218 protein-coding genes, 3 tRNA genes, 1 other RNA gene and 1 pseudogene (2 of these 223 only partly in view) are annotated in these 226803 nt (G+C 64.2%); 134 read left to right on the top strand and 89 right to left on the bottom strand.

Annotation, left to right across the window (positions count from 1 at the left end; translation table 11 throughout):
- A protein-coding gene (gene lnt / locus ACK8CP_RS14785) for an apolipoprotein N-acyltransferase (RefSeq protein WP_414832329.1) crosses the window boundary here: on the bottom strand, positions 1-804 show its 5' end (the start). The gene continues 819 nt to the left of window position 1, outside the view; the window shows 804 of its 1623 coding nt (coding positions 1-804); the start codon lies at positions 802-804; the stop codon falls past the left edge of the window.
- Between the two features lie 199 nt (positions 805-1003).
- On the opposite strand from lnt, the gene dctP reads away from it, so the two are divergent.
- From dctP to ACK8CP_RS14770, 3 genes are all read left to right on the top strand, one after another.
- On the top strand, positions 1004-2083 hold the full coding sequence (gene dctP, locus ACK8CP_RS14780) for a TRAP transporter substrate-binding protein DctP (RefSeq protein ID WP_414832328.1): 1080 nt from the start codon (positions 1004-1006) through the stop codon (positions 2081-2083).
- A 66-nt stretch (positions 2084-2149) separates the two neighbouring features.
- Complete coding sequence (locus ACK8CP_RS14775) at positions 2150-3727, top strand: malonate--CoA ligase (protein ID WP_414834275.1); 1578 nt, start codon at positions 2150-2152, stop codon at positions 3725-3727.
- A 144-nt stretch (positions 3728-3871) separates the two neighbouring features.
- Complete coding sequence (locus ACK8CP_RS14770) at positions 3872-6343, top strand: glycogen/starch/alpha-glucan phosphorylase (RefSeq protein ID WP_414832327.1); 2472 nt, start codon at positions 3872-3874, stop codon at positions 6341-6343.
- A 47-nt stretch (positions 6344-6390) separates the two neighbouring features.
- Here ACK8CP_RS14770 and coaBC read toward each other — a convergent pair whose 3' ends face one another.
- Genes coaBC through ubiE form a run of 3 tightly spaced genes read right to left on the bottom strand, consistent with a single transcriptional unit; the run spans position 6391 to position 10015 of the window.
- Positions 6391-7626: a bifunctional phosphopantothenoylcysteine decarboxylase/phosphopantothenate--cysteine ligase CoaBC gene (coaBC, locus tag ACK8CP_RS14765; RefSeq protein ID WP_414832326.1), complete on the bottom strand. Its 1236-nt coding sequence runs from the start codon at positions 7624-7626 to the stop codon at positions 6391-6393.
- 40 nt (positions 7627-7666) lie between these two features.
- Positions 7667-9238 (bottom strand): 2-polyprenylphenol 6-hydroxylase, encoded by a 1572-nt coding sequence (gene ubiB, locus ACK8CP_RS14760; RefSeq protein WP_234629933.1) that lies wholly within the window; start codon positions 9236-9238, stop codon positions 7667-7669.
- A 27-nt stretch (positions 9239-9265) separates the two neighbouring features.
- Entirely contained in the window at positions 9266-10015 is a 750-nt protein-coding gene (gene ubiE / locus ACK8CP_RS14755) for a bifunctional demethylmenaquinone methyltransferase/2-methoxy-6-polyprenyl-1,4-benzoquinol methylase UbiE (protein WP_234629932.1), read from the bottom strand.
- 120 nt (positions 10016-10135) lie between these two features.
- Between ubiE and mutM the strand changes: the two genes are divergently transcribed.
- The 11 genes from mutM to ACK8CP_RS14700 all read left to right on the top strand — a co-directional run bounded on the left by mutM (position 10136) and on the right by ACK8CP_RS14700 (position 32087).
- Positions 10136-11026 carry a bifunctional DNA-formamidopyrimidine glycosylase/DNA-(apurinic or apyrimidinic site) lyase gene (gene mutM, locus ACK8CP_RS14750; RefSeq protein WP_414832325.1) on the top strand — a complete coding sequence of 297 codons (891 nt, stop codon included), beginning with the start codon at positions 10136-10138 and terminating at the stop codon, positions 11024-11026.
- 74 nt (positions 11027-11100) lie between these two features.
- Positions 11101-11874: an enoyl-CoA hydratase gene (locus ACK8CP_RS14745; RefSeq protein WP_414832324.1), complete on the top strand. Its 774-nt coding sequence runs from the start codon at positions 11101-11103 to the stop codon at positions 11872-11874.
- Positions 11875-12088: 214 nt separating this feature from the next.
- Complete coding sequence (putA, locus tag ACK8CP_RS14740; protein WP_414832323.1) at positions 12089-15826, top strand: bifunctional proline dehydrogenase/L-glutamate gamma-semialdehyde dehydrogenase PutA; 3738 nt, start codon at positions 12089-12091, stop codon at positions 15824-15826.
- A gap of 157 nt (positions 15827-15983) precedes the next feature.
- Positions 15984-17990, top strand: coding sequence for an alpha-1,4-glucan--maltose-1-phosphate maltosyltransferase (locus tag ACK8CP_RS14735; protein ID WP_414832322.1), 2007 nt, complete (start codon positions 15984-15986; stop codon positions 17988-17990).
- A gap of 68 nt (positions 17991-18058) precedes the next feature.
- A complete protein-coding gene (gene treS, locus ACK8CP_RS14730; protein WP_414834274.1) occupies positions 18059-21334 on the top strand; it encodes a maltose alpha-D-glucosyltransferase in 3276 nt (1091 codons plus the stop codon).
- On the top strand, positions 21331-23550 hold the full coding sequence (gene glgB, locus ACK8CP_RS14725; RefSeq protein ID WP_234629927.1) for a 1,4-alpha-glucan branching protein GlgB: 2220 nt from the start codon (positions 21331-21333) through the stop codon (positions 23548-23550). Before treS ends, glgB begins: the two co-directional genes overlap by 4 nt.
- Positions 23551-23586: 36 nt before the next feature.
- The gene (gene glgX / locus ACK8CP_RS14720) at positions 23587-25662 is read left to right on the top strand and encodes a glycogen debranching protein GlgX (protein WP_234629926.1); all 2076 of its coding nucleotides are present in this window, start codon (positions 23587-23589) and stop codon (positions 25660-25662) included.
- Between the two features lie 57 nt (positions 25663-25719).
- On the top strand, positions 25720-27552 hold the full coding sequence (gene malQ, locus ACK8CP_RS14715; RefSeq protein WP_414832321.1) for a 4-alpha-glucanotransferase: 1833 nt from the start codon (positions 25720-25722) through the stop codon (positions 27550-27552).
- Between the two features lie 142 nt (positions 27553-27694).
- The gene (gene glgC, locus ACK8CP_RS14710; RefSeq protein ID WP_414832320.1) at positions 27695-28975 is read left to right on the top strand and encodes a glucose-1-phosphate adenylyltransferase; all 1281 of its coding nucleotides are present in this window, start codon (positions 27695-27697) and stop codon (positions 28973-28975) included.
- Positions 28976-28983: 8 nt separating this feature from the next.
- The gene (glgA, locus tag ACK8CP_RS14705; RefSeq protein WP_414832319.1) at positions 28984-30459 is read left to right on the top strand and encodes a glycogen synthase GlgA; all 1476 of its coding nucleotides are present in this window, start codon (positions 28984-28986) and stop codon (positions 30457-30459) included.
- On the top strand, positions 30456-32087 hold the full coding sequence (locus ACK8CP_RS14700; protein ID WP_414832318.1) for an alpha-D-glucose phosphate-specific phosphoglucomutase: 1632 nt from the start codon (positions 30456-30458) through the stop codon (positions 32085-32087). The genes glgA and ACK8CP_RS14700 overlap by 4 nt, the downstream gene beginning before the upstream one ends.
- A gap of 43 nt (positions 32088-32130) precedes the next feature.
- On the opposite strand, the gene ACK8CP_RS14695 is transcribed toward ACK8CP_RS14700, so the two are convergent.
- On the bottom strand, positions 32131-33021 hold the full coding sequence (locus ACK8CP_RS14695; RefSeq protein ID WP_414832317.1) for an MBL fold metallo-hydrolase: 891 nt from the start codon (positions 33019-33021) through the stop codon (positions 32131-32133).
- Between the two features lie 222 nt (positions 33022-33243).
- Here ACK8CP_RS14695 and dut point away from each other — a divergent pair, with 222 nt between their 5' ends.
- The 7 genes from dut (at position 33244) to cysK (ending at position 40760) form a co-directional block, all read left to right on the top strand.
- Positions 33244-33717: a dUTP diphosphatase gene (dut, locus tag ACK8CP_RS14690; RefSeq protein WP_414832316.1), complete on the top strand. Its 474-nt coding sequence runs from the start codon at positions 33244-33246 to the stop codon at positions 33715-33717.
- 234 nt (positions 33718-33951) lie between these two features.
- Positions 33952-35157, top strand: a complete 1206-nt coding sequence (gene proV, locus ACK8CP_RS14685; RefSeq protein ID WP_234629919.1) for a glycine betaine/L-proline ABC transporter ATP-binding protein ProV — start codon at positions 33952-33954, stop codon at positions 35155-35157.
- Positions 35150-36352, top strand: a complete 1203-nt coding sequence (gene proW, locus ACK8CP_RS14680; RefSeq protein WP_234629918.1) for a glycine betaine/L-proline ABC transporter permease ProW — start codon at positions 35150-35152, stop codon at positions 36350-36352. The genes proV and proW overlap by 8 nt, the downstream gene beginning before the upstream one ends.
- Positions 36353-36429: 77 nt before the next feature.
- Complete coding sequence (proX, locus tag ACK8CP_RS14675; RefSeq protein WP_414832315.1) at positions 36430-37452, top strand: glycine betaine/L-proline ABC transporter substrate-binding protein ProX; 1023 nt, start codon at positions 36430-36432, stop codon at positions 37450-37452.
- Positions 37453-37650: 198 nt separating this feature from the next.
- Entirely contained in the window at positions 37651-38976 is a 1326-nt protein-coding gene (locus ACK8CP_RS14670; RefSeq protein WP_414832314.1) for an alpha-amylase family glycosyl hydrolase, read from the top strand.
- 127 nt (positions 38977-39103) lie between these two features.
- Entirely contained in the window at positions 39104-39562 is a 459-nt protein-coding gene (locus tag ACK8CP_RS14665) for a hypothetical protein (protein WP_414832313.1), read from the top strand.
- Positions 39563-39767: 205 nt separating this feature from the next.
- Entirely contained in the window at positions 39768-40760 is a 993-nt protein-coding gene (gene cysK / locus ACK8CP_RS14660) for a cysteine synthase A (protein WP_414832312.1), read from the top strand.
- Between the two features lie 160 nt (positions 40761-40920).
- Here the strand turns inward: cysK and nth are convergent, their stop codons facing one another.
- The gene (gene nth, locus ACK8CP_RS14655; protein WP_234629914.1) at positions 40921-41634 is read right to left on the bottom strand and encodes an endonuclease III; all 714 of its coding nucleotides are present in this window, start codon (positions 41632-41634) and stop codon (positions 40921-40923) included.
- A 22-nt stretch (positions 41635-41656) separates the two neighbouring features.
- Here nth and ACK8CP_RS14650 point away from each other — a divergent pair, with 22 nt between their 5' ends.
- The 12 genes from ACK8CP_RS14650 to ACK8CP_RS14595 all read left to right on the top strand — a co-directional run bounded on the left by ACK8CP_RS14650 (position 41657) and on the right by ACK8CP_RS14595 (position 51087).
- Positions 41657-42190, top strand: coding sequence for a DUF2244 domain-containing protein (locus ACK8CP_RS14650; protein WP_414832311.1), 534 nt, complete (start codon positions 41657-41659; stop codon positions 42188-42190).
- A gap of 80 nt (positions 42191-42270) precedes the next feature.
- Positions 42271-43158, top strand: a complete 888-nt coding sequence (locus ACK8CP_RS14645) for a methylated-DNA--[protein]-cysteine S-methyltransferase (protein WP_414834273.1) — start codon at positions 42271-42273, stop codon at positions 43156-43158.
- Between the two features lie 78 nt (positions 43159-43236).
- Positions 43237-43902 carry an O-methyltransferase gene (locus ACK8CP_RS14640; RefSeq protein ID WP_414832310.1) on the top strand — a complete coding sequence of 222 codons (666 nt, stop codon included), beginning with the start codon at positions 43237-43239 and terminating at the stop codon, positions 43900-43902.
- 141 nt (positions 43903-44043) lie between these two features.
- A complete protein-coding gene (locus tag ACK8CP_RS14635; protein WP_128290332.1) occupies positions 44044-44598 on the top strand; it encodes a NifU family protein in 555 nt (184 codons plus the stop codon).
- Between the two features lie 45 nt (positions 44599-44643).
- Entirely contained in the window at positions 44644-45381 is a 738-nt protein-coding gene (gene tsaB, locus ACK8CP_RS14630; protein WP_414832309.1) for a tRNA (adenosine(37)-N6)-threonylcarbamoyltransferase complex dimerization subunit type 1 TsaB, read from the top strand.
- Positions 45378-45857 (top strand): GNAT family N-acetyltransferase, encoded by a 480-nt coding sequence (locus tag ACK8CP_RS14625; protein WP_414832308.1) that lies wholly within the window; start codon positions 45378-45380, stop codon positions 45855-45857. The genes tsaB and ACK8CP_RS14625 overlap by 4 nt, the downstream gene beginning before the upstream one ends.
- A gap of 131 nt (positions 45858-45988) precedes the next feature.
- On the top strand, positions 45989-46834 hold the full coding sequence (locus tag ACK8CP_RS14620; RefSeq protein ID WP_414832307.1) for a lysophospholipid acyltransferase family protein: 846 nt from the start codon (positions 45989-45991) through the stop codon (positions 46832-46834).
- Positions 46835-46901: 67 nt separating this feature from the next.
- Positions 46902-48278 carry a tRNA (N6-isopentenyl adenosine(37)-C2)-methylthiotransferase MiaB gene (gene miaB / locus ACK8CP_RS14615; protein ID WP_414832306.1) on the top strand — a complete coding sequence of 459 codons (1377 nt, stop codon included), beginning with the start codon at positions 46902-46904 and terminating at the stop codon, positions 48276-48278.
- Complete coding sequence (locus tag ACK8CP_RS14610; protein ID WP_128290327.1) at positions 48278-49309, top strand: PhoH family protein; 1032 nt, start codon at positions 48278-48280, stop codon at positions 49307-49309. Before miaB ends, ACK8CP_RS14610 begins: the two co-directional genes overlap by 1 nt.
- A 6-nt stretch (positions 49310-49315) precedes the next feature.
- Positions 49316-49816, top strand: a complete 501-nt coding sequence (gene ybeY, locus ACK8CP_RS14605) for an rRNA maturation RNase YbeY (protein WP_414832305.1) — start codon at positions 49316-49318, stop codon at positions 49814-49816.
- The gene (locus ACK8CP_RS14600) at positions 49813-50961 is read left to right on the top strand and encodes a hemolysin family protein (protein ID WP_414832304.1); all 1149 of its coding nucleotides are present in this window, start codon (positions 49813-49815) and stop codon (positions 50959-50961) included. Before ybeY ends, ACK8CP_RS14600 begins: the two co-directional genes overlap by 4 nt.
- A 41-nt stretch (positions 50962-51002) precedes the next feature.
- A tRNA-Leu gene (locus ACK8CP_RS14595) sits at positions 51003-51087 on the top strand.
- Between the two features lie 179 nt (positions 51088-51266).
- On the opposite strand, the gene ACK8CP_RS14590 is transcribed toward ACK8CP_RS14595, so the two are convergent.
- From ACK8CP_RS14590 to ACK8CP_RS14575, 4 genes are all read right to left on the bottom strand, one after another.
- The gene (locus ACK8CP_RS14590) at positions 51267-52532 is read right to left on the bottom strand and encodes an NAD(P)/FAD-dependent oxidoreductase (protein WP_414832303.1); all 1266 of its coding nucleotides are present in this window, start codon (positions 52530-52532) and stop codon (positions 51267-51269) included.
- Positions 52533-52555: 23 nt separating this feature from the next.
- A complete protein-coding gene (locus ACK8CP_RS14585) occupies positions 52556-53287 on the bottom strand; it encodes an amino acid ABC transporter ATP-binding protein (RefSeq protein ID WP_414832302.1) in 732 nt (243 codons plus the stop codon).
- The gene (locus ACK8CP_RS14580; RefSeq protein WP_234629904.1) at positions 53284-53940 is read right to left on the bottom strand and encodes an amino acid ABC transporter permease; all 657 of its coding nucleotides are present in this window, start codon (positions 53938-53940) and stop codon (positions 53284-53286) included. Before ACK8CP_RS14580 ends, ACK8CP_RS14585 begins: the two co-directional genes overlap by 4 nt.
- A gap of 82 nt (positions 53941-54022) precedes the next feature.
- A complete protein-coding gene (locus ACK8CP_RS14575; protein ID WP_414832301.1) occupies positions 54023-54766 on the bottom strand; it encodes a substrate-binding periplasmic protein in 744 nt (247 codons plus the stop codon).
- A 270-nt stretch (positions 54767-55036) separates the two neighbouring features.
- Between ACK8CP_RS14575 and ACK8CP_RS14570 the strand changes: the two genes are divergently transcribed.
- The 4 genes from ACK8CP_RS14570 to ACK8CP_RS14555 all read left to right on the top strand — a co-directional run bounded on the left by ACK8CP_RS14570 (position 55037) and on the right by ACK8CP_RS14555 (position 60027).
- The gene (locus ACK8CP_RS14570; protein WP_414832300.1) at positions 55037-55660 is read left to right on the top strand and encodes a cupin domain-containing protein; all 624 of its coding nucleotides are present in this window, start codon (positions 55037-55039) and stop codon (positions 55658-55660) included.
- A gap of 280 nt (positions 55661-55940) precedes the next feature.
- A complete protein-coding gene (locus ACK8CP_RS14565; protein ID WP_414832299.1) occupies positions 55941-58433 on the top strand; it encodes a plasma-membrane proton-efflux P-type ATPase in 2493 nt (830 codons plus the stop codon).
- A 234-nt stretch (positions 58434-58667) separates the two neighbouring features.
- The gene (locus tag ACK8CP_RS14560; protein WP_234630367.1) at positions 58668-59417 is read left to right on the top strand and encodes a L,D-transpeptidase; all 750 of its coding nucleotides are present in this window, start codon (positions 58668-58670) and stop codon (positions 59415-59417) included.
- Position 59418: 1 nt separating this feature from the next.
- Positions 59419-60027, top strand: a complete 609-nt coding sequence (locus tag ACK8CP_RS14555; protein ID WP_414832298.1) for a DsbA family protein — start codon at positions 59419-59421, stop codon at positions 60025-60027.
- A gap of 43 nt (positions 60028-60070) precedes the next feature.
- On the opposite strand, the gene ACK8CP_RS14550 is transcribed toward ACK8CP_RS14555, so the two are convergent.
- Positions 60071-60415 carry a GFA family protein gene (locus tag ACK8CP_RS14550; RefSeq protein ID WP_414832297.1) on the bottom strand — a complete coding sequence of 115 codons (345 nt, stop codon included), beginning with the start codon at positions 60413-60415 and terminating at the stop codon, positions 60071-60073.
- Positions 60416-60895: 480 nt separating this feature from the next.
- Here ACK8CP_RS14550 and ACK8CP_RS14545 point away from each other — a divergent pair, with 480 nt between their 5' ends.
- The 5 genes from ACK8CP_RS14545 (at position 60896) to rpoN (ending at position 65450) form a co-directional block, all read left to right on the top strand.
- Positions 60896-61510, top strand: coding sequence for a ribonuclease D (locus ACK8CP_RS14545; protein WP_414832296.1), 615 nt, complete (start codon positions 60896-60898; stop codon positions 61508-61510).
- 75 nt (positions 61511-61585) lie between these two features.
- Positions 61586-62275 carry an LPS export ABC transporter periplasmic protein LptC gene (lptC, locus tag ACK8CP_RS14540; protein WP_414832295.1) on the top strand — a complete coding sequence of 230 codons (690 nt, stop codon included), beginning with the start codon at positions 61586-61588 and terminating at the stop codon, positions 62273-62275.
- An 11-nt stretch (positions 62276-62286) separates the two neighbouring features.
- A complete protein-coding gene (locus tag ACK8CP_RS14535; protein WP_414832294.1) occupies positions 62287-62898 on the top strand; it encodes an LptA/OstA family protein in 612 nt (203 codons plus the stop codon).
- Positions 62899-62911: 13 nt separating this feature from the next.
- Positions 62912-63826 (top strand): LPS export ABC transporter ATP-binding protein, encoded by a 915-nt coding sequence (gene lptB / locus ACK8CP_RS14530; protein WP_414832293.1) that lies wholly within the window; start codon positions 62912-62914, stop codon positions 63824-63826.
- A gap of 127 nt (positions 63827-63953) precedes the next feature.
- The gene (gene rpoN / locus ACK8CP_RS14525; RefSeq protein ID WP_414832292.1) at positions 63954-65450 is read left to right on the top strand and encodes an RNA polymerase factor sigma-54; all 1497 of its coding nucleotides are present in this window, start codon (positions 63954-63956) and stop codon (positions 65448-65450) included.
- Between the two features lie 50 nt (positions 65451-65500).
- Here the strand turns inward: rpoN and ACK8CP_RS14520 are convergent, their stop codons facing one another.
- Positions 65501-66343, bottom strand: a complete 843-nt coding sequence (locus ACK8CP_RS14520) for a lipo-like protein (protein ID WP_414832291.1) — start codon at positions 66341-66343, stop codon at positions 65501-65503.
- A gap of 116 nt (positions 66344-66459) precedes the next feature.
- On the opposite strand from ACK8CP_RS14520, the gene mbfA reads away from it, so the two are divergent.
- Positions 66460-67437, top strand: a complete 978-nt coding sequence (mbfA, locus tag ACK8CP_RS14515; protein ID WP_414832290.1) for an iron exporter MbfA — start codon at positions 66460-66462, stop codon at positions 67435-67437.
- Between the two features lie 106 nt (positions 67438-67543).
- A complete protein-coding gene (locus ACK8CP_RS14510) occupies positions 67544-68413 on the top strand; it encodes an aldo/keto reductase family oxidoreductase (RefSeq protein ID WP_414832289.1) in 870 nt (289 codons plus the stop codon).
- A 479-nt stretch (positions 68414-68892) separates the two neighbouring features.
- Here the strand turns inward: ACK8CP_RS14510 and ACK8CP_RS14505 are convergent, their stop codons facing one another.
- Genes ACK8CP_RS14505 through dapB form a run of 3 tightly spaced genes read right to left on the bottom strand, consistent with a single transcriptional unit; the run spans position 68893 to position 70950 of the window.
- Complete coding sequence (locus tag ACK8CP_RS14505; RefSeq protein WP_414832288.1) at positions 68893-69492, bottom strand: hemerythrin domain-containing protein; 600 nt, start codon at positions 69490-69492, stop codon at positions 68893-68895.
- On the bottom strand, positions 69489-70121 hold the full coding sequence (locus ACK8CP_RS14500; RefSeq protein ID WP_234629891.1) for a 2,3-bisphosphoglycerate-dependent phosphoglycerate mutase: 633 nt from the start codon (positions 70119-70121) through the stop codon (positions 69489-69491). Before ACK8CP_RS14500 ends, ACK8CP_RS14505 begins: the two co-directional genes overlap by 4 nt.
- Positions 70122-70149: 28 nt before the next feature.
- A complete protein-coding gene (dapB, locus tag ACK8CP_RS14495; RefSeq protein ID WP_414834272.1) occupies positions 70150-70950 on the bottom strand; it encodes a 4-hydroxy-tetrahydrodipicolinate reductase in 801 nt (266 codons plus the stop codon).
- A gap of 370 nt (positions 70951-71320) precedes the next feature.
- On the opposite strand from dapB, the gene ACK8CP_RS14490 reads away from it, so the two are divergent.
- Positions 71321-72640 carry an ActS/PrrB/RegB family redox-sensitive histidine kinase gene (locus ACK8CP_RS14490; protein WP_234630364.1) on the top strand — a complete coding sequence of 440 codons (1320 nt, stop codon included), beginning with the start codon at positions 71321-71323 and terminating at the stop codon, positions 72638-72640.
- Positions 72641-72727: 87 nt separating this feature from the next.
- Entirely contained in the window at positions 72728-73285 is a 558-nt protein-coding gene (locus ACK8CP_RS14485; protein WP_234629890.1) for an ActR/PrrA/RegA family redox response regulator transcription factor, read from the top strand.
- A 65-nt stretch (positions 73286-73350) separates the two neighbouring features.
- On the opposite strand, the gene ACK8CP_RS14480 is transcribed toward ACK8CP_RS14485, so the two are convergent.
- Together ACK8CP_RS14480 and ACK8CP_RS14475 are read right to left on the bottom strand one after the other, a co-directional pair.
- Entirely contained in the window at positions 73351-73851 is a 501-nt protein-coding gene (locus ACK8CP_RS14480) for an MmcB family DNA repair protein (RefSeq protein ID WP_414832287.1), read from the bottom strand.
- Between the two features lie 94 nt (positions 73852-73945).
- Positions 73946-75349, bottom strand: a complete 1404-nt coding sequence (locus ACK8CP_RS14475; protein WP_414832286.1) for a deoxyribodipyrimidine photo-lyase — start codon at positions 75347-75349, stop codon at positions 73946-73948.
- Between the two features lie 80 nt (positions 75350-75429).
- Here ACK8CP_RS14475 and ACK8CP_RS14470 point away from each other — a divergent pair, with 80 nt between their 5' ends.
- Positions 75430-75648: a YqaE/Pmp3 family membrane protein gene (locus ACK8CP_RS14470; protein WP_128291899.1), complete on the top strand. Its 219-nt coding sequence runs from the start codon at positions 75430-75432 to the stop codon at positions 75646-75648.
- 157 nt (positions 75649-75805) lie between these two features.
- Complete coding sequence (locus ACK8CP_RS14465) at positions 75806-76492, top strand: OmpW/AlkL family protein (protein ID WP_414832285.1); 687 nt, start codon at positions 75806-75808, stop codon at positions 76490-76492.
- 130 nt (positions 76493-76622) lie between these two features.
- Here ACK8CP_RS14465 and ACK8CP_RS14460 read toward each other — a convergent pair whose 3' ends face one another.
- The 3 genes from ACK8CP_RS14460 to ACK8CP_RS14450 are packed head-to-tail and all read right to left on the bottom strand — an operon-like array spanning position 76623 to position 80414.
- A complete protein-coding gene (locus ACK8CP_RS14460; RefSeq protein ID WP_414832284.1) occupies positions 76623-77858 on the bottom strand; it encodes a glycosyltransferase family 87 protein in 1236 nt (411 codons plus the stop codon).
- Positions 77859-77865: 7 nt separating this feature from the next.
- Positions 77866-79158 carry a glycosyltransferase family 87 protein gene (locus ACK8CP_RS14455; protein ID WP_414832283.1) on the bottom strand — a complete coding sequence of 431 codons (1293 nt, stop codon included), beginning with the start codon at positions 79156-79158 and terminating at the stop codon, positions 77866-77868.
- Positions 79155-80414 carry a glycosyltransferase family 87 protein gene (locus ACK8CP_RS14450; protein WP_414832282.1) on the bottom strand — a complete coding sequence of 420 codons (1260 nt, stop codon included), beginning with the start codon at positions 80412-80414 and terminating at the stop codon, positions 79155-79157. The genes ACK8CP_RS14455 and ACK8CP_RS14450 overlap by 4 nt, the downstream gene beginning before the upstream one ends.
- Positions 80415-80563: 149 nt before the next feature.
- On the opposite strand from ACK8CP_RS14450, the gene lepA reads away from it, so the two are divergent.
- Positions 80564-82384 (top strand): translation elongation factor 4, encoded by a 1821-nt coding sequence (gene lepA / locus ACK8CP_RS14445; protein WP_261215928.1) that lies wholly within the window; start codon positions 80564-80566, stop codon positions 82382-82384.
- 14 nt (positions 82385-82398) lie between these two features.
- On the opposite strand, the gene ACK8CP_RS14440 is transcribed toward lepA, so the two are convergent.
- On the bottom strand, positions 82399-83022 hold the full coding sequence (locus tag ACK8CP_RS14440; RefSeq protein WP_414832281.1) for a LysE family translocator: 624 nt from the start codon (positions 83020-83022) through the stop codon (positions 82399-82401).
- 152 nt (positions 83023-83174) lie between these two features.
- Here ACK8CP_RS14440 and ACK8CP_RS14435 point away from each other — a divergent pair, with 152 nt between their 5' ends.
- Positions 83175-84035 carry an SDR family oxidoreductase gene (locus ACK8CP_RS14435; protein WP_414832280.1) on the top strand — a complete coding sequence of 287 codons (861 nt, stop codon included), beginning with the start codon at positions 83175-83177 and terminating at the stop codon, positions 84033-84035.
- Between the two features lie 133 nt (positions 84036-84168).
- Here ACK8CP_RS14435 and ACK8CP_RS14430 read toward each other — a convergent pair whose 3' ends face one another.
- The gene (locus ACK8CP_RS14430) at positions 84169-84345 is read right to left on the bottom strand and encodes a DUF1328 domain-containing protein (protein WP_128291908.1); all 177 of its coding nucleotides are present in this window, start codon (positions 84343-84345) and stop codon (positions 84169-84171) included.
- 634 nt (positions 84346-84979) lie between these two features.
- Here ACK8CP_RS14430 and ACK8CP_RS14425 point away from each other — a divergent pair.
- Together ACK8CP_RS14425 and ACK8CP_RS14420 are read left to right on the top strand one after the other, a co-directional pair.
- Positions 84980-85903 carry a L,D-transpeptidase family protein gene (locus ACK8CP_RS14425; RefSeq protein ID WP_370642415.1) on the top strand — a complete coding sequence of 308 codons (924 nt, stop codon included), beginning with the start codon at positions 84980-84982 and terminating at the stop codon, positions 85901-85903.
- Complete coding sequence (locus tag ACK8CP_RS14420) at positions 85896-87128, top strand: extensin family protein (protein WP_414832279.1); 1233 nt, start codon at positions 85896-85898, stop codon at positions 87126-87128. The genes ACK8CP_RS14425 and ACK8CP_RS14420 overlap by 8 nt, the downstream gene beginning before the upstream one ends.
- Before the next feature lie 30 nt (positions 87129-87158).
- Here the strand turns inward: ACK8CP_RS14420 and ACK8CP_RS14415 are convergent, their stop codons facing one another.
- Positions 87159-88097 carry a glycosyltransferase family 2 protein gene (locus ACK8CP_RS14415; RefSeq protein ID WP_414832278.1) on the bottom strand — a complete coding sequence of 313 codons (939 nt, stop codon included), beginning with the start codon at positions 88095-88097 and terminating at the stop codon, positions 87159-87161.
- Between the two features lie 114 nt (positions 88098-88211).
- Between ACK8CP_RS14415 and mepA the strand changes: the two genes are divergently transcribed.
- Complete coding sequence (gene mepA / locus ACK8CP_RS14410) at positions 88212-89249, top strand: penicillin-insensitive murein endopeptidase (RefSeq protein ID WP_414832277.1); 1038 nt, start codon at positions 88212-88214, stop codon at positions 89247-89249.
- A 71-nt stretch (positions 89250-89320) separates the two neighbouring features.
- Here mepA and msrA read toward each other — a convergent pair whose 3' ends face one another.
- On the bottom strand, positions 89321-89986 hold the full coding sequence (gene msrA / locus ACK8CP_RS14405) for a peptide-methionine (S)-S-oxide reductase MsrA (RefSeq protein ID WP_414832276.1): 666 nt from the start codon (positions 89984-89986) through the stop codon (positions 89321-89323).
- Positions 89987-90047: 61 nt separating this feature from the next.
- Entirely contained in the window at positions 90048-90371 is a 324-nt protein-coding gene (locus ACK8CP_RS14400; protein WP_128291915.1) for a hypothetical protein, read from the bottom strand.
- A gap of 296 nt (positions 90372-90667) precedes the next feature.
- Between ACK8CP_RS14400 and ACK8CP_RS14395 the strand changes: the two genes are divergently transcribed.
- Together ACK8CP_RS14395 and catB are read left to right on the top strand one after the other, a co-directional pair.
- Positions 90668-90757, top strand: a tRNA-Ser gene (locus ACK8CP_RS14395).
- 190 nt (positions 90758-90947) lie between these two features.
- Positions 90948-91586 carry a type B chloramphenicol O-acetyltransferase gene (catB, locus tag ACK8CP_RS14390; RefSeq protein WP_414832275.1) on the top strand — a complete coding sequence of 213 codons (639 nt, stop codon included), beginning with the start codon at positions 90948-90950 and terminating at the stop codon, positions 91584-91586.
- Positions 91587-91714: 128 nt separating this feature from the next.
- On the opposite strand, the gene ACK8CP_RS14385 is transcribed toward catB, so the two are convergent.
- The 8 genes from ACK8CP_RS14385 to ACK8CP_RS14350 form a co-directional block, all read right to left on the bottom strand.
- A complete protein-coding gene (locus tag ACK8CP_RS14385; protein ID WP_414834271.1) occupies positions 91715-93472 on the bottom strand; it encodes an ABC transporter permease in 1758 nt (585 codons plus the stop codon).
- Between the two features lie 32 nt (positions 93473-93504).
- Entirely contained in the window at positions 93505-94527 is a 1023-nt protein-coding gene (locus ACK8CP_RS14380) for an extracellular solute-binding protein (protein ID WP_414832274.1), read from the bottom strand.
- A gap of 237 nt (positions 94528-94764) precedes the next feature.
- Positions 94765-95865 (bottom strand): ABC transporter ATP-binding protein, encoded by a 1101-nt coding sequence (locus ACK8CP_RS14375; RefSeq protein WP_414832273.1) that lies wholly within the window; start codon positions 95863-95865, stop codon positions 94765-94767.
- Positions 95866-96119: 254 nt separating this feature from the next.
- Positions 96120-96839, bottom strand: coding sequence for an ABC transporter ATP-binding protein (locus tag ACK8CP_RS14370; protein ID WP_234630361.1), 720 nt, complete (start codon positions 96837-96839; stop codon positions 96120-96122).
- Entirely contained in the window at positions 96839-97621 is a 783-nt protein-coding gene (locus ACK8CP_RS14365; RefSeq protein WP_234629871.1) for an ABC transporter permease, read from the bottom strand. The genes ACK8CP_RS14370 and ACK8CP_RS14365 overlap by 1 nt, the downstream gene beginning before the upstream one ends.
- Before the next feature lie 99 nt (positions 97622-97720).
- A complete protein-coding gene (locus tag ACK8CP_RS14360; RefSeq protein WP_414832272.1) occupies positions 97721-98662 on the bottom strand; it encodes a glycosyltransferase in 942 nt (313 codons plus the stop codon).
- Between the two features lie 342 nt (positions 98663-99004).
- A complete protein-coding gene (locus ACK8CP_RS14355; protein ID WP_414832271.1) occupies positions 99005-100102 on the bottom strand; it encodes an acyltransferase family protein in 1098 nt (365 codons plus the stop codon).
- Position 100103: 1 nt separating this feature from the next.
- Positions 100104-101255, bottom strand: coding sequence for a class I SAM-dependent methyltransferase (locus ACK8CP_RS14350; RefSeq protein ID WP_414832270.1), 1152 nt, complete (start codon positions 101253-101255; stop codon positions 100104-100106).
- Positions 101256-101585: 330 nt separating this feature from the next.
- Here ACK8CP_RS14350 and ACK8CP_RS14345 point away from each other — a divergent pair, with 330 nt between their 5' ends.
- The 4 genes from ACK8CP_RS14345 to ACK8CP_RS14330 all read left to right on the top strand — a co-directional run bounded on the left by ACK8CP_RS14345 (position 101586) and on the right by ACK8CP_RS14330 (position 107234).
- Entirely contained in the window at positions 101586-103358 is a 1773-nt protein-coding gene (locus ACK8CP_RS14345; RefSeq protein WP_414832269.1) for a type I secretion system permease/ATPase, read from the top strand.
- Positions 103355-104740, top strand: a complete 1386-nt coding sequence (locus ACK8CP_RS14340) for an HlyD family type I secretion periplasmic adaptor subunit (protein ID WP_414832268.1) — start codon at positions 103355-103357, stop codon at positions 104738-104740. The genes ACK8CP_RS14345 and ACK8CP_RS14340 overlap by 4 nt, the downstream gene beginning before the upstream one ends.
- Positions 104741-104807: 67 nt before the next feature.
- Entirely contained in the window at positions 104808-106460 is a 1653-nt protein-coding gene (locus tag ACK8CP_RS14335) for a glycosyltransferase family protein (RefSeq protein ID WP_234629865.1), read from the top strand.
- A 15-nt stretch (positions 106461-106475) separates the two neighbouring features.
- Positions 106476-107234: a class I SAM-dependent methyltransferase gene (locus ACK8CP_RS14330; RefSeq protein WP_234629864.1), complete on the top strand. Its 759-nt coding sequence runs from the start codon at positions 106476-106478 to the stop codon at positions 107232-107234.
- A gap of 32 nt (positions 107235-107266) precedes the next feature.
- Here ACK8CP_RS14330 and ACK8CP_RS14325 read toward each other — a convergent pair whose 3' ends face one another.
- The 19 genes from ACK8CP_RS14325 to ACK8CP_RS14235 all read right to left on the bottom strand — a co-directional run bounded on the left by ACK8CP_RS14325 (position 107267) and on the right by ACK8CP_RS14235 (position 131816).
- The gene (locus tag ACK8CP_RS14325; protein ID WP_414832267.1) at positions 107267-108019 is read right to left on the bottom strand and encodes a CmcI family methyltransferase; all 753 of its coding nucleotides are present in this window, start codon (positions 108017-108019) and stop codon (positions 107267-107269) included.
- A 75-nt stretch (positions 108020-108094) separates the two neighbouring features.
- The gene (locus tag ACK8CP_RS14320) at positions 108095-109381 is read right to left on the bottom strand and encodes a calcium-binding protein (RefSeq protein ID WP_414832266.1); all 1287 of its coding nucleotides are present in this window, start codon (positions 109379-109381) and stop codon (positions 108095-108097) included.
- Between the two features lie 762 nt (positions 109382-110143).
- Entirely contained in the window at positions 110144-111382 is a 1239-nt protein-coding gene (locus tag ACK8CP_RS14315) for a glycosyltransferase family 61 protein (protein WP_414832265.1), read from the bottom strand.
- Complete coding sequence (locus ACK8CP_RS14310) at positions 111375-112418, bottom strand: hypothetical protein (RefSeq protein ID WP_414832264.1); 1044 nt, start codon at positions 112416-112418, stop codon at positions 111375-111377. The genes ACK8CP_RS14315 and ACK8CP_RS14310 overlap by 8 nt, the downstream gene beginning before the upstream one ends.
- Positions 112419-112443: 25 nt before the next feature.
- Positions 112444-113115: a sulfotransferase gene (locus ACK8CP_RS14305; RefSeq protein WP_414832263.1), complete on the bottom strand. Its 672-nt coding sequence runs from the start codon at positions 113113-113115 to the stop codon at positions 112444-112446.
- 41 nt (positions 113116-113156) lie between these two features.
- The gene (locus ACK8CP_RS14300) at positions 113157-115217 is read right to left on the bottom strand and encodes a glycosyltransferase family A protein (protein ID WP_414832262.1); all 2061 of its coding nucleotides are present in this window, start codon (positions 115215-115217) and stop codon (positions 113157-113159) included.
- Complete coding sequence (locus ACK8CP_RS14295) at positions 115217-117376, bottom strand: DUF6212 domain-containing protein (RefSeq protein WP_414832261.1); 2160 nt, start codon at positions 117374-117376, stop codon at positions 115217-115219. Before ACK8CP_RS14295 ends, ACK8CP_RS14300 begins: the two co-directional genes overlap by 1 nt.
- A 1-nt stretch (position 117377) precedes the next feature.
- Positions 117378-120344, bottom strand: coding sequence for a glycosyltransferase (locus ACK8CP_RS14290; protein WP_414832260.1), 2967 nt, complete (start codon positions 120342-120344; stop codon positions 117378-117380).
- A gap of 101 nt (positions 120345-120445) precedes the next feature.
- Positions 120446-121672 (bottom strand): glycosyltransferase, encoded by a 1227-nt coding sequence (locus ACK8CP_RS14285; protein ID WP_234629855.1) that lies wholly within the window; start codon positions 121670-121672, stop codon positions 120446-120448.
- A gap of 147 nt (positions 121673-121819) precedes the next feature.
- A complete protein-coding gene (locus tag ACK8CP_RS14280; protein WP_414832259.1) occupies positions 121820-122506 on the bottom strand; it encodes an FkbM family methyltransferase in 687 nt (228 codons plus the stop codon).
- Positions 122507-122804: 298 nt separating this feature from the next.
- A complete protein-coding gene (locus tag ACK8CP_RS14275; protein WP_414832258.1) occupies positions 122805-123884 on the bottom strand; it encodes a M23 family metallopeptidase in 1080 nt (359 codons plus the stop codon).
- A gap of 122 nt (positions 123885-124006) precedes the next feature.
- On the bottom strand, positions 124007-124720 hold the full coding sequence (locus ACK8CP_RS14270) for a sulfotransferase (protein WP_414832257.1): 714 nt from the start codon (positions 124718-124720) through the stop codon (positions 124007-124009).
- Positions 124721-124879: 159 nt separating this feature from the next.
- Complete coding sequence (locus tag ACK8CP_RS14265) at positions 124880-125719, bottom strand: hypothetical protein (protein WP_414832256.1); 840 nt, start codon at positions 125717-125719, stop codon at positions 124880-124882.
- An 8-nt stretch (positions 125720-125727) separates the two neighbouring features.
- Positions 125728-127947 carry a glycosyltransferase family 2 protein gene (locus tag ACK8CP_RS14260; RefSeq protein ID WP_414832255.1) on the bottom strand — a complete coding sequence of 740 codons (2220 nt, stop codon included), beginning with the start codon at positions 127945-127947 and terminating at the stop codon, positions 125728-125730.
- A gap of 67 nt (positions 127948-128014) precedes the next feature.
- Complete coding sequence (rfbD, locus tag ACK8CP_RS14255; RefSeq protein ID WP_414832254.1) at positions 128015-128917, bottom strand: dTDP-4-dehydrorhamnose reductase; 903 nt, start codon at positions 128915-128917, stop codon at positions 128015-128017.
- Complete coding sequence (gene rfbB, locus ACK8CP_RS14250) at positions 128914-129990, bottom strand: dTDP-glucose 4,6-dehydratase (RefSeq protein ID WP_128291938.1); 1077 nt, start codon at positions 129988-129990, stop codon at positions 128914-128916. The genes rfbD and rfbB overlap by 4 nt, the downstream gene beginning before the upstream one ends.
- A 19-nt stretch (positions 129991-130009) precedes the next feature.
- Positions 130010-130564, bottom strand: coding sequence for a dTDP-4-dehydrorhamnose 3,5-epimerase (gene rfbC, locus ACK8CP_RS14245; RefSeq protein ID WP_414832253.1), 555 nt, complete (start codon positions 130562-130564; stop codon positions 130010-130012).
- Positions 130561-131439 carry a glucose-1-phosphate thymidylyltransferase RfbA gene (rfbA, locus tag ACK8CP_RS14240; RefSeq protein ID WP_414832252.1) on the bottom strand — a complete coding sequence of 293 codons (879 nt, stop codon included), beginning with the start codon at positions 131437-131439 and terminating at the stop codon, positions 130561-130563. Before rfbA ends, rfbC begins: the two co-directional genes overlap by 4 nt.
- Before the next feature lie 233 nt (positions 131440-131672).
- Positions 131673-131816 (bottom strand): DUF3096 domain-containing protein, encoded by a 144-nt coding sequence (locus ACK8CP_RS14235; RefSeq protein WP_234629845.1) that lies wholly within the window; start codon positions 131814-131816, stop codon positions 131673-131675.
- Positions 131817-132100: 284 nt separating this feature from the next.
- Here ACK8CP_RS14235 and ACK8CP_RS14230 point away from each other — a divergent pair.
- A pseudogene (locus tag ACK8CP_RS14230) lies at positions 132101-133439 on the top strand (aspartate aminotransferase family protein).
- A 205-nt stretch (positions 133440-133644) separates the two neighbouring features.
- Positions 133645-134916, top strand: a complete 1272-nt coding sequence (gene hemA / locus ACK8CP_RS14225) for a 5-aminolevulinate synthase (RefSeq protein ID WP_414832251.1) — start codon at positions 133645-133647, stop codon at positions 134914-134916.
- Positions 134917-135073: 157 nt separating this feature from the next.
- Here hemA and ACK8CP_RS14220 read toward each other — a convergent pair whose 3' ends face one another.
- The 4 genes from ACK8CP_RS14220 to ACK8CP_RS14205 form a co-directional block, all read right to left on the bottom strand.
- Complete coding sequence (locus ACK8CP_RS14220; protein WP_414832250.1) at positions 135074-136204, bottom strand: AbrB family transcriptional regulator; 1131 nt, start codon at positions 136202-136204, stop codon at positions 135074-135076.
- On the bottom strand, positions 136201-137403 hold the full coding sequence (locus ACK8CP_RS14215; protein ID WP_414832249.1) for a pyridoxal phosphate-dependent aminotransferase: 1203 nt from the start codon (positions 137401-137403) through the stop codon (positions 136201-136203). The genes ACK8CP_RS14220 and ACK8CP_RS14215 overlap by 4 nt, the downstream gene beginning before the upstream one ends.
- A 50-nt stretch (positions 137404-137453) precedes the next feature.
- Positions 137454-137906 (bottom strand): large conductance mechanosensitive channel protein MscL, encoded by a 453-nt coding sequence (gene mscL / locus ACK8CP_RS14210; RefSeq protein ID WP_234629840.1) that lies wholly within the window; start codon positions 137904-137906, stop codon positions 137454-137456.
- A gap of 172 nt (positions 137907-138078) precedes the next feature.
- Positions 138079-138630: a pilus assembly protein N-terminal domain-containing protein gene (locus ACK8CP_RS14205; protein ID WP_414832248.1), complete on the bottom strand. Its 552-nt coding sequence runs from the start codon at positions 138628-138630 to the stop codon at positions 138079-138081.
- Positions 138631-138934: 304 nt separating this feature from the next.
- Between ACK8CP_RS14205 and ACK8CP_RS14200 the strand changes: the two genes are divergently transcribed.
- From ACK8CP_RS14200 to ACK8CP_RS14160, 9 genes are all read left to right on the top strand, one after another.
- The gene (locus tag ACK8CP_RS14200) at positions 138935-139105 is read left to right on the top strand and encodes a Flp family type IVb pilin (RefSeq protein ID WP_414832247.1); all 171 of its coding nucleotides are present in this window, start codon (positions 138935-138937) and stop codon (positions 139103-139105) included.
- 126 nt (positions 139106-139231) lie between these two features.
- Positions 139232-139747, top strand: coding sequence for a prepilin peptidase (locus ACK8CP_RS14195; RefSeq protein WP_414832246.1), 516 nt, complete (start codon positions 139232-139234; stop codon positions 139745-139747).
- A gap of 174 nt (positions 139748-139921) precedes the next feature.
- Complete coding sequence (cpaB, locus tag ACK8CP_RS14190) at positions 139922-140701, top strand: Flp pilus assembly protein CpaB (RefSeq protein ID WP_234629836.1); 780 nt, start codon at positions 139922-139924, stop codon at positions 140699-140701.
- 32 nt (positions 140702-140733) lie between these two features.
- Entirely contained in the window at positions 140734-142245 is a 1512-nt protein-coding gene (locus ACK8CP_RS14185) for a type II and III secretion system protein family protein (protein ID WP_234629835.1), read from the top strand.
- 21 nt (positions 142246-142266) lie between these two features.
- The gene (locus ACK8CP_RS14180; RefSeq protein ID WP_414832245.1) at positions 142267-142971 is read left to right on the top strand and encodes a CpaD family pilus assembly protein; all 705 of its coding nucleotides are present in this window, start codon (positions 142267-142269) and stop codon (positions 142969-142971) included.
- 7 nt (positions 142972-142978) lie between these two features.
- Complete coding sequence (locus tag ACK8CP_RS14175; protein WP_414832244.1) at positions 142979-144280, top strand: AAA family ATPase; 1302 nt, start codon at positions 142979-142981, stop codon at positions 144278-144280.
- Positions 144281-144295: 15 nt separating this feature from the next.
- On the top strand, positions 144296-145771 hold the full coding sequence (locus tag ACK8CP_RS14170) for a CpaF family protein (RefSeq protein WP_234629832.1): 1476 nt from the start codon (positions 144296-144298) through the stop codon (positions 145769-145771).
- A 61-nt stretch (positions 145772-145832) separates the two neighbouring features.
- On the top strand, positions 145833-146810 hold the full coding sequence (locus tag ACK8CP_RS14165) for a type II secretion system F family protein (protein WP_414834270.1): 978 nt from the start codon (positions 145833-145835) through the stop codon (positions 146808-146810).
- Between the two features lie 9 nt (positions 146811-146819).
- Positions 146820-147785, top strand: coding sequence for a type II secretion system F family protein (locus ACK8CP_RS14160; protein ID WP_414832243.1), 966 nt, complete (start codon positions 146820-146822; stop codon positions 147783-147785).
- A gap of 85 nt (positions 147786-147870) precedes the next feature.
- On the opposite strand, the gene ACK8CP_RS14155 is transcribed toward ACK8CP_RS14160, so the two are convergent.
- Complete coding sequence (locus ACK8CP_RS14155) at positions 147871-148680, bottom strand: tetratricopeptide repeat protein (RefSeq protein ID WP_414832242.1); 810 nt, start codon at positions 148678-148680, stop codon at positions 147871-147873.
- Positions 148681-148885: 205 nt separating this feature from the next.
- Here ACK8CP_RS14155 and ACK8CP_RS14150 point away from each other — a divergent pair, with 205 nt between their 5' ends.
- The 4 genes from ACK8CP_RS14150 to ACK8CP_RS14135 are packed head-to-tail and all read left to right on the top strand — an operon-like array spanning position 148886 to position 152403.
- On the top strand, positions 148886-150241 hold the full coding sequence (locus ACK8CP_RS14150; protein ID WP_414834269.1) for a leucyl aminopeptidase family protein: 1356 nt from the start codon (positions 148886-148888) through the stop codon (positions 150239-150241).
- A gap of 21 nt (positions 150242-150262) precedes the next feature.
- Positions 150263-150610 carry a MarR family transcriptional regulator gene (locus ACK8CP_RS14145; RefSeq protein WP_128291956.1) on the top strand — a complete coding sequence of 116 codons (348 nt, stop codon included), beginning with the start codon at positions 150263-150265 and terminating at the stop codon, positions 150608-150610.
- Positions 150607-151476 (top strand): NlpC/P60 family protein, encoded by an 870-nt coding sequence (locus ACK8CP_RS14140; RefSeq protein WP_414832241.1) that lies wholly within the window; start codon positions 150607-150609, stop codon positions 151474-151476. The genes ACK8CP_RS14145 and ACK8CP_RS14140 overlap by 4 nt, the downstream gene beginning before the upstream one ends.
- Before the next feature lie 60 nt (positions 151477-151536).
- On the top strand, positions 151537-152403 hold the full coding sequence (locus ACK8CP_RS14135) for an FkbM family methyltransferase (RefSeq protein WP_255701495.1): 867 nt from the start codon (positions 151537-151539) through the stop codon (positions 152401-152403).
- Here the strand turns inward: ACK8CP_RS14135 and ACK8CP_RS14130 are convergent.
- The 9 genes from ACK8CP_RS14130 to ACK8CP_RS14090 form a co-directional block, all read right to left on the bottom strand.
- Entirely contained in the window at positions 152370-153335 is a 966-nt protein-coding gene (locus ACK8CP_RS14130) for a 2-hydroxyacid dehydrogenase (protein WP_414832240.1), read from the bottom strand. The two genes, ACK8CP_RS14135 and ACK8CP_RS14130, sit on opposite strands and share 34 nt — an antisense overlap.
- Entirely contained in the window at positions 153332-154960 is a 1629-nt protein-coding gene (locus ACK8CP_RS14125; protein WP_414832239.1) for an ABC transporter ATP-binding protein, read from the bottom strand. The genes ACK8CP_RS14130 and ACK8CP_RS14125 overlap by 4 nt, the downstream gene beginning before the upstream one ends.
- On the bottom strand, positions 154957-155151 hold the full coding sequence (locus tag ACK8CP_RS14120) for a hypothetical protein (protein WP_414832238.1): 195 nt from the start codon (positions 155149-155151) through the stop codon (positions 154957-154959). The genes ACK8CP_RS14125 and ACK8CP_RS14120 overlap by 4 nt, the downstream gene beginning before the upstream one ends.
- Positions 155151-155393, bottom strand: a complete 243-nt coding sequence (locus ACK8CP_RS14115; protein ID WP_414832237.1) for a hypothetical protein — start codon at positions 155391-155393, stop codon at positions 155151-155153. The genes ACK8CP_RS14120 and ACK8CP_RS14115 overlap by 1 nt, the downstream gene beginning before the upstream one ends.
- Before the next feature lie 10 nt (positions 155394-155403).
- Positions 155404-156519 carry an ABC transporter permease gene (locus tag ACK8CP_RS14110; RefSeq protein ID WP_128293208.1) on the bottom strand — a complete coding sequence of 372 codons (1116 nt, stop codon included), beginning with the start codon at positions 156517-156519 and terminating at the stop codon, positions 155404-155406.
- 144 nt (positions 156520-156663) lie between these two features.
- Positions 156664-157797 carry a microcin C ABC transporter permease YejB gene (locus tag ACK8CP_RS14105; protein WP_234629822.1) on the bottom strand — a complete coding sequence of 378 codons (1134 nt, stop codon included), beginning with the start codon at positions 157795-157797 and terminating at the stop codon, positions 156664-156666.
- Between the two features lie 29 nt (positions 157798-157826).
- Complete coding sequence (locus ACK8CP_RS14100) at positions 157827-159713, bottom strand: extracellular solute-binding protein (RefSeq protein WP_414832236.1); 1887 nt, start codon at positions 159711-159713, stop codon at positions 157827-157829.
- Positions 159710-161605, bottom strand: a complete 1896-nt coding sequence (locus ACK8CP_RS14095; protein ID WP_414832235.1) for an extracellular solute-binding protein — start codon at positions 161603-161605, stop codon at positions 159710-159712. The genes ACK8CP_RS14100 and ACK8CP_RS14095 overlap by 4 nt, the downstream gene beginning before the upstream one ends.
- A gap of 170 nt (positions 161606-161775) precedes the next feature.
- Positions 161776-163176: a c-type cytochrome gene (locus ACK8CP_RS14090; protein ID WP_414832234.1), complete on the bottom strand. Its 1401-nt coding sequence runs from the start codon at positions 163174-163176 to the stop codon at positions 161776-161778.
- A 159-nt stretch (positions 163177-163335) separates the two neighbouring features.
- Between ACK8CP_RS14090 and ACK8CP_RS14085 the strand changes: the two genes are divergently transcribed.
- Positions 163336-164073 carry a 3-deoxy-manno-octulosonate cytidylyltransferase gene (locus tag ACK8CP_RS14085; protein ID WP_414832233.1) on the top strand — a complete coding sequence of 246 codons (738 nt, stop codon included), beginning with the start codon at positions 163336-163338 and terminating at the stop codon, positions 164071-164073.
- 2 nt (positions 164074-164075) lie between these two features.
- Positions 164076-164966 carry a prephenate dehydratase gene (locus ACK8CP_RS14080; RefSeq protein ID WP_414834268.1) on the top strand — a complete coding sequence of 297 codons (891 nt, stop codon included), beginning with the start codon at positions 164076-164078 and terminating at the stop codon, positions 164964-164966.
- Between the two features lie 40 nt (positions 164967-165006).
- On the opposite strand, the gene nudC is transcribed toward ACK8CP_RS14080, so the two are convergent.
- Positions 165007-165963 (bottom strand): NAD(+) diphosphatase, encoded by a 957-nt coding sequence (gene nudC / locus ACK8CP_RS14075; protein WP_414832232.1) that lies wholly within the window; start codon positions 165961-165963, stop codon positions 165007-165009.
- 7 nt (positions 165964-165970) lie between these two features.
- A complete protein-coding gene (locus ACK8CP_RS14070; RefSeq protein WP_414832231.1) occupies positions 165971-166390 on the bottom strand; it encodes an HIT domain-containing protein in 420 nt (139 codons plus the stop codon).
- 162 nt (positions 166391-166552) lie between these two features.
- Between ACK8CP_RS14070 and dapD the strand changes: the two genes are divergently transcribed.
- The 5 genes from dapD to ACK8CP_RS14045 are packed head-to-tail and all read left to right on the top strand — an operon-like array spanning position 166553 to position 169898.
- Complete coding sequence (gene dapD, locus ACK8CP_RS14065) at positions 166553-167401, top strand: 2,3,4,5-tetrahydropyridine-2,6-dicarboxylate N-succinyltransferase (protein WP_234629815.1); 849 nt, start codon at positions 166553-166555, stop codon at positions 167399-167401.
- Positions 167402-167428: 27 nt separating this feature from the next.
- Positions 167429-167794, top strand: a complete 366-nt coding sequence (locus ACK8CP_RS14060; protein WP_234629814.1) for a DUF805 domain-containing protein — start codon at positions 167429-167431, stop codon at positions 167792-167794.
- 12 nt (positions 167795-167806) lie between these two features.
- On the top strand, positions 167807-168145 hold the full coding sequence (locus ACK8CP_RS14055; RefSeq protein WP_234629813.1) for a DUF805 domain-containing protein: 339 nt from the start codon (positions 167807-167809) through the stop codon (positions 168143-168145).
- Entirely contained in the window at positions 168142-169308 is a 1167-nt protein-coding gene (gene dapE, locus ACK8CP_RS14050; protein ID WP_414832230.1) for a succinyl-diaminopimelate desuccinylase, read from the top strand. Before ACK8CP_RS14055 ends, dapE begins: the two co-directional genes overlap by 4 nt.
- Positions 169309-169352: 44 nt before the next feature.
- The gene (locus tag ACK8CP_RS14045) at positions 169353-169898 is read left to right on the top strand and encodes a hypothetical protein (RefSeq protein WP_414832229.1); all 546 of its coding nucleotides are present in this window, start codon (positions 169353-169355) and stop codon (positions 169896-169898) included.
- A gap of 44 nt (positions 169899-169942) precedes the next feature.
- On the opposite strand, the gene ACK8CP_RS14040 is transcribed toward ACK8CP_RS14045, so the two are convergent.
- From ACK8CP_RS14040 to def, 5 genes are all read right to left on the bottom strand, one after another.
- The gene (locus ACK8CP_RS14040) at positions 169943-170809 is read right to left on the bottom strand and encodes an SDR family NAD(P)-dependent oxidoreductase (protein ID WP_414832228.1); all 867 of its coding nucleotides are present in this window, start codon (positions 170807-170809) and stop codon (positions 169943-169945) included.
- An 89-nt stretch (positions 170810-170898) separates the two neighbouring features.
- Positions 170899-171777 carry a LysR family transcriptional regulator gene (locus ACK8CP_RS14035; protein WP_414832227.1) on the bottom strand — a complete coding sequence of 293 codons (879 nt, stop codon included), beginning with the start codon at positions 171775-171777 and terminating at the stop codon, positions 170899-170901.
- Between the two features lie 114 nt (positions 171778-171891).
- Complete coding sequence (gene truA / locus ACK8CP_RS14030) at positions 171892-172644, bottom strand: tRNA pseudouridine(38-40) synthase TruA (RefSeq protein ID WP_414832226.1); 753 nt, start codon at positions 172642-172644, stop codon at positions 171892-171894.
- A gap of 37 nt (positions 172645-172681) precedes the next feature.
- On the bottom strand, positions 172682-173611 hold the full coding sequence (gene fmt, locus ACK8CP_RS14025) for a methionyl-tRNA formyltransferase (protein WP_414832225.1): 930 nt from the start codon (positions 173609-173611) through the stop codon (positions 172682-172684).
- Between the two features lie 30 nt (positions 173612-173641).
- Positions 173642-174175, bottom strand: coding sequence for a peptide deformylase (def, locus tag ACK8CP_RS14020; RefSeq protein ID WP_414832224.1), 534 nt, complete (start codon positions 174173-174175; stop codon positions 173642-173644).
- Positions 174176-174261: 86 nt separating this feature from the next.
- Here def and ACK8CP_RS14015 point away from each other — a divergent pair, with 86 nt between their 5' ends.
- Positions 174262-175434, top strand: coding sequence for a DNA recombination protein RmuC (locus tag ACK8CP_RS14015; RefSeq protein WP_414832223.1), 1173 nt, complete (start codon positions 174262-174264; stop codon positions 175432-175434).
- A gap of 259 nt (positions 175435-175693) precedes the next feature.
- The gene (locus ACK8CP_RS14010) at positions 175694-176401 is read left to right on the top strand and encodes a hypothetical protein (protein WP_414832222.1); all 708 of its coding nucleotides are present in this window, start codon (positions 175694-175696) and stop codon (positions 176399-176401) included.
- Positions 176402-176513: 112 nt separating this feature from the next.
- Here ACK8CP_RS14010 and ACK8CP_RS14005 read toward each other — a convergent pair whose 3' ends face one another.
- The 6 genes from ACK8CP_RS14005 to ACK8CP_RS13980 form a co-directional block, all read right to left on the bottom strand.
- Positions 176514-177584 carry a D-alanine--D-alanine ligase family protein gene (locus tag ACK8CP_RS14005; RefSeq protein ID WP_414832221.1) on the bottom strand — a complete coding sequence of 357 codons (1071 nt, stop codon included), beginning with the start codon at positions 177582-177584 and terminating at the stop codon, positions 176514-176516.
- 33 nt (positions 177585-177617) lie between these two features.
- Positions 177618-178223, bottom strand: a complete 606-nt coding sequence (gene recR / locus ACK8CP_RS14000; RefSeq protein ID WP_414832220.1) for a recombination mediator RecR — start codon at positions 178221-178223, stop codon at positions 177618-177620.
- A gap of 18 nt (positions 178224-178241) precedes the next feature.
- Positions 178242-178565 carry a YbaB/EbfC family nucleoid-associated protein gene (locus ACK8CP_RS13995; protein WP_234630357.1) on the bottom strand — a complete coding sequence of 108 codons (324 nt, stop codon included), beginning with the start codon at positions 178563-178565 and terminating at the stop codon, positions 178242-178244.
- Between the two features lie 4 nt (positions 178566-178569).
- The gene (locus ACK8CP_RS13990; protein ID WP_414832219.1) at positions 178570-180321 is read right to left on the bottom strand and encodes a DNA polymerase III subunit gamma/tau; all 1752 of its coding nucleotides are present in this window, start codon (positions 180319-180321) and stop codon (positions 178570-178572) included.
- Between the two features lie 120 nt (positions 180322-180441).
- Positions 180442-180537: signal recognition particle sRNA small type (ffs, locus tag ACK8CP_RS13985), an RNA gene on the bottom strand.
- A 99-nt stretch (positions 180538-180636) separates the two neighbouring features.
- Positions 180637-181380, bottom strand: a complete 744-nt coding sequence (locus tag ACK8CP_RS13980) for a pyrimidine 5'-nucleotidase (protein WP_234629802.1) — start codon at positions 181378-181380, stop codon at positions 180637-180639.
- A gap of 274 nt (positions 181381-181654) precedes the next feature.
- Between ACK8CP_RS13980 and ACK8CP_RS13975 the strand changes: the two genes are divergently transcribed.
- Entirely contained in the window at positions 181655-182143 is a 489-nt protein-coding gene (locus tag ACK8CP_RS13975; RefSeq protein ID WP_414832218.1) for a MarR family winged helix-turn-helix transcriptional regulator, read from the top strand.
- A complete protein-coding gene (locus ACK8CP_RS13970) occupies positions 182140-182829 on the top strand; it encodes a GNAT family N-acetyltransferase (protein WP_414832217.1) in 690 nt (229 codons plus the stop codon). The genes ACK8CP_RS13975 and ACK8CP_RS13970 overlap by 4 nt, the downstream gene beginning before the upstream one ends.
- A gap of 27 nt (positions 182830-182856) precedes the next feature.
- Here the strand turns inward: ACK8CP_RS13970 and argB are convergent, their stop codons facing one another.
- The 5 genes from argB to rpmH form a co-directional block, all read right to left on the bottom strand.
- On the bottom strand, positions 182857-183777 hold the full coding sequence (gene argB / locus ACK8CP_RS13965) for an acetylglutamate kinase (RefSeq protein ID WP_128291983.1): 921 nt from the start codon (positions 183775-183777) through the stop codon (positions 182857-182859).
- 85 nt (positions 183778-183862) lie between these two features.
- Positions 183863-184573 carry a ribosome biogenesis GTP-binding protein YihA/YsxC gene (gene yihA / locus ACK8CP_RS13960; RefSeq protein ID WP_234629799.1) on the bottom strand — a complete coding sequence of 237 codons (711 nt, stop codon included), beginning with the start codon at positions 184571-184573 and terminating at the stop codon, positions 183863-183865.
- A gap of 53 nt (positions 184574-184626) precedes the next feature.
- Entirely contained in the window at positions 184627-186450 is a 1824-nt protein-coding gene (gene yidC / locus ACK8CP_RS13955; RefSeq protein ID WP_414832216.1) for a membrane protein insertase YidC, read from the bottom strand.
- Positions 186434-186862, bottom strand: a complete 429-nt coding sequence (rnpA, locus tag ACK8CP_RS13950) for a ribonuclease P protein component (protein WP_234629797.1) — start codon at positions 186860-186862, stop codon at positions 186434-186436. The genes yidC and rnpA overlap by 17 nt, the downstream gene beginning before the upstream one ends.
- Positions 186863-186873: 11 nt before the next feature.
- On the bottom strand, positions 186874-187008 hold the full coding sequence (rpmH, locus tag ACK8CP_RS13945; RefSeq protein WP_092811498.1) for a 50S ribosomal protein L34: 135 nt from the start codon (positions 187006-187008) through the stop codon (positions 186874-186876).
- Between the two features lie 349 nt (positions 187009-187357).
- Here rpmH and ACK8CP_RS13940 point away from each other — a divergent pair, with 349 nt between their 5' ends.
- The 27 genes from ACK8CP_RS13940 (at position 187358) to ACK8CP_RS13810 (ending at position 207714) form a co-directional block, all read left to right on the top strand.
- Positions 187358-188167 (top strand): TVP38/TMEM64 family protein, encoded by an 810-nt coding sequence (locus ACK8CP_RS13940; protein WP_414832215.1) that lies wholly within the window; start codon positions 187358-187360, stop codon positions 188165-188167.
- A gap of 9 nt (positions 188168-188176) precedes the next feature.
- The gene (locus ACK8CP_RS13935) at positions 188177-189601 is read left to right on the top strand and encodes a dihydrolipoyl dehydrogenase family protein (protein WP_414832214.1); all 1425 of its coding nucleotides are present in this window, start codon (positions 188177-188179) and stop codon (positions 189599-189601) included.
- A 71-nt stretch (positions 189602-189672) separates the two neighbouring features.
- On the top strand, positions 189673-191160 hold the full coding sequence (locus tag ACK8CP_RS13930; RefSeq protein WP_414832213.1) for a sensor histidine kinase: 1488 nt from the start codon (positions 189673-189675) through the stop codon (positions 191158-191160).
- A 101-nt stretch (positions 191161-191261) separates the two neighbouring features.
- Positions 191262-191338, top strand: a tRNA-Arg gene (locus tag ACK8CP_RS13925).
- 136 nt (positions 191339-191474) lie between these two features.
- Positions 191475-192830, top strand: coding sequence for a DUF6538 domain-containing protein (locus tag ACK8CP_RS13920; protein ID WP_414832212.1), 1356 nt, complete (start codon positions 191475-191477; stop codon positions 192828-192830).
- Entirely contained in the window at positions 192827-193087 is a 261-nt protein-coding gene (locus tag ACK8CP_RS13915) for a hypothetical protein (RefSeq protein ID WP_414832211.1), read from the top strand. Before ACK8CP_RS13920 ends, ACK8CP_RS13915 begins: the two co-directional genes overlap by 4 nt.
- Positions 193088-193167: 80 nt before the next feature.
- The gene (locus tag ACK8CP_RS13910; RefSeq protein WP_281275246.1) at positions 193168-193296 is read left to right on the top strand and encodes a hypothetical protein; all 129 of its coding nucleotides are present in this window, start codon (positions 193168-193170) and stop codon (positions 193294-193296) included.
- A gap of 165 nt (positions 193297-193461) precedes the next feature.
- Positions 193462-194286, top strand: a complete 825-nt coding sequence (locus ACK8CP_RS13905; RefSeq protein WP_414832210.1) for a hypothetical protein — start codon at positions 193462-193464, stop codon at positions 194284-194286.
- A gap of 39 nt (positions 194287-194325) precedes the next feature.
- Complete coding sequence (locus ACK8CP_RS13900; RefSeq protein WP_414832209.1) at positions 194326-194703, top strand: hypothetical protein; 378 nt, start codon at positions 194326-194328, stop codon at positions 194701-194703.
- A gap of 16 nt (positions 194704-194719) precedes the next feature.
- Positions 194720-194965 carry a hypothetical protein gene (locus ACK8CP_RS13895; protein WP_414832208.1) on the top strand — a complete coding sequence of 82 codons (246 nt, stop codon included), beginning with the start codon at positions 194720-194722 and terminating at the stop codon, positions 194963-194965.
- Positions 194962-195198, top strand: coding sequence for a hypothetical protein (locus tag ACK8CP_RS13890; RefSeq protein ID WP_234628002.1), 237 nt, complete (start codon positions 194962-194964; stop codon positions 195196-195198). The genes ACK8CP_RS13895 and ACK8CP_RS13890 overlap by 4 nt, the downstream gene beginning before the upstream one ends.
- 1 nt (position 195199) lies before the next feature.
- Positions 195200-195649 (top strand): hypothetical protein, encoded by a 450-nt coding sequence (locus tag ACK8CP_RS13885; protein WP_414832207.1) that lies wholly within the window; start codon positions 195200-195202, stop codon positions 195647-195649.
- A gap of 304 nt (positions 195650-195953) precedes the next feature.
- Positions 195954-196256, top strand: coding sequence for a hypothetical protein (locus tag ACK8CP_RS13880; protein WP_128291993.1), 303 nt, complete (start codon positions 195954-195956; stop codon positions 196254-196256).
- A gap of 1 nt (position 196257) precedes the next feature.
- On the top strand, positions 196258-196827 hold the full coding sequence (locus ACK8CP_RS13875; protein WP_128291994.1) for a hypothetical protein: 570 nt from the start codon (positions 196258-196260) through the stop codon (positions 196825-196827).
- A 219-nt stretch (positions 196828-197046) separates the two neighbouring features.
- The gene (locus ACK8CP_RS13870; protein ID WP_414832206.1) at positions 197047-197568 is read left to right on the top strand and encodes a hypothetical protein; all 522 of its coding nucleotides are present in this window, start codon (positions 197047-197049) and stop codon (positions 197566-197568) included.
- An 85-nt stretch (positions 197569-197653) separates the two neighbouring features.
- Complete coding sequence (locus tag ACK8CP_RS13865) at positions 197654-199468, top strand: terminase gpA endonuclease subunit (RefSeq protein WP_414832205.1); 1815 nt, start codon at positions 197654-197656, stop codon at positions 199466-199468.
- Positions 199465-199662, top strand: a complete 198-nt coding sequence (locus tag ACK8CP_RS13860; protein WP_414832204.1) for a phage head-tail joining protein — start codon at positions 199465-199467, stop codon at positions 199660-199662. The genes ACK8CP_RS13865 and ACK8CP_RS13860 overlap by 4 nt, the downstream gene beginning before the upstream one ends.
- A 1-nt stretch (position 199663) precedes the next feature.
- Positions 199664-201331, top strand: coding sequence for a phage portal protein (locus ACK8CP_RS13855; RefSeq protein ID WP_414832203.1), 1668 nt, complete (start codon positions 199664-199666; stop codon positions 201329-201331).
- Positions 201321-201944, top strand: a complete 624-nt coding sequence (locus ACK8CP_RS13850; protein ID WP_128291998.1) for an HK97 family phage prohead protease — start codon at positions 201321-201323, stop codon at positions 201942-201944. The genes ACK8CP_RS13855 and ACK8CP_RS13850 overlap by 11 nt, the downstream gene beginning before the upstream one ends.
- A gap of 75 nt (positions 201945-202019) precedes the next feature.
- On the top strand, positions 202020-203612 hold the full coding sequence (locus ACK8CP_RS13845; RefSeq protein ID WP_414832202.1) for a prohead protease/major capsid protein fusion protein: 1593 nt from the start codon (positions 202020-202022) through the stop codon (positions 203610-203612).
- A gap of 72 nt (positions 203613-203684) precedes the next feature.
- Complete coding sequence (locus ACK8CP_RS13840) at positions 203685-204023, top strand: DUF2190 family protein (RefSeq protein ID WP_414832201.1); 339 nt, start codon at positions 203685-203687, stop codon at positions 204021-204023.
- Positions 204023-204397, top strand: coding sequence for a hypothetical protein (locus ACK8CP_RS13835; RefSeq protein ID WP_414832200.1), 375 nt, complete (start codon positions 204023-204025; stop codon positions 204395-204397). The genes ACK8CP_RS13840 and ACK8CP_RS13835 overlap by 1 nt, the downstream gene beginning before the upstream one ends.
- Positions 204397-205149, top strand: coding sequence for a hypothetical protein (locus ACK8CP_RS13830; RefSeq protein ID WP_414832199.1), 753 nt, complete (start codon positions 204397-204399; stop codon positions 205147-205149). Before ACK8CP_RS13835 ends, ACK8CP_RS13830 begins: the two co-directional genes overlap by 1 nt.
- The gene (locus ACK8CP_RS13825; protein ID WP_414832198.1) at positions 205149-205433 is read left to right on the top strand and encodes a hypothetical protein; all 285 of its coding nucleotides are present in this window, start codon (positions 205149-205151) and stop codon (positions 205431-205433) included. The genes ACK8CP_RS13830 and ACK8CP_RS13825 overlap by 1 nt, the downstream gene beginning before the upstream one ends.
- A 3-nt stretch (positions 205434-205436) precedes the next feature.
- Positions 205437-206960: a phage tail sheath subtilisin-like domain-containing protein gene (locus tag ACK8CP_RS13820; protein ID WP_414832197.1), complete on the top strand. Its 1524-nt coding sequence runs from the start codon at positions 205437-205439 to the stop codon at positions 206958-206960.
- 29 nt (positions 206961-206989) lie between these two features.
- Complete coding sequence (locus ACK8CP_RS13815; protein WP_414832196.1) at positions 206990-207355, top strand: phage tail tube protein; 366 nt, start codon at positions 206990-206992, stop codon at positions 207353-207355.
- Complete coding sequence (locus ACK8CP_RS13810; protein ID WP_414832195.1) at positions 207355-207714, top strand: hypothetical protein; 360 nt, start codon at positions 207355-207357, stop codon at positions 207712-207714. The genes ACK8CP_RS13815 and ACK8CP_RS13810 overlap by 1 nt, the downstream gene beginning before the upstream one ends.
- A gap of 64 nt (positions 207715-207778) precedes the next feature.
- Here the strand turns inward: ACK8CP_RS13810 and ACK8CP_RS13805 are convergent, their stop codons facing one another.
- Entirely contained in the window at positions 207779-207988 is a 210-nt protein-coding gene (locus tag ACK8CP_RS13805) for a hypothetical protein (RefSeq protein WP_128292007.1), read from the bottom strand.
- Positions 207989-208024: 36 nt separating this feature from the next.
- On the opposite strand from ACK8CP_RS13805, the gene ACK8CP_RS13800 reads away from it, so the two are divergent.
- The 21 genes from ACK8CP_RS13800 to ACK8CP_RS13700 all read left to right on the top strand — a co-directional run bounded on the left by ACK8CP_RS13800 (position 208025) and on the right by ACK8CP_RS13700 (position 223042).
- Positions 208025-210271, top strand: coding sequence for a phage tail tape measure protein (locus ACK8CP_RS13800; protein WP_414832194.1), 2247 nt, complete (start codon positions 208025-208027; stop codon positions 210269-210271).
- Positions 210272-210281: 10 nt separating this feature from the next.
- Positions 210282-210752: a DNA circularization N-terminal domain-containing protein gene (locus ACK8CP_RS13795; RefSeq protein WP_414832193.1), complete on the top strand. Its 471-nt coding sequence runs from the start codon at positions 210282-210284 to the stop codon at positions 210750-210752.
- Between the two features lies 1 nt (position 210753).
- Positions 210754-211416 carry a hypothetical protein gene (locus ACK8CP_RS13790; protein WP_414832192.1) on the top strand — a complete coding sequence of 221 codons (663 nt, stop codon included), beginning with the start codon at positions 210754-210756 and terminating at the stop codon, positions 211414-211416.
- A gap of 7 nt (positions 211417-211423) precedes the next feature.
- Positions 211424-212521 carry a phage baseplate assembly protein gene (locus tag ACK8CP_RS13785; RefSeq protein ID WP_414832191.1) on the top strand — a complete coding sequence of 366 codons (1098 nt, stop codon included), beginning with the start codon at positions 211424-211426 and terminating at the stop codon, positions 212519-212521.
- Positions 212518-213000 carry a phage baseplate assembly protein gene (locus tag ACK8CP_RS13780; protein ID WP_414832190.1) on the top strand — a complete coding sequence of 161 codons (483 nt, stop codon included), beginning with the start codon at positions 212518-212520 and terminating at the stop codon, positions 212998-213000. Before ACK8CP_RS13785 ends, ACK8CP_RS13780 begins: the two co-directional genes overlap by 4 nt.
- Before the next feature lie 18 nt (positions 213001-213018).
- Positions 213019-213570 (top strand): phage GP46 family protein, encoded by a 552-nt coding sequence (locus ACK8CP_RS13775; RefSeq protein WP_414832189.1) that lies wholly within the window; start codon positions 213019-213021, stop codon positions 213568-213570.
- A complete protein-coding gene (locus ACK8CP_RS13770; protein ID WP_414832188.1) occupies positions 213542-214618 on the top strand; it encodes a baseplate J/gp47 family protein in 1077 nt (358 codons plus the stop codon). Before ACK8CP_RS13775 ends, ACK8CP_RS13770 begins: the two co-directional genes overlap by 29 nt.
- Positions 214615-215370, top strand: a complete 756-nt coding sequence (locus ACK8CP_RS13765) for a hypothetical protein (protein ID WP_414832187.1) — start codon at positions 214615-214617, stop codon at positions 215368-215370. The genes ACK8CP_RS13770 and ACK8CP_RS13765 overlap by 4 nt, the downstream gene beginning before the upstream one ends.
- Before the next feature lie 33 nt (positions 215371-215403).
- On the top strand, positions 215404-216276 hold the full coding sequence (locus tag ACK8CP_RS13760) for a glycine-rich domain-containing protein (RefSeq protein WP_414832186.1): 873 nt from the start codon (positions 215404-215406) through the stop codon (positions 216274-216276).
- A 5-nt stretch (positions 216277-216281) separates the two neighbouring features.
- A complete protein-coding gene (locus tag ACK8CP_RS13755) occupies positions 216282-216902 on the top strand; it encodes a hypothetical protein (RefSeq protein WP_414832185.1) in 621 nt (206 codons plus the stop codon).
- Between the two features lie 4 nt (positions 216903-216906).
- Complete coding sequence (locus ACK8CP_RS13750; RefSeq protein ID WP_414832184.1) at positions 216907-217296, top strand: hypothetical protein; 390 nt, start codon at positions 216907-216909, stop codon at positions 217294-217296.
- A complete protein-coding gene (locus ACK8CP_RS13745) occupies positions 217286-218728 on the top strand; it encodes a hypothetical protein (RefSeq protein WP_414832183.1) in 1443 nt (480 codons plus the stop codon). Before ACK8CP_RS13750 ends, ACK8CP_RS13745 begins: the two co-directional genes overlap by 11 nt.
- A complete protein-coding gene (locus ACK8CP_RS13740; RefSeq protein ID WP_414832182.1) occupies positions 218725-219312 on the top strand; it encodes a hypothetical protein in 588 nt (195 codons plus the stop codon). The genes ACK8CP_RS13745 and ACK8CP_RS13740 overlap by 4 nt, the downstream gene beginning before the upstream one ends.
- Position 219313: 1 nt before the next feature.
- The gene (locus tag ACK8CP_RS13735; RefSeq protein ID WP_414832181.1) at positions 219314-219856 is read left to right on the top strand and encodes a hypothetical protein; all 543 of its coding nucleotides are present in this window, start codon (positions 219314-219316) and stop codon (positions 219854-219856) included.
- Positions 219856-220659: a hypothetical protein gene (locus ACK8CP_RS13730; RefSeq protein ID WP_414832180.1), complete on the top strand. Its 804-nt coding sequence runs from the start codon at positions 219856-219858 to the stop codon at positions 220657-220659. The genes ACK8CP_RS13735 and ACK8CP_RS13730 overlap by 1 nt, the downstream gene beginning before the upstream one ends.
- Positions 220660-220741: 82 nt before the next feature.
- Positions 220742-220963 (top strand): hypothetical protein, encoded by a 222-nt coding sequence (locus tag ACK8CP_RS13725; protein ID WP_414832179.1) that lies wholly within the window; start codon positions 220742-220744, stop codon positions 220961-220963.
- Positions 220953-221435, top strand: coding sequence for a lysozyme (locus tag ACK8CP_RS13720; protein WP_414832178.1), 483 nt, complete (start codon positions 220953-220955; stop codon positions 221433-221435). Before ACK8CP_RS13725 ends, ACK8CP_RS13720 begins: the two co-directional genes overlap by 11 nt.
- Positions 221432-221806 carry a hypothetical protein gene (locus ACK8CP_RS13715; protein ID WP_414832177.1) on the top strand — a complete coding sequence of 125 codons (375 nt, stop codon included), beginning with the start codon at positions 221432-221434 and terminating at the stop codon, positions 221804-221806. Before ACK8CP_RS13720 ends, ACK8CP_RS13715 begins: the two co-directional genes overlap by 4 nt.
- Positions 221760-222026: a hypothetical protein gene (locus tag ACK8CP_RS13710; RefSeq protein WP_414832176.1), complete on the top strand. Its 267-nt coding sequence runs from the start codon at positions 221760-221762 to the stop codon at positions 222024-222026. Before ACK8CP_RS13715 ends, ACK8CP_RS13710 begins: the two co-directional genes overlap by 47 nt.
- A gap of 1 nt (position 222027) precedes the next feature.
- Positions 222028-222435, top strand: coding sequence for a hypothetical protein (locus ACK8CP_RS13705; RefSeq protein WP_414832175.1), 408 nt, complete (start codon positions 222028-222030; stop codon positions 222433-222435).
- An 88-nt stretch (positions 222436-222523) separates the two neighbouring features.
- Positions 222524-223042 (top strand): host-nuclease inhibitor Gam family protein, encoded by a 519-nt coding sequence (locus ACK8CP_RS13700; RefSeq protein ID WP_414832174.1) that lies wholly within the window; start codon positions 222524-222526, stop codon positions 223040-223042.
- Between the two features lie 10 nt (positions 223043-223052).
- Here ACK8CP_RS13700 and ACK8CP_RS13695 read toward each other — a convergent pair whose 3' ends face one another.
- Positions 223053-223976, bottom strand: a complete 924-nt coding sequence (locus tag ACK8CP_RS13695) for a matrixin family metalloprotease (RefSeq protein WP_414832173.1) — start codon at positions 223974-223976, stop codon at positions 223053-223055.
- 79 nt (positions 223977-224055) lie between these two features.
- Between ACK8CP_RS13695 and ACK8CP_RS13690 the strand changes: the two genes are divergently transcribed.
- Positions 224056-224376, top strand: a complete 321-nt coding sequence (locus ACK8CP_RS13690; protein WP_414832172.1) for a hypothetical protein — start codon at positions 224056-224058, stop codon at positions 224374-224376.
- 175 nt (positions 224377-224551) lie between these two features.
- Here the strand turns inward: ACK8CP_RS13690 and ACK8CP_RS13685 are convergent, their stop codons facing one another.
- The 3 genes in view from ACK8CP_RS13685 to ACK8CP_RS13675 are tightly spaced (each overlapping or abutting the next) and all read right to left on the bottom strand, a layout consistent with a single transcriptional unit that may run on beyond the window.
- Positions 224552-225238, bottom strand: coding sequence for a hypothetical protein (locus tag ACK8CP_RS13685; protein ID WP_414832171.1), 687 nt, complete (start codon positions 225236-225238; stop codon positions 224552-224554).
- Positions 225225-226481, bottom strand: a complete 1257-nt coding sequence (locus tag ACK8CP_RS13680) for a hypothetical protein (RefSeq protein WP_414832170.1) — start codon at positions 226479-226481, stop codon at positions 225225-225227. Before ACK8CP_RS13680 ends, ACK8CP_RS13685 begins: the two co-directional genes overlap by 14 nt.
- Positions 226478-226803, bottom strand: the 3' end of a protein-coding gene (locus tag ACK8CP_RS13675) for a hypothetical protein (RefSeq protein WP_414832169.1). 430 nt of this gene lie beyond the right edge of the window; the window shows 326 of its 756 coding nt (coding positions 431-756); the start codon falls outside the window, past its right edge; the stop codon is at positions 226478-226480. The genes ACK8CP_RS13680 and ACK8CP_RS13675 overlap by 4 nt, the downstream gene beginning before the upstream one ends.

The following is a 226803-nucleotide window of genomic DNA, read 5'->3' as shown; positions in this document are numbered from 1 at the left end:
CAGCGTCAGATAATCCTGAAAGACGCGGTTCCGGTTCTCCGGCAGCCATTTCTGGGCCTGGTCGACCGCCGGCTGGACGATGCGCAGATTGATGCCTGGGACGCTCGCATCGGAGGCAGAGCCGAGGCGCACGAGCCCGTAGCCCGCCAGTGCCAGAACCACAGCCACCGAGAGGAGGGGTGCCACGTATTTGCGTCGTTCGCCGGTCAGGAGCGTGACGGGCGCGGCGAAGACGACGACGGCGAGAAAGCTCAAGGCATAGATGTTGGCAAGCGAAGCCGACTGCATCATCACTTCGCCGGCCGTCAGGGCATAACCCAGGGCGTTCCACGGGAAACCGGTGAAGAGATGGCCGCGCAGCCATTCGGCGCTGCCGAGCCCGAAAGCGAGCGCGAAGATCCGCCAGCTGCTGCTCGACCAGATGAGCCGCGCCGCCACGACCCCGAGGCCCCAGAGGATCGCAAGGCCCGCAGGCAAAAGCACGACGGCGAAGGGCATCAGCCAGCCGAACTGGTCAGCCTCGACGAGGAACGCCGATCCGACCCACCAGAGGCCGGCGAGAAAATAGCCGAAGCCAAACCACCATCCGGCCCCGAAAGCGGCCATCGACCGGCCGGTGCGGCCGGAAAACCGCGACGACACGGCGCCGTCGACAAGAAGGACTAGAACCGGCAGCGTCAGCCACAGGAGTGGGAACAGAAAGAAGGGCGCTTGTGCGAGGGCCGAAACCGCTCCGGCCGAAAAAGCGATGCCCCGTCGGCGCCACCCCCATGAAAGAATGATCGCCTGAGCGAGCCTATTCATGTGCAACTCGAATCGCTTGCCGGTGCGTTCGCGAGATGACGGCCTAAGCGGCGCGAAATCAAGCCGGGCTTTCCCCCTCCCGCCCTTCAATCGTCCAATTCGCCGCGGACGGTGCGTTTTCGTAACCATCGTCGGCCGATTTCAGCGCCAGAGCCCCAAAAGGTGCAAGGCCGTCGACGGAAGCCTGCCTGGAGCCTCGATGTTTTTTCAAAGAGCCCGTGCTTTCATTTCCTCCGTCCGTGCCGCATCTGTCCGCACCCGGCCTGTTCACCACGCTCTCGTCGCGGTTTTGAGCCTCGCCGGCCTCCTCGCCTCCGAATTCCCGGCCGCGGCGGCCATGCTCCGCACCGGCCAGGTGACGGCGGGCGGGGCGGAGAGCTTTTCCGGTGCGATGATCGACGAGCTCGAACGTGCGCTTCAGGACGAGAAGGCCGATCTCGTTTTGAGGCGCCTGGCGACGGGCGAGGCAGGGGACGGAAAGCCGGAGGCCTTCGAGCCCGAGGCTCTCTGGGACCGGCTCGCGACCGGCCGTGTCGATGTCGCGGCTCTGCCGCTCGCTGCGGCCACCTCCTCCGATCCGATTTTCGGGGCGGCGTCGATGCCCGGTCTGGCGCGCCGGCATGCCGATGCGGACGCCCTTGCCAGGTCGGCGTTTATGACCGACCTCAAGACCCATCTCGACAATGCCGGCATGATCGTTCTCGCCGATGCCTGGCTTGCCGGCGGTTTCGTCTCCTCCGGGGCCTGTCTTGAAGGGCCGCCATCGACGAGCGGCAAGACCCTGCATGCCGAGGGCGAGCCTCTGCGCACCGTCCTGACGAAATCCGGAGCGTCGGTGGCGCGGGCGCCGCGTGCGCGCCTCGCTGCAGCCCTTGCGGGCGGGGTCATCGATGGCGCGCTTGCCTCGTCCTCCGTCCTTGCCGACCCCGAACTGGCGCGTGCCGCCAAATGCCTGACTGCGCCCGGCAGCGACGCTCTCTGGTTCAGCTATGAGCCGATCGTCATCGCGCGTCCGAGCTGGGAAGCCTTGAGTGAGGACGAACGTGCCGCCCTCAAAGCGGCGGGCGAAAAAGTCACGGCCTGGGCTGCGCGGGAATCCCGCGCCCAGGACGATCGGCTGGTGCAGATGTATCGGAAGGCGGGCGCCACGGTGGAAGAGATGCCACGTTCCGCGCTCGACCAATGGCTGGCCGTCGCAGTGGAATCGAGCTGGCGCGATTTCGCGCGCGACGTGAAGGACGGCAAGCGTCTTCTCGCTGAAGCGATCACGGGCGATTGAAAGCCTTTGAGGCTGCGGCCGCGCCACCTCTTGTTCAAAAACGCGTGAGCTGCCTGAATGGCGGTCATGGATCGCAATCTCTACACCCGTCTTGCCGCCCTTTTTCCCGCCGCGACCAAAGCCGCGCCCTTTGCGCGCCTGACGGACGGGCGAAGGCTGACCTATGCCCACGTGGAAAAAGGCTCCGCCCGCTTTGCCAACGTGCTCGTCGAGCTTGGGGTCAAGCCCGGCGACCGGGTCGCCGTCCAGGTCGAAAAGAGCATCGAGGCGGTGCTTCTCTATCTCGGGACCGTTCGCGCCGGGGCTGTCTTCCTGCCTCTCAACACCGCCTATACGCCGGCCGAGGTCGCATATTTTCTGAAAGATGCCGAGCCGGCGCTCTTCGTTTGCGATCCGGGTAAGGCGGAGATCCTCTCACCGGTCGCGGAAGAAGCCGGGGCCCGGCTTGAGACGCTCGGTGTGCGCAAGAAGCGCGAAAAAGCCTCGGGCAGTCTCGATCGCCTCGGTGTTTCGGCCGGTGATCAATTCAAGACGGTGGCGCGAGCCGACGACGACCTCGCTGCGATCCTCTACACCTCCGGCACGACCGGCCGTTCCAAGGGCGCGATGCTGAGCCACGACAACCTCGTCTCCAACGCCCTCACCTTGACGGATCTTTGGCAGTTTTCCGGAGACGACGTCCTCCTCCACGCGCTGCCGGTCTTCCACACCCACGGTCTTTTCACGGCGTGCAATGTCGTTCTTGCCGCCGGGGCGTCGATGATTTTCCTGCCCCGCTTCGATCTCGACCTGGTGATCGAGGCGCTGCCGCAAGCCACGGTGATGATGGGGGTGCCGACTTTTTATACCCGTCTTCTTGACGATCCGCGCCTTGTGCACAAACTGGTGCAGGAAGTACGACTTTTCATTTCCGGTTCCGCACCTCTCCTGCCTGCAACCCATGCTGCCTTTCTCGAACGGACCGGCCATGCCGTCTTGGAACGCTACGGTATGACGGAAACGAGCATGAACACGTCGAACCCATATGAGGGCGACCGCCGGCCTGGAACGGTCGGCCTGCCCTTGCCAGGCGTCGATCTTCGCATCGCCGATCCGGAGACGGGCTCGCCGAAGAAGATGAGCGGGATCGGTGTCATCGAAGTGAAAGGACCGAACGTCTTCAAGGGCTATTGGCGCATGCCGGAGAAGACCGCGGAGGAATTTCGTGATGGGTGGTTTCGCACGGGAGATCTCGGCCTGATCGACGAAGCCGGCTATGTCCACATCGTCGGGCGGGCCAAGGACCTGATCATTTCCGGCGGTCTGAACATCTATCCGAAGGAGATCGAAATTGTCCTCGATGCCTGCGCCGGCGTTATGGAATCAGCGGTCATCGGGGTTCCGCATCCCGATTTCGGGGAGGCGGTGATCGCGCTTGTCGTTCCCGCGCCGGGGGAAGCGCCCGAAGCAGAGAAGCTGAGCGCCGCCCTTGTCCAGAAACTCGCAAGCTTTAAGCAACCGAAAGCCCTTATTTTCGTGGAAGACCTGCCCCGCAACGCCATGGGGAAGGTCGAAAAGAGCAAGTTGCGCGCGCAATTCAGTCACGTGCTGCAGGAAATTGAGGCAGGCAAGGACCGGCCGATTCCTGTAGGCAAGCAATCATAGGGTGGTTTGCCCCGGGGATTGCGACGCCACGAACACAAACGTCATTGAACCCGCCCGGCCGGTCAGCTGTCACGGCCGTTTGTGTGGGTGACAACTTGCCTCGAAGCGCAGACGCGTCGGGCGACAATCGCGAGGAGCGCGATCATGAATGCAGCGACAGCCGTCACTCTTTCGCGCCGCATCGAGGATGCGGAAGATGTGAAAAGGCTCATCATCGAGAAGCTGAAATATGCGGTCGGCAAGGATCCGGAGCATTCGGTCCGGCAGGACTGGAGCGCGGCGCTCATTCTGGCGGTACGCGATCAGCTTGTTGATCACTGGATGGCCTCCACCCGCCGTGCCTACGAGCAGGATCAGAAACGGGTCTATTACCTGTCGATGGAATTTCTGATCGGTCGGCTGCTCAAAGACACGATCATCAATCTCGGGCTCGAAGCGCCGGTGCGCGAAGCGCTGACGGAGCTCGGTGCCGATTACGACGAGATCCTGCGCTCAGAACCTGACGCAGCCTTGGGCAATGGCGGTCTCGGGCGCCTCGCGGCCTGTTTCCTCGATTCCATGTCGACCCTGGGCATTCCGGCCCATGGCTATGGCATCCGCTATGAGAACGGTCTCTTCCGCCAGTCGATTCGCGACGGCTGGCAGGCGGAAGAGCCGGAGGACTGGCTGGTCACCGGCCACAATTGGGAGTTCGAGCGCCCCGAAGTCGTCTACAACATCCCCTTCGGCGGCGAGGTCATCACCACGCCGGAAGGCAAGGCGGTCTGGCACCCGGCAGAGGTCATGCTGGCCGCAGCCTACGACACGCCGATCGCCGGCTGGCGCGGGCGCCACGTCAACACGCTCAGGCTCTGGGCTGGCAAGCCCGCCAAGCGCGTCGATCTCGATCGCTTCAACCGCGGCGAATATCTTTCCGCGATGGAGGCGGCGGTGCGCGCGGAGACGGTCTCGCGCATCCTCTACCCGGACGACACCACCGAGGAAGGCAAGAACCTCCGCCTGCGTCAGGAATTCTTCTTCACGTCCGCATCGCTGCAGGACCTTCTGCGTCGCTATCTGTCCTCGCATGACGACATCATGAAGCTTCCGGAGAAGGTGGCGATCCAGCTCAACGACACGCATCCCGCGATAGCGGTTGCTGAGCTCATGCGCCTTCTCGTCGACACGCACGGCCTGTCGATGGAGGTGGCGTTCCAGATCACCCGCAACACGCTCTCCTACACCAACCACACCTTGATGCCGGAAGCGCTGGAGCGCTGGTCCCTGCAGCTCTTCGGCTCCGTCCTGCCGCGCCACCTCGACATCATTCGTTGGATCGACGAGCAGCATCTGCGAACGGCGGCCGCCGCCAAGCGTACGCTCGATCTGGAACGCGTGCGCATCGTCGACCACACCAACGGCCAGGGCGTGCGGATGGGACATCTCGCTTTCGTCGGCAGCCACCGCGTCAACGGCGTCTCGGCCCTGCATGCGGATCTGATGAAGCAGACCGTCTTCCACGATCTCGATTCGCTCTATCCGAGCCGCATCCTCGGCGTCACCAACGGCGTTACGCCGCGCCGCTGGCTGCATTCCTGCAACAAGCCGTTGAGCGATCTCCTGATCGAGACCATCGGCGAGGATTGGATCGGCGATTTGGAGGCCATCGAAGCGGTGGCGCCCTATGCGGAGGATGCCGCTTTCCGCGAGCGCTTCCGAGCCGCCAAGCACGAGAACAAATGCCGTCTGGTGGCGGAGATCCAGAGCCGCGTCGGCATCCATGTCTCGCCGGACGCGATGTTCGACGTGCAGATCAAGCGCATGCACGAATACAAGCGCCAGCTCCTCAACATCATGGAGGCGGTGGCGCAGTATTTTGCCATCCGCAACGATCCGGCGGCCGACTGGACGCCGCGCGTCAAGATCTTCGGCGGCAAGGCCGCGCCCGGCTATGAGATGGCGAAGCTGATCATCAAGCTGATCAACGACGTCGCACGGGCCGTCAACAGCGACCCCGTCGTCGGCGACCGGTTGAAGGTCGTCTTCCTGCCGAACTACAACGTCTCGACCGCCGAGCGCATCATCCCCGCCGCCGACCTCTCCGAGCAGATCTCGACGGCAGGTATGGAGGCCTCCGGCACCGGCAACATGAAGCTGGCTCTCAATGGTGCCTTGACCATCGGCACGCTCGACGGCGCGAATGTCGAGATCTGCGATCGGGTCGGGCGCGAAAACATCCATATCTTCGGCCTGACTGCGGAGGACGTCGCCAATTATCGCATCTCCGGCTACGATTCGCGCGCCGTCATCGACGGCAACGAGACCCTCAAGACGGTTCTCGATGCGATCGGCTCAGGTGTGTTCTCGCCGGAGGATCCGAACCGCTTCCGGGCCATCGTCGACCGGCTCTCCTATGACGATTATTTCTTCGTCACGGCCGATTTCGCCGCCTATCTCGACGAGCAGCGCAAGGTCGATCGGGCGTTCATGGACAACGAAGACTGGACGCGGCGGACGATCTTGAACACGGCGCGGGTCGGCTGGTTCTCCGCAGACCGTGCCATTCGCGACTACGCCCGCGAGATCTGGAACGTCGAGACGCCTTCGGCGGAAGAGATCAATCAGGGCAGCGAGTAGCCGACGAGATGTGAAAGCCCGGCCGCGATCGGCGCGGCCGAGGCGCCTCACATCCTGGTGGAAAGCTCCGCGCCGAGCCGTGCGACGAGCCGCTCCGCCACGGCCTCCTTGCTCATCCGCGGCCATTCTTCGTGGCTGGCAGGTCCGATGAGCTGCACGGCGTTTTCCGTGCCGCCCATGATGCCAGTTGCGGGCGAGACATCGTTGGCGAGAATGAAGTCGCAGCCCTTGCGCTGAAGTTTGGCGCGGGCATGGGCAACGACGTCGTTGGTCTCCGCAGCGAAGCCGACGACGAGGCGCGGACGCCTCTCGTGCCGTGAAAGCGTGGCCAGGATATCCGGGTTCTCCACCAAGGCGAGGGCCGGAGCGCCCGATTGCGTCTTCTTCAGCTTGCGTTCCGCTTCTTCCGCCGTACGCCAGTCGGCGACGGCCGCGGCGAGGACGGCGATGTCGACGGGAAGCGCGGCTTCGACCGCCGCAAGCATCTCCCGGGCCGTTTCCACCGCCACGAGGTTCACACCCTCAGGTGCCGGGATCGTGACGGGGCCGGAAACGAGCGTCACATGCGCACCCGCTTTGGCGAAGGCGGAGGCGATAGCGTGCCCCTGCCGCCCAGAAGACCTGTTGGCGAGATAGCGCACCGGATCGATCGGCTCATGCGTTGGGCCCGAGGTCACGAGCACGCGCCGGCCTGAGAGCGGCCGGGCATCTGCCGGAGACGTTCCGGCCTCGCCGCCGAGGCGCCGTTCGATCTCTGAAAAGATCGCCTGCGGCTCGCTCATCCGGCCTTCGCCGCTCTCGTCTCTTTCCGCCATTTCCCCGGCTTCCGGGCCGATGAAGCCGTATCCATCGCTGTGAAGCTGCGCGACGTTGCGCCGTGTCGCCGGATGCGCCCACATCCTCGGATTCATGGCAGGGGCGAGAAGCACAGGCTTGTCGCTTGCAAGCAGCACCGCGCCTGCGAGATCGTCGGCAAGGCCAGAGGCAAGCCGTGCCAGCCGGTCGGCTGTGGCCGGCGCCACGACGATGAGATCCGCCTGCCGCGACAGGCGGATATGCCCGATATCTTCCTCCGCCTGGCGGTCGAAGAGTTCGCTGAAGACCGGTTCATGGCTCAAGGCGCCGACGGCGAGCGGCGTGACGAATTCCTGTGCCGCCTTGGTCATCACGGTGCTGACCGAGGCCCCCGCCTTCTTCAAGAGGCGGATGAGCTCCAGGCATTTGTAGGCGGCAATCCCGCCGCCGATGACGAGCAGGATGCGCTTGTCTTTGAGCTTCGTCATGCCTGCCGCTCCGTCGAAAAGGCCGCTTGCCCAGGCCGTCTTAGCGCCACACAGAGGCGACGGCCATGACGACGAGCGCAAGCCCACCGAGCCGAACCGCCCAACGCGTCCAGAAAAGCTCGTGCGTGCCGGCGTCGGCGAGCCGGTCCACCGTCTGATCATCGAGCTTGATGCCGCCGGCGGAGAACGCCGCGAGCCGGTCGACGGCCGATTCCACGCGTGTCAGCGTGTCCGGCAGGTGTTCGACGAACTTGCCGATCTCGCGCAAGGAATCGGCTGCTTCCTCAAGCCGCCCGACGGGACCGAGATGGCGTGAAATCCATTCCGTGACGACGGGATCGGCCGCCGCCCACATGTCGAAGTCTGGGTCGAGGCGCCGGGCAACGCCCTCGACCACGACCATGGTCTTCTGCAAGAGGATGAGCTCTGGCCGCGTCTGCATGTTGAAGAGGGCCGTCACCTCGAAGAGGAGACCGAGAAGCCGCGCCATGGAAATTTCGCTCGCGCGCTGGCCGTGGATCGGTTCGCCGATCGCTCTGAGCGCCTGCGCAAAATCTTCCGCCGAATGGATCGGCGGCACATAGCCGATCTCGATATGCAGCTTGGCGATCTTGAGATAATCGCGCTTGATGAAGCCGTAGAGGACCTCGGCGAGGAAGCGCCGCTCCTTTGGCCCGATGCGCCCCATAATGCCGAGATCGACGGCGACGAGACGTCCTTCCCGGTCGACGAAGAGATTGCCCTCGTGCATGTCGGCGTGGAAGAACCCGTCGCGCAAGGCATGGCGCAGGAACGACTGCACGACGATGCGGGCGAGGTTCTGGCGATCGATTCCGGCCTCGATGATGCCCGCCGTATTCCGGAGCTTGATGCCGTCGATCCATTCCATCGTCAGGACGTCGCGGCCGGTATGGGCCCAATCGACGGCCGGCACGCGGAATTCCGTTTCCCCGATGATGTTTTCCGACAGCTCCGAATAGGCTGCAGCCTCGAGCCTGAGATCCATTTCCAGGAGCACGGTGCGCTCGAGCGATTGCACGACGGCGACAGGCTTCAGCCGTTTGCCCTCCGCCGACAGTCGCTCCAGGAAGCGTGCCCCCGCATAAAACGTCTCCAGATCGCGCTGGAAGCCGCCCCGCACATGTGGGCGCAGGACCTTGACGGCGACCTCCCGCTCCTCGCCGTCGACGACGCGTGTGGCGTGGTGGACCTGGGCGATGGAGGCGGCCGCCACGGGCTCTGAGAAAGAGGTGAAAATCTCCTCCACCGTGCGGCCGAGATTGATCTCGATGATCGCCTTCGCCTCTTCCGTCGGGAAGGGGGGCATCTCATCCTTGAGGCCCGACAGGGCTTCGGCGGCATCGTTGCCGACGATATCCGGCCGCGTCGCCAGAAATTGTCCCAGCTTCACATAGGACGGACCGAGCCGGTGAAGACGGGCCGAAAGGCGCCGGCCGCGCTCGGCATCCGAAAGCCCGCGCGGCTCGAAAAGCCGCGCGAAACGCACGAAACGGGCCGCGACCGGCGGCACTTCGTCGACATCGACGAAGCCGAGCGCGCCGGCGCGGACGATATGAAAGCCCGCCTTTGTGAGGCGGATGAGATTGAGCACGCTATGCGACCTTAGAACTTTATCGCGTTAGAGCTTCCAGCCCGAATGCAGGGCGACGACGCCGGTTGTATAGTCACGATAGCTGACGCGCTCAAAGCCGGCGTCGGAGATCATGCCGGCGAAGCGCTCCTTGTTCGGGAAGACGCGGATCGATTCCACCAGATATTGATAGGATTCGCGGTCGCCGGTGACGACCTGCCCGATCATCGGAATGACGCGGAAGGAATAGGTCTCGTAGAGCTGCGCGATCACCGGCGTGGAAACCGGCGTGAACTCCAGGCAGAGAAAGCGTCCGCCGGGCTTCAGGACGCGGTAGGCCTCCGACAGCGCCTTGTCGAGGCGCGGCACGTTGCGGATGCCGAAGGCGATCGTATAGGCGTCGAAGCTCTTGTCCTCGAAGGGCAGTTCCTCGGCGTTGGCTTCCGCGTAAGAAAGGTTGGTGTAGCCGTGCTTCTCGGCCCGCTCGCGGCAGACTTCCAGCATCGAGCCGTTGATGTCGGCAACCGTGATCTCGGCGTGACCGCGGGAGCGGTCGGAGATACGAAAGGCGATGTCGCCGGTACCGCCCGCCATGTCGAGAACCCGGTAGGGCCGTCCTGAATGGGGCGGGGCGAGCCAGGAGACCATGGCGTTCTTCCAAAGCCGGTGCAGACCGCCCGACATCAGATCGTTCATGATGTCGTAGCGCCGGGCGACCGAATGGAAGACGTTGTCGACACGCCCCTGCTTTTCCTCCATCGGCACCTCTTGGTAGCCGAACTGGGTCTTTTCACTCATAGCTGATCCTCTGGACAAATCCGGAGGCGCCGGTGTTGCGGCGCGGTTGCCGCGGACCATAACGAAAGCCTTGGCGACACGCCATGCGGCGTGACGCGGAAAGATGAAGGATAAGTGGCGATGCCGGAATTGCCGGAGGTGGAGACGATCAGGCGCGGACTGGCGCCGGTTCTGGAAGGGCGGTCGATCGAGAAGGTCGAGTTGCGTCGTCCGGATCTGCGGTTTCCTCTTCCGCCGGGCTTTGCTGCTGCGCTCGAAGGCCGCCGCATCGACCATGTCGGCCGCCGCGCGAAATATCTTTTGGTGGAAACCGACATCGAGGCCGGTGGCCCGATTCTCATCATGCATCTCGGCATGACCGGTTCCTTCCGCTTCGAGGGATCCCTCAATCTGACGCCGGCCGAAGGGCGCTATTTCGACAACAAAAAGAAGACCGTCCACGATCATGTCGTGTTCCACTTGGATGGTGGTCTCGATCTCGTCTTCAACGACGCGCGCCGCTTCGGCTTCATGGCCCTCGGCGAAGCGGGCCATTTGGAGGAGCATCCGCTCTTCGCCCATCTCGGACTGGAGCCGACCGGCAATGCTCTCTCCGCCGCGCTGCTCGCGACGAAATTCGCCGGCCGCAAGGCGCCCTTGAAGGCGGTGTTGATGGATCAGAGCGTCATCGCCGGGCTCGGCAACATCTATGTTTGCGAGGCGCTGTGGCGCGCGCGGCTGTCTCCACGGCGTGCGGCCGGAACCTTGGTGCGCCAAGATGGGGAGCCGAGCGCGCGTCTGACACGGCTGGTGGAGGCGGTCCGCGCCGTCATTGCCGATGCGGTCGCCGCGGGCGGCTCCTCTTTGCGCGATTACGTCCAGGCCGACGGCTCCGTCGGCCGCTTCCAGGAGAGCTTTGCCGTCTATGACAGGGAAGATTTCCCGTGCCCGCGGCCGACCTGTTCGGGTGTGGTTTCCCGTATCGTGCAATCGGGCCGGTCGACGTTCTATTGCCCTGCCTGCCAGAGGTGAGGCCAAGGTTGCCTTGCCGCTTTTGCGCAACCGCTTTACGGCTATCGCCAGGGAAACGTCAGTCAGGAGGGGGCATGGCCTACGATTATATTCTGGTGGAGCGGCGCGGACGCGCCGGGCTCGTCACCTTGAACCGCCCGAATGCGCTCAATGCCTTGTCGGCCGGTCTCGTCGCTGAACTCAATGCAGCACTCGACGAATTCGAGGCGGACGACAAGATCGGTGCGATCGTCATCACCGGCTCCGAAAAGGCTTTTGCCGCGGGTGCCGACATCACCGAAATGAAGGAGCTGGATTTCGTCACCGCCTATCGCGACGATTTCATCTCCGAATGGGACAAGGTCGGCCAGCGCCGAAAGCCGTTGATCGCGGCTGTCGCCGGCTATGCGCTCGGCGGGGGCTGCGAGCTCGCGATGATGTGCGATTTCATCATCGCGGCAGAGACGGCGAAGTTCGGCCAGCCGGAAATCAGCCTCGGCGTCATTCCGGGTTCCGGCGGAACCCAGCGTCTCACCCGCTTCGTCGGCAAGGCGAAAGCAATGGATATGTGCCTGACCGGGCGTCTCATGGAGGCTGACGAGGCGGAGCGCGCCGGCCTCGTCTCCCGTGTCGTGCCCGTCGGGGATGTCCTGGAAGAAGCGGTGAAGGCCGCCCAGAAGATCGCGTCCTTCTCTCTTCCCGCCGTCATGATGGCGAAGGAAAGCGTCAATCGCGCCTATGAAACGACGATGGCGGAGGGCATTCGCTTCGAACGTCGGATCTTTCAGGCCCTGTTTGCGACCGAAGACCAGAAAGAAGGCATGCTTGCCTTCACGGAAAAGCGCTCGCCGCAATTCAACAACCGCTGAGCATCCCGCCGAGCCGTCCTGGCGCCGTTATGCGCGCCGGGACAGGGCAGGAATCTCTCAGGCGGCCTCTTCTCGTCAGTGAAGTCTCGGCCGCCGCGATTTCGCGGGTGATCAGGCCCGACTTGGTATTTCGGTGAGTTGAAAAGAAGTCCTATTTGCGGGCAGCATTGCGGAAGGTCACCGACCCTTACCCATTCTGCCTTCCGGAGCCTCCATGGCCACTGATTCTCGTATTGCCATCCGTCGCGCGCCCTATGAAGACGAGGAGGCGGTGGTCAGAAGCCGTCTCGCCGCGATAAATCTCGACGAAGCGGCACGCAAGCGCGCCGGCGCCAAGGCAGCGGGGATGGTGTCGGCCCTGCGGGCCGATCCGGCGCCGCATCTGATGGAGCGCTTTCTCTCCGAATATGGTCTCTCCACCGACGAAGGCGTGGCGCTGATGTGCCTCGCCGAGGCTTATCTCCGCGTGCCGGATGCGCATACGCTCGATGCCCTCATCCGCGACAAGATCGGCGGTGCCGATTGGGGCAGCCATCGCGGGCAAAGTGAATCGCTTTTGCTGAATGCCTCGTCCTGGGGCCTGATGCTGACCGGCCGCCTTTACGGATCGGAAGGGCAGGACGAGCAGACCGAGGCGCATCTCATCCATACGATGCGCCGCATGGTGCAGCGCGTCGGCGAGCCGGTCGTGCGTGCCGCCGTCGCGCAGGCGATGAAGGTGTTGGGCGCGCAATTCGTGCTCGGGCGCAACATCGAGGAGGCTCTGCGCCGCGCCGAGCCGATGCGCGCCAAAGGCTATCGCTATTCCTACGATATGCTGGGCGAGGCGGCGCGAACGCGCGAAGACGCCGAAGCCTATTTTCGCTCCTATTCGAACGCGATCAGCGCCATCGGCAAGGCCGCCAAGGCCGAGCGTGTCACGGACAATCCGTCGATCTCGGTGAAACTCTCGGCGCTCCATCCGCGCTATGAGACGGTGCAGAAGGAGCGGGTTCTGGCCGAGCTCGTACCGACGCTTGTCCAGCTGATGCGCCAGGCGAAGGCCGCCGGCATTGGTCTCACCGTCGATGCGGAAGAGGCCGACCGTCTCGATCTCTCGCTACAGGTGATGGAACAGGCTCTGTCGGAGTCCGAATTCGCCGATTGGGACGGCTTTGGTTTCGTCGTCCAGGCGTTCTCGAAAGCCTCCCTGCCGGTCCTTCACTGGATCGTGGATCTGGCGGAGCGTCTCGACCGCCGCTTTGCCGTGCGCCTCGTCAAAGGCGCCTATTGGGATTACGAGATCAAACAGGCGCAGATCCTCGGTCTTGCCGCCTATCCGGTCTTCACCCGCAAGCCATCGACCGATGTCTCCTATCTCGCCGGCGCGAGCTTTCTGCTCGCGCACTGTGACCGTATCTTCCCCCAGTTCGCCACGCACAATGCCCATACGGCCTGCTCCATTCTGGAGATCGCGCCGCCCGACGCGCGCTTTGAATTCCAGCGTCTGCACGGCATGGGCGAGGCGCTGCACGAACGCCTGAGGAAAGAGACGGGCCGTCCCTGCCGCATCTATGCGCCGGTTGGCATCCACAAGGATCTGCTTGCCTATCTCGTCCGCCGGTTGCTCGAGAACGGCGCTAATTCCTCCTTCGTCCATCAGCTTCTCGACGAGGACGTGCCGGCGGAAAAGCTGGTCGAAGACCCGATTTCGCTGGTCGAGCAGGCAAAGCCGGTCGCCCATCCGCTGATCCCGCTGCCGCCCGACATCTATGAGCCGGAGCGCAAGAACTCCAAAGGCTGGAATCTCAACAATCCGCTCGATCTGGAGGCGCTGTCCGAAGCCATGAGGCCGTTCGAGGCGGCGGAATGGCGTGCAGCTCCCGTGATCGGTGGCGACGAAAGCCCCGGCAGCGCGCGAGATGTCTTCAACCCGGCGCACCCGGCCGAAAAGGTCGGCGTTGTCGTGGATGCGGATGCGGAAACCGCCAGACACGCCCTTGGCGTCGCCGCCGATGCGGTGGCGGCCTGGCAGGGGATCGGGGCGGATGCGCGCGCCCAGATTTTGGAGCGCGCCGCGACGCTTTATGAGGAGAACGCGGCCGAACTCATCGCGCTTGCCACCCGCGAAGCCGGCAAGACGCGTCTCGACGGTGTGTTGGAAGTGCGCGAAGCCGCAGATTTCCTGCGCTTTTACGCGAACGAGGCGCGCCGGCTCTTCTCCGAAGGCGGTGCAAAGCGGCACGGCCGCGGGGTTTTCGTCTGCATCTCGCCGTGGAACTTCCCTCTGGCGATTTTCACCGGTCAGCTTTCGGCCGCGCTTGTGGCCGGCAATGCCGTCGTCGCGAAACCCGCCGAGCAATCGCCTCTGACGGCTGCAAAGGCCGTGGCGCTTCTGCACGAGGCGGGCGTGCCGAAAGGCGTGCTCAATCTCGTGCCGGGAGAGGGCTCTGTGGTGGGTGCCGCGCTCACCTCCGATCCGAGGGTCGGGGGCGTCTGTTTCACCGGCTCGACGGACACGGCGATCTTGATCGACCGGGCTTTGGCGAAAGCGGGTCCCGTGCGCGCGCCGCTCGTCGCGGAGACCGGCGGCCTCAATGCGATGATCGTCGATTCGACCGCGCTCCCGGAGCATGCGGTCCGCGATATCGTGCAATCGGCCTTCCAATCGGCCGGACAGCGCTGTTCGGCGCTTCGCGCTCTCTTCGTGCAGGAGGACGTCGCACCGACGCTCTTGAAGATGTTGAAGGGGGCGACCGAAGAGCTCGTCATTGGCGATCCGTGGGATCCCGCGACCGACGTCGGGCCGGTGATCGATGACGAAGCCCGGCAGACGATCGAAACCCATGTGGCAAAGCTCACAAGCGAAGGTCGGCTCCTCTTCACCCACGAGAAAATGCCGGGTGAGGGCAATTTCGTTGCGCCCGTGGCGCTTCGCCTCGATCGTTTCGACGAGCTCGAGCGCGAGATCTTCGGGCCGGTCCTTCACGTCATCACCTTCAAGGCGAAGGAGATCGATGCGGTCGTGGCGGCCATCAACGCGTCGGGTTATGGCCTGACGCTCGGCATCCATTCGCGCATCGACCAGCGGGTGGAGCGCATTTGCGACCATGCCCATGTCGGCAACATCTATGTGAACCGCAACCAGATCGGTGCGGTCGTCGGCGTGCAGCCCTTCGGTGGCGAAGGGCTATCCGGTACCGGTCCGAAGGCCGGTGGCCCGCATTATCTTGCCCGCTTCACACGGCCGGTCGAGGTGACCGCCGCTCCGCTTCAGGGCGACGAAGAGCGGCCGCAGGTCGCCGCCCTGGCTCCCGCCGATCTCGCGACCCTGCCGGATATGAGCGAGTGGGAGGCGAACTCCGCCCGGATCATGGTCCTGGCGAGCGCCGCCGGTGAATTGCCGGAACCTGCCCGACAAGTTGCGCACGAGGTGATTGAGGCGGCGCGGCCCGAGATTGCCGGCGTCGTGGCGTTGCCGGGCCCGACGGGCGAGGCCAATCGCCTGTCTCTGCATGGCCGCGGGCTGGCGCTTTGTCTGGGCGCCCCACTGGCTGATGAAAGCCCGGCCGATGAGGATGGAGCACGGTCGGGGGCGCTTCTGGCGCAGGTCGTGACCGCACTCGCGGCGGGCAATCGCGCGGTCGTGCCGGCCGGTCTCGTCGATGCCGCCGTGGTGGCCTTCAAGACGGCTCTGGAACGTGTCGGCGCCCCGGCCGGTCTCGTCGTCGTGGTGGAGGGCGAGCCCGTGGCGCTTGCCGCTGGCCTTCAAGGGCTCGGCCTCGTCGCGTATGAGGGCGGCGGCACGCTGGCGAGAACGTTGCGCATCGCCCTGGCCGAACGCCAGGGCGCGCGGCTGCCGCTTCTGTCTCTCGCGGACGGCGTGGCGGCTTTCGCCACCGAGCGCGTCGTGTCGATCGACACCACCGCTTCGGGCGGAAATGCGACGCTTCTGACACTTGCCGGCAGTTGAGGGAGCTTGCAGGCAGAACGCTTGCAACTCTCGACCGACTCCCTCGTTAGCCTAGGCAACAGGCTGGACCTCGCTCCGGCCTGACCTAGCTCGAATTGTATCGCCGGCGGCCTTCCGCCGGTGGCGCCCTATTGGAAACGTCCAAGCCGACAGGATCATGGAACAGGCTCTCAAACCCGCCGATCGCCTGCTGCACGCCCTCGCCGACAACCGCATCGCCATCGAGGCGGTGACGCCCGAGATCGACGGCGGCCGCTTTCCCGCCAAAGCCGCCATCGGGGAAGTCGTGGTCGTGGAGGCAGATATCTTTTCCGATGGCCACGACCTCATCGACGCAGCGCTTCTGACGCGCCGAAAGGGTGACAAGGCGTGGTCTGAAACGCCGATGCGCCTCTATGAGAACGATCGCTGGCGCGCCTCCTTCGTACCCGTCGAGAACACGACCTACGAATATACCGTGATTGCCTGGCGCGATCTCTTTCGCAGCTGGCGTTCCGACGTTTCAAAAAAGAAGAATGCCGGCCAGGATGTGACCTCCGAACTCAAGGAGGGGCTGCATATTCTGAAGAAGGCTCTGTCTGAAAGCGACCGGCTCGATCCCGAAAGGCGGGCAAGGCTGCAGCGCGTCACCGAAGATATCGCCCGCCTTGCCGATCCGGCCCAGCAGTTTTCCGTCCTCATGGGCGAGGATCTTCTCGGCCTGATGACGGCCGGCGGACCGCGGAGCAACCTTTCGTATTACCTGCGGCTCCTCGATCTCTTCGTCGACCGCAAGCGCGCCGCCTTCTCAAGCTGGTACGAGCTGATGCCGCGCTCCCAGTCCGGGGATCCTGCCCGCCATGGCACCTTCGACGATGTCATCGCGCAGCTCCCGTACGTGCGCGATCTCGGCTTCGACGTGCTTTATTTCCCGCCCATCCATCCGATCGGCAAGACGAACCGCAAAGGGCGCAACAATTCGCTGACGGCGCGTGCCGACGATCCCGGCAGCCCCTATGCCATCGGCTCCGAGGAGGGTGGTCACAAGGCCATCCATCCCGAACTCGGCACGTTTGAGGATTTTCACCGTCTGGTGAAGGCGGCGGCGGAGCACGGGCTGGAGATCGCGCTCGATTTCGCCATCCAGTGTTCGCCCGACCATCCCTGGATCAAGGAGCATCCGGAATGGTTTGATTGGCGTCCCGACGGCACCATCAGGTTCGCCGAGAACCCGCCGAAAAAATACGAGGACATCGTCAACGTCCATTTCTACCGCGATGCCATCCCTGGGCTCTGGCACGAATTACGCGATACGGTGCTGTTCTGGGTCGAGCACGGGGTCAAAATCTTCCGCGTCGACAATCCGCACACCAAGCCTCTGCCGTTCTGGGAGTGGATGATCGCCGAAGTGCGCCGCCGCCACCCCGACACGATCTTCCTGGCGGAAGCCTTCACGCGACCGAAGATGATGAAGCGTCTCGCCAAGGTCGGGTTCAGCCAGTCCTATTCCTACTTCACCTGGCGCAACAACAAGGCCGAGCTCACGGACTATCTGACGGAGCTCACCACCGAGGAATGCCGCCATTACATGCGGGTGAACTTCTTCACCAACACGCCGGACATCAACCCGTTCTATCTGCAGAACAGCGGACGTGCCGGCTTCCAGGTGCGGCTCTTCCTGGCGGCGACGCTTGCCACGAATTACGGCATCTACTCAGGCTATGAGCTCTGCGAGGCCGCGGCGATGCCTGGCAAGGAAGAGTATCTCGATTCGGAGAAATACGAGATCCGTGCCTGGGATTGGGACAGGCCTGGCCACATCAAGGACGACGTGCGCCGCCTCAATGCCTGGCGCAGGGCTCATCCGGCTCTGCAGCAATTCACCAATCTGTCGTTCTACAACGCCTACAACGACAACATTCTCTACTACGGCAAATACACCGACGATCTGTCGAGCTTCTTACTGTTTGCCGTCAACCTCGACCCCTTGAACGCGCAGGGCGCGCATTTCGAGGTGCCGCTTTGGGAATTCGGGCTGTCTGACGATGCGCCGATCATGGCCGAGGACCTCGTTCTCGATCGTCGCTTCACCTGGCAGGGCAAGATGCAACATGTCTGGCTCAACCCGTCCGAGCGCACCTATGCGGCCTGGCGCCTGATTTCGCCTCAAGAGCGGCTCACGTGAACGCAGGTCCGACAGAAAACATGCAAAAATCCAATCGTTCCGAGCGCCCCCATCATCGCATCGACGGAGTGATCGATCGCTCCGACACCGAATGGTACAAGGACGCGATCGTCTATCAGCTGCACGTCAAAGCGTTTCTCGATTCGAACGGGGATGGTGTCGGTGATTTCGGCGGTCTTCTCGAACGCCTCGATTACATCGAGAGCTTGGGCGTCACCGCGATCTGGCTCCTGCCGTTCTATCCCTCGCCCTTGCGCGACGACGGCTACGACATCGCGGACTACCGCGCGATCAATCCGTCTTACGGCACGATGCGCGATTTCCGCCGCTTCGTGTCGGAGGCCCATCAGCGCGGCATTCGGGTGATCACCGAGCTCGTCATCAACCACACCTCCGACCAGCATCCCTGGTTCCAGCGGGCGCGCAACGCAAAGCCCGGATCGGCGGCGCGCAATTACTACGTCTGGAGCGACACCGATCAGAAATACCAGGGCACGCGGATCATCTTCCTCGACACGGAGACCTCCAACTGGACCTGGGATCCCGTCGCGGAAGGGTTCTTCTGGCATCGCTTCTATTCCCACCAGCCGGATCTCAACTTCGACAATCCGCGGGTGATGAAGGAAGTGCTGTCGGTGATGCGCTTCTGGCTCGATATGGGGGTCGACGGGCTCCGGCTCGATGCCATTCCCTATCTCGTGGAGCGCGACGGTACCAACAACGAGAACCTGCCGGAGACGCATGTCGTCCTGAAACAGATCCGCAGCGATCTCGACGAGAATTACTCCGACCGGATGCTGCTCGCCGAAGCCAATCAATGGCCGGAGGATACGCGTCCCTATTTCGGCGAGGGCGACGAATGCCACATGGCGTTCCACTTCCCTTTGATGCCGCGCATGTACATGGCGCTGGCGCAGGAGGACCGCCATCCGATCACCGATATCATCCGTCAGACGCCGGAAATTCCGGATCCCTGCCAATGGGCGATTTTCCTGCGCAACCACGACGAGCTGACGCTCGAAATGGTCACGGATACGGAGCGCGACTATCTGTGGCGCACCTATGCGTCTGATCAGAAGGCGCGCATCAATCTCGGCATCCGCCGCCGTCTGGCGCCGCTCATGCAGAACGATCGCCGCAAGATCGAATTGATGAATGCACTCTTGTTGTCGATGCCGGGCACGCCCGTTCTCTATTACGGCGACGAGATCGGCATGGGCGACAATTACTTCCTGGGCGACCGCGACGGCGTGCGCACGCCCATGCAATGGTCGGGCGACCGCAATGGCGGTTTTTCGCGCGCCAATCCGCAGCAGCTTTATCTGCCGCCGGTGCAGGATCCGATCCACGGCTATGAAGCGATCAATGTCGAGGCGCAGCAATCCGACCCGTCATCGCTTCTGAACTGGATGCGGCGCATGGTGACCGTGCGCAAGCAGCACAAGGTCTTCGGCCGTGGCGAGATGACCTTCCTCTATCCGGGGAACCGGAAGATCCTCGCCTATATCCGCAGTTATGAAGACGAAGACATTCTCTGCGTCGCCAATCTTTCCCGCTCCGCCCAGGCCGTCGAGCTCGACCTGTCGCGTTTCCGTCACCGGGTTCCGGTAGAGCTTTCCGGCCATTCCGCTTTTCCGGCGATCGGTGAATTGCCCTACATGCTGACGCTGCCCGGTTACGGCTTCTTCTGGTTTCTTCTCACCGAGGAGACGGACGTGCCGCAATGGCACACGCCCGCACCTGAGGTCATGCCTGAATTCATCACCGTCACCACGCGCGCCGATTTGAGTGCCGCGCTCTCCGGCCGCGACGGCCGCCAGCTCGAAGCCCAGGCGCTGCCTGAGTTCCTGCAGCGCCAGCGCTGGTTCGCCGGCAAGGGCGGCACCATTGACGGGGTTTCGCTGTCGCCTCTGACGAGCGTGGCGGAGGGGCGCACCGCCATTGCGACCGTCGACGTGACGCTTCGCAACGAGGAGACGCAGCGTTACTTCCTGCCGCTCTCCGCGCTGTGGGGCGAAGAGAACCTGCATTTCGGCGCACCGAAACTCTCCTACACGCTGGCCAAGATCAGACGGGGTCCGCGCGTCGGCGCGCTTGTCGATGCGGCTTTCGACGAGGATTTCGCAAGAGCGCTGTTGAAGGCTATGGCGGCCGGTGAGCCGGTCGCCGCCAAGGACGGCGAACTCGTCTTCGCCGGTCAGGCCGATCTTGCAGAAGCTGCCGAGGAGACGGATGTCCGTCCGCTTGGCGTCGAGCAGTCGAACGTCTCCGTCATCATCGGCGACCGCGCGCTCCTGAAGGTCTATCGCCGGCTGCGCGAGGGCGATCAGCCCGAGGTCGAAGTCGCGCGTTTCCTCACCGATGTCGCCGGCTTCGACAACACGCCGCAGCTCCTTGGAACGGTCGAATACCGTCCGAACGACGGTGAGCCGACGGCGCTTGCCGCGGTCTTCTCCTTTGTGCGCAATCAGGGCGACGGCTGGGCCGTTCTCGTCGATGCGCTCGACCGCGATCTGGAGGCGACGGCGCTCAATGCGGTGGCCGCAGCGGAGACCGGCCCGGCGGCAGCCCCGATTCCTTTCGGGCATCCGCTCGACCTGCCGATGACTATGGGCCTGCGCACGGCCGAAATGCACGTGGCGCTCGCCGCCGAAACCGATCTGCCGGCTTTCAAGGTGGAGCCCTTGGAGCAGGAGGATGTGGGCGCGATGGCCGTCGATGTCGCAAGCCTTGCCGACCAGGCGATCGAGCGGCTCGAGGCGATGGCGGCGACGCTGCCCTCCGAAACGCGCGAGATGGCGGCCGACCTCGCCGAACGGCGCGGGGCGCTTCAGGCCGAGCTGGAAGCGCTGGCGTCCAGCCCTCCGTCGGGCGGCAAGTCGCGCATCCACGGCGATTATCATCTTGGCCAGGTCCTCGTTTCCCAGGCCGATATCGTCATCATCGACTTTGAGGGTGAGCCGCAACGCTCGCTCGCGGAACGGCGCGCGAAGTCCTCGCCCCTGCGGGACGTCGCCGGCATGCTGCGCTCCTTCGACTATGCCGCAGCCGCGGCCGAACGTCAGTTCCTGGCACGGCATATGGAGGTGCCCGAGGCGATCCGTGAACGCGCCCAGCAATGGCGCGACAAGGCCATCGCCGATTTCCGTGCGAGCTACTTTGCCCGGATGGAAGGCGTGTCGACACTTCCGAACGACGAGGCGGCGGCAGAGCGCCTCTTGCGGCTCTTCCTCCTGCAGAAGGGCTTTTACGAGATCCTCTATGAGGCGGCAAATCGCCCCGATTGGATCGACATTCCGCTGCGCGGCGTTCTTAACCTGATCACCACTGAGGCAAAGCTATGAACACCTGGCGCAAAGAGATCCTGATCTCCTTTCCGGAGATCGACCGCTCTGCGATCGCTGCGCTGATCGAAGGGCGCCATGGCGACCCGTTTTCGCTTCTCGGTCCGCACCGGGCCTCTGCCGGCCTGAGCATCCGTACGTTTCATCCCGGTGCTGAGAGAGCGGAAATCCTCAGCATGGCGGGCGATGAGGTCCTGGCTCAGATGGAGCGGCTCGAGGCGGGCTTCTTTGCGGCCCTGCTCGAGGGGCAGGATCCGAGCCTTCCTTACCGCATCCGCTTCTATGCCGGCGATCAATCCTGGACCGTCGACGATCCCTACCGCTTTCCGCCGATTCTCGGCGAGCTCGATCTGCACCTCCTCTCGGAGGGCAGCCACCGCCGCCTCTACGAGAAGCTCGGCGCGCATCCGACCACGATCGACGGCGTTCAAGGCACGACCTTTGCCGTCTGGGCGCCGAACGCGCAGCGTGTGTCTGTCGTCGGAAGCTTCAACGAATGGGATGGGCGCCGCCACGTCATGCGCAAGCGTGTCGAAAACGGTGTCTGGGAAATCTTCCTGCCGGGTATCGGGCCGGGCCAATACTACAAATACGAGATCCTCTCGCCCGAAGGGCGGCTTCTGCCGCTGAAATCCGACCCCTTCGCCTTCTCTCAGGAAGTGCCCCCTTCGACCGCCTCGCGTGTGACGGGTCTCCCCGACCGCCAATGGCACGACGAGCACTGGATGCAGACCCGGCGCGCGCGCAACGATCGTGCCCAACCGATCTCGATTTACGAAGTGCATCTCGGTTCCTGGCGGCGCGGCGAGGGCAACACCTATCTCGATTACGATGAGCTGGCCGATCAGCTCATCCCCTATGTGAAGGATATGGGATTCACGCATATCGAGCTTTTGCCGATTTCCGAGCATCCCTTCTCCGGCTCCTGGGGCTATCAGCCGATCGGGCTCTATGCCCCGACCTCGCGCTTCGGTTCGCCAGAGGCGTTCGGCCGCTTCGTGGAGCGCTGCCACGCTGAAGGCATCGGCCTCATCATCGACTGGGTGCCGGCGCATTTCCCGACGGACGAGCACGGTCTCGCCCGTTTCGACGGCACGGCCCTTTATGAACATGCCGATCCACGCCAGGGCTTCCACCGCGACTGGAACACGCTCATCTACAATTTCGGCCGGCGGGAGGTGCGCAACTTCCTGGAGGCGAACGCTCTTTACTGGATGGATGAGTTCCACATCGACGGACTGCGCGTCGATGCCGTGGCCTCCATGCTCTACCTCGATTACAGCCGCGAGCCGGGCGACTGGGTCCCGAATGTCCATGGCGGCCGCGAGAATCTCGAAGCCATCTCGTTCCTGCGCGACACCAACACCAATGTCTTCGGGGGCTTCGAGGGTGCAACGACGTTTGCCGAGGAATCGACCGCCTGGCCGGGCGTGTCGCGGCCTGTCGAAACGGGCGGCCTCGGTTTCGGCTACAAGTGGAACATGGGCTGGATGCACGACACGCTCGCCTACATCCACAACGACCCGGTGCATCGCCGTTACCATCACCATCAGATGACGTTCGGCCTGCTCTATGCGTTTTCGGAGAACTTCGTTCTGCCGATCAGCCACGATGAAGTGGTGCACGGCAAGGGCTCGCTCCTCGGTAAAATGCCGGGCGATGAATGGCAGCGCTTCGCCAATCTCAGAGCCTATTTCGGCTTCATGTGGACGCATCCCGGCAAGAAGCTGATTTTCATGGGCTGCGAGTTCGCTCAGGAGCGAGAGTGGAACCACGATCAGTCGCTCGACTGGCATCTCCTCGGCGGCGAGGGACATGCAGGCATGCAGCGGCTCGTGCGCGACCTCAACCATCTTTACCGCGATCTGCCGGCACTCCATCAGCGTGATTGCGAGCCGGCCGGGTTCCAGTGGATCGACGCGTCCGATGCCGATCAGAGCGTCTTTTCCTATCTGCGTCGCGGTGAACGCGGCGAGGATGTCGTCGCCGTCATCTGCAATTTCACGCCGGTCGTGCGGCACGGCTATCGGGTCGGACTGCCCTTCCAGGGCCGCTGGCAGGAATGCCTCAACACCGATGCGGGCGTCTATGGCGGCTCCAATGTCGGCAATGACGGCGAAGTTCGTGCAGAAGAGGTCGGATGGCATGGTCAGCCGGCATCAGCGGCTCTCACCCTGCCGCCGCTCGCCGTGATCGTCTTGAGATACCAGCCCTGAACTCTATTTCGACTTTCTTTTTAGAAGGATCAATGCATGTCGCGGCTTCGCGTGAGGCCCGGTACGCCCCATCCATTGGGGGCGACCTGGGACGGCTCTGGCGTCAATTTTGCCCTCTTTTCGGCCCACGCCGAAAAGGTTGAGCTGTGCCTGTTTGACCGGCAGGGACGACGCGAGCTCGAACGCATCCCGCTGCCCGAACATACCCATGAGGTCTGGCACGGCTATTTTCCGGACCTGCGTCCGGGCCAGCTTTACGGCTACCGCGTCTACGGGCCGTATGAGCCGAAGGCCGGCCATCGCTTCAATCCGCACAAGCTTCTGATCGACCCCTACGCGAAGGCGCTCTACGGCGAGTTGCGCTGGCACGAAGCCTGTTTCGGCTATCGCGTATCCTCGTCGCGGGGGGATCTTTCCTTCGACCGACGCGATTCGGCGCGGTCGATGCCGAAATGCGTGGTTATCGACCCGGCCGTGACCTGGGGCGCGGATGTGGCGCCGAAGACGCCCTGGTCGGATACGATCATCTATGAGGCCCATGTCGGCGGCATGACGGCGCTGCATCCGGAAATTCCGGGACCGGTGCGCGGCACGTTTGCGGGTCTCACCGATCCGGACGTCATCGATCACCTGGTCAAGCTCGGCGTCACCGCGATCGAGCTGATGCCGGTGCATGCCTTCTTCGACGACGAGTTTCTGGTGCGCAAAGGCCTGTCCAACTATTGGGGCTATAACACTGCGGCCTTCTTCGCCCCGGCGCCTCGCTTCATCTCTCCCGGCGCCAGCATCCATGAATTCAAGACCATGGTGCGCAAGCTGCACGAGGCGAACATCGAGGTGATCCTCGATGTGGTCTACAACCACACCGCCGAAGGCAATCGGCTCGGCCCCACCTTGTCGTTCCGCGGCATCGACAATGCGAGCTATTATATTCTCGGCGACGATCCCCGCTATTATTTCGACACGACCGGCACCGGCAACACGCTCAATCTGCGCCATCCGCGCGTTCTGCAGATGGTCACGGATTCGCTGCGCTATTGGGTCGAGGAATGCCATGTCGACGGCTTCCGCTTCGATCTCGCGACGGCGCTCGGGCGCGACCGCGACACCTTCCACAACGATGCGGCCTTCTTCGACGCCATCCGCCAGGATCCGGTCCTGTCGCGCACTAAGCTGATCGCCGAGCCCTGGGATATCGGGCCGGGCGGCTACCAGCTCGGCAATTTTCCTCCCGGCTGGACGGAATGGAACGGCGCCTACCGCGATGTGGTGCGGTCCTTCTGGAAGGGCGACGACGGCATGCTTCCGGATCTCGCCCGCAGCCTTCTCGGCTTTGCCGATCTCTTCGAACATCGTGGCCGCAAGCCGTGGGCGAGCATCAACCTGATCACCGCGCATGACGGTTTCACGTTGAACGACCTCGTCTCCTACAACGACAAGCACAACGAGGAGAATGGCGAGGACAGCCGCGACGGGCACGACGACAATCGCAGCTGGAATTGCGGCGTCGAAGGTCCGACGGACGATCCGGCCATCCTGCAACTGCGCGATCAGCAGCGGCGCAACTTCCTTCTGACGCTTCTCCTGTCCCAGGGTACGCCGATGATCGTCATGGGAGACGAGCAGGGGCGTACGCAGAACGGCAACAACAATGCCTATTGCCAGGACAATGAAACGAGCTGGATGAAGTGGGCCGACCTGCCCGAACGCGATCTTGCCTTGCGGGATTTCACCGCGGCCGCGATCGCCTTCCGCAAGGCCCATCCGCTCCTGCGCCAGACCCGCTTTCTGCACGGCGAGGAGGTTCCCGGCCGCGACATCCCCAACGTGCAGTGGCTGAAGCCCGAGGGCGGCTTCATGGCTGCGGAGGACTGGCAGGATGGTTTGCGCAAATGCATCGGCCTGATGCTGTGTGACGAAGGCACGAGCTGCGTGTTGATCCTCATAAACGCAGCGCCGAACGATTTGAGCTTCCGACTGCCGGCGGCCAAGGGCGTGGAGATGTGGCAGAGGCGGCTTGAAACAGTTCACGGCGACGTTGGCGGCGCGGAATTTGCACCTGACTCGGAGGTGACGATGACGGCGCGCTCGATGATCCTTCTCGAGGGATGATCCTCCGTGAAAACTGACCAAAGAGACCGGGGCTGACCTCGGCGAAAGGGCGAAGGAATGAGTGACACTCTCGACAGGCTGGCCGACGCCCTCGGGATCGAGACGCGCTATTGGGCACTGTCCGGTGAAGAAGTCTTCGCGGGCGACGAGACCAAAGAGGCGATCCTGACCGCCCTTGGCGTCGACGTCTCGGAGGGTGCCGAACGGCCAAGCCTGCGGCCGGCTCTCGGCGGGCTGGAGGCGCCGGAAAAGGCCTGCTTCGTGCCCGGCTTTCTCGAAGACGGTCGCTGCTGGGGCGTCGCCTGTCAGCTTTATGGGCTGCGCACGGCTCGCAACTGGGGCATGGGCGACTTTGAGGATCTCGCAAGGCTTGCCGAAATGCTCGCCGCCGATGGCGCCGACTTTTTGGGCGTCAATCCGCTGCACGCCCTCTTTCTGGCTCTGCCGGAGCGGGTGAGCCCGTTTTATCCTTCGAGCCGGCGGTTTCTGAACCCGCTCTATATCGCAGTCGACGACGTGGCCGGTTTTACGCAGGAGGATAGGCCGCCGCAAAGCTGGCTTAATGAGGCGCGTGCCGCGACGCTCGTCGATTATCCGGGCGTAACGCGCCACAAGCTCTCAGCGTTGTGGCGGATCTTCAACCGCGAGCGCGAGCAGATCCTGGTCGATCAGGATTTCGCGCGTTTTCGCGAGCGCGGGGGCCAGGCGCTCTACGACCATGCCTTGTTCGAGGCCCTGTCGCTCGGGGGGCTCGCCTCACCGACGCCTGGCGGCTGGCATGTCTGGAGTGATGAGTTTCACAGCCCGGACAGCGCCGCCTCTCGCGGCTACGCGGAAGAAAACAGCGATGCCGTGCTCTTTCAGATGTGGCTGCAATTCACCGCCGACGCCCAGCTGGCCGAGGCGCAGCGGCGGGCGCGGCGCGCGGGGATGCGGATCGGGCTCTACCTCGATCTTGCCGTTGGCGTCGCCCCCGACGGCTCGGCCACCTGGACCGACACCCGCACCACTGTGAACGGCATCACCGTCGGGGCGCCGCCGGACTATTTCAACGCCAATGGCCAGGATTGGGGGCTGGCGCCGCTCTCGCCCGCCGGGCTCTTGGACGACGATCTCGAACCCTTTCGGGCGCTGCTCGACAGCATGATGTGCCATGCCGGCGCGATCCGCATCGACCATGCGATGGGCCTTTATCGTCAGTTCTGGATCCCGCAGGGACTAGGCCCGGCGAAGGGCGCCTATATGCGCTATCCGCTGAAGGCGATGCTCGCCGTTCTCGCCGAAGTTTCGCAGGCTTATGAAAGTCTCGTCATCGGCGAGGATCTGGGCGTGGTGCCGGACGGTTTCCGCGAAGTGATGCGCGACACGGCGCTCCATGCCTACAAGGTATTCCTGTTCGAGCGCGAGGAGAGCCGTTTCCGGGGACCGCAGGAATATCCGCCGGCCGCGCTTGCCTGCGTCACCACCCACGACACGCCGAGCCTTCTCGGCTGGTGGACCGGGCACGACATCGACGTGCGTCTTGGGCTCGATCTCCTGCGCCCGGATCAGGCGGACAGCGAAAGGCAGCAGCGGGCGGGGGACCGCCGGGCGGTGGCGCGGCTTCTTGCCGAGCACGGGCTTGGCGAGATCGACGCCGACGATGCGGAAGGTTCCGCAGGCGAGGCCGCCGTGCAAATCTCCAGGCTTCTGGCGCGAAGCCCCTCACGCCTTCTTGCCGTCTCCCTCGACGATCTCGCCGGAGCGCGCGACCAGCCGAACGTGCCGGGGACCATGGACGAACACCCGAATTGGCGTCGGCGTCTTCGCGTCGATCTCGACGAATTGCGCGCCAGTGAACTCTATCGGCGCACCATCGAAGCGCTCCGCGAAGAAAGGCCGCAGCCGTGAAGTGGTGATGCCCTGGCGGGAACCCGATGTGCAGCCTTAAGACCTTCACGCAGAACGCGACCTCGCCCTTGAGCCGGGCTTGCGTTCGGCCCATGGTATGTCCGCGCGCCGGCGGGGGATGGTTCGGCGGGGGAGATTTTCAATGAGCAGAATCGATCCGGATGCGCTGGGTGGCCGCTTGGCCCGGCGCACGATGGCTTTCGTCCTGGCTGGGGGCCGGGGCAGCCGTCTCATGGAGCTGACGGACAATCGAGCGAAGCCCGCCGTCTATTTCGGCGGCAAGAGCCGAATCATCGACTTCGCGCTGTCGAATGCGCTCAATTCCGGCATCAAGCGCATCGCGGTTGCCACGCAATACAAGGCCCACAGCCTTATCCGGCATCTCAACCGAGGGTGGAATTTCTTTCGGCCCGAGCGCAACGAGACGTTCGATCTCTTGCCGGCGTCCCAGCGTGTGGCCGAAGATAAATGGTATGTCGGCACCGCCGATGCCGTGGCGCAGAATATCGACATTATCGAAGATTATGGGCCGGAACTGATCATCATCCTCGCGGGCGATCACGTCTACAAGATGGATTATGAGATCATGCTGGCCCAGCATGTCGACAGCGGTGCTGAGGTTACCGTCGGTTGCATCGCCGTGCCGCGCATGGAAGCGAGGGGCTTCGGCGTCATGCATGTCGACGCCGGCAACCGCATCGTCGATTTCGTCGAAAAGCCGGCCGATCCTCCCGCCATGCCCGACAATCCGGACCTCGCGCTCGCCTCCATGGGCATCTACGTTTTCCATACGAAGGTGCTGTTCGAGCATTTGCGCCGCGACGCCGACGATCCGGACTCAAGCCACGATTTCGGCCGCGACATCATTCCCCGGATCGTCAAGGAAGGCGGCGCGGTGGCGCATCGATTCGCCGAATCCTGCGTCATGTCGGGCGCGGAGCCCGAACCCTATTGGCGCGACGTCGGCACCATCGATGCCTTCTGGGAAGCCAATATCGATCTCACGGATTTCGTCCCCGGCCTCGACCTTTACGATCACAATTGGCCGATCTGGACCTACAGTGAGGTCACGCCGCCGGCAAAGTTCGTGCATGACGAAGAGGGGCGCCGCGGTTCGGCCGTGAGCTCGCTGGTTTCCGGCGGCTGCATCCTGTCGGGTGCGCGCATCGACAAATCGCTCTTGTTCACCGGCGTTCACGCCCATTCCTACAGTGAGCTTTGCCGCGCTGTGGTTCTGCCGCACACCACGATCAACCGGCATGCTCGCCTCACCAACGTGGTCGTCGACCGCGGTGTCGTCATTCCGCGCGGCCTCGTCGTCGGCGAGGATCCGGAAGAAGATGCGCGCCGCTTCCGCCGCACCGACAACGGCATCTGCCTGATCACGCAGCGGATGCTCGACCGCCTCGATTCCGAGGCATAAGTGTTGCCGTGAACAAAGTCCTTTTCGTCGCCTCCGAATGCTATCCGCTGGTCAAGACCGGGGGGCTCGCCGATGTCATCGGGGCCCTGCCGCTCGCGCTTGCCGGGGAAGACGTCGATGCGCGCGTTCTGCTGCCGGCTTACCCAGAGGTATGCGAGCGGCTGAGGGAAGCGGAAGCGCTCCCCTTGCCAGGCGGGAAAGTTCTCGGCCAGGAAGGCCGCCTTCTCGCCGCGACGACAGAGGAAGGGCTCAAGGTCTGGGCGCTCGACGTGCCGGCCTTCTTTGCCCGCGTCGGCAATCCCTATGTCGGGCCGAATGGCCATGACTGGCCGGACAATCATCTGCGCTTTGCCGCCTTGGCGCGCGTCGCCGCCGATATCGCGGCGCACGGCGTCGGCCGATGGCGGCCGCAGCTCCTGCACATCCATGATTGGCAGGCCGGCCTCGTGCCGGCCTATCTCGCTGCGGATGAGATCGATCTGCCGACCCTCTTCACCATTCACAACATCGCCTTCCAGGGTGTCTTTCCCGCGGCGGAGATCACGCGCCTCGGTCTGCCGGGGCGCTATTACCACCGCGACCTGACCGAATTCTGGGGCCAGATCTCCTTCCTGAAGGCAGGCATTGCCATGTCGAGCAAGGTCTCGACGGTGAGTCCGACCTATGCCCGCGAGCTCGAAAGCCCTGAATTCGGCTGGGGCCTCGACGGCCTCATCCGCCACCGCCAGGCCGATATGTGCGGAATCCTGAACGGCATCGATGCCGGCGTCTGGGATCCGGCGAACGATCCGTTGATCGCGGCGCCCTATTCGGCCGAGAAGCCGGCGGGCAAGGCGCGCAACAAGGAGGCGCTGCAGGAGCGTCTCGGCCTTGAAAACGATCCGAACGCGCCGCTCTTTTGCGTCGTCAGTCGCCTGACTCAGCAAAAGGGCATGGATCTTCTTCTGGAAAACCTGCCGCAGCTCTTATGGCGTGGCGGGCAGCTTGCCGTTCTGGGCAGCGGTGAGACGCATCTGGAAGCGGGCTTCCGCGAGGCGGCATTCAACAATCCAGGCCGGGTCGCGACCGTCATCGGGTACAACGAACCGCTGTCGCATCTCCTGCAGGCGGGGGCGGATGCGATCGTCATTCCATCGCGCTACGAGCCCTGCGGCCTGACCCAGCTCTACGGCCTGCGCTACGGCACTTTGCCGATCGTCTCGCGCACCGGCGGGCTCGCCGACACGATCATCGATGCCAATGCCGCTGCCGTTCAGGCGGGAACGGCGACCGGCTTCCAATTCGCGCCGGTAACCCCTGAAAGGCTGCGCCATACGCTCGACCGTGCCTTCGATCTGTGGGCCGACCGAAAAGCCTGGCGTGTCGCCCGGCGCGCGGCGATGCAATCCGATTTCGGCTGGTCCGCCTCGGCCCGGCTCTACAGAAACCTCTACCGGCGCATGCTCAAAGACGCGCGCCAGAAGAAGATGGGAGAGACAAAGTGAACATTGAGACCGTGTCGACAAAGCCGATCGCCGGACAGAAGCCCGGGACCTCCGGCCTCAGGAAGAAAACCGCGGCCTTTCTGGAGCCCGGCTATCTGGAAAACTACATCGCTGCGATCATCGAAGGCATCGGCGGTGTCGAAGGCGCCACGATGGTGATTGGCGGTGACGGCCGCTTCGGCAATCGTCAGGCGATCAAGACGCTCGTGCGCATGCTCGCGGCTGGAGGCGCGAAGCATCTCATCATCGGCCAGAACGGGCTTCTGTCGACCCCAGCCGCCTCCTGTGTCATCCGCAAGCGTCAGGCGACGGGCGGCTTCATCTTCTCCGCCAGTCACAATCCCGGCGGCGAGCACGGCGATTTCGGTCTCAAATACAATCTCGCCAATGGCGGGCCGGCCCCCGAAAACGTCACCTCCGCGATCTACGAGGCGACGCAGACGCTCTCCTCTTACAAGATTGCCGATCTCGACGAGATCGACCTCTCCAAAGTGGCGACGGTCGAGCATGACGGTGTCATGATCGAAGTGATCGATCCGGTCACGGATTATGCCGTCCTCATGGAAGAGCTCTTCGATTTCGATGCGATCTCGGGGCTCTTCGCCTCCGGCTTCCGCCTCGCCTATGATGCGATGCATGCTGCGACCGGCCCCTATGCGAAGGCGATCCTGGAAGGCCGCCTGGGGGCGGCCGTGGGGACGGTGCGCAACGGTGAGCCGCTGCCGGATTTCGGCGGGTTGCACCCCGATCCGAACCCCGTCCACGCCAAGGCGCTTTTCGACCTCATGGCCGCGCCCGAGGCGCCCGATATGGGCGCCGCCTCCGATGGCGACGGTGACCGCAATCTCGTTCTCGGCCCCGGCCTGCCGGTCTCGCCGTCCGATTCCATTGCGGTCCTTGCCGCCAATGCGCATCTCGCGCCCGGCTACAAGCGTGGCCTTGCCGGCGTGGCGCGCTCCATGCCGACGAGCCGCGCCCTCGACCGCGTGGCCGAAGAGCTCGGCATTTCCCTCTACGAGACGCCGACCGGCTGGAAATTCTTCGGCAATCTTCTCGATGCCGGAAAAATCACCATGTGCGGCGAGGAAAGTGCTGGGGCCGGTTCTGACCATGTGCGCGAGAAGGACGGCCTGTGGGCGGTGCTTCTGTGGCTCAACATCCTCGCCGTCCGCCGCCAGTCGATCCCCGAGATCGTGCGCGAGCATTGGGCCCGCTTCGGACGCAATTACTATACGCGCCACGATTATGAGGCGATCGAGACGGAGCGTGCGGAAACGCTGATGTCCGAGCTGACGGCGCGCCTCGGCTCTCTCAAGGGCGAGACCGCCGGCTCCCTCACCATCGAAGGCGCCGACGAATTCGCCTATCACGACCCGATCGATGGCTCCCTCGCCGAGCATCAGGGGCTTCGCATTCTTTTCGAGGGCGGCGGCCGCGCCGTCTTCCGGCTGTCGGGCACCGGCACGGAGGGCGCGACCTTGCGTGTCTACCTGGAGCGCTTCGAGCCGGCGGGCGGCGATCACACTCAGGAGCCGCAGCAGGCGCTCGCCGAAATCATCGCGGCCGCGGGCGAGGTGGCCGGGATCGAAAAACACACCGGCCGCACCGAGCCCGACGTCATCACCTGAGCGGTGATGCCTTTGTGTGAGGAGGAAAGCGCGGCCTGAAGCCCTACTCCCAGGCCGCGCCTTCGAGCGTGTTGAGTGGAATCTTGAGATAGCGCCGGCCATTTGCCTCCGGTTCCGGCAGGCGCCCGCCGTTCATATTGATCTGCAACGCGTGCAGGATCAGCTTCGGCATCGGCAGGTTTTTGTCGCGCTTGTTGCGCAGTCCCACATAGGCGGCCTGCGTTTGCGCCTGCTGGAGGTGTTTGTTCTTCGCCTTCTGTTCGCCGACCGTCGATTCCCATTGCGGCTCGCGCCCGTCCGGCATGTAATCGTGGCCGGTGAAGAGGCGCGTCTCCTCGGGAAGCTTCAGAATCTCCTGGATCGAGTTCCAAAGCGTCGCGGCATCGGCGCCGGGAAAATCCGCCCGCGCCGTGCCGAAATCCGGCTGAAACAGCGTATCGTGGACAAAGGCCGCATCGCCGATGACGTACGTGACGGAGGCAAGCGTGTGGCCCGGAGAGAACATGACGCGGCCTTCGATCTCGCCGATGCGGAAATCGTCGCCATCCGCGAAAAGCCTGTCCCATTGGCGCCCGTCAGCCGGGAAGTCCGGCCAGTTGTAGAGACCCTTCCAGAGCTTCTGCACGTCGGTCACATGCGCGCCGATGGCGCGGGGAGCGCCGGTCTTTTCCTGCAGGTAATGGGCAGCCGAGAGATGGTCGGCATGCGGATGCGTGTCGAGGATCCATTCCGCGACGAGCCCTTCGCGTTCGACAAAAGCGAGGATCTGGTCGGCGTTGAAGGTGGCCGTCGCCCCGGATTTCTCATCGTAATCGAGCACCGGGTCGATGATCGCACAGCGCTTCGTGGCGGGATCTGCCACGACATACTGCACGGAAAACGTTCGTTTATCGAAAAAAGCGGTCACGGCGGGCTTTGCGGAATGGCGCATCATGTCCTCTCTGGTTCCTGACGCCCACCACATGGATCACATTCAGAAAATTGCAAATGTGGGTGACCACCCTCTGCTCCCTTGACCGGCGGGACCCTTCCTGCAACGCCGTGGCGATCGGGATGGCCTGCAAAGAACGACATCCGCCCGACGCGCCGGCCGGATGTCGTTGGTGAGCCATGTCCTTGGTGAGCCGTGTCCGGCCCCTGGTGAGGAAGAGTGCTGATGAGCGTCGATGCGTCGCCCCGCGTTGAAATCAAGATCCTGGATGAGCGTCTCCGGGATTGGGGCCTGCCCTTCGCGCATTCCGCGATGGCGGCCGGGGTCGATCTCAGGGCGTGCCTCGAAGCGCCTCTTACGCTCGATGCCGGAGCGCCCGCGGCGCTCATTCCGGCGGGCTTCGCCCTTTCGATTGCCAATCCCCACATCGCGGCTCTGATCCTGCCGCGTTCCGGGGCCGGGCACAAACGGGGCCTTGTTCTCGGCAATGGCGTGGGGCTGATCGACGCGGACTATCACGGTACGATCATGATCAGCGCCTGGAACCGCAACGCCTCGGGTGACGCCGTCCTGATCGAGCCCGGAGAACGCATCGCGCAGATGCTTTTCGTGCCGGTCCTGACACCGCGTTTTCAGGAAGTGGCGGAGTTTTCGGGCCTTAGCGAGCGGGGTGAGGGCAGCTTCGGCTCGACGGGCTGATCTCGTCGGATCGACCAACAAAACCGCGCACATCCGTTTCACGAGATGAAAATTGTTCCGGGAGATGCAATTTGTGCGCTCCTCTTCGAGACGGCGCGCAGCCCCGGAAAACCGCCGATCTTGGCTCCATTGAGGCGAAAAGATGGCGGCTAAAGGTTGACTCATCGGCCCCTCGGCCATACCTCTCCTGCCACCCAATCCTCTTTTAGTTGAAATCGCAAAGGACCAAGCGACTTGAGCGAAAGCGAGACGCTTGTTGTCAAAAATCTTTTTAAGGTTTTCGGCGACGACCCCGCCAAGGCGATCTCCCTCTACCGGGAGGGGCTCGATAAAGACGGGATATACGAGAAGACGGGGATGACGGTCGGCGTCTGTGACGCCAGTTTTACGGTTCACGAGGGCGAAATCTTTGTCGTGATGGGGCTTTCCGGCTCCGGCAAATCGACGCTCGTGCGCATGTTGAACCGGCTGATCGATCCTTCCGCTGGCGAGATCATCGTCAAGGGCTCCGACATTGCGGCCATGTCCGACAAGGAGCTCATGCATTTCCGTCGCAAACACATCAGCATGGTGTTTCAATCCTTCGCGCTGATGCCACATCTGAGCGTTGTGCAGAACGCCGCCTTCGGGCTGGAGCTCGCCGGCGTGCCGCTGGCCCAGCGTGAGGAAAGAGCCCGCACCGCGCTCGCCCAGGTCGGGCTCGAGGCCCGCGGCGACAGTTACCCCAACGAACTCTCGGGTGGCATGCAGCAGCGCGTCGGTCTGGCGCGCGCGCTCGCCAACGATCCATCCATCCTTCTGATGGACGAAGCCTTTTCGGCCCTCGATCCGTTGATCCGAACGGAGATGCAGGACGAGCTTGTGACACTGCAGGAAGAGCAGCAGCGCACCGTCATCTTCATCTCCCACGATCTCGACGAGGCGATGCGCATCGGTGATCGCATCGCCATCATGGAAGGCGGCCGCGTCGTCCAGGTCGGTACACCTGACGAGATCTTGAACAACCCGGCCGATGATTACGTCGCTTCCTTCTTCCGCGGCGTGAACGTGTCGAACGTCCTCACCGCCGGCGACGTCGCCGTGCGGGAACAGGTGACGACGGTGGAGCGCGACGGCCAGATCCGCAGCATTTTGCAGCGGATCGGCAAGGCCGACCGCGACTATGCCTATGTCCTCGACCGGCGTCAGCATTTCCACGGCGTGGTCTCCGCCGCCTCGCTCGAAGAGCAGGTGAAGTCGGGAAAACCGGAGCTCCGGAATGCCTTCCTTCCCGATATCGAGCCTTTGAAGGCCGATACGAGGATCGGAGAGATCATCGGCGCCGTTGCGGCCGCGCCCTGCGGCCTGCCGGTGGTCGACGACAATGGGCGCTATCTCGGCGTCGTCTCAAGGGCGCTGCTTCTGCAAGCCTTGGACAGGGAGACCGCGCAAGATGCCTGAGACCAGCAATCCCTGGGCCTCGTCGGCCCAAAGTGGTGCCGACAGCGCGGCCTCTTCCGGCGCCGACGCTGTCGCACAGACCTCAGATGGCGCCGCCTCCGGAGCGGCCGATGCGGCCTCCGGTTCCGCCAATCCCTGGGGCGCGAGCGGCGGTTCCGATGCCGGCGTTCCGGCCGGCGGCGGCTCTTCGACGCCGGATTGGTTGAGCCAGGCGGCACCCCCGCCGCAGCACCATTTCGATATCATGCATCCGTTCGATCGGGCGATCATTCCGATCGAAGACTGGGTGGAGCATCTCCTCGACTGGGTGGTCGCCAATTTCCGTCCGATCTTTCAGGCCGTGCGCCTGCCGATCGATTGGGTGCTGTCGGCCATTCAAAGCGCCCTTCTCGGCGTGCCGGCAGTCGTCATGATCGTCCTCCTTGGTCTGCTCGCCTGGCAGGCGGCTGGGCCACGGCTCGGCATCGGCGCGGTAATCGCTCTGACCTTCATCGGCGCGATCGGCGCCTGGGATCAGAGCATGGTGACGCTGGCGCTGGTCTTCACCTCAGTCTTCTTCTGCATTTTGATCGGTTTGCCGATGGGCATCTGGCTGGCGCGCAACGACCGCGTCGCGCAGATCGTCCGGCCGATCCTCGATGCCATGCAGACGACGCCGGCCTTCGTGTATCTTGTGCCGATCGTGATGCTTTTTGGTATCGGCAACGTGCCGGGTGTCATCGTGACGATCATCTTCGCGCTGCCGCCTCTGGTCCGCCTCACCAATCTCGGCATCCGCCAGGTTCCGGGCGATCTCATCGAAGCAGCCAAGAGCTTCGGCTCATCGAAGCGGCAGCTCCTCTACAAGGTGCAGCTGCCGATCGCCATGCCGACGATCATGGCCGGCGTGAACCAGACGCTGATGCTGGCGCTGTCGATGGTGGTGATCGCCTCTATGATCGCGGTCGGCGGCCTCGGTCAGATGGTTCTGCGCGGCATCGGCCGTCTCGATATGGGCCTCGCCACCGTGGGCGGCATTGGCATCGTGCTTTTGGCCATCATCATCGACCGGATGACACAGTCGCTTGGTATCACCAAACGGGACCGCGGCAATATCGCCTGGTACGAGACCGGCCCGGTCGGATTGGTGCGGCGCCTCACCGGGCGGGGGTCTGCAGCGTCGAAGAACGCGAAGACCGAGCCCAGAGAAGCGTAGGCCCGGCGGCACCCAGCCGGACCTGCAGAAACGGCCGCTTTGCGGCCACGATGAAAACCCCGAAGGGAGATCACATCATGAACTACCCGATGACACCGAAAGCCTTGCGCGGGCTTGCGGCTGCTGCCGGCCTCACGGCCGCGCTCGCCGCGGGCTCTGCGCTTGCCCAGGACAAGCCGGGCGAAGGCGTGGAAGTGATTCCGCTCAAATCCTCTATTGCGGAGGAGACCTTCCAGACCGTTCTCGTCAACAAGGCGCTTGAAGAGCTGGGCTACGACGTCCAGCCGATCAAGGAACTGGAATATGCGACGGCCTATGTCGCGCTCGCCAATGGCGACGGCACCTTCATGGCCGACAGCTGGGATCCGTTGCACAAGGATTTCTTCGAGGAAGCCGGCGGCAAGGATAAGATCTACCGCGAAGGCGTCTACTCACCCGGCGCGCTGCAGGGCTATCTGATCGACAAGAAGACGGCCGAAGAGCACAACATCACCAATCTCGGCCAGCTCAAGGATCCGGAGATCGCCAAGATCTTCGACCATGACGGCGACGGCAAGGCCGACCTCACCGGCTGCACCCCGGGCTGGGGCTGCGAGAAGGTGATCGAGCATCAGCTCGACGCGTTCGACCTGCGCGACACGGTCACCCACAACCAGGGCTCCTATTCCGCGATCATCGCCGACACGATCACCCGCTACAAGCAGGGCGAGCCGGTTCTCTATTACACCTGGACGCCTTACTGGGTGTCTGGTGTGCTCGTTCCGGGCAAGGACGTGGTCTGGCTGAACGTGCCGTTCTCCTCGCTTCCGGGTGAGCGCAAGGACGTCGACACCTCGCTGCCGGACGGCTCCAACTACGGCTTCCAGGCCAACGAGCAGAAGATCGCTGCCAACCGCGAATTTGCGGAAGCCAACCCGGCGGCTGCGAAGCTCTTCTCCGTCATGGAGATCTCGGCCAACGATATTTCCGCTGAGAACCTTCTGATGCGCGACGGCCAGGATTCCGAGGAAGACATCGAGCGTCACGCTGATGCTTGGATCAAGGGCCACCAGGAAGAGTGGAACGATTGGCTGGACCAGGCTCGCGCCGCGGCCGAGTAAGCGACAGCTCACCAGGATGCGGCCGTGGTGCCGCATCCAAAAATTCTGGAAGGCCGGCTCCGAGCGAGCCGGCCTTTTTCTTTGGCCACTTTCTTGGGTCGCGTGCGGGTTCTTTCGACCGCGTAGGGGTGGTCAAATCTCGGGACCGCGCTCTTTGCGGTGGCACGACGACAGGCTGAAGCGAAAAGGGGGCGACGCATGATCGATTGGGTGAGGCACGCCATTGCCTGGCATGTTTATCCGCTGGGTTTTGCGGGCGCAGAGGCGGAGAATGATCGCGCGGCGCCGGTGGCGCACCGCCTCCCGCGGCTCGAAAACTACCTTGACTATGCGGTGGAGCTCGGCGCGTCGGCACTTGCGCTGGGGCCGGTTTTTCAGTCGGCCACGCACGGCTACGACACGCTCGATTATTTTGCCGTCGACCGCCGCCTCGGCGACGATGGCGACTTCGATCGCCTGGTCCATGAGGCTCATGCCCGCGGCCTCAAGATCATTCTCGACGGCGTGTTCAACCATGTTGGCCGTGACCACCCGTTCTTCCGCGATGTGATCGAGCACGGCCCAAAAAGCGATAAGGCGGCCTGGTTTCGCCTGACATGGCCGCAGGACTGGCAGCCTGGCAGCGAGCCGCAATACGAGAATTTCGAAGGCCACGATCAGCTCGTTGCGCTCAATCACCACGAGCCGGCGGTGGCAGAATACGTTGCCTCGGTCATGGATCATTGGCTGGCGCGCGGCGCCGACGGCTGGCGCCTGGATGCGGCCTATGCGGTGCCGCCGGCGTTCTGGGCAAAGATCCTGCCCGGACTTCGTCAAAAGCACCCGAACGCCTTCATCTTCGGCGAGGTCATTCACGGCGACTATCCGGCTATCGTCCGGGAATCGGGCTTCGATTCGCTCACCCAGTACGAATTGTGGAAGGCCTTATGGAGCGCCCTCAACGACCGCAACTTCTTCGAGCTCGCCTGGGCCTTGGAGCGCAATGACGCGCTCTTGGACGATTTCGTGCCCGTCACCTTCCTCGGCAATCACGACGTGACACGCATCGCCTCCAAGTTGACCGACGAGCGTCATCTGCCGCATGCCGTTGTGCTCCTCTTCACCCTGCCTGGCACGCCCTTCGTCTATTATGGCGACGAACAGGCCTTCCGCGGCATCAAGGAAGACCGGATCGGCGGCGATGATGCGATCCGCCCGGCGTTTCCCGACAGTCCTGCTGAGCTGTCGGAGCTCGGGGCGCCGATCTTCCGCCTGCATCAGGAGCTGATCGGCCTTCGCCGGCGCCATGCCTGGCTTCACGGCTCGCGGGTCACGGTGCGTCACCTCGAAAATGCAGCGCTCGTTTATGAGAGTGCGGCAGGGGGGGAAAAGATCCTGGTCGCGCTCAATCTGCAGGAGGAGCCGGCCCGTCTGCCGGTGTCGGCCGCACGCGAGCAGCTTGCAGGCGAAGCGAACCTCGAAGGGGAAGGTGAGGAGAGTGTCGCCGTGGTGCCGGGACATGGCTTTGCAGTGTTCAGCTGCTGATGCACCACCCTGGAGGAAACACGACGCTGTGAGCCCGGCGTTTCTGCCCGGCAGCCCCTCGTGCATCCTTTTGGGGAGCCTGGCAGTTGGTATCGACAACCCTGAGGTGGAGACAAAGGAGCAGCCCTTGACCAGCACCATCAATGCCATGTTGGGCGGCCTCATCGGCGGCGCAATCGTGACCGCCGTGATCGCGGCCGGCCGTCAAAGCGGACTGGCCGACATCGCGCTTCCTGAAGAGGAGGAGGCGCTGTTCGATCGGCCTTCGCAGGCGCTTTCGCGCCGCCATGATGCGCGCGTCTGGGCATCGTCGCAGGGCAACCATCTCCTCGCGGCGGCCGGTTTCGGTCAGGCCTATTCGGTTGTGCGCGAGCGCTTTCCGGCGGTTTCGCCAGCGCTCCTCGGCGCGGGTTTCGGCGCGCTCCTGCATGTCGTGACCTCGGCGGGCCTCGGTCATGCCGTCGGCATCGCCCATGGCCGCTTTCGCGCGCCCGAGGGTCAGGCCGGCAAGCGCTTCGGCATGCACGTGATCTTCGGCGTGGCGACTGCGCTTGCCACCGACATGATCGAGCGCCGCCGCCGATAAGGCATCGTCGCGGGACGTCGGGGCCCTGAAACTTCAGTACGCGTGTGTGCTTTGCCGAAATGGAATCTGGTGCTCCCCGCGGGTGCATTTCTGAAATGCCGTTCTTTCGCGGCGGCCCGAATCGCGGAGCTGCACCTCGCCGGGAACAGCGGCGGGGCCTAGGTTGTTGGCCTAGAGATTTCCGAAATTTTCGATGGAGGACGCCATGAACGATCAGGCGCTTCAGCGCGATGTCACTGCCCGCAAGCCAGGTCGTGGCCGCATCTACAATTCGATTACCGAGACGATCGGCGACACGCCGATCGTACGCCTCGACAAGCTCGCCAAGGAGAAGGGCGTTCAGGCCAATCTTCTGGCGAAGCTCGAATTCTTCAACCCGATCGCCTCGGTCAAGGACCGCATCGGCGTGGCCATGCTGGAAGCGCTGGAGCGCGACGGCAAGGCAAAGCCCGGCGAGACGACGCTGATTGAGCCGACATCCGGCAACACCGGCATCGCGCTCGCCTTCGCAGCGGCCGCCAAGGGCTACAAGCTGATCCTCGTCATGCCCGAAACGATGTCGATCGAGCGTCGCAAGATGGTGGCGCTCTTGGGCGCCGAGCTCGTTCTCACCGAAGGTCCGAAGGGCATGAAGGGCGCCATCGCCAAGGCGGAGGAGCTTCTCGAGCAGACGCCGAATTCCGTCATGCCGCAGCAGTTCGACAATCCGGCCAATCCGGAGATCCACCGCAAGACGACGGCCGAGGAGATCTGGAACGATACCGGCGGCGCGATCGATGCTCTCGTGGCTGGCATTGGCACGGGTGGAACCATCACCGGCGCCGGCCAGGTGCTGAAGGAGCGCAAGCCAGATATCCGCGTCGTGGCGGTCGAGCCGGCGGACAGCCCGGTGCTGGCCGGCGGCAATCCTGGCCCGCACAAAATCCAGGGCATCGGCGCAGGCTTTGCCCCGAAAGTGCTCGACACGTCGGTCTATGACGAGATCATTCCAGCGACCAACGACGAAGCTTTCGAATATGCCCGCCTTGTCGCGCAGCTTGAAGGCGTGCCGGTCGGCATTTCCTCAGGCGCGGCCCTGTCGGCTGCCGTGAAGCTCGGCCAGCGGCCGGAATACGCGGGCAAGAACATCGTCGTGATCATCCCCTCCTTCGCCGAGCGCTATCTGTCGACGCCGCTTTTCGAAGGTCTCGGCGAGTAAGAGACAGGATCCACGCCGACACGGGCTTCGGGAAAGGCGGCCTTCGGGCCGCCTTTTTCGTTGGGCCGATTTTTTCATCGAGCCGGTAGGTGACGCGTGCTGGCGCCCGTTTTTCGCGGTCTGAGGCGGAGGGACGGGCAGGGCGGTCACATCGGACCGCTTATCCTTTGTCCAGCACCAATCCGGCCGGCTCCGTCTTCGCCTCGTAGCGGCAGAGATCGGCGATGACGCAATCGGGGCATTTCGGTTTGCGCGCCACGCAGACATAGCGCCCGTGCAGGATCAGCCAGTGATGGGCGTGGAGCTTGAAATCGTCGGGCACGACTTTTTCGAGCATCAGCTCAACGGCGAGCGGATCCTTGCCGGGCGCGAGCCCCGTCCGGTTGGACACCCGAAAAATATGCGTGTCGACGGCGATGGTCTTTTCGCCGAAGGCGACGTTCATGACGACATTGGCGGTCTTGCGCCCGACGCCCGGCAGCTTTTCCAGGGCTTCCCGGCTCGGCGGGACTTCGCCCTGATATTCGGCGATGAGCTGCTGCGACAGCGCCACGACGTTCTTCGCCTTGTTGCGGTAAAGCCCGATCGTCTTGATGTGCTCGCGCACGGCCTCCTCGCCGAGCGCCACCATCTTGTCCGGGGTCGGGGCGACGCGGAAGAGCTCTTTGGTCGCCTTGTTGACCCCGGCATCCGTCGCCTGCGCCGACAGAACCACAGCGACGAGCAGCGTGTAAGGGTCGGTGTGCACGAGCTCGCTCGTCGGCTCCGGCCGCTCCGCCTTCAGCCGCGAGAACAAGGTGACGATCTCGTCTTTGGAGAGGAGGGAGCCGGCGGGAGCCGCTTTCTTCCTTTTGACACTCGTGTTTTTGCCCATCTTCTCCCTATAATCATTCCAAATGAATGAGAGCAACGCGCCTGTCGCCGCCTCCGGCGACGAGGAGATCTTTTCGGTCACGTTGACGCCGCACCGTTCGCTCGGCCCGCGGGGCTTCGTTGCGGTCATGGCGGTCTTCGGCGCGACCTGTTTTCTGTCCGGCCTGTTGTTCTGGCGTCTCGGAGCCTGGCCGATCGGCGCTTTTTTCGGCCTCGACTTCCTGATCTTGTTGGGCGCCTTCGCGCTCAGTTACCGCTCCGGTCGTGCCTTCGAGGACGTGACCGTCAGCCGCAGAGATCTCCTCATCCGCAAGGTCGCCCCGAACGGGCGGGCGCGTGAGCTGAGGCTCGATCCCTATTGGAGCCGGCTGGAGGTGCGCGAGCTCGAAGACGAAGGCGTGGTGCGCCTTCACCTCGTCAGCCGGGGCGAGAACGTGACAATCGGTGAATTCCTCAATCCCGACGACCGGGCGAGCCTTGCCGATGCGCTAAGCGACGCGCTCCATGCTGTCAGACGTCCGCCTGCCTTCGCCGAAACCATGATGGAGGCCGGCTAGTCCACCACCCGGTGCGCAAGAAACGGGTGGCAGCGGCGTCGAAGCGCGGTCATCGTACAGCCTGGAGGACCGCTATGACCATGCACAGCCCCCTTGCTTCTTCCATGACGAACCGCGACCCGACGAACCCCGAGGCGGATTACGCAATCGTTTGCGCGGTGATTGCCTATCTCAGCAGGAATTACCGCGACCAGCCGGAACTGGAGGAGATCGCGGCCGAGGTCGGCATGAGCCCGACGCGCCTGCACAAGCTCTTCACGCGCTGGTGCGGCCTGTCGCCGAAGGGGTTTCTGCAGGCGGTCACCCTCGATCACGCCAAGCGGCTTCTCGATCAATCCGCCAATCTTCTCGACGCGAGCTACGAGCTCGGGCTTTCGGGCCCTGGGCGCCTGCACGATCTCTTCGTCACCCACCACGCCATGACGCCGGGTGCCTATAAGAGCCGTGGCGAGGGGCTGGAGATCGCCTATGGGTTCCACGCCTCGCCCTTCGGCAAGGCTCTGCTTTTGGTGACGGATTACGGCCTCGCCGGCCTCGCATTCGCCGATCCGGGCGAGGAAGAGGCGACACTTGCCGAAATGACGGGGCGGTTTCCGCAGGCCCGCTATCGCCATGCCCCGGACGCGACGGCGCGCTATGCCGAGCGCGTCTTCGTACCCTCCGCCTGGCGAGCCGAGGAGCCTCTGCGGGTCGTCTTCATCGGCTCCGACTTCGAGGTGCGCGTCTGGGAAAGCCTCCTCAAAATTCCCGTGGGCGCGGCGACGAGCTACGGTGCTTTGGCGAAAAAGCTCGAACGGCCGAAGGCGGCCCGTGCCGTCGGTGCCGCCGTCGGCCGCAATCCGATTTCTTTCGTCGTGCCCTGTCATCGCGTCGTCGGGGCAAAGGGCGCGCTCACCGGCTACCATTGGGGCATCACCCGCAAGCGCGCCATGCTCGGCTGGGAATCGGGGCTCCTCACGAAGGGTTGAAGCCGCCCGCAGGTCTCGCTCGGGCTGGACCTTGGGACAGCCCATCCGCATAGTCTGACGGCCGAGCGGGAGATAACGATGACGACAAAGGAATGGCAGGCGGTCGACAGCTATCTCGAAGCGACCGTTGTGGGGTCGGATGACGCGCTTCGGGCGGCGCTCGCCGCCAACGAGGCGGCCGGGCTCCCGGCGATCGATGTCTCCCCGGCCCAGGGCAAACTCCTTCACCTTCTCGCCCGCATGGCGGGAGCGAAACGCATTCTCGAAATCGGCACGCTCGGCGGCTATTCGACGATCTGGCTGGCCCGTGCCCTTCCGGACGATGGCCGTCTCGTGAGCCTCGAAGCGGCGGAAGAGCATGCGGCGGTGGCGCGCGCCAACATCGCCAGCGCCGGGCTGGCGGAGAAGGTCGAGATCCGTGTCGCCCCGGCGCTCGAGACGCTGCCGCGGCTTGTCGAGGAGGGAGGAGGCCCCTTCGATTTCATCTTCATCGACGCAGATAAGCCGAACAACCCGGCCTATCTGGAATGGGCGCTCAAGCTCTCGCGATCCGGCACCGTCATCCTCGGCGACAATGTCGTGCGCGACGGGCAGGTGAGAGACCCGCAATCCTCCGAGCCGGGTGTCGTCGGCACACGCCGATTCCTGGAGATGATCGGTGATGAGCCGCGCCTCTCCGCGACGGCGATCCAGACCGTCGGTGCCAAGGGATGGGACGGCTTCGTTCTCGCCCTCGTTGCCTGACGGGCTGGCGCTTCGGCAGGTGGATCAGAGGTTTGCCGCGAGATGCTGCTCGTTGCGCCGCCCTTGACGAAGCGGCGCGCCGGGTCCATCTCCCGTCCACGATGTGAAAGCGCGCAATTTGTCGCGTGCGATGAGGTTTCGATGTTCATCCAGACCGAAGAAACGCCCAACCCAGCAACGCTGAAATTCCTGCCCGGGCGGGACGTGCTGCCGGCCGATACGCGCGATTTCCGCACAGCGGAAGAAGCCGCATCTTCGCCTTTGGCGGAACGGATCTTCGCCGTGGACGGCGTCGCCGGCGTCTTCCTCGGCCAGGATTTCATCACCGTCACCAAGGACGATGCTGAATGGCAGCACATGAAGCCGGCCGTCCTCGGCGCCATCATGGAGCATTACCTCTCCGGCGAGCCGGTACTCGCCGACGCGCATGAGGAAGAAGACGGCGACGAATTCTTCGACAATGCCGACAGTGAGACGGTCGGCATGATCAAGGAATTGATCGAGACGCGCGTGCGCCCGGCCGTTGCCAATGACGGTGGCGATATCACCTTCAAGGGCTTCAAGAACGGCGTCGTGTTTCTCAACATGCGCGGCGCCTGCGCCGGCTGCCCGTCGTCGACGGCGACCTTGAAGCACGGCATCGAGAACCTTTTGCGTCATTTCGTGCCGGACGTTCAGGAGGTGCGCCCGGTCTGATCGGGTCAGCCCTTCGCTTTCTTCATCTCGACAGCGATTGCCCCCGTGAGTAGAGCGGGGGTGATGCTTCTCGCCCTCGACACTGCCGGACCTTTTTGCGCCGTCGCGCTCGCGACCCTCGAAGACGGCAAGATCAATTGTCATGCCCGCCGCGAGGTGGAGATCGGCCGCGGTCATGCCGAGCGGCTTTTCCCCTTGATCGAGGAATGCCTGGCTGACGCTTCCGCCACCTATTCCGATCTGACGGCGGTTGCGACCACGCTCGGCCCGGGCTCCTTCACCGGCATCCGCATCGGCGTTGCGGCCGCGCGCGGGCTTGCGCTCGCACTGCAAATCCCTGCCCTCGGCGTCGATGTCCTCGAGGCGCTGTGCGAGGGCGTGCGCCACGGCGAGGCCGCGCATCGTGCGGCGGGTCTCGTCGCAGCGATCCTTGATGCCGGCCGCGGCAACGTCTTCCTGCGCATGGAAGAGATTTCCTCCCGAGAGGAGATCATCGCCTCGCAACGGGAGGTGCAGGATGAGGCGGCCGCCTTTCTTGCGCCTTATGCGTTCGAGGGGCTCGTGCTTTGTGGCGCGGGCGCCAATGGTATTGCGGGGATGCTCGCAGCCGACGGTCTTCCCGCGATCGTCGCCGATGCGCGTCCCTCCGCCGACATCGCCATGGTCGCCCGTCTTGCCCTTTCAGGGCATGCGGTGAGCCCGCCCAGACCGCTTTACCTGCGTCCTCCCGACGCCAAACCGCAGACGGACAAATCCCTGAGACGGCGCCTTAAGACATCATGATTCCCCGTATCGAGATCACCCTGCGCGACGCGACGTCCGAGGACAGCCCGATTCTCGCCCGCATCCACGCCGACGCCTTCCGTCACGCCTGGACCGATGGCGACTTCGCGTCCTTCCTGTCTCAGAATGGCGTGAAGGCGCTGGTGGCGTTCCATACCGGTCGCGTGACGCGTCGGGCGCCGGCCGGCTTCATCCTTTATCGTCAGGCAGCGGACGATTCGGAGGTGCTGACGCTTGCCGTCCTGAACGCCTATCGGCGGCGCGGCATCGCCCAGAGGCTCGTCGAAGAGACGATGCGCCGGCTCTACCACGAGCGGGTGGCGACTTTGCATCTGGAGGTGGAGGCCGGCAACGCGGCGGCCGTCTCGCTCTACCGCAAGCTCGGCTTCGAGGAGGTCGGCAAAAGGCCGGCCTATTATGCCCGCGATGATCACACCCGCCTGCCGGCGCTTGTCATGCGCCGGGACCTCCTCTAGCCGCAGCACCGGAGACAAGCCCATGCAAGACACGCCGCGTTGTCCGCATCCTGCGAGTGCCTGCCGTTGCGGTGGTCTCTCGCTACGCTTGATCCGCGCCGTGCCGGCGCCGATCGCAGGGTAGGGCTCGGATGTTTGCACATCTCCGGCTTGCCGCGGCGGCCTTTCTCTTCCTCCTGTCTCTGCCTTTTGCCATTCCGGCGCAGGCGCTGGGCCTCTGGCTCGGTGGCCGTTGGGCGAAGATCGTGCCGCTGTACTGGCACCGCTTTGTTCTGCGCCTCTTCGATATCCACCTTTTCGTGCATGGGAAGATCGCCGGCGAACGCCCGCTGCTTCTCCTCGCCAATCACATCTCCTGGCTCGATATCCCGGTCTTGAGCGCGATCGCTCCGGTCTCTTTCATTGCGAAGAAGGAGGTGGCCGACTGGCCGCTTTTCGGTCTCTTCTCCAAATTGCAGCGCTCCGTCTTCATCGACCGGGATAGGCGCCATCAGACCGGCAAGGCGGCGGATGAGATCGCGGGGCGTCTCGTCGCCGGGGATGTCATGGTGCTCTTCCCGGAAGGCACGTCCTCCGATGGCAACAAGGTGCTCGCCTTTCGCTCCGCTATCGTCGGCGCCGCCCAGCGCAGTTTTTCGGACGGCCGGCCCGTCACGCTGCAGCCGGTCGCGATCGCCTATACCCGCATGCTCGGCATGCCGTTCGGTCGCCAGCACCGGCATTGGGTCGCCTGGTATGGCGGTATGGATCTCCTGCCGCATCTGAGCCGCTTGATGTCACAGGGCGCGGTCGACGTGCATGTCGCCTTCCTGCCACCCGTAACGATCGCGCGCGACGGCGACCGCAAGCGCGTCACCCGCGCGGCGGGTGCGCTCGTCAAAGAGGTGGTGGCCGAGCTCAATGCCGGCCGCGATCCCCAAAAAGTGATGCGCATGGCCGAAGAAATATCGCTTGAACCTGAGCCTGAAAGGGCCTAGCGAGCGCGGCTCAATTCGGTTAAAGCTGGTATATGATGCGCTTGGCGAGGAGCACGCGCCGTTTTTCATGAACACGGCGAGACGCAAAGTTTTCATCAAGACGTACGGATGTCAGATGAACGTCTACGATTCCGATCGTATGACGGACGTGCTGGCACGTGACGGCTATGATGCTGTCGAGACGGCGGAAGACGCCGATCTTATTGTCCTGAACACCTGCCATATCCGCGAAAAGGCCGCCGAAAAGGTCTATTCCGAAGTCGGCCGCCTGCGCCCCTTGAAAGAGGCGGCGAAGGAGGAAGGCCGGCGCGTGGAGATCGCCATCGCCGGCTGTGTGGCGCAGGCCGAGGGTGAGGAGATCATCCGGCGCGCGCCGATCGTCGATGTCGTCGTCGGCCCGCAGAGCTACCATCGTCTCGGTGCCGCGCTTGCGCGCGCCCGTGAAGGCGGCGCGGCGGTGGAAACCGAATTCCCGGCGGAAGACAAATTCGATCATATCCCCTCGCGGGCGCGCGCCCGTCCCGGGCTTGCGGCCAATCCGGCGGCGTTCCTCACGGTGCAGGAAGGCTGTGACAAGTTCTGCACCTTCTGCGTCGTGCCTTATACGCGCGGCGGCGAATTCTCCCGTCCGGTCGCCAAGATCCTCGCCGAAGCGCGGCGCCTCGTCGGCTCCGGCGTGCGCGAGATCATGCTCCTCGGCCAGAACGTCAACGCCTATCACGGCGAGGCCGAGGACGGGTCCGACTGGTCGCTTGCCCGTCTCGTGCTGGAGCTGGCGGAGATCGAGGGGCTGGAGCGCATCCGCTACACGACCTCGCATCCGCGCGACATGGCCGACGATCTGATCGCCGCCCATCGCGACTGCGACAAGCTGATGCCGTATCTGCATCTTCCCGTGCAGTCGGGCTCCGACAAGATCCTTGCCGCCATGAACCGCCGTCATGGGCGCGAGGAGTATTTCCGTCTCGTCGACCGGCTGCGTGAAGCGCGCCCCGATCTTGCTCTGTCGGGCGATTTCATCGTCGGCTTTCCGGGCGAGAGCGAGGGCGATTTCGCCGCCACGATGGATCTCGTCGCCCGCGTCGGCTACGCCTCGGCCTATTCCTTCAAATATTCCCCGCGTCCCGGCACGCCGGCGTCCGAGCGTGAGCAGCTCGACGAAGCCGTGAAGTCGGAACGTCTGCAGCGCCTTCAGGCGCTTTTGAGCGAGCAGCAGACGCGCTTTAATGCGGCCATGCAGGGCAGGGTGATCGATGTGCTTCTGGAAAAGCCCGGCAGGCGTCCAGGCCAGCTCGTCGGCCGCTCGCCGTTCCTCCAGGCCGTGCATGTCGATGCGCCGGCGCATCTCATCGGCGAGATCGTCTCCGTGAAGGTGGATGAGATCGGCGCCAATTCTCTTTTCGCCAGCCTGATGAGCCCCCCATTGGAAAGGCTTTCCGCCTGATGGCAGTGTCGCGTCCGCGGCCGAAGCGGGAAAGATCCGCGACTTCGGAAGAGATCGAACTCGTCTTCGACGACAACCGTCTGGCGAGTGCTCTTTTCGGCGAATACGACCAGAACCTTGCCCTGATCGAGCGGCGGATCGGCGTCGAAGCCGTCGCCCGCGGCAATGTCGTGCGCCTGATCGGCGAGCCGGACGAGCTGCGTCAGGCGCGCGCCATCCTCAACACGCTCTATCAGCGTCTCCTGGAAGGTCACGACGTGCTGCAGGGCGACGTGGAGGGTGCGATCCGCATGGCCGATACGCCGGGCGCACAATGGTCGCTGCCGAGCCTGGAGACGGGCTCACGCGTTCAGCTTGCCCAGATCGGCACGCGCAAGCGCTCCGTCACCGCCCGCACGCCGCGCCAGGACACGTATATTCGGGCGATGGACCGTTGCGAGCTCATCTTCGGCATCGGTCCGGCCGGCACCGGCAAAACCTATCTCGCGGTCGCCTTCGCCGCCGCCCTTCTGGAGCGCGGCGACATCGAACGCATCATCCTATCGCGCCCCGCGGTCGAAGCCGGCGAGCGGCTCGGCTTTCTGCCGGGCGACATGCGCGAGAAGGTCGATCCCTATCTCAGGCCGCTTTACGACGCCCTCTATGACATGATGGCCGCCGACAAGGTGGAACGGCTTCTCGCTTCCGGCACGATCGAGATCGCGCCGCTCGCCTTCATGCGCGGGCGCACGCTCTCCCATGCCGTCGTCATTCTCGACGAGGCGCAGAACACCACCGCCATGCAGATGAAGATGTTTTTGACCCGTCTCGGCGAGGGGTCGAAAATGGTGGTGACGGGCGACCCGACGCAGATCGATCTCAGGGAAGGCGACATTTCCGGCCTCATGGAAGCGACGCGCATCCTGAACGGCGTGGAAGGCATCGAGATCGTGCGCTTCGGCGCGGAGGACGTTGTGCGCCATGCCCTCGTGCAGCGCATCGTCGACGCCTATGACAAGCAAAGCCGTGCCGTATCCAAGGGCGAGCTCTGAGGACACATGTCTGCCGTTGCGATCGACGTGATTCGCGAGACGGAGGCGTGGCCTCCGCAGACCGAGCTCGACCCGTTGATGGACAAGGCCGTCGGCGCGGCTCTTGCCGTCGCCGGCTGGACGCCGCCTGAAGGCGCCCTTGAACCTGTCGAACTCAGCATCGTCCTGACCGACGATGCGACGATCGCGCGCCTCAATCGGGACTGGCGCGGCAAGGACAAGCCGACGAACGTCTTGTCCTATCCGCAGCCGCCGGGGCCCCTTTTGGGCGACATCGTCTTTGCTTTTGAGACGATCGAGCGTGAAGCCAAAGAGCAGAAGAAAGCTTTTCTCGACCATTTCGCCCATTTACTGGTGCATGGCTGCTTGCATCTGCTGGGCCATGATCACCAAATAGACAGTGAAGCAGAGGAGATGGAAACGCTGGAGAAGGACGCGCTGGCCCGGCTCGGCATTGCCGATCCCTATCGTCAGGCCGATGCTGCCTTTCCGGTCCCAGGATCATGAACGACGACCGATCTCGAAGTCCTGCGGGACTTTCCTACGATGTCTCTGAATCTACGCCCGAAAGTGTGGGAGATCGCCTGCGCGCGACCTTCAAGGTCCTGATCGGCGGCAAGTCGAACGGTTCGGCGCGATCCGAAATCGAGCATGTGCTCGCCGCCGACGAAGTCGACGGAGCAGCCTTCGCGCCGGAAGAGCGCGCCATGCTGCGCGCCGTCCTCAAGCTCGGGGATATGCGCGTCGACGATGTCATGGTGCCGCGTGCCGATATCGACGCGGTCGACCATGACGTGCCGCTCGCGACCGTGCTCATGGCCTTCAAGGAAGCCGGGCATTCGCGCCTGCCCGTCTATCGCGAAACGCTCGATGATCCGATGGGCATGGTCCATCTGAAAGACGTCGTGGGCTGGATGCTGGAGCATGCGCGCAAGGATCTGGAGCAGCCTGAAAGCATGGCTGCGGCCGAGGAGGAGACGGAACGCCGCTTTCGCTTCTCTGCCTCTCTGGATTTCTCGCCCGTCGATCTCAGCCAGCCGCTGCGCTCGTCCGGCATCATCCGCCCCATCCTCTTCGTGCCGCCTTCCATGCCGGCGCGCATGCTCCTGGAGCGGATGCAGGCAGGGCGCACCCAGATGGCGCTCGTCATCGACGAATATGGCGGCACCGACGGTCTCGTGTCGCTCGAAGATCTCGTGGAAACCATCGTCGGCGAAATCGAAGACGAGCACGACGACGAGGAAGACGCCGATATCGCCAAGGTGGCGGAAGGCGTCTTCGTCGCCGATGCCCGCGCCGAACTCGACGAACTGGCCGACGTGATCGGTCCCGCCTTCCAGATGGGCGAGCTCGGCGAGGAGGTCGAGACCGTGGGCGGGCTCATCTATACGCTGCTTGGTCGCATCCCGGTCCGGGGCGAGATCGTCAATGCGCTCGACGGTTTCGAGATCGAGATCCTGGAGGCCGATCCGCGCCGCATCAAGCGGGTCAGGATCCGCGAGCGGCGCAAGGGACGGCTGGTGCAAAGGGTGAAGAGCCGCCAGGCCGCAGACCCCGCTTTGCCGGCCCCGTCGGGTGCCCTGCCGGCCCTTCAGATTGCCGATAAGCCGCGCGCGACGGAAAGTCCGTCATCAAGCGACACTTCCGATTGACTTCACCCCTCGCCAGGGCTTAAGGGGGTGCCCGCTCCCGAGCCCAGGTGGCGGAATTGGTAGACGCGCACGGTTCAGGTCCGTGTGCCGCAAGGCGTGGAGGTTCGAGTCCTCTCCTGGGCACCACATTTCGGGAGGAGCGCCGATTGAGGCGCGCCGGCACCCCGCAAAAGCGTTCTTCCAATGACATTTTTGATGATTTTGCCGCCCTTCGCGGGCGTGAGCGCGGCTTAAGCGCGTGGCTTCAGGTTTGGCGGAGACGCTTGGCGCCCATCCCCACGAACGGGCGCCGAAAGTTGTCGCCCCTACTTCTCGAAAAAATCTCTCAGCCGGTAATAGTTGATCATCGCCGTGGCGTAGATCGGGTGCAGGCCGTGCGCCGGCAAAGGCGTGATGTCGGTGAGCTTCAGCGGCAGGGGTGCTGAGCGGTCGAGAAGATGCGCGCCGATCGCCTGGCCGAGCGAGGTCGCAAGGCCGACGCCGCGGCCGTTGTAGCCGAGTGCCATGGTGAGATTGGGCGCCGGCTGATGCACATGCGGAAGATGATCGCGCGTCATCGCCACGCGTCCGGCCCAGAAATAGTCGATCGCGAGCTCCCGCGTCTGCGGGTAGAGCGTGTGCATGGCCGCAATCAGCCGGCGGTAATGGCCCGGCACTTCCGGAGCGCCGAAGGGGCCGCGCCCGCCGATCATGAAGCGGTTCTCCGGGCCGATGCGGAAATAATTGGCGATGCGCCGGCTGTCCGAGACGACGCTGCGCTCCGGCAGGATCTTGGCGAGAAGGTCCTCGGGAAGCGGTCTGGTGGCGATCTGGATGCTGGTGGCCGGCACCACCGTCGCCTTCAGCTTGGGCCACAGGCTGCCGGTATAGCCGTTGGTCGCTACGACCACCTCATTGGCGCGGAGCTTGCCCCTTGAGCCGACCGCAATCATCCAGCCGCTCTCCGTGCGTGTGAGCGAACGCGCCTCGCTGTCGCCGCAGACGCGCACGCCGGCCGCGATCGCCGCTTTGGCAAGCCCGCGGGCGTAATTGAGCGGGTGCAGGCGCCCGGCGCGGCGATCGATCCAGCCGCCTGCGAAACGCTCACTGCCGGTCTTTTCCGCCATGCCCGCTGCGTCGAGCATGTCCACCGGTGCCCCGCGCCGCTGCCACTCTTCCATGCGGGTGCGCAGAAGCGGCAGGTGGCTCTCTTTGAGCGAGGCCTGGATCCAGCCGTGCTGGGCGGCGTCGCAGGCGATGCCGTGTTTGGCGATGAGCGCGAACGTCGTGTCCGCCGTGCGTCCGGCAAACTCCGTCGTGGCCTCGCCGTAGAGTTTGTCGAGTGTATCGGGATCGTATTTGAGGCCGGGGATCACCTGACCGCCATTGCGCCCGCTCGCGCCGAAGCCCGGCTCGTATGCGTCGATGACGACGACCTTGGCCCCGCCTTCGGCGAGCCTGAGCGCGGTGGAAAGACCCGTAAAGCCCGCGCCGATGACGGCGACATCCGCACTGACCTCGCCGATGAGCGGCGGTGTGTCCGGCGCCGGCGTGGCGGTGGCGGCCCAAAGAGAAGCGACATGTTCTGACATGGCAGTGTCCGAAGGTTCGATGATCAAACCGGATGGGTGACGCGGCGTAGAAAATCCTGGGTGCGTTCGTTCTTCGGCTGCCGCAGCACCTCATCGGCCGCACCTTCCTCGACGATGCGGCCACCGTCCAGGAAAAGCACGCGATCTGCGACTTCGCGCGCAAACAGGATCTCGTGCGTGACGACGAGCATGGTCATGTGCTCTTCCGCCAGCGCCCGCATCACCTGCAGGACTTCTCCGACCATTTCGGGATCGAGCGCCGAGGTCGGCTCGTCGAAGAGGATCGCCTCCGGCTCCATGGCGAGCGCCCGGGCAATCGCCACGCGCTGCTGCTGGCCGCCGGAAAGGGCGGCGGGATAAGCATTGAGCTTGTCGGCGAGCCCGACCCGCGTCAACAGCCGCTTCGCCTTCTCCCGCACCGCCGCCTTGTCCTGCTTCAGGACGTAGCGCGGCCCTTCCATGACGTTCTCGATCGCCGTCCTGTGCGGGAAGAGATTGAAGCGCTGGAAGACCATGGAGACGCGCGTGCGCAGATCGTGGATCGAAGGCGCGGTGACGTCGACGGTCTCGTCGTCGATGCTGATCCGGCCGGCCTGGTAGGTTTCGAGCCCGTTGATGCAGCGCAGAAGCGTCGATTTGCCGGAACCCGACGGGCCGATCAGGCACACGACCTGCCCCTTGTCGATCTCCGCGTCGACGCCCTTCAGGACTTCATGGTCGCCGAAGCTCTTATGGACGTTTTCGAGCTTGATCATCGCGCCGGTCCCATCTTCACCTCGACATAGCGCATGGCGAAATTGAGCGGGACCGTCAGGCACAGATAGAGAAGTGCGACGAGCGTGAAGACGGTCATGTTGTCGAAGGTGGAAGAGGCGAGCATCTTGCCCTGCATGGTGAGCTCGGCGACCGAAATCACCGACACCTGCGAGGAATCCTTCAGAAGCATCACCATGTTGTTGGCATAGGGCGGCACCACGATCTTGAAGGCCTGCGGCAGCACCACCCGGCGCATCATCAAGGGCGTCTTCATGCCGATCGATTTGGCGGCCTCCACCTGGCCCCGGTCGACGGCCTCGATACCCGCCCGGAACGTCTCGCCGATATAGCAGGAATAGGTGAGCGCGAGGCCCGCCACGCCCGCCTGGAAGGCGGTGAGGTCGAGGCCGAATTCCGGCATCACGAAATAGATGTAGAAGAGGACGACCAGGATCGGGATGCCGCGCACGAATTCCACCACGATGCGTGTCGAGATGGAAAGCCAGCGGAGGCCCGACGTGCGAAACAACGCCCAGACCAGCCCGAGCGCGGTGGCAAGCGCCAGCGACAGGAGCGTGACGGAAATCGTCAGCCACATGCCTTTGAGGAGGATGGGCAGGTAGGTTTGCGCACTGACGAAAAAGTCGCTCATGCGAGACCTCGCCGGTGAGGCGGCCCGAAGGCTGCCTCACGCATGAGAAGGATTATCATACCGCGACGTTCGGGAGCATCTCTCACAGGCCGTATTTGGCGAAGATCTTGTCGAGCTCGCCGCTCTCCTTCAGCTTCGCGATCGCTCCATTGACCTTTTCCAGAAGGGCGGGATTTTCCTTGGAGACGGCCACTGCGACATCGCCCTTCTGCATGGGCTCGTAGCCCTGCACGAGGCGCACGCCGAGCTCCGGCTTTTGGGAGACCTGATAGGCGACGATCGGCTTGTCGCCGAAGCCCGCCTTGATGCGCCCGAGCTTCACGTCGCGCATGATGTCGGCGATGGAATCGTAGAGCTTCACCTCGCCGAAGGTGCCGAGAGCCTGAAGCTTGTCGGCAAAGGTCGTGCCGATCTGCGCGCCGACCGTCTCCCCCTTCAGATCATCGAGGGTGTAGTCCGTCGTATCGTCTGCCGCGACGAACATAGCGTCGCCGTAGGAATAGACGGGGGTGGAGAAGTCGACCACCTTCTTGCGCTCGTCGGTGGCGAACATGCCGGCCGAGATGAGGTCGATCTTGCCGCTGGAAAGTGCGGGGATCAGTGCGGAAAACGCCACCACCTTGAACTCGGCCTCGTCGCCGATATCCGCCGTGATGGCCTTGGCGAGATCGACCATCGCGCCCGTCGGCTCTTGGCTGGCCGTGTCGACGAAGGTGAAGGGAACGCCTGTCGTGGTGACGCCGACATTGACGGATTCGGCATAGGCAGGGGCTGCAAACGCCATCGCGAGACCGAAGGCGAGCGAGGCGACGTGTTTCATATCCATGAAATTCCCCATTTATTTCTTCCGCTGTGATCGATAAAAGCGCCGCAACTGAGCGAGGCTTGGCGATCGGACGCGTCAGGAAAACACGCATACGTTCATTATCATGAAATTCGATAAACGCGCAAACCCGCGAACTGAATGATTTTGTGGCAGAGGTCGGCGTGTTCCTTGGCTTCGCGGAGTTGGAATGGCGAAGCTCGCTGCCGAACGGTTTCCCAGAAAGCAGAAATCCCATATTGTGTTCATGGTGATGAAAAAGAGAGCGCACGGATGATGGGTTCGAACCCGCGCGAAGCCCTGGCCGTCCAGGAACTCGACAACGAGCCGGGGGAAGAGGACCGTTCGCTCGGCTCGGCGGTCCGCGAAGCCCGCCGCGGCCGCGGTCTTTCGCTGAAGCAGGTCGCCGACGGCGCCGGAATCTCGGTCGGTCTCTTGAGTCAGATCGAGCGGGGCATTTCTTCGCCTTCCGTGCGGGCGCTGAGGGCGATTTGCAACGTGCTCGACATGCCGGTCTTCACGCTCTTCGGCGACATGGAGGCGAAGTCCGAACTCGAAGCCCGGCGCATCGTTCGTGCGGCTGAACGCCGGCAGGTGGATTTCGGCGCCAAGGGCATGATCAAATCCTTCCTGACGACGAACGAAGAAGGTACGCTCCAGATGATGGAGATCGTCCTGGAGCCTGGCGGCGGCTCGGGCGAGGAAGCCTACAGCCACGATGGCGAAGAGACGGGCGTCGTACTCGAAGGCCGCCTGGAGCTCTTCGTCGACGGCAGCGTCTACCGTTTGAAGGAGGGCGATTCCTTCGCCTTCGAAAGCCGACTGCCGCACCGCTTCCGCAACCTCGCGGAGGCGAGGACGCGCATCCTTTGGGTCACCACGCCGCCGGTCTGGTGAGGGGACGAAGCCCGGCCACCAGCCCGTGCTCCGCGCGGAGGCGATGCCCTCTCGGCCAAATCTTTCGCGAACTTAATTTTGTCTCCACAAGATCGCCTTTTCTGAGGCGTTGGTGACGCTGCGGCAGCATAAGCCGCACCACCGGCGATCGCCGAATTCACCTTCGGCGGGTCGGTGCAGTGAGACGTTAAGGAGGATCCTTCATCACAGGAGATGACGCGGATACGGCGGGGCGCGCAGCGCTGTTCCCCTGCTCGTGATCTGGCGGAGGATCGAAGATATGAACGATAAAACGGCCCCACAGCCCCCAGAAGAACAGCCCCCTCAAGAATTGCCGGAGGGTGCGACGCCGGCTGAGGCGCCCCTGCCGGAGACCGATCTCAAAACCGGCCTGACGAGCGAGACGGCCCAGGAGCGGCTGGCGAAGTTCGGCGAAAACGCCATCAGCGAAGAGAAGACGAGCTCTCTCCAGCGTCTCATGCGCTATTTCTGGGCGCCGATCCCGTGGATGATCGAGGCGGCGGCGATCCTCTCCGCAGCGCTCGGTGACTGGGCCGATTTCGCCATCATCGTCACCATGCTTCTCGTCAACGCGGCCGTGGATTTCTGGCAGGAGCGCAAGGCCGGCAACGCTATCGAGCTTTTGAAGGAGAGCCTGGCACTCACTGCCCGCGTCTTGCGTGACGGCACCTGGCAGACGCTGCCCGCGAAGGATCTGGTGCCGGGCGATATCGTGCTTTTGCGCATCGGCAATGTCACGCCCGCCGACATCCGGCTCGTCGCCGGCGATTATCTGAGCGCCGACGAGGCGGCCCTGACGGGTGAATCCCTGCCCGTCGACAAGGCCGCGGGCGACACCGCCTATTCCGGCTCCGTCGTGAAACTCGGTGAGATGACCGGCGTCGTAACCGCGACCGGCATGAACACGTATTTTGGCAAGACGGCGCAGCTCGTCGCCTCCGCCGAGACGCGCTCGCACTTTCAGCGCGCCGTGCTCTCCATCGGCAATTTCCTCATTCTGACGACGCTCGCCCTTGTCGCCATCATCGTGCTCGTGGCCGTCTTCCGCGGCACGCCCTTCTGGGAAACCGTGCAATTCTCGCTCATTCTGACGGTGGCGGCGATCCCGGTCGCTCTGCCGACGGTCCTGTCGGTGACGATGGCGGTCGGTGCGGAAAAGCTCGCCCGCATGAAGGCGATCGTCTCGCGCCTCGTCGCGATCGAGGAATTGGCCGGCGTCGATGTCCTGTGCGTCGACAAGACCGGCACCTTGACGATGAACGCGCTCACCGTCGCCGACATCCTCCCCGAACAGGGGGTGGAGGCGGCCGACGTCGTCCTTGCCGCGCAGCTCGCAAGCAATGCCAACGACCCCGATCCGATCGACAAGGCGGTGCTCGCCGCCGAAGGAGCGCCTGCCGATGCGGGCTATGTGACCGGTGATTTCACGCCCTTCGACCCGGTGTCGAAGCGCACCATGGTGGAGACGACCTTAGGCGATCGAAAAGTCGCCTTCTCCAAAGGCGCGCCCCAGGTCATCCTCGATCTCGCTGCACCACCTGCGGAGAGCCGGGCGCGCATCGAGGCGGAGGTCGCCCGCCTCGCCGAAGAGGGCTACCGCGCCCTCGGCGTGGCGCGCCGCGAGGGCGATGCCTGGCAGTTCCTCGGTCTCGTCTCGATTTTCGATCCGCCGCGTGAGGATGCGGCCGCGACCATCGCCGAGACCGGGCGGATGGGCCTTGCCGTCAAGATGATCACTGGCGATCACGAGGCGATCGCCCGCCAGATCGCGGGCAAGCTCGGGCTCCGCCGCAACATCCGCTCGGCCGACGCCGTCTTCGCCGACGGCAGTGATGGCGAGGTCGGCGACCGCATCGAACAGGCCGATGGCGTCGCGCGCGTCCTGCCCGAGCACAAGTTCAAGATCGTGCGCGCCTTGCAGGATCGCGGTCACATCGTGGCGATGACGGGGGACGGCGTGAACGATGCCCCCGCCTTGAAGCAGGCCGACGCCGGCATCGCGGTGAGCGGGGCGACGGATGCGGCGCGTGCCGCCGCCGATGTCGTGCTGACGAGCTCCGGGCTTGGCGTCATCGCCTCGGCGATCGAGGAGGCCCGACGCATCTTCGAACGCATGACGAGCTACGCCACCTTCCGCATCGCCGAGACGATCCGGGTTCTCTTGTTCATGAGCCTGTCGATCCTGATCTTCGATTTTTATCCGGTGACGGCCGTCATGATCGTGCTTCTGGCGGTCCTCAACGACTTCCCGATCATGATGATCGCCTACGACAACGCCAATGTCGCCGAAAAGCCGGTGCGCTGGAACATGCCGCGTGTCCTCACCATCGCGAGCTGCCTCGGTCTTCTGGGCGTGGCCGAAACCTTCCTGCTCTTCTGGTACGTCGACACCGTCATGCATCTGCCGCGCGAGGTCATCCAGACGGTGATCTTCCTGAAGCTTCTCGTCGCCGGCCACCTGACGCTCTACGTCACGCGCAACCAGCGCTGGTTCTGGTCGAGGCCTTTCCCGAGCCTCAGGCTGTTCCTGACGACGGAGGCCACGCAGATCCTCGGAACGCTCGTCGCCGTCTACGGCATCTTCGTTGCGCCGATCGGCTGGACCTATGCGCTTGGCGTCTGGGCCTATGCGCTCGCCTGGCTCCCGATCGAAAGTGCGATCGCGATCGCCCTGCGTCGCGCCCTCGACATGAAGGCTGAACATCAGACGAGCCATCTGGCGCGGACGGAAGGTCGCCTCGCCGGGCGCTGAACGAGCCGCTGAACGGGGCGGCAAGTGTTGCACACCCGCCTCGCTCACTCTTACTTGCAGTGATAAGAATGTGATCTCTCTCGACAAATGCCGGTTTGGTCACATCTTCGCCTTGAAACGGTGGCCATCCGCGCGGGGCGCGCGGCCCGCCGGCCACCACGGCCTGCTCCGTTTTTTTGAAAGCGGGGCCCTGCCGGCCGAAGGCGCAAGAAGGAGAAAGAATTGCCGCACTGGATGTTTGAGAAAAGCCGCGGGGTGGCCGTGCGGCTTCCGGCCGCTGCTGCGCTTGCCTTGGCGTTGGCCGCTTGCACGACGACCCGCCCCGTTCAGCCTGAAGGGCCGCGCGTGGATCCGAGTTATGTTCGCATGTATGGGCCGGTTCAGGATGACGGCTGGAACGTCCAGGGCATCGACGTGTCGAAAGTCGATCCGCGCTATCTGCGCCAGATCGTCGATTACAATTCGCCTTATCCGGCCGGCACCATCGTCGTCGATCCTTACGAGCGCTTCCTCTATCTCGTGATGGAGAACGGCAAGGCCATGCGCTACGGCGTCGGCGTCGCCCGCTCGGGCATGGAATTTGCCGGCAAGGCGGAAATCGCCCGCAAGGCGGAATGGCCGCGCTGGACGCCGACACAGGCGATGATCAAGCGCGAGCCTGAGAGATACGGCAAGGTCGCCGACGGTCTCGACGGCGGCATTTCCAATCCGCTCGGGGCGCGGGCGCTTTACCTTTATAAGAACGGTCGCGATACGCTCTACCGCATTCATGGGACGAACGAGCCCTGGTCGATCGGCAAGGCCGTTTCCTCCGGTTGCATCCGGCTGTTCAACCAGGACATCATCGATCTCGCCAGCCGCGTCCCCCCGGGGTCGCGCGTCGTCGTGCTGGATCGTTCGCAATCCGGTCAGGGCACGGTGCCGGATGGCCCCATGGCTGCCGGACCCCTGACGGGCGCGGCTTCGACCGGAGGGCTGAGCTGACATGCTGGATCGCCGCCATTTCATGACGCTGGCCGCGGGCGCGGCCGGCTTTGCCCTGCTTCCGGGCGTCGCGCGGGCGCAGACGGGACTGACAGTCGAGGAGGTTCTCTCCGATCCGACCGCTCCGGTGCGGGGCAATTCAGATGGCGATGTGACGCTGGTCGAGTACTTCGACTACCAATGCCCGGCCTGCAAAGGCAGTCATGACGAGGTGATGCGGGCGGTCGAAAAGGACGGCAAGGTGCGTCTCGTCATGAAGGACTGGCCGATCTTCGGCGAGGCCTCCGTCTATGCGTCGCATCTCGTTCTCGCGGCCGTGCCGAGCGGCGGATACGCCCATGCCCAGGAAGCGCTTTTGAACACGAAGGGCGCACTCACCCGGCAGGCGGTCGAGACGACGCTTGAGAAAGCCGGGCTCGATGTGGATGCGCTCCGCAGTGCTTACCGTGACCGCAAAGGCGAGATCGACGCGCTCATCATGCGCAATTCGCATCAGGCCGAAGCTTTTGGCTTTCCGGGCACCCCGGCCTTCGTCGCCGAGACGACGCTTTATCCGGGCGTGATGGACGAAAAGGCGCTGCTGGAGGCGTTCGCCAAGGCCCGCGGCTGAGGCTTTTTCAACCGAACGTTTCTGCGATCGGTGGGAGAGATGCTCAGCGCCTGCTGAACTCGTCGATCAGCGCCGGAAACTCCTCGGGCGACGGGAAATGGGCGAAGCTGTGCTTTGCTGGCGTTGTGACCCAGTCGAGCTTTTCGGCCGTGCAGGTTTCAATAAAGGGTTCCAGATCGCTGGTGTCCTCGAGCATCGTGCTGCGAACGTTGACGACGTCGCCCATCACGTCGGGAAAGCGCGTGAACACCCAGCTCATGCAGTGACCGCAGAATGAATGGATGAGCCCTTCCATTTCCTGCGCGCCGCCGATGACCGGTTCGCCAGAGAGAAGTCGGAATCCGCCTCCGGGCACCGCCACGCTCAGGGAAAAAGCGCTCGCACTCATCCGCTGGCATCCCTTGCAATGGCACGCTGCCGTGACGAGCGGGGGTGAAGTGATTTCGAAGCGCAACCTGCCGCAGCGACAGGAGCCTTGGCGCGTTTTCCATTCGGTCGAAGTCATACACGATGCCTTTCAAGAGTTGTTGAGAGGGTCGGAGGGCAAGAGCAAGGGTCGGTCGGGTGCAGGAGAGGGCCGCGGCTGTGAGCCCCCTCTTCCTGCAATCGGCTTCCTGCGCCGGCCGGCCTCGCTGATTTCAGATCGTCTGCAATGACGATGGCAGGAGCCGCGCTGAAAAGCATCAAGGCGCGGGAAAAATCCGCCGGGACCATGATGCCAGCAGAACGGCAATGGAGAGTAGGGCAGAAGGAGTGGGCTGTTTTGTGGCGTCCGTTCCGGGCGCCGCCCGGGCGGGCGACGCGACCGTCACCCATTGTCGGGGGGCGCAGATCATGTCAGGAGCTTTGCCAACGAAGAGGCTAAGACATGACCATCCGCTTTCACGAAGGCGATCTGCCGGATCTTTCCAATTACGGCGAATTCGTCGCGATCGACACCGAGACGATGGGGCTGCGGCCAGGCCGCGACCGGCTCTGTGTCGTGCAGCTTTCGCCGGGCGACGGCACCGCCGATGTGTTGCGCATCGCGCAAGGGCAGGACGAGGCGCCGAACCTGACGGCACTGATGGCCGATCCGGAGCGCACCAAGATCTTTCATTACGCCCGCTTCGATGTGGCGGCCTTGCGCTACGCCTTCGGCGTGATCACGACCCCGATCTGGTGCACGAAGATCGCCTCCAAACTCGTACGCACCTACACCGACCGCCATGGTCTCAAGGATCTGGCGCGCGAGCTCCTCGGTCTCGAATTGTCGAAGCAGCAGCAGAGCTCCGATTGGGGGGCCGACACGCTGAGTGAAGCGCAGCTGCAATATGCGGCCGCCGACGTTCTCCATCTCCACGCCATGCGCGAGGTTCTCGTCGAAAGGCTGACCCGCGAGCATCGCTTGGAGCTCGCCGAAGCCTGCTTCCGCTTCGTGCCTGTGCGCGCCGAGCTCGATTTGCTCGGCTGGGAGGATTCGGATATCTTCGCGCATGCCTAAAGGTTGGCGTCCGCCCAAAAATCACCATGTTGGACGGCATGAAGTGTGGCGACCCCGACACCAGAAGGTGAGTTGATGGCAGCTGCGACAGCAACCGCGACGGCGCAGCCGCAGATTTTCGGGCGTGCCCGGCTTTCTGCGCGCGACAAGGCTTTCCGCAAGGCGAAGCGTCATTCGGCCTTCGTGCGGTTTCTGCGCGTCTTTCTGCCGGCAGGCGGTGTTGCAGGCATCGCAGTCCTTGCGCTGGTCGGGCAGTTTTCGAGCGACGAGCAGTTCGACCTCTCGATCGCCAAGACGACGATCGCCAAGAACGCCATCATCATGGACAATCCGAAGCTCACGGGCTTCGATCGCTACGATCGCGAATTCCGTCTGGAAGCCGATCGTGCCATCCAGAAATTTACCTCGCCCGACGCCGTGACGCTGGAAAACATCACTGCGCACATCAATTCGCCCGGCCGCGGACCGGTGGCGATCGACGCCGTCACGGCGGATTTCGACAATGCCAAGGGCGATCTGCAGATGGGCGGCAACATTGTCGTCGATTCCGCCGACGGTTACGGTCTGACGCTGACCGGCGCACAGATCGACACCAAGAGCGGCACGCTCAAATCCGACAACCCCGTCTCGATCACCTATCACGACAGTGAAACCACCGGGAATTCGATCGACGCCACCGACGGCGGTCAGCGCATCATTATCCAAGGTGATGTGCGCACGCGCATCATGCCGCCGAAACGTGGCCAAGCGGCGGCCGTCAATTGAGGTCTTTGCTGATGTCTTTGCGGCTTATGGCGCTTCTCGCCGCGTTGTGTGTGCTGCCCTTGGCGGCGACGGCGCAGGCGCAGGATTTCGGGGAAACGTTTTCCGGTTTCTCCTCGAGCTCCAACGATCCGATTTTGGTGGAAGCCGATCGTCTGGAGGTGCGCGACAATGACAAGGTCGCGATCTACAGCGGCAATGTGAAAGTGCGCCAGGCCGAAACCGTGCTGGAGACGGCCAAACTGACGGTCCATTACTCCGGCAATCCCAGCGAAAGCCTCAATGGCGGCGGGGGTAACGGAGCGAACAAAGGGGAGAGTGGCGGAAACGGCGGCAAGGCCGCCTCGAACGCCTCCGCAACGCCGGGCTCTTCCATCACCCGGATCGAGGCGGAAGGCGGCGTCCTCGTCACCTCCGACAATCGTACCGCGACGGGCGACCGGGCGGACTTCGAAATGGCGACCGACATGGTCACGCTCTACGGCAATGTCGTCCTGACGGAGGACGACAACGTGCTGCGCGGGGAAAAGCTCGTCGTCAATTTGAAGACCAAGCAGGCGCAGATGCAGGGCGGGCGCGTGCAGACAATCCTCGCGCCGGGTTCTTCCGGTCAAAGCGGACAGTAACGGAGCAATGCTGATGCGCCGCGCCGCGAATGGCGCCCCCGCCGAAACCGAGGCTGAGGGGGGCTCGCGACGAGGTCTTTCGGGCCTGTCGCGCGAGTCCTCCCTCCCGGACGACGGGGCTGCCTCGACCGCAGAAGAAAACGATTTCGACAGCGACACCGGTATGGCCGGCGAGGAAACCGGAGGCTCCGAGACCCTCGATCGCAGCGGCTGGCTCGTTGCGAGCGGGCTCAGGCGATCGTTCAAGGGGCGCACGGTCGTGAAGGACGTGTCTCTCGCCGTGCGCCAGGGAGAAGCCGTCGGGCTCCTCGGGCCGAACGGTGCCGGCAAGACGACGGTCTTTTATATGATCACCGGCCTGATCCGTGCGGAAGGCGGCCGCATCGAACTCGAGGGTTACGACGTGACGCGCCTGCCGATGTATCGGCGCGCGCGCCTGGGCATCGGCTATCTGCCTCAGGAAGCGTCGATCTTCCGTGGCCTCAGCGTGGAAGACAATATCCTTGCCATCCTCGAACTGGTCGAGCCCAACCGCAAGAAGCGGCGGCAGGAGCTCGATTCCCTGCTCGAAGAGTTCCATATCGGGCATCTGCGCAAATCGCCCGCGATCGCGCTCTCCGGTGGCGAACGCCGACGCTGCGAGATTGCGCGCGCGCTGGCGAGCCGTCCGGCCTTCATGCTGCTGGATGAACCCTTCGCCGGCATCGATCCGATCGCGGTCGGCGACATTCAGTCGCTGGTGCGCCATCTCACCTCGCGCGGCATCGGCGTGCTCATCACCGACCACAATGTGCGTGAGACGCTGGGGCTCATCGACCGCGCCTATATCATCCATTCCGGCGAGGTTTTGACGGAAGGAAGCCCCGACGCGATCGTGGCCAATCCAGAGGTGCGACGCGTTTACCTGGGCGAGCACTTCCGGCTTTGACACGCTCCAAAAGCCGGTTAAGCTTTCCTTGCAAGGAACGGGCCAGCTGCCTCCTCTGAAGGTCATTTGAAGGTCATCGGCAGGGTGTTGGCGTCTGGCCCCAAGGCGTGGGGCGTCAACGATGAACATGTCGGCGAGACTTCAGCTCAGGCAGTCGCAGTCACTGGTCATCACGCCGCAGCTCATGCAGGCGATCCGGCTCCTGCAGATGTCGGCGCCGGAGCTCGAAGACTTCATCGACCGCGAGATCGAGGAAAACCCGCTGCTTTCGCGTGACGAGAGCGGTGAGGGGAGTACCGATGCGGGAGATGGCGCATCCGAGGGCGCTGCGGAAACGCAAGAGGCGTCCGCCGCGGAGAATGCGGGCGGCGAGCTCACTGCAGAGACGGCCGCCGCGTCCGTCAGCGACGCCGACGTCGCCCGCGAAGATCTTTACCCAGACGATGATCGCAGTCTTTCCGGGTCGAGTGATTTCGGCCGTGCCGGCAGAAGCGACGCCTCCGAATTCCCGGACGAAGACAGCTACGCCGCGTCCACGCCCACGCTTCTTGCGGTTCTCGAGCAGCAGATCGATGCGGCCTTCTCCGACGCCGCGGAGCGCATGATCGCGCTCACGCTCCTGGGTGAGATCGACGAGGCCGGGTATCTGCGTGCCGAGCCCGAGATGCTCGCGGCGAACCTCGACGTGGCCTTGGAAGACGTGCTGCGCGTTCTCTCTCGCTGCCAGGGATTCGAGCCGGCCGGCGTCTTCGCCCGTTCGCTCAAGGAATGCCTGAAGATCCAGTTGGCCGAATTCGATCGTTGCGACCCGGCCATGGCCGCGCTCATCGACAATCTGGAGCTCCTCGCCTCGGGCAGCCGAGCCGCTTTGTGCAACGCCTGCGGCGTCGATATGGAAGACATGATCGAGATGATCGCCGAGGTGAGGGCGCTCGATCCGAAACCGGGCCTGCGCTATCTGAGCGAGCCCGTGGCGCTTCTGGTGCCGGACATCGTCGTCAGGCCGGGACCGGAGGGCGCCTGGCTGATCGATCTCAACGATGCGGTTCTGCCGCGGCTTCTCATCGATCGCCGCTACCATACGGAAGTCAAAGGTCGCCGCCGCGACCAGGCGACGGAAAAGTTTCTCTCCGAATGCCTGCAGAAGGCGACCTGGCTCGAAAAGAGCCTCGATCAGCGCGCCCGCACGCTGCTCGCCGTATCGGCGGAAATCGTGCGCTGGCAGGATCGTTTTCTGCATGACGGCGCGGCCTATCTGAAGCCTTTGACGCTGCGCATGGTGGCCGACGAGATCGGCATGCACGAATCGACGGTGAGCCGCGCCGTGGCCAACAAGGCGATGGCGACGCCGCGCGGCATCTTTCCGCTCAAGGCCTTCTTCTCCGTCGCACTTGCTGCGACGGATGGCGGCGATTCCCATTCTGCCGAGGCGGTGCGCCAGCGCATTCGCGTCCTCGTCGCGGGCGAGGGCGATCGCGTCCTTTCCGACGATCAGATCGTGGCGGTCCTGAAAGACGAGGGCATCGTCATCGCCCGCCGCACGGTTGCCAAATACCGCGAGGCGATGGGGATTCCCTCATCCGTCAATCGCCGCCGCATGCAGCGCCAGAAACTCGCATCCTGAAAGGGATGATGGCGCTATGGCAGAATGCCGTCGTCACGCGATGACGCGCTCTAGCCCTGCGCCGTGGCCTCTTCGACGGCCTTCTCCGTCGCCGTCACCACCTCGTGCTCCTGCGGAGGCGGGTCGCCCTCGCCCCAGACGATCTTCTTGTATTTGAAGCCTCTTTCGAGCGTCGGCTTGACGATGGCGAAATAGGGGGAGAGGTCGAAATCGCGTGGTGCGAACAGCGAATGATGGCGGATGAAATAGATCTCGCGCCGCCTCGCGCCCATGCCCCAGCGGTGCCTCTCTTCCGTGCGGATGATCGGCAGGATGGGATAATGCACACGCTGATAGGCCTCCGCGATCAGCGAGGAACAGATTGCGCGCGTCGGATCGCCCGATCCGAAGGCGATCGCCCGGCGCCGCCATCTCGCCGGCAGCGGCAGGGGAAAGAAATAGCGCAACAGGTCGAAGATGTTCTTCATGTCGTAGGAGAGGCCGATCTTCGAAATCATGAAGCGCGTCACCTCCTCGCGATCGGCGGATGAGAGCCCGACCGGTCGGCAGATGCGAATGTTGTAGGTGTCGTAGCGCGACAAGGGCAGGGAGATGCAACCTTCTCCGACATCGACCTCGATGAGGCAGTGCGGTTCGCCGTCCACTTCCGTTTTGCCGGGGATATCGCCGACATAAAGGGCGGAATGCGACCAGGTCGAAGTCGTCAGGTATTTGATGACCTGGGAAATATACTCTCGCCCTTCGACGAGGATGATGTCGCCGGGTTTCAAGACTTTGCGCAGCGCCGCGGCGTCGAAGGGCGCGAAGGGTTCGTAGTCGCGCGTTTCGGTGCGCAGCCAGCCTGCGAGGACGTGCCCCGTGCGCTCCAGAAAGGTATCAGCTTGCTGCGTCATGCCCTGCCAACAAGAAGTATCCGGACCGGCTTGGTCAAGAGGCTCTTGAACTTGCGGCGACTGGCGCCCTTGCGCCTGCGACGATTGCGCGCCATGGAGAGGATGAAAGGATCCCCATGCTGATCAATATGCAGCGCCGCCTTCGCTTCTCCGAGCTGGGAGAGAAGGAGATACTGGCCCTCGCCATCTCTGCCGAGGAGGAGGACAGCCAGATCTACAGCACCTATGCGGAACGTCTGAAAGACGAATTTCCGCGGACGGCGGCGATGTTTGCTGCGATGAGCAAGGAAGAGGACGGCCACAGGCGCCTGCTCATCGATCATTTCCGGGCGGCGTTCGGGGACACGATCCCCCTCATCCGCCGCGAGCATGTGGCGGGCTTCATGCGCCGGCGACCGGTCTGGCTCGTCGCCAATTTGAGTCTCGACCGGATCCGCAGCGAAGCGGCTGCGATGGAAGAGGAAGCGCGCAATTTCTATCAGAAGGCGGCTGTGCGCACGGCCCATGCGGAGACGCGCAAGCTCCTCGGAGATCTTGCCGTCGCCGAAGGCCACCACATCGCCACCGCAGAGCGGTTGGAGGCGGAATATCTGCCGGCCGAGGCGCGCTCCGAAGAAGACCGGGCGGCCCATCGCCGTTTTCTCCTGACCTATGTGCAGCCGGGTCTTGCCGGGCTGATGGACGGCTCGGTCTCGACGCTCGCGCCGATCTTTGCCGCCGCCTTTGCCACCCATGACACCTCGCAGACCTTTCTCGTCGGTCTTGCCGCTGCGATCGGCGCCGGCATCTCGATGGGCTTTACCGAAGCGGCGAGCGACGACGGCGCGCTGACCGGTCGGGGATCCCCGCTGAAGCGGGGCATTTCGTCGGGCGTGATGACGGCGATCGGCGGGCTCGGCCATGCGCTTCCTTACCTCATCCCGCATTTCTGGACGGCGACGACGCTCGCTTTTGCGATCGTGATCGCGGAATTGTGGGCGATCGCCTGGATCCAGCAGCGCTGGATGGACACGCCCTTCTGGCGGGCTGCCATGCAGGTGATCTTGGGTGGCTCTCTCGTCTTTGCCGCGGGCATTCTGATCGGCAACGCCTGAGCCGAACCGGCTCGGCGGACGCTGAAGATCCGCACTTTCCGCACTGCACTTTGTCGCCCACGGCGCTATGTCTCGCGCCAAGCGCTTGCGGAGAGGATTTCGTTTCATGCCCAACATCGACAAGGCCGGCACATTCAAGCTCGGCAGCCACAGGGTCAAACGTCTCGGTTACGGCGCCATGCAGCTTGCTGGCCCCGGCGTTTTCGGCCCACCTAAGGACCGCGATGCCGCGATTGCGGTGCTGCGCCGGGCGGTGGAGGCGGGGGTCGACCACATCGACACCAGCGATTTTTACGGACCGCATGTCACGAATGAGATCCTCCGCGAGGCGCTCCACCCCTATCCGGACGATCTCGTCATCGTCACGAAGATCGGTGCGCGCCGCGACGACAAGGGCAATTGGCTGCCGGCCTTCTCGCCCGAGGAGCTGCGCCAGGCCGTCCACGACAACCTCACACATCTCGGGCTGGAACGGCTCGAGGTCGTCAATCTCCGGCTGATGTTCGCCGAGGGACCGGCCGAAGGATCGGTGGAGCCGGCGCTCACGGTTCTTGCAAAGATGCAGGAAGAGGGGCTCGTCCGTCACATCGGACTGAGCAACGCCACGCCGACGCAGGTCGCGGAGGGACGCAAGATCGCGGAAATCGTCTGCGTGCAGAACCTCTACAATCTCGCTCACCGTTCCGATGACGAACTGATCGACGAACTGGCGAAGGACGGCATTCCCTATGTGCCGTTCTTCCCGCTCGGCGGGTTCACGCCGCTGCAATCCTCGTCGTTGAGTGCGGTCGCCGAACGCCTCGGCGCAACGCTGATGCAGGTGGCGCTCGCCTGGCTCCTGCAACGTTCGCCCAATATCCTGCTCATCCCCGGCACGTCCTCGCCCGATCATCTCGAGCAGAACCTGGCGGCCGCCGAGCTCGATCTGCCGCCGGATGCGCTTGAGGAACTCGAGACAATCGGCAAAGCGGGCTGACTGCGCGCCTTGTGAAAAAGAGAGCCGTCAGGGTCCGCCACGCGAGCGGGCCCGACGCCTCTGCTACCTGTTGCCGCGGCACAACAGTTTAATCGAATTGGTAAGAATTCATCGGGCGCAAGCCCCAGGTCATCTTCTGTTTAGATATTCGGCGCTATCGCTTGAGCCATATCCGAGAGGCTCCGCCCGCGCTTGAGGTCCGGTCGGACGGGAGAGTTAAGACCATGCTGCTGTTCAGAAAATGGGTTCGCCGCCTGGGTGACAGCACCCGCGCTTTCTTTTCCGCCGCCTACCGGCCTGAAAAGCACTACATGCGTGGCGCCGGCCCCGCATGTGCGGCTCGCAACCAGCCCCGCAGCGCCTCTTTTTAATCCGGTCACTCACCAGGCGCATCCGCGACTGAGTGACCGGATCCACAGCGCGGGAAGGTTCGCAGCGTCTCCATAGCCATGACGATCGCCCGAAGATGCGAAGCGGGTCTACTTCACGCCGAGCTTTTCTTCCGTGCGATCGAGGATGAGCGGGACGATGATGTCCTCCTCGTCGGCGAGATGGCGGTGAAGGCCGGTTAAAAACCCGGTCAGTTCGCCACTCATGGTTTCGGCGCTGCGCATCTGCGCGTCCCGGTCCCGGCTCAGGCTTTCAACGAGCGCCTGTCCCGCTTCGCCCATCCGGACGAGATCGCGATGAATGATCTCGTGGTCGTTTTCCAGGATTTCGAAGCCGCGGGTGAGGCTCGCCTCCGCCGCCATGAAGGCGGGGAAATAGGCGTGGTCCTCGATTTGGTGATGCCCGTTCAGCTGGTGCAGAAAGAAACGCATGCGCGGGGCGAAGAAGCCGCGGAATTCGGCAGGGTCGATACGCCCCTCCCGGAGATCCTCCGCCGATTTGGCGAGGATGGCACAGAGCTCGCGGAACATGTCGTGGCGGGCGAGCCAGAATTTTGCGAGCTCGCCCAGATTCTCGTGCTCCGGCCACACCTCCCGCGGATATTTCCGCAGGAGGGCGAGGAGATCGTCCGGCAGATGGGCCCGCGAACCGAGCCTGAGCGCAGGATCGATCGACGGGGCATCGGTCACTGCAAGATGACCTTTTCGGCGACGGTGGTATCGGCGTTGAGCCGGTAGACGAGCGGCACGCCGGTGGCGAGCTCGAGTTTGGTGACGGCGTCCGGCGACAGCCGGTCGAGCACCATGATGAGCGCCCGCAGCGAATTGCCGTGGGCTGACACCAGAACTCGCTTGCCGTTCATCACGTCGGGCAGGATGTGGGTCATGTAATAGGGCCAGACGCGGGCGCCGGTGTCCTTCAGGCTTTCACCTCCCGGAGGCGCCGTGTCGTAGGAGCGGCGCCAGATATGCACCTGCTCCTCGCCCCATTTCTGGCGCGCATCGTCCTTGTTCAGGCCGGAGAGATCGCCGTAATCGCGCTCGTTGAGAGCGAGATCCTGCTGGCGCGGCAGAGAACCTTCGCCGGTAAGCGGCACACCGAGCTCTTCCAGGATGAGATCGAGCGTCTTCTGGGCCCGCGTCAGCGCGCTCGTATAGGTGAGGTCGAAGCTGAGGCCCGCTTCCTTGAGAAGCCGGCCGCCCTTGCGGGCTTCTTCGATTCCCTTCTCCGTGAGGCCGGGGTCTTTCCAGCCGGTGAAGAGGTTCTTGAGATTCCATTCCGACTGTCCATGGCGGACGAGAACGAGAAGGCGATCCATATTGTCTCCCTCAATTAGGCAAATGGTTTCAGTGCAGCCCGAGAACGTCGGCCATGTCGTAGAGGCCGGGCTTCTTGTCGAAGGCCCACAAGGCGGCACGCAGCGCCCCGCGGGTGAAGATGAGGCGGGTCTCGGCGCGGTGGCCGATCTCGATGCGCTCGCCCTCGCCGGCGAGCACCACCATATGATCGCCGACGACCGAGCCGCCCCTGAGACTTGCAAAGCCGATGGCACCTTCAGGCCGCTCCCCGGTCTCACCGTCGCGCCCGCGCACGGCGACGGTGTCGAGATCGACGTCGCGCCCCTCGGCCGCCGCTTCCCCGAGGAGAAGTGCCGTGCCGGACGGCGCATCGACCTTGTGGCGATGATGCATTTCGACGATCTCGATATCGAACTCCGGCCCGAGAGCCGCCGCGGCCCGGCGCACGAGCCCGGCCACGAGATTGACGCCGAGGCTCATATTTCCGGATTTGACGATGCGGCAATGGCGGGAGGCGGCGCGGAAGATCTGCTCGTCCTCCGGCTGAAAGCCCGTCGAGCCGATGACATGGACGATGCGCGCCTGGGCTGCGAGCTCGCTCAAGGCGAGGCTGGCGGAGCGCCCCGTGAAATCGATCAGCACGTCAGACTGTGCGAGGACGGAAAGCGGATCGTCGGAAATGGCGATGCCCGTCTCCTTGATGCCGGCCACGAGTCCGGCGTCCTGGCCGATTGCCTCGGACCCTTCCCGCTCCAGCGCGCCCACGAGGCGCAAATCGTCATGTGCTGTGACGGCGGCGACGAGAGCGCGTCCCATGCGCCCGCTGGCACCCGCCACGACGGTTCTCAGCTGTGTCACTGGCCTCTCCCGTTCTGTCGCGCCGCCTATAGCATGCCTGCGGCGCAAGGCCATCCTCGCCGGCTTTGCCAAAACTCAAAGCCGTCCTGGTCGCGACGGACCGCGTGAGAGAACGGCCTGCGTCAGAAAACGGTCCGTGAGAAAATCGCTCGCACCGCTCAAATAAGCAGAAAACCGAGATAGATATTTTCGCGCCAACGAAGTCTTTACGCGGCAGTAACGCTTTGTGGTGCGGCAACGCTGCTGGAGAGCGCGAAATTGGCGAAATTTAGCCTGCTGCATATTCCAATCGTGTGCAGTTTCGCTAAGAGGACGCATGCCTTTCAGCGACCCATCGAGCAAACTGACCCGCGAAGTTGGAATGGAGCGGGCCTTTTCGAGCCGACGCCTCAGGTTGAGCACCCTGACGCGCCTGCGATGGCTTGCCATCGCCGGGCAAACGGCCGCCGTGGTGCTGATCGGCTTCGTCCTCGGATTCCCGGTCCCCTTCGGAGCCTGCTTCGCGCTGATCGCGTTGTCGGCCTGGGTCAATATCGGTCTCAGACTGACGTTTCCGGCAACACGGCGCCTGCATCCGAACTGGGCGACGGTGCTTCTCACCTATGACATCGTACAGCTTGCCGGGCTCTTGTACTTGACGGGAGGGATGGAAAATCCCTTCGCCTTTTTGATCATTTTCCCGGCGCTCGTCTCGGCGACGACGATGCCGCCGGACAAGACCTTGTTCTTGGGCGGTCTGGCTTTCATCAGCGCGAGTTATCTCGTGTTTTTCCACGAGCCGCTTCCCTGGTCCGGCCCGCCCCTGAACCTGCCGCTGCTCTACGTCGGCGGCATGTGGGCGGCGGTCGTCTGCTCGCTCGTCTTTATGGGCTTCTTCGCCTTCCGCGTCGCCGAGGAGGCGCGCCAGCTTGCCGATGCGCTCGCCGCCACCGAGCTCGTCATGCAGCGCGAACAGCATCTGTCGGCGCTCGATGGACTTGCGGCCGCGGCCGCCCACGAACTCGGCACACCGCTTGGGACGATCACGCTCGTGGTCAAGGAGATGCTGAGTGAGGTCGATGCCGAAGATCCCTCTTCGGAAGATCTGAAGCTCCTCGCCTCTCAGACCGCGCGCTGTCGCGAGATCCTCTCCAAGCTCACCTCGCTCTCCTCCGAGCCGGAGGAGCATCTTGGACGTCTCGCTCTGCCGCGCCTTCTCGAAGAGGCGACGGCACCGCATCGCGATTTTGGCATCAAGCTGATGGTGGAGAGCGATGGGAAGGGTCCGGAGCCCATCTTTCATCGCAACCCTGGTATTCTCTATGGCCTTGGCAACATTCTGGAAAACGCTCTCGATTTTGCCAAGAGCGAGGTTCTCGTCTCCGCGAGCTGGGACGATCGCTTCGTCCTCATCGCCATTTCCGATGACGGTCCCGGCTTCGCGCCGGAGATGATCGAGCGTCTCGGAGAGCCCTATGTCTCGACCCGCTTCAAGACGAGCCCCACGGAACGTGAGAATTCCGGGGGCGGACTGGGTCTCGGCTTCTTTATTGCCAAGACGCTCCTGGAGCGGAGCGGTGCCAGACTGTCGCTCAAAAACCGACCAACCCCGGAGACGGGCGCGATCGTCACGATCGGCTGGCGACGCCAGTCGCCGGCATTGGCGAGCGGTGACGGGTCGGATTTACACTATGAGGTGTAAAATCAATTTGACGATCGGGTTTGCAAACCCTGTGCTGAGGCATTAGCACAGATAGTGGAGCAACGAGTTAAATCAGGCGTTTCTGGGATGAACAGTGAAACCGTTTCGGAACTCGGCCTTGCCGATTCCTCCCTGCTGATCGTGGATGACGACCGCGCCTTCTTGCAGCGTCTTGCGCGTGCCATGGAAAAGCGTGGCTTTGATATCGTTACCGCCGACTGCGTGCGTGACGCCAAGCAGCAGGTGGCGAGCAAGCCGCCAGCCTTCGCGGTTGTCGACATGCGTCTGGAAGATGGCAATGGCCTCGATGTGATCGAGCTCTTGCGCGAGAAGCGGCCGGACGCCCGCGCCGTGATCCTGACCGGCTACGGCAATATCGCGACTGCGGTGACGGCGGTGAAGATGGGGGCGATCGACTATCTGTCGAAGCCAGCCGATGCCGACGACATCTTTGCCTCGCTCATCCGCAACCCGGAAGACCGGGCGGACCCGCCGGAAAACCCGATGTCGGCCGACCGCGTCCGTTGGGAGCATATCCAGCGCGTCTACGAGCTCTGCGATCGCAATGTCTCGGAGACGGCACGGCGCCTCAACATGCATCGCCGCACTCTGCAGCGCATTCTGGCAAAGCGCGCCCCGCGCTGAGCCGTCCGTCCCTGGCCGAAACTCTGGCCTCTCGGGACGCATCTGACCTGGATGAACGCGCGCGATCACTCGCGCGTGCCATCCGGATCCTCCAGATCGTGCAGGCGGTTGGCGCCTGCACGTGCGATCCGCACCAGCATTTCCTTGCGCCGGGCGCCCGCGAGACGCGTCTCGTCGCTGTCGCGTAGGATTTCGGCGCCGAAGGCATCGGCGAGGATGAGGCCGGCGTCTTGCGGAAAGACGTCGAGCGGCACGTCCGCGGACGTCGCAAAATAAAACCGGTCGCAATAGCCAAAGTAGTCACGCCATTTATGGTCGGCCATGAAATCGGCGAGCGACGACTTGATCTCCACGATGACGATCTCGCCCTTGCCGCCAAGGGCCACGAGGTCGGCGCGGCGTCCGCTCGAAAGCGAGACTTCCGGCAAAAGCGCATAGCCTTCAGCCCGAAGCCGGCGGCACGTGCCGCGGCGGATGGCAAGCGCCGCCGCTGACTGACGGCCGTCGATGAGGGCGGGCTGGCTGTCGGTCTCGACGAGAACGGTGCGGATGGCGATGCGCGGCATGAGGCAAAGATAGCAAGCGCCATCGCGTCTGCAAACAAAAGATGAACATGGGCCTCGACCATGGCGCACGACCGGGCGGAGAGAAGGCCGGACCTCAGGGCGCGTTCTTCACATACGCATCGACATCGAATTTGCGGCGTAGGCCGCTTTGCGTCATCGGGCGCACGGTTCCGTAGACGGCGTTTTCCTGGAAAGGCCGGTCGTGGAGCCCAAACGCCCAAAGAGTGTTGGCGAAAGAGTTTGGATCGCCGCCGTCGAGAAAATACCGGTTGTTCAAGGCGATGATGGTTTCAAGCGCATATTGCGGGCTGGAGGCCCAGCGCAGGATCTGCTTCGCCCAGTACATTCTGAGATGGTTGTGGAGATAGCCGGTCGCCTTCATCTCTCGCATCGCGGCATTGAAGGCCTCGTCTGAGGTGTCGCCCGCCTCGATCTCTGCGGCCGTATAGCCTGGATCGCGCTTGTCGTCCGAATGGCGTTCGAACGTCGTGCGCGCCCAGTCGGGAAGGGCTTCGTAGCGATCGTAATCGTCGCGGTAATGGCACCAATTGGCTGCGAGCTCCCGGCGTACGATGAGCTCTTCCAGAAATCCGGCGGCTTCCGCCTTTGCGGCCCGCGCCTTGAGCGCGATCTCGATGGGCGAGATCTGGCCAAAGCGCAGATAGGGCGAGAGATGCGAGACACGGCATTTCGTGGGATCGCTGCGTTCGCCATCATAGCGGGGAAGATCGTTGGCGAGAAAACTTGCAAGACGCCGCTTCGCCTCGTTGTGACCTCCCGCGATCCAGTCGACCGGCTCGGGCCCGCGCTCACCGCAGACTGCGGCGAGCTTTTTCCAATCGTGAGGGGCAAGGCCCGCCGGAAGCGCGATGCTGGAAAAGCTCTTTTGCGGCCGCTCATCTGTCTGATCGACGAGAAAACGCTCAAGCTGCCGATTGATCTTCGGGCGGATGGTGCGCGCGGCGTACTCGGCCTTGTCGGAGGCCGCTCCGACCGGCACGACGAGATCGGTTTCGACGGCAATCGCCTGACAGGGGGCGTTGTCGCCGAGCCAGGCGCGGCGCTGCCGGTGATGGCGGAGATGGCCGACATCGGTGACGGCAATGACCGCACGCTCGAGAAGCCCACGAAAGGCCGTGTCGTCTGCCTCCGCCAGAACAAGAAATCCGGCCCCCATGTGGGAAAGCTCGTCCGCGAGTTCCTGAAGGCCTTCGGCTATGAACTTCGCCTGCCTGCGGGTGATCGACGGCTCCTCACCCCCGAGGCGCATGACGACAAGGAGCGGGCATTCGTGCCGGTTCGCCTGCCCGGCGGCGAAAGAGAGCGCGTGGTTGAGACGCACGCGCTGCGCCCGGTCCATCCAATAGAGCACGAACTGACCCTCCTGAGGGGTCTTGCCGTTCAAAGGCATGAGGCGGGGATCGTCGTCGGTCATGGAATTCACCGGCTGTTCGTCGTTCGTCGGGGTGATGACGAGCTTAGCGCGCTTTCGTTGCAATCCGGGCGCGATCTTGCGGCGCGGATGCGGAACACTTCACCGTGTCAAGAGTTGAGGCGGCAGCGAACAAGGAGAATTCCATGTCTTATGAAGCCGACCGCCATCACGGTCATCCGGTCGACCGCTCGACAGCAACGAGCGGCGACATCGTCCGCATTCTTCTGGCGATCATCCTGCCGCCGCTCGGCGTGTTTCTTCAGGTCGGGCTCGGTCTGCATTTTTGGCTGAACATTCTTCTGACGATTTTCGGCTATGTGCCGGGCATCATCCACGCCGTCTGGATCATTCTGCGTCGTTAACGACGCGCACCGTTGCAACCCCGCGCCTGCTTCTGTGTTAGAATTGCAACAATTCTAACATGTTGCGGGAGAAGGCCTGCTTTTTGACCTGTGTCAAATGGACGAGGCTGCCCGCCCCGCATATCAGGGCCCTGTTTTTCGAACGCAGGGGACGAGAATGCGCGGGACAACGACTCTGGGACGGGCGGCACTGGCGGCCGCGTTCCTCTCCATCGCAGGCGTGGCTGGGGCCGCGGATCTGCCGAGCCAAACCTACGAGCCCATGGCTGCACCGGCGCCCGTCGCCTGGAGCCCGTGGCAGATTCGTCTGCGCGCATTGGCCGTCGTCCCGCATGATTCGGGCTCGGTCGATCAGATCCCGGGCTCTGATCTGTCCTATTCGAATTCGGTCACGCCCGAACTCGACATCACCTACTTCTTCACGCCGAATATCGCGGCCGAACTCATTCTCGGCACGACCTATGCCGAGGTCGAAGGCGACGGACCGATCAGCGGTCTAGACGCGGGCGACACCTGGATCCTGCCGCCGACCCTGACGCTGCAGTATCACTTCACCAATTTCGGCGCCTTCAAGCCTTATGTCGGCGCGGGCGTGAACTACACCTTCTTCTACGGCACCGAGAACGACGATCTCGCCGCCTTCGACATCGACAACAGCTTCGGCCTCGCGCTGCAGGTCGGTGCCGACTACATGTTCAACGAGCATTGGGGCATGAACCTCGATGTGAAGAAGCTGTTCCTGTCGACCGAGTGGGACGGCCGCCTTGCCGATGGCACCTATGTGAGCGGCGATGCCGATCTCGATCCCTGGCTGATCGGCGCCGGTATCACCTACAAGTTCTGATCGCGCCTAAGTTCTGATCGCCATTGCGCTGAACAATTTGAGCGGCCCCGCTTGCGGGGCCGCTTTTCTTTTACGCAGGCGCCAGCGCGCTCTCGCGACTATGCGCTTCGCTCTTGGGACCGCTCTCACATCAGCCTGAGACTTCGGGCGTTTCGCGCCGGACGCTCGAGATGAGAAAAACAGCGAGTGCCAAAAACGCGACCGGCGCGACGTTGACGTGCCAAAAAGTGGTGGCGATGCCGTTGAGAAAGGAGATCGAGGCCACGCCCACCAGGAGGACCGAGACGAAGATGCCGGGCCGAGAACTTCGGCCGTGCCCCAAATAAAGCCAGAGCGCCACGAACGTCGGGGCTGCGAGATCATAGTAAAGCACGTAGGGCAGCGTCAGATAGGTGGCCGTCACGAGCATGGCTGCTTTGGCGCCGCGCGGGGCGCTCGACAATGTCACGTAGATGAGGGAGCAGACCGCAAAGAGCGCGCTCATCCCTTGCAGGCCGGCGGCCGCGGCGAAATCGAGGCCGAAATACCGCGCAGCACCGTAGACGGTCATCTGCACGCTCAGGAAGGCGTCGCGCTCGCTCAGTAGGATCGCGCCTGTCGGATCCTGCAGACCGAAGAGGAAGGCTCGCCACGGTTCGATCCCGAAGGCGAGGATCGAGGCGCTGATGAGAGCTGTCGCCGTGGTGGTCGCCACCGCGATGACCAGGAAGCGGCGCTCCAAGAGAAGCACGAGCGGGATGAGAACGCCGAACTGCGGTTTGACGGTCAGGAGGCCGAGGAGAATTCCGGCCAGGATTGGCCTTTCATCCCAGAGATAGATGGCGCCGACAAAAAGCGTGCCGACGATGAAAGAGGTCTGGCCGATGAGGATTCCGAGCGCCGTGACGGGCGCGATCAGAAGCCAGACGGCGATGCTCCTGTCGCCCCACACGCGGGCCGCCACGAAGAGGAACGCTGCGAGGCTGCCGCCCATGAAGAGGCCATAGGCGACGAGGTAGGGAAAGAGCCCGAGCGGCGCGAGAAAGAAGAGAAAATGCGGCGGATAGAGCCAGCGGACGCCGAAATCGGAGCCGTAAAGGTCGAGGATGTAACGGGAAAACTCGCCTGGATCGAAGAGACCCGAGAGATGGCCCTCGAGAAGCATGCGCGAGGCGATCCAGAAGACGACGAAGTCGCCGCCGCCAGGATGCGTTGTGGAATAGACCTCGCCCGTGCGCGTCATCCACTCCGTCAGCATGCTTCGGGGAAAGCCGAGAAGGGTGACGAGGAAGGCAAAAGCCAGCCAGAAACGGCGATCGTTGAGGAGCGCAAAGCGGGACCCCGCTTCGGCCGCACATGCCGGGCCGCTCGGCGTCGCGGCTTTCATCCCCGCCTCATGTGGCTTTGGCCTCATCACCCGGGCTTTTTGTGAGAAGCTCCCGATGCGGCCCGCCATCGCGCCTGGTCTCGCCCCGCGCGCGCAGGAGAAGTGCAACCGCCAAAGCGCAGAAGGCGATGGGACCGCTTCCGAAGCCAATCGCTACGGTGGCGCCATTCACGAAGGAGAGGCAGGCGATGAAAATGAGGAGGGCTGAGAATAAAATGCCGGGCGTTTCCTCACGCCCTTTGCCGAAATAAAGCCACAGCGCCACGAAGGTCGGGGCGACGAGATCGTAGAAAAGCACATAGGGCGAGACGAGATAGGTTGCGGTGACGAGCATGGCGATCTTCGTGTCACGTCGCGCGCCCGACAGCGTCGTGGCGACGAGCGCAACGACGGCAAAGAGCGCGCTCAGCCCTTGAAGCCAAACTGCCGTCGCAAGATCGACCCCGAGGAGGCGCGCCGAGCCGAAGACGCTCATTTGCAGCCCGAGGAATTTTTTGCTCGCCGTCGTCAGGATATCGGAATTGGCCCCGTCCATGCCGAACAGGAAGGCGTGCCAGGGGGCTGTGCCGAAGACGAGAAGGGACGCGCCGATCATGACGAGGGCTGTTGCCGACGCGACGCCGATGACGCGCCACCGCCCTTCCAGAAGGAGAACAAGCGGGATCAGGACCCCGTATTGCGGCTTGATGGTGAGAAGGCCGAGGAGAATGCCGGCGAGGATGGGCTTCCGATCCCACAGAAAAATGGAGCCGATCAGAAGGCCGCCGACAAGAAAACTCATTTGGCCGAGAAGCACGCCGAGAAATGTCGAGGGGGCGACGAGAAGCCAGAAGACGATGTCGCGCTTTCCCCAGACGATGCGGCCGATTGCGGCCAGAAAGGCGAAGCTCGCTGCCATGAAGCCCGCCCAGGCCGCGAGATAAGGCAACTTGGCGATCGGTGCGATGAAGAACAGGAAATGCGGCGGGTAGAGCCAGCGCATTTCGTAGTCGCTGCCGTAACGATCGATGATCGTCTGCGAGAATTTGGCTGGGTCGTAGAGGTCGCGAATATGCCCCTGCAGGATCAGCTCTGAGGCGACATAGAAGACGACGAAATCGCCGCCGCCCGGATGGTTCGTCGAATAGACGTCGCCGCTGCGGGTGATCCAGTCGGTCAGGATGCCATAGGGAAAGCCGAGCAGCGTGATCCCGAAAGCAAAGAGCAGCCAGAAGCGCCGGTCGTTCAGGATGGTGAATTGCAGCGAGCCGTCCATTCGGTCGAAATCCCCGAGATCTCGCCCTCCCTTGACGACCGTCATACCTTTGCCTCGTCGGCTAATGAGAAGGGGTGCGCTATTTGCTCGGGGACGCGTTTGTCTCCGTCTCCCCGGTGCTGCTTGGTGTCTTCACGACGGGCCCGGACGAGAAGAGCTATGACGAGCGCGGCCAAAATCACGGGCCCAATCTCCACACCGTTCTCACCGGCCGCAATCCATCCGTTGAGGAACGAGAAATCTATTAAGACAACGAGAAGGAACGAAAGCCCCAAACCGGGCGCTTCGTTGCGGTCCTCGCCTAGGAAGAGAAATAACGCGGCGAAGGTGGGGGCTACGAGGTCATAAACGAGGACGTAGGGAACGGCGAGACAGGTGGCGAAGATGATGATCGCTGCTTTGGTGTCGCGACGTGCTGATGAGAGAGCCGCTGTGGCGGCTGCAAGCACTGCGAGGAGAGTACAGACGAGCTGGACGAGCCAAGCTGTTTCGAGGCTGGCTCCGGCGTACCGCACTGCGCCGAATGGAGTGACCTGTGCTGTGAGCAGGCTGCCGGAGGTTCGTAGGACGTCTCCTTGTGCGCTCCCAAGATTTCCTAAGAAGCCAGTCCATGCGTCCGCCCCGAACAGCAGAGCTGAAAGGATGACAAGCGCGGTCGTCGTCGCCGAAGCAACCATGATGATGAGCCAACGTCTTTCGATCAGGAGAACAATCGGCAATAGGACGCCGAAATGCGGCTTGATTGTCAGGAGGCCAATAAGAATCCCACAAAGGATCGGCCTTCGGTCCCAAAGAAAGACGGCTGTTATGAATATAGTACCGATCAGCAGTGATGCCTGACCCATGATGATGGTGAGGACGGAGCTTGGCGCAAAGGCCAGCCATAGAATGCTGTGACGGCTTGAGAAGAATTGGCTGCCGACAAGAGCGAACAGAGCCAAAGTCGTGACCATAAAGACTGTGAACGCTGTCCAATATGGCATGAGGCCGAGCGGGAGAAGAAAGAACAAAAAATGCGGTGGGTACAGCCAGCGATAGTCGAAGTCGCTGCCATAGCGATCGATGAGAATGGCGGAATAGGAGGCTGGGTCGTAGAGGTGAGCCGCATCTCCGTGGAGCGCCGTCTGTGATGCCACCCAAAAGTTCAGGAAATCTGCTCCGCCGGGATGCAAGGGGAGCGCATAGGCGTCGCCCGAGGCGATCCAATTCAAGAGAATGTGCAGAGGAAAACCCGCGAGCGTTAGCGCAAAGGCGAAGAAGAGCCAGAAGCGGCGGTCGTTGAGGATGGTGAATTGCGGCATCGCCGGAAAGACTACGCAGCGAGGCTTGAATCCGCGGTTAAACCCGGCGCCGCGAGGTCCTCCTGCGACGAAAGACGCCGTCCGCGCCGCGCAATTTCTGCGGCAGGAGGGTCATGCCGCATCATCCGTGCTTGCGCCGGCCTGCGGCCATGCTACATGCGCGCTCCATGGCTGATCTTTCCCACATCCGCAATTTCGCGATCGTCGCGCATATCGACCACGGCAAGTCGACGCTTGCCGACCGTCTGATCCAGATGACCGGCACCTTGCCGGACCGTGAGATGAAGGAGCAGCTCCTCGATTCCATGGATATCGAGCGCGAGCGCGGCATCACCATCAAGGCGCAGACGGTGCATCTGCGCTACACGGCGAAGAACGGCGAGGAATATCACCTCAACCTGATCGATACGCCTGGCCATGTCGATTTCGCCTACGAGGTGAACCGTTCGCTCTATGCCTGCGAAGGGTCGCTCCTCGTCGTTGATGCCTCGCAAGGGGTCGAGGCGCAGACGCTTGCCAATGTCTATCAGGCGATCGAGGTCAATCACGAGATCGTTCCGGTCTTGAACAAGATCGACCTGCCAGCGGCGGAGCCGGAGCGCGTCAAGGAGCAGATCGAAGATGTGATCGGCCTCGATGCCTCGGATGCGGTGATGATCTCCGCCAAGACCGGGCTCGGCATCGAGGACGTGCTGGAGGCGATCGTGCATCGCCTGCCGGCGCCGAAAGGCCTGCTCGACGCGCCGTTGAAGGCGCTCCTCGTCGATTCCTGGTACGATCCCTATCTCGGCGTCGTTGTCCTCGTGCGCGTCATCGACGGCACGCTGAAGAAGGGTCAGACGGTGCGCATGATGGGCACCGGCGCGCGCTACGAGGTCAACCAGGTCGGCATGTTCACGCCGAAGATGGTGGAGACCGCAGAACTTCCGCCGGGCGAGATCGGCTTTCTGACGGCCTCCATCAAGGACGTGGCCGACACCCGCGTCGGCGATACGATCACCGAGGACAAGCGGCCGACGGAAAAGGCTCTGCCGGGCTTCCGGCCGGCCGTGCCCGTCGTCTTCTGCGGCCTCTTCCCGGTCGATGCCAACGACTTTGAGGATCTGCGCGCGGCGATGGGCAAGCTCCGCCTCAACGACGCGTCGTTTTCCTATGAGATGGAAACCTCGGCCGCGCTCGGTTTCGGCTTCCGCTGTGGCTTTCTGGGGCTTCTGCATCTGGAAATCATCCAGGAGCGTCTGGCGCGCGAATTCGATCTCGATCTGATCGCGACGGCGCCCTCCGTCGTCTATCAGATCCGCCTGACGGACGGCGAAGAGATCGAGCTGCACAACCCGGCCGATATGCCTGATCCGGTCAGGATCGAGGAAATCAAGGAGCCGTGGATCCGCGCCACCATTCTGACGCCGGACGAATATCTGGGCGGGGTGTTGAAACTCTGCCAGGACCGCCGCGGCATCCAGCAAGGGCTCACCTATGTCGGCCAGCGGGCCATGCTGGAATACGATCTGCCCTTGAACGAGGTCGTCTTCGATTTTTACGACCGGCTGAAATCGATCTCCAAGGGCTATGCGAGCTTCGATTATCACATCACAGGCTACGAGCCGGGCGATCTCGTGAAGATGCAGATCCTGGTCAATGCCGAGCCGGTGGATGCGCTCTCGATGCTGGTGCACCGCAGCCAGGCCGATCGGCGCGGTCGGGCGCTCTGCGAAAAGCTGAAGGATCTGATCCCCCGACACCTCTTCAAGATCCCGGTCCAGGCGGCCGTCGGCGGCAAGGTCATTGCACGCGAGACGATTGCGGCCCTCAGGAAGGACGTGACCGCCAAATGCTATGGCGGTGACGCGACCAGAAAGCGCAAGCTTTTGGACAAGCAGAAAGAGGGCAAGAAGAAGATGCGCCAGTTCGGCAAGGTGGAGATCCCGCAGGAGGCCTTCATCGCCGCGCTGAAGATGGGTGACGAATAGGCCAACTCGACGGTCTATCTGGTCGCGATCGCCGCGGCCGCACCGCCAAGGAAGAGGGCGCTGATCCGGTTGATGACACGCGCGGCTGCCGGCTTCTGCAGGAAACGCCGTGCCTGGCCGGCAAGCGCGATATAGCTGAGGTCGATCGCAGCGAGGACGAGGAGAAGGGTGAGCGACAGCTCACCCCAGCCGACGAGGCTCAGGCTTTCGAGATCGAGAAGGTTGGGCAAGAGGGCGAGATAGAAGACCATGATCTTCGGATTGCCCATCGTCACCGCAAAGCCCGCAAGGAACATCTTGAGAGCCGAGCCGCGCGGCGACATCGCGGTGTCATCGGCTTCCGGACGCGTCGGCGCATTCCACATTTTGAAAGCGAGATAGACGAGATAGGCCGCGCCCGCGAATTTCACGACGGCTAAGGCCCAGAAAAAGCTGCTCGCGAGCGTTGCGAGGCCGAAAACGGCCGCGGCGAGCCACAGAGCCTCTCCGATCCACATCGCGGCTGCAAAAGGCAGGGCATCGCGCCATCCACGGGTCAGAACACGCGACACGAGGGCCGTCACGCTCGGCCCCGGCGTGCCGGCATTGACGAGGAGGACACCCGCGAAAAGCATGAGGGTCAGCGGATCAAGGAGCATTGGGTCCGAGGGCCTTTGTGACAGAGCCCCTAAGGCTTAGCCGAAGTTCGCATGCCCGGCGAGCCGGAAACCAGCCGTCTCAGCTGTTCCCGCCTCACCTGCGGAACCGCGCCCGCCGGCTTTGCTTCCCCTCGAGAATGAGGGAGAAGGCCATGAACGACAGACATGACACCGAGCGTCCGCCGCAGGCACAGGCCCATCAGCCGGGCAACGAGCACAAGATGCATCCCGAGCCGGATTACATGCCCCGTTATCCGGGCTCCGGACGGCTCAAGGACAAGGTCGCGCTCATCACCGGCGGGGATTCGGGGATTGGGCGGGCGACCTCGATCCTCTTTGCGCGCGAGGGCGCGAACGTGGCCTTCGTTTACAAGGATGAGGACGAAGACGCCGAAAAGACGCGCCGGATGATCGAGGAGGAGGGCGGCGAGGCGATCGCCTTCCGCGGCGATATCGGCGACAAGAGCTTCTGCGAGGAGGTCGTCGCGAAGACGGTGTCGGAATTCGGCCGCCTCGATGTTCTCGTCAACGATGCCGGCGAACAGCATATGGCCGAGGAGCTCGAAGAGATCTCCGAAGCGCAGCTGACGCGCACCTTCCGGACGAACATTTTCGGCATCTTCTTCATCACGCAGGCGGCGCTGCCGCATCTGAAGAAGGGCGATGCGATCGTCAATCTGACATCGATCACCGCCTATCGCGGACAGCCGGTTCTGATGGATTATGCCTCGACCAAGGGGGCGATCCTGGCGCTCACCCGCTCCTTGTCGAAAAACCTCGCCGACAAGGGCATCCGTGTGAACGGCGTGGCGCCGGGGCCGATCTGGACACCGCTCATCCCGGCGAGCTTTCCGCCCGACAAGGTGGCGAATTTCGGCGCCAATCAGCCCATGGGCCGTGCCGGGCAGCCGAACGAGGTGGCGCCGGCTGTGCTCTTCCTCGCCTGCGCCGATTCCTCCTACATGACCGGCCAGGTGCTGCACCCGAACGGCGGCGACATCATCGGCGGCTAGGCGCTGTCTGTCGTCCGCTGCCTGCCGACCATCGACGCCGGCAACAAAAAGGGCCCTGCCGCGGCAGGGCCCTTCGTCATATCGGATCGCTCGGCAGGCCGCGCCAGGCACGGCCCCCTGCAGAAACCCGTCCTTAAACTGCCACGGCGCCAACGCCCAGGAGCATCAGGACGAAGAAGATGACGGCGACGACCAGGAAGATGAAGAACAGGAAGCGTGCGATCGTTGCGGCGCCCGCTGCGATCCCGCTGAAGCCGAGTGCGCCGGCGATGACCGCGATCACGGCAAAGATAAGGGCCCATTTCAGCATGGTGGAAATTCTCCGGTAGGTTCAGGTGTCGTTGCACCTGTCCGAATTAACCGCCGTGTTGACGCCTTGTTCCCGCCGGTCTGTGCGGTGTTCGGCGGCCTGCGGTCGGTTTCTGTCTCGACGACCGGCCGCAAACGGTGGCGCAACCATCAGAGCCGCAAAGGCAGGCGCATGGGAGCGTTTCGGGAGGATCGGCGTTTGTCCTTCAACTGAAACAAGAATTTTCCGATCCTTTTTGATGTCCATCCGCTTTGTCTGCAGCTTTGCCCTCCGGGCCGCTCTCGGTGTCGCCGCTGTTTCCTTTCTCATCCCGCCGGCCGTGTCGCAGGAGGTGCTCGAAGCACCTCCCGGCGTGTCACCGGGATCGGTGCTTCTCGGTCCGGCCCCGGCGCCGGGGGAGCCGGCGCCTCCCCCTCCCGCAGCTCCCCCTCCGCCCGTGGTTCCCGCGCCGTCTGCGCCGCCGGTCATAGTCGAGCCCGCTCCGCCGCCTGTGGCTCCACCGCCTGCCTCCCGGGCGCCTGAGACCCAGGCGCCTGCGCCGGCGCAGCCGCCTGTAAATGATCCGGCTTTAGGCAATGCGCCGACCGGCACCGCGACAGATCAGCTCCAAGCGGTTCCCCTCGGCGAGCAGGAGATGGCGGCCCCTCTGGTCACGTCCGAGACGATCAATGCCGCGACTTTTGCTGCCGACCACGTCTTCGTCTCCAAGCATCGCGATCCGTTCATCGTGAAGCTGCAGGTGCTTCTCGACCGGGCTGGAATTTCGCCGGGTGTGATCGACGGCTATTGGGGCGACAACGTCCAAAAGGCCGTGCAGAATTTTCAATTGTCGCGCGAAGAGGTTCCGGACGGACAGCTTTCGGCGACGCTCTGGGCCGAGATCGCGCAAAACGACACGACGCCCGTCATCACCCAATATCGCATCACGCAAGAGGATGTGGCGGGTCCCTTCGCGCCTTCGATTCCGTCCGATTACCGCGAGAAGGCCGCGATGGAGCGGCTCTCCTTCACGAGTCCGTCCGAAATGCTCGCCGAGCGCTTTCATATGGATGAGGATTTTCTGAAGGCGCTCAACCCGCAGGCCGATTTCTCCGTTGTGGGCACGACCCTTGCCGTTGCGGCGCCGGGCGGTGATGTCAAAGGCAGGGTGGTGCGGATCGAGGCCGATAAGGGGCTTGCGGCGTTGCGCGGCTACGACGCCGCGGGCCGCCTCCTCGTCGTCTATCCCGCCACCATCGGCAGTTCCGATACGCCTTCGCCGAGCGGGACCGTCGAGGTGGAAGGTGTCGCCTTGGACCCGACCTACACCTATCGGCCGGACGTCAACTTCCAGCAGGGCGACAATCGCGATGTCTTGACGATCCCGCCGGGTCCCAACGGGCCGGTCGGGTCGGTCTGGATCGATCTGTCGAAGCCGACCTATGGCATTCATGGCACGCCCGCGCCCGAGGCGATCGACAAGACCTTTTCGCATGGCTGCGTGCGTCTGACGAACTGGGACGCCACGGAGCTCGCTCATATGGTGAAGCCGGGCACGACGGTGGAATTTCTTGACTAGCCATCTTCCAGCCTGGGGCTTTGTGCTGGCACTGGCGATCGGGGTTGGCACGGCGGGGGCCGAAACGCCTCCGCTGAAACCCCAGCCCCGCCCGGCGGAGGCGGCGGAAAAGAAAGCGACGCCCTCGGCCGCAGAGCCAGCTCCCTCTTCCGTGCGTCAGGCGGGCGACACCCCGCCGACCCCCAAGCCGCGGCCGCAAGGACCGGTTGAAGATCCGGACGCTCTCCCGCCCGTGCCGGACGTCCGCCCGCCGGAAAAGGCGGACCCGGAGGCCGGCGAAACGGACGAAAGAGCGGCGACGCCGGAGACAGACGAGGCGACCGAGCCTGAAGAGGCGCCGGCTGCGGCGTCTCCAGACGATACGCAGGCAGAGCAAACACCGAAGGACGAGGGTGCCTCTCAGGCCGAACCAGCGACTGAAGGCGAAGATGAGGCGCCTGCGGATGAGACGTCGGACAAACCTGCGGGCGAGGCTGCTGGAAGCGATGCGCCCTCCCTTCCTGAGGCTCGCCCGGAAGATGCGCCGAAGCCGGTGGAGCCGCTGATTGCTCAGCCCCCATCGGAGACGCCGTCTGAAGGCCCTGATGAACACCCTGCGGTGCCGGAGGACAAGTCCGGCGAGGAGGCCTCGAAGGTGCCGGAAGAGGACGAGGCGGCCAAGGCGGCTGCCGCGGAAACATTCCGTCAGTGTGTCTGGCGCCTCAGAGCTCTCGGTGTGGAGTTCGACGAGGAGCCGGCGATTACCGACGGCGGCGCCTGCGAGATCGCCCACCCGATCGAGGTCGACGAACTTGCGCCTGGCGTCGCCATCTCGCCTCCCGTCACGCTCAACTGCGCGGCGACGGAGGCACTCGCCACCTGGCTAAAGGAGGTGGTGAAGCCAGCGGCCGAAGATCTTCTCGATGGCGCTGAATTGCGCGGCGTGACCCAGGCCTCCGGTTATGTGTGCCGCACGCGCTACAATCGCCCGGGCGCGAAGATCTCAGAGCATGCGCTCGCCAATGCGATCGATGTCAGCGCCATCACCTTCAAGAGCCGTTCGCCGGTTGCCGTGAAGGAGCGGGAGAATGCGGATGCGGCCGCGAGCCGCTTTCAGAAGCGGATCCGCGAAGGCGCCTGCAAGTATTTCACCACGGTGCTCGGGCCTGGCGCCAACGCCGCTCATGCCACGCATTTCCATTTCGATCTGAAGGAGCGGAGCAACGGCTACCGCATCTGCCAATAGCCCGCGGCGACGGCGGAAGGGGGAGCCCGGCTACTGAATGGGGAGCGCCGGGACGCTCAGAAACAAGATGCGCTTCTGTTCGAGCCGCGACCGGCGCAGGCTCTCCAGAATGAGCCCGCAGGAGAGGGAAATCCCGGCAAGCACGAAGGCGCTCGCCGAAAGAACTGCGCCGGCCTGCATGGAGTCTCCATCGGAGAGCGCCGGAAGCGCGGCGAGGAACCCGAAAAGGCCGAGAAGGAGGCCCGCGACGCCGAAGAGGGGGAGCGGTCGTGCGACCTGCATGACGCGCAGGAAGGTGGCGACTTCGCCCATGGCGTGCCGCACATTCTCTGCCGGCTTCCGCTCGCTCGTGTTCTGACCGCCATCGAGCGACAGGCTCGCGACCGGCACCATGAGTTCGCTGGCATGCAGCGACAATTCGGTCTGCGGGGAGAGCCCTTCGGAGACGGGCGGAAAGCTTTTGACGAAGCGGCGGCTGAGAGCGCGGTAGATGGAGGTGCGCGCCGATAGGCCTGTACCGAAGAAACGCCGGTAGAGGTCGAAGACGCTGCCGGCGCCGTGGCGCATGTCGTCGGCGTCGCAACCGCCGAGGGTCGCCGAGGTGCCGACCACCATATCGACGCGTTCCGTCAAAAGCGCATTGATGAGCGAGCTCGCATCGGTCGGATCGCAGGAGCCGTCACCTGCGGCAAGCAGGTAAATGTCGGCGTCGATATCGGCGAACATGCGCCACACCGCCTGGTTTGGCGCATGGTTCGGTGCATGGCTTGGCCCGCGCAGAACGCGTGCGCCGGCCTTTCGCGCCTGACGGGCGGTGTCGTCGGAGGAATTCTCGTCGAAGACATAGATGCGGGCATCGGGCAAGGCTTCACGGAAGCCGCGCACCACGTTCTCGATGGTGGTCGCCTGATTGCGGCACGGCAGAAGCACGGCGACGCCGAGGCCCTCGCAGGCGGTGAACTCGCTCATTTCGACGCTTCCCCTTAATGCCGCGCAAACGCAAGCCAAAGATAGCTTCTAAAGCGTTAAAGGAGAGTAAGGCGCCGACTTCGGATCAGGGCATCGGCATGATAGCATTGGACAATGCTACGATTCGTCCCAAGACTGGTTTTTGCCCTCAGCGCCTTGTTCCTGGCGGGCTGGCCGGCCGCCGGTCTGGCGGACCAGATTCCGGCCAAGCGCTATTTCGGGGCCGCCAAGCTTCCCTCCGAAGGGCGCGCCGCGGCGGTCGGGTTTTATTCCAAGGGGTGTCTGGCGGGCGGCGAGGCGATCACCGTCGACGGCCCCTATTGGCAGGCGATGCGCCTGTCGCGCAACCGCATCTGGGGCCATCCGAATCTCATTCATTTCATCGAGTGGCTGGGGCGCGAGGCCGCCACGAAGGACGGCTGGCCGGGGCTTCTCCTCGGGGACATGTCGCAGCCGCGCGGCGGCCCGATGGTGTCAGGTCATGCCTCGCATCAGGTCGGTCTCGACATCGACATCTGGCTGCAGCCGATGCCGCAGCGCCGGCTCTCGGCGAAGGAGCGCGAGACGATGTCGGCGATCCCCGTCGTGGAAGTCGGCCCGCACGAGGTCGATCCGCGACGCTGGACGGACGCGCATGCAAGGCTCATCAAGAGCGCCGCGTCCTATCCCGATGTCCAGCGCATCTTCGTGGCGCCGGGCATCAAGAAGAAGCTCTGCGAGACGGCGACGGGCGATCGCTCATGGCTTGCCAAGGTGCGTCCGTATTGGGGCCATAACGAGCATATCCATGTGCGCCTCTTTTGCCCGGAAGGCTCGCCCGGTTGCGAGCCGCAGCGCGCGACAGGCAAGGACGACGGCTGCGGCGCACCGCTCGCCTGGTGGTATTCGAAGGAACCCTATCGTCAGGCCAAGCCCAGCAAGAAGCCGGCGAAGAAGCGCGAAACGACGCTCGACGATTTGCCCAACGCTTGCCGCCAGGTGCTGGCTGCGGGCGACAAGTCTGGCGCGATCACGGCACTTGCTGCCTATGGCGACGATGTTCCGGCCGACGTGGCGGCCAAGGCCGTTGCGCTTCGTCCTGATGTCGGAGCGCCCGGCGCGCCGTCGATGCCGCATACCCTGCCGCAGGCGCGGCCGGCCGTGATCCGCTGAGGCTCTTCCGACGAGGGGGCTCGCAGGAGCTCCGCCGTTTTCAGAACGGCGGAATTCGCAATCTCGCCTGATCAGGCGGCCGCATTCTCCGGCACGGAGGGGCAGGAGAGGCCGGTGCCGCCGAGGCCGCAATAGCCTCCCGGGTTTTTCGCCAGATACTGTTGGTGGTAATCCTCGGCGAAATAGAAGGCGGGCGCATCGACGATCTCCGTCGTGATCGGCCCGAAGCCTTTCTCTTTCAGAACCTTTGCATAGGCCGCCTTGGCCGTTTCGGCCTTTTGCCTCTGCTCCTCGTCGAAGACGTAGATGCCCGAGCGGTATTGCGTGCCGACATCGTTGCCCTGGCGCATGCCCTGCGTCGGATCATGCGCCTCGAAGAAGCGGGCGAGGAGCTTCGAATAGCTGATGACATTCGGGTCGTAGACGACAAGCACCACCTCGTTATGGCCGGTGCGGCCGGTGCAGACTTCCCGGTAGGTCGGGTTCGGCGTGGCGCCGCCCGCATAGCCGACCGCCGTCACATAGACACCGTCTGTCTGCCAGAAGACGCGCTCCGCCCCCCAAAAACAGCCGAGACCGAAGATCGCCGTCTTGAGACCCTCCGGGTAGGGCCCCTTGAGGGCGCGGCCATTGACGAAATGCGTCTCGGCCGTGGGCAAAGCCTCGGCGCGGCCGGGCAGCGCCTCTTCGGGCTTCGGGAGATCAGTCTTCTTGGCGAGCCGATCGAAGGGGAACATGGGGGGATCCTTTTCTGGAGGTCGCGTTGTGTGAATTTGGCGGGGCTGGGGACCACCCCGTCTAGAGGTCGCGCTCATGCGCGAAGGTGAAACGCCGACGCGGCCGGCCGAGCCAGAAGAGGAGCGCGGCCACGACGAGCAAGACGGCAAAGGTCGGCGCCGTCAGCACCACCTTCTCGAGAAACGCCCAGAGCCACGGCACCTTGTCGGCAACGGCATGATGTGCGGCATCGAGGCTCGCGGCCGCCCAATTCGCCCAGGTCTCGGCAAAGGGCGTGAGAACGAGGCGTGATTCGGCGATCGATTTCGCCGCGTCGATGACGGCCATGACGAGGCCTGCGGCAGCGAGCCAGATGGCCAGGAAACGAAGAAGAAAGCGGATCATCTGGCCTTGCGCAGCACTTGAGGTTTCATTCCTGGCTCATTAGGTAGGGCCGCGCCGGCTCGCGTGCAATCGCGCTCCGGCTTTTCGTCGACGCTCGGTCTTCGACGTTTCGCATCAGGCCTCGCCTGCGCGCCCGGTCACCGACTGGACGGCTTGTCGGGGCCGCCGCGGCCGGTTCCGATCGCAAGATTGGGCGCCCGTCGCAGGAGCCCGAAACGACGCCGACCGCAACAGCGACGAATTCGTGCTCTCCGCCTTGCCCTCAGGGCGCGGCATCGCTAAAGGGGAGCCTCGCCGGAGGGATGGCCGAGTGGTCGAAGGCGCACGCCTGGAACGCGTGTAGGCGGGCAACCGTCTCGAGGGTTCGAATCCCTCTCCCTCCGCCATCAAGCGCCGCTTTGCGCAGCATGACGACGACATGAAGTTCGCAGACTGTACCACCCGCATATCGCTTCTGCGTCTGTGACGGCAGAAGCGTTTGGCAAGCGATCCCGGCGATCGCTTGCTCACCTTCGCCTGCAGATTTGCGGGTGAAGCGTTGCCGCATATGCGGCTTGCGAACGTACGGTACTTGCTATGGCAAATGTCTTTGAAAGCCCCTTCAGGGGCATCACTCTTGATCGCCTCGTCACCAACCCGAACATCCAAGTCGGTCGCTACAGCTATTATTCCGGCTATTATCACGGCCACGGCTTCGATGAATGCGCCCGCTTCCTCTTGCCGGACGAAGGCGTGGACAGGCTCATCATCAGCTCGTTCTGTTCAATCGGTTCGGGCGCGGCCTTCATCATGGCCGGCAACCAGGGCCACAGAAACGATTGGATCAGCACGTTCCCGTTCTATTGGATGCCCGAGGTTCCCGTTTTCGCTGGATCTGAGAATGGGTATCAGCCGGCCGGCGATACGGTGATCGGCAACGATGTGTGGATCGGATCCGAGGCGATCATCATGCCGGGCGTCACGGTCGGAGATGGTGCTGTCATCGGAACCAGGGCGTTGGTCACAAAGGACGTCGAACCTTACGCCATCGTGGGCGGCAACCCGGCCAAGGTGATCCGCAAGCGATTTGACGACGCCGCCATCGCGCAGCTCCTCCAGCTCCGCTGGTGGGATTGGGACGACGAGGCGTTGAAGGACGCCATGCCGATCCTGACGAGCGGCGACGTCGCGGCCCTTCATCGCCATTGGCAGACGGTTATCAAACCGGCGGAGTGACGCGCCCTTTGCGCTTTCTTCTGCCCGTCCTCTTTTCAGAAGCGGACGGGCAGGACCCCACGCATCGAGGGCTCTGTCGTGTGCCGCATCGGCTCACCGTTCGTGTGCCTCGGCCAGCCGCTCGAACGTCAGGTCGATACCGATCTCCTGCCGGAGGTCTTCCAAAAGATCCGCCGGCCGGAGCGACCATCCTGCGCGCCGTCGGCGAGAGCGACGGGATCTGACGAAGAGGTTCCCACCCGCGCCAGCAATGTCACCGGCAGCATCCCGATCGCCACGATCACCAGGGCGGCGAGAGCGGCATCTTCATAGGTGCCGCGGGCGGCTTCGCCGTAAAGCAGCGTTGCGAGGCTCTCGAAGTTGAGTGGACGGAGCAGAAGCGTTGCGGGCAGCTCCTTCATGCAATCGACGAAGACGAGAAGGCCGGCGGCCGTCAGCGCCGTTCGCGACAGCGGCAGGTGAACCCTCAGAAGCGCGCCGGTCGACGTGTGGCCGAGCGTGCGTGCGGCATGATCATAGGAGATCGCGATACGGCTCAGACCGGCCTCGATGCCTCCCGAGGAGATGGCGAGGAAGCGGGCCGTGTAGGCGTAGACCAGGGCGCAACCGGACCCCATGAACAACAGGCCGGTCGACAACCCGAACCACTCGCTGGCGCTGCGGTCGATGAAGCGATCGAGCGCCGCGACGGGAATGAGGATGCCGATCGCCAGAACCGTACCGGGCACGGCATAGCCGAGAGTGGAGAGGCGCAGAAAGCTCCCGGTCCACGGTCCCGGGCGGATGCGGCTCGCATAGGCCACGACGAAGCCCGCCACGAGAACCAACACCGTGGCGGCGGCCGAGACCGAGACCGTATTGATGGTCGCCCGCACGATGTGGGGCGAGATGCCGGCAAATTCGATGCGCCGGATGGCGGCGGTCAGAAGATAAGACGCGGGGCCGACGAAGCCGATGAAGATCGGCAGAAAGCCAACGGCGAAAGCGAGGGCGCCTTTCGCGCCACTGAGGGGGCGCGCGGCCATGGCCCGAGAGCGCTGGGCATTGGTGGCGTAGCGCTGGCGCCGCCGTGCAAAACGCTCAAGCCAGATCAGCGCAACCACGAAGACGAGCATCGCGGTGGCGATCTGGGTTGCGCCAGCAAGATCGTTGCGGACGATCCAGGTCGTGTAGACCGACGCCGTCAGCGTTCGCACGCCGAGAAACTGCGACGCGCCGATGTCGTTGAGCGTTTCCATGAGCGCCAGGCTGACGCCGACGGCGATCGCCGGACGTGCGAGCGGCAGCGCGACCCGCCAGAATACCGCGGACCGGCTCGCCCCCAATGTGCGCGAAGCCTCGACGAGGTTGGCTGCCTGCGTGAGGAACATCATGCGGGTGGTCAGATAGACGTAAGGGTAGAGCACGAAGCCGAAGAGCGTGATCGCCCCCCACATCGCGCGAATGTCCGGCAGTCGAAACTCGCGCGGACTGGAATAGCCAAGGAGGTCGCGGATCACGCCTTGAATGAAGCCGAGCGGGCTCAGCACATCCATATAGGCATAGGCCATGATGTAGGTCGGAACGGCGAGGGGTAGGAGCAGGCCCCATTCCAGGAACGCCCGGCCGCGAAACCGGTACGCCGTGACGAGCCAGGCGCATCCTGTTCCGATGACGGTGACCAGGACGGCGGTCCCGAAGAGAAGGGTCAGCGTCGTGCGGGTCGCCTGAGGCAGGATCCCGACGACGACATGGGACCAGAGTGCGCCGGTATTCTCCATGGCGGTCGTGAGTATGACCACGATCGGCAGGACGGCGAACACGGCGACCCCGAACGCGAACACGGCCCATCCGTTCGGGATGAGCCGTGCGCGTCTGCGCATGGGCCTGAGAGCCATTTCACGCATGAGGAACACGCGCGGGAGGCGGGCTCCCTCGCTCAGTTCTCAAAGGTGTCGAAGTTCAGACGGTCGACCATCTCGCTCGCCACCGTGCGGTGAGGCAGCACCTGTCCGAGCGAGATCGTGTCGGGGACGACGTCTCCGAACGAGGCGACGATCGGATGCGGCTCGGCCGTCTCGGTGATGGGATGCTCGAAATTGGCTTCGGCATAGAGTTTCTGGGCTTCGTCGGACACGAGATATTCCAGGAGCTCGATCGCTTCCTCGCGATTGGGAGCGTGTGCGGCAACGCTGGCGCCGGTGATGTTCACATGCGTTCCGCCATCCTCGAAGGTCGGAATGAGAACCTTGATCGCATCGCCCCATTCGACCTGCTCGGCGCCGCCGCCGCCGCTTTTCATGCGGCCGACATAGTAGGAATTGCCGACCGCGATATCACAGATGCCGGCGGCAATGTCGCGTGCGCCGTCACGGTCGCCGCCGGCTGCCGGGCGGGCCTGGTTCGCCTTCAAGCCGCGCAGCCATTCTTCCGCCGCTTCTTCGCCGTGATGCGCGATGTAGGCGGCGAAGAGGGCCGTATTGTACGGGTGCTGGCCGGAGCGGATGCACAGGCGCCCCCGCCATTTCTCCTCGGCGAGCTCCTCATAGGTGATGGAATCGATGTCGAGATCACGTGCCGCGTAAACGATGCGCGCACGTCCCGAAAGCGCGAACCAATTGCCGTTGGGGTCGCGCAGGCTCTCCGGAATGGCCGAGCGAAGGACGTCCGATTCGACGGGCTGCGTGAGCCCGGCATCGACGAGGTCGATCAGCGCCCCGAAATCCACCGTCATCAGAATATCTGCGGGTGAGCTTTCGCCCTCCGCCTTGACCCGCTCGATGAGGCCATCCTGAAGGAACACCGTGTTCACGGTCGTGCCGGTCTCGGCCGTATAGGCATCGAGAATCGGCTGGATCAGCCCCGGCTCCCGGGTCGTATAAATGTTCACTTCCTGCGCGGCGGCCGGCATGGCGGCGCTCAGCGCGATGAAACCGATGGCGATCTTCAAGGCAGGCGTCATGTTTCCTCTCCGTCTGCTGACCGGATGCCAGCGCATCCAGAGGCGCCTTAATTCATAGATGACAAATAGAGTCAACATTTACGGCCAGGCTGATCCGACGATTGCCCGGGCATGTCGATCACGGTTGCGTGTGGAGGCCCGCGCCGGCAGGCGCCGCCCGTCACCTATTGCGTCCGTTTCCTCTCGGGCGACCCCTTTTTGGCCGCCCACGAGCGCTGTCTGCAGCGGCCCGTTTCGTCAAACCTCGCTCGCCTCGCAGAGCGGGCTGAGGGCGCGTGCGGCGGGATGATCGCCCTCGCAGACGAGGATGCTGCCGGTATCGAAACTGACCCGGACGTCATCGCCGATCTCGACGTCGCTGCGCGCGGTCGTCCGCATGACCAGAGGGTCTTCGAGCGTCTCGACCGTCAGCACCAGCTCTTCGATCTCGCCCAGAAGCATACGACTGCTGACGCGCGCCGGGATGCCGTGCTCTGCAAGCGCCACGGCCTGCGGTCTTATGAAGAGCTGTACCGGGCCGGTCCGCGTGCGAAGATCCGGGAAACGTCCGATCGGGCTGTCGAGCCATTCCCCCGAGGCCTGCGCCGGCACGATGTTGACATGCGAGAAGAACAGGGCCGCATCCGCGGTGCGCGGCGTCCGGTAGATGGTTTCGCCGGAGCCCTCTTCCACGATCCTACCCTTGTCCATGAGCACGACGCGGTCGCCCAGCGCCAGCGCTTCTTCGGCATCATGCGTCACGATGATCGCCGTCGTGCCGAGTGCGCGTAGCACCTCTACGGTTTCTTTCCGGATCCTCTCGCGCAATCCGCGATCGAGGTTGGAGAACGGTTCGTCCATCAGGAGAATGTGAGGTTGGGGCGCCAGCGCACGGGCGAGTGCGACGCGCTGCTGCTCGCCGCCCGACATCATATGCGGATAGCGTTCACTCAGGCCTTCGAGGTTCAGCCGCTCGAGGACCGCCGCGACGCGGGCCGCAGCCGCTTTGCGCGGCATCTTCTTCAGGCCGAAGGCGATGTTCTGGCGCGCCGTCAGATGCGGAAACAGCGCATAATCCTGAAACATCATTCCGACATTGCGGATCTCGGGTTCGACGAAAATATCGCCCCCGACCACGATCTGGCCTCCCAGCGCAACCTGACCGCCGTCGATGTCCTCAACGCCGGCGATGATCCGCAGCAAAGTCGATTTTCCGCAGCCGGAATGCCCGAGAAGCGCGACGATCTCTCCGCTCCTGACCTCCAGGGAGACGTCGTCGAGAGCGGGCACGCGGCCGAATCGGCGCGTGACGCCGTCGACCTTCAGGATTGGTGGCGAGAAGGGGGGCTCGTCGTTCATCGGTCTGGGCCTCGGTTCACGATAGGACGGCGCGCCGAGCCTTAGCATCCACGATGGTTTCCCGCATGTCCGGAAAGGATCTCCACCGGTCACGGTCGCGTGTGTGGGAGAGGTGGCCCTTTGCCCTCGCGGGTCGTCATCCAGCCGCGCGGTGTCGGGATGTCATGAGGCGCCGCCACGGGATGCGAGCCGGCCTCTTTTGAGCGATGGCCGTGCGTGGAGCGCGACAGGAACGGACGAGGAGGATGGGCTTCTCACTCCGTCGACGCCGTCGGCTCCAGGGATTTGATCTTGCCCTTTTCGAGCGTGAGGATCTTGTTGCAGGTGCGCTTCAGCAGCGTCGGATTGTGGCTGGCGAGGATCATGATGCCAGCCTTTTCGGCAAGCGCGTTCATACGGGTCGCCGCCTTGTCCTGAAAGCTCTTGTCGCCGGCGCCGATCCACTCGTCCATGACCAGGATTTCGGGTTCGAAGCTCGTCGCGACCGAAAAGGCGAGGCGCGCCGCCATGCCCTGGCTGTAGGCCTTCAGCGGCATGTCGATGAATTCGCCGAGCTCGCTGAACTCGATGATCTCGGGCATGCGCTCGGCGATCTCTTCCTTGCTCCAGCCGTTGATGAGGCCGCGGAGCTCGACATTGCGCCGGCCGGTCGCCTCGCCGCGAAAGCCGAGCGTGATGTTGAAGAGGGCATCCACGCGTCCGTCGATCTTCACGACGCCGCCGCTCGGTTCATAGACGCCGTAGATGACCTTGAGCAGCGTCGTCTTGCCGGCTCCGTTCGGACCGGCAAGGCCGAGCCGGTCGCCAGCTTTGAGATCGAGGCTGACGCCATCGAGCGCCGTGACGAAGCGTTTCGTTCCGCGGCCGCCGATGACGCCGCCGGGCGGGCTCAGCCTGCGGTCCGTCGGGCGAAAGCTCAGCTTGTGCCGGACGCGGTAGACGAGGCTGACATTGTCGAGATGAATGGAGGGCATCACAGGACGAAGATGATCTGCCGACGGAAACGGCCGAGGCTCCAGAGAGCCAGGATCCACGAAATGGCGCCGATCAGGCCGCAGACATAGAAGGCATGCAGCGGCAACACGCCGTCCGTGATCGGAACGCGCACGATCTCGAGGAAATAGGTGAACGGGTTCCAGAAATAGAAATGCCCGCGGATGGCGCCCTCGGCCGGATACCAGAAGATCGGCGTGAGAAAGAGACCGAGCCGGATGATGTTGCCGACGACGAACTGCAGGTCGGGGAAGAAGGCCCCGGCCACGGCAAGGACCGTGATCGCGGCTGGGGTGATCGCGATGATCAGAAGAATGCCGATAAGCGACCATATCCAGGCCACCGTGATCGGCGTTCCGAGAATGAAGAGCAGGCCGAGAAGGCCGATGAGGGCGTAGCCGGCGCGAATGAGCGACTGCATGGTCAGTCGGAACACGTAGACGGAGAGGGGCAGGCGCGTGCCCTTGATGAAGTTCTCCTCACGCACGAAGAGCGAGATGCTCTGGTTGATCACTTCCGACAGATACATCCAGACGAAGAAGCCAAGCGCGACATAGGCCGAAAAGCCGGCGCCGCGCGCATAACCGAAGATGGCGATGAACGTGCCGACGAAGGCGAGGTAGTTGATGAGAAGCCAGATCGGACCGAGCGCCGTGCGCCGGTGCTGATCGGTGATGTCCTCGCCCGCGAGCGCCATCCAGGCGCGGCGGAAGGCGATCCCTTCGCGCAGATCCGCAAATGCGGCCCACAGCCATTTCAGCATTGCCGTTGCCTCATGCAACGCCGTGCCGCCGGAAGTGCCTGAGCACGCCCCTGCGCCGGGGCGACCTCGGGCGCGCGTCGGCGCGACAGGATGGCCGCGTCATAGGCGATTGATGATGCAGCCGACATAAAGGCCGATATCTCCGTAGACGGTCTGTCGATAAGCGCCGGATTTCCAAAGCGCGGAAAGCCGTCGAGGCAACGAGCCGGAGCGCGCTTGTTCGATGCGTTCGATGACGTTTCGCGCATCCGGTGTCAAGAGATCCCAGCAGGCCCGAAGACCGGCGAGATTATGCGCGTTCCATCCCTGAAAGCCGCCCTTGGTGAGGAAGGTGATCCGGCGCAGACGGGCGGGCCAGGAGGAGTTGGCGCCGACGAGATTGCAGCCGTGCTGACGGTAGCCGATGCGCGCTTCGGGCGAGTAATGCACCCGTCCGCCGGCTCCCGTCACCATCATATAGCACCACCAATCGTGGCTCACGAAGTCGCTGCGGCGGGAGGCTTCCCGCATCAGCTCGTGGGCGGCCCTGTTCATGACCATGGTGTTGCCGCCTGCGATGCTCTGCAGGATGGCGTTCTGGAAGCTCGGTGTGCGCGGGAACAGCGGTGAATAGCCAAGGAGACTGCCGTCCTCGGCGATGAGGCGCGTGCGCGTGCAGTAGAGCGCCGGCGTGTTCGGGTCCTCGCCCGCGAGCCAGGCGAGCGCAGCGGCGAGCTTGTCCTCGTCCCACAGGTCGTCCTGGTCGCAGAAGGCCACGTAATCGGCTTCGATATCGGGATTGGCGAGAAGCGCTCGGAAGTTGGCCGCGAAGCCATTCCGTGGCCCCGCCAGGCGACGGCAGGCTCCCTTGTCCCATTGCTGTTCCGTCTCCGTCAGGATCTTGTCGGAGCCATCGGAGGAACCATCGTCTGAGATCCAAAGATCGATCGGAGCGACGGTCTGGTTTTTCAGGGATTGGATTTGCGGCAGCAGGAAACGCTCACCGTTGTAGACCGACAGGAGGACGGCGGTCCGCGGCGCATCCGGTTCAATTCGCGACAAGGACATCGTCTACGCCGCCCCGCTTTGGTGAAAATCCGGCGCTGCTCGCATCCGTGTGCGGTGCCGCTTTGAGATGGCGCTCATCGCGTCGAACCGCGATGCCGGAAGGCGGCATGCCCCGGCCTCACAGACGTCACCTTCGCGACGTCTCCCGAGGCGTCGATGCAGCGTCGCGATGCGAAGGTGTGCGGAGCGTCTGGCAGAACTGGCAAGCCGGCTGACCCTGGGTTGAAAATCGACGAGGCTCATGTCCGGCGCAATAGGGTGATTTTGAGGCATCAAGGGATCGACGGGCGGCTTTGGTCCGTCGCGGCCAAGGCATCATCGTCGTCACGCGCTCTGTCAACCCTTCCGCGGCGCGCTCGGCGCGGAGCGCATGGCAGGCCGGCGCCTCGGTCCTGCAAGGCGTCGGATGAGACGGCGCGCCGGTCTCTCGAAGAGGATGAAGATCAGGAAGGATTGCAGGATGGCGAGCGTGATGGCCGAGACCCCGAGAAGCACGGGGTGTGTCTGCGGGTCGAGGAAGTAGCGCAGATTGCCGATTGCGAGCATGTGGGTGAGGTAGAGCGAATAGGAAATGTCGCCGAGTTTGCGCAGCCAAAACGTGCCAAGAAGACGTGCCGCGAAGTTGCTGCGCAAGGTGAAGAAGAGGAGGAGGAAGACGGCCACCGCGATCTGCGGTTCCCACCACATGCGTGGCGTATGTCCGAACAGCCAAATGAACGGCATCGGAAAGAGGAATGCGATCATAGCGGCGGAGACGAGGAAGCCCGCATCGTTGAGCTTCGGAGCGAAATGGATGCGTTGGGACAAAAGCTTCGTGGCCATGCCGATGACGAAGTAATGCCCGAGATGCATGACCGGCATGGAGAAGGGCGGCAGGAGATAATAGGCGAGCGCGATCGCCAGGCAGGAGACGAGGGCGAGATTGCCCGAGACGCGATAGAGGATCCAGAAGAGCGGGAAGAGCGCGTAGAAGCGGAGCTCGACCGGGATCGTCCAAAGCACGTTTTCGCCACGTCGCAGAAGCAGGTGGTCGATGAGATCGGCGCCGTCGATGGAATAGACAAAGGGATATTCGCCACTCTTCCACCGCGTCACCGCGTAGGAGAGAAAGACCACGGCGAGGAAAAGCGGCACGACACGGGCGACGCGGGCCACAAGATATTTGTAGAGCGTAGAAGGCCGTGGCGGCGTTTCGAAATAGATATGCGCCATCAGAAAGCCCGACAGCGCAAAGAAGATCATGACACCGATCTGACCGCCGCCGCGCTGAAAAAAGTCCTGCGCGATGCCTGTGGCGCTCGCCACATGCGAGAGCATGACGATGACTGCCGCTATGCCCCGCAGACCGTCGAGCGCCGGGATATGCGCCGGAACGGGGGCGGGACGTGGCCAAGGCTGGCTCTCGTCGCGGGCGGTCCGCAGGCGGTCGAACATGTCAGCCGCGCTTGCGGCCGATCAAGGTCGTGGCCGAGGCGAGTTCGAACTGGGCCGTCTCGCTCAAATCTTTGACGAAAGGCTGCTGGCGCGCCTTCCAGTAACGGCTCGTCAGAATATCGCGCACGCTCATCTCGGCAAATTCCGGGCGCGCGTCCTCCGGCAGCCCCTGCATATAGGAGCGCAAGATCCATTGCAGCGAGCGGAACGGGTGCTGGTGGTCGTCGACGATGTGCTCGATGATCTCGATTTCGGCACCGTAGAGACGGCGATGACCTGAGCGCGTCATGTTGAAATAATGGTCGGGATAGCCGTGTTCGGGCTGCATGAAGGGGATGCCGGAAAACAACAATCCGCCCGGCTTCAGCACACGCACGATTTCCTTTGCGCAGGTGAAGGGATCATCGACATGCTCGAGCACCGCGAGTGTCAGCACCATGTCGAAGGTGTTGTCCGCGAAGGGAAGAGCCTGGCCGACGGTAAGGAGGTCCGTCGACGGATAGTCGAAGATCTCCATGTAGATCACGTCGGGCCGCTCGATCCGCTTGAAGCCGGCGCCGAAATCGAGCGCCATGAAGTTTTCGTCCCGCGCCGCGGCAAGCTGGGTTTCGAGAAGGCTTGGATAGGGATGGTCGGAAACCCCGTCGGCCTTGTCAGCAAGCTTTCCGGAGAAGCCATAAGCGGGATCGAGCATATTGACGGCGCCGAAGGGTGGAAGCGGCGTGGAAAAGCCAGACTGCGGAAAGACAAGAGCCTCGTCTTTCTCCACCCCGGCTTCGCCGCTCTGCCAGTGCCGCAGATGGTGGACGAGCCAGTCCCGCTTGCGAAGTTTGGCAGAACGCGCCGCCGCGACGGTGTCGGCAAGATCGGGCGCGATCGTGACTTCAAGCGCGCCGGCCGGATTGCGATCCACTTCGGCAATGAGGGGCAATGGCGCGCTCAGAGCTTTAGCATCGAGCTGCGTGAGATCGACATAGGCCCGAAAGCCGATCCCGCCTTGCCCGAGATCGGGGCGCGCAACTTTGCTGACCGCAAGCGGCGCGCCGGCAAGTCTGAGATCAAGAGGTCCCTCGGAGGCATGTGCAACCCATCCCTCGAACACGTCATAAGGCGTGGAGAGCTCGGCAGTTGGGTGGCTGTCGAGGTGGATCATGGGGGCGCCTATACGAGTTGCGTGACGATCTTGTCCAGGCGAGACGATCCTCATCACTGAGGTCGGCAGCGTGTGGCACGAATCTCTCATCGTTTCGCCGCAATATCGTCCGAAACGCTGTGCTTGTGAGACTTCGTTAGCATGTGCTAGCTGATAATCTATCCCAGATGCTATTGTAGGCATGGGTTTGAACAGAAGCGGTCTGGCATGCGACGGTGGCCGCTTTCCGGCGGCCACGAACGACCCGGGACGCGGGTTTGGTGTCGGGAGTCTCCTTTCCATCTTGCGGAACGCCGCTGACGGCTTCCGCAACGGGTGTTCGACAGCGCAATGACAGAACTTGACCACGCGACCTCCAGTGTCCGCCGCGCCTTCATTGGCGTGTTCATCATGAGCGGGATCACCTCCGTTCTGATGCTGGCGCTGCCGTTTTACATGATGCAGGTGTTTCAGCGGGTGCTGCCGAGCCGCAGCGAGGAAACGCTGATCGCGCTTTCGATCCTCGCCTTCATCGCTTTTGCGACCTACGGCATTTTCGAGGCGTTGCGCATGGCGGTCCTGGCGCGGGCGGCCGCGCGTTACGAAGCCATGCTCGCAGGCCCGGTCGTTTACGCGCATTTCCTGGATGGCAGCCGCGATGCATCCTCCGGCATGGAGCTCATGCAGGATGTGCGGCAGGTGAAGACCTTCATCGGCTCGCGCGCGCTGGCCGCGGTGGCCGAGGCTCCGTTCATCCCGATCTTCGTCGCCGTTCTCTTCATGGTCGACATTGCGCTCGGGATTTTGATCACTTGCGGCATGGTGGTGATGGTCGTCGTCGCCATCCTCCAGCAGCGCGCCATGAAGCGCGGCATCGAAGTGCAGAACGACGCCCAGCGCGGCGCCAACCGGATTCTGCAATCGCATATCGAACAATCCGAAACGGTGCGTGTCCTCGGCCTGCAGAAGACGGCGATCGCGCGCTGGGGCAGCCTCAATGCGCGTGGCCTCACCGCTTTCGTCAACCTGCAGACGGTCGGTGCGCTCTTCGGCGGCTTTTCCCGCTTCATGCGCTTCAGCCTTCAGGCCTCGATCCTCGGCGTCGGCGCCTTCCTGGCGCTTGAGGGCGATGTCGCGGCGGTGGTCGTCTTCGCCTGCATGATGCTCGGCGGCCGGGCGCTCGCGCCGCTCGACGGACTCGTCGGCTCGTGGAGCGCGCTGACGAATGCCTGGTCCGCCCATAACCGCGTCCGCGATGCGCTGATCGGCTTTTATGTCGAGCCGGAAAGGACGGCCCTGCCGGAGCCCAAGGGCAATTTCATGGTCGAGAAGCTCGTCTTCGGGGTGCGCGGCTCCGACGAGGCGATCATCAAGCGCATCTCCTTCGGCATCGAAGCCGGCGAGACCATCGGCATCATCGGACCGAGCGGCGCCGGCAAATCGACCCTTCTGCGCCTGCTTGCCGGCGGGCTGATGCCGAATGCCGGCCATGTGCGCCTGGACGGCGCCGACATGCGCAACTGGAACCGCATCCAGCTCGGCGAATATATGGGCTACGTGCCGCAAGCGGTCGATTTCTTCCCCGGCACGATCGGTGAGAACATCGCCCGTTTCGATCCCGACGCGTCGGACACCGACATCGTCGAGGCGGCGCAGCAGGCGGGCATCCACGAGATGATCCTGCGCTTCCCGCGCGGTTACGACACGCGCATTGGCACGGGCGGGATGCAGCCGTCGGGCGGCCAGAAGCAGTTGATCGCGCTCGCCCGCGCGCTTTACCGCAATCCGCGGCTCATCTTCCTCGACGAGCCCAATTCCAATCTCGACCAGGAAGGTGACCACATTCTTCTGGGCGCGGTGAGCCGCGCCAAGGCGCGTGGTGCCACCATCATCCTTGTGACGCAGCGCCCGGTGCTGCTGCAGGTCGTCGACCGCGTGCTTTTGATGAAGAACGGCACGATCGAGAATTACGGGCCGCGCCAGGAAGTTCTGCCCAAGGTGGTGAAGCCGGCGAGCGTGGAACGGCGGACCGTGCGCCAGATCCAGCAGCCGAAAGGCGGCGAGGAGGCGAGCGAGAAGACGGACGGCCAGGTCGCGGCCGGCGCGGGAGGGTCCGCATCGTGAAGGAATTGCAGGCGATCGGCATGTACGGCAAGCCGGCCCCCGCGGCCCGCAAGCCCCGCAAGGACGACGAGCCCTTCTACCATGCCTGGCACCACGAAGTGCCGTTGAAGCTGACGCGCGCCTACCGGCTCGCCATCATCGCCATGTTCTGTTTCGTCGGGCTTGGCACCTATTGGGCTGTCTCCGCCCCGATCGACGGCGCCTTCATGGCCGATGGCCGCCTGGTGGCCCAGGGCAAGAACCGCATCGTGGAGCATCTGGAAGGCGGCATCGTCAACGAGGTGCTGGTGAAGGAGGGCGAGCAGGTGAAGGCGGGCGACCTTCTGGCCCGCATCGACGTGACGAGCGCGGAGGCGAAGCTTGCGACCGCGCAGATGCAGCGCGACGTCGCCCGGGTGAAGCTTGCCCGCTATCTCGCCGAGCAGCGGGGCGACGACGAGATCGTCCTGCCGCCGGACCTTGAGCGGCGCATCGCCGAAGAGCCGGAGCTCGCCGACACGGCGAGCTCGCAGCGCGAGGAATTCGAAGCCAAGACGGCGGAGATGACGTCGCTGAAAACGATCCTCAACCAGCGCATCGACAACAATCAGCAGCTTCTCGACAATCTGAAAGAGATGCTGACGGAGCGGCGCGAGCGCGTAGAGGCGACGCAGGAAGAGGTGCGCGTTTCGAGCGACCTTCTGGACAAAGGCCTGACGACGCGCGATCGCAATTTTGCGCTCAACCGCCAGCTCGCGTCCGACCAGGACAATGTCCGCCAGACGCTCATTCAGATGGACGACAAGCGCTCCACCATCAATGAGACGCAGGAACAGCTGAACCGGGCCCTGTCGCAGCGGGCCAACGAAGTCGCCCAGCAGATCACGGATCTGCGCTCCAACATCTTCGAGCTCTCCTCGAATATCCGCTATTTTTCCGACGTGACGAAGCGTTCGGAAGTGCGCGCGCCGGTTTCCGGCACGATCGTGAATGTCGCCGTCAACACGCAGGACCAGGTGATCAAGCCGGGTGATCCGATCTTCGAGATCCTGCCGGAAGGCGTGCCGATGAGCATCGAGGCGATGGTCGACCCGCATTACATCGATTCCGTGCGCCAGGGTCAGCACGTCTCGATCCGCTTCCCCTCGCGCGAGCGCTCCAAGGCGATCCAGATTCTGGACGGCGAGGTGAGCTACATTTCGCCGGACAGCGAGCAGGACGAAAAGACCGGCCGCTATTTCTACAAGGTGCGCGCCTCCGTCGACCCGGAAAGCCTGAAAGAGTACGGCAAGGTCATGCCGGGCAATGTGGGACAGGTGTATTTCGAGCTCGAAAACAAGACCTTCCTGGAATATCTGATCGAGCCCTATCAGGACATGCGCGACAAGGCCTTCGTGGGCTGAGCCGCGCGGCAACGGACACGAGAAGAAGCCCGAAGACGGGCGACCGGAGCGGGGCCGGGTGGAGAGAATGGGCGAGAGCGAGACGCCGGGCATGCTGGCCGACAGGCTTGCGGCGCAGCTGCCGATCACGGCGCGCCGCGTCCTTCTCGCCGGGCGGCCCGTGCCGGGGCTCGAGGCGCTGCTGCGGGCCCGCAACCCAAAAATCGAGATCGACCGGGCGGACAGCGCCACGCCCGCTGCGGACATGCCGGGCGATGCTTCCAGCTGTGAGACGGGCCCCTATGATGCCGGCGCACTTGTCGCCGACACGCCCGATGAGGCGGAAGCCGCGCTGAAGGCGCTGGCGCCGCGCGTGCGCGACGAGGGTGTCTGCGCGCTCCTCGTGCCGAACCGGTTTTTCTGGCCGCGATTGCAGGCCTTTCTTGCGGGGAAGAACGATGGCGCCAGAGCCGGTTTTGATCCCGAAGAGCTGCAGGAGATGGCGAAACGCGCCGGCGCACCGCTTGCACGCATCGTCGCGATCCAGGCGGGACCAGGGCTCGGCGAAGAGACGGCAAAGGCCGTGCGGCCGCTCTGCGCCGCGCTGAAGGTCGATGGCGAGACCGCGCTCCGGCGGCTCGCGGCGTCGCATTTCACCGCCCAGACACGCCCGCGCCGAGTGCCGGACAGGATCATCCGCTTCACCGGCAAGACGCTCGCTTCAAAGCCCGACGCGATGGCAATCGTCCGTATGCAGGCGCCGCTTGCAGCGCTTGGCACGCTGCCCGAGTTCATGATCGACGATCTCGGCCCCACGCCCAGGCGCCCGAGCCAGGGGACGCGCGATGTCTTCGTCTGGCAGCGGCCGATCCTGACGCGCGAGGAATCGCTTCCCGTCTACAGACAGATTCTCGAAACCCACAAGCTCCTCGTGGTGGAGTTCGACGACAATCCGATGCGCTGGCCGGCGATCGCGGAAAACGGCCACCTCACCTTCCGCTCCGCGCATGCCGTCAGAACCTCGACGGAAACGCTCGCCAAGATCATCCGGGAGTGGAATCCGAACGTCTTCGTCTCGCCCAACCAGATCGAGGCGCTGCCGCCGTTTCGGCCCGTCGAGCCCCGGCAGGGGCCGGTCAGGCTTCTCTTTGCCGCGCTCAACCGCAAAGAGGATTGGGCCCCCTATATCGATGCCGTCAACGAGGTCGTCTCCCGCTACGGGCCGGACAAGCTTCGCGTCGACGTCGTCTTCGACCGTGCGTTCTTCGAGGCGGTGAAGGCGGAGGACAAGCATTACCAGCCGGTTCTGCCGTTCAGGGAATACAAGGCGCTCATGTCGAAGGCGGATATCGCCTGGCTGCCGCTCGAAGACAATCTCTTCAATCGCTGCAAGAGCGACCTGAAGTTCATCGAATGCGGTGCTTATTCCGTCGCCGTCGTCGCGAGCCCGATGATTTATGGCGATGTCGCCCGCCATGGCGAGACGGGGCTTCTCTACAAATCGGCGAAACAGCTCCGCGAACATCTGCGGGCCTTGATCGAGGATCGCGAGCGGCGCGAAAAAATCGCCCGCGCGGCCTATGACGAAGTTGCGTCACGGCGCATGCGCACCTACCACGCGAGCGGCGAGGCCGCATGGTACGCAGGCCTGTTGCGAAATCACGAAGCGCTCGAGGCCGAGCGCGTCGCGCGCCTGAGCGATGAGCCGGCCTGGGGCGAGCCACAAACCGAGACGGCTTAGAGGGTGGATGACGTTATGACCGAAGATCTTTCCTGGCTTTATTCGCCGGCCGTCTTTCAGGTGCCTGAGCGGATCGGAGCTTCAGGCTGGCTGGAGCACACGCCCTTCGCCTTCTGGCTCATCGACAAGCTGCGCCCGGAGCGCCTCGTCGAACTCGGCACACATACCGGCATTTCGTTCTGCGCCTTCAATCAGGCGATCAAGCAGCTCGGCACGGCAACCGCCTGCCATGCCGTCGACACCTGGCAGGGCGACCAGCACGCCGGCTATTACGGCGATAACATCTACAACGAGCTGTCGCGCTACAACGAGGATCGCTACGGCAGCTTCGCGACCTTGATCCGGGCCCGCTTCGACGAGGCGCTCGCCCATTTCGACGACGGCGCCATCGATCTTCTGCATATCGACGGGCTTCACACCTACGAGGCCGTCGGGCACGACCACAAGACCTGGCTGCCGAAGGTGAAGGAGGGGGGCGTTATCCTCTTTCACGACACCAATGTCCGCAGGGGCGATTTCGGCGTGCACCGCTATTGGGCGGAGATCGCGGAGGGGGCGCATGCGTTCGAGTTCTTGCATGGCTTTGGCCTCGGCGTGCTCGTCAAGGGTGAGCCGCGGAACGAAGCGATCACCTCGCTCTGCGCGGCCCGCCACGACCCGGAGGCGACGAGCGCCGTACGCCGGACGTTCGCCTTCCTGGGCGGGGCCGTGACGAACCGCTTGAAACTCGCGATGGCGGCGAAGAAGGCTCCGGCGCAAGCGCGTCAGGCCTGAACCGGCGCGAGACTAAAAGTGCCGGCGAGCCGTCAGGCGGACGCCGCTTCGCCCTTCCGGCGCAGAAAGCCGCCGGGATTGAGCGTCAAAAGATGCCGTTCGCGCTGCGCATCGAGCTCGAAACGGTCGTCTGTGGCGAGGAAATCCTTGATCGCTTCCTGCGGCCCGGGGCCGTGCTCGGGAAAGACGGGATGGCCGTTGACGTTGCCGTCCTCGACGATCAGGTAGCAGCCTGAGCTGACCAGGGGCGCATAAAGCTCCAATTCCCGACGGACATGCGCGGCCCGGTGGTCTGAATCGAGGATGACCATCACGCGCATGTCGGGCCGGATCATGTTCTTCACCTGCTCCACGATCGCGGCATCGGTGCTCGATCCCGTGAGATAGGTGATCAGATTGTGCTTGGGCGGATCATCCGGCGCGTTGATGTCGATGGTGACGATGCGGCCGTTTCCGACGAGCTGACAGATGGTCGCCAGGAAGAAGGCGCTGCCGCCGAACTTCGTCCCGCACTCGATGATGAGATCAGGCTGCGTCTCGGTGATGATCTCCTGATAGGTGATCATGTCCATCGGGCATTTCAGAACCCGGTGACCGAGCCAGCTCACCTCGGACGGCGCGGTCGCTTTGGAGAAAAGGCGCCGGTAATAGAGCCGATGAAAGCGATCGGTGATCGCCTGCTCCTCCGATGTCAGCGGTGGAAACCGCCGTGTCGGAAAGTACCGGCCGCGTTTGAAACCAAAGAAAAAACCATTGATCTGCTCGAGCGGGATCGAAAGCCGCATGAGCTCGTCTCCTCTCCTTTTTACATAAAAAAAAGGGGCGCCGAAGCGCCCCTTTCTCTCGTTCCTGAGGAACGATCAAACGAAGATGAAGTCGTCCGAGCCGATCTGAGAGGCGTCGGTGTCTTCAAAGGTGATCGTGAACGTGCCACCAGCGTCCGTGACGCTCACGATCACGTCACCCGGCTGGGTGGTCGTGTCGAAGGTGAAGCTCACCGTGTCGCCGGTGTCGAGCGCGATGACGTCGTTGCCGTCCGCGTCGAAGTCGGTAACCACGACGTTTTCCGTGCCTGCGGTGCCGTCCAGGGCCGTGAAGTCAAGGACGTCGTCGCCGGCGCCGCCGGTGACCGTGTCGGTGTCGATCGCTTCAATCGTGTCGGCACCAGCGCCGCCGAAGAGCGAAGCGCCACCGCCGGTGGAGCTGATGACGTCGTCGCCTTCGCCACCATAGACGCTATCGGCACCAGCCGTGCTGATCGTGTCGGCACCAGCGCCGCCGCCGAGCACGTCGCCGCCCGTCGCGCCGCCGGTGATGAGGTCGCTACCGTCGCCGGCAAAGATCTCGTTGCCGCCGCCCGTGGCGGTGATCGAGTCAGCGTCGCCACCACCGAAGACGGTGTCGTTGCCGTCAGCAGCGACCGAATCGATGCCCGCGCCGCCGTAGATCTCGTTGTCGCCGCCGGTGGAGGTCACGACGTCGTTGCCGGCACCGCCGTAAACCACTTCGTCGCCACCCAGCGTGATGGAGTCGTCGCCAGCACCGCCACCGATCAGATCGGTCGTGGCGCTACCCGTGATGACGTCGTCGCCAGCACCGCCGAAGAGCGAATCGGCGCCCGTGCCACCGGCAAGAACGTCGACGCCTTCGCCGCCGTAAACCAGGTTGTCGCCCGAGCCGGCCACGAACGCGTCGTTACCGTCACCGAGGAACACGACGTCGTTGCCCGCACCGGAATCGATGGAGTCAGCACCGGCACCGCCGAAGAGCGTGTCGGCACCGCCGCCCGTCTCGATCGTGTCGTCGCCGTCACCGCCGCCGATGATGTTGACCATGTTGCCGAAGGCAACGCCCGAACCTACCGAGTCGGCACCAGCGCCGAGGTAGATCTCGTTGACTTCGCCGGCCACGCCAAAGGCGATCGCTTCGCCGTTCAGATCAACGACGTCAGCGCCGTCACCGCCGAGGACGGTGTCCCCGAGGCCGTCAGCGGCCATCGTCATGGTGTCGTTGCCGGCACCCAGGAAGACCAGGTCGTGCTCGCCGCCGTCGCTCACGACGTCGTCGCCGGCCATTGCGTAGATTGAATCCGCAGCAGCGCCACCCACCAGGGTGTCATCGCTGTTCGTTCCGAAAATTTCAGCCATGTGTTTCTCCAGTAGAGCTTCAAAACACGCGCGTGTGTTGTATCCCCATCCCCACGCCATGTTTGCGCCGCGGCGGAGGGTAACGCGGACCGCAGCTTATTGCGGAGGCCCCTATCGGTGTCAACCTGCGAAAGCCACGGCGGATAAATTTCCGCGGGGGTTGCTAAAATGCAATTGTCGCGTCGTAGAAAGGGCTTAAGTGAAAACGCCAGCTGGGGAAAGCTTCTTTTAAAGAAACTTAAGAGTACCTGAAAAGAATGGCGGTGCCTTTGCCTGTCGGCGGGCGCCTCTCGTGCGGCGGGGCAGGTTTTGTGCCAGCCTTTGCAGAGCTGTTGTGGTACGCCACGGTTTCCTTCGCCCATTCGCCGCCCTCGGTGTCGCCCGACGCGCGAATGACATCTCTGAGCTCCCCTAAGTCCTTGGAAAACAAACGTGTGGAGCGCCGTTCTCGGCGCGTGGCAGATGCGACACGTCTTTCGCCGGTCTGTCGCTGATGCAAGGCGGCGGGGCGTCGCAGGACCTGCCGATCCGGCGATCTGGCTCTTGAGAGCCTGTGGAGCGATGGCCCGGCGGGACCGCGGCGCCCCCGCTCTCCCGAAGGGCGGCGGCCCGTGCGGCCTTCCGCTGCGCCATCCCTGAGGCCGGCCTGCGGCTCAACATCTCGCCGGTGCGTTGGCGCGGAAGTGTTGCCCGTCTGCATCATGTCAAGCGGCAGGCGCAGGCGGCTTTTCCGCCGTTTCGGGTGCCGTGTCGGCGGTGTTTTCAGCGCGCCGCGCACGCCTCTGCGATTCTTAAGACCGCCTTCGCCTCGATCCGCCAGTTGGGATGGGCCGGTGCCGGGCCCGGCGACACGATCTCACCGCGCAGGAAGCCATGGGCGAAGCCGAGGCTGCGATAAAGGCTCTGATGCATGGGACGGAAGCCGCCATGCGGCTCGAGCTCCAGGATCGTCGTGCCCGGCCGGCAGAAGACGCAGTTGAAGAGGCCGGAGCCCGACGGGCCGATGACGATCTCGGCTTCCTGAAAGGCTGCGATGCGGGCGCCGAGCGGCAGGGTCTCGGGCCGGATCTCCTCAAAGCCGAGGGTGCCGAGGCGGGTGACGATCTCGTCCTCGTTCATAAGAATGCGCCGCGGTGCCGTCTTCGACCAGCTTCGGCGCGAGATATAAAGCCGGCGCCCGGCGCCGCGCGCCGAGGATGCGGGGCCGGCCAGCCGCGCGGCGAAGGCGGTGAGAGCCCGGCGCAGCGCGGACGGAAACACGTTGCCGGGGGCGGCGAGCGAGGGGGCGAGACAATCGGCAAGGGGTGTGATCGCCGTGACGTCCTGCGCGATGACGTCCCGTCCGGGCGCGGCAGCCGCCACGATCTCGCGCATCCACTCCGCCTCCATCGGCACGAGGAGCGCGCGCCCCGCCGCTTCGGGGATCTCATCGAGGAGCAGGAGCTTCGGCAGGATGCGGAAGAGCCAGGAGCCGTAATTGCGCGATTCGGTCGAGCCGAGTGCGACCACCGGCGTGTCGATCGGCGGCGCAAGGTGGGCGTCGGCCGCGATGCCGAGCCTTTCGCCGGCACGGCTCACCCCGTGCGTCATGCGGAATTCGTGCGGGAAAGCGGACAGCGGGCGAGACTGATCGAAGAAGGGCGCGGGGAGAAGCAGAACGTCGTTGATGAGGACAGGCTCTGCCGCGCCGCTCTCGGCGATGTCCGGATCTCCCGGATCGATCAGCGCCCGCTGGCCGGCGAGGAGGATGTTCTTTCCCGCAACCACATAGCGCGGCCGCGCCTGAAGGGGTTGGCGCTCGATCTCCGTTTCGGGTGGCGCACCGAGGGCAAGCCGCGGCCCCTCATCGCCGAGCGGCGCCACGCCCGCAACGGCCTTGGCCCGCAGCCGCGGCGAGAGCGGATGCCAGACGCCGGGCCGGGTCCAGAGATCGGGCGCCCGCACCGGCGCGACCTCGCGCCCGGCAAGGCCGCGCAAGATAGCCGCGGCATCCTCAGCCACGTGTGCTGCCGTCCGGATCCTTCGCCCGCTCGGCCTCAAGCTTTTCGATGCGTGTCCGCAAGGCCTGCAACGTCCGCTCCTGGCGGGAGACGAGATCGACGAGCCGGGCCGTCACATGTTCGGCGTCGCGCGCCTCGGCCCCGGCGGACGCTTGCGTCTCCTCGATCGGCGCATCCGCCTCGTCGATGACGGCTAGCCCCGTCCTGTCCGGCATGAAGCGGGCGAGGATCTCCTGGTTGCGCACCTCGTAGCGGCGGCGCACGAGATCGAAGAGGTTTTTCGGCAGCTTCAGCTTTTCCGCGCCGTCGCCGGAGCGGCCCATCGTCAAAACGTCGATCGGCCGGTCGTCGTCGAGGCTCTCGAAGAGGCCGGAATGGCGGGAGAGAAAGCGCAGAAGCCGTGCGTCCGGGCTGACATTCTCATTGGCGACAGCGGCGAGGCCCTCGGCCGGCGTTTTGAGAAACTCCGCGAAATCGGCGAAGAGATCGCCGCGCGTCAGAAAGCGGGGATCGAGAAAGCGCAGGTGGAGCGCGTTGTCTCCCGCGACCTCGCCCCATTCGGCGATCGTCGTTTCATAATCGGGAAGCCCGGAATTCATTCGGTAGGCGATGAATTCCGGCAGAGACAGCCCGCGCTTCAGCCCCCATTGCCGCCAGGCGGCGAGAAGCACGCGATCCTGCCGGCGGATGTAATAGGCAACACGCACCGAGATCTCGCCGAGAAGCGGGACGAAGAGTGCCGCATGGCCGGGATTGAAGAGGATCTCGGTGGAGAGGACGAAGCGGGCGTCGGGCGCCTCAATCGCCGCCATCCTGGCGCGCAGATGTTCCGCAAAAGCCTCGGGTGCGATCCCGGCATTGGCGCGGAAATAATGCAGCGGATTGCCGGAGACTTTGTTGTGCGGATCGAAGCCGAGATCCCCGCCGGCGAGGAAGAGACCGCGGCGCGCAAGCTCCTCCGCATTGCGGGCGAGAAACGCCTGGAGCGTCGACGAGCCGGTCTTCGGGTGGCCGATATGCAGAAGAAGTTCGCGCATCAGGAGCGGTTTTTCGGCTCGTGCCTCAATGCGGCAGGCGGTGGCCGAAGGCCGCCTCGACCGCCGCCTCGTCATAGGCTTCGCCGAGGAAGTCGAAAAGGGCGCGCAGGCTCGCCCGGTCTTTGACGTAATCGTCGTAGCGCACGAGGAAGCTCGTATCGGAATGCGCGGCAACGTAATCCGCGTATTGCCGGTCGAGATCCTCCACCATCTCCATCACCTTTTCGGTTTCCACATCTTTCCACCACGAGGAGCGCGCGACGTCGGCAGCGCGCCGCGTGTTGAAGATGAGCCGGCAGGGCGGGAAGAACTCGCGGATGAAATCGAGAAACTCCGGCATCTCGCCGGGCTCCGCATCGTGGAAGCGGATTTCCTTGAAGCCGAGGACACGCGTCTGCAGCGTGGGCTTCAGAATCTCGCGCACGAAGAGGCCGGCGAGCTCCTCGCCGAAGCGGCGCGGTACGATCTCGTCGGCGCCGTACCACGGCCCGTGCGCCGGAATCGGCGTCTGTCCCTGATTGTAGCGGGTGTTGTGCGCCCGCTTCCACGCCCGGAAGAGTGGATAGAGAAGGTTGTTGTTTTCCCCCCGGATCATCGCTCCCGGGATCGTCTGCAGGGCCGTCTGCAAAAGCGTGGAGCCCGAGCGGCCATAGGTGACGATGACGATGAATTTCTCGAAGTCGGGCCTGGCGGTCATAGGGGGTCTCCGCGGGTTCAGCGAATGGGACGGCCGGCGCATCAACGGGCGAGCCGGCTCTTGATGGTGAAGGCGAGCGCTTCCGTGGGCACGAGGCGGCTCGACGGCACGCCGCAGTTGGCGAGCGCTTTGCGCGCCTTCACCCCGGCGGCGATCACATGATGGGCGTGTTCATAGGCGGCCGTGACGGTGACGGGATCCCGGCCCCGGACGGCATCGCGTTCGACAAGAATGTCGTCGAGGGCGAGGATGGTGAAGATCTTGTCGCCCTTGGCCTCGCCGGCAAAGGGCAGGAAATCGGTGATGCCGAAGGTGATGAGGGCGTCATGGCCGCGCGCCAGCGCCATCAGGCGCGCATGCTTGGAAGGATCCTGGACCGGGATGTCGCTTCCCATGAAGCCGAAATCCGATGGCGGCGGTGCGGGCACCGGATCGAGAAGGATGTTTTCGAAATCGGCCGCCCGTGCGGCGCGCGCGAAGGCCGGATTTGCCGTCTGTCCGTCGAGCGCGAGCGACAGGCGCAGGCCCGCCCGCGACAGGCGCTCGCAGAAGCGGCCGAACGCGTCCTGCAGCGCCTCATCGGCAAGGCTTGCCGGCGCGACGGCGACAAGGCAGCGCTCCCGGCCTCTCGCGATGAAGGGGAACGGCTTGAAGGGCGCGTAGCCGCAGAGATCGTCGGCCATCAACTCGCGCACATCCTTCACTATCGGGCCGCGATAGAACCGGCTCGCATGGTGGAGGGGACGCGCCTGCGACGCGCGTGTGAACGGCCTCAGAAGGGCCGAAAGCCGCGCAATCCGCCGCTTGTGCCCGACATGGCCCTGAAACGGCGGCACCTGCTCGAGAGTCGGAAGGCTCCAATGCTCGACGCGCGTCACGTCGCGCACGAGGGCAAGACCCGGCCGCTTCGGTCGCTCGAAGGCGAGCCGCGACAATTCGTTGAGCGGGATGAGGGCGATGAGAGCCTCGGCGGCTTCGATGTCCTTGCGCGCGCGCCGCGTGTCGCCGACGAAGCGGCTCGCATGATCGGCGGCACGAATGGAAAGGATGTGCGGGCCGGAAAGGGGCTCTGCCAGTGCTTCGAAGAAGAGGCTGCGCAGATGCTGCGGCGATTCCATGTCGGCCGCAGCGCGCCCGTGATGGGCAACGAGAACGGGCGGAACGTCGTGCTCGTGAATGCCGGAGAGATGCTTTTCGAAGAGGGTGGCTGCTTCCCGCAACGTCAATGTGCGGCCGGGCAAAAGCGGGTCCGATGTCGCCCGGATCTCGCCGGTCTCAAGGTCGGCCATCAGGAAACGCGGCGCTTCCTCGTGTTCGTCGGCCAGGATCGCCGAGCGGGCGAAAAGATCGGAATGCTTGCGCTGCATCCCCGCCATGATCTCGTCCGTCTGGCGGCGCGATTGCGCGACCATGCTTTCCGGACGCACGCGATAGAGAAAGCCCGGATCGGTGACACGCACGCCGTGAAAGCCGGCTTCGCGGGCCGACAGCCAGAAATCCCAGTCTTCGAGGCCGAATTTCATCGTCTCGTCGTAGAAGACACCGGCGCGAAAGACCTCGGACCGCACGAGACTGCCCGCCTCGCTGATATTGCCGCGACGATGCCGGAGCGCGGAATCGGCGAGCGTGGTTTCGCGCACATCGACGCCGTCGACCATGGGCGTCAGGCCGAAAGCGTGCACGTCCGGAAAGGCCCAGCCGGCGCCGTCCTCCGCGCCGAGGGCGGCCGCATAGGCGGCAAGCGCGTAATTCTCCAGCCTGTTATCGGCATCGAGAAAGAAGATCGCGTCGGTATCCGGAAAGAGCCCCAGAAGCGTGCGCACGCCGGTGTTGCGGGCGGCCGACAGGCCGCCATTTCTCTGGCGCAGGCTGATCACCCGCCCCGGATAGCGCGCCCGACAGGCCGTCAGCGCATGCTGGGTTTCCGGGTTCGGACAGCCGTCGTCGACAACGGCCACCACATGGGGTGTCGCAAGCATCTGCTCGCAGGCGCTTTTCACCGCTTCGACGGCAAAGCGCGAATGGCCGTAGACCGGCACGACGACGCCGATCCGCCGAAAGCCGGACGGCACGTCATTGTCGGTGAGGAGCGGGCTCCGCATCACCTCTCCGAACGAGGCTTTGCCTTGCCGCCGGTGAGCTCAAGGCGATGCGCGCCCTTGCCGGCGACCGTGAGATCGAGCCCATACCAGCGGCACCAGGCAAAGCTGATATGTCCGGAAAGACTGCGGATGGTGCATAGAAGGTCGGCAGGCTGTGCGAGCGGCGTCTGAAGCTCGATGGCGAAATCGTGCCGCTCATTGGGCTTCGTGTTCACCTTCGCGGATGCGATGACGAAATCGGGCCGGGCGGTGTCGCCGTCTTCGACGAAGCGCTCCATCGCCCTGGCGAAGGCGGCGGGGTCTTCCTCGCCCGCACCGCGCTCGATAAGGAACAGCCCGTATTCCGCATCGGGTCCCAGACGGTGGCTCGTCATCACCCGCGCGCCGACACGAACGAGCCCCTCGGGCAGGATGCCGACACCGCGCGCCCCCGAAAGCCCGTCGGGCAACGGATGCGTCTGCATGAAGTTTTCGACGTCGGAGATCTCGAAAACCGAAAACCCGAGGCCTTCGGATGCGCGGCGACCTTCGCTGTCGCCGAACATGTAGCTCATCCGGCTTTTCAGTTCCGCAAAGGGGATGCGCCGGGCAAAGGGCGGTTCGAGTTCGCTCCGCAGCGCCTCGATCTTTTCGACGTCCATGTGCGATGCGCTTAACGCGATCTCGACGCCTGAAGAATTGCGGAGCGCCAGGACGACGTCCATCGGCCGCTCGGTCGGGCCCGCGAATGTCAGCCGCAATGTCGTGCGCGTCGCCTTCGGCAGGCGTCGGGTGAGCGAGGCCGGCAGGTTCGCTGTCGTGCCGGCATCCTGCGCGAAAATCGCTTCCACGACCTGACGCAGCTCGTCCGCATCGCGCAAAACGAGGTCCTGGCTCGGGATCGCAAGGATGGCGGTTTCGATCTCTTCATCCACATCGTCGGCGGCGCGCGCGAGATCGACGGAGAGGGTGAGCGTGCCGGGCTTGATCGCATCCGCAAGCCGGAAGCCGCCGATCTTTCCAGGAAGGGTGCGCAGGCCGATCTGGCCATTGCTGTCGGTTGCCGAAAGCGGGCCGCCCTTGCTCGTTTGCCGAAGAATCGCCTCTTCGGCGGCGCCAAAGATATAATGCAGCCGACGAGAGAGCCCCGCGGTATCGAGCGGCGCACGGGAGATCCGCAAAGCCGCACGGTTCGCTGCCGGAAACGCTTCGGGCGAAAGGCCCTTCCAGATCTTGAGCGCGAGCGAACCCGCGCCGTCGGGATCGATCAGGCCGAAACGGTCGGTCGTCTCGTCCGTGAGCGACAGGAGCGGTGCGGCGACCTTTGCGTCTCGGAGGAAGGAGACGGTGAGGACGCCATCGCCGTGGATCGGACCGACGGCCTTTTCCAGAACGATATCGTTCCAGCCGGCCTTCAAATCCGTAGCGGCAATCTCCGCCCGGGCGAGGCTCTGCCGCAGATCGGGGGGCCCGAGCGTGACGATGATCTGGCCGGAGGTCTTCTTAGGCGTGACGACATAAAGACTGACGGCGTTGATGCCGGCGAGATCGACCGGCAAACGCTGGACGAGCGATGTCGCCTCCACGTCGCCGCCAGGGCCGATCGTGCGATCGCCGGCCGGCACCTCATAGGCGAGCATGCGTGTGGAATAGCCGAGCGCCTCGACCATCTCGCGGCCGAGGCGAAGCTGCAGCTGTTGCCACTCCGCGTGCTGGCGCATCTCGGCAAGCTCGCTCTCGCGCCGGCCGAGGACCTCTTCCTGGATGGCGAGGCGATGGCTCATCGCCGGCAAGAGCGCATGGGTGAAGCGTAAGAGCGCCGCATCGGTCTCGGTCGCGTCGATGACGGCAAGAGAGGGGGCGGGCCGCGCGTCGTGCCGCTTGAAGAACCCGACGAGTTTTGCCGCGATCTCCTGTTCGCCGTCGCCGCAGGCAATCAGGAAGACGCCGTGCGGGATGGCGTCGATGAGGACATGGGCGGCCGCGCCCGGATGCGATCCTGAGGATCTGAGCCGGCCATCCTGATCAAACAGCGTGACGGAAGTCGGAAGATGCGACAGGTCTCCGAGACGTTCGGCAAGGCTTTCGGAGACGAACACCTGGCTCGACGCTCCGAAGATCTGTTGGGCGCTGTCGGGATCGACGAAAATCCCGCTGGAAAAGGCGGTCGGGTCCGGCACGTCAGGCGACCTTCTTTCTGCGCCACCGCTCGAGATGGCCCTGAGCCTCTGGGCCCCCGGCGAGATAGCCTTTCAGACGGGCTTTGTTGAGCTTGTGCCGATAGGCGATCTCCTCGTCGCCGATCCCGTGGGTACGTCCCCAGGCGGTGTCGGCGGCATTGAGGGCGGCGAGCGTCTTCTCGAGAGTGGCGGCATCTTCCATGAGGACGTAGCCGAAATGCTCGTAGAAGAACCGCGCCTCGATCATCGAACGCTCTTCGGTCTCCGCTTCGTCGTAATCATGCGAATGATAGACGACGGCATTCGGTGCGAAGACTTTCTGGTAGCCGGCCGCGACGATGTCCTCGGCGTAGAGCTGGTCTTCGCCGAAGGGAACATCGCGATAAGGGATTTTCTCCCAAACGGAACGCCGCAGGCAGGAATTGTTGTCGCTGTAATAATGCAGCTGCTGCCGCCATTGGATGTCGCCCGCCGCGTAGCGTGCGGGATCGAGATCCTTGGAGACGGCGAGCGGCATTTCGAAGAATTGCCGGAAATGCTGGTCGATGTCGCGCTTGGTAAAGGCGCTCGCGGCTTCCCAGGCGAGATGGTGACCGAAGGCGCCGGCTGCATCCGGATAATGGTCGAGCATCATCACGAGATTGGCGAGCCAGCCTTCGTTCGTCGGCAGCGCATCCTGGGTGAGAAAGGCGATATAATCGCCGCTCGTCAGCTCGACGCCGAGATTGCGCGTGCGGCCATGGCCGAACTCCGATTTGTCGATGCGGTGCAGCATGACCGAATCGTCCGCCTCGATGCGCTCCATCGTGCCGTCGCTCGAGCCACTGTCGATGACGAGAATCTCGAACGGCTCGTGCAGCTTCTGCGCCTTCACCCGCTCGATGACGTCGAGGAGGAGCGGCCCGCCGTTGAGGGTCGGGATGACGACGGAGGCTTTCGGTGTGGCCCGCGGGACCGCCGGCGCAAGCCGGGCGTGCCCGAGTTCCTGAAGCCGGTCGACGATGCCTTTTTCGATGACGTCGGCAGCGCCTTCCCAGCTGAACTGGGAGACCCAGTTGAGGGCCTTGCGCGCCTGTGTGGCGCGGCGCTCGCCATCGAAGAGCAGCGCTTCGATGGCATCGGCGAGAGCGTCGGGATTGGCGCCCGCGCGCGACACCACGCCCTCGGGATAGATCGCCTTGGTGCTTTCCACATCGAGCTCGACCACCGGCAGGCCGCAGGCCATCATTTCCTGCGGAACGAGCGAGTAGTTCGTCGCCGAGAAGACGACGCCGATCGTGGCGGAACGGTAGAGCCGGCTGAGCTCCTGCGGCGGCAGCGTCCCATGCTGCACGAAAGGGAAGGGCGCTGTCTCGATCGGCTCTTCGGAACCGAAGAAATCGACGATGAATTCGTGTCCGCGCCGCGCCAGCACCTCGAGCGCCAGAAGGCCGAGGTCGACAGCGCGCCTGGCGGTGAAGCGGCGGGCGTAAAGCGCGATCCGCGGAAGCGCGTCCGCGTTGGCGGCCGGCGTCGAGCGCGGGCTTGCCGGATAATAAACATCGCGATCGGCCGCGAGGTGGAAATGGCGCGTCCAGCGGCCGAAATTCTCCTCAAGCGTTTGCGACAGCCAGGGGCTCGCGCACAGGCAATCGACGTCACTTCGATAGGTGGTTTCCGCCAAAAGCGCTTCGGCGCCGCGGGCAAAGAAGAACGGCTCGTAATCCTGCACGAAGTAAAAGCAGCGCTTCACCTGCCGCATCGAACGGGCCGGCCACACCGACGCCCAGTCGGTCGCGATGACGGCATCGCCTTGAGCATCGACGAAACCCTCCTCGTCGATGAGGCGGATGTCCGCGTCGATCGTCTGATAATGGCGCACGACGTCGTCGTAGGCCCCGTCGAGCGGCTCTTTCGGATCGCGGTTATGGATCCAGACCGTCTGGCGGTGACCGCGCAGACCGAGGGCGCGCACCATCCGGAAGATGGTCATATGGCCGCCGCCGCCGGTGCCGAAATCCGGGATCACCCAATGCAGGACGAGACGGTTCGGTATGAAACTGCCATGCGCATCGGCGGTCTCGGCGGGCCGGTGATCCAGCGGGTAACGCAGAAAGCTTCCCTTGCAGCAATGCGCGTCCCGCCGCCCGAGATTGATGCGATGCCCGGGCTTTGCGGGATCGACCGGTCTGAGCGCGGGCGCCTGCGGCAGCCCCTCCTTCATGAAGCGCGCAATCGGCTCCCCATCGCGTGGCGACCAGCCGGTGAGGTCGCCGTAATGCGTGAGACTGAAAGCCGCCGACGGGTCGCAGCCATTCTGCCAGCCATGGCGCAGATAGTGCAGGATCGGAGGCAGGCCGCGCAGCGCGTAGCGGTGCTCCTTCGTGTACCAGGTCGGGTCGAAATATGGATTTGGGCTGCGGCCTTCGCGGATGCCCCAGTCGATGTAATGTCGAAGCGGATCGGGCACGGCGACGACGTCGGGATATTCCCCGCGATACCAGGTCTCGTGCAGAAGCCCGCTTTCCGAAATCTCGTCATAAGCGCCGCGCGGGATCGTCATCGGCTCGCGGTCGACGTCTGCACGGCCGGTGGCGACGAGAAACTGCTCGTAGGCCGTGAGCTTCTTTTGCGAGAGGTCGGGGTGGTCACGCAGATAGGCGGCAGCGTCGAAAGTGGGCGAGGGGTTGCGGCCTTCGGTGCAGCCGACCTGAAGGTAATGGATGAGAGGGTTGATCTCCGCAGCCCGAATGTCGGGGTAGGCAGTCAGATAATAGGTGACGTCGAAATGCTCCGACGGATTGCGCCCCTCTTTCCAGCCGATGCGGTGAAAATGCTCGATCGGGTCGATCTCGGCGCGCGCCACATCCGGATTGTTCTCAAGGTACCATTGTCCGTTCATCAGGATCGGATGCGCCCTGAGGAGCCGCATCGATCCCGTGAAGGGCAGCAGATAGCGTTTCAAAGTCCGCTTGAGTGTGGCGTTCACGAACGCGCTCCCAGGGCAATACGAAATGCCAGGCCGGCATAATGCGGCTGTGTGGCTCGGATGGATGGCACAGGTCGCGCCAAATCGAAAGGACGACCGGCTCAGCGACAGGTCTTGGCGCCAGAGGCGACATCGACCATGAGCTGCCGGTGGCAGGGCAGAAGATGCTTCATGGCATAGCGCTCCAGGACCGTGCGACGTGCGGCCGCGCGCAACGGCACGAATTTCTGCTGCCCGGCGAGCGCCTCCTCCATCCGAGCGGCGATCTTGTCGGAATCAAAGAAGTCGACGAGGAGGCCGTTCTTGCCGTCCTCGATCATCTCCCGGATGGGGTCGGTGTCCGAACCAAGCAGCAGGACGCCGGTGCTCATCGCCTCGATCATCGACCATGACAGCACGAAGGGCACGGTGAGATAGACATGCACGGAGGAGATGCGGAAGACCGTACGCAGCTTCTCCAAAGGCACCAGATCGAGAAAGTGGATGCGGCTCAGATCGAGATCGAGCGTCTCCAGCGCGTGTTCCTTGTAGGTCTTGCCGTCGGAGCGTTTGGAGCCATAGGCGACGCGGTCTCTGCCGACGACGATCGTCTGCATGTTGGGGCGCCGCTTTTGCAGCTTGGCGACCGCCTCCATGAACTGCGGAAAGCCGCGGTAGGGCTCCATGCCTCGCGTGGCATAGGTGACGATCTCGTCGCCCGCCCGAAACGTCTTGTCGCCGATCGTGAGCGTGTCGGAGCGGTCCGGACACATGAAATCCGTATCGACGCCGTCGTGCAGAAGCTCGATCTTGTCGCGGAACATGGCCGGAAACTGGCTGTGCTGAAACCGCGTCGGACAGATCCCCCAATCCATGATCGAGAGATCGGCAAGGAAAGGCGCATTCTTCATCTGCATGCGCACGCGCTCGTCATAGGGGGCGGGTTCGCGGCGCAGGAAGTCGGTATCGGCGCCCGTCGAATTGTACCACCACTCGTAATAGGTGAGCATGCGTGTGTCGGGCCACAGTTCGCGCAGGAACATCGTCGGGCCCCAGCCTGAATGGCCGCAGATGATATCGGGCTTCCAGCCGGATTGCTTCACGCTGACGAGTTTCTGAAACACGTTCTGCGCATTGATGACCGCGGATTCGAAGGCGACGACTGCCGGATGGATGCCCTTCGTCACCGGGCGATGAGGTTTGTACAGAACCTTCTTCAAAGGAAACTTCTGCTGGTTCGTTTCCAGCGTAACCGCGATCATGTCCTCGACCAGAGGATCATCCTTCAAGAAGTTGATGAGACGCCGATACTGGCCAGGAAAATTATTGTGCAGGAAGAGTATTTTCATGGGGCTGGAAAATCCGAAGAGGTGCTTGGCAGGCCAGGCGTCGTGCCGGCAACGGGGGTGACGAACCCTGCATGATGGCAATGCGGGGACGCGGCTGCGCTGTCAACACGCAGGATAGAAAGGCGCCGGAAAGCCGCTTGTCTCAAGCTAGGCAAGAGCGTCGATCCGTGCCCAGGCGGTAACCGCATGCTCACTCGCCCCCGGCACGAAAGCGAACCCTTGTTTCGACAGTCCGTCCATGACGGCTTTGACGCCCGGCAAACCGTAAATGTCCGGGTGAAGCTCCAGGACGATCGCGCGCAGGTTCGAAGGCAGCGGATCTGCAAGAAGCTCCAGCTCCGCCCCTTCGATATCCATGACGACGACCTGCGGATCCCACTCATCGAGACGCTTGGAGATGGCGCGTGCTGGGACCTCTACGCGACGCGCCTCCGCCCCCGGCCGTGTCGACGAGGCCCAGAAATCCTTGCTCACGTAGAAATCCGCCAGGCCGTCCTCGCGCGCGGCGAGCTCGTGGTGGAGGGTCGCGCAGGTGACGCCGTTCAAACGGTGATGGTGTTCGATCAGGGCCAGAAGCTCGGGATTGGCCTCCACACACTCGATCGTGATGTCGGCATGGGTGAGGGCCATGAAACTCGAGATGAAGCCGCAGCCGCCACCGAATTCGACGATGTGGTCGCCCGGCCTCACCATGATCTCGCTCGCCCGCGCCTCCGCGCCTTCATACCAGCCGCGCTCGACGGCACGCCGCAGCTTTTCGGTGAAGAGGGGATGCGACAGGTCGAGGCGGACGCCCCGGCATTCGACGATTTCCGGGCTCGTGGCCGGCTGCATCTCTTGCTCCTTGTCGTCATGCTGCAGAATAAGCGTTGGTGGTCGGCTTATCCGCAGTCGCCCGCCGCGGCAACCAGTCGCCGAAGCCGTGTCCCACGTCTTCCCCGGACGCATTTTTCTGTGCAGCCCATGTCAGCGTGTCGTATTTGACTGGCTTTTTGCAGACGCTCGTCTGCAAAAGACGCAGACTGTCTCTGGCATAACCGGCTGCATCCGGTCATACTGGGGCATCTCCAGATAGAGACCGACTCCGTAGGTCCCAGATGCACTGTCATCTGGGACCTCTTTTTTGAGAACCCTATTCGAGCGTGGCGGAGAAGGGTTTCTCGAGGATCGTTTCCCCGTCCCTCTCGACACTATAGACGCCTTCATAGCGCCCGGCGGGCCAACCCTGGGACGGCCGCTTGCGGCCGGCGAAGACGAAGACCTGGGCCTTGTTGGCTTCGAGCGGGTCGACGGCCTGATCGACGAGAACCTGCCCTCCAGGCGCGGTAATGCGCATGTGCTGGATGTCGTCTTTCAGAAGGCCGATGGCGCGGCCATAGGCGACAAGCACGGGCGCGCTCGTGTCGGGATCGTGCAGCATGCCGCCTTCGATATCGACCATCTTCAGGTCCGCCCGGTCGCTGAAGCCGACATTGAGAATGCTGCCGGCCGTGTAGGCGAGGTTCGCCTGGACGTCGTTGGCCCAAAGCGAGGTGCCGGGGATCTGGTTCTCGCAGGCCGCCTCGCCTTCCATGGCGGCGACATCCGGCTGATAGCTGAACGGGTCGACGATCGTCCCGTCCTTCGTCAGCTGAAGATGCACATGCGGAAATTCCGTCTGTCCCGACAGGCCCACCTGGCCGAGAACGGCGCCCGCTTCCACCTGCTCGCCCGGCCGCACCACGATGCTGCCAAGGCGCATATGGCAATACTGCGTCTGCCAGCCGTCGCCGTGATCGATGACGAGGCCATTGCCGCATTCGGAGCCTTTGACGTTCTCCACCCCGATGCGGCGCACGGACACATCATCCATCTTGTCGCGCACGCGCAGCACTTTGCCGGGGGCCGCTGCCAGCACGTTGACCCCCTCGCGCATCGCCTCAAGCGTCGGAATGCGAAAATCCGTTCCCTTATGGCCGTCATAGGTGAGGCTGCCGCAATGATAATCATGCGCGCCCGAGGTGCCGTCGCGGTCGACGTAATGCTGGATGACGCAATCCGTCCCAGGCGTGCAGGCGAGAGGCAGTTCGAGTTCGAAGGCGGCCGCCGATGCCGTGAGCGGCGCAAGCAGGACGAGTGCGAGCGCCGGAGCGCGGAGCCGCCCCACTGCGGTCAGAGCGGGCATCGCACGGCTTGATGAGGCGATGGAGAGATGGCCATGCCACGCGCGCATGGGCGTTCCTTTCCTGATGAGACGGCCCGAAGAAAGGTCGCAAATGCGACCGCTTCGTGACTGGGGCAGCGGCAAGACGCGCTTTCGAGCGCGATCTTAGGAGTTCCAGGCGGGAAAGCCTGTCACCGTGACCCGCCGATGCTGTGGCTGGTGCTCATGACCCGCTCGACCATCTCGGGGTCGTACTCCTCGCCGAGGAAGGCGCACAATTCGGCGAAGTAGGAATGATCGCGGCAGACGGCGTCATAGTCGAAGGAGAAGGAATGTTCGGGGTGGTCCCGGGCATAATCTCCCATGCGCGTTCGCATGACCGAGATCGCCCGCTCCGCATCGCCCGGCTCGTAATCCGGCCACCAGCCGCTCTTCAGAGTGTCCTCGACATTGCGGAAATTGAAAACGAAGGCGGCACCGGGGAAAGCTCGCCGGAGAAACCGGAGATAGGGCACGAAGTCCCCGTCGCTCAGCGTCCTTCTATCGTAGCGAATTTCCTTGAAACCGCAGCATCTTGCGCCGACCGAAGGTCTCAGAACGGAGCGAAAGAAGGCGTCCGCGCAACCGGCCACGAACATGTCGGGCTCGATGAGCTCGGCGCCATACCACGGGCTCCCTGGCGTGGTCGCCTCGTTTCCCCATTCAGAGCGCGTGTGCCGCAATCGTCTTTGCGTGCGGAAGAGTGGGACGAGGGCGGCGTTGTTCTCGCCACGGATGTGATAGCCCGGCAGCGCGTTCAGCAATCCCTGCAGCAAGGTCGAGCCGGAGCGGCCATAGGTGACGATGAAAAGGAATGGAAAGCGCGCGAGCTTCGGTTGCCGGAGATAGTCTTCAAGCGAGTGCAATCGTGGCTCCTGGTCTTGCGGGGATCGACGCGCCGGAGCCTCTCGGCGCGCCCCGTGTTGAAGAATGCTGCCAGCGGGTGAGAACCTTTTGAAACACGCCCTGCCGACGCCGCCCGCCTAGAATGCGTCTTCGTGCGTACTTCGTTCAAGTCGCGCGCCTCACACGCTCTGCATGTCTTCCTCGGACAGGCCGAGGAAACGGCGCCTCGAGCGGCGCCGCGCGTTGTCGTAAAGCTTCCTGTCGAAACGTACGAAGCCTTCATAAAAGGTCCGGATTTTGCCGTCCTGCAGGTCGACCGTTTCAGATAGCATCGCCTCATTGGTGCGCGGAATTGGCCCGAGCCCGGGGATTTTCCTGGTGAGCTTTTTATGTGCGGCCGCCATGTCCTCGAGGACGAAAAAGAAGTCGAAATGTTTCAGATGCCCCATGGAAAAGCGGTTCTGCTCCTCACCGATGCGTCCGCCGATGGAGCGCGTCATGTAGCGGGTCTGCGTGTTGTCGAAGAGGGAGATGGCGGTCGGCGAGGCGAGGATCGGTTCGAGCCTGGCGACGTCGTTGAGATCGGTTTCCCAAAGGTCGAGCGACAGTTCGGCGATGTTTTCCGGAATGAGATGACGGCGGGCTTCGCCGTCGGGCCGCCCATAGGCCTTCACCCATTTGAGATGCGAGAGGAGCTGCTTGAGCGGCTCGCGGAAGATCGTGATGGTGAAGACGTCGGGACGCATCACGAGGTCGCGCACTCTCGAAAAAGGGAAATGTCCGGACGCGTAGAAAGGTTGGCCGTCGCTGACGACGGAATAGAAGAGCTTTCGCTGGCTCTCCATGTGCTCGAAATGCCGCCCGTCGGGGACGGCTTTCTGGAAGGCGAGGTTGAAGGCCGAACCTGCCGTCTTCGGAATATGCAGGAAGAAGATCTTGTCGATCTTCTTATTCTTCCTGCTCTTCACGGTGCTGCGTGAGAGCGGAAGAGCGTTCTTCAGGTCCTGGAGCTTGCGCATCGGCTCAATCAACTGCGAAGTGAGAAATCTTCGTGCTCCCGGCTCAAATTGGGAGAATAGAAGGGGTCGCGCGCCAACAGGCGTTGCCATTTTTTCTGCATGTAGAGCGATTCTTCGAAAAATCGGGCCTGTTTCTCAGAATTGTCCTCATGGCCGCGCGAAATGCTTTCTAGGTGGTACATCTCCGCATAGGGCGTGAAGACATTCGCAAAGCCGAGCTTTTGGACGGCAAGGCAGAAATCGACATCGTTGAAGGCGACGGCGAGATGCTCTTCGTCGAGGCCGCCCACAGCCTCATAGACTTCCTTGCGCACGATAAGGCAGGCCGCCGTCACCGCCGAAACGTTCTGCAGGATCTTGAGCCGCCCGAAATAGCCGGGCTCCTCGCGCGGGAAATATTTGTGGGAATGGCCGGCAACGCCGCCAATGCCGAGGATCACGCCGGCATGCTGGATCGTATCGTCGGCATAGTAGAGTTTGGCGCCGACGCACCCGATATCCGGCTGAACCGCCCAGGACACCATTTCCTTGAGCCAATCGGGCGAGATCACTTCGATGTCGTTGTTGACGAGGCCTAAAATGGCACCGTTCGCTTGGACGGCGGCGAAATTGTTGATTGCCGCGTAGTTGAACGGCTTATTGTAGGAGATGACGCGGACTTTCGGATCCGCGCGCAGCTCCTCGAAATAGCGATGCGTCTCCGGTTCGACGGAGCCGTTGTCGACGATGAGGATCTCGTAAGCGTCGTAGGTGGTCTTGGTGAGGATCGATTCGATGCAGCCGCGCAGAAGTTTTGCGTGATCGCGCGTCGGGATGATGAGGCTGACGAGAGGGCGGGGCTCCGGCACTGAGAGCTTCAGCCGGTAGAAGGGTACGCCCGGCGCCGGCTCGACCTTCGCCGGCAGTCCGGTGCGTGTGACATGATCTTCAAGGGCGCGCTGGCCGGCAAGATAGGCATAGTTCTTCTCCCCGCCGGCCATGGCCGTCGAGCCCTCCACCGCGCGCCAGTGATAAAGCACTTTGGGGATATGTCGGATTTTCCCGGGCTCGACGATCTCGGCGATGCGCAGATTGAGGTCGTAATCCTGACTGCCCTCGAAACCCACGCGCCATCCGCCGACGCGACGGATATTTTCCGCCCGATGCACGGTCAGATGGTTGAAATAATTCTGTGAGCGCAGAAGCTCGCGCGAATAGTCCGGCTTGAAATAGGGCTCGTAGCGCAGCCCGTCCGAGCCGAGTTTGTCCTCGTCGGAATAGACGATCTCAGCGTCCGGATGGCGCCCGATTTCGACGGCGACTTCGCCGAGCGCGTTTTCCCGCAGGACATCGTCATGGTCGAGGAGGGCGATCCAGTCGCCCGTTGCGACGGCGAAAGCGGAATTGGTGGCGGCCGAGATGTGCCCGTTGATCTCTCGTCGAACGACCTTGATGCGGGGATCGTGCTCCGCCCATGCCTCGAGGCGGCGACTGATCTCCGGATCCGACGAGGCGTCGTCGGCGATGCACAATTCCCAGTCCGGATAGACCTGTTCCACGACGGAGCGGATGGCGGCATCGAGAAGATCGGCCGGAGGGTTGTAGACCGGCATCAAAACGCTGATGACGGGGCGCCTTTCGAGCGCCTTGATCTGCGTCTCGAGCATCTTGCGATCGCGGTCCGGCTGGTAATCGTAGCGCTTGATCCAATCGGGATAGCTGCCGCCACCGGGGCTCAGCCGTGACGGTGTGCGCACGCCCACGAAATGCGGGCGGCGCAGATAATGCCAGTATTGCCGAAACCGGCGCACAAGACGCATCGGATCTCGCCAGAGAATCTGGATTGCGTGGCCGGCAAAGAAGAGAAGCGTCTCCGCCCGGTTGCGGCGCTTGATGCGGAGGCGGCCGATCTCGAATTTGCCGGCGCCGTCCGCGGGGTAGAGGCAAAGCTCGTTCGCCGGCTCGGGCAGATAGAAATCGGCAGAGAAGCGGTTTCGCCGCCGGTCGCTTTTGAGGCTCACCCGATAAGTGGCGAGAAAACCCTTGCCCGTGTCGATGACGATCTGCGGTGTGACGACGGAATTGCCCGAGATTTCAAAGGCGCAATGATACCAGCCGGGCTCGAGCGGACGGACCGGCCGAAAGCGGATCTGCGGGTCGTCGGAGGTCGCAGTGTAGGCGCCGTCAGCGCCCGAAACGTTCACATATTCGCACGCCGCACAATCCTGTCGAAGGTCAACAGCGCGCACTTTTACGGTTCCTCGCTTTGATCATCTTGCGCCGGTCCGGTCTCATGCCGGGGCGCTTGCTCGTCTCTCAGTTCGGCGAGCCATCTCGGTCGCGCAAGAGGGTGTTCACCACGCGGGCGGTGCTCTCCTGCCAGGGGGGTGCCGCATGGCCGAAATCCGTGGCGAAACGGCGGCAGTCGAGGCGGGAGTTCTTGGGCCGCGCCGCCTTTGTCGGAAACCCCGCCGTCGTGATCGCCGCAACCTCGGCCGTCGGGCCGGAGAGCGTTCCGCTCACACGGAAGATTTCTCGCGCGAACCCGCACCAGCTCGTCTCGCCGGTGCCGGCGAAATGATAAAGCCCGTTCGGGCGGGCGGCCCTGGTCTTCTGCCAGTGCCGGGCGATTGCAAGAACGGCGTCGGCGATGTCCTCGGCCGAGGTCGGATTGCCGATCTGGTCGTCGACGACGGAAAGCTGATCGCGGCCTTCGGCAAGCCGCAGCATCGTCTTGACGAAGTTCTTGCCGTAGGGGCTGTAGACCCAGGCGACACGCAGGATGAGATGGTTGGCATTGGCGGCGGCAACCGCCTGTTCGCCGGCAAGCTTGCTCGCGCCGTAGACGCCCTTCGGGCCCGTCGCCATCGCCTCGTCATAGGGCTCGGCGCCATCGCCCGAAAAGACGTAATCCGTCGACAGATGGATGATCGGAACACCGAGCTCGCGTGCGGCCCGCGCCACTTCGCCCGCACCTTTCTCGTTGATGAGAAAGGCCTGGTCCGGCTCGTCCTCGGCCTGGTCGACTGCGGTATAGGCGGCGGCGGAGACGACGACATCCGGCCGAGCGGCGGCGATTGCCGGCGCGATCGTCTCAGGCCGCGCCAGATCGAGCTCGGGGCGGCCGACGGCGATGATTTCGGTCGCATCGGATCGGACGCCCGCTGCGATCAGGGCGCGTGCGACCTGCCCGTCCTTGCCGGTGACGACGATCCTCATCCGGCCTTCGCTTTCTGATGGGCATGGCCGAGACGTTCGCCCTTGTAGCGCTCGGCGCGGAGCGGGCCCCACCACCATTCGTTTTCGAGATACCAGTCGATGGTGCGGGCGATACCCGTCTCGAAACTCTCTTGGGCGCGCCAGCCGAGATCGCGCTCGATCTTCGAGGGATCGATCGCATAGCGCCGGTCGTGACCCGGACGGTCGGTGACGAATGTGATGAGGTCGCGGTAGCTCTTGTTGCCGTCGCGCGGCCGCCGCTCATCGAGGAGATCGCAGATCGTCTCCACGACCGAAAGGTTGGTGCGTTCCGCGCGTCCGCCGATATTGTAGCTCTCGCCGATCTCGCCCTTGCCGACGACGAGGGCGAGCGCCCGCGCATGGTCCTCCACGTAGAGCCAGTCGCGCACATTGGCCCCCTGGCCGTAGACCGGCAGCTCCTTCTCGTCGAGCGCGTTCAGGATGACGAGGGGGATGAGTTTTTCCGGGAAGTGATAGGGCCCGTAATTGTTGGAGCAGTTGGAGAGGACGACCGGCAGGCCGTAGGTTTCGTGCCAGGCGCGCACGAAATGGTCGGACGCCGCCTTCGAGGCCGAATAGGGCGAAGACGGCGCGTAGGGCGTCTCCTCGGTGAAGATGCCGCTGTCGAAAGGCAGGTCGCCGAAGACCTCGTCGGTCGAGACGTGATGGAAACGGAATTTTTCCTGTGCCTCTGACGAAAGCTCTCGCCAATAGGCGAGCGTCGCGTTGAGAAGCCGGAAGGTGCCGACGACATTGGTTTCCACGAAGGCTGCCGGGCCGTCGATGGAACGGTCGACATGGCTTTCGGCGGCGAGATGCATAACGGCGTCGATGCGCTCCGCCTTCATGACGTCGAGGAGCGCCGTGTCGTCGCAGATATCGGCCTGAACGAAAACGTGGTTGGGCGCATTCTCGATCGCGCGCAGAGACTGCCGGTTGCCGGCATAGGTGAGCTTGTCGACGTTGACGACGCGCTCCACGCCCTCCTGCACGAGGTGGCGGCAGACTGCAGAGCCGATAAAGCCCGCCCCGCCCGTCACGAGTATTCTCATCTCTTGGCCTCCGGCCCGATTAATCGAAGATATCCGCTTCGGCGAGGAAGGGCGCTCCCTGATCCTTCGCCGACAGCGTGAGCGCATCGCCAGATAGCGGCCAGTCGACGCCGATCTCCGGATCGTCGAAGCGCAGCGAGCGGTCGTGCTCGGGCGAATAGACGTCGGTCACCTTGTAGAGGACCTCCGTATCCGGCTCGAGCGTCAGAAATCCATGCGCGAAGCCGGCCGGGATCAGGATCTGGTTCCACTTCGCAGAGGAGACTTCGAGGCTGACCCATTGCCGGAAGGTCGGCGAAGAACGGCGGATGTCGACGGCGACATCGAGGATGCGCCCGCGCGTGACGCGCACCAGCTTGTCCTGCGCCCGCGGCGGCAATTGATAATGCAGCCCGCGCAGAACCCCGACCGCCTTCGAATAGGAATGGTTGTCCTGCACGAAGGTGAGCGGGATGCCCGCTTCCGCGAAGCGGTCGGCATTGTAGGTCTCGGAAAAGAAGCCGCGATCGTCGCCGAACTTCTTCGGGACGATTTCGACGACGCCTTCGAGGCCGAGAGGCCTGACCTCGATCATTGGCTGCGCTCCTGAATGCGGCGCATCAAATATTGCGCGTAATGGGTTTTGCCGAGCTTCTCGGCCCGGGCGGTGACGGCCGCCGCATCGAGATAGCCGAGCTCGAAGGCGATCTCTTCCGGGCACATCACCATGGTTCCCTGCCGGTGTTCGATGGTGCGCACGAAAGCGGCGGCTTCGTGGAGGCTGTCATGCGTGCCGGTGTCGAGCCAGGCATAGCCGCGTCCAAGCCGCGAGACTTCGAGATCGCCACGTTCGAGATAGGCCCGGTTGACGTCCGTGATTTCGAGTTCGCCACGGGCGGATGGCTTCACGTCGGCCGCGATGTCGACGACGTCGTTGTCGTAGAAATAAAGCCCGGTCACCGCCCACGAGGATTTCGGCTTTGTGGGCTTTTCCTCGATCGACTGCGCCATGCCGGTTTCACGGTCGAAGGCGACGACGCCGTACCGCTCCGGATCGTCGACGTGATAGGCGAAGACGGTGGCGCCCGTGTCCTTGCTGGCCGCGTTCTTGAGAAGGCCCGAAAGGCCCGCGCCATAAAAGATGTTGTCGCCGAGGATGAGGGCGGCAGGCTCGTTGCCGACGAAATTGCGCCCGATGATGAAGGCTTCGGCGAGGCCGTTCGGATGCGCCTGTTCGGCATAAGACAAGGACACGCCGAAAGCGCTGCCGTCGCCCAGGCATTCCTGGAACATCGGCAGATCGCGCGGTGTGGTGATGATCAGGATGTCGCGAATGCCCGCCAGCATGAGCACGCCGAGCGGGTAATAGATCATCGGCTTGTCATAGATCGGCAGCAATTGCTTGGAGACGGAAATGGTGAGCGGATAAAGCCGCGTGCCGCTGCCGCCCGCCAGAATGATCCCCCGCATGGCTATACCTCAGCTGAAAAGTCCACAGGCGTCTAGGATAGGTAGGCCGCGCGTGCAAGCGCACGCCAGCCTTGCTTCAGGGCGCGCCGAGGCGCCCTGGCAAAGAAAGACGCTGGAGAGAAGCTCTTAGGCGATCGCGATCTTCGGGTCGAGGGGACCGCACTTGGATTGTGTGGCGACGATGCCCCTTTGGGGTGCGCCGGCCGATCCTGACGGCTTCCCGATCGCTCGGTTCATCCGGCGAGCTGGGGGAAAAGTCCGACGAGGCCGATAATGATCAGGTAGATGGCGATCACGTAATTCAGGATCTGCGGAAAGACGAGAATGAGAATTCCGGCGATGAGAGCGACCGCCGGCTGGATGAGGACGATGTCCATGGGTGAGGTCTCCTGGATAGGGGCGGGGCGATGGGGCTGTCCGTGGTCCGCCCTCGTGACTGTCGCAAAACGTAGAAGACCGAAGAGCGTTGCTCACGCTTTGAGCGAAAGAGCGAAGTTTATGCGGGGCATATCGAACGAATATCACCGCGATGGACAATCTCTCGACAAATCGCCATGACAAGCATCTGAGACAGCGTTCAGCTCGATGGTCCGCTGAACGGAGTCGTGGGCCGGTCATGAACATCCGTGTCCGGCGGTTGCCAAATCTTGGAGGTGCCTCGATGAACATGCTGGCCGAGCCTTTGCAGAAATTCGCCACCAATTCGCTGGAGAGCCATTGGCTGCCGTTTACGGCAAGCCGCGATTTCAAGGCCGAGCCGCGCCTCGTGGTGAAAAGCGAGGGCATGTATCTGTGGGACCACAAGGGCGGCAAAATCATCGACGGGTCCTCGGCGCTGTTCAACGTGGCGGCGGGCCATGGCCGCAAGGAGATCATCGAGGCGGTCCACGCCCAGATGTTGCAGAACGATTACTCGCCGCATTTCCAGCTCGGGCATCCGGGCTCTTTCGCCCTGTCCGCCAAGCTCTCGCAGATCCTTCCTGAACCGTTCAATCACATCTTCTTCGTGAATTCCGGTTCGGAGGCGATCGATACGGCGCTGAAGATCGTCATGGCCTATCACCGCGCCCGCGGTGAGGGGCAGCGTCTGCGCTTCGTCTCGCGCGAGCGGGCCTATCACGGCGTCAATATCGGCGGCGTCTCGCTCTCGGGCCTGATGAAGAACCGCGAGGCTTTTCCGGGCGTGATCCCGAATGTGGTGGCGATGCGCCATACCTGGGATTCAGAAAACACCTTCGTGCGGGGGCAGGCGGAAACAGGCGCCGAGCTCGCCGACGATCTGCAGCGCTTCTGTGACATGTACGGCGCGTCGACCATCGCGGCGGTTTTCGTGGAGCCGGTCGCAGGTTCCACCGGCACGCTCGTGCCGCCGAAGGGCTATCTGGAACGCCTGCGCGAGATCTGCGATGCGAACGGCATCCTGCTCGTCTTCGACGAAGTGATCACCGGTTTCGGCCGCCTCGGCGCGCCTTTTGCCGCTCAGGCCTTTGGCGTCACCCCTGACATCATGACGATGGCGAAGGCGATCACCAACGGCACCATTCCAATGGGCGCCGTCGCTGCGCGTGACGAGATCTACGAGACGATCACCAATTCCGCACCGGAAAACGCCATCGAGTTCTTCCACGGCTACACGTATTCCGCCCATCCGGTGGCGTGCGCCGCGGGGCTGGCGACGCTCGACATCTACGAGCGCGAAGGGTTGTTTGATCGGGCGGCCGATCTGTCGGGTTACTTCCTCGACGCCATCTACTCGCTGAAGGACATTCCCGCCGTTCGCGACATCCGCGGCTATGGAATGATGGCGGGCGTGGAAGCCTGGCCCGAGGATGGCAAGCCAGGTGTCCGTGGCAACAGGCTGCAGAAAGAACTTTTCTGGAAAGGCCTGCACGTAAAGTTCACCGGCGATACCGCGATCGTCGCGCCGGCGCTGATCGCCGAAAAAAAGCCATGTCGACGAGATGGTTGACATTCTGCGCCAGACACTGAGTGTGCTTTAGGGCTGCCGCTAAAAAGGGCGAGTGGCCAAAAAAAGCGGCCACTCGCCGCAGGAAAGTGCCCGCTCTTTGATCCAGATCACGGGTGTGTCAATCTGATGGACGTATCGTCAGTGTCAGGCCTGCTTGACGGTTGCGCGGCGAAGCGCCGCTAGCCAAGCAAGGTTCGGGCTGATTATTGTTCGAGCGGCATCGACCGGGGAACGCTATGTTCGATTATCATTCTCATTTCGAAGCCGCCATCGCGGCCCTGCGCAACGAGCGGCGTTACCGCGTCTTTGCCGATCTGGAGCGGCAAGTCGGGCGGTTCCCGCGAGCCATCTGGCGACGCGACGGCCAGGCGGAGGAAGTCACCATCTGGTGTTCGAACGACTACCTGGCGATGGGCCACCATCCCAAGGTCGTCGAAGCGATGCGCCATGCGGCGCTGACGATGGGCGCGGGCGCGGGCGGCACGCGAAACATTTCCGGCACCAACCGGCCGCTGGTCGAGCTCGAAGCCGAGCTCTGCGATCTCCATCACAAGGAATCGGCGCTGGTCTTCACGTCGGGCTTCGTTTCCAACGAGGCGGCGATCTCGACGATCGCCCGGCTCCTGCCGGACTGCCTCATCCTCTCCGATCAGCTCAACCACGCGTCGATGATCGAAGGCGTCAAGCACGCCGGTACCCAGAAGCAGATCTGGCGCCACAACGACCTTGAGCATCTGGAAGAGCTTCTGAAGGTGGCGGGGAAGGATCGCGCCAAGCTGATCGTCTTTGAATCGGTATACTCGATGGATGGTGACGTCGCGCCGATCGAGAAGATCGCCGATCTAGCGGACGAATATGGCGCGCTCACCTATATCGACGAAGTGCATGCCGTGGGCATGTACGGCGAACGCGGCGCGGGCATTTGCGAGCGCGATGGCGTCATGGACCGTATCGACATCATCGAAGGTACGCTGGCGAAGGCGTTCGGCACGCTTGGCGGCTACGTCACGGGGCCTGCCTCGATCATGGACGCGGTCCGCTCCTATGCGCCGGGCTTCATCTTCACGACGGCTTTGCCGCCGGCGATCGCTGCGGCCACTTGCGCCTCGATCCGCCATCTCAAGGCGTCGCAGGAAGAGCGTGCCGGCCAGCAGCGTCAGGCCGCCCGCGCCAAGGACGTGCTGCGCAAAGCCGGTCTGCCAGTCATGCCGAGCGAAACGCACATCGTTCCTGTTCTCGTCGGCGACCCGGAAGCCTGCAAGGCGGCGAGCGACCGTCTGATGGAAAAGCACCGCATCTACATCCAGCCGATCAATTATCCGACTGTGCCGCGCGGGACTGAGCGTCTCAGGCTCACGCCGACCCCGATGCACGACGATCAGCTGATCGATCAGCTTGCCGAGGCGTTGGTGGAGACGTGGCAGGCTCTCCATCTGCCGCTCAACCGGCCCGACTCCGTCGAGACGGCGCCGGCGCGTGCCCAGATCTTCGCGGCTTCAGGCGGCTGAGTGCTGCGGCTGGCTGCAGCCTCCAACTGCAACAGATAGCGCGACGTCAGACGTCGCATCAGAATGCGGGCCGAGAGGCCCGCGTTTTCGTTTGGGATGGCTGCAAGCTTAAAGCCACGCCATCTTTTCGGATGGGTGCGCCGAGGTTCCGCGGCGGCTACGTCTTCTTCCCGCGTTCGCTGCGCCCGCGTTCCCAGGGTTCTTCGGGATCGGGAGCGGCGTGCCCCTCCTGCCGCATCAGCCAGCGCGCGAGAAGGGGGACTGCGAAGGCGAGGGCAGCGAACCGGACGACATGATGGGCGGCCACATAGGCCGGGTCCACATTCATGGTGAAGGCGAGGATGGTCAGCGCCTCGAGCGCGCCCGGCGCAAAGGCCATGAAGGTCTGCAACAGCGAAATATCGAGGATCACGCTCGTGATCGCCGCGCCGATCGCGGAAATCACGACAGCGATGGCGAAGGCGGCGCCTGCGGCGGTCAGGATTTTCGGCAGGAGCGGCCGATCTTCAGGCCGCAGCCTGCAGCCGGCAATGGCACCGATGCCGATGAGGCTCGGAATGAGGATGAAGGCGGGGATCGCCGTCTCGACCACGCCGGAGACGCACAGCACGGCTGCCGCGAGGAGGCCGCCGAGCATCTGCCCGCCCGGGATGCGCAGCTTGTAGAGAAGAAATCCGCAAACGGCCCCGGCGGCGAAGAGCAGAAAAAGCTCGCCCCAATCGACGGAGGCGACGCCGCGGGCGCCGACCGCACTCGGATGAACGCCAGCCAGGAAGGCGGCAAGCGGCAGCGCCTCGAGCAGGATGATGAGCCGAAGGCTCTGAGCGATGGCGACGCGTCGAAGATCGGCAGAGGTCATCTCGGCAGCTGCCAGCACGAAGGAAAGCGCCCCCGGCAGAGCTGCGAAAAGCGCGCTGTGGCGGTCCCATCGGAACATGCGCACCAGGAGAAGGTAGCTTCCGACGGTGACCAGGATCACAGTGATCGCAAGGGCGAAAAAGCTGACCGGCCAGCTCGACACCTCGTTGAGCGTTGCCGGCGTCACCCCCGTTCCGGAAATCACGCCGAGAACGAGGAAAATGATGTTGCGCAACCCGCTCGGGATCTCCGTGTGGAAGCCGCCGAGACTGGATGCCGCAACGAAGAGCATGCCTCCGGAAATCCACGCGGCGGGTAGGCCGATCAGCGCAAACAAAGCTCCACCTGCTGTCGAAAGGGCAAGCGTGGCCGCGACCCGAACGAGGGTTTCGCGAGGAGGAAGGGCGAAGCCGCCGGCCTGGCCACTCACCTCGCGAGCCAGTTTGCGAGCCGCCGCCCGGCTTCGGCCATGTCCTCAGGCTTGCGCGCAAAGCAAAGCCGCATGAAAGCCTCGCCCGCCGCTCCGAAGGCGGTGCCGGGCGCCACGCCGACATTTGCCTCGTCAACGAGACGCAAGCCGAGCTTTCCCGTCTCCTCTTCGCCTTTGATCGAGAAGAAGAGATAGAAGGCGCCGTCGGGCCAGGTGAAGCGCGTGCGCGGCGAGGTTTGCAGCGCCTCGCAAATTACCTTTCGGCTTTGGCGGGCGCGTTCCACCTGCTCGGCAATGAAGGGTTCGCCTTCTTCCACGGCAACGGTCGCTGCGCGCTGCATGAACACGGCGACGCCGGAAGTCGAATACTGAATGAGGTTCTCAAGCACCCGGCCGAGCGCCGGTGGCGCCCCGATCCAGCCGACGCGCCACCCCGTCATCGCCCAGTTCTTCGAGAAAGTGTTGACGAAAAGAATCGGGTCGTCGTCCCGCGCAATGTCGTAGAAAGACGGCGCGCGATCACCCGCGAAGAAGAAGCGGTTATAGACTTCGTCGGCGATGATCCAGAGCTTGCGCCTGCGGGCGAAATCGAGAATCGCCTGCAATTCCTCCCGCGTTGCGGTCCAACCGGTCGGGTTCGACGGGGAATTGAGGAAGATCGCTTTCGTCTTCTCACCCGTCGCGGCAAGAAGCTCGTCGATATCGAGACGCCAGCCGGCATTGTCGGTGAAATGCATCGGCACATGCACGGCCGTCGCACCGGCAAGGCCGGTGGCCGCCGCGCAATTCGGCCAGGCCGGTGTCGGGATCACCACCTCGTCGCCGGTCCCGGCAACCGCTGCAATCGCGATCTGGATCGCCTGCATTCCGGAGCCCGTCACGAAGAAACGCTCGGCTGAAAAATCGCGCCCGTAAAGACGCTGATGGTAGCGCGCGAGCGCTTCCCGCAGAGGCGGGATGCCGCGCTGCCACGTATAGAAGGTCTCGCCAGCGGCGAGCGAGCGCGCTGCCGCCTCGCAGATGAAATCCGGTGTCGGAAGGTCGCCTTCCCCGGCCCACAGCGGGATCATACCCGGCCTTTCGCGGCCGTAATTCATCACCTCCACGATGCCGGAATCAGGCGCGGCGAGCGCCTCCTGGCGAAGCGTGGAAAGAAGTTGCGTTCCGGGTTCGGAGAGATCGGAGGGAAGGGCGCTCATGCGCAATTTGTAGCGCCCGTTCACCGAGCCCGTCTAGCGCCTTGATGGGCTCAAATGGTGGGATTCCCGTCTTTCGCTGCGGGAGTGCGCGCCTGCAGCGCATCGCGGATTTCGCGAAGCAGCCGGATGTCTTCTGGCACTTCGGGAGCCGCCGCTGGCTTTTCCTCACGCTTGCGCATCAGCCGGTTCACGGCCTTGACCAGCAGGAAGACGGCAAATGCGACGATCAGGAATTTGACGAGCGCATTGATGAAAAGACCGATGTTCCACGTGACGGCGCCGGCCTGCTTCGCCTGCGTGATGGTGTTGAAGGTGCCGTCACCCTTCAGCACGACGAAGAACTGGGAGAAATCCACGCCGCCCAGAAGAACGCCGATCGGCGGCATCAGGATGTCATCGACGAGAGACGACACGATCGCCCCGAAGGCCGCACCGATGATGATGCCCACCGCCATGTCGAGGACATTGCCTTTGAGGGCGAACTCACGGAATTCCTTCAGCATTATAAGTCCTTCGAGGTCGTTCTGGGAGCTGCCGCCATGCTTCGCAATCCAGGCTCATGCTGCCGCGGCCTGGCCGACAAGGCGTGTGTACGGGTCCTGGCGCCCACCACAAGAGGAGCCGCGGGTGCGAGCGTCGTGAGGGGACATGCCGGGGTTTGTCCGGCGGCAGGCGTCACCGTCCGCGAGCGAAACTCTGGCGCTGTTGGATCTGGGCGCTCGCCTGCTCGAAATTCGTCGCCGCGTCGCCGACCGAAATCACCTTCTCGCAGATTGGCGAGCAGGACAGGGTCTGACGGTTGGATCCATAGAAGACGGTCGTGAGCTGCCGGTCGTTCGACACCACCTGCAAAATGGCGTTCGCGACCTCGTGTCCATCTTGATCAAGCGCGATCAAGTTGGTCGTGCCGGCCGCCTTACCCGTGAGGACGAGGGTTTGTTCATCCTCCACCGTTGCATCCGCGATCCCCGGATTGCCGATCACGATCGTCGACACCGGTTTGTCGAGCTTCATCACCTTGGCGAAATCGATGGTCAGCGCGATCGTGTCCGCACGCGCGGGAAGGCTCGTGGCGACGAGAAGGAAAAGGGGCAGCAGCCCTGCCAGGATGCGAGCGGCAGCGGCTCGATTCGTCCTGGTGCGCATGCCTTGCATGAGATCGTCCTTACCAAATTCATCAGCACAATACGTAAGAAGGGTGAACGAAGTGCAAATAACTTCGTGCAAAGCCTCTCAGTCATTCGGCGTCATGAGGGAAGTGCGAAAAATTGTTTGGAAAACGGGGAGTCTCATAAGTGTATGAGTTTCTGAGATAAATTCCTTCAATAGCGGCCGTTGTCACCCTTTTCCGTATCTTAAAGAGATCTCGGTGCATGCTTCGCGCAAGCTTCGTCGTGCAGCATCCCCCCGGCTCTCTGGATGATTGGATTAAGATTGCCGCAAACAATTGTTGCTAGGCATTGTCCCTAGTTCCCGGGCACCAAAGACCGCAACGGCGGGCGTTCGGGGTGACGACAGAAGGAGCAGAGAGATGAAGAAGCTTGTGAACCGCTTCGTGAAGGACGAGTCCGGTGCGACCGCCATCGAATATGGTCTGATTGCCGCCCTGGTTTCGGTTGTGATCATCGCCGTGCTGACGACGCTGGGTACGAGCCTGAAGAGCACGTTCAGCTCGGTGGCGAGTGGTCTTGGCGCGAGCTGAGGGCTAAAAGCGAGATTTAGCCTTCGCATCGGGCGTAAATGCAACGGAGGGCTGTCGCCCTCCGTTTCTCTTTTTTGCACCGTAGCGATCAGGAATTGCCGGGCCTATGACATCCGGGAGAATGGCGTGTCCGCAATCGCTCTCCTGAAATACGCCGTTCTGTTTCTCTTCCCGCTGTTGATGACCTATGCGGGCATCATGGATCTTTTGACGTTCAAGATTCGCAACGTCCTGGTCCTATTTCTCCTCATTTTGTGGCTGATTGCTGCGCCGCTTGCAGGATTGACGCTGCATGAAATGGGGCTGAGCCTCGCTGTCGGGCTCGCCACCTTTTGCGTGACCTTCGCGTTTTTTGCCGCCGGATGGATCGGTGGCGGTGATGCCAAGCTTGCCAGTGTAGCCGCCTTGTGGTTCGGCTGGACCGATGTCCTCCCGTATTTTGCTCTGGCCTCCGTGCTGGGAGGCGTGCTGACCCTCGTCGTTCTACAACTGCGAATGGGCCGCATCCCCTTCCCCAATTATTGGCCTGACTGTCTCAGCCGTTTCCGCGACGGAGAGAGCGGCGTGCCCTATGGCGTGGCTTTTGCTGCCGCAGCCTTGATTCTGTTTCATCAGACCGATTGGCTCCCTCGGCTCACATGATCATCAAGGCCAATTCAATCTCTGAATCGGGCTTGATCGAGCGGAACAATCTTAGATTGCGTCCCAGAAAGGGACAGATGGCCCGGCGCATTAACCATACCTTGACCATTCCCGAAGAAACTCCGGCTTGAGCGCCCTTAGGCGTGAATTGCGTCAGCCGAGGTTCTCCAAGCGATGGCCCCAATCCGATTGATCGTCTTGGTCGTTGCCCTCCTTGCCGGAGGTGCAGCCGCCTATCTGGCGCTCAACCTCGACAGCGGGCCCGTGAACGAGCCCACCGCCACGCCGCCTCCACAGGTCGCAATGCGCGACATCCTGGTCGCCTCCGCCGATCTCCCGCAGGGCACCACGCTCAGCGGCTCGAACATGCGTTGGCAGCCCTGGCCCGAAGACAGCATCAATCCGGCCTTCATCGAGAAGACGGCGCGGCCGGATGCGATCGAAAAGCTCTCCGGCGTCGTCGTGCGCAATCAGTTTTTGGACGGAGAACCGATCCGTGATGGCAAGCTCGCCACCGCCGATTCGGGCTTCATGTCGGCGATCCTGCCGGAAGGTCAGCGCGCCGTTGCCGTTCGCGTGTCGGCCGAAAGTGCGGCCGGCGGTTTCGTCCTTCCCAATGACCGCGTCGATATTCTTCTGACGTCCTCCGAGGAAGGCGGCGAATCCCGCAGCCAGATCACCCGTACGATCCTGAGAAATATTCGCGTTCTGGCCATCGATCAGACCGTGCAGGAGCGTGAGGGCGAGCCGGTCGTCATCGGGAAGACGGCGACGCTGGAAGTGACTCCACGAGAAGCCGAAGTCGTGACGGCGGCGGAAGGCAGCGGAACCTTGTCGCTCGCCCTTCGGAGCATGGCGGACGCCGACAGCACGGATACGGCCGTCGACCGCAACCGCTCGAGCACGGTCAAGGTGATCCGCTTCGGCGATGAGCAGCTGGTGAAGACCCAATGAATGCCTGTCGCATCCCCAGAAGGAGAGTGAAGATGGTTGGGCATGCGCGCATATGGGCGCTGGCCGTGCTGACTTTCGTTGCGCTTTCCTTGCCCTTGGCAGGGATAAGCAAGGCCGCATCCGACTTTCCTCGCACCGTCACGCTGAGCGCGACCGGTGCCTCACAGAATCAGCCCCTACGCCTCGGCGTCAACAAATCCATGGTCGTGGAGCTTCCCCGGGCGGCAGGGGACGTCCTCGTCTCGAACCCCGAGATCGCAGATGCGGTGTTGCGCACCTCCACCAGGCTTTATCTGATCGGCGTCAAAACCGGCCAGGCGAATGTCTTTCTCTTCGATGCGGCCGGACGGCAGATCGCCAGCCTCGATCTTTATGTCGAAACCGATCTGACGCCCCTGAATCGGCTTCTCCGCACGGCCATTCCCGACGCCCAGATCAATGCCGAAGTGATCAATGGCTCGATCGTTCTGACGGGCTATGTCCCGTCCTCTAGCGCGTCTCAGAAGGCCGAACAGATCGCCAGAAGCCTGATCCAGTCGTCCAGTGGCGGCGGCATGAGCGCCGGCTCCATCACCATCAATACGGGCGGCAGCGGCGGCTCCTCCGACGACGGCCCTGGCATCATCAACCTTCTCAAGATCACCGGTCAGGAGCAGGTCAATCTCCGCGTTACGATTGCGGAGGTGAATCGCGAGATCGTCAAACAGCTCGGCATCAACACTCAGGCCGTTCTGCAGGATGGCAATCTCGGCTTCGGCGCCATCAGCAATGGTGCGGTCAGTGGGGTGAGCAGCCTTTCGCCGTTCAATTTTCCAATCAACACCAACACCGATCCCGCCTCGGGTGGCTTCGCCTGGAACAACAACGGCAACAGGCTCTCGGCGAGCATCAAGGCCCTGGAAGAGGCGAGCATGTTGCGCAACCTCGCGGAGCCCAACCTGACGGCTGTCTCCGGCGAGACGGCAAACTTTCTGGTGGGTGGCGAATTTCCGGTGCCGGTTGCGGTGGACGAAGACGGCAACATTTCGGTGGCGTTCAAGCAGTTCGGCGTCAATCTCGCTTTCACGCCCGTCGTTCTCGATGGCGGCCGCATCAGCCTCAAGGTGCGCACCGAAGTGAGCGACCTCGCGACCGAAGGCTCGTTTTCGACGGCCGCCGGCATCACCATTCCCGGAATTACCGTGCGTCGCGCCGAGACGACCGTCGAGCTTCCTTCGGGCGGGGCTTTCGCCATTGCAGGCCTCATCCAGGATGAAACCCGCCGCGCAGTTTCCGGTCTGCCGGGACTGCAGCACTTGCCGATTCTCGGGGCGCTGTTTTCCTCCAAGGATTTCCTGCGCTCCCAAACGGAGCTCGTCGTCATCATCACGCCCTACGTCGTCAAACCGGTATCGCCGCAGAAACTCGCCCGCCCCGACGACAATATGGCGATGGCCAATGATGCCGAGGCTTATTTTCTCGGCAGTCTGGTCAAGCGCTATGGCGCCCAGGGAGACCGCCCGACGGGTGTTTACGCCGGTCAGGTCGGATTTTCGTTCGACTGATCGGATAAGGGGAACGACTTCATGCAATCCTTCGCATGTCATCGCCGGAAGAGTGGAGCGAAAGCAGCGTTCGTGCTCGTCCTTTCTGCTTGGCTCCTGGCCGGTTGCCAGTCACGAAATCTTGACCAGGCCGGACTCGAGCGGCAGGATTATCGCCTGAGACATCCTATTATGGTTTCGGAGGAGGCCGAGACGCTGGACATCCCGATCGGGATGCGCGGCGGGCATTTGTCGCCTGAGATCAAGGATGCGATTTACGATTACGCTCTCGGCTACCGTGACACAGGCATCGGTTCGGTGACCGTTCAGGTGCCGAGCGGCTCCGGCAATGACATCGCAGCCGCGGCGGCCTCGCGTGCCATCCGCGCAGCCGTCTTGGAGGCTGGGGTGGAGCCGGAACTCGTGCGCGTTGCGCCCTATCGCAGCAATGCAAGCCGCGCGGCCCCAGTGCGTCTGTCCTATTTGAAGGTCAAGGCGGTGACGCCGAAATGCGGCGTCTGGCCGGACGACGTGACCGCCACGGCGGACAATCGCGAATACTACAATTTTGGCTGCGCCTCGCAGCACAATCTCGCCGCTATGGTGGCCAATCCTGCTGATCTGCTGCAGCCGCGCCGGATGTCTCCGGCGAATGCGACACGGCGCGCGAAGGTTCTTCAGGACTATGCTTCGGGTTCCGAAACCAAATCCGGCGTAACCCTGATCAGCAGCGACTTGGGAGATTGATGGCCCAATGAGCAGCAATGATTACGACGACCCCTTTGCGGAGGACGTGTCCGAGCCGGAGACGACGGAAAAGGCCGATATCAAGCCGGTTCCGCGCGTCACCATCCAGGCGTTTTGCGACACGCCGGAAGTCGCCGCGACGTTCGATATGGCCTGCTCCGACCGGCGCATGGCGCGCGCGCATTGCAAGGTGCATACCGGCGGTCTTGGTGCAGCCTGCGAGTTCTATCGCTCCGCGCCGACCCCCAATCTGATCGTGGTCGAAAGCCGCCTGGAGAAGGAAGATCTTCTGGCGCGCCTCGATGAGCTGGCGGAAGTCTGCGACGCCGGCACGAAGGTTCTCGTTATCGGCCATTCCAACGATGTGGCAACCTATCGTGAATTGATCAGGCGCGGCGTCAGCGAATATCTCGTCGCGCCGATCGACGTCATGGCCGTGATCCGTGCCATCGCCGATATCTATGGCGACGAAGGGAGCGCGAAGCTCGGACAGGTCTTCGCCTTCATCGGCGCCAAAGGCGGCGTGGGGTCTTCGACGATCGCCCACAATCTCGCCTCGACGATGGCGTCCGTCTTCGCCTCCGACGTCATCCTTGCCGATCTCGACCTCGCATTCGGGACAGCAGGCCTCGATTTTAACGAGGATCCGCCGCAAGGCATGGCGGATGCCGTCTTCGGCTCCGACCGTCTCGACGAGGTCCTTCTCGACCGCCTTCTGACCAAGTGCCAGGAGCATTTGAGCCTGCTCGCTGCCCCGGCGACGCTCGACAAGACCTACGATTTCGACGAAGAGGCCTTCGAGCACGTCCTCGACCTCGTGCAGTCGAACGTGCCGACGGTCGTTCTCGACCTGCCGCACCTTTGGACCGCCTGGGCGCGCAAGACGCTGCTGGCGGCCGATGAAATCGTCATCACCGCGACGCCCGATCTCGCCAATCTGCGCAACACCAAAAACCTCGTCGATTTCCTCAAGCAGGCGAGGCCCAACGACGCGCCTCCGCGGCTCGTCCTGAACAAGGTCGGCGTGCCGCGTCAGCCGGAAATCAAGGCAGATGATTTTGCCGCCGCGCTGCAATTGCCGACGAGCGCCGTGATCCCCTTCGATCCGCTTCTCTTCGGCACGGCCGCCAACAACGGCCAGATGATTGCCGAAGCGTCGGCGAAATCCAATATCAATGAGATCTTCACGGACCTGGCGCAGGTTGTCACCGGCCGTAAGGAGACCAAGCACGGACGCAAAACGAGCCTCCTCTTGGGGCCTTTGCTCGAAAAGCTGAAGTCGAAGCCCAAATCGAAGCGGGCCGCCTAAACCAAGGAAGAGTGTATGTTCGGCAAGCGCAGCGTCACCGAGCTGGAACAGGCGCAACGACCGAAGCCCGCGGCCGAGGCGCCGAAGAAACCAGCTGTCTCGGAGAGCGCGGTGAGGCCGGCGGCTCCGGCCACCCCCAGCCTGACACCGCCGCCTGCGCCGACGAAGTCCGCGAAAATCGCTGCGCGGCCGCGCAAGTCGGAAGAATATTACCGCGTCAAGACGCAGATCTTCGGGGCGCTGATCGACACGATCGACCTGTCGCAGCTCGCCAAGATGGATGCCGAGCAGGCGCGTGAAGAAATCCGCGATATCGTCAACGACATCATCACGGTGAAGAACCTGGTGATGTCGATCTCCGAGCAGGAGGAGCTGCTTGAAGATATCTGCAACGATGTTCTCGGCTATGGGCCGCTCGAGCCGCTGCTGGCGCGCGACGACATTGCCGACATCATGGTCAACGGGTTCGAGCAGGTCTTCATCGAAGTCTTGGGCAAGGTCGAGGAGACGGACATTCGTTTCCGCGACAACGCGCAGCTTCTGAATATCTGCCAGCGCATCGTCAGCCAGGTCGGCCGCCGGGTCGACGAATCGAGCCCGATCTGCGACGCGCGCCTGCCCGATGGATCGCGCGTCAACGTCATCGCCCCGCCTTTGTCGATCGACGGTCCCGCCCTCACCATTCGAAAGTTCAAGAAGGACAAGCTCACCCTCGATCAGCTTGTCCGCTTCGGCACGATCACGCCGGAAGGCGCGACCATTCTGCAGATCATCGGTCGGGTTCGCTGCAACGTGCTGGTGTCCGGCGGCACCGGTTCGGGCAAGACCACGCTGTTGAACTGCCTGACCCGCTATATCGATCACGACGAGCGCATCGTCACCTGCGAGGACGCGGCCGAACTGCAATTGCAGCAGCCGCATGTCGTGCGTTTGGAGACCCGTCCGCCGAACCTCGAAGGCGAGGGCGAGGTGACGATGCGTGATCTCGTGAAGAACTGCCTGCGTATGCGCCCGGAACGCATCATCGTCGGCGAAGTGCGCGGACCGGAAGCCTTCGACCTCCTACAGGCCATGAACACGGGCCATGACGGCTCGATGGGCACCTTGCACGCCAACTCGCCGCGTGAGGCGCTGAGCCGTATTGAATCGATGATCACCATGGGCGGCTACGCGCTGCCCTCGCGCACCATCCGCGAAATGATGGTCTCCTCGATCGACGTCATCGTCCAGGCGGCTCGTCTGCGCGACGGCTCCCGCCGCATCACCCACATCACCGAGGTGCTCGGGATGGAAGGCGACGTCATCATCACGCAGGATCTCTTCGTCTACGACATCGTTGGCGAAGACAAGGATGGCCGCGTTCTCGGCCGCCATCGCTCGACCGGCATCGGCCGTCCCGCCTTCTGGGACCGGGCGCGTTATTTCAACGAAGAACAGCGCCTTGCCGCGGCTCTCGATGCTGCCGAGGCGGACGAGCCGATGCGCGCATGAGACAGGCCCGGGCCAGAGATCGTCGCACATGTGAGAGGGCGCGGCCGTGCTGACGCCCGAGATGGTCAAGCTCGCCCTCGTCGGCGTCATAATCCTCTCGGTCGGGGGCGTGGTCTTCGCGCTCTTTTCGTCGGGGCTCGGAGGCGGCTCGCGCAGCCAGAAGCGTGTCGAAGGGGTCACCGCTCGTCCTCTCGCCACGGAGCGCAAGGGTGGCGAAGAAGGCCGCCGGCGTCGCAGCGTGGAAGAAACGCTGCGCGAGATCGAAGAGCAGCAGAAATCGAAACGCAGCCGCAAACCGACCCTCGTCTTACGTATGCGCCAGGCCGGGCTTTCCTGGTCGGCCAGGACTTTCACCCTGATTTGCGCCGTCACCTCTCTGCTGGCGACCCTGCTCCTGGTGTTTGCGGGCATCCTGCCCCTGGTGCCGGCGGCGGGGTTTGGCGTCGGCCTCGGCATTCTTCTGCCCTATGCCTACGTGAATTTCCTGCGCAAGCGCCGCTTCAAGCAGTTCACCGCCGAATTTCCGAACGCACTCGACGTGGTGGTGCGCGGCGTCAAGGCGGGTCTGCCGTTGATCGATTGCATGAAGATCATCGCCGCCGAAGCCTCACCGCCCGTCTCCACCGAATTCCGCGAGGTCATCGAGGATCAGACGCTCGGCATGCCGCTCGATGAGGCGGTTTCCAAGCTGCCGGAGCGCATCCCGCTGCAGGAAGCGAATTTCTTCGCCATCGTCATCGCGATCCAGTCGCGCACCGGCGGCAGTCTCGCCGAGGCGCTGTCGAATCTCTCCAAGGTTCTGCGCGAGCGAAAGAAGATGGCCGGAAAGATCAAGGCGATGAGTTCTGAGGCCAAATCCTCGGCAATGATCATCGGCAGCCTGCCGATCATCGTCGGGTCGATCGTCTATCTGACGAGCCCGGATTATATTGCCCTCCTTTTCACGACCACGCTCGGTCATATCGTTCTCGTGGGCGCTGCCATGTGGATGTTCATCGGCATCCTCGTGATGCGCAAAATGATCAACTTCGATTTCTAGCGCGCTGCCATGAACCTCATTCAGCAAAACGCCGATCTCTTCATCGCCCTTGCTTCGGCGCTGTCGGTGTTCTCGGCGATCGTCGTTCTGGCCTGGCCCTACCTTGCCGGTGACAATCTCTCAGCGCGCATGAAGCAGGTGTCGAGCGAACGTGAGCGCATCCGCGCACGGGAACGCGCCAAGATGGACGCCGCCAAGAAGCAGGCGACGCTGAAGCCCGAGCCCACGCGCTGGGTCAAAAACTTCGTCGACCGTTTCAACCTCCTGAAACAGGCGGAAGACGGGGATATCGTCAACAAGCTTCGAATGGCCGGCCTGCGGGGCCAGAATCCGGTTCTCTTCTTCCTTGCGGCTCGCCTTCTCGCGCCGCTCGGCATGTTCATCGCTTCGGGGCTTTATCTCTTCGGCCTCGATCCGATCGACCAGCCGCCGACGATCAAGCTCGTGATCGTCGTGGCGGCGGCCTATCTCGGCTATTACCTGCCCGGGCTCTACGTGAAGAACCGGACGACGAAGCGGCAGACGGCCATCAAGCAGGCCTGGCCGGACGCGCTCGACCTCCTGCTCATCTGCGTCGAATCGGGCATGGGCATCGAATCGGCCTTCCGAAAGGTGTCGGAAGAGATCGGCCATCAATCGGTGGAGCTGGCGGAGGAGCTGTCGCTGACGACGGCGGAGCTCTCCTATCTCCAGGATCGGCGCAAGGCGTACGAGAACCTCGGCAAGCGCACCGGTGTCGAAGGTGTGCGCGCGGTCGTAACGAGCCTCGTTCAGGCGGAAAAATACGGCACGCCGCTCGGCCATTCGCTGCGCGTTCTGGCTCAGGAAAACCGCGACATGCGCATGGCAGAGGCGGAAAAGAAGGCGGCTTCGTTGCCACCGAAACTCACCGTTCCGATGATCCTGTTCTTCCTGCCGGTGCTGTTCGCCGTGATCATCACGCCGGCGGCGATCCAGGTGATGGCGATGAATTGAGGCGCGGCGGCATTCTGCCCACGTGAGGCCCGATGCTGCGGGTTGGGCCGAAAACGCAGGGTCTCTCGCCTTGCAGCGATTTCCATCAGCCCGCCTGCTTGATGTCCTTCCAGGTGTCTTTCTGGGCGAGCATCGCCCTGAGATAGGCGATGTTCGCCTTCGCCTCTTCGGGTGAGAGATCCTGCGAGGCGACCGCCTCGGCCTCCCGGAAATTCCCTTGAAGCCCAAGGACGAGCGCCAGGTTCTGACGCACCTTCGCCGAGGCGCTCGGATTGGCGACCGCCTGTCTGAGCACCTTCTCGGCCTCGTCGAGCTCGCCGGTCAGCGTGTAGGACATGCCGAGATTGTTGAGGATCTGCGGCTCGCCGGGGGCGAGCACGAGCGCCTGGCGGTAAGCCTGACGGGCCTGTTCGTTCTGGCCGACGGAATCGAGAATGCCCCCTTCGGTCGCGAGCAGGCGCCAATCCGGGTTGTCGCGATGCTGAGCCCGCTGCACTGTCGCCAGCGCTTCCTGGAATTCGCCGTTCTCGGCAAGCGCCTTGCCGAAAGCGGCGAGCACCTGCCGGTCTTTCGGATGGAAGATGATGGCTTTGCGCAAGACGGCCACGGCCTGAGACGGCTGGCCGGCCGCCCGCAGCGCTGCCGCATAATTGAGTGCCGCGACTTTGTCTTTTTCGTCGTTGCTGTACCGCGCCCCCCAGGCCTGGACGGCGCGCAGCGCCTGGTCATGGCTGAGATTTGAAACCTTGAGCGTCTGTGTTGCGCCGATCGAACCGGTGGTGCGTGGCGCGTCGGCCTGCCGGCTCTGACAGCCCGCCGTAAAGGCCACGAGCGAAAGAATGGCAGCGGTTCGAAGAAGCGCCGCACCTGATTTCTGACTTGGCCGCATCCGCATGGAGGCTGTCCCGTTCTGGCACGTTATGCACCAAGATGTAGGCCTCACTGGCTAAGCATTCGTTAACGCTAAATGCGGCAGGTCGTGCGTCTTGAAGGATCGTCCTCGTTGCAATGGCAGACGCTCGCGCCTAGGGGTGGGCCGATCGGAGGATATCTTGAGCAATCATCCAGTTTTCGTCAGGGCCGGCGAAGTCGGCGCCGAAATGGGCGTGACGCCCGTCACGGTCATCGAGGAAGCGGGGCTCGACGAAGCCCTTGCCGGTCTCAGCGATCAGCACCGCAAGTTCGCGGATGTCAGCGGCTTTTGCGCCCATAGCGGCGACATCGCGCTCCTTCCGGGAGCGGATGGGGGGCTCGAACGCGTGCTCTTCGGAGCCGGGCGTGGTGGCCTTGCGAGAAATCCGTTTCTCACCGGCAAGCTCGCGCAAAAGCTTCCGGAGGGACACTACCGTCTCGAAGGTGCGCTGGGCGAATTGCGTCTCGCCGCCCTCGGCTTCGCGCTCGGCGGCTACCGCTTCACCCGCTATCACGGCGACGCGGACATGGAACGGCCGCGCCTCGTGCTGCCGGATGATTTCGATATCGAAGCGCTGCGGCAGACGGCGGAGAGTGTCAGCCTCACGCGCGATCTCATCAACACGCCGGCGAACGACTTCGGCCCGTCCGAGCTTGCATCGGCGGCGCGGCAACTGGCTGAAGAGACGGGCGCCGATTTTACGCTGACCGAAGGCGAGGAACTGGCGCGCAACTATCCGCTCATTCATGCCGTCGGTCACGGCAGCGACCGCGCGCCCTGCCTGATCGATATGAAATGGGGTGACGAGGCCGATCCCAAGCTGACGCTCGTCGGCAAGGGCGTCGTCTTCGACACCGGCGGCCTCGACATCAAGCCGCCGTCCTCGATGCTTCTGATGAAGAAGGACGTGGGCGGGGCGGCTAATGTCCTGGGGCTTGCCCGCATGATCATGCTCGCCGGTCTCAAGGTACGTCTGCGCGTTCTCATCCCGGCCGTCGAGAACTCCATTTCCGGTCGCGCCTTCCGCCCGGGCGATGTCTTCCCGAGCCGCAAAGGCCTGACGGTCGAGATCGGCAACACCGATGCGGAGGGACGGCTGGTTCTGGCCGATGCCCTGGCTTTGGCCGACGAGGAAAAGCCGGAGCTCATCGTCTCGATGGCGACCCTGACGGGCGCCGCGCGTGTCGCCGTCGGACCCGATATCGCTCCCTTCTTCACCGACGACGAGGCCGTCGTGGAAGGCGTTCAGGCCGCTTCCAAGGCCGAGCACGACCCCGTCTGGCGGCTGCCCTTGTGGAAGCCCTACGATGCGTGGCTCTCCTCCGAAATCGCCGATGTGAACCATATATCGAGCAACAGCTTCGCCGGGGCGACCACGGCCGCGCTGTTTCTGTCGCGTTTCGTGACCGAAAGCCCGTCCTATCTGCACTTCGACATTTTCGGCTGGGCACCGAAAGCGCGGGCGCTCGGTCCCAAGGGTGGCGAGGCGCAAGGGATCCGGGCACTCTTCGCCTATTGTGCCGAGCGTTACGGCCGGGGCTGACGTGCCCAAATTCGGCCTCTCATGACGATCCTGCGGTCGAGCCAGGCTTTGCGTCTGTGGCACGAGGTGACGCTGTCGCTGGTGCGTGCCGAAGAGCCGGATCTGACGGCGCGCCAGATGACGGTCCTCTTGATCGTCTATCTGGAGGCGCCGCCGCATACGGTCCGCGGGCTTGCCGCGAAACTCGGCGTCACCAAGGCTGTCATCACGCGCGCGCTCGATACGCTCGGGCGGCACGGGCTTCTGACGCGCAAGCGCGATCCCAAAGACATGCGCAATGTTCTGGTGCAGCGAACGGTGGACGGCGCGCTCTTTCTGGAGCGCTTCGCCGACCTCGTCGTTGCCAAGACCGAGGATGTGACACGATGACGAAGCTCGATCCACGCCGCAACGCCTTCCGCCGCGATCTCGCGGATGTGCGTCTCAAGGGACGCGTGGAGGCGCCGCGTTTCGTCGAGGGCAGTCTCTATCAGGTGGTCGATGGAACGGCGCCGGTGAGACGCGAGCCGAACCCGATGGGCGCGCTCGAGACACAAGCGCTTTGCGGCGAAATCGTCCGCGTCTTCGAAGAAACCGGCGAGGGCTGGGCCTGGGGCCAGCTCGAAGGCGACGGCTATGTCGGCTGGCTGCCGACCGCGTCGCTGCGGGCAGAGGTGACGGTGCCCACCCATCGCGTTGCCGCGCGAAGCACTTTTCTGTTTCCAGGCCCCGATATCAAACTGCCGCCGCTCATGACGTTGCCTCTCGGCGCCGAGGTGGCGGTGACGGGGGAGGCGCAGGACAAGAACGCCCGTTACGGCCTCATCGAACCGGCCGGCGCCGTCGTCATGCAGCATCTATCTCCGGTGGATGCCCCACGCGAGTCTGACTGGGCCATCGTGGCAGAGAGTTTTCTCGGCGTCCCCTATCTCTGGGGCGGCAAAACGGATGCCGGCATCGACTGCTCGGGCCTCGTTCAGGTCGCGCTCCACATGGCCGGCAGGAAAGCGCCGCGAGATGCCGATATGCAGGCGGCCGAGATCGGCGAGGCGCTCGAGCCCGGCGATGATCTGCCGCCGCTTCGCCGCGGCGATCTCATCTTCTGGGAGGGGCATGTCGGGCTGATGCGCGACGGCGAAACCCTTCTCCACGCCAACGCTTTCCACATGTGTTCAGCGAGCGAACCGCTGGTTGCGGCACGTTCGCGTTTTGCCGCCAAAGGTCTCAAGATCACCGCAATTCGACGCTTGCAATGACGCCATCAAACGTGTCCCTTCGTCGGCAAAGAATTGGCGACTTCCGTGGCGTATTCCTCCATGCATCTGCCTGCTCGGCAATTCGGCAATGCGATTCTTTCGGTGTGCCCGCAGACGTTGCTGCGCCGGTACTACCAGTGGCATTTGAGCTTCCAGGCCCATCGGCACGGCCGGGGGCGGCCCGTTGAAATCATCCCTGATGCCGAGCGCATCATCATCGATGACGGCCTGCGCCGTCTCGCTCTCCCGAGCCTCAATCGCGTTCCCCGCTACCGCAGCGGCATCGGGGAGCGGCTGCATCTGACGGGTGAAAAATACGCCGTCGGCACGCTCTATTTCCCGCGCGAAAGCGATGTCGTCATCGATATCGGCGCCAATGTTGGCGAGCTGACGCTTCTATGCGCCGATGCGGGTGCGACGATCATTGCGATCGAACCGGATCCGCGCGCCTATGCCTGTCTGGCCCAGAATGTCAGGGGGCTCGACAATGTCCGTCTCGTCTCCTGTGCGATGTGGAAGGGTCGGGAAGCTCTGAAGCTGCATCTCGCCCCAGATGGCGCGTCGAGCTCGCTCATCCGCCGCCCGGAGCAGAAGCGCGCCTTCGCCTCCGTCGAAGCCTGGCCGCTCGATGCTCTGCCTGCTGTCGCGGCCTTGCCTGCGATCGACTTCATGAAAATCGATGCGGAAGGCGTGGAGCCTGAAATTCTTGCCGGAGCCATGCGCACCCTGAAGCGGACGCGGCTTCTCGCCATCGACATGAACCCGGCGCATGGGCGCGCCGGCGCCTGGGACAAGGTCGAGCGTGCCTTGGAGGTGATGGGATTTCAGATGCTCGAGCACACTGACGAAAACACCATCGTCGCCGCCAATATGGCCTTCACGCCGGTCGTGCCTCAGTACCCGGCGTCCCGATCCACCACATACTGAAGCGGCTTGCCGGCTTTGCCGCGGCGCACCTGTCGCGCGATCAGCGGCGACAAGCCATGCGGATCGGAGATCGAGGCCATATGCGGCGTGATCACGAGATTGGGCGCGTTCCACATCGGGCTGTCGGCCGGTAAGGGCTCCGTGCGAAAAACGTCGAGGCTCGCGCCGCGCAGCGTGCCATCGCGCAAGGCTGACAGAATATCTGCCTCGTTTTGAGACTGTCCGCGCCCGGCATTGATGAGGACCGGGCCGCCGAGCGGGCCATCCTTGCGCAGTCTTGAGATGAGCCCTCCGTCGATGATCCCGCGCGTCTGTGGCGTGTCGGGCAGAAGGCAGACGAGGATATCGGTTTCCGCCAGAAAGGCATCGCGCTCACCCTCGCCGGCAAAGGCGGTGACGCCGGCGACGATCTTCGGGCGTCGGCTCCACCCGACCACACGGAAGCCGAGCTGCATGAGCATCTTCGCTGACGCCGTGCCGAGCACGCCGAGCCCCATGATCCCGACCGTCACCTTACCGGCCGGGGGCTGGGCGAGCGGTCGCCAGCGCTTTTCCTTCTGCAGCGCGGCATAATCGGGACCGAGGCGCACGTGATGCAGCACCTGCCAGACGACATATTCCGTCATCCGCGTGGTGAGGTCGGGATCGACGATGCGCGCGATCGGCACATCCGGAAGGCTGGGCAGATCGACGAGATGATCGACGCCCGCGCCGACTGACAGAATGGCCTTGAGATTGGGCAGGCTGTCGAAAAGCTCGGGGCGGGGCTTCCAGGTGAGAAGATATTCCACCCGCTCCAAAGTTGCGGGATCGCCGGCAAAGCCGCCCTCTGGCGTTGTGGCGACGACCTCGTCTTCGGGAAGCGCGGCCTTCAGGTTTTCAAGCCAGCGACGGGGATCCCAATCGGCGAGGGAAAGAAGAAGAGTGGTCACGTGCTGATGGCTCCCCGGTAGGCGACTTCCAGATCGAAGGCGGCGGCCATCAGCGCTTTTGTGTAATCGGTCTGCGGATGGTCGAAGATCTGCGCGGCAGGCCCGGCTTCCACCACCTTGCCGTCGCGCATGACGATGATTTCGTTGGCGAGCGCACGCACCACTTTGAGGTCGTGCGAGATGAAGAGATAGGTGAGGTCGTGGCGCTTCTGCAGATCGCGCAGGAGGTCGACGACCTGTGCCTGGACGCTCATGTCGAGAGCCGAGGTCGGCTCGTCGAGCATGACGAATTTCGGCTCCAGCACCATGGCGCGGGCAATCGCGATGCGCTGGCGCTGACCGCCGGAGAATTCATGCGGATAGCGAAACCGCGTCTCCGGATCGATGCCCACTTCGGCGAGCGCTTTGACGACGCGGCGGTCGCGCTCCGATGCCTTCAGATCGGGTTCGTGCACCGCGAGACCTTCGCCGACGATGTCGCGAATGATCATGCGCGGCGACAGCGAGCCATAAGGATCCTGGAAGACGATCTGCATATCGGCGCGAAGCGCACGCGTGTCCTTGAACCGTGCCGCCTGGATGTCGCGCCCGAGAAAAGCGATGCGGCCGTTGGAGGAAATCAGCCTGAGAAGGGCGAGCCCGAGCGTCGTCTTGCCGGAACCCGATTCGCCGACGACGCCGAGCGTTTCGCCTTCGCGCACTTTGACGTCGATGCCGTCGACGGCCTTGATATGGCCGACGGTGCGACGCAGGAAGCCGCGCTTGATCGGAAACCAGACCTTGAGGTCGTCGGCTTCCATGACGAACGGTGCGTCACGGTCGGTGGCGGGCGCGGAGCCCTTGGGTTCGGCGGCGAGAAGATGGCGCGTATAGCTGTGCTGCGGGTTGGTGAAGATCTCTTCCGTCGGCCCGCGCTCGACGATCTCGCCATCCGTCATGACGCAGACCCGGTCCGCCACCTTGCGCACGATGCCGAGATCGTGGGTGATGAAGAGGAGCGCCATGTTCTGCTCGTGCTTCAGGCGGGCGAGGAGCTCCAGGATCTGCGCCTGCACGGTGACGTCGAGTGCCGTCGTCGGCTCATCGGCGATCAGGAGATCGGGCTCGTTGGCGAGCGCCATGGCGATCATCACGCGCTGCCGCTGGCCGCCTGAGAGCTGATGCGGGTAGGATCTGAGACGGCTTTCCGGCTCGCGGATGCCGACCTGGTGGAGAAGCTCCAGAACCCTTTCCCGCGCCGCCTTGCCGCTCATGCCGCGGTGCACGTCGAGCACCTCGCCGACCTGCCGCTCCACCGTGTGCAGCGGGTTGAGCGACGACATCGGCTCCTGGAACACCATAGAGATCTTGTTGCCGCGCACCTCCCGAAGGGTGCGATCGCCGGCTTTCAGAAGTTCGCGGTCGCGGAAGAAGATCTCACCGGAGGGATGGCTCGCCGGCGGATAGGTGAGAAGCCGTAAGACGGAAAGCGCCGTCACCGACTTGCCGGAGCCCGATTCACCCACGAGCGCCACGGTCTCTTTCTCCGCGATGTCGAAGGAGACATGGCGCACCGCATGCGTCGTGCGCCCGCCCTGTGTGAAGTCCACCGAGAGGCCACGGACCGAAAGGAGAGGGGAGGTCATGGCCAGACTTCCTCGATAGCGACCTCGTCGAGGCCGATACGTTTCATTGTCTCGGGCATCTTCAGTCGCTTGTCGGAGGAGACAAAGACGTTGAGGTCCAGAACGCGAAGGAGCCGTTCATCGCGGCCCTCGGCGAGCCGGATGAAGAAGTTCGTGTCGAGATATGTACGCGATCTAGGGGAAGCACTCATCAATCCCACTCATCCCGAAGAGCGCGGATCCGAGCCACGGCTTCCTCTACGGAGGTGTTCTTTTCAGCCGCGGCGCCGAACAAGCGGTAGAGTCCGCCCGTACGCTGCGGCGCACTCGATCGGCTTCCCGTATCCTCCACGATCACCCGCGCATGATGGCTCGGATCGATGTCCCCACGAAGCTCCGGCGGCAGTCGCTCGGCCGGATAGTCTTCCACGATATGGCGCTTTCTTTCGTCCATGTCGCTCACCCTACGCAAAAGTCTTGCGCGGGTCGAAGGCGTCGCGCACCGCCTCGCCGATGAAGATGAGGAGCGAGAGCATCAGCGAGATGACGATGAAGCCGGTGATGCCGAGCCAGGGCGCCTGCAGATTGGCCTTGCCCTGAGCGAGGAGCTCGCCGAGCGACGGCGAACCGGGCGGCATGCCGAAGCCCAGGAAGTCGAGCGAGGTGAGCGTCGTGATCGAGCCGTTCAGGATGAACGGCATGAAGGTGAGCGTCGCAACCATGGCGTTCGGCAGGAGGTGCCGGAACATGATCGTCAGATTCGACACTCCGAGCGCGCGCGCCGCCTTCACATATTCGAAATTGCGCGCCCTGAGGAACTCCGCCCTGACCACGCCGACGAGAGCGACCCAGGAAAAGAGCAGGAGGATGCCGAGGAGCACCCAGAATCCCGGCGGCAGGATCGAGGAGATGATGAGGAGGAGATAAAGCGCCGGGATCGCCGTCCAGATTTCGATGAAGCGCTGGAAGAAGAGATCGACGCGCCCGCCGAAATAGCCCTGCACGGCACCGGCCGCGACGCCGACGATCGATGAAAATACGGTGAGCACGAGCCCGAAGAGCACGGATATGCGGAAGCCGTAGACGAGGCGGGCGACGACATCGCGGCCCTGATCGTCGGTGCCCAGCCAGTTCCAGTTCGACTTGTCGCAGAACCGTTCGAGCTGCTCCGTGTCGCCCGGACAGACGGAGCCCGCGATCCGCCAGGTCGGAGGCGCCGGAAAGCCGATCGGCCGCCCCAGCGCCTCGCGCAGCTCTTCCGTCGGGAAATCGCGATTGACGGTGCGATAGGAATAATGGATCGGCGGCCAGATCATCCAGCCATTCGCGTTGATCTCGTCGGAGATGAACGGGTCGCGGTAGTCCGTCGTCGCCAGGAAGCCGCCAAAGGTCTCTTCCGGGTAATCGACGAGGATCGGGTAATAGAGCTCTCCCTTGTAGGAGAGCACGATCGGCTTGTCGTTGACGAGCACTTCGGCGATCAGCGACAGGCCGAAGAGGAGAAGGAAGAGCCACAAGGACCAGAAGCCACGGCGGTTCTTCTTGAAATTTTCCCAGCGCCGCTTGTTGATCGGCGACATGGTGAAGAGCCGGCGTCCGGGTGCAGCCTCTTGTCCGGGCAGGGGCGCGGGCGCTTCGGGCGTGCCGGGATCCGGTGCATGCGGCGGGGCGGGCGTCGTCGGCCCCTCCGTCTTCTTCTTCGGATCGGTCTCGACCTCCATCGCTCAGACCTCCCGGCTCTCAAAATCGATCCGAGGATCGATCCAGGTGTAGGTGAGGTCGGAGACGAGCTGCACGATGAGGCCCATCAGCGAAAAGATATAGAGCGTGGCGAAGACGACCGGATAATCGCGGTTGATGACGCTCTCGAAGGAGAGGAGCCCGAGCCCGTCGAGCGAGAAGATCGTCTCGATCAGGAGCGAGCCGGCGAAGAAGGCCGAGACGAAGGCAGCCGGAAAGCCCGAAATGACGATGAGCATGGCGTTGCGGAAGACATGGCCATAGAGCACCTGGCGTTCCGTCAGCCCCTTCGCCCGCGCCGTCACCACGTATTGCTTGCGGATTTCGTCGAGGAAAGAATTCTTGGTGAGGAGCGTCGTCGTGGCGAAGGCCGCAAGCGCCATCGAGATGAGCGGCAGAGCGAGGTGCCAGAAATAATCGACGAGCGCTTCTGGATCGGTGATCCATTCCCAGAAGCCCATCCGGGCATATTGCTCAGACCAGAGGCCGCGCAGCGGGAACCAGTCGAAGAAGGAGCCGCCGGCGAAGAACACGATCAGAAAAATCGCGAAGAGGAAGCCCGGCACCGCATAGGCGATGATGACGACGGCCGAAGTCCACACATCGAACACCGAGCCGTCGCTGACGGCCTTGCGGATCCCGAGCGGGATGGAGATGACGTAAGACAAAAGCGTCATCCAAAGCCCGAGAGAGATGGAGACGGGCAGCTTTTCCTTGATGAGGTCGATGACGGAGATGTCGCGGAAATAGCTCTCGCCGAAATCGAAGCGGGCATAGTTCCACAGCATCAGTCCGAAGCGGGTGAGGGGCGGTTTATCGAAGCCGAATTGCTTTTCGAGCTGGCGGATGAACTCCGGATCGAGTCCCTGAGCACCTCGATATTTCGAGGTGATGGCGGCATCCGAGCCGCTTTGATTGGTGTTGCCGGCGGCGGAGAAGTCGCCGCCGCTCGAGCCACCGATGCGAGCCGTTGCAGACACGTCGGTGCCCTGGATCTGCGCGATCACCCGCTCGACGGGCCCGCCCGGCGCAAACTGCACGACGACGAAGCTGATCGCCATGATCCCGAGGATGGTCGGGATCATCAGCAAGAGGCGTCTCAGGATATAGGCTGCCAATCCGTCTCCGTCGGCTCGTCGGTCTCAGCTCAGCCGGCCATGCCGATTCGCTTGGCCTTTTCCTCGTCGTACCACCAGGTGGTCTCGAAAGGAAAACTGTAGTCCGGCTTTGTCTCGGGGCGTGAGAACATGTCCCAGCGCGCCACACGATGCGCATCCTGGTACCATTGCGGCACGACGAAATAATGGGCGCGCAAGACCCGGTCGAGCGCCCGCAGGATGTTGCGGTGGGTGTCACGGTCTTTGGCCGCGAGTGCCTGATCGATGAGGGCATCGACCGCCTTGAGGTGAATGCCCGCATAATTGCGTGAGCCAGGCAGATCCGCGGAGGCGCTGCCATAGGATGCGCGCAGCGATTCCAGGGGCGTGGGCGTGGTGCGGAAACGCAGACCAATGACGTCGAAATTGAACTCCGAGGCGCGTGCCTGGTATTGCGCCGAATCGACCGGACGGATCGAGGCGTCGACGCCGAGCCGGCGGAGCGAATCGACGAATTTGCCGAGAACGCGTTCCGAGACCGGATCGTTCTGGATCAGGAATTCGACCGAGAGGACGTCGCCCTGATTGTTGACGAGGCGGCCGCCGTTGCGGCTCCAGCCGGCCTGGCGGAGAAGCTCGTCCGCCTTGCGGAGATTGTCGCGATCGACACCTGAGCCATCGGAGGTCGGCGGCACCACAGCGGGCCCGAAGACCTCCTCCGGCAACTCGTCCCGAAAAGGTTCGAGGAGCGCAAGTTCGGCATCCGAAGGCTCGCCTTCCGCGGCATAGACGGATTTTTCAAACCAGGACGCCGTGCGGCGATAGGAATCGTAGAAGAGATTGGTGTTGAGCCATTCGAAATCGAAGGCGAGGCCGATTGCCTGACGTGTGGCCGGGTCGGCAAATTTCCCGCGGCGGGTGTTGAAGTACCACGCCTGAAAGTCCGGGAGCTTTTCGTCGGGCATCAATTCCGTCGCCACCTTGCCGCTCACGACGGCCGGAAAGTCGTACTCGGTCGCCCAGCTCTTGGATGAGAGTTCCTCGCGGAAGGTCAAGGCGCCCTTCTTGAAGGCCTCGAATCCTGCCTGCCTGTCGCGGAAAAACTCGAGCCGGATCACGTCGAAATTGTGAAAGCCGCGATTGATGGGGAGATCCTTGGCCCAGTAATCCTCCACCCGCCGATACTCGATAAAGCGGCCCTGCTGCAGCTCGCCCACCTCATAGGGGCCGGAACCGAGAGGCGCGTCGAGTGTCGACGCATCGAATGCGCGGCCTTGGTACCAGGCGCGCGAGAAGATCGGCAGCTGCGCGACGACGAGCTTCAGTTCGGGAGAATGCTTGCCCGACAGTTTGACGACGACGTCGTGCTCGCCGTCCGCCTCGACGGAAACCATTTCCTTCAACGGCAGAAGCAGGTCCGGATGGCCCTTCTCCTTCAGGATATTCATCGAATAGACGACGTCATCGGCGACGAGCGGCGTGCCGTCGTTGAAGCGGGCTTCCGGACGAAGACGGAAATGCAGCGTGAGACCGTCTTCGGAGACTTCGACGCTCTCCGCCACGAGCCCGTAACAGGCGTCCGGCTCGTCGGCGGCCCATTTCATGAGGCTGTCGAAGGTGAGCTCCATGAGCGGCGGGGCGTCGCCGCGGATGACGAAAGAGGAGAGCGTGTTGAAGGTGAGAAAGCTCTGATTGTAGTAGGACTGGCTCGGCACCATGACGAGCCGGCCGCCGCGTGGTGCATCGGGATTGACGTAGTCCAGGCGGGCAAAATCGGCGCCGTATTTGAGGTCGCCGAAGAGCGACATTCCGTGTCGGGGGCCGGCGGGCGTCGCGGCATGGGCCGCTCCGGCGAATCCTGACGCGCCGATCAGCTTCGGCGCCATCGCAAGCGATGCTGCGCCCAGAAGAGCGCCGCGGCGGGTGAACGAAATCACTCTGCCATCCTCAATTTCTTTTCTTTCTCAGGGTCGATCCACCAGGAGTAGACGTCGACGCCCGCATAAGAGGGCTGCTTGTCCGGGATGCCGAACTTGTTCCAGTAGGCAAGCCAGATTTTCGGCAGATTCCATTGCGGTACCATGTAGTAGTTCCACAGGAGCACGCGGTCGAGGGCGCGGGTCGCCGCGACCAGGCTTTTGCGATCCGGCGCGTAGATGATGTCGTTGACGAGCTGATCGACGGCTTCATTCTTGATCCCGGCGGCGTTGCGGCTGCCGCGCTGATCGGCGGCGTAGGAGCCCCAGAATTCGCGTTGTTCGTTGCCGGGTGATTGCGACTGGGGAAACGAACCCACGATGACGTCGTAATCGAAATCGTCGGTCAGCGCCTGGTATTGGGCCGCATCGACGATGCGGATCGACGTGTCGATGCCGAGCCGGCGCAGCGTGTTGGCGTAAGGCGACAATATCTTCTCGTCGTTCGGATCGTTGCCGAGAAACTGGATGGTGAAGCGCTCGCCCGTCTCCTTGTTGAAGAGACCGCCATCGCGCTGCTCCCAGCCGGCCTCACGCAGGAGCTTGACCGCCTCGCGCAGATGGTCGCGCATCGCCTCGCGGCTGTCGAAGACGGGAAGTTTGAACTCTTCGGTGAAGACCTCGGGCGGAACCTTGTCGCGCACCTTTTCCAGATATTGGAGCTCCTTGCCTTCCGGCAGCCCGGTCTCTTCGAGCTCGGTGCCTTCGAAATAGCTGTTGGTGCGGCTGTAGAGATCGAAGAACAGGTTCTTGTTGAGGCTCTCGAAATCGAAGGCGAGCGTCAGGGCGCGGCGCACGCGACGGTCGGAGAACTTGTCCCGGCGGGTGTTGAGCACATAGGCCTGCATCGGCTCGCCCGATGTCGTCTCGAATTCTTCTTTCTTGACGTCGCCGCGCTGTGCGGCGGGAAAATCATACCCCTGAGCCCAGCGCTGGGCTCGGTTTTCCGCTCGGAAGTCGTAGATGCCGCCCTTGGTGAACGCTTCCCAGACCGCATTGGCATCGCGGAAATACTCATAACGGATCTCATCGAAATTGTAGCGGCCGACCCGCAACGGATGGTCCTTACCCCAATAATCGGGCACGCGCTCCCAGATCACGCTGCGGCCGGGGATGAAGGATTTGATCCGGTAGGGTCCCGAGGAGAGCGGCGGCTCCAAGGTCGGCTGCGTGATATCGCGTTTCTTGCCGTTCTTGTCGGTGCCCGTCCACCAATGCTTCGGTACAATGACGAGATCGCCCATGATGTTGGGGAGCTCGCGATTGCCTTTCTGGTCGAAGGTGAAGGTGACCTCGCGCTCGCCAGTGATCTCGGCTTTGACGACGTTGTGGTAGTACTGATTGTACTGCGGGTTGATTTCTTTGAGCGTATTGAAGGACCAGACCACGTCTTCGGCCGTGATCGGCTCGCCGTCATGCCAGCGCGCCTTCGGATTGAGCCGGAAGGTCGCCGAGGAATAATCGTCCGGATAGCTCATCGCCTCGGCGATGAGGGCGTAGCTGGTGCTCGGTTCTTCCTCGGACGGCTCCATCAGGCTGTCGTAGCCGATGCCGCCGCGCGCATTGACGATGAGACCGAGACCCGCCGCGACCGTGCCGCGGATGATGAAGGGATTGAGGCTGTCGAAGGTGCCGACCGCCACCTGGTTGAGCGTTCCACCCTTCGGCGCATCGACATTGACGTAATCGTAATGGGCGAAATCCGGCCCGTATTTCGGCTCCTGGATGAGCGACGTCGCATGGCGCCAGGTTTTCTCGTCGCGCGGCTGGTCCGCATCCTGCGCCTGGGCGCTCACAAAGCCGCCGAGCGCGAGCAGGCAGACGAGGGGAAGCTGGAGGAAGCGTGCTGTCATGTAAGAGGCCGGATCTCGCTGTGTCGAAACATCATGATAAACGCCGAAGGATCGCGTTTCACCCGCCGAGACGCGACCTGACGAAAATTTAACCCGTTGTTTTGTCAGACAAAAGAACGCCGCGGCAAAGCCGCGGCGTCAACAGGGTCATTTTGTCCGACTGCAAGGGCTCATTGCCCGGGCAGCGGTGCTGGGTTGTCCGAGAGCGTGCGCAGATAGGCGAGCAGCGCTGCGCGGTCCTCGTCCTTCTTGACGCCGGCGAAGATCATCTTCGTTCCAGGCACCACGCCGCGCGGATCGGCGAGATAGGTGTCCAGGTGGTTGTAGGTCCACGTCCCGATCTCCTGCGCATGCTTCTGCATGGCATCGGTGTACTTGAAGCCTTCATGTGCCGCGGCCTGACGGTTGACGATCTCCCAGAGGTTCGGGCCGATCCGGTTGGCGCCGCCCTTGTCGAAGGTGTGGCAGGCGCGGCACTGCGCGGCGACCTTTTCGCCCGCCTCCGGCGAGGCATCGGCGATCATGGCGACCGTCGGGCTCGGCGGCTCCTGATTCCCGGCAGGCGCCTGAGCCTGCTGCTGACCCTCGGCCGGCTGCTGGTTCTGAGGTTGCTGCTCTGCCTCACCCTGCTGAGCCTGTTGCTGCCCCTGTTGCTGAGCGTCCGCCGTCGCCTGACCTGCCGGTGATGGCGCGGCCTGAGACTGCTGCGGTGGCTGCTGCGCATTCTCCGGCTGCGGTTCTGCGGATTGTTCGCCGGCCTGCTCGCCCTGGGCCTGCTCGCCTTGGGCCTGCGCGCCCTGGGCCTGCTGTTGGCCGGCATCGCCGCCCGGCACATCGGAGGCGCCCTGCTCGGTTGCCGATTGGGCCGTCTCTTCCGTCACTTCGCCTTCGGGAGCTGCCGTCCCGCCACCTGTTGCGGTCGCAGGAGCCGGCGTCTCTTCCGGCGTTGCCTCGGCCTGCGCTCCTCCAGCTTCGCCTTCAGACGCGGCGGCATCATCGCCGCCTTCGGCTGGCGCGGCTTCGGGCTCGGGCAGAGGCAGAGGATCGTCGGAGAGCGTGTGCAGATAGGCGATGACGTTGGCGCGGTCCTGATCGTCCTTGATGCCGGCGAAGTTCATCGCCGTGCCTGGCACCACGCCCTTCGGATTGGTCAGGTAACTGTCGAGATGTTCAAACGTCCATTCGCCTTCGGTCTTGGCGAATTCCTGCATGGCGTCGGTGTAGCTGAAGCCCTCCTCCGACGCGACGGGACGTCCGACGACGTTCCAGAGCAGCGGACCGATCTTGTTGCCTTCGCCCTTCTGGAAGTTGTGGCAAGCCACGCATTGCTTGGCGGTGCGCTGTCCGGCATCCGTGTCGGCATTGGCAAGGCGAACCGGCAGAGGTTCCGGGCCTGCGGGCTCGGCAGCCGTGTCGCCGCCGCCGCTCTCTTCGGCCGTCGCGATGACGTAGCCGGGCTCGTCCAGCTCCGGCGATTCAAACAGCATATCTCCGAGAACAGACAGGCCGAAGGCGACCAGCAGCGTCCCCAGGATCGCCATTGCGTAGGTGTTCCAGGCGGGCGAATGCATTGAAATCTCTACTCCGCTTTATTGGCCGGGCTGCAAATAGGGCGCACCACACCCGGGAGGCAAGGTTGAGAGCGCTGAAGCTCTCGGTTTGACGGTTCCATCGCGGGCGTATAAGCCCGCCGCCGAAGTTCCTTTCCAGTGTATCTCGATGAATTTTCGATGAATCCTCTCATCGTTATCCCGGCACGGCTTGCCGCCACGCGGCTGCCGGAAAAACCCCTCGCCGATATCGCCGGCCGTCCGATGATCGCCCATGTCGTGGACCGCGGCCACGAGGCCGGGCTCGGTCCGGTCGTGGTGGCAACCGACGAGAAGCGCATCGCCGAGGCAGCCGAAGCGGCCGGCGCGACCGCCATCATGACGCGGGCTGACCATCCCTCGGGCTCCGACCGCATCGCCGAAGCGCTCGAGACATTCGATCCGGAAGGCCGGCACGATGTCGTCGTCAATATGCAGGGCGATCTGCCGACCCTCGATCCCGCCACGCTCGCCGCGGCTCTCCGCCCCCTTGAAGATCCGGAGGTGGCGATCACCACGCTCACGGCGGAGATTTCGGAGGGAGGGGAACGGACGAACCCCAATGTCGTCAAAGTCGTCGGCACGCCGGTCGCGCCAGATCGGCTGCGGGCGCTTTATTTCACCCGTGCGACGGCGCCGTATGGGGAGGGACCGTTGTTTCATCACATCGGACTTTATGTCTATCGGCGCGCCGCTCTGCAACGTTTCGTCGCATTGCCGCCCGGCATTTTGGAACGTCGCGAAAAGTTGGAGCAGCTGCGGGCACTCGAAAACGGCATGCGCATCGACGCCATGATCGTCGAAACCGTGCCGCTCGGCGTCGACACAATGGCGGATCTGGAGCGCGCACGCGCCATCCTTGCAGGAGAAGCGGAATGAACATGGCCGAGGCGAGACGCGTCGTCTTCCAGGGAGAACCCGGCGCCAACTCCCACATCGCCTGCCAGGATGTGTTTCCGGCGGCCGAAGCGGTGCCGCTCGCGACCTTCGAGGATTGCTTTCAGGCGATCGAGACGGGGGAGGCCGATCTCGGCATGATCCCGATCGAGAATTCCGTCGCTGGCCGCGTCGCGGATATCCACCATCTCCTGCCGTCCTCGACGCTCTCCATCATCGGCGAATATTTCCTGCCGATCCGCCACCAGCTTCTCGGCCTCAAAGGTGCGCGCCTTGAGGATGTGAAGACGGTGCAAAGCCATGTCATGGCGCTCGGCCAGTGCCGCAAATTCCTGCGCGCCAATGGGTTGAAGGCTGAAGTGGCCGCCGACACCGCAGGTTCAGCCCATCAGGTGGCGGACCTCGGCGACAAGAGCCGCGCGGCGATCGCGACACGGCTTGCAGCCGAAGTCTACGGCCTCGACATTCTGGCCGAGGATATCGAAGACGAGGCGCACAACACCACACGCTTCATCATCCTGTCGCGCGAGCCGCAGCAGCCGGCGATCGAGGTGGGGCCGGCCGTCACCACCTTCATCTTCCGCGTCCGCAACGTTCCGGCCGCGCTCTACAAGGCGCTGGGCGGCTTTGCGACCAACGGCGTGAATATGACGAAGCTCGAGAGCTATCAGCTCGGCGGCACCTTCTTCGCCACGCAGTTCTACGCCGATGTCGAAGGCCATCCGGACGATCCGATGGTGGCGCTCGCTCTCGAAGAGCTGCAGTTCTTCTCCGCCGAGTTCCGGGTCGTGGGTGTCTATCCGGCCGATCCGTTTCGCGCCCATCAGGCGGAGCCGGAAGCGAACCGCGCGCTCAGACCCTCCCGCGGGGCGTAAAGCGATAGGATGACGGAAGGCGAGGGCCGTGAGGCGCTCGCTATTTCCCCTCCGCCCAATCGGCCCAGTCCGCGATGAGGCGGTGCGCGATCGCCATTTCGGGCGGCGCCGTCAGCCCATCCGGATGCGTGCCGGTGAGCATCCGATGGACCTCATCGCGGGGGAACCAGCGGCAATCTTCAAGCTCGCTTTCATCGCGCGTGATCTCGTTGGAGGCGGCCTCCGCATGGCAGCCGATCATCAGCGAGGAGACGAAAGGCCAGGGCTGGCTGGAATGGTAGCGCACACGCCCCGTCCGGATCCCCGCCTCCTCGGCGATCTCGCGCCTGACCGCCGCTTCGATCGTCTCCCCCGGTTCCAGAAACCCGGCAAGCGCGGAATACATGCCGGGCTGAAAGCGATGCTGGCGGCCGAGAAGGCAGGCGTCATGGTTCTGCGCCGGGTCGATGACGAGCATGATGACGACCGGATCGGTGCGCGGAAAATGCTCTCTCTCACAGGACGGACAGTGCCGCTTCACGCCGCCTGCCCGCATTTCCGTCTCGCTCCCGCATCTCGCGCAGAAACGATGGTTCTGATGCCAGGCAAGCAGTGACCGCGCCTGCGCGAGCCCGCCGAGATCTTCCACCGACAGAAGGCCCTGGACCGCGAGGGAGCGAAGATCGATCGCCCGCAGCGGCTCCGGCCACTCTGCCCGCGGGATCGCCATGGCGGCAAGCCGCGGCTCTGCGCCGAGAAATCCGAGAAGAATGAGGGTGGCGGGATAGAAGCCGATCGCCTCGGCCTCGTTCACCGAAAAGGCGGCTTGCGGCTCCGGAGAGATTTTCACGAGAGCACGGTCTTCGCAAAAGAGATGGATTCGCGCATCGGGTGAACCGAGCGCGATCTCGACCGCATGTTCCGCGCGATGCTCGCTCTGCCGGTCGAAATTGTTTCCCGCGAAGCCGTTTGCGGCGCTCGCCTCGAGGAAAGGGCGATCTAGGAAGCTTGAGGACATGACGCGTTCAGGCCGAAGCGGCGGCAAAAGCGTCTTCCAGGCGGCGGATGAGTGTGTCTTTCGCCTCGATCGCATAAGGCCTTGCAGGGACCGCGCCCCAGACGGGCTTCGGCCAGGCCGGGTCGCCGACGAAACGGGCGACGACGTGGATGTGAAGCTGGCGGACCTCGTTGCCGAGGGCGGCGACATTGAGCTTGTCGCAGCCCGTCACCTGCCGGAGCGACCGCGCCGCCGCGTCGATCTCGCCGATCAGAACGTTCTGCTGCGCGACATCGAGATCGATGATCTCGGCGAGCTCCGGCCGCGCCGGCACCAGGATGAGCCATGGATAGGTGGCGTCGTTCATCAGCCGAACATGGCAGAGAGGGAATTCGGTGAGCGGAAACGTATCGGCGGCGAGCCGGGGATGAAGAGAAAAGCCGGACATGACCTCGTGACCTAGAGCCTGTGTGAGGCTCTAACACCTGCCAGGGCCGGCGCGAAGGGAGGATCTGTGGCAATTGACGCGGCGCCCGCCCCGGCTTACGCCACCGCAGGATTGATATGGGCAAGACCGGCAGCAACTCACCGGCAGGGGAAGACGAAGAAAATGGCCGATCACACCGAACTCGCGGCGACCATCGACGAGGCCTTCGAAAAGCGCGGCGAGCTCAGCCCGGAGACGCAAGGACCCGTGCGCGATGCCGTCGATGCGGCACTCGACCTTCTCGACAGCGGCGAAGAGCGTGTGGCCGCGCCGGGACCTGACGGCAACTGGCACGTCAATCAATGGCTGAAGAAGGCGGTGCTGCTGTCTTTCCGCCTGACGCCGATGTCGGTGATCGAGGGCGGTCCGGGCGGAGCCGTGTGGTGGGACAAGGTGCCGTCGAAGTTTACCGGCTGGGGGGCCGCGGATTTCGAGAGCGCAGGTTTTCGCGCGGTGCCCAATTGTGTGGTGCGTCGCTCTGCCTTCATCGCGCCGGGCGCGGTCTTGATGCCGTCCTTCGTCAATCTCGGCGCCCATGTCGGCGAGGGGGCGATGATCGACACCTGGGCGACAGTCGGCTCCTGCGCGCAGATCGGCAAGAACGTGCATCTTTCGGGCGGTGCGGGTATCGGCGGTGTGCTGGAGCCGTTGCAGGCCGGACCGGTGGTCATCGAGGATGATTGCTTCATCGGTGCGCGTGCCGAAGTCGCCGAAGGTGTGATCGTGCGCCAGGGCTCTGTGTTGTCGATGGGGGTCTATCTCGGCGCGTCGACAAAAATCGTCGATCGCAACACCGGTGAGGTGTTTATCGGCGAAGTGCCCCCATATTCTGTGGTCGTGCCGGGCACGATGCCCAGCAAGAACCTGCCGGGTGAAAACTGGGGGCCACAGCTTTATTGCGCCGTCATCGTCAAGCGTGTCGACGAGCGCACCCGCGCCAAGACCTCGATCAACGAGCTCTTGCGCAGCTGACGCGTCCCGCCAGCATTTGGAGGCAAGATGGCGCGCAGCCTGCTTTGGCTTTTTTTCCGCTTTGATGGCCGCATCGGCCGCGAAGTCTACTGGCTCGCCAATTTCGGCGTGGTGGCGGTGCTGGCCTTCCTGCTGCAGCCGGATGTCCACCCGCAGACGGGCGATGTCACCTTCCACAATCCAACGCTCGCCAGCTTCGCTCTCATTGTCGGCATGGTCTGCTCCATCGCCATCGGTGTGAAGCGGTTGCATGATTTCAACGCGACGGGCGCCTTTGCGGCGATCCTACTCGTTCCCGTTCTGTCGATTTTCGCTACCATCGCCTTCGGTGTCGTGCGGGGCACCGGCGGAAAGAACCGGTTTGGCGAAGCGCCGAACCTGCCGCCGAGGTGAGGGAGGCCGAGGATGGACTGGAAATATCTCTATACGAGCTTCGAAGGGCGCATCGCGCGCAAGGATTGGTGGATCGGGGTCATCGGCCTCTTCATCATTTCTCTCATCGCGACGCTGCTTTTCGGCAATGACGGGCTGATCGCCTTTCTGATTTCCGTCTTTCTGTTTTTGGCCGGCATCGCCTGTCACGTGAAACGTTTTCACGATCGCGGCCGCTCGGGCTGGTGGGCGCTCATCATTCTGATCCCGGTCATCGGACCGATCTGGGCCATCGTCGATCTCGGTCTCCTGGAGGGAGATCCGGACGCCAACAGCTGGGGCCCGCCCCCGGAAACGCGTCTCATCCCGTGACTGTGATCGACCCTGTCCAGCTCGCCCGCGATTTGATCCGCGCACCTTCGGTGACGCCCGAAGCGGCGCCGGCGCTCGACGTCCTCGAGGCGGCGCTGAAGCCGCTCGGTTTCGCTGTCGATCGGCCCGTTTTCTCCGAGGTCGGTACACCGGACGTGGAGAACCTCTTCGCCGTCATCGGTGAAGGCGATTACCATCTCACCTTCGCCGGTCATGTCGATGTGGTGCCACCCGGAGAGGAAGCCGCCTGGCGGCATCCACCCTTTTCCGGAGCGCTCGATGAGAACCTCGTTTACGGGCGCGGCGCCGTCGATATGAAGGGCGCGATCGCGGCGATGGTCGCCGCCTTCTCGCGCTTCAAGGCGCGCCGCAGCGATTTTTCCGGCCGTTTTTCCTTCCTCATTACGGGCGATGAAGAAGGGCCCGGCATCAACGGCACGGCCAAGCTGCTCGATTGGGCGAAGGCTCGAGGGCATGAATTCTCCGGCGCGCTCGTCGGCGAGCCCACATCTGCAGACTGGGTCGGAGATCAGGTCAAGATCGGCCGGCGCGGCAGCTTTTCGGCGACCATCGTCGCGCATGGGCGGCAGGGCCACGCCGCCTATCCGCATCTCGCTGACAATGCGGTGATGCGCTTGATGACGCTGCTCGAGGGGCTGACGGCGACGCCTCTCGATGAAGGCAGCGCCCATTTCGAGCCTTCGACGCTCGAGGTCGTCGATGTCGCGACCGGCAATAGCGCCTGGAACGTCATTCCCGGAGAGGCCCGGGCCCGCTTCAACAGCCGCTTCAACGATTGCTGGACGCGGACGAGCCTGCGCGCCGAGATCGAGAGACGGCTGAGCGAGGCGGCCAAAGGTGAGATCCATTGGAGCCTGGAAGAGGGGCAGCCGCCGAGCGATTCTTTTCTCGCCCGGGACGAGGCGCTGATCGGCAGTTTGAGCGGGGCCGTTTCCGCCATCGTCGGTTCCCGTCCGCGCCTGTCGACGGGCGGCGGGACATCGGATGCGCGCTTCATCAAGGATTTTTGCCCAGTCGTGGAGCTGGGTCTCGTCGGCGCCACGATGCATCAGACCGACGAGAGGGTGCCGGCCGCCGATCTCGAGGAGCTGACGCGCATCTACGAAGCCTTCCTGGACAGCATCTTCGCCCGCACGCAATGATCTTCTCTTACTGCATCCAACAAGTCACCGGCGCATGGAAGGTGATGAACGGCCGTGCCGAAGGGCTGCAGGAACTCGATCTGACATTGGAGGGGTTCTGGCGCTCGTTCGGTGCGGTGATCCTCATCATCCCATTCACGCTCGTTGCGATCTCCTCCGAGAAAATTGCGCTGACGGCGACCGATCACGCCGTGACGGTTCTGGCCGGCAGCTTCGTCTCCCTGCGGCTCTTCGGCCTTGCCCTCGATTGGGTCGCGTTTCCGATCTTCTTTGCGATCGTTGCCCGCCCGCTCGGGGTTGCCACGCATTATGTGCCGTTCATCGTGGCGCGCAATTGGAGTGCGGTGGTGATCGCCGGCATGTTCGCGCTGCCGCATGCGCTCCACGCGACGGGCTTCGTGCCGCTTCCTGTCCTCTCTTTCCTTTTGCTGGCGCTGTTCGTGGTCGCCTTGCGCTTTTCCTATCTGGTGGTCCGCACCGCACTCGCCGTGCCGGTGATGATGGCCGTGCCCGTCGTTCTGCTGCAGCTCTTGATCGGGATTTTGATCGAGGTGAGCCTCGACCGCATCTTCGTCGGGGTGGCTTTGTAAAAATCGTCTGAGAGCGTCTTCGTCCTCTTGTCGAGCGTAAGTCACTAATGGGTGGTGTCGGGCTCGACCTTGGCGATGCGATCCCAGGTTGATGCGACTCCTTCCGGGGTGTCGGCCGTCACGGCACGAAGATCGCGGGGATAATCGACGCCCGGCGCCTCGCAGGCCCTTAAGGCGTGGAACTGGCCATTGCTGGCGCGCAGCACCCAGGCGCTCGCGTCACAGGCTTCCGATACGAGGAAGATGGCGCCCTGAGCCACGGCATCGGGGCGCAGCTCCTCTGGTTCGCCCTCTACGCCCCACATCCGTGTTTTGGCAACCGGCGAGATGGCATTGACACGGATGCCGTGCGTGGCGCCCTCATATGCAAGCACATTCGTGATGCCGACCGTCGCCATCTTCGCAGCAGCATAGGCGCTGAGACCGGCCTGAGCATATTCGGGATAAAGAGCTCGGTCGGACGTCGTGAAGAGGATGCGGCCGTAACGCTGAGCCGTCATTGCCGGCCAGGCCGATTGCGCCAGCCAAAGCGGCATATTCACGCCGACTCTCGTCATGCGAGCCAGAAAGTCCGGCGTCAGCTCCTCGATCTTCTGATAGCCGACCCAGCCGGCATTGTGGATGAGGATATCGAGCCGACCGAAGGCCGCGATCGCCTCCGCAACGAGTTTGCGGCAGCCATCACGGCTGTCGATCTCGCCGCTCGCCGCGCAAACCAAGCCACCTTGTGCGCGTATGCGCTCAGCTGCCGCCTTTGCCACGGACGAGTCCTGAGACGTGCCGTTCTCGTCGGCGCCGGTATCATGAACGACAACACATGCGCCGCGCCGGGCGAGAAGCTCCGCATAGGCATAGCCAATCCCTCGCCCGGCCCCGGTGACGAGAGCAACACGGCCTTCGAAGCGGATCATCGTCTTCTCCTCTCTTTGCTGAAGAGAAGGCTAGAAATGACGACGCAATCCGTCCAATACCGAAAAAAGACGGCTACGATACCCGCCGCCTATCGTTGTGCGAGATCGACAAAGTTCTGCACGGTCGCTTCAAGCGGCTCGTCGCCATGACACAGGCAGAGGGTGAAGCGCGAACCTGGGATATCGAGGGGTCTGTAGACGATTTCCGTGGAGCGGAAGCCGGCCATGCTGGCCGGCACGATAGCGACGCCTGTTTCGACGGCGACGAGTGAGAGAACGCCGTGCATCTGGTGCGCCTCCTGCACCACCTGAGGCACAAACCCCGCGGATGTGCACAGCTCGATGACCCGGTGGTGGAAGCCGCGGCCTTCCGCTGCGGGCCATAGGACAAAGGGCTCGTCCGCCAGATCGGACAAAGAAAGCCCCTTCTTCGTCGCCAAGGCATGCGCCGCGGGCAGGGCGATCGCGAGCCTGTCTTCGTCGAACTCCCTCAGATGCAGTCCGGACGCGTCCGGTAGGGGCGGCAGGAGGATTGCGAGATCGCTCGCTCCCTCGCGCAGGGCCGTGACCTGGTCGGAGGTCGTGGCCTCTTTGAGCTCGATCTGCACCTGCGGGAAGCTGCGCCGGAAGGTTCGCACGGTCTCAGCTAACCGTCCGTACATGGCGCTGCCGACATAGGTCAGGCGAAGCTTACCCACACGTCCGGCTGCTGCATCGCGAGCTGCAGCGATCGCAAGGTCCGCCTGCTTCAGCGTAACCCGGGCATGTTCGAGAAGCGCCCTGCCGGCGGGGGTCAGCCGAACGACGCGATTGCCGCGCTCCAGCAATTGCGCGCCGATCTCGTCCTCCAGCCTGCGAATGGTGGTGGTGAGGGGCGGCTGGGACATATTGAGCCGCTCAGCGGCGCGATGGAAATGGAGTTCCTCCGCAACGGCGATGAACTGGCGCAACTGCCGAAGGTCGATCACGCTTCGCCTCCCTAGGATACGGTCATCATCTGGAACCTTACCGGACGGCATAAGTCAGGCGCTTTGTCGTGTCAGCGAAAGGCCGCAACCGAATTGCACGCCGACGGTCCGGCGTCAGGCGTCGTCGCCTGGATAATCGACCTTCGCCAGATAAAGTCCGTCGGGCGGTGCCAGTGGTCCGCAGCGGCGCCGGTCGCATGCGGCGAGTGCCTCGGCGACGTCGCGCGCCCGCCATTTGCCCTCGCCGACGAGTTTCAGCGTGCCGACGAAGGAACGCACCTGGCTGTGCAGGAAAGAGCGCGCGGAGGTCTCGATCACGATCGTCTCGAGCTCGCGCCGCACGCTGATCCGGTCGAGGGTTTTGACCGGGCTCTTCGCCTGGCATTCGGCCGCCCGGAAGGTGGTGAAATCATGCCGCCCGACGAGCGTCTGCGCCGCCTCGTGCATGCCATCGGCATCAAGCGGCACCGGCACCTGCCAGGCCCGGCCACGCTCCAGAGCGAGCGGCGGGCGCCGGTTGACGATGTGGTAGAGATAATGCCGCTTTTCCGCCGAGAACCGCGCATCGAAATCGTCAGGTACTTGCCTTGCCGCGAGGATCGCGACCGGCGCGGGTCGCAGATGCGCGTTGAGGGCGTCACGCACCGTGTCGTCCGGCCAGTCTTTTTGCAGGTCGCAATGCGCCACCTGGCCGAGCGCATGCACACCCGTATCGGTGCGGCCGGCGCCCCGGATCCGGATCTCTTCACCCGTGAAGGCGCGGATCGCATCTTCGATCGCCGCCTGCACGGAAGGGCCCGTCGTCTGCCGTTGCCAGCCGACGAAAGGGCCGCCATCATATTCGATCAGGAGGCGGTAGCGGGGCATAACGAGGCTCTGCCGAAGGGCGCCGGGGCGTGCTGTCTCACGCGACGAGGATGCGGAAATCGGCTGGCAGGCCGCGCAGTGCCGCCTCGGCATCCATCGCCTGCTTGCCGGCACGCTGCACCTCGACGAGGCGAATGGCACCGTCGCCGCAGGCGATGGTCATCCTGTCGAGGAGCTCGCCTGGTTGGCCCGAGCTTTCGGCTTTTTCCGAGCGCAGCACTTTCACGCGTTCGCGCTTGCCGCCCGCCTCGATCTCAAACCAGGCGCCGGGGAAGGGCGAGAGCCCGCGGATGAGGTTGTGCACCTTACGAGAGGGCTGCGACCAGTCGATCTTCGCTTCACTCTTGTCGATCTTGGAGGCGTAGGTGACGCCGTCTTCGGCCTGAGGGGTGGCTGTCAGCGCCCCCCGCTCCAACGCGCCGAGTGCCCGCACCATCAAATCGGCGCCAAGACGCGCGAGCCGGTCGTGTAGCTGACCCGTCGTCTCGTCGGGGCCGATCGGCGTCTTTTCGGCAAGGCAGACCGGGCCGGTATCGAGACCTTCGTCCATGCGCATGACCATGACGCCAGTTTCCGGATCGCCCGCCATGACGGCGCGCTGGATCGGGGCCGCCCCGCGCCAGCGCGGCAGGAGCGAGCCGTGGAGATTGAGGCAGCCTTCACTCGGCGCGTCCAGGATCGGCTTCGGCAGGATGAGCCCATAGGCGACGACGACGGCGACGTCGGCCTGAAGTGCCGCAAATTCCGCCTGAGCCTCTTCGTTCTTGAGGCTTTTCGGCGTGCGCACCGGAATGCCGAAGCGCTCGGCATGAAGATGCACCGGGCTTTTGCGCTCCGCCATGCCGCGGCCGGCGGGGCGCGGCGGTTGCGTGTAGACGGCTGCGATCTCGTGGCCCTGGCCGACGAGTTCGAGGAAGGTCGGCACGGCGAAATCCGGCGTGCCCATGAAAATCACTTTGAGTGTCATCGCCTGTCCCTTTGCCCCTTCCGGGGACGGCTACATGGCCGAACTGGCGCTGCGTTCTTTCTCGCGCGCCGCCTTGGTGAAACGGCGGATGACCATGTCGCGCTTCAGCTTGGAGAGATAATCGATAAAGAGGACGCCGTTCAGATGGTCGACCTCATGCTGGATGCAGGTGGCGAGAAGACCGTCGGCTTCGAGCTCCTGTTCCTTGCCGTCATAGTCGTGATACGTCACCTTCACCCGGGCGGGGCGCTCCACCTCCGCAAAATATTCCGGGATCGAGAGGCAGCCTTCCTCGTGCACGTTCGGATCGTCGGAGCGCCACACGATCTGCGGATTGACGAGAAACAGAGGCTCGCGCTTGTCCTCTTCGCGGCTGACATCGATGGTGATGACCCGCTTCGGCACGCCGACCTGGATGGCCGCGAGGCCGATGCCGGGCGCCTCGTACATCGTCTCCAGCATGTCGTCGAGGAGCTTCTGGATCGCCTCGCTCATGCCCTCGACGGGGTCGCTGAGCTTGCGCAGGACGGGATCGGGAAGTGTGACGATGTCGAGTTTGGCCATGGCTTTCGCGACTTAGGGTTTCCGGGGGCTGCGGTCAATGTCGCGTGACGGCCGAGTGTACGCGGCGAATCAGCTATGTTCATGAAATGGACTCATGGTCGCCCGTCTTTGCCGATGCACTTGGCCGACTTTCCGACGCCGACCCGCTTGTGCTGTCGGCGGCCGGCTTCGGCGGGCTCGTGCTTCTCGTCGTGCTCATCCTCGCTCTGCGGGCCGGTGCGAAGAACCGTCGTCTGGCTGCCGAGGCGAGCGTGCAGGCGGCGGAGATGCGCGGTGAGCTCTCGGCGCTCCTGAAAACCCAGGCGGAAATGTCGGGGCGCGTGCAGTCGATGGCGGAAATTTTCGGCAGCCGCCAGTCGGAGCTCAACCGGCATCTCTCGGAACGTCTCGACGGGATCGGCCACCGTATCAACCGCTCCGTCGGCGAGGCGGCGCAAAACACCGGCGAAAATCTGCGCCAGCTGCATGAGCGTCTTGCCGTACTCGACCGGGCGCAGAGGAATATCACCGAGCTTGCTGGTCAGGTGACGACCCTGTCGAACATCCTCGGCAACAAGCAGACGCGCGGCGCCTTCGGTCAGGCGCGCATGGAAGCGATCGTCGCCGACGGCCTGCCGAAGGGGGCCTACCAGTTCCAGGCGACGCTGAAATCCGGCGCGCGACCGGATTGCCTCGTCTTCATGCCGAACGGCGTGCCGCCGCTCGTCGTCGACGCCAAGTTCCCGCTTGAAGGCTACAATGCCCTCAAGGATGCGGAGACGGCGGAGGCGAAGAAGGCGGCTCAGGCGCAGTTCCGCACCGATCTCCTGAAGCATATCCGCGACATTCAGGAGCGGTATCTCACTCCCGGCGAGACGCAGGACACGGCCTTCATGTTCGTGCCCTCCGAGACGGTCTTCGCCGAAATCCATGAACGCTTCGAAGAGGTCGTGCAGCGCGCCTACCGGGCGCGCGTCGTCATCGTCTCGCCCTCGCTTCTGATGCTGTCGATCCAGGTGATGCAGGCCGTCCTGCGCGATGCGCGGCTGCGCGAGCAGGCGCATGTCATCCAGGAAGAGGTGATGTCCTTGATGGAGGATCTCGGACGTCTCGACGAGCGTGTCAGAAAGCTTGCCACGCATTTTGGCCAGACGAGCCGCGACATCGAACAGATCCTGATTTCGAGCGACAAACTGCAGAAGCGCGGTGCCCGGATCGAGGGCTTGGGCTTCGGCGAGGAAGCGGAGGAGGAAAAGCTCGCGGCCGGCGGCGAGGGGTAGGTCGTCGCCCCGCGACAGAGTAGCGTCGGCCCCTGCGACAACCCTGAGTGTAGCTGTGAGAGGCTGCAGGCGTCATCTTCTTGCGAGGGCGTGAGCACAGATCCTGTTGACATATGTCAACGGACGACTCATCTTAAGGGGAAGACTATTCCGCAATCTCGCCATCCAAACAAAGAGATCGAGGCTGCGGTCCGCTTTGCGGAAACCCGTGGGTGGCGGCTCGAGAAACGCCAGGGTCATTGCTGGGGACGGCTGTTTTGTGCGTTCGCCGACAGGGAGGGATGCATCGTGTCAGTTTGGTCCACACCGAGGAAACCGCAAAACCACGCCGAGGGGATCAGGCGCGCGGTTCTTCGTTGCCCGCATCAGGCGGTGGAACGCGATGAGGAGACCGATTGTGATGGCTGAGCATGGCTTCACGCTCGTCGCGTCCGGATTGTCTCCCCAAGATGATGATTTCGAGGAACGGCTCTTCGCTGCGGGTTGCGACGACGCAACGGTTTCTTTTTCAAGAGGACGCACCATTCTCGACTTCGCCCGCGAGGGGAAGAACTTTGTCCAGGCGCTCGTCTCCGCCGTGGAGAGCGTCGAAGCCGCAGGGGGGCGCATCGAGCGGATTGAGCCGGATCCGCTTGTGAGTGCGTCCGATATCGCCCGCCGCACCAATCTCACTCGAGCTGCTGTCTCCAACTATGCCAAGGGCGCACGGCTCGGGAACCTGCCGGCCTTTCCGCCCCCGTATGCCCGTGTCTCCGGCGACAATCCGCTTTGGGATTGGGGAGAGGTCGCAGCATGGTTGCACCGATGTCAGAAGCTTGCAGCCCCTGAGGCTTCGGTCGAAGCGCGTCTCATCAGCCTGGCAAACCGGGCTTTGGGGAGTGTCGGGGAAGCCGGCGACCGGTCGCTCAAATATTCATTGATTTGCCTCGCGAAGGACGAGCGCCGGCGTTCGAGCTTGGCTGCTTGAAGGCCAACGCGCCGGACGGCAACTTACTACGGCACGTCTTCCTGGTCGTTACTGCTGCAAAACCGTGTTGAGCCAACTCGCCGGTCAACAATTGGCTGTTTAGCCTTGCTCTTCAGCCTGCGGCCCGTGCGAGGCCGTGTTCCACCAGCCGGTCGATGACCTCCGCGTAGCCGACGCCGCTTGCCGACATCGCCTTGGAATACATGCTGATATCGGTGAAGCCCGGGATGGTGTTGAGCTCGTTGACGAGGATGCGCCCCTCCGCGGTCACGAAGAAGTCGACCCGGGCCATGCCGTCGCAGCCGAGCGCCCGGAACGCCTGTGCGGCAAGGGTGCGGATTTCGGCTTCGAGATGCGGCGGCAAATCCGCAGGGACTTTCAACGCCGCACCAGTCTCGTCGATATATTTGGCGTCGTAGCTGTAGAAGCCGTGGCGTTCCGCCGGCACGATCTCGCCCGGACGCGAGACGAAAAGCTCGCCTTTCGGGTCTTCAAGGACGGCGCATTCGATCTCGCGGCCGGCGATGAATTCCTCGGCGAGAAGCCTCGTGTCGTGGCGAAAGCCTTCCGCAAGAGCCGCGGCAAAGCCTGCTTCGCTCGTCACTTTGCTCACGCCGACCGACGAGCCCTGCCGCGCCGGCTTGACGAAGACGGGAAGTCCGAGCGCGCCTTCGATCTCGGCGAAAGATGGCGCCTCACCCAATGCGATCGTGACCGCACGCGCGACGGGCAGACCGGCCTGCATGAGGAGACGCTTGGCGATGTCCTTGTCGATGGCGGTCGCCGAGCCCAGGATACCGCAGCCGACGAAGGCGACGCCCGCTGTCTCGGCGAGGCCCTGGATGGAGCCGTCTTCGCCGAAGAGGCCGTGAAGGACTGGAAAGAGGATATCGATCGGAGTGATCTCCTGGGCCTGTCCTTCGGGCGAAAGCGCAAGCATGCGGCCTTTGCCGCCAGAAAGAAGAGCGAGTTCTGTCCCCGTCTCGGGTGTCGTCGGGCGGCCGTCTTCGAAACGGCTTTCAAGCCAGCGTCCGTCACGCGTGATGAAGATCGGTACGAGATCGTAAGTCTCGGGGTCGAGTGCCCGCATGACGTTGGTCGCCGACATGATCGAAACATCGTATTCCGCCGACCGGCCGCCGAAAAGGACGGCGATACGCGTGCGTGAGGACGGAGGCGTCATGGTGGCTCCTGCAGGAGGTTTCCGAAAAGGGGGTTAAAACGCCGTCCTTGCCCGCATGGCGGCTGCGAGCGTGCCGTCGTCGAGATAATCGAGCTCGCCGCCGACGGGCACGCCATGGGCGAGCCGGGTCACCTTGACGTGACAGGAGGCGAGCTCGTCGGTGAGGTAATGCGCCGTCGTCTGGCCCTCTACCGTGGCGTTGACGGCGAGGATGATCTCCGTGACTTCGGGCGCTGCCGCACGGCCGAGAAGGCTGTCGATGGCAAGATCGTCCGGGCCGATCCCGTCGAGCGGGGCAAGAACGCCGCCGAGCACATGGTAGCGCGCCTTGGTCGCGGCGGCGCGCTCGAGCGCCCAGAGGTCGCCGACGTCTTCCACCACCACGATGGTGGAAGGATCGCGCGACGGATCGGAACAGACCGAACAGGGGTCACGGCTGTCGATATTGCCGCAAACGGAGCACACCTTTGCCGCCTCTGCCGCCTCGCGTGCCGCATTGGCGAGCGGCACGAGCAGCGTCTCTTTCTTTTTGATGAGCGCAAGCGCGGCGCGCCGAGCCGAACGCGGCCCGAGCCCCGGCAGGCGGGAGAGGGCCTGGATCAGTTTCTCGATCTCCGGCCCGACAGTGGAAACGGCCATGATGTCTCGCGTGGAATCCTAGAACGGCAGCTTCATGCCCGGAGGCAGAGGCAGACCGGAGGTGAGCTCCGACATTTTCTCCTGCGTCGCCTGGTCGGCCTTGCCACGGGCGTCGGCCACGGCAGCGACGACGAGGTCTTCCAGGATCTCTGTCTCGTCCTCTTTCATGAGCGAGGGGTCGATCTTGATGGATTTGAGCGTGCCCTTGCCGTCGACCACGACGGAGACGAGCCCTCCGCCGGAAGAGCCGGCGACCTCCATCGCGGCCACCTCCTCCTGCAGCTCCTGCATCTTTCCCTGAAGCTCTTTGGCTTGCTTCATCATGCCCATGAGATCGCGCATGGTGTCAGTCATCCTCTCTTGATGGGTCGGGCGTCTCACCCGCCTCGTCGTCATCAGTGTCGTCGTCTTCGGGGCGCGAGCGTACGGCGACGATCTCTGCACCCGGAAAGCGTTCCAGAACCTTCTGCACGATCGGATCGGCTTCCGCCTCTGCCATCAGCCGTGCATCTTCGGCCTGCTTCACTTCGCGCAGGGTTTGCGCGCCGCTTGTCTGGCTGACGATGACGACCCAGCGCTGGCCGGTCCATTCCGAAAGGGCAGCCGAAAGCCGTTGTGGCAGATCCGCAAGGGCGCCCTCGTCGAGCGCGATCTCCACCCGCCCGTCCTCGACCTTGACCGGCCGCACGAAGCGTTCGAGCGCGTTGACGAGGCGGATATCACGCCGGGCGCGGCCTTCGGCAACGATGTCGGCGAAACTCTGCAGCCGCGGTCCGGCCTGGCTTTGCGCCGCGCGGGGTGCCGCGGCCGGCTGGTGACGTGGCTCCGGGTGGGATCGCGCCCCGCCATTGCCGGACTGCACGAGCCGCGCCTGCGGCGGGGGAGGTGGTGCGGCGCCGCCGCCATCGGGGCGCCCCGCAGCACTGCCGGATCGGTCCTGCTCGTCGGCGAGCGCTTTGAGCGCCTCTTCCGGGGTCGGCAGATTGGCGGCGTGGCAGAGGCGCACGATCACCATGTCGGCCGCCTGTTCGGGATGGGCCGCAAGCTGTGCTTCCTGGATGCCTTTCAGGAGGATCTGCCAGGCGCGCGAGAGGATCGAGACCGCGAGTGTTCCCGCGAGCGCTTCCCCCCGCACCCGCTCCGTCTCGGAAATGGCGCTCGAAGGCGCCGTCCCCGGCGCGAGCTTGGAGACGGTCACGTAATGGCAGAATTCCGCAAGATCGGTGAGGACGGTCACCGGGTCGGCGCCGCGCTCGTGCTGCAGCCGCAATTCGGCGAGCGCCGAGGCGGTATCGCCCTTCATCACCTCTTCGAAGAGGTCGACGATACGGGCACGATCCGCCAGACCCAGCATGTCGTGCACCGTCTCGGCGCCGACCCGGCCGGCGCCATGGGCGACCGCCTGGTCGAGGATGGAAAGCGCATCGCGCACAGAGCCTTCGGCTGCGCGTGCCACCATGCGGAGCGCCTCGGCCTCGACCTCGAAGCCTTCCTTGCCGGCGATGGAATTGAGATGCGTGATGAGTTCGGCGGCATCGACGCGCTTCAGGTCGAAGCGCTGGCAGCGCGACAGCACCGTCACCGGCACTTTGCGAATTTCGGTCGTGGCAAAGATGAACTTCACATGCGGCGGCGGCTCTTCGAGCGTCTTCAGCAGCCCGTTGAAGGCCGCCTTCGACAGCATGTGGACCTCGTCGATGATGTAGACCTTGTAACGCGCCGAGGTGGGTGCGTAGCGGGCCGAATCGATGATGTCGCGGATGTCGTCGATGCCGGTATGGGAGGCGGCATCCATCTCCATGACGTCCGGATGGCGCCCTTCCATGATGGCGCGGCAATGCACGCCCTCTTCGGAAAACTCCACCGTCGGGGCGCCGTCGCCCTCTTTGGGCTGGTAATTGAGCCCGCGGGCGAGAATCCGCGCCGTGGTGGTTTTGCCGATGCCTCTGACACCCGTCAGCATCCAGGCATGCGGGATGCGTCCGGCCCTGAAAGCGTTTTTCAGGGTGCGCACCATCGCCTCCTGGCCGATCAGATCATCGAAGCCGGAGGGGCGGTATTTGCGGGCGAGAACCTGGTAGCCGGGCGCAGCGCTCATCAGCTTCTTTTAGAGCATGATCGGCTTGGGTTGAATGCCGAACGCAATAAGCGCTCCAAACGATGTTCCCTTTTATGCCGCGCCAACGAAAAGGCCGCCTTGCGTGGCGGCCTGATTGAAGAAGGAGACTGGACGACGACCCGCGCCGAATTCGTTGGGGCTGCTTCCTTCCGGACCTGACCCGATTGGCGAAAGACGCGCCCGTCGCCAGCCTCCCGGCGCCTATATGACGATTTTGCGCCGCGCCTGCAAGGGGAGCGCACGACTTGCGCGATGGGGCGCTTTGTCCGAGGCCGAAGACAGGCGGCGCGGCCGCTAAACGCCGCGTGCCGTGACGATCTCCGAGACGAAGGCCGCGAGGTTGTCGGTGACGAAATCGACATGCTCCGCGCCGTCATGACCCTCCATCTCCCATTCGGCATGGAAGACTTCGCGCGTGCCAGACGGCACGACGAGGACGGTGCGCATGCCGAAATCTTTCGGCACGACGAGGTTGCGCGACAGGTCTTCGAACATGGCCGCCCTGGCGGGGGCGATATCGAAACGCTCAATGAAGCGCCGATAGGTCTCTTCGCGCGGTTTCGGCAGGAGGTCGGCGGCGACGATGTCGAAGATGTCTTCGAAATGATCGGAGAGGCCGAGCTGCGTCGCCGTCTGCTCCGCATGCGCGCGTGAGCCATTGGTGAAGATGAATTTGCGGCCGGGCAGGCGAGCGATCGCCGCTGCGAGTTCCGGGGCCGGGGCGAGCGCCGAGCGGTCGATGTCGTGCACGAATTCCAGGAAGCTGTCGACGTCGACGTCGTGTTCCAGCATCAGCCCGCGCAGCGATGTGCCATGCCGCTCGTAAAATTCTTTCTGGATACGGTGGGCTTCAGCCTCGTCGACATTCAAGAGATTCCGGACATAGCTGCGGATGCGCTCGTCGATCTGCGCGAACAGGTTCGAATCGCGTGGATAGAGGGTATTGTCGAGATCAAAGATCCATGCCTCCACCTCCGCAAAGACGCTGAGATCTTCACGGCTGTGGGGTGCGATGTCTTCTGCTGCAAGTGCGTTCATGCGGTCTGCTTACGCGATTTCGTAAACATGTGCACGGCTTGCTTTGGTGAGGCTGACATGGCTGCGTGGCCACAGCTCCGGGCCTCGTCACCGAAGATTTTCGTGCGAGGCCGTTGCGGAGACCGCGTTCTTTTCTGTCCGCCGGTCCCGGCATCAGGCGCCCGCCAGCCGTTCCGATGACAACGCCGTCCGTCCTGTCCATCCGCTTTTCGGGAGAGGATGGACAGCGATAATATAACAAGATATATAACTGATTATCGAAAAGGAGGATCCATTGCCGGAAGATGTGGTTCGCGCGCTTGGCTTCCTCTGCCTCGGCACCCGCCTGAGGCGCATCGGCGAACGGCTTCAGGCCGACACCGATGCGATCCTGGCAACGAAGGAACTGGCGATTAACGCCAGCAACTATCCCTATCTCGCAAGCCTCGACCGCCTCGGATCGATGACGCTCGGAGACCTGGCCGAGGCCGTCGGTGTCAGCCAGCCGGGCGCGACGCGGGCCGTCAATCAGCTGATTGCCCAGGGCCTCCTCAAGGCCGACGCCTCGCTGGAGGATCGGCGGCGGAAGATCGTCGATCTCACCGATGAGGGCCGGCAGTTGGTGGAAGTCGGCAAGCGCGAGCTCTGGCCGCGCATCGAGGCGGCGGTGGCCGATCTCTGCCAAGGCCTGCGCGGGCCGCTCCTTCAGCAGCTCGCCGCGCTCGAAGACGGTCTCGCCGAGGCGTCGCTTGCCCGCCGTACGGAGGAGAAGTCAGAACGATGAGCCCGATCGAGGAAGACAACCTCCGCCGCCCGATCTGGACGGCGCTCGGCACCCGACATGCCCATCTCGCCGAGGGCAGCGCGGGTGCCCGCCGATATCCGACCGATACCAGCCCCTTCGTTGCGACGCAGGATAATGGCAAGGAGAGCCTCGCCGCGCTGGAGAGGCTCTGCCGTCCGGGCGAGCGGATGGTCTTCCTGCAGCGCGATCCTGTCGCTTTGCCTGAGGGGGTGACGGTCGCCATGGAGGCTGACGGTGTCCAGATGGTGGGCGAGGGGTCTTTTCCGCGGATCGAGGATCCCCGGATCGTTCCGCTCGGACCCGACGATGCAGAGGCGATGCTGGCGCTTGCCGAACTGACGAAACCCGGGCCGTTTTCCTTGAAAGCCCAGAGCCTCGGCAGCTTCTGGGGCGTGAAAGAGAATGGCAGGCTGATCGCCATGGCGGGCGAGCGGCTGAAACTGCCGGGGATGACGGAACTCAGCGGCCTTTGTACACGGCCGGAGGCGCAAGGGCGTGGTCTCGGCCGCTCCCTTCTCGCCTTTGTTGCGGGCGAGATCGTCGCCCGCGGCGAGCGCGTCTTCCTGCATGCCTACGCCTCAAACGAGAACGCGATCCGGCTCTACGAGGCCTGCGGCTTTCGCCTCCGCACCCATATGCATGTCGTCATGGCAGATAAGGCGTAAGGAAAAGCGCGCCCGTCGACCCTGCTCTCAGGCGGTGCGTTCCGGGGCTCCGTCGGGGCGGATGCGCGTTCCGGCGCCGTGCACCGTGAAGAGCTCCAGGAGCACCGAATGCGGCGCCTTGCCATCGACGATCACGACGCTTTCGACGCCCCGTTCCACCGCCTCGATGCAGGTTTCCACCTTCGGGATCATGCCGCCGCTGATGGTGCCGTCGGCGATGAGGGCCCGTGCTTCGGCGACGGTGAGCTCGTCGATCAGCTTGCCCGATTTGTCGAGCACGCCGGAGACGTCGGTAAGGAAGAGGAGCCGCTTGGCTTCGAGCGCGCCGGCGATGGCGCCGGCAAAAGTGTCGGCATTGATGTTATAGGTCTCGCCGTCGCGGCCAGGCGCCACCGGGGCAATGACCGGGATCATCTCAGAACGCGCAAGAAGGTCGAGCAGCGTCCGGTCGACCTCCACCGGCTCACCGACGAAGCCGAGATCGACCACCTTCTCGATATTGGAATCGGGATCGACGACGGTGCGCTTCAGCTTTTCGGCGAAGACCATATTGCCGTCCTTGCCGCAAAGCCCGATCGCCCATTCGCCCTGCGCGTTGATGAGCGCGACGATCTCTTTGTTGATCGACCCGGCCAGCACCATCTCGACCACTTCGACGGTTTTGCGGTCGGTCACCCGCAGGCCGCCCTTGAATTCCGAGACGATGCCCATCTTTTCAAGCATGCCGCCGATTTGCGGTCCGCCGCCATGGACGACGATCGGGTTGACTCCGGATTGCTTCAAGAGAGCGATATCGCGGGCGAAGGCCGTGGCGAGATGCTGATCGCCCATGGCATGCCCGCCATATTTGACGACCACCGTTCGCCCCTCGTAGCGCTGCATATAAGGCAGGGCCTCGGAAAGAAGTCTCGCCTGATCGTATGCTTCGCTCTTGGTGGCTTCGCTCATCGATGGCTCCGAAGATCAAGGGCCGGAAGGCGTCTATAACGCGTGGCCGAGGAAGAGGATCTGGAGGGCGTCGGCAACCGGCGCTTCAGGGCGCGGTGTCTAGCAAGTCTCGCTCGCCTTGCCAATCAATGAGCGCAGCGGCGGCCGTGCGGACGCCTTCAAGGCCGCTATCCTTGAAGCTCGACGTGGCCAGAATCTCCGGAAAAGCGGCGGGGCGCTTGCGGATCGCTTCCGCGGTCGCCTCGATCAGGCGCTTGAGCTCGCCGGGTTTCGGCTTGTCGGCCTTCGTCAGGACGATCTGGTAGGTGACGGCCGCCGTATCGAGTTCCTTCATCACGGTGAGATCGGCCGCTTTGAGCCCGTGGCGAGCGTCGACGAGAAGAAAGACGCGCCGGAGCGTCGCCCGTCCCTTCAGGTAGTCGTGGATGAGCTTCGTCCAGTCCTCGACCTTGTCCTTCGGCGCCTTGGCAAAGCCATAGCCGGGCATGTCGACGAGGGCGATGAGAGGTTCCTCGCCGCTGTCGCCTGGACGATCTGGGACGAAGAAATTGAGCGCCTGCGTGCGCCCCGGCGTCTTGGAGGTGCGGGCGAGGTCCTTCTGGCGCGTCAGCGCATTGATCAGGCTCGACTTGCCGACATTCGAGCGGCCGGCGAAGGCGATCTCGACGGGGCCTTCTGGAGGAAGCGCCGCGAGGTTGGGCGCGGAGGCGACATAACGCCAGGGAGAACCCCAGGGATTGGCCTGCCGGCTGCTCCGCTCGCTGTCACTTTGGCCCTCAGGCGGCTCATGCGGCATGGCTTGATCTCACCTGTTCGGGGAGCGGCCGGCACCTTGCCGGCCGCTTTCGCCTATTCGGCGGGCGTGTCGGACTTGCGGCCGAAGAGGCCCTTCATATTGTCCCACAGCTCGATCTTCACGCCGTTGCGCCGCATGATGATGCCCTGCTGCAGCACCGACAGGAAGTTGTTCCATGCCCAGTAGATGACGAGGCCGGCCGGGAACGACGCCAGCATGAACATGAAGATCAAGGGCATCCAGTTGAAGATCATCGCCTGTGTCTTGTCGGGCGGCTGCGGGTTCATGCGCATCTGCACGAACATCGTGAGACCCATGATGAGCGGCCACACGCCGAGATGCAGGAAGCTCGCCTCGAACGGCAGCAGCCCGAACAGGTTGAAGATGTTCGTCGGATCGGGCGCCGAAAGGTCTTTGATCCAGCCGAAGAACGGCGCATGCCGCATTTCGATGGTGACGAAGAGCACCTTGTAGAGCGAGAAAAACACCGGGATCTGAATGAGCACCGGCCAGCAGCCGGCAAGCGGATTGATCTTCTCCCGCCTGTAGAGCTCCATCATCTCCTTCTGCATCGCTGGCTTGTCGTCTTTGTAGCGCTCTTGCAGTTTTTTGATCTGCGGCTGCATCTTCTTCATCTTCGACATCGAGGCGTACGACTTGTTCGCCAGAGGGAAGAAGATGGCTTTGACGATGACCGTGACGGCGAGGATCGCCAGGCCGAAATTGCCGAGGAAGCGGAACAGGAAGTCGATGACGAAGAACATCGGCTTCGTCAGGAAATAGAACCAGCCCCAGTCGATCAGGAGGTCGAGCCGGTCGATGTCGAAGCTCTGCTCGTACTGCTTCAGGAGCGTGACGACCTTGGCGCCGGCGAAAAGCAGCGTCTCGTGATTGGCCGAAGCGCCGGGCTCGACGGTGACGGCATCACCCAGAAAATCAGCCTGATAGGTCGGCACAGCTCCGTCTTCGGTCCGCAGGAAGCGGCCCTGGAACGGTGATTTGCCGCGCGGAATGAGGGCGGACGCCCAGTATTTGTCGGTGATGCCGAGCCAGCCGTCATTCGTCTTTGCGGGCGTGACGGACTCGTCCTCGAGATCCTTGTATTTGACTTCCTTGAGGCCTTCGTCGCCGAAGACGCCGATCGGGCCTTCATGCAGGATGTAGAAGCTGCGACCGCCCGGCGTTCCGTGCCGGCTGATCAGGCCATAAGGATAAAGCGTTACGGGTGCGCCGGAGGAATTCTCCACGCTTTGCGACACCGTGAACATGTAATTGTCGTCGACGGCGATCTGGCGCTTGAAGACGAGACCCTGGCCGTTGTCCCAGGTGAGGGTGACCGGCTTGTCCGGCGTCAGCGTCTCGGCGTCGGCCTCCCAGACCGTATTGGCGTCCGGAACCGCCGGCCCGCCCGCAGAGGCCACCCAGCCGAAATCGGCATAATAGGGGTCGGCACTGCCGATCGGCGAGAAGAGCTCGATCATCGGGCTCTTCGGATCGGGCGTCGCGTGGTAGCGCTTCAGATCGAGTTCGTCGATGCGTCCGCCGACAAGGCTGATGGAGCCTTGAAGTGCCGGTGTATCGACGGCAAGCCGGGGCGTATCGGCGGCGGGCTCGGCCGTGCCGCCCGTTGCAGGCGCCGTCTCGCTCGCGGAAGGCGGAATTTGCGGGGCCGCGCCAGCCGGGGCATCGCCACCTGCGGGCGCGGTCGCGCCTGGCGTGCCGGCAACCGACGTTTCCTGGTCCGTCGCCTGCTGCACCTCTTCCTGCTGTTGCTGGCGCTGCGCTTCGATGCGCGGTCCGGCGACGAAGTACTGCCAGCCGAGCAGGATCGCCAGCGACAGGGCGATGGCGATAATGACGTTACGGTTGTTGTCCATCAGCGTCCCGTCCTCCGCGCTCGGGCGGAATTTCAATGGGGCCGCGGCGCTTTCTGCGCGAACGGCTCGAATGGTCGTGGTGAGCCGTCTCGCTCGAAGCGGTGAGCGCCGTGGAGAATGCGCCGACCAAATCGGCGAAATCGGCTCGAAGTGCCGGCAAACGTGCGATAACGACGAGGTCGCGCCCGGTCTGCTGTCGATCGCTGACAGCCTCCCGTGCCGCCTCTTTCAGGCGCCTGCGGATACGGTTGCGCACCACCGCCTGGCGGGCCACGCGTTTGGACACCGTAAAGCCGATGCGCCCCTCTTCTGAATCGCCGCGATCACGGCTTTCCAGAACGAAATAGGGACCTGCCCGGCGAAAGCCCTTGCGAGCTGCCAGGAAGTCCCTTCGTTTTTTGAGGCGCTGCATGGCGCCGAAGCTTACGCAGACAGGCGCTTGCGTCCCTTCGCACGTCTGCGGGCGAGAACCTTGCGGCCGTTCTTGGTGGCCATGCGAGCACGGAAGCCATGGCGACGCTTGCGCACGAGGCGGCTCGGTTGAAAAGTCCGTTTCATAATCGTTCTGCCGCCTGCGGCAGCCCTCAAGCTGGTGAACGGAAGTCAGCCGGCACCTTTGACCGAAATGCTGCTTCGATGTTCGGAATTCGGACCGTGCGCCATTGCGGCACGGTGCTTTTCGCGTGCGCGATATAGTGGCAATGCCTGGCCGAAGTCAACGCGCGTTCCAAAGGTCATGTGCGCATGAGAGAATGATCGCGTGATGTTCAATTCCGAGTGAAGCTCGCCTTCTCCCGGCCTGAATGCCTTACCTGGGGTCTGAGAGGGCTCCATCGCGCGCGACATCAAATATGGTGTCGAGCGGCTGAGGAACACGAACAAGGCAGCGCCGAAGGATCGCAGGCGGATGGCCGAGAACAATGTCGGGACGAAAGTCAGGGAACGAAGAGCGGATGGACGAGACGAAACCGAAGGCGCGATGGGGGATGCCATAGAGGAGCATCTCCCCAGCGAAGCGCCGCGCGCGCTTTGGCTGCGTTTCCTGCCGGTCGGGATTGTCGTGCTCCTGCTCCTCCTGCTCTATGCGGGGGGCTTTCAGGAGTTCCTCTCTCTCAAGGCTCTTCAAGAAGAGAGCGAAGCCCTCAAAGGCTTCGTTGACGACCGGCTCGCGCTTGCCGGGCTTCTCTATGTCATTGTCTATATCACCCTCGTCGCCGTCTCCTTTCCGGGGGCGAGCATCGTCACGATCGCGGGCGGATTGCTCTTTGGCTGGGTGCTGGGCGGCGCCTTGTCGGCCGTGGGCGCCACGATCGGCGCTTGCATCATCTTTCTCATTGCCCGCACGTCGTTCGGCACGGTCCTTGCCCGCCGTGCCGGCCCGCGCCTGAAACGCCTGCGGGCAGGCTTCCAGGAAGACGCCTTTCATTATCTTCTGTTTTTGCGCCTCGCGCCGATCTTTCCGTTCTGGGTGATCAATCTTGCCCCGGCGCTCTTCGACATGCGCCTCGGACCCTATGCGCTTGCGACCTTCCTCGGCATTCTTCCGGGCACTTTCGCGTACTCCTATTTCGGCGAGGGCGTGGGCACGGCTCTCGACGAAGAGGGGCCGGTCTTTTCGACGCAGCTTCTTCTCGGTTTTGCCGTCCTTGCCCTTGCCGCTCTTCTGCCCATCATGTTGAAGCGCTGGAGGGCCCGAGATGCCGGCAAAAAGACGTGACCGTTTGACGTGACAGAAGAGATCAAGACCGACATTTGTGTGATCGGCGCAGGCTCCGCCGGCCTGACGCTCGCGGCGGCCGCATCCGCTTTCGACGTTCCGACAGTTCTGGTCGAGAACGGCAGGATGGGCGGCGATTGCCTGAACTATGGCTGTGTGCCTTCGAAGGCCCTGATTGCGGCGGCGCGGCATGTGGCACATCTGCGCGAGGCGCCGGCCTTCGGCGTCAACGCTGGGGCTGCCGACGTCGATTTCGCGGCCGTTCACGCTCATATTCGCTCTGTCATCGCGGCGATCGCACCCAACGATTCGCAGGAGCGTTTCACCGGCCTCGGCGTGCGCGTCATTCGCGAAAGGGCGTCGTTCCTCGACCGGCGCACGATCATCGCTGGCGAGACGCGCATCATCGCGCGTCGCTTCGTCATCGCCACAGGCTCGTCACCGCAGGTGCCCGACATCGAAGGGCTGGACGGCCTCGATTATCTGACCAACGAAACCCTCTTCGATCTGACGAAACTGCCGACCCATCTCATCGTCATCGGTGGCGGACCGGTGGGCATGGAGATGGCGCAGGCGTTTCGCCGCCTCGGCTCGGAGGTCAGTCTCCTGGAGAGGGGACGCGTCCTCTCCCATGACGATCCTGAGCTTGCCGATCACGTTCGCCGCCGTCTCGTCGCCGAAGGCGTCACCATCCATGAAGAGACGGAGATTTTGCGTGTGGCCCGGCGCGGACGCTACGGCGTGCGCGTGCATATTAAAAAGTCCGACGGCAGCGAAGAGGCCGTCGATGGGACGCAGATCCTGGTCGCGACGGGCCGCCGGCCGAATGTCGGCAGGCTCGATCTCGACAAGGCCGGGGTCGATTTCGATGAGACCGGCATCAAGGTGAGCGCCAACCTGCGCACCCGCAATCGTCGCGTCTATGCCGTCGGCGACGTGACCGGCGGGCCCAATTTCACCCATTGGGCCGGCTATGAGGCTGGGCTCTTGCTGCGTCCGCTGCTGTTTCGGATCGGCGCGCGGCCGCAGCGCGACCTTCTGCCCTGGGTCACCTACACCGATCCGGAACTCGCGCATGCCGGCTTGACGCTTGAGGAGGCGGAGCGGCGCCATGGCCATGTGCGGGTCTTGCGCTGGCCCGTCGCTGAGAACGATCGCGCCCGAGCGGAACGGCAAACGGAGGGGCTGATCCGCCTCGTCACGACGCGCCAGGGTCGCCTTCTCGGTGTCGACATTGTGGCTCGCAATGCGGGCGAGATGATTGCCCCCTATGCGCTGGCGCTCTCGAAACGTCTCAAGGTGCGCGATATGATGGGTATGCTCCTGCCTTATCCGACTGTTTCGGAGGTGGGAAAGCGCGCGGCGACGAGCTTCTATCTCCCGGTCCCGAATAAGGCGAAGGCGCTCGCACGTTTTCTGCGCCGCTTCGGCTGAAGGGCAGGCGCGAATGCGGCCTTTTGTGATGTGACGCGTGCGAGGATCGCGAGGCGTCTGAGGAGTGTTTGGTGGCGCTTGAGGAAAAGCCCCCGGAGAACATGACGAGAAAGTCGCGGCTTGCCGAGCTGTGGCCGGTGCGCGGGCTGTCGGGCAAGCTTCTCGTGCTGACGATCACCTTCGTCATGGTCGCCGAAGTGCTGATCTACGTGCCTTCCATCGCCAATTTCCGCAATATGTGGCTCGACGAGAAGCTCGAGGCGGCGTCGATTGCGGCCCTTGCGGGATCAAGCCCCGGCGCAGCTCCTTTCCCCGAGGATCTGCAGAAGCGTCTCTTGCAGGCGATCGGCATGGAAGCGATCGCGATGATGGAGAACGGCCAGCATATCCTGATCGCGGCCGGCAACATGCCGGAGGAAGTGGCGGTCCATCAGGATCTGCGCGAATTGGGTCCTGCGGAGGCGATCGCGGCGGCCTTCGGCACGCTCTTTTTGGGGGGCGGGGACCGGCTCATCCGTGTTTCGGGAGAGCCTCCGGCCGGCATGGCGATGTTCGAAATCGTGCTGCGCGAGGATGGCCTGCGCCAGGCCATGCTGCGGTACTCACGCAATATCCTGCTTCTCTCCATGGCGATTTCCGTCATCACCGCCTCCTTCGTCTATCTGGCGTTGAGGCGGATGATCGTGCGGCCCATCCAGAAACTCGCCGCCAGCATGCAGGACTTTTCCGCCGATCCGGAGGATGTGCGCTGCGAGGTCACGCCGACCGGGCGCCATGACGAGATCGGCCGTGCGGAGGAGCGTTTCGCCGAAATGCAGGCGGCCTTGCGCGACATGTTGCATCAGCGCCGGCATCTCGCCAATCTCGGGCTCGCAGTCTCCAAGATCAATCACGACCTGAGAAACATCCTGGCTTCCGCCCAGCTCTTCTCAGACCATCTCGGCGAGGCGCAGGACCCGCTCGTGCGCCGCATCGCGCCGAAGCTCGTGGGCACGATCGATCGGGCGATCGGCTACACCCGCTCGGTTCTCGCCTATGGCCGCGCCGAAGAGGCGGAGCCCGTGCGCCGCCTCGTCTCCGCCCGGCGGCTGGTGGAGGAGGTGGCGGAAATCCTGAGCCTGACTCCGGACGGCACCGTCGTTTTCGAAAACAGGGTCCCGGGCGATCTGGAGATCGACGCCGACCCCGACCAGTTCTTCCGCGTCATGCTCAACCTCTGCCGCAATGCCCAGGAGGCTCTCGTGTCGGATGAAAACGCGTCCGTCATCCGCCGCCTTTGGGTCGAGGGAGAACGCACGGGCGCGGTCGCGCGCCTGCGTGTTTGTGACACGGGGCCGGGTCTTCCGAAGAGGGCGCGCGAGGCGCTGTTCAAACCCTTCCAGGGCTCCACGCGGCCGGGCGGTGTCGGGCTCGGTCTTGCGATCGCGCAGGAGATCGTGGCTGCCCATGGTGGAGAAATAGAGCTTTTAGAGCGGGCTGGGGCCGGGACCGTCTTCCAGATCGAGATCCCCGACCGTCCGGCGCGGCTGGCTGATATGCGCGATCGCCGCAAAGCATAAAAGCCGTGAAAGAGGCGGCGAGAGGTGCTTGCAATCCGTCTTCTGAGCGATTAGGTGTGTCGCTCCGCGCCGCACCCGATGGGCTGCGACGACCGCGGCAAGCACCGGTAGCTCAGCTGGATAGAGCACCAGACTACGAATCTGGGGGTCAGGGGTTCGAATCCTCTCCGGTGCGCCATTTCCCCTCTCGATCGCGCGCGCTAAGCCCTTGACGGCGTTGAGAAGCCGCAGAAAACCGGCCTTTCCCCTCTTCCGCGCCCCCTCTCTATTGCGCTACAAAGTGCCTTACATTCTGTCTCACGGGGCGGGCACGCATGCCGCGCTGGCTGAAACTCCGCAACGGCCTCTATTCGTACTACCGGCGCGTGCCGAAGGCCTTCGCCGATGTCGATTCCCGCGCTTTTGCGGAGGAGGCGCTCGGCACGCGTGACCTGCGGCGTGCCGAGAAGCTCGTCCATCTCGTCAACCGCGAACAGGAAAAGCTGTGGGTCGCCCTCAAGAAGGGCGGGGCGGAGGATGCGCGCGAGCGCTATCTCGGGGCGATCGAGCGCGCCAGGCTGGAGGGCTTCGAATATCAGCCGACCGGCGAAATCGCCGCGGGCGAGCTGTCGGAGCTTCTCGCGCGTCTGGAGCGTCTGGAGGCGCTCTATCCGGATATCGCCGAGGCCGGCGACGACGCGCCCTCATCGGGGGAGAGGGCGGCCGTCGCGGCGCTTCTCGGCACGGCCAAAATGCCGGAGCTGACATTGTCGGCGGCGCTGCAGGAATACGAGACGCTGGCACGCTCGGAACTCCACCGGAAATCGCCAGACCAGATGCGCCGCTGGCGGGCGCCCCGGATGAAGGCGTTCGGCAATTTGATCGCCCTCGTCGGCGACAAGGCTGTCTCGTCCATCGCCCGCGCCGACGCCGTGGCGCTCCGGGCCTGGTGGGTCGAGCGCATCGTCGAAGAGGGGCTCGCCCCCAACAGCGCCAACAAGGACATCGGCCACCTGTCGCAGATCCTGGGAACGCTCGACGAGACCTATGAGCTCGGCATTGGCCGGCCCTTCGCGCGCCTGCGTCTCAAGGAGGGAGAGGAGCAGACGCGGGCGCCGTTCCCGATCGACCATCTCGTCATGATGGTGACCGAGCCCCGCCATCTCGGCGGGCTCAACGAAGAGGCGCGCGACATCCTCCTCGTCATGGTCGAGACCGGCATGCGGCCGATCGAGATCTGCGGCCTCGGCCGGGACGACATCCAGCTCGACGCGGAGGTGCCGCATGTGCTCGTCCGGGCCGTCGACCGCGACCTCAAGACCCCCTATTCCAAGCGGGAAATTCCCCTCGTCGGCATCTCTCTCGTCGCGTTGCGGCGGCACCCCGACGGGTTTCCGCGCTACAAAGACAAGAGCGCCGGCCTTTCTAGCGACGTCAACAAGATGTTGCGGTCGCGCGGCCTGCTGCCGACCGAGAAGCACTCGCTCTATTCGATCCGCCACACGTTTCAGGATCGCCTCGTCGCAGCCGACATGCCCGACCGCATGCAGGCAGACTTGATGGGCCACAAATTCGCCCGGCCCCTCTATGGCGAGGGCCCGACTTTGGCGCATAAACGTGAATGGCTCCTGCGGCTTGCCATCACCGCCCATCCGGAGCCGCCCGATCCGTCGCAGGGGAGGCTGTTTTGAGCATCGATATTGAACTCATTTACGACAGCAAAGAACCGGCCATCCATCGCATGATACGCTGCGGCGCGGTGGAAGCGCTTCCGCGGATCGGCGAGCACATCGTCATCGAGAGTGGCGGGCTCATTTCGAGCTACGAGGTGACAGACGTTGTTCACGACATCGAAACAGGTACGATCCTCGTGGTTGTCGTCGGGGATGCAAACGCAAACTCTCTCGGAAACAGACAGTCCCAGGCACTCTCAAATATGAGGCGATAGAATTGGGCGCCAGAACACCTCGCAACGCGAAAGGCCGCGCGGAGGACCGCCACCCGTCGCCAGGGCTGCGGCGGCTGCGCATGGCTCTCGCCGCCTCCGGCGACAGCCAGGCGGGCGAGACGGCCGAGGCGGTGCGCGCGCTCATTCGTGAAGAGCTCGGCCGCGCTTTCGGCGAGGCAGCGATGAAAGCGGCGAAGCCGGAGGAGTGAGAGCTATGGTGATTTTCTCGCCCTCCGAGGAGGCGCCGAAAATCACCATATAGGTGCACCGCCGCCCGTTCCCCTTTTCTTCCCCGCGCTCAAAACCCCTGCTAAAAGGCTGGTGCTGCGGACAAATCGGCCGGCTTTCCCGTCTTTCGACATCGGGGGCCGCGCTTGGCAAAACTGGACAATCGCGGGCTCACGCCCGTCGACATCGAAGATCTCCTCTCTTGGACGTACCGTGAGGAGATGCCCAAGGCCGACCCGCTCGGCCTCGGCCCGCCGCGGTCCGGCTCTTTGAGCCAGATGATCGCGCTCGGCACGCGCGTGCAGGAAAGCCGCGGCGACAGCCTCTTTGCCGCCTGCATCTATGGCAACCCGCACGAAGACGCCGTCATCCTCGACGAGCTGGTGCGCGAGCTCGACAGGCTTTCGGCCGAATGGCACGTGCCGCCGGCGGAGCTCGTCTGCGATCTGCCGGACGACGTGCAGGCGGAAGCCGAGCGGGCGCTTTCAGGCTACCGCATCCAGCGCATGGCGCTCGTGCTGCGCTACGCCAAGGGGCTCGGCCGTCCGGACTGGCGCGTCGGGCCCGGTGAGACGCCGGAACGGCGGGCGGTGAGAGCCCGGAACGGGCAGGACGCCTGGTTCGTGCAGGTGACGCGACGCCTGAAAGAGAAGACAGTGGACGGGCGGACGATTGTTCGTGCCGTGACGATCGAGGAGCCGGGGCGCGACCCGAAGACGCGACGCCCGCGGCGCGACGCCTATCGCAAATTCGTCTTCGAACCGCCGGTCTCCACGGTCATCGACCGCCGCGCCGATTATGCGCAATGGCACGCCGCGCTCACCTGGCTCGCCGGCGAATGCGCCGGACGGCTGACTGCGCACGAGGTGACGGGCCCGGCGGCGCCGGAACGGCCATGGGAAACGGGCGCGGAATCGGAGGAGAGGCCGAGGCGGGTATTGGCGAGCCTGGCGCCGGAATCGGACGGGTAGCGGCCGATTTTGCTTGCATATTACGGGATAATTCCGTATATGATGACCATCGAAACGGGGCAGCGCCCCACTCCACGGGAGACAAAAATGGCCACAATCACGATCACCACCCCGCGCGGCGCAATCGTCGAGCTCGACAGCGGCGAGACCGGCGGATTGATCTCCGCCAAGCTGAACGGCAAGCCGCACACGAGCATGGGCGTCGAGCTCGGTCACGACCCGGAAATCGGTCACCACCTCAAACTCGCGGGAAAGCTGCGGGCCCAGGTGCGGAGCGAAGATGTCGAAAAGCTGCGCGCGTTTTTCCGCAACGAAAAACAGCGGCACGCGGAATGGGTCGCCAATTACAAGCTGTCCGCGACCGAACGCAGCGATGCGCTGACCGAGCGGATGGACGATCCCTATAGCGACCTGTGAGCCTGGGAGAGCCGACATGCAACTTTTGACAAAATCATCCACCCCCAATCAGTTTTACGTCGTGGACGACAGCGGCCAATGGTCGACGTTTCCGGCCGCTGCCGGAGCCTGGCGGCAGCGCCGCAATATGCCGAGCCCGGCCCCATGTGTGCAGCCGACATTCGAGCGGGCACCGTCTTACATGGCGCGCGGGCCTTTGCTCGCCTGGGTCGGAGTGCCGGACGACATACGGCCGACGCTGGAATTCGGCGCCCGGCCATGACCGGCGACGATCTCCGCACCGCGCGCGCCACGCTCGGCGCGGCCTGGGGGCTCGATCGGCCCCTCCACATGTCGGAGCTCGGCCGCGCCCTGCGCCTGCAGGGCCGCGACCCTGGCGAAACCATTCGCGATTGGGAGCGGCGCGGCGGCCCGACCGGCCCCGCCTCCGTCGCGATCGAAATGATGCTCGGCGGAGCGCTGCCCCCCGATCCTCTCGACACCATCTTGAGATGAGATGACCGCTCTTGCACATCTGACCTGGCAGACGGGCCATGTGCGCCTGTCGCCACGCGATGAGGTCTCGGATGGGGCGATCGCGAGGCTGCGTGCCGCATGGGACAACCCGGCCGAGGAGATCGACGGCACCGGCTGGCGCATCGTGCCGCGGCCGACACCCGGCAGGGGCGTTTATCTGTGGGATCAGATCCACGAGGGACATCATATCGCCACTGCGGCGCTCTGCACGCGCGAGACCATGGCCGCGGAGCTGTGGCGACAACTCGCCGCGACGCTGCCAGGCCCTGCGCCGGAGCGACCGGCCCGCGTGCCATGGCTCGTCGCGATCCTGATCGCCGATCCGACCGTTATGACAGATCCCGCCGTTTTCACCGACGTGCTGGCGGAGGCCGGCGATCTCGAGCGGGTCGTCGCCTGGGCGCTGATCGACGCTGAGACGAGCCCTTGACATTGCGCCTGGAAGTTGACAACCATCCGAACCGTTCCATTGGGATTCGAGCCGCCGCCGCAAGCCGCCACCGACGACAAGGTCGGGCAGGCGGCTTTTTCACGTCTTGAGCGGACGAAGCGCCGAAATCCCCTCGAAAAATGCGCGGGAATATGTTCCTACGTTTCCGCGCCTCACTTTCAGGCATCACGAATCGGGTCCGCGCCCGATAACCCGGTCGATCCGGTCCAAGCAGCAAGGCGACGGGCGGCGCAGAGTTTTGCGTGCCGCCCCTCGCTTTCCGGGCAAGCGAGGCAATCACGTCATGGCAATCGGCACGACGCGGCGCACCATCGAGGATGGGCGCGGGCGCGAAGTGCGCGTGGAGAGCCGGGCGATCGGCAAGCGCCAGGTGGCGCGGGAAAGCCGCTCGGATGCGGAGATCGCCGGCGAGCGGGCCGGACGGCTCGACGAGATCGTCGACCGCATCCGCCGTCTGCCGATCGGCCGCAACGATCTGGAACGCTTCCACGAAGAGCGTGACGAGATCTGCAAGGACCTGATGGGCCTCGCCCGCGACATGCGGGTGCGGCAGGCGACGGCCGGGCAGTGGGGGCGCGGGCGCTGAGATGACCGCGTTCTCCTACATCGACACGTCCGACGTGCTCGAAATGGGCCGGGCTCTGCAGAATTTGCCCGGTGAGATCAGGGCGAAGGCCATGTCGCGCGCCATGCGACGGCTGAACAGCATGGCGAAAACGCGCGTGGTCCGGCGCGATGCCGAGCGCATCAACATTGCTCAGAAGCATGTGCGCGAGCGGACGAGGCTGTCCGCGTCGTTCAATGCTGGCGGGCACACGCAGGATCTCATTCTGAAGTCGGGCTGGATACCGCTTGAGAAGCTCGGTGCCAGGCAATCGAAGCGCGGTGTCATCGTCGTGAAGCGTGGCCTTTATCGGCATGCCTTCAGGGCGGGCATGGATAGCGGCCATCGTGGCGTCTTCCGGCGTGTGCCTGGCACCCGCATGCGCAAGAAGAACAAAGAGCAGATCCGCGAGCAGTTCGGGCCGAACCCCGTGAACGACATCCTCACGTCGCCGGAGGAATACCTCGACGTGCTTGAGGCGATCGTGAAGGAGATGTTTGCCCCCCGCCTCCTCCACGAGGTCGATCGGCTGCTGGCGCAAGTCGGCCACTGAGGCGCGCCGCGGCTGGCGATGGGTGCGGCGCAGCGAGGCCTGGCGTGAGGGCTGTGGCCGACGCGCCACACTGCGGCGGGCCGGCAACAGCCGGCGGCTCGGCGGCGCCCGGCGGCCGCGGGTCCTTCCCAGGGGGGCGCCGGCGCGGGCCCGGGGGACCCCGAGATTTGAGCGTTTTTCGGTTCGCGGTTTTGCCATTTCGTTTCGCTTTGGGAGGCCATGCTGGCGGGGACAAAACCGGCGGCGGCCGATCCTTTGGCGGCGGAGATTTCCGCGCCGCAGATGGCCGAGCTCCTCGGCCTCACGCCGCGGCGGCTGCAGCAGCTCGCCGGCGAGGGCTGGATCACAAAATCGGGCCGCGGCCGCTACCCGCTGACGGCAGGCGTCAAGGGCTACCTCCGATTCCTGGAGGAGAGCGCCAAGAGATCAACCGACAAGGACGGCGAGCGGCGCCTCCGGGAAATCAGGATCGAGCGCGAGGAGCTCGCACTCGCCAAGGAAAAACGGGCGGTCATCCCGACGGAAGACGCGATCGCCGCCACCGACGATGTACTCGGGATGTTGAAAGCGGATCTTGATGGCATCCCGGCCCGTCTCACGCGCGACCTCGAAGAGCGCGCCAAGGTCAAGACGGAGATCGACGGCGTCCTGGCGCGAGCTGCTAAAAGGCTCACCAAAGCGGCGCGCCATCTTCGCACGGGCGGCGACGATCCTGACGCCGAGACCGAGGACGACGCCTGACGCCTGGGCGACCGACAACAGGGTCTATGCGGCACATACCGGCCGTCCGGGCCCGCGCGATGCCTCGATCACGCCTTATGTGTTGATGCCCAACCGGGCAATCGCGGAGGGCCGTTACACCCGCATCGTCGAGGTCATGGGCGCCCAGATGGGCAAGACCGACGGCAAGCTCGACGTCATCGGCGAGCGCCTCGACAACGCCCCGGTGCCGATCATCTATCTCGGCCCGTCGAAAGAGTTCAACGAAACGCAGTTCGAGCCGAGGCTCCAGGCCCTGCTCGACGAGAGCAAGACGCTCGCTGCCAAGCTGGCACGCGGCAAGAAGCTTCGGAAGACGAAGAAGATCGTCGGCGGCGTGCCGATCCGCCTTGCACATGGCGGCTCGTCCACGGCGCTCAAGTCGGATCCGGCCGCGCTCGGGATTGCCGACGAGGTCGACGAGCTCCTCGGCAACGTCAAGGGCCAGGGCAACCCGATCCGCCTCCTGGAGGCGCGCGGCTTCACCTACGCGGAATTCGTGCTCTCGGCTTCGTCGACGCCGTCGATCGGCGCCGTCGATGTCGAAACCGACGAAGAGAGCGGGCTGCAATTCTGGAAGCCGGCGCCGCCGGAGGATCTGGAAAGCGCGATCTGGCGAATGTGGCAGGAGGGCACCCGGCATCATTGGGCGTGGCCCTGCCCGCATTGCGGTGAGTTTTTCATCCCGCGCTTTCGCCACCTGAAATGGCCGAAGGGCGCGACGCCGGCGGAGGCCAGGCGGACAGCTTATCTCGAATGCCCGGTGAACGGATGCGTCATCGAGGATCACGAGAAGGAAAACATGAACGCCCGCGGCGATTTCGTCGCGCCGGGCCAGCGCTTCGACGAGCGCGGAATCGTCGTCGGCGATCCCCCGGACACGTCGACGCTTTCGGCCTGGACGAGCGGCCTCGCCTCTCCCTTCGTTAGCTGGGGCAAGCGAGCGGAAGACTTCTTGTCCGCCACGCTGACGGGCGATCCGGACGAGGTCCAGACGGCGGTCAATGCCGGCTTCGGCGAGCTCTTTGCGCCGGGCGGCGGAGACGTGCCGGAGTGGAAAGAGGTTTCGGCCCTTCGCGCGGCCTACCGGCAGCTGGAGGTGCCGCAGGGCGTCGCTTATGTCGTCGTGACGATCGACGTCCAACAAAACCGGCTCGTCTATGTCGTGCGCGGCTGGGGCGCCAAGGCGGAATCCTGGCTGATCGACCACGGTGAGCTCTGGGGCGAGATTGGCGACGACGGCGAGCTCGCCGGAACGACCATGGCCCTGCCGGTCTGGGCGGAGGCCGGCGCGCTCTTACAGACGACGTTCGGCGGGCTGCCTGTGCGGCGCGCCTTCGTCGATTCCGGGTTTCGCCCCGGCAAGCCGTGGCAGATCCCGGTCAATCGGGTCTACGAGTTCTGCGCGCAGTTCCGGCGCATCTGCTACCCGACGAAGGGCTCGTCGCATGCGCAGATTAAGCCGTTGATCGTCTCGCAGCCTGAGGTGACCAAAGGCGGCAAGGTCTCGAAATACGGCCTGGCGCTGATCCGGCTCGACCCGGACCATTGGAAATCGTGGGTGCACGAGCGCGTGCGCTGGCCGCAGGACCAGCCCGGCGCCTGGCATCTCCATGCCGAGACGACCGACGATTACTGCCGGCAGATCGTGTCCGAAGCGCGGCTCAAAAAGCCGAGCGGCCAGGCGAGTTGGGTCCGGCGCTCGGCCGAAAACCACTACCTCGATTGCGAGGCGATGAACGCGGCTGCCGGTTACATGCTCGGCGTGCACCGCCTGACGGACGCCGCGGTTGCGAGCATGAGAGCGCCCGCGCCAGCCGAGCCCCAGCGCAGCGAGGGCTCCGACGATTATTTCGGCGACAGGTTGAAGGATTACTGGTGACGACCATCGAGGAAAAAATCGCGGCGCTCAAGGAGGCGCTGGCGAGCGGCACCTCGCGCGTGCGCTATTCTGATCGCGAGGTGCAATACCGCTCGCTCGCCGAGATGCGCAGCATCCTCAAAGACCTTGAGTCGGAGCGTGACGGCAAAGCCGCGGCGCCCCGCACCACTTACGCCAGCTACTGGCCCGACTAGCGTGAGCCTCTTCGACAAGGCGCTCGCCGCCGTCTCTCCCGGGGCAGCCCTGAAGCGCATGTATTACCGCACGCAGCTCCAGGAGGCGCAACGCGCCTTCGACGCGGCAAAGGTCGGTCGTCGCACCGATTCCTGGCGCGCGACCAATGCCTCGGCCAATGCCGAGACGGCACTCGGCCTCGATCGTGTCCGCGCCCGCTCACGCGAGCTCGTCCGTAACAACGCGCACGCTGCGCAGATCGTGCGGGCTCTCGCCGCGCATATGGTCGGGACGCAGATCACCTGCCAGCCGGTCGGACTCGGCAAACGCGTCTCGGCTCAGGTCCGGCGCAATTGGACCCGCTTCGTCAGCACCGCTGATCCGGTGCATGGGCTCAACTGGAATGCGCTCCTGCATCTCGCCGCGCGCACGATCGTCGAGAGCGGCGAGGTCTTGTTCGTCTGGCACGACACCGACGACATCGACGCGCCGATCGAAGTGCATGTTCTGGAGCCGGACCACCTCGACACGGGTAAGAACGAGGCGCTCGCCAACGGCGGATCGATCATCCAGGGTGTCGAATTCGACGCCAGCGGACGGCGCGTGGCGTACTGGCTTTTCGACCGTCATCCGGGCGAGCCGGTCATTCCGACCGGAACGCCATGGCAAAGTCGGCGGGTCACGGCCGACCGCGTCGATCATGTTTTCGACGTGCTGCGGCCCGGCCAGGTGCGCGGCATCCCATGGCTGGCGCCGGTGGCGCTGCGCATGCGCGACGCGGCCGAAGCCGAAGAGGCGGAGCTGATCCGCCTCAAGATTCAGAGCTGCTTTACGGCGTTCGTGCGACGCGATCCGGACGCCAGCAACGCAATCGGCCAGGTCGAGGCGGAGGCCGGAACCGGTCGTCATATTGAGCGGATGTCGCCTGGGTTAATCCATCGGCTTGGCATCGGCGAAGATGTGACGTTCGGCACACCCAACGCGACCGCCGGGCTCGACAATTACTTGAAGGGCCAATACCGCGCGATCTGCGTCGGCGTCGGGGTGCCTTACGCCCTCGGCACAGGCGATATCTCCGATGCCAATTATTCGAACCAGCGCGAGGGCAAGATTCAGTTCTGGCAGCTCCTCGATCACTGGCAGTGGGACATGCTCGTGCCGATGGGGCTCGACCGCGCCTGGCGCCGTGTGCATCAAGCCCATGCCCGGCTCGGCCAGGGCCCGCGCGAGGTGCCGCAGGTCGATTACGCCATGCCGCGGCGGCCATGGGTCGATCCGCTCAAAGACGGGCTCGCGGCCGAGCTGGAGCTCCGGCTCGGCGGCTCGACCTGGGCGCAGTTCATCGGTGAGCGCGGCTACGATCCAGCGACCCAGGCCGACGAGATCGAAACCTGGAATCCGCGCATCAATGCGATGGGTCTCGACTTCGGATGGAAGAACCGCGGCGCCGAGGCCGGGCAAAACGGAAACGCTCCGGCAAACAGTCAGAGCGGTCAGAACGGCAGCGAGGTCGACATGCTGCGCCAGCTGATGGCGGACGGCATGGATTTCGACCGCGCCGTCTCCGCGATCGGGGAAATGGCCCTGATCCGACGCCTCGGCGGTGCGCTCGGCGAGGGCCGGCTGATCGATCTCATTCGCGCCGCTGACGCGCACCAGACCAGCAAGGAACCGGGCGATGACACGTAAGGCAGAACACAAGATGCTGCCGATCGAGACGCGCGCGGCGCTCGTCCAGCCGAAGAGCGTCGACGAGGAAGCCCGCACCGTCGATGTCGTCTGGACGACGGGGGCCCGCGGGCTGCGCCGTCGTTTCTTTTCCGACGACTTCGAAGAAGAGCTCGTCGTCTCGAAAGAGGCGGTTCGGCTCGATCGGCTGAACAACGGCGCGCCGGTCCTCAACACGCATTTCGCCTTCGACCTCTCCGAGCAGATCGGCGTGGTCGAGCGGGCCTGGATCGAAGGCAAGAAGGGCATCGCGACGCTGCGGTTCTCGATGCGGGACGACGTCACCCCGATCTGGGAAGACATCAAGGGCGGCATCGTCCGCAATGTGTCGGTGGGATACCAGATCCACCGTCGCGAGATCGAAGAGAAGGCGAACGGGCCGGACCTCCACCGCATCGTCGACTGGGAGCCCATGGAAATCTCCATGGTGCCGATCCCGTTCGACGCGAAAGCGCAGACGCGCAAGGCGGAGGACGAGCGCCTCTTCGACTGCGCCATCGTCCGCGCCGGCTCCGGCCTTTCGGGCGTCGCGACGCGCATGCGCATGCGGGCGCGGTCTGCCGGTCTCACCTGATTTCAAATGCCGCCTGCGCTCCACCGGGGCCGCAGGGAGACGGTCATCTGCCCCGGTAAATCACAGGAGCAAACCATGCCGGTTTCCAGCTCGACGCACGGGGCCAAGGTGGCGGCCCTGCGCACGAAACTGAAAGATCTCGAAAAGCGCGCCAAGAACAAGATCGCCGAAATCGACGACGACACCGACGACGAGGCGGCGCGCCGGATCGAGGGCGAACACCAGGCACTGCTCGATCAGATCGCGGAGACGCGCGGCGCAATCGAGACGGCCGAAAAGACCCCGCCCGACGACAAGGACACGCGGACACCGTCTGGCGACAATGCCGACGAGGTCCGACGCGCCGAGCGCCGCCGGATCAGCGATATTCGCAGCGCCGTCCGCGATTTCGGTTTCGAGGAGCGCGACGCCGATCCGTTCATCGACGCAGGCCAGGACATCAACGAGGTTCGCGCCGCGCTGCAGGGCAGGCTGGCGGAGCGTTCGCGTCGCGAGGCGCCACGCACCCCGCCTGCCCGCACTGAACCGGGCGGCCAGGACGAGCGCGAAACCATGGTCCGGCTCATGGGCAATGCCCTTGAGCACCGCCTCGACCCTTCGACCCAGCTCGAAGAGGGCGCCCGCGAATATCGCGGCATGACGCTCATCGACATGGCGCGGGAATGCGTGTCTCGGGCCGGTGGGCGAACCCGCGGACTGACGCGTATGGAAATCGCCGAGATCGCGCTCTCTCCGGGCGACAACATGCTCGCCCGCTCCTCGGGACTGCATTCGACCTCGGATTTCCCGATCATCCTGGGCAACCAGATCAACCGCACCCTCCGGCGCGCCTATGAGACGGCGCCGCGCACCTATCAGCGCATCGCCCGCCGTGCCACGGCAACCGATTTTCGCCCGATCATCCGGGCCGATATCGGCGCCAATCCGCGGCTGCTCAAGGTCGGCGAGCATGGGGAGTTCGAGCGCGGCACGATCGGCGAGGGCAAGGAATCCTACGCTCTCGACACGTTCGGTCGCATCATCGGCGTGACGCGCCGCGTGCTCGTCGATGACGACCTTTCCGCCTTCGATCGCATCCCTTCGTCCTGGGGCATCGCGGCCTCTGCGCTCGAAAACGAGATCGTCTGGGCTCTCATCACGAACAACGTGACGATGGGCGACGGCAAGGCGCTGTTCCACGCCGATCACGGCAACCTCGCCTCCAGCGGCGCCATCTTCTCCGTCGATACGGTCGGGGCGGCTCGCACGGCGATGCGCTTGCAGCGGACGCGGGCGCCGGGCGGCAAGCGCGGCGAGAAGGGCTACCTGATCCCGATCCAGCCGAACCTCCTCGTCGTGCCGGCGGCGCTCGAAACCAAGGCGATGCAGTTCGTTTCGCCGATCGTCGTCCCGACGGCCGATGCGGACGTGAACCCGTTCAAATCGACCCTGGACGTCCTCGCCGAACCGCTCCTCGACGAGACGAGCACCGCGGCGTGGTATCTCGCGGCCGATCCCGGTCGCTCCGGCGTCGACACGCTGGAATATGCCTATCTGGACGGCCAGGAGGGCGTTTATACCGAGACCCGCATGGGCTTCGACGTCGATGGCGTCGAGTTCAAAGCGCGGCTCGATTTCGGCGCCGGCGCGATGGATTATCGCGGCTTCTACAAGAACCCGGGCGAGTAACGCCTGCGGCCATGATCCCAGGGGCGGCTTCGAGCCGCCCTTTTTCTTTCTGCGGATTTCAGGAGACAGAACATGAAAGACTTCGTGAAGCCGGGTAACACCATTACCGTGCCTGCGCCGGCCGGCGGCGCGAAATCCGGTGCGGGTGTCCTCGTCGGCTCGATCTTCGGCGTCGCCGCCTATGATGCGGACGAGGGCGATCCCGTCGAGATCATGCTGGATGGTGTCCACATGCTCGACAAGACGAATGCCCAGGCCTGGACGATCGGTCTCCTCATTTATTGGGACAACACGACCAAGAAGGTCACCTCGGCGGCGAGCGGCAACAAGCTGATCGGGGCCTCTACCGAGGCCGCGGCCAATCCGTCCGCCGACGGCATGGTGCGGCTCAACGGCGCGTTCACCTCGTAATGCTCGATTTCGGGGCGCTGGTTCGCGCCGCTGATGTCGCCTTCGGCGAGGCATTCACGCTCACGCCGATGACGCGGCGGCCGAACGGCCCTCCGACGCCAGACGAGACGCGCGTCGAGCAATCGTTTCGCGGTATCTGGGTCGAAAAGCCGGAGATGCTCGACAGCTCCGAATCCTACGACCCGCGATCGACGCAGCGTTTTGCGCATGCGAGCGGCGAGGTCGGCGTCTCTGTGGAGCTGTCGCAGCTCCCTTATGAGCCGCGGCAGGGCGACCGCGTCACCCGCGTCAAGGACGGTCGGAGCTATTCGGTCACCTGGCCGAAACGCGACGGGCTCGGCTGGGTCACGCTGATCCTGGCAAAGGCCGCCTGATGACGGCCCTCAGCGTGACGGCTCTGCGCCTCGCCGCGATCGAGGCGCTGGCGCCGACCGCAGCCATCGCGGCCGGAAGCGGCTTCCCGACGATCGCCGGGAGCCACGTCTACGACACGCGCTCCGTGCCGGTCGACGCGCTGGCGCCCGACGCGCCGCCCGCGCTGACGATCGGCGTCTATGCCGAAGAGACCGAGGGCGTTCGCCGCGGCGACGGCTCCGCGTCCCACAATGAGTTTCTGTCCGTCGATCTGACCTTCGAGCTGGAGCTCGCGGTTATCGACAGTTTCGACGGCGAACCCGGCGTCGGAAACCCGGCGACGGATGCGGCGGCGGCGGTGCAGCTGGAGTTTCTGGCCTCGCAGATCCGCTACGTGCTCCTCGTCTCTCAGGCCGGATATCCGTTCCGCCGGATCTGCAAGGCTGTCTCGCGCACCCGCACCGTGCCGTTCCGGCTGCCGGAGCTCGCCGTGCGGCTCGCCCGCCTCACGATGGTGATGGCCTGCGAGATCGACGACGACGAGTGGAGCGACGCGCCGGGCGAGCTGCCGGAGCCGCTCGCCGGCTTTGCGGCCGGGCTGCCGGACGGCAGCTATGCGCGCGACGTCTGCGACCAGATCGCCGCGGCCTGGCCGGGGCAGGAGACGCCGCCGCGGCTCGACGAGATCCGCTTCGGCTTCGGCGCCGAGCGCCCCGACACATTCGACGACGCGCCGCTCAAAGGGCGGGTCGACCTCACAGGAGATCCCTGATGGCAAATCATCAGCACATGGTGCTGGCGCGACAAGGCCTCAAAATCCCGATGCCGGACCGCGATTTTCGCCTGTTCCCGGACAAGGGCCGCCGCGTCGATCTGGACGACCCGTTTTATGCCGCGCTCTTGCGAGGCGGCGACCTGGTCGCCAGCGAGCCCAGCGCGGACGGTGCCAGCGAGCCCGGCGCCGACAGCCCCGAGAGCGCCACGCCGGGCTCTCAACCCGAACCCGAAACGACCGACAAACCGCAGGGCGCAAAACCCCGGCGCCGGAAGGAGTGATCAATGGCTGACGGTATCGTCTTCGACAACATCCCGGGAGCCGGACTGGTCGCTCCCGGGTTTTTCTTCGAGGTCACCAGCGGCGGGCAGTTCGAATCGAATGCCCGTATGCTCGTCATCGGCCACGCCAATTCCGGCGCGTCGCTGGCGGTCAACACGCCGGTGCCGCTCAATTCGCAGTACGAGGCGGATTCTATTGCCGGCGCCGGGTCGGTGCTTGCGGATGCCTACCGCATTGCACGCGCCAATGCGCCGGCCCAGGAGATCTGGGGCATGGCCGTTGCCGCGACCGGCACCACGGCCGCGTGGACGGTCTCGATCGACAGCGTGCCCGCCGCGGGCGGCGTCGGCGTGATCGAGATCCAGGGCGAAGTGATTTCCGTTTCGATCGCGGCCGGCGATACGGCGACCGAGGTCGCGACCGCGCTCGCCGCGGCCGTCAACGGCTATTACAACGCGCTGACGGGCGCTTCTCTTGCCGTGACGGCGGCCTCGACCGACGAGGTGGTGACCATCACGGCGCGGCATGCCGGCCTCGTGATGAATTCGGTCGATTTGCATGTGCCGACCGGCGTCACCGGCAACGCCTTCGCCGGCGCGACGACGACCACGCAGACGACGACAGCGACCGGCTCTCCGGACCTGACGACGGCGCTCGCCGCTCTCGGCGACGATCCGTTCGATTTCATCGCGACACCCTTCGCCGATGAAACCAATCTCGGCCGCTACGAGACGTTGATGTCCGACGTGTCCGGGCGGTGGTCCTATCTCCGGCAGATCTACGGCCACATCGTCACGGCCGTGGTCGATTCCACCGGCGATCTGACGACGCTCGGCCTGTCGCTCAACGACCGCCATCTGACGGTTATCCCGGTGATCGAGGGCGGCTCCAATCCGTCTCCGGTCTGGGCCTGGGCGGCCGGCCTTCTGGGGCGCGTCGTGCCGTGGCTCGGCGACGGATCGACGGGCAATGTCAGCCGCAACCAGACGGGCCTCGTCGTGGAGGGCGTGCGCGCGCCACGGAACCGCGCCTACTGGCCCGGCTACACGCAGCGCAACACGTTTTTGAAATCGGGCATTTCGACCTGGTCGGTGAACGCGTCCGGCGACGTCGCGATCGACAAGCTGATCACGACCTATCGGCAGAATCCGCTCGGACAGACCGACACCGTCTTTCGGGACATCCAGGTCCTGGCGCAGCTCATCTACATGCTGAAAGCCTATCGCGCGGCCCTGTCCTACGAGCACGGCAACAAGGCGATTGCCGATTCCAATCCCGGTGGTCTCGGCGCGCTGGTCACGATCGAGGACATCCGCGCCACGATGGTGCACACGGCCGACGAGCTGGAGCGGCAGGGCGTGCAGGCCAATGCGGCCGAGTTCGCCCGCCGCCTCGTCCTGTCGCGCGACAACGACAATCCGAACCGCGTCAACATGTTGGCGCCGATCGACACGGTCGATCCGCTCGACATCGTGGCCGCGAATGCCCGCCTCTTCAAACAATACCGGCAGGCCGCGGCTGTCTGATCCGGCCGACCATCTAAAGGAGATCCGACATGGCGCGATTTGGCGGCGAAATGCTGTTCACCCTCGCGGGCGGGGAGAAGCTCACCATCCGCGGCGACGTCACCATCAAGCCCGCCGGCATCTCGGCGGAGGCGATCACCAACCAGAACGGCTCCGTGAGCCAGTCGGCGACGCTGATGCCACACGGCTGGGAATGCACTTTCGAAGACGCGGCCGACCTCGACTGGAACGCGCTGATGCGGGCCGGCGCGTTCGAGGTGACGATCCGCGAGGATTACACCGGCGTGTCGCACCTCTTCGGCTCCGGCTTCTTCGTCGGCGAGCCCTCGATCAATCGCAAGACTGGTGAGGTCTCCGGCCTCTCCGGCGCGCATCAGAGCTACCGGAAGATCTGATGGCGACGATCAAGCTCTCCAGAAGCTACGAGGCGTCCGGCACGGTCTTCGATACCGTGACGCTGCGCCCGCCGACCTGCGGTGAGTATTTTGCGATCGGCGAGCCGCAGGAATGGGTTCTCTCCGGCGGCGTCCGCGGCACGCGCATGCTCGCGACCGATCTCGGCGTCGTCCGCCAATATATGGACAAGCTGTGCACCGAGCCCGGCGGGCAGTATCTCGACGTTCTCGACCTCAAAGACGCGATCGCCGTCAAAGACGCGGTGCTCGGTTTTTTTACAGAAGCGAGGTCGTCGACGCGCAACTCGACTTCCTCTTCCTCGACCTCCACTGGCGGCCGCAAGACGTCGAAAAGCTGACCTTCGACGCGCTCGACAAGCGCATCGAGAAGCTCGCATCCGGGCTCGAAAAGCGAAAGAAGCGCTAAGGCGCTTGGCGGGTGGTGCCGCCGCAGATCGGGCATCGATAAGAGCGCTCACTGGCGACGGCGGCGAGCACGAACCAGACGACCAGCCACAGCCCGCCGGTCACGATCGACAGCAACAAATGCAGGATGTGCGTCGGCGTCTGTTTTTGCGCGAGCACCGTCCGGCTGCATTGCGGGCAGTAACGTTGAGCATGCTTCGTCCCCACTGACGTCTCCCTCCCTCGTCGAAAGATCATCCTGGCATGTCGAACCGCATCCTCCAAGCGACGCTGCGTCTCATGGGCCAGGACGCTGGAGCCGGACGCATGCTGGCTTCGGTCGGCGGCAAGATGGAGCAGATGGACCGCCGGGCGGAGGCGTTCAACCGCCGCAACGGCGCGTTCATGCGCGGCCAGGCCATGCTCGTCGGCGGCACGGCGCGCCTTCTCGCCGGTGTCGCCGGACCGGCCGCGATCGCTGCCGGGATGACGGCGGCCGTGCGCGGTGCAAACAGTCTCGAAGAGGCGCTCTTCGGCATCGAGAAGAAGTCGGGCGCAAGCGCCGCGCAAATGGCGCGCATCAAGCAGGAAATCCTCGATCTCAATGACGAGCTCCCCTCGGCGATCGAGGATATCGCGGCCGCTTACGAGCGCGGCGCCGCCGCTGGTCTGCCGCTCGAAGATCTGCGGGAGTTCACAAAACTCTCGGTCAAGGTCGCCGACGCCTTCGAAATGTCCGAAGAGGAGGTCGGCAACGTCTTTGCCGGATGGCGGACGGCGCTCGGCCTTACCGGGGGCGCGGTCGAGAAGCTGACAGACCAGATCAACTATCTGGCGGATGCGGGCATCGCCGACGAGCGCGATCTCGTGCAGTTCATCGACCAGTCGAGCGGGCTCATCAAGAACTGGGGCCTTTCGGAAGGGCAGGTCGCCGCACTCGCCGCGACCATGAAGAACCTCAAACTCGACACGTCCGCGGCCGCCACGTCCATGCAGAACCTGACGTCTCGCCTTCTGGCCCCAGACGTCATGAACAAGGACGGCATCATTTGGATGCAGAAGCTCGTCGGCGACACGAAGGAGTTTCATAAGCTCGTCAAGGACGATGCCCAGGGAGCGCTGCTCAAATTCCTGGATTCGCTCTCCGAGCTCGACCGCTTCCAGCGCGCCGAGGCCCTGACGCGCATCGTCGGCCGCGGCTATTTCATGGAGATACAGACGCTCTCGTCGAACCTCGACGAATACCGTCGCAATCTCCGGATGCTGCAGAATGAATCCGCCTATATGGGCGGGATCGACCGGGTCTTCGAACGACGCATGGAACTGAACCGCGTCAAATGGGGCATGGTCTGGAAACAGCTGGACGAGCTGAGCCGGCGCGCCGGCGACATGGCGTTTCCGGCGCTCAAGGCGGGCGCCGACCGGATGCTCGACCTGTTCAAGTACATGGAAGAGAACGGCACGCCGTTCGAGCATATGGCGGAGGCGATCGACGGCTTTGCCAAGGGCGCCGGCTACGAAGACTTTTCGACCATGCTGTCCGACATCGGCGACCAGATTGACCGCATCGCCGGCGGCGGTGACGGCAAGTGGGAGCTGACGGACACGTTCAACGCCGCCGCCGAGGCGGGGGCCGCGCTCGCCACCGTCCTGGAGCGCATCGAGCGGGCCATGCTCAATCTGGAGCGTGTCAAACTGTGGCTCAACGTGTCCGGCGCGACCACCGGCTTTGCGACGATGACGCAGCGCGGATTGCGCGCTCTCGGCCGCGGCGCACAGGCGATCAACCCGGCCGACGATGTCAGCGCCGAGGAGGCGCTGCGTCTCTTCGACCAGGAATTCGACCAGATTCCGAAGGACATCCAGGAAAAACGTAAAGACAACCTCAGGCGCCTGCAGGAGATCGACGCGCGGCTCCAGGAGATCGACCGGGCCGAGACCGGCCGCGGGGCAGTCGTCGAGAATGTCCAGCGGCGCCGCAGCGATCGGGCCGCCATTGCGCAACATACGCGCCTGGCGCGCCTGGCCCGCGAGGCGGAGGATGCCAGCATGGCGGCGCTCGGCGCCACCGGCGGCGCGACACCTGCCGCGCCGGGCATCGCGCCGCCCTCGCTGCCGCGGGCACGGTCGAGCGCGATCGAGGTCCCGAGCCTGCCGTCGGCACCGGCTCTGCCGCCGGAGGCCTCGCTCGAGGAGACGATGCGCGCCTATGAGCGCATGGCCGAGCTTCAGGATGAAATGAAAGAGGCGAAGGCGATCTTCGACATCGATCCCTCCGCCGGTCTCGCCCGCATCCAGGCGATCCGCGAAGAGATGGAGGACCTCGCCACGGTCAAACCCTCGGTCGACGTCAATATCGATCCGGCGCTCGCGAGCCTCAAACGCCTCGAAGCGGAGGCCGCGCAAACCGGACGGCGCGTCAATCAGGCGCTCGCCTCCGGGCGGCGGTCCGGGCTCCGCGGCGATGTCGGACGGTCGATGCCGGCCGAAGCCGGGATGGCCGAAGAATGAGCAGGGAAGAATGAGCCGCGACTGGTCAAAAGCCTTTCGGCGCGCCTCGTTTCGCGGCGTACCGTTCTGGGTCGAGCGCGACATCGTCGCCGGCGGCCGCCGCGTCGCCGTCACCAACATCGCCTATGGAGAGACGCCGGTCACCGAGGACATGGGCAAACGCGAAACCGTCTGGCCGATCGACGCCTATGTCGCCTCCGACCTCGCCGACATCGAGGCGACGGCGCTTGCCGCCGCGCTCAACGCGTCCGGCGCGGCGCTTCTCGTGCTGCCGATGGAACCGGCGCGCCTGGCGCGCTGCATCCAGTTCGAACGGCGGCGCGATCTCGACCGCAACGGCTATATCGGATTCCGGGTGCAGTTCATCGAGGCGGGCGCAGGCGTGTCCTTCCCGGCGGTCACCGGGCCGTCGCCGATCGCCGCGGCCATCGTGACCGGGGCGGAGATCCTCGGCGCGGCCCTGGCGGAGGCGCTCGACTGACATGAATACGGCCGAGATCATCACCGCCGCCCTCGCCAGCGTGGCGCGGGTCGAGGCCCTGCGTGCCGCCTCCGTCATGGCAGCGGCGCGCGAGGATACGGCTCTGCGGCTCTCCGAAGCGGCGAGTGCCGCAGCGGCGCTCGCCGATTCCGCGCCGGCCGATTTCGTGGCGGCGCTCACCGCATTCGCGCGGCATGTCGGGCTCTACGGCGAGCCGGCGGAGCTCTTTCGGGCCTGCGTCGCCGACCTCGACAATACGGGCGAGCCTGGTCCGGTGCGCATCGTCGCCGATGCCACGATCTTGTCGACGCTCTGCCTCGTGGCGCTCCGCCGCGATTATGCCGCCCGCCAGGATGCCGCCGCGGCGCGCACGACGATCGGCACGCTCGCCGAGCCGGTGATCGAGACGGCGGGCACGCTCCTCGGCGAGGCTGCGTTTGCGCATCTCTCCGACCTCGTCGGGCAGAGCGTGCGCAACCTGTCGCGGATCGCGGCAGACCGGGCGCCGCTGGTGCGCGTCGAGACCGGCGTGTCGCTGCCGTCGACGGTGCTTGCCTGGCGTCTCTATCAGGACCCGGCCCGCGCCGCCGAGCTCGTCGAGCGCAACCGGGTGACGACGCCAGCCTTCATGCCTGTGTCGATCGAGGCCGTGGCGCCGGAATGAAGACGGCATGAGCGACCCGCTGGAGACCGTCACCGTGGAGGTCGGCGGCGAGGTCTACGGGTTGTGGAGCGAGATCGATCTCGTCTTCGGGGCCGAGCAGGCCGTGCGCACGGCAAATCTCACCTGTGCGCATCCAGGCCTCGCCGGTATCGGCCGATTCAAGATCCGGCCGGACATGCCGGCGCTGGTGAAGGCGAGCGGCGAGACGGTGCTCACCGGCTATGTGCGCGACGTCGATCCAAACCATGGCGACCAGGCCAGGACGATCCGCGTGACCATCGGCTCGAAGACGATCGACAGCGTCGAAAGCTCGGTCGTGCACGAGAGCGGCCGCGTCGAAAACGCCGACATGCTGGAAATTGCCGCCGAGATCGACCCGACCGGAGTGGAATGGATCCTGGCCGGATCGAAACCGCCGAAGGAGCCGTGGCACCAGGTCGTGCCGGCGCGCTCGCCGTTCCGGGAGCTGGAGGAGCTGGCGCGCTCGCGCGGCTATCTCCTGCACGACAATGCCGACGGGCAGATGGTGCTCGCCGACCGGCCCGAGGGCCGCCATTCCGGCGCGCTCGCGATCGGGTCCGGTGGCAACATCGTGCGCGCCGAGAGCAAGCTCACCGGCAATGGCCGCCACGACAAGATCATCGTGCGGGGGCAGGGATCGCGGCGTCACGGCGCGACGGAGCTCCGCGCCGAGGCGACGGCGCATGACGGGACGGTCGGGAGGTCGCGCCCGCAGATCATCCTGCACGAGGGCGAGCCGAGTTATGCGCGGCTCAAGAAACGCGCCGACAACCAGGTGCGCCGGGCGGCCGGGCGGTCGCGGACGGCCAGTGTCGAGGTCGCCGGATGGCGCGACCAGGCCGGCCGCATCTGGTCGCCGAACTGGCTCGTCTATCTCGACGATCCGCTGATCCTTTTGAGGCAGGATATGGCGATCAGCCAGGTCACGCTCCGTCAGGGGCCGGGCCTGTCGGACGATGCCGCGGCGACGCGGGCGATCCTGCAGCTCGTCGATCCGCGCGCTTTCGGCGGCGACGATGTCGGCGGAGACAGCGACGCGGTCTGGCAGACGCCGGAACCACAGGCGGAGGTGACGGCCGAATGACCAATTTCCGGCCGTATCTGACGCGGCTCGAAATCGACAGCGACCGGGAGAGCGACGGGCTTCTTCTCCTCTCCGGCCGCGGCCGCGCAGGCGAGGCGCCGCGCGATATCCTGTGGATGCAGCAGCACGGGCTCGCCTCGCGACCGCCAAAGGGTGCCGTCGGCGCGTTCCTGGCGCTCGGCGGGGCGCATGCGCAGCCGCTCGCCGTCGGCGGAGAGCATCCGGGTCTGCGCCCCCGCATGGAGGCCGGCGAGACCGTCCTCTACAACGCGCACGGCCAGGCCGTGTCGATCGTGAAAAACAACATCCGCATCGTCGGCGGCGACAGCGTGCACATCAAGGCGACGACCATCATCCTCGACGGCGAATGCCGCCTCGGCGGAGAGGATGCGAGCCGGCCGGCCTCGGCGGAGGGCACGGTCGACAGCGACGGCGATGTCGACACCGGCAATCTCGCGACGCACGTCTATGTCAAATGACCGTCAAGTGAGCATCAAATGACCATCCGCATCGTGCCGCTGACGGAGGAGCCGGAGGCCCTTCTGTCGCCGGACATCGTCTGGGACGGAGAGATGGGCGATTTCGCGGCGGCCGGACCGGACGAGACCAAGAACCGCGGCGGGCTCCGCGCCCGGGCGCAGCTTGCGACCGCAATCCTCATGCTCCTGCAGACCGATCGCCGCGCCGATCCTTCGGAACTCCGCGACGGCGACGACAATCGCGGCTGGGCGGGCGACGGCTTCGATCTCGACGCCGACAACTCCGAGCGGCCGCTCGGCTCGAAACTCTGGCTCCTGCGGCGGCGCAGCGTCGACGAGGTGGAGACGCCGCGGCTTGCCGAAGATTACGCCCGCGAGGCGCTCGACGTCCTGATCGAGCAGCGGGCCGTGGCGCGCATCGACGTCCAGGCGACGGCACGTCCGGCCGATCGCCGGCTCGATCTTAACGTCGCGCTCTATGGCCGCGACGGAACGCAACTCTATGCGGCGCGCTACGGCGTGTTGTGGGACCAGGTGACACGTGGCGACATCCACCCCCTCGCTCAATAGCCTGTCGCAGCGCATCCGCGGCGCGTTTCGCCAGGAGCTGCCGGACACGGATGCGACGATCTGGCCGAACACGCTCTATGTCATCGGCAAGGTCGTTGCCCTCGTCCTCCACGAGGCGCATCTGCGCGCGACCTGGATCTATCGCCAGATCTTCGCCTCGACGGCGGATGGCGCGCATCTCGACCGGCACGCCTACGAGCTCGGCCTGACGCGCAAGCCCGCGACCCGCGCCGCCGGCGAGATCGAAATCACGGCGACGCCGGAGACGACCTATCCGGCGGGCATGCGCTTTCTCTCGGGCGCGCAGAGCTACGTCGCGACCGAGGCGGCGACGGCGAGCGTCGCCGGCGCGCTCGTCGTTACAGTGCGGGCCGCTGAGGCGGGGCTCGCCGGCAACCGCGAGGCGGGCGAAAGCGTCGCCCTCGTCGATCCGGCGCTTTACAGCGGCGTTGCGACGACCGGCAGCGTTGGAGCGGATGGGATCGGCGGCGGGGCGGACCGCGAAAGCGACGAAAGTTTGCGGGCCCGCATCCTCGACCGCAAGCGGCGGACGCCGCAGGGCGGGGCGGAAAGCGATTACGAGCAATTCGCCCGAGCGGTGCCGGGCGTCTCCAAGGCCTGGGCGCAGCGTTTCGCGGGCGGGCCCGGCACGATCGGCGTCTGGTTCTTGATGGAGGGGCGGGCGAACGGGATCCCGACCGCCTCCGATGTCGCCGCGGTGCAGGCGGCGCTCGACGCGCGGCGGATGATCCGGGCCGCGGCGATCGCCGCAGCGCCCGTCATGCGCCCGCTCGACATCGATCTGACGCTGGTGCCGGATACGGAGGCGAACCGCGCCGCCGTGGAGGCGCAGCTCGCGGCCATGTTTGCTGCCCGCGCCCGGCCCGGCGTGGCGGGCGATGCCTTCGTCCTATCGGTCTCATGGATCGCCGAGGCGATCTCGACCGCGCTCGGCGAGGACCGCCACCGGCTGCGCGCGCCCCTCACCGACATCGTCTATTCCGGCGGCGAGATGCCGGTCCTCGGCACGATCCGGTATTTCTCGTGAGCACCTATTTCGTTCCGGCCGGATCGGACTTTTCGGCAGACGACGGCAGTGCCGTCATTGCCGTCACCTGCAATCCCGATCCGCTCGGCAGCGCGCCGCCCGACAATGCCGACGTGCTTTCGGCCCCGTCCGCCGACGATCTTCTCTCCGTGACGCTCGCCGCACAGCCGATGGGGGCGGCGTGGCGGAGCCCGGACGGTGTCGCGCCCGACACGACGAGCCGCATGGCGCGGTTCTGGCGGGCCGTCTCGACGCCGTTTGCGGATCTTTATGCGCGCCTCTTCGACATTTCGCAGGAATCGACTTCGGTCTCGATCGTCGAAAGCCTCGCCGATTGGGAGGCGGAATATGCGCTGCCCGGCCCCTGCGCCCCGTTCGACCCGGACGAGGCGGCGCGCCTCGAAACGCTGCGCCTCACGGTGCGCGGACAAAGCTATGTGACACCGGCGGAATTCACCTGCCTCGTCGTGTCGATGGGGCATGGCGAGGTCGTCATCGAAGAGCCGGCGCCGTTCCGCTGCGGGGAATCGCGTCTCGGCAGCGACCATCGGCTCGGCAATGCGGCGATGCCGTATGAATGGGTGATCCATCTCGACACGCCCTTCATCACGCATTTCGCCTGCGGCACGTCGGAGCTCGGCATCGACCGGCTGACGGATTTCGGACGGGCGAGCGAGGTCGAGTGCCGGGTCAATGCCGTCGCGCCCGCCTGGACGCGGCCCGTCTTCTCTTATGCGCTCGCGGCCGATTGACCGGCCAGACCACTCTCACAGCAAGAGGCCAGCATGAAATACAACCAGCCCGTCGGCGCGGACGAGGACGCGTCCTATGTGACCGGCAATGCCGGCGCCGGCATCCAGGGCTCGCAGGTGCCGGCCGAGGCGATCGAGCAGCCGCAGCGCGAGATCATCAACGTGATCGAGGGCGCCGGTCTCGATCCGAACGGCGCGGAGTTGTCGCAGCTCCTGCAGGCGATCCAGATCATTGCGGGGCTTGCCGGCGGCAACACGGGCGTCGGCGGGTTCAACACGACGCGGACCTATAAGACCGGCTCGCATGTATGGACGCCCCCGAACGGCGTCACGCTCGCCTTCGGCATCTGCTGGGGTGCCGGCGGCGGCGGCGGCGGCGCGACCGGCAAGGGCGCGGCCGGGGCGGGCGGTGGCGGCGGCGGCTTCGCGGCGGGCTATTTCACGCCGACGCCAGGCTCCGGCGTTTCGATCATCGTCGGCCAGGGCGGCAAGGGCGGCTATCGCACGTCAGCCGGCCAGGCGGGCGGCCTCTCCTCGATCGGGGCGTTCATGTCGGCGCTCGGGGGTACGGGCGGGGCCGGCTCGGCCTCCGGCGTCGGGCGGCCGATCGGCAAGGCGGGCAAGGGGATCGGCGGGCAGTTCAACCAGTATGGCGGCTGGGGCGAGCCCGGCTATCTCTCCGCCAACAACGCCTATTTCTCGGGCAATGGCGGCTCGGCCTTCGGCTCGACGCGCATGCCGGGCTCTCTCGGCGGCACAGGGGACGGCAATTTCCGCGCCTCCGACGACACGACCGGGCTCGACACCTATCCGGGCCAGGGCGGCGCCGGCGCCTCCAACAACGGCTACGGCCTCACCGGCCATGACGGCCTCGTCCTCCTCTTCTACCGCAATCCGACGGAGTAACGCGCATGCCGTGGTTCATCATCGTCGACGGCGAGGTGTCGCAGAAATTTACCTCGCTGCCGCAGCTCGCGCCGGGCGTCAACGCCGAGGAGGTGTCGCAATCGGTCTTCGACGAGACGCCGACCGGCTATGTGCAGGACGGGCTCGGCGGCTATCGCGAGCGCCGCTGGTACGACGAATACGAGAACGTCGACCAAATGAAACTCGGCGCCGCCAACGAGTGGAAAAAGGATTCCGCCGAAGGGCTGATGAGCATCTTCTACGCCGATTATCCGGCGAACGAGATCGCGGCGTTTGCGCAATCGCGCCTGGCGGCCGAGGCCTATCTCGCCGATCTGCCGGAGCTCGACGACATCGGCGCGGCGCAGAAGGCGCTGATCGAGAACGAGGCGACGGCGCGCGGCAAGACGCCGACCGAAGTGTGCAATTCGATCATCACCAAAAACGACGAGTATCAGAAGGCGATCGGGCGGCTCAAAGGGTTCCGCGCCAACGTCGATCTCATCGTCGAGGATTTCGCGCGCGACATCGGCGAAAGCGAGCCCGCCGCGAAAGACCGGCTTTGGGGCCTGCTCGAGGCGGAATACAATTCCGCCGAAACCGCCATCGACCTGATCGTGACGTGACGCGATGGCTCTGATCACCGGCGACCCGCCGGAACTCGATTTCGAGGCCTATGCCAACGAGGCCTGGATCTGCTCGCTGGAATTCCTCAACGCCGACGACGAGACGCCCTACGATTTGACGGATCTGGCGTTCTCGCTGCAGCTCCGCCGCCTGCCCGAAAGCGCCACGCTCGACCTCGAACTTTCGACCGCGACGGGCGAGCTCTTCGTCGACGAGACCGATCCGGCAAACGGCGTTCTCAACATCCTGGCGCCGGTCGCGGCCGTGCGCCGTCTCTCCGGAATTTATGCCTATGACCTCCTCGTCTGGCGCGCCGCCGTCAATGAGACGGCGCGCATCTGGCTCCGTGGCAAAATCACCGTCGGCACGGGAGTGACGCGCGATGCATCCTAAATCGTCTGCCGCGATCGCCGTTCAGCCGCGCGGACTGCCCGGCCCGGCCGGCATGGATTTCAAGGGCAAGTGGGAGCGGCGCACCACCTATGCCTGGCGCGCCGTCGTGCTCCATGCCGATCAGCTGTGGTTTTCGCTCCGCGGCAACACCGGCATCGAGCCGGGCTCGTCGGAATCCGACTGGCGGCTGTTTCTCCCGAAGGGCGTCAAGGGCGACCAGGGCGAGACGCCGACGCTCGAATGGCGCGTCGAGGATGCAACGCTGCAGGTGCGCCGCGTCGGCGACATCGACTGGGTCACGCTGTCGGCTACCTCGGCGCTCGGCCAGCGCATCCTGTCGGGTGCCGCCGATCCCGCCTCGGGCGACGGCCATGACGGCGATTATTACCTCAACACCACGTCCTATGTGCTCTTCGGGCCGAAGGCCTCGGGCGCCTGGCCGACGCCGGGCCTCGTGCTGAAAGGCATTCAGGGCGATCAGGGGCCGCAGGGCGAGACCGGGCCCCAGGGGCCGCAGGGCGAGGTGGGCGAAACCGGCTGGGACGTCGCCTGGACGACCGGCGCCACGGCCGAGGCCGATCACACCTATGCGTTCGCAAACAAGCGCTGGCGCGCCGTTTCGGGCGGGCTCCTGCCCGACCCGCCGACCGCCGACCCCGGCAGCGATCCGACGAACTGGGAATATCTCGGCGATTTCGCGTCGGTGTCCCACGATCACGACGACCGCTATTACACCAAGGCGCAGCTCGGCGCGCTCGATCCGGTGGTTCTCGCCGGCATTCCGGCCGTGTCCGATCTCGTGCCGATCGAGGGCGTGACGCCAACGGGCTATTCACGGGCGACGACGACGAGCCGCACCGATCCTGCCGGCAATGCGCAGAGCGTGGCGGCGGGTGTGATCCCGATCGATTACGACGCGACCACAGGGGAGCTGATCGGCTGGCTCCTGGACGACGCGGACGACACGTGGTCCGTGCCGCTCGAGGCGACATTCGATGTCGGCGAAGGCGCGATCTACATCCGGGGCCGTACCGGGTCGCTCACGGGTCAGAAGGCGTTGTGGGTGCTCGATGACGGCACGTCCGACAATTACATCTATCTGGCTCACTCCAGTGGCAATTTCACTCTAGGGATCAATGCTGGAGGCACGACGGCTCTGAATGCCACGTTGGGTGCGGTCGCGACCGACACCGATTTCGCGCTTGCAATCGCGTGGGTCGGCACAGCTGTCAAAGCGTCGATCAACGGCGCGGCGTTTACGAGCCACACCGCGGCGGGCCTTCCCTCCGGACTGACGACGGAGCGTCGCGGGGAGATGCCTGCGGGAACCCCGGGCGGCCTCCATTGGGCCGGGCACGCCAAACACTTCGCCCGCTTCGCGCGTGCGGTTGATGGGGCAACGCTCCAGGCCATGACGGGAGACCTGGCATGAGCACGATGAACGCACTTTTGCGACGGGCGATCGACAGTGGGGCGATTCCGAGCGGCGAGAGTGAACAGACGATCTTTGCGCCGATCGGATTCATGACAGACGGCGCGGTGGCGCCTGAGCGCCAGGATCTGTCGTATGTCAACGACAATTATCCGCGCATCCCGGTCGCGTCGTTCGACAGCAGCGTTATCGAGACGCTGCACGGAAACTTCCCCATGCCGCCGTCGTGGGACGGCGGCGACTTTGCGGTGCAGTTCGTGTGGGCGTCGCCTTCGAGCGGCTCTGTCGTTTGGCGGTTCAGCACGTTTTCCACGCCGATCGCCGATCAGGGCCGTTGGGGCAATGCGTTCAACGTCACCGTCGACTCCGTCGATGCCGCGCTGGATAACGGCGAGCTCTACATCAACTACGGTGCGTGGTCTCAGGTCGCTCTCGGAACGCCCGCCGCCGGCACCAGACGTTTCCTGGCTTTCTCCGCGCAGCGGCGGGCGACAGACGGGGCGGACACGCATTCCGGCGATGCGCACCTGATCGGCGTGAATATCCGCTACCGTGCCAGTCGCCTAAGCGACCAGGAGGCCTGACATGGACCGCACGGAACTCGCCCTCGTCAGCGCGTCTGATGAGGTGCTCGACGTCATCCGCCTGACGATGGGCCAGGCTGTCGAGTGCTGCGGCTGGGTCGAAGGCGAAACGGTTACGGCGCCGAACGGCAAGGGCAACCGCTGGATGCTCGTTGTCCGCGAGGATGCACCAGTGGATCCGGAAATCGAGGTGGCGACCGAGGAAGTCGTTAGTGTCGAAGCCGATCGCGTCGTCAAGGCGCGCGGCAAGCGGGCGCTGACCGTGGACGAATTGATGCCGCGCTACGGGGCGGCGATCCAGGCGCATCTCGACGCCGTGGCGGCCGAGCGCCGGTATGACGGCATCAGCACGGGCGTCTCCTATCGCGACGATCCCGATCCGGGTTTTGCCGCCGAGGGCCAGGCGCTGTTTGCCTGGCGCTCGGCCGTGTGGGCCTATGCCATGAGCGAACTCGCCAAGGTGCAATCGGGCACGCGCGCCATCGTGACACCGGCCGAATCCGTGGCCGAGCTGCCGGAATTCACCTGGCCCGAGGCGAGCTGATGCTGCGGCTTACGAACCACGTCGGGTTTGGGGCACGGCGGCGAGGCGGCGCCAACAACTTTTTCGGCGACCTGCAGGGCCTTGGCCTCGACACCGGCCTCGTGCGTTGCGTCGATGCCGGCGCGGCAAAGAGCTATCCCGGCACGGGGCAGACCTGGGCCGATCTCAGCCCGGCCGGGAACGATCTCTATCTCGGCTCGAGCTCCGGTGCCGACGCGGCTGATCAGGCGTTCACCGGCACGGCCGGAGAGGTCGGGCCCGACACGTATTTTTCGTCGGATGGCGGAGATTACTTTGTCGAAGCCGCCGCGGTGATGACGGACTGGCATAAAGACAATGCACTGTGGTCGGCCGTTTGCCTGGTCTACTATGTCGGTGGGACGACGTATCTCTTTGGCAACCGCAGCAACGCAGGGCCGGGCACACGGGCGCTGATCCTCTCTGACAAAGTCTATGCCCAGGTCTACAACGCCAGCGGGCTAGCACTCAATCATTCCACGACGGCCACGCTAACGACAGATGCATGGCACGCGATCGGGCTATCTCTGGACGAGGCGGGGGACGCCCTGCGCATATCGATCGACACGACGCAAGAGACGTTCACGGGAGCCTATACGACCCCGTCGACGGGAACGCCTCAATACGCGCTAGGCCGTGTCGGAGATAACGGCTCAGGGGCCACGCCCGCGCCATCTGGCACCCGCTTCGGCCGCCTCGCCATGTGGGACGGGGTGGCGCTCTCCGCGGCCGATCTGAGCGCGATCTACGCCCAACAGAAAGAGCTCTTCACGACGCTGCCGTGACCCGTCCCGGTGGGGCTGCCGGCGCCCCACGCACTGTGCGCAGCCGGGGCGGGTGACCTTTTTCGAACATCGGAGACGATCCATGAACCTCGTCTGGAACTGGCGCAGGGTGCTGCGCCATGCCTGGAGTTTGCGCCTCATCGCGCTGGCGGCGCTTCTCTCTGGGCTCGAAGTCGCACTGCCTTATGCGGGCGACCTCCTGCCGATTCCGCCGGGCCTCTTCGCCCTTCTCTCCCTCCTCACCACGGCCGCCGCCTTTGCGGCCCGGCTCATCGCGCAAAGGAGTGTTTCCGGTGTCCAGTAGCAGGCTCAAGAAAGGCATCTTCGGCACGGTCACGGCGCTCGGCATTCTCGCCGTCGGCTTCGTCGGCGGCTGGGAGGGCAAGCGCAACGTCGCCTATCGCGACATCGTGGGCGTGCCGACGATCTGTTTCGGGGAAACCCGCGGCGTGAAGATGGGCGACACCGCGACCGACGCGGAATGCGCCACCATGCTCGGCGACGGCCTCGTGGAATTCGAAGCGGGCATGCGCTCGTGCCTGCGCGATCCCGATGCGATTCCCGATGAAAGCTACGTCGCGTTTCTGTCGGCCGCCTACAATATCGGCCAGCGCGCCTTCTGCCGCTCCTCCATGGCGCGGCGCTGGAACGCCGGCGATCTCCGCGGCGCCTGCGACGCGCTGCTCATGTGGAACAAGGCCGGCGGGCGCGTCATCCGCGGACTGGTCAACCGGCGCAAGGCGGAGCGCGAGCTCTGCCTCGAGGGCCTCACATGAGCGCGCTCCTCGCCAACCCGTGGGCGATCGTCGCGGCGGTCCTCGCCGTCCTCGCCTCCTATGGTGGCACCTATGCCGTCGGCGACCATTATGGCTACGCCCGCGCCGAGGCGACATGGCAGGCGAAATACGACCGCCTCGTCGCCGACACCGAAAAGGCCTCGGCCAAGGAGGTGATCCGCCAGCAGCAGGCCAATGCGGAGGCCCGCCGGGCCGCGGACGAGACCATCGCGGAGCTCCGCTACCAGCTCGCCCAGCAGGACGTCATCATGAAGGATCTCGAAAATGCAGCGGACAACGATCCCAATGCTCTGCGCGACTGTCTTGGGCCTGACAGCGTGCGGCGGCTCCAAAATCCTGCCGGTCGCTGAGGCGCCGATCCTGGAGCCGGCGCCGGCGGAGCTTTCCGCGCCCTGCGCCGATCCGGTGACCCTGCCGGGTCGCGGTCTGACCCAGGCGGAGGTTGAAAAGCTCTGGGCCCGCGACCGGGTCGCGCTGACGCGCTGCGGCCTCACCAAGCGAGCCGTCGTCGAGTTCTATGCGCGGCGCGACGCGGCGCTTTCGGGCGATTCCCGGGGCCGCGGGAGCTGAGATGTCGGAAGAGCTGATGTGGCTCGTCGGTGCGCTCGTGTCCGTCGTGAGCCTGATCGGCGGCGCGATCGTGCGCGACCGCTATCAGAGCGACAAGGTGTCGACGTCGGAGCGACGGCTCTCCGACCAGATGAAGGATGGCGACGACCGTCTGCATGAAAGGATCAACCGGGTGCGCGACGAGCTGTCGGAAAACTATGTGCGCCGCCCGGATCTCGAAGGCCATCTCGCGCGTCTCGACAGCCAGCTCCAGGAGCTGCGCAGCGACGGCAAGGCGCAGAGCCGGGAAATGGCGTCCCGCATGGATGCGCAGCGCCAGGAAATGACGGAGCGCCTCGACGCCATCATGGCGGCGCTCACCACCACCGCCCGCACGCCGCGCCGCAAGAGTGCGGCCCCCAAAAACTGAGGGCCACAAACTGACTGCCGCCGCTCGCGGGGCAAATGTCCATCCCTGTCCTTTTCTCAATGTCCATTCCTGCCGATTGGAGAAAGCCATGAGCGCCACGACGTTCACGGACGACACCGCATGCGCCGAGGCGATCGCGCGCATCGGCGCGATCCGTGCCGACCTCGCCCGCATCGAAACGACGAAAACGAAGGCGGTGGCGAAGGCCGCCGCGACAGCGGAAGAAAAGGCGAGCCCGCTGCAGGAGGAAGAGGCCGGCCTCGTCGCCGCCGTCGAGGCCTATTGCGCCAGGGAGCGCAAGCGCCTGACCGACAACGGCAAGTCCAAGACGGCGGAGTTCAAAACGGGCAAGGTCGCCTGGCGCAAGGGCCAGGCGAAACTCCTCATCGACCCGACGCTCGAAGACAAGATCCTCGACAGGCTGAAAAAGCTGCAGGGCTTTACCAAGACGACGGTCGCGATCGACAAGAGCGCGGTGAAAACCTCGCTCACCGACGACAAGGCCTCGCCGCTCAAGCGCATCAAGGGCCTGTCGATCGAGGAGCCGAAAGAGACGTTCTCGGTGACGCCGACCGGCGCGGAGCTCACCCCGCGCAAGGATCTCTAGGCGGCGCGCATCAGGCCAGCATGTCGAGGCTCTGGTCGCCGTAATAGACGATGTCCTCGGGACCGGCGAGGATCTCGTCGAGCCCGTCGCCGCCATAGACGGTGTCTGTTCCACCGCCGCGCACGTCGATCGTGTCGTTGCCGGCCCCGCCGAAGATCAGGTCGGCGCCGTCGCCGCCATAGATCAGATCGTCATCGCCGCCGGCATAGACCGTGTCTGCGCCGGCCCCGCCATAGATGACGTCGTCACCATCTCCCCCGAAGATTTCATCGCGCCCCGACCCGCCGCCGAGCACGTCGCTGCCATTGCCGCCGCCGAGCTCGTCGTCGCCGTCCTGGCCGAAGAGCTGGTCGTTGTGATCGCCGCCATAGAGCGCGTCGTTGCCCGTGCCGCCCTGGATGGCGTCATGTCCGGCATTGCCGAGGATGGTGTCGTTGCCGGCGCCGCCCAGGATGGCATCGTCGAAGTTCGAGCCGTTCAGAAGGTTGTCGCCGCTGTCGGGGCCATAGAGTCCCTGAATGTCCGTGATGTTGACGTTGTGCAGCTGCAGGGTCTCGTGATTGTAGGGATACATCACCGACCACCAGTCCGGATCATGCGTCAGGCCCATCGGCGCGTGGCCGATTTCGTGCTCCAGCACCGAGAGCTGGTTCATCTCGTCGGCATCGGCCGGGTCGAGGATGATCCTGACGTCGAGAACTTCGTGGCTCGAGGCATCGTAATGCCAGGTGCAGCGGCCGAGCGTGCCGCCCGCCCCGTCGATCGGCTCCCAGCCGATGGTGATCTCTGCCGCCCCATAAGGCACCTCGCGAAAATCGAGCTCGACCCAGGGATCCCAGAGCGCAAAGGCCTGCCGCGCCAGCTCCGGATCGAAGCCCGGATCGCATGCCCAACTCGCCACCGTTCCAGGAAAGTGTTCGCCTGTGAGTGCCATTGCGGCCTCCCCTTGCCTATAACCGTCCCCGGATATAATAAAAGGGGACGGTTATTGCAATAGACGGGGACGCTTATCAATGGCTTTGACAAACTTTCCGGGGACGGTTAGTCGCAAAAAGATGGGACGGCCGCCGCTCAAGGTTCGCGAGACAAAGGTCCGGCTGACGGAAGAGCAGCGGCGGGCGATCGAAGAGCTCGTCGGGCAGAACCGCATGTCGGCTTTCATTCGCGAGGCGATCGACGCGGAGATCATCCGCCGGCGGCAGGAGCTCGGCTTGAGCGCCGCCACGGATACCGTCCAGGTGCGCGCTGCCGTGCTCGCCTGGGAGGCGATGACGCCCGAAGCCCGTCAGTCCTGGATTGCCGCCGTCGAGGCCGACAAGAGCGACGACGCCTGACGCCGGCCCGGCTGCAGCGGCCGGGCACGCCCGTCGACGCCGAGGCAGTCCGGGCACAGGATCGTTTCGCGGGGCAGGTCGGACGAAACCAGAAACATATCCGTCTTTCCCATTGTCACACCTTTGGTCACCACGAGCCGCAAAACGCCTTCGCCATCGCAGCGTGGGCAGGAGCTCATGGTGCGAGCCTCGCTTCCGCGGCTTCCATGTCGGCCGCATGCCCGCTGTCTTCGGCCTTGCTTCGGTCGAAAGCGTCCAGCGGGTCCGCATCCTCCGGCAGATCGAGCGCGGCGCGAAGCTGCTCCTCTTGCCGGGCCACGCGCTGGCGAAGCTCCGCCTCCCGTCGCGCTTGAACAACGACATCGTCCTCCGGTGCTTCCGCCGGCGTCTCGATCGCGCGGCGCCAGCGGAGGAGTTTCTCGTCGGCATGGGCCTTGCGTTTGGCCATCTCCGCCTCGTCCGGCGGCGGGGGCTCTTCGCTGGCGCGCAGGAGCCGGTCGATGACGGCGGCCTCGCAGGCGAAGGGCTCCGCCATGCGCCGGACGAGGCGGGCGAGCTGCGGCGGGGTGGGTGCATAATCGGTGGAGAGCCCCGAGCGGTCCTGAAAGAACGCCTGGCGCGCCGCGACGGCGGCAAAGAGCGGCACGCCGTCGAGCGCCTCGAAATAGGCCTCGGCGCGAAACGCCGCCGTCTCGGCGGCGACGGGCATCAATTGCAGGATCGGGTTGATCAGCTCCTCGCCGAGCTCGCGCGGGCTCGCCGGCCGCAGCGCGACGTCGAGCTTCTGCGCCTGCCTGCCGAGCGCATCCCGCTCCTCATCGTCGAGACCGCTTCCCGCCCGAAAATGGTCAGGATCGACCATGCGCCCGGTTAGCCGCGGCGAGAGCAACGGCGGCGGCGATCGTCTCCGCCCGGCCCTGTCTGCCCCCGCCTGGTTGTCCGGCGCCTGGCTGTCCGGCACTGTCCCGGCCGCGCCATCGACCAGGCGAACCTCTTTCTGGGCTGTCAGCTTCGCCATCCTCTTTCCTCCTGAAAAACCTGATGTTTCCGTGTCCGTCCGCCGCGGGCACCTGCACCGTCCGGCGCTCGCGCGCCTCCGTCACGGCGGCCGCAAAATACGACCAGGTGCGCACCGAGCCGGCCGGTCTTCGGAGCGCCACGGCCCGGATCGCCGGCAGAATGTCGGCCTGAAGCGAGCAACCGGCGGCGAGCCAGCGGAGCGGTTCGGCCGGGTCGGCGAGATGCGGCCCCGCCATCAGGGCCGGACCGGCCGCCTCGCGAAGACGGGCCAGGAGCTCCCCCGGCGAGACGGGGATGCGTTCCATCTCCGGGTTTCGAAGGCCTCGCCTCTCTCCCTCCGCCTTTTCCGAAAAATCTCGCGCGTCAGCAGCAGCAGCAGAATCTTCCGATAGGAAGATCTCCGTTGTTGGGGGCGCGCGTCGCGTGCGCACGCGTATGGTGCCACCCTCAGGGTGGCACCCCCTGCCACCCTCAGGGTGGCACCCCTGCCACCCTGGAGGTGGCACCCCCTTGTCTCCAGATGATTGAGACGGGGAGGCTAGAGCCTCGCTTTCGGGAGACGGCACTCCCTCGGCAGGCTCAAGACGAGACGGCCCGGCGGAAACGGCATCCATTTCCGGGCCATGTCGTCGACGGTCTGGCAGAGCGGCATCTGACCAGACCTGCGGCGGAACGGCATCCGCCAGGGGAACGGCATCCCCATGAGCGGGAACGGCATCCCGCCTCTCGGTCAGGACGGCACCCGACGCGAAAAGATCGTATTGCTGGGCCGAGAACTCGACCGGGATTCCGGGGGCCTCGCGGCGAATGCGATAGCGGCAGGCCTGGCCCGCGCCTTTGCCGGAGCGGATCTCGATCCAGCCGGTGGCTTCGAGGAGATAGAGCGCCGCCTGCAGCGTCTTGCGCGACACCGAGAGCTCGTCCGCCATCGTTCGCTGCTTGCGCGAGCACCAGCCCGTTTTGGTCGAGGCCGCCTCGGCAATGAGCAACAGCGCGTCCTTGGCGCTCGGCGTCAGCCGCCGGTCGCGCGCGACGCCGCGCGGCAGGATGGCGAGTTTTGGCCCTGATGTTCTGGGGCCCGTCATGCGGCCGCCTCGGACGAGGTGGCCTTCGCGGATCCAGAGACGAACGGCATTCCCAGGTCGAGGTTCGGCGCCGGCGCCGCATCGGTGAAGAAAAGCCGGTTGCGCGCCAGGAACACGTTGCCATCTTCCTTGCTGCGCCACGCCGCCCCGCGGGGCAGCGGCTCGGACGTGCTCGACCACAGAAACCAGGCATGGTTCTGGCTCGGCCCGTCTTTCTTCTGCTCCAGGTTCACCCAGCGAATGCGGTCGGTGAGCACGATCTTGCCCAGATAAGTCGGGCAGTCGCGAAAGAGGTGCGTCCGCGTGATGCCGCTGTCGAAAT

Source organism: Afifella sp. YEN Y35 (assembly GCF_047553465.1).
Classification (GTDB): Bacteria; Pseudomonadota; Alphaproteobacteria; order Rhizobiales; family Afifellaceae; genus Afifella; species Afifella aestuarii.
Note: the sequence above shows the minus strand (reverse complement) of the source record. Positions and strands in the feature narration are given on the sequence as shown.

Excerpts from the sequence above, each read along its gene's own strand:
- ACK8CP_RS14550 (WP_414832297.1), bottom strand. The coding sequence starts at position 60,415 with ATGAGTGCGAGCGCTTTTTCCCTGAGCGTGGCGGTGCCCGGAGGCGGA.
- dapD (WP_234629815.1), top strand. The coding sequence starts at position 166,553 with ATGGCCGATCACACCGAACTCGCGGCGACCATCGACGAGGCCTTCGAA.
- ACK8CP_RS14310 (WP_414832264.1), bottom strand. The coding sequence starts at position 112,418 with ATGCGCGAACTTCTTCTGCATATCGGCCACCCGAAGACCGGCTCGTCG.
- argB (WP_128291983.1), bottom strand. The coding sequence starts at position 183,777 with ATGAGCGAAGCCACCAAGAGCGAAGCATACGATCAGGCGAGACTTCTT.
- ACK8CP_RS14565 (WP_414832299.1), top strand. The coding sequence starts at position 55,941 with ATGAACGATAAAACGGCCCCACAGCCCCCAGAAGAACAGCCCCCTCAA.
- rpmH (WP_092811498.1), bottom strand. The coding sequence starts at position 187,008 with ATGAAACGGACTTTTCAACCGAGCCGCCTCGTGCGCAAGCGTCGCCAT.
- ACK8CP_RS14070 (WP_414832231.1), bottom strand. The coding sequence starts at position 166,390 with ATGTCCGGCTTTTCTCTTCATCCCCGGCTCGCCGCCGATACGTTTCCG.
- ACK8CP_RS14450 (WP_414832282.1), bottom strand. The coding sequence starts at position 80,414 with ATGCCGCAATTCACCATCCTCAACGACCGCCGCTTCTGGCTCTTCTTC.
- ACK8CP_RS13815 (WP_414832196.1), top strand. The coding sequence starts at position 206,990 with ATGGCGCGATTTGGCGGCGAAATGCTGTTCACCCTCGCGGGCGGGGAG.
- ACK8CP_RS14585 (WP_414832302.1), bottom strand. The coding sequence starts at position 53,287 with ATGATCAAGCTCGAAAACGTCCATAAGAGCTTCGGCGACCATGAAGTC.
- ACK8CP_RS14545 (WP_414832296.1), top strand. The coding sequence starts at position 60,896 with ATGACCATCCGCTTTCACGAAGGCGATCTGCCGGATCTTTCCAATTAC.
- ACK8CP_RS14645 (WP_414834273.1), top strand. The coding sequence starts at position 42,271 with ATGCACAGCCCCCTTGCTTCTTCCATGACGAACCGCGACCCGACGAAC.
- ACK8CP_RS14435 (WP_414832280.1), top strand. The coding sequence starts at position 83,175 with ATGAACGACAGACATGACACCGAGCGTCCGCCGCAGGCACAGGCCCAT.
- ACK8CP_RS14600 (WP_414832304.1), top strand. The coding sequence starts at position 49,813 with ATGAACGACGACCGATCTCGAAGTCCTGCGGGACTTTCCTACGATGTC.
- lptC (WP_414832295.1), top strand. The coding sequence starts at position 61,586 with ATGGCAGCTGCGACAGCAACCGCGACGGCGCAGCCGCAGATTTTCGGG.
- miaB (WP_414832306.1), top strand. The coding sequence starts at position 46,902 with ATGAACACGGCGAGACGCAAAGTTTTCATCAAGACGTACGGATGTCAG.
- ACK8CP_RS14330 (WP_234629864.1), top strand. The coding sequence starts at position 106,476 with ATGACCGAAGATCTTTCCTGGCTTTATTCGCCGGCCGTCTTTCAGGTG.
- yihA (WP_234629799.1), bottom strand. The coding sequence starts at position 184,573 with ATGCCGCATGAGCCGCCTGAGGGCCAAAGTGACAGCGAGCGGAGCAGC.
- ACK8CP_RS13755 (WP_414832185.1), top strand. The coding sequence starts at position 216,282 with ATGCCGTGGTTCATCATCGTCGACGGCGAGGTGTCGCAGAAATTTACC.
- ACK8CP_RS13700 (WP_414832174.1), top strand. The coding sequence starts at position 222,524 with ATGAGCGCCACGACGTTCACGGACGACACCGCATGCGCCGAGGCGATC.
- ACK8CP_RS14455 (WP_414832283.1), bottom strand. The coding sequence starts at position 79,158 with ATGACGGTCGTCAAGGGAGGGCGAGATCTCGGGGATTTCGACCGAATG.
- mscL (WP_234629840.1), bottom strand. The coding sequence starts at position 137,906 with ATGCTGAAGGAATTCCGTGAGTTCGCCCTCAAAGGCAATGTCCTCGAC.
- ACK8CP_RS13840 (WP_414832201.1), top strand. The coding sequence starts at position 203,685 with ATGAAAGACTTCGTGAAGCCGGGTAACACCATTACCGTGCCTGCGCCG.
- ACK8CP_RS13715 (WP_414832177.1), top strand. The coding sequence starts at position 221,432 with ATGAGCGCGCTCCTCGCCAACCCGTGGGCGATCGTCGCGGCGGTCCTC.
- glgX (WP_234629926.1), top strand. The coding sequence starts at position 23,587 with ATGTCGCGGCTTCGCGTGAGGCCCGGTACGCCCCATCCATTGGGGGCG.
- ACK8CP_RS14280 (WP_414832259.1), bottom strand. The coding sequence starts at position 122,506 with ATGCAGCCGGCCACGAGCCCGGAAATCGTCGAATGCCGGGGCGTCCGC.
- ACK8CP_RS13685 (WP_414832171.1), bottom strand. The coding sequence starts at position 225,238 with ATGGTCGATCCTGACCATTTTCGGGCGGGAAGCGGTCTCGACGATGAG.
- ACK8CP_RS14150 (WP_414834269.1), top strand. The coding sequence starts at position 148,886 with ATGGGCGTGACGCCCGTCACGGTCATCGAGGAAGCGGGGCTCGACGAA.
- ACK8CP_RS14045 (WP_414832229.1), top strand. The coding sequence starts at position 169,353 with ATGAACGGCCGTGCCGAAGGGCTGCAGGAACTCGATCTGACATTGGAG.
- coaBC (WP_414832326.1), bottom strand. The coding sequence starts at position 7,626 with ATGACGAAGCTCAAAGACAAGCGCATCCTGCTCGTCATCGGCGGCGGG.
- ACK8CP_RS13865 (WP_414832205.1), top strand. The coding sequence starts at position 197,654 with ATGCCCAACCGGGCAATCGCGGAGGGCCGTTACACCCGCATCGTCGAG.
- ACK8CP_RS13870 (WP_414832206.1), top strand. The coding sequence starts at position 197,047 with ATGCTGGCGGGGACAAAACCGGCGGCGGCCGATCCTTTGGCGGCGGAG.
- ACK8CP_RS13785 (WP_414832191.1), top strand. The coding sequence starts at position 211,424 with ATGAGCGACCCGCTGGAGACCGTCACCGTGGAGGTCGGCGGCGAGGTC.
- ACK8CP_RS13820 (WP_414832197.1), top strand. The coding sequence starts at position 205,437 with ATGGCTGACGGTATCGTCTTCGACAACATCCCGGGAGCCGGACTGGTC.
- ACK8CP_RS13895 (WP_414832208.1), top strand. The coding sequence starts at position 194,720 with ATGCAACTTTTGACAAAATCATCCACCCCCAATCAGTTTTACGTCGTG.
- putA (WP_414832323.1), top strand. The coding sequence starts at position 12,089 with ATGGCCACTGATTCTCGTATTGCCATCCGTCGCGCGCCCTATGAAGAC.
- ACK8CP_RS14535 (WP_414832294.1), top strand. The coding sequence starts at position 62,287 with ATGTCTTTGCGGCTTATGGCGCTTCTCGCCGCGTTGTGTGTGCTGCCC.
- ACK8CP_RS14080 (WP_414834268.1), top strand. The coding sequence starts at position 164,076 with ATGGCCGAGGCGAGACGCGTCGTCTTCCAGGGAGAACCCGGCGCCAAC.
- ACK8CP_RS13695 (WP_414832173.1), bottom strand. The coding sequence starts at position 223,976 with ATGGCACTCACAGGCGAACACTTTCCTGGAACGGTGGCGAGTTGGGCA.
- ACK8CP_RS14590 (WP_414832303.1), bottom strand. The coding sequence starts at position 52,532 with ATGTCAGAACATGTCGCTTCTCTTTGGGCCGCCACCGCCACGCCGGCG.
- truA (WP_414832226.1), bottom strand. The coding sequence starts at position 172,644 with ATGCCCCGCTACCGCCTCCTGATCGAATATGATGGCGGCCCTTTCGTC.
- ACK8CP_RS14265 (WP_414832256.1), bottom strand. The coding sequence starts at position 125,719 with ATGCGCAAGCTCCAGGACCTGAAGAACGCTCTTCCGCTCTCACGCAGC.
- ACK8CP_RS13910 (WP_281275246.1), top strand. The coding sequence starts at position 193,168 with ATGGCTCTCGCCGCCTCCGGCGACAGCCAGGCGGGCGAGACGGCCGAG.
- ACK8CP_RS13970 (WP_414832217.1), top strand. The coding sequence starts at position 182,140 with ATGAGCCCGATCGAGGAAGACAACCTCCGCCGCCCGATCTGGACGGCG.
- ACK8CP_RS14155 (WP_414832242.1), bottom strand. The coding sequence starts at position 148,680 with ATGCGGATGCGGCCAAGTCAGAAATCAGGTGCGGCGCTTCTTCGAACC.
- def (WP_414832224.1), bottom strand. The coding sequence starts at position 174,175 with ATGGCCAAACTCGACATCGTCACACTTCCCGATCCCGTCCTGCGCAAG.
- ACK8CP_RS14095 (WP_414832235.1), bottom strand. The coding sequence starts at position 161,605 with ATGACAGCACGCTTCCTCCAGCTTCCCCTCGTCTGCCTGCTCGCGCTC.
- ACK8CP_RS14555 (WP_414832298.1), top strand. The coding sequence starts at position 59,419 with ATGCTGGATCGCCGCCATTTCATGACGCTGGCCGCGGGCGCGGCCGGC.
- ACK8CP_RS13850 (WP_128291998.1), top strand. The coding sequence starts at position 201,321 with ATGACACGTAAGGCAGAACACAAGATGCTGCCGATCGAGACGCGCGCG.
- ACK8CP_RS14275 (WP_414832258.1), bottom strand. The coding sequence starts at position 123,884 with ATGCGCGCGTGGCATGGCCATCTCTCCATCGCCTCATCAAGCCGTGCG.
- ACK8CP_RS14180 (WP_414832245.1), top strand. The coding sequence starts at position 142,267 with ATGCAATCCTTCGCATGTCATCGCCGGAAGAGTGGAGCGAAAGCAGCG.
- ACK8CP_RS14170 (WP_234629832.1), top strand. The coding sequence starts at position 144,296 with ATGTTCGGCAAGCGCAGCGTCACCGAGCTGGAACAGGCGCAACGACCG.
- ACK8CP_RS13830 (WP_414832199.1), top strand. The coding sequence starts at position 204,397 with ATGACGGCCCTCAGCGTGACGGCTCTGCGCCTCGCCGCGATCGAGGCG.
- ACK8CP_RS13810 (WP_414832195.1), top strand. The coding sequence starts at position 207,355 with ATGGCGACGATCAAGCTCTCCAGAAGCTACGAGGCGTCCGGCACGGTC.
- ACK8CP_RS14775 (WP_414834275.1), top strand. The coding sequence starts at position 2,150 with ATGGATCGCAATCTCTACACCCGTCTTGCCGCCCTTTTTCCCGCCGCG.
- ACK8CP_RS14425 (WP_370642415.1), top strand. The coding sequence starts at position 84,980 with ATGGCGGCCCCTCTGGTCACGTCCGAGACGATCAATGCCGCGACTTTT.
- ACK8CP_RS14345 (WP_414832269.1), top strand. The coding sequence starts at position 101,586 with ATGACAGAACTTGACCACGCGACCTCCAGTGTCCGCCGCGCCTTCATT.
- ACK8CP_RS14570 (WP_414832300.1), top strand. The coding sequence starts at position 55,037 with ATGATGGGTTCGAACCCGCGCGAAGCCCTGGCCGTCCAGGAACTCGAC.
- ACK8CP_RS13835 (WP_414832200.1), top strand. The coding sequence starts at position 204,023 with ATGCTCGATTTCGGGGCGCTGGTTCGCGCCGCTGATGTCGCCTTCGGC.
- ACK8CP_RS13735 (WP_414832181.1), top strand. The coding sequence starts at position 219,314 with ATGGACCGCACGGAACTCGCCCTCGTCAGCGCGTCTGATGAGGTGCTC.
- ACK8CP_RS13780 (WP_414832190.1), top strand. The coding sequence starts at position 212,518 with ATGACCAATTTCCGGCCGTATCTGACGCGGCTCGAAATCGACAGCGAC.
- ACK8CP_RS14040 (WP_414832228.1), bottom strand. The coding sequence starts at position 170,809 with ATGATCCGCTTCGAAGGCCGTGTTGCTCTCGTCACCGGGGCCGGGCGA.
- ACK8CP_RS14090 (WP_414832234.1), bottom strand. The coding sequence starts at position 163,176 with ATGCATTCGCCCGCCTGGAACACCTACGCAATGGCGATCCTGGGGACG.
- ACK8CP_RS13890 (WP_234628002.1), top strand. The coding sequence starts at position 194,962 with ATGACCGGCGACGATCTCCGCACCGCGCGCGCCACGCTCGGCGCGGCC.
- ACK8CP_RS14060 (WP_234629814.1), top strand. The coding sequence starts at position 167,429 with ATGGCGCGCAGCCTGCTTTGGCTTTTTTTCCGCTTTGATGGCCGCATC.
- ACK8CP_RS14115 (WP_414832237.1), bottom strand. The coding sequence starts at position 155,393 with ATGGACGAAAGAAAGCGCCATATCGTGGAAGACTATCCGGCCGAGCGA.
- ACK8CP_RS13990 (WP_414832219.1), bottom strand. The coding sequence starts at position 180,321 with ATGAGCGCTGCGCCCGGCTACCAGGTTCTCGCCCGCAAATACCGCCCC.
- fmt (WP_414832225.1), bottom strand. The coding sequence starts at position 173,611 with ATGACACTCAAAGTGATTTTCATGGGCACGCCGGATTTCGCCGTGCCG.
- ACK8CP_RS14650 (WP_414832311.1), top strand. The coding sequence starts at position 41,657 with ATGAATGAGAGCAACGCGCCTGTCGCCGCCTCCGGCGACGAGGAGATC.
- ACK8CP_RS13775 (WP_414832189.1), top strand. The coding sequence starts at position 213,019 with ATGACCATCCGCATCGTGCCGCTGACGGAGGAGCCGGAGGCCCTTCTG.
- ACK8CP_RS14620 (WP_414832307.1), top strand. The coding sequence starts at position 45,989 with ATGTTTGCACATCTCCGGCTTGCCGCGGCGGCCTTTCTCTTCCTCCTG.
- ACK8CP_RS14355 (WP_414832271.1), bottom strand. The coding sequence starts at position 100,102 with ATGTTCGACCGCCTGCGGACCGCCCGCGACGAGAGCCAGCCTTGGCCA.
- mbfA (WP_414832290.1), top strand. The coding sequence starts at position 66,460 with ATGCTGATCAATATGCAGCGCCGCCTTCGCTTCTCCGAGCTGGGAGAG.
- hemA (WP_414832251.1), top strand. The coding sequence starts at position 133,645 with ATGTTCGATTATCATTCTCATTTCGAAGCCGCCATCGCGGCCCTGCGC.
- ACK8CP_RS13885 (WP_414832207.1), top strand. The coding sequence starts at position 195,200 with ATGACCGCTCTTGCACATCTGACCTGGCAGACGGGCCATGTGCGCCTG.
- proW (WP_234629918.1), top strand. The coding sequence starts at position 35,150 with ATGCCTGAGACCAGCAATCCCTGGGCCTCGTCGGCCCAAAGTGGTGCC.
- ACK8CP_RS14500 (WP_234629891.1), bottom strand. The coding sequence starts at position 70,121 with ATGGATCGCCTTCTCGTTCTCGTCCGCCATGGACAGTCGGAATGGAAT.
- ACK8CP_RS14400 (WP_128291915.1), bottom strand. The coding sequence starts at position 90,371 with ATGATCCGCTTTCTTCTTCGTTTCCTGGCCATCTGGCTCGCTGCCGCA.
- ACK8CP_RS14135 (WP_255701495.1), top strand. The coding sequence starts at position 151,537 with ATGCATCTGCCTGCTCGGCAATTCGGCAATGCGATTCTTTCGGTGTGC.
- msrA (WP_414832276.1), bottom strand. The coding sequence starts at position 89,986 with ATGTTCCCCTTCGATCGGCTCGCCAAGAAGACTGATCTCCCGAAGCCC.
- ACK8CP_RS13900 (WP_414832209.1), top strand. The coding sequence starts at position 194,326 with ATGATGACCATCGAAACGGGGCAGCGCCCCACTCCACGGGAGACAAAA.
- ACK8CP_RS14325 (WP_414832267.1), bottom strand. The coding sequence starts at position 108,019 with ATGCGGCTTTCGATCCCGCTCGAGCAGATCAATGGTTTTTTCTTTGGT.
- ACK8CP_RS14165 (WP_414834270.1), top strand. The coding sequence starts at position 145,833 with ATGGTCAAGCTCGCCCTCGTCGGCGTCATAATCCTCTCGGTCGGGGGC.
- ACK8CP_RS14140 (WP_414832241.1), top strand. The coding sequence starts at position 150,607 with ATGACGAAGCTCGATCCACGCCGCAACGCCTTCCGCCGCGATCTCGCG.
- ACK8CP_RS13845 (WP_414832202.1), top strand. The coding sequence starts at position 202,020 with ATGCCGGTTTCCAGCTCGACGCACGGGGCCAAGGTGGCGGCCCTGCGC.
- cysK (WP_414832312.1), top strand. The coding sequence starts at position 39,768 with ATGAACGATCAGGCGCTTCAGCGCGATGTCACTGCCCGCAAGCCAGGT.
- ACK8CP_RS14145 (WP_128291956.1), top strand. The coding sequence starts at position 150,263 with ATGACGATCCTGCGGTCGAGCCAGGCTTTGCGTCTGTGGCACGAGGTG.
- ACK8CP_RS13680 (WP_414832170.1), bottom strand. The coding sequence starts at position 226,481 with ATGACGGGCCCCAGAACATCAGGGCCAAAACTCGCCATCCTGCCGCGC.
- ACK8CP_RS14560 (WP_234630367.1), top strand. The coding sequence starts at position 58,668 with ATGTTTGAGAAAAGCCGCGGGGTGGCCGTGCGGCTTCCGGCCGCTGCT.
- ACK8CP_RS13880 (WP_128291993.1), top strand. The coding sequence starts at position 195,954 with ATGGCAATCGGCACGACGCGGCGCACCATCGAGGATGGGCGCGGGCGC.
- ACK8CP_RS14320 (WP_414832266.1), bottom strand. The coding sequence starts at position 109,381 with ATGGCTGAAATTTTCGGAACGAACAGCGATGACACCCTGGTGGGTGGC.
- ACK8CP_RS14085 (WP_414832233.1), top strand. The coding sequence starts at position 163,336 with ATGAATCCTCTCATCGTTATCCCGGCACGGCTTGCCGCCACGCGGCTG.
- ACK8CP_RS14365 (WP_234629871.1), bottom strand. The coding sequence starts at position 97,621 with ATGCTGAAATGGCTGTGGGCCGCATTTGCGGATCTGCGCGAAGGGATC.
- ACK8CP_RS14285 (WP_234629855.1), bottom strand. The coding sequence starts at position 121,672 with ATGAAAATACTCTTCCTGCACAATAATTTTCCTGGCCAGTATCGGCGT.
- ACK8CP_RS13825 (WP_414832198.1), top strand. The coding sequence starts at position 205,149 with ATGGCAAATCATCAGCACATGGTGCTGGCGCGACAAGGCCTCAAAATC.
- proX (WP_414832315.1), top strand. The coding sequence starts at position 36,430 with ATGAACTACCCGATGACACCGAAAGCCTTGCGCGGGCTTGCGGCTGCT.
- ACK8CP_RS14415 (WP_414832278.1), bottom strand. The coding sequence starts at position 88,097 with ATGAGCGAGTTCACCGCCTGCGAGGGCCTCGGCGTCGCCGTGCTTCTG.
- ACK8CP_RS14375 (WP_414832273.1), bottom strand. The coding sequence starts at position 95,865 with ATGAACGACGAGCCCCCCTTCTCGCCACCAATCCTGAAGGTCGACGGC.
- ACK8CP_RS14485 (WP_234629890.1), top strand. The coding sequence starts at position 72,728 with ATGAACAGTGAAACCGTTTCGGAACTCGGCCTTGCCGATTCCTCCCTG.
- ACK8CP_RS14235 (WP_234629845.1), bottom strand. The coding sequence starts at position 131,816 with ATGGACATCGTCCTCATCCAGCCGGCGGTCGCTCTCATCGCCGGAATT.
- rfbA (WP_414832252.1), bottom strand. The coding sequence starts at position 131,439 with ATGCGGGGGATCATTCTGGCGGGCGGCAGCGGCACGCGGCTTTATCCG.
- ACK8CP_RS14735 (WP_414832322.1), top strand. The coding sequence starts at position 15,984 with ATGGAACAGGCTCTCAAACCCGCCGATCGCCTGCTGCACGCCCTCGCC.
- ACK8CP_RS13980 (WP_234629802.1), bottom strand. The coding sequence starts at position 181,380 with ATGAACGCACTTGCAGCAGAAGACATCGCACCCCACAGCCGTGAAGAT.
- malQ (WP_414832321.1), top strand. The coding sequence starts at position 25,720 with ATGAGTGACACTCTCGACAGGCTGGCCGACGCCCTCGGGATCGAGACG.
- ACK8CP_RS14635 (WP_128290332.1), top strand. The coding sequence starts at position 44,044 with ATGTTCATCCAGACCGAAGAAACGCCCAACCCAGCAACGCTGAAATTC.
- mepA (WP_414832277.1), top strand. The coding sequence starts at position 88,212 with ATGCTACGATTCGTCCCAAGACTGGTTTTTGCCCTCAGCGCCTTGTTC.
- glgC (WP_414832320.1), top strand. The coding sequence starts at position 27,695 with ATGAGCAGAATCGATCCGGATGCGCTGGGTGGCCGCTTGGCCCGGCGC.
- glgB (WP_234629927.1), top strand. The coding sequence starts at position 21,331 with ATGAACACCTGGCGCAAAGAGATCCTGATCTCCTTTCCGGAGATCGAC.
- ACK8CP_RS14110 (WP_128293208.1), bottom strand. The coding sequence starts at position 156,519 with ATGTCGCCGATCAACAAGCGGCGCTGGGAAAATTTCAAGAAGAACCGC.
- ACK8CP_RS14350 (WP_414832270.1), bottom strand. The coding sequence starts at position 101,255 with ATGATCCACCTCGACAGCCACCCAACTGCCGAGCTCTCCACGCCTTAT.
- dut (WP_414832316.1), top strand. The coding sequence starts at position 33,244 with ATGAGCGTCGATGCGTCGCCCCGCGTTGAAATCAAGATCCTGGATGAG.
- ACK8CP_RS13740 (WP_414832182.1), top strand. The coding sequence starts at position 218,725 with ATGAGCACGATGAACGCACTTTTGCGACGGGCGATCGACAGTGGGGCG.
- ACK8CP_RS14380 (WP_414832274.1), bottom strand. The coding sequence starts at position 94,527 with ATGACGCCTGCCTTGAAGATCGCCATCGGTTTCATCGCGCTGAGCGCC.
- ACK8CP_RS14695 (WP_414832317.1), bottom strand. The coding sequence starts at position 33,021 with ATGATGCGCCATTCCGCAAAGCCCGCCGTGACCGCTTTTTTCGATAAA.
- ACK8CP_RS14770 (WP_414832327.1), top strand. The coding sequence starts at position 3,872 with ATGAATGCAGCGACAGCCGTCACTCTTTCGCGCCGCATCGAGGATGCG.
- nth (WP_234629914.1), bottom strand. The coding sequence starts at position 41,634 with ATGGGCAAAAACACGAGTGTCAAAAGGAAGAAAGCGGCTCCCGCCGGC.
- dctP (WP_414832328.1), top strand. The coding sequence starts at position 1,004 with ATGTTTTTTCAAAGAGCCCGTGCTTTCATTTCCTCCGTCCGTGCCGCA.
- ACK8CP_RS14215 (WP_414832249.1), bottom strand. The coding sequence starts at position 137,403 with ATGAGCGCCCTTCCCTCCGATCTCTCCGAACCCGGAACGCAACTTCTT.
- ACK8CP_RS14385 (WP_414834271.1), bottom strand. The coding sequence starts at position 93,472 with ATGCGTGAAATGGCTCTCAGGCCCATGCGCAGACGCGCACGGCTCATC.
- rnpA (WP_234629797.1), bottom strand. The coding sequence starts at position 186,862 with ATGCAGCGCCTCAAAAAACGAAGGGACTTCCTGGCAGCTCGCAAGGGC.
- ACK8CP_RS14510 (WP_414832289.1), top strand. The coding sequence starts at position 67,544 with ATGCCCAACATCGACAAGGCCGGCACATTCAAGCTCGGCAGCCACAGG.
- ACK8CP_RS14430 (WP_128291908.1), bottom strand. The coding sequence starts at position 84,345 with ATGCTGAAATGGGCCCTTATCTTTGCCGTGATCGCGGTCATCGCCGGC.
- catB (WP_414832275.1), top strand. The coding sequence starts at position 90,948 with ATGGCAAATGTCTTTGAAAGCCCCTTCAGGGGCATCACTCTTGATCGC.
- ACK8CP_RS14305 (WP_414832263.1), bottom strand. The coding sequence starts at position 113,115 with ATGACCGCCAGGCCCGACTTCGAGAAATTCATCGTCATCGTCACCTAT.
- ACK8CP_RS14670 (WP_414832314.1), top strand. The coding sequence starts at position 37,651 with ATGATCGATTGGGTGAGGCACGCCATTGCCTGGCATGTTTATCCGCTG.
- cpaB (WP_234629836.1), top strand. The coding sequence starts at position 139,922 with ATGGCCCCAATCCGATTGATCGTCTTGGTCGTTGCCCTCCTTGCCGGA.
- ACK8CP_RS13920 (WP_414832212.1), top strand. The coding sequence starts at position 191,475 with ATGCCGCGCTGGCTGAAACTCCGCAACGGCCTCTATTCGTACTACCGG.
- ACK8CP_RS14335 (WP_234629865.1), top strand. The coding sequence starts at position 104,808 with ATGGGCGAGAGCGAGACGCCGGGCATGCTGGCCGACAGGCTTGCGGCG.
- ybeY (WP_414832305.1), top strand. The coding sequence starts at position 49,316 with ATGTCTGCCGTTGCGATCGACGTGATTCGCGAGACGGAGGCGTGGCCT.
- ACK8CP_RS14480 (WP_414832287.1), bottom strand. The coding sequence starts at position 73,851 with ATGCCGCGCATCGCCATCCGCACCGTTCTCGTCGAGACCGACAGCCAG.
- ACK8CP_RS14470 (WP_128291899.1), top strand. The coding sequence starts at position 75,430 with ATGTCTTATGAAGCCGACCGCCATCACGGTCATCCGGTCGACCGCTCG.
- rpoN (WP_414832292.1), top strand. The coding sequence starts at position 63,954 with ATGTCGGCGAGACTTCAGCTCAGGCAGTCGCAGTCACTGGTCATCACG.
- ACK8CP_RS13725 (WP_414832179.1), top strand. The coding sequence starts at position 220,742 with ATGAACCTCGTCTGGAACTGGCGCAGGGTGCTGCGCCATGCCTGGAGT.
- rfbD (WP_414832254.1), bottom strand. The coding sequence starts at position 128,917 with ATGAGGATCGTCGTCACCGGCAAGGACGGGCAGGTCGCACGCGCCCTG.
- ACK8CP_RS14640 (WP_414832310.1), top strand. The coding sequence starts at position 43,237 with ATGACGACAAAGGAATGGCAGGCGGTCGACAGCTATCTCGAAGCGACC.
- ACK8CP_RS13995 (WP_234630357.1), bottom strand. The coding sequence starts at position 178,565 with ATGCGCGATCTCATGGGCATGATGAAGCAAGCCAAAGAGCTTCAGGGA.
- ACK8CP_RS14460 (WP_414832284.1), bottom strand. The coding sequence starts at position 77,858 with ATGAAAGCCGCGACGCCGAGCGGCCCGGCATGTGCGGCCGAAGCGGGG.
- ACK8CP_RS13760 (WP_414832186.1), top strand. The coding sequence starts at position 215,404 with ATGAAATACAACCAGCCCGTCGGCGCGGACGAGGACGCGTCCTATGTG.
- ACK8CP_RS14055 (WP_234629813.1), top strand. The coding sequence starts at position 167,807 with ATGGACTGGAAATATCTCTATACGAGCTTCGAAGGGCGCATCGCGCGC.
- ACK8CP_RS14625 (WP_414832308.1), top strand. The coding sequence starts at position 45,378 with ATGATTCCCCGTATCGAGATCACCCTGCGCGACGCGACGTCCGAGGAC.
- mutM (WP_414832325.1), top strand. The coding sequence starts at position 10,136 with ATGCCGGAATTGCCGGAGGTGGAGACGATCAGGCGCGGACTGGCGCCG.
- ACK8CP_RS14370 (WP_234630361.1), bottom strand. The coding sequence starts at position 96,839 with ATGCCCTCCATTCATCTCGACAATGTCAGCCTCGTCTACCGCGTCCGG.
- ACK8CP_RS14465 (WP_414832285.1), top strand. The coding sequence starts at position 75,806 with ATGCGCGGGACAACGACTCTGGGACGGGCGGCACTGGCGGCCGCGTTC.
- ACK8CP_RS14490 (WP_234630364.1), top strand. The coding sequence starts at position 71,321 with ATGGAGCGGGCCTTTTCGAGCCGACGCCTCAGGTTGAGCACCCTGACG.
- ubiE (WP_234629932.1), bottom strand. The coding sequence starts at position 10,015 with ATGAGTGAAAAGACCCAGTTCGGCTACCAAGAGGTGCCGATGGAGGAA.
- ACK8CP_RS14610 (WP_128290327.1), top strand. The coding sequence starts at position 48,278 with ATGGCAGTGTCGCGTCCGCGGCCGAAGCGGGAAAGATCCGCGACTTCG.
- ACK8CP_RS13730 (WP_414832180.1), top strand. The coding sequence starts at position 219,856 with ATGCTGCGGCTTACGAACCACGTCGGGTTTGGGGCACGGCGGCGAGGC.
- lepA (WP_261215928.1), top strand. The coding sequence starts at position 80,564 with ATGCTACATGCGCGCTCCATGGCTGATCTTTCCCACATCCGCAATTTC.
- yidC (WP_414832216.1), bottom strand. The coding sequence starts at position 186,450 with ATGGACAACAACCGTAACGTCATTATCGCCATCGCCCTGTCGCTGGCG.
- ACK8CP_RS14120 (WP_414832238.1), bottom strand. The coding sequence starts at position 155,151 with ATGAGTGCTTCCCCTAGATCGCGTACATATCTCGACACGAACTTCTTC.
- ACK8CP_RS14160 (WP_414832243.1), top strand. The coding sequence starts at position 146,820 with ATGAACCTCATTCAGCAAAACGCCGATCTCTTCATCGCCCTTGCTTCG.
- ACK8CP_RS13875 (WP_128291994.1), top strand. The coding sequence starts at position 196,258 with ATGACCGCGTTCTCCTACATCGACACGTCCGACGTGCTCGAAATGGGC.
- ACK8CP_RS14175 (WP_414832244.1), top strand. The coding sequence starts at position 142,979 with ATGAGCAGCAATGATTACGACGACCCCTTTGCGGAGGACGTGTCCGAG.
- ACK8CP_RS13705 (WP_414832175.1), top strand. The coding sequence starts at position 222,028 with ATGTCGGAAGAGCTGATGTGGCTCGTCGGTGCGCTCGTGTCCGTCGTG.
- ACK8CP_RS13795 (WP_414832193.1), top strand. The coding sequence starts at position 210,282 with ATGAGCCGCGACTGGTCAAAAGCCTTTCGGCGCGCCTCGTTTCGCGGC.
- nudC (WP_414832232.1), bottom strand. The coding sequence starts at position 165,963 with ATGTCCTCAAGCTTCCTAGATCGCCCTTTCCTCGAGGCGAGCGCCGCA.
- ACK8CP_RS14200 (WP_414832247.1), top strand. The coding sequence starts at position 138,935 with ATGAAGAAGCTTGTGAACCGCTTCGTGAAGGACGAGTCCGGTGCGACC.
- ACK8CP_RS13800 (WP_414832194.1), top strand. The coding sequence starts at position 208,025 with ATGTCGAACCGCATCCTCCAAGCGACGCTGCGTCTCATGGGCCAGGAC.
- ACK8CP_RS14125 (WP_414832239.1), bottom strand. The coding sequence starts at position 154,960 with ATGACCTCCCCTCTCCTTTCGGTCCGTGGCCTCTCGGTGGACTTCACA.
- ACK8CP_RS14185 (WP_234629835.1), top strand. The coding sequence starts at position 140,734 with ATGGTTGGGCATGCGCGCATATGGGCGCTGGCCGTGCTGACTTTCGTT.
- ACK8CP_RS14520 (WP_414832291.1), bottom strand. The coding sequence starts at position 66,343 with ATGACGCAGCAAGCTGATACCTTTCTGGAGCGCACGGGGCACGTCCTC.
- ACK8CP_RS14015 (WP_414832223.1), top strand. The coding sequence starts at position 174,262 with ATGGACTCATGGTCGCCCGTCTTTGCCGATGCACTTGGCCGACTTTCC.
- ACK8CP_RS13790 (WP_414832192.1), top strand. The coding sequence starts at position 210,754 with ATGAATACGGCCGAGATCATCACCGCCGCCCTCGCCAGCGTGGCGCGG.
- ACK8CP_RS14580 (WP_234629904.1), bottom strand. The coding sequence starts at position 53,940 with ATGAGCGACTTTTTCGTCAGTGCGCAAACCTACCTGCCCATCCTCCTC.
- ACK8CP_RS13745 (WP_414832183.1), top strand. The coding sequence starts at position 217,286 with ATGCATCCTAAATCGTCTGCCGCGATCGCCGTTCAGCCGCGCGGACTG.
- recR (WP_414832220.1), bottom strand. The coding sequence starts at position 178,223 with ATGGCCGTTTCCACTGTCGGGCCGGAGATCGAGAAACTGATCCAGGCC.
- ACK8CP_RS13750 (WP_414832184.1), top strand. The coding sequence starts at position 216,907 with ATGGCTCTGATCACCGGCGACCCGCCGGAACTCGATTTCGAGGCCTAT.
- rfbB (WP_128291938.1), bottom strand. The coding sequence starts at position 129,990 with ATGAGAATACTCGTGACGGGCGGGGCGGGCTTTATCGGCTCTGCAGTC.
- ACK8CP_RS14005 (WP_414832221.1), bottom strand. The coding sequence starts at position 177,584 with ATGACGCCTCCGTCCTCACGCACGCGTATCGCCGTCCTTTTCGGCGGC.
- ACK8CP_RS14575 (WP_414832301.1), bottom strand. The coding sequence starts at position 54,766 with ATGGATATGAAACACGTCGCCTCGCTCGCCTTCGGTCTCGCGATGGCG.
- ACK8CP_RS14440 (WP_414832281.1), bottom strand. The coding sequence starts at position 83,022 with ATGCTCCTTGATCCGCTGACCCTCATGCTTTTCGCGGGTGTCCTCCTC.
- rfbC (WP_414832253.1), bottom strand. The coding sequence starts at position 130,564 with ATGATCGAGGTCAGGCCTCTCGGCCTCGAAGGCGTCGTCGAAATCGTC.
- ACK8CP_RS13940 (WP_414832215.1), top strand. The coding sequence starts at position 187,358 with ATGGCCGAGAACAATGTCGGGACGAAAGTCAGGGAACGAAGAGCGGAT.
- ACK8CP_RS14300 (WP_414832262.1), bottom strand. The coding sequence starts at position 115,217 with ATGCGGAGCCCGCTCCTCACCGACAATGACGTGCCGTCCGGCTTTCGG.
- ACK8CP_RS14745 (WP_414832324.1), top strand. The coding sequence starts at position 11,101 with ATGGCCTACGATTATATTCTGGTGGAGCGGCGCGGACGCGCCGGGCTC.
- lptB (WP_414832293.1), top strand. The coding sequence starts at position 62,912 with ATGCGCCGCGCCGCGAATGGCGCCCCCGCCGAAACCGAGGCTGAGGGG.
- ACK8CP_RS13690 (WP_414832172.1), top strand. The coding sequence starts at position 224,056 with ATGGCTTTGACAAACTTTCCGGGGACGGTTAGTCGCAAAAAGATGGGA.